This is a genomic window from Labrys neptuniae, assembly GCF_040797145.1.
Lineage (GTDB): Bacteria > Pseudomonadota > Alphaproteobacteria > Rhizobiales > Labraceae > Labrys > Labrys neptuniae.
Map to the genome: position 1 here is coordinate 1278997 of NZ_JBFNQD010000001.1, position 226492 is coordinate 1505488.

A 226492-nucleotide genomic window follows, 5' to 3' on the forward strand; every position below is an offset into this window, starting at 1 on the left:
GGCGGCGGTGGAGAAGGCGATGCGTCCTGCGCCGCAGCAGGAGCAAGGCAAAGGCTCATCAGAACGGACGCGAGCAGCAAAGTGCGTGTCAACGGAATTGCCATCCCTACGGCGCCGCGGGAATTGAGCGCCTGTTCCAGACCAACTTACGGTACAAGACGGCAAAATTGCGCTCGCCCCGGCGCAAAATACCTCTGCGATATAGCCTTTCAGGCAGTCGCCGATCGCAGCGCCGGATAGAGCCCGCGCCAACGGGCCAGGGCCTCGACATAGGCCGGCGCCAGCACGGGGTCGGGCTCGATCGTCTCGACACGGTGCGGCGGGGTGCAGACCGCCAGCGGATCCTCGCCGGAGACGGCCAGACGCGCCAGGCGCGCCGCGCCGAAAGCCCCGCCGGTCTCGCCATCGGCCAGGCGGTAAACCGGAAATCCCAGCACATTGGCGAGGATTTCGAGCCAGAAGCGCGAGCGCGAACCGCCACCGATCACGTCGGCGCCGGCAATGTCGGTTCCCGCTGCCGCCAGGGCATCGCGACAATCGGCGAAGGCGAAGGCAACGCCTTCCAGCACGGCCTGCACCATCGCTTCGCGTCCGTTCTCATGGGCGAGGCCGGTGAAGGCGCCGCGGATGACGGTGTCGTCATGCGGCGTCCGCTCGCCGGAAAGATAGGGCAGGAACTGCACCGGCGACGGCGCCACGGGTTTGTCGCCGAGCGGAGCCAGCAAGGCGCTCTCCTTGGTCTGCAGCACGCCGGCGATCCAGGCGAGACTGGAGGCAGCCGAGAGAATCACGCCCATCTGGTGCCAGGTCTTCGGCACGGCATGGCAGAAGGCGTGCACGGCATGGGCGGGATTGGGCAGGAAGCGATCGGTGGTCGCCCACAGCACGCCCGAAGTGCCGAGCGAAAGAAAGGCCGAGCCCGGCCTGATGGCGCCAAGGCCCACCGCGCCGGCAGCATTGTCTCCGGCACCGCCGGCAAACAAGGGGGCCTTGGCCATGCCCCAACGCGCCACGAGATCGGCCCGAAGGCGACCGGCAGGCTCGGAGCCCTCGACCAGGCGCGGCATGGCCTCGCGCGACAGGCCGGTGGCGGCAAGCGCCGCATCCGACCAGTCCCTCCGGCCGACATCCAGCCAGAGCGAGCCCGCCGCATCCGACATTTCCTCGATCGCCTCGCCGGTCAGGGCCAGGCGCACATAGGCCTTGGGCAACAGCACGAGGCGCGTCGCGGCAAAAATCGCCGGCTCGTGGCGGGCGACCCACAGTAATTTGGGAGCCGTGAAACCCGGCATTGCCTTGTTGCCGGTCACCGCACGCAGATCAGGCCATCTGGCCTCCAGTTCCGCACATTCGGCATGGGATCGGCCGTCATTCCACAAGATCGCAGGCCGGAGCGGCTGATGGTCGGCCCCGAGCAGCACGGCACCATGCATCTGGCCCGACAGGCCGATGCCCTCGACGGCGGCGATCTCCTTGGGGTGGGTCGCCTTCAGGGCATCGACGGCCGATATCACCGCCTCGACCCAGGCCTGTGGCGCCTGTTCGGAAAAACCGGGATGGGGCCGCTGCACCGTGAGCGCGACGTCGTGGCTGGCAACGACGCGCTGTTCGCCATCTGCGAGCAGCGCCTTGACCGAAGACGTGCCGATATCAAGCCCTAGAAACACGCATTCCTCCGAAGAATTATTCGAATCGATCATGCGCCAGGCTGGAAAGCCGGGGCAAGCCCCCTCCTGCGGAAACTGCGCGCGGATACGGGCGCGGGGCGTCGAACCGCGAGTTTCACGGCCGTGTCACTGCGCCTGACCTATGCAAGGGGCTCGTGGACCCCGACTTCCATCAGGGGCTGTAGACGGCGACGCCATTCGCCGTCCTGGCCAGGGCACCTACGCTCTACAGCCCCTGATGCTTTTTTTGTCGTACGGTGGGGTGAACACGATGCCGATATCCTCCTCTGACAACATCGGCGCTTGCCTCTGATTCAATGGCCCGTCCTCGCACTCGACATGGGACTGGCTGAGGCGTGCGGGCTTGGACACAACCTGACGGCCGCGCATCGGCGGGCGGAAAGACGGGTCGCGCATGAACCGTGCACCGAGCCGATGGGAATTGCACCAAGCGCACGGGTCCGCTCCCACAATTCGTACGACAGGGCGAACGACCTTCTGACGAATACAAGCCGGAATAATGATTTTATGAAATATTCGTGAATAATAATTGAATACACCTACAGATCCTAAAATAATTCAAAAGATTTACTAGCGCAATGTGGACGTAATGTTCGCCTGCATGATGGCCCATGTCTTTCAGGTGCTCGAATCGAGACAGGTGAGATGAGGCGAACCGCCATTGGTCGTTTCCTCCTCTGACGCCGAGCGCTGCAACGCCTGGCTGCGGTACGTCCCTGTGATTCTTACCGATGCCGGTGCGTCGCAGGGCGTTGTGATCTCGGCAAACCGTCACCACCGGCGAAAGACAGCCCGAAAGGGGCCGCTCCCTCAGCGGAGACACGGCTCCGGACCTGACAATCCGCGCACCGGCTCGCCGTGGCAATTGCCGCGCAGCAGTCGGCGCGTGCAGTGGAGTAGACACGTGCGTACGCAATTGCTCATCCCCCTCGCAGCAGGCCTGTTGGCCCTCGCCGTGACCGGCTGCGGCCCTGCCTGGGCCGAGGACTATTACGACACTTCCCCCCGCTACGCGCCGCCCCCGTCCTTCAGCGGCTCCTATGTCGGCGTGCATGCCGGCGCAGCGTCGGCCAAATCGGCCAACCCCTTCGCCAAGGGCAACAGCCTCCAAATGGGCCTCCAGACGGGTTACGACATGCGCCTTGGCCCGGCGGTCATCGGCGCCGAAGTCGAGGGGTCCAATCTCGGTGGCGCCGAGCGGCGGGCGCGAGGCGGCAAGATCAGGGAAAAATGGCGGGCCGCGCTGAAGGGCCGGGCCGGCATCGCCCTTGATCGCACCTTGCTCTACGGCACGGCCGGCTTCGCCTTCACCAAATTCGAGGGCACCGGCGGCGCCCGCGTCAGGGACGGCTGGAAGACCGGCTATCTGATGGGCGCCGGCGTCGAACAGGCCTTCTCCGACACGGTCTCCTTCAAGCTCGAATACAATTATGTCCGCACCCCCGGCCTGAAGACGCGTTCGTCCTTCGGCCATGCCAAGGAAGACATCGGCAGCCACGCTTTGAAAGCGGGCCTCAACTACCGATTCTAGAGATCGCTGTTGGGGTCCCCGACCGGATCCGGCACCAGGCCGGATCCGGTCGGCCCCTCGTAATGTCGGCGCAATCTTCAGCTTCTAGAGCCAAATACAGTCTGGAATCATCAATGTCTTTTCATCGCGCTTTCGCAGTCGCGCTCGCCGCAGGCCTTCTCCTATTGGCGGGTTGCGCTTCCGCCGTCATGAAGAACTATGTCGGTGGCCCGGTTGAAACGGTGATGCTGGACTATGGGCCGCCGACCAGCATACTCGATCTCGGCCCTGGCCAGCGCGCCTACCAGTGGCGCAAGGTTTCCACCAATGTGGTGCCCGGCAGCGCCAGGAGCGAAGTCCGCCGGACCCGGCGAGGCACCGACGTCGAAACCACGGAAACGCCCGGCTATGTCGAGCGACAGGAATGCTTCTATACCTTCTACGCCCGCGCCGCAGGCGAGCGCTGGCTCATCACGAATTTCCGCAAGCCAAGCCTGGAATGCGAGTGATCCGGGCTCGTTGTCGAGACCGGCGCGAACTGAAGACGGACGAAGGGTCCCATGCGCATCCTGCTGATCGAGGACGAACCGGAAATGGCGTCCGTGCTCAAGACGGCCCTGGAACGCCAGGACGTCGTGGTCGACCATGCCTCGAACCTGGCCGATGGCGAGGCAATGGCCCGCATCGGGTCCTATGACGCCATCGTGCTCGATCGTCGCCTGCCCGACGGCGAAGGCCTGACCTTGATCCCGCGCCTGCGCGCCCTGCATGTCGAGGCGCCGGTCATCGCCCTCACCGCCATGAGCGGCCTGCAGGACCGGGTCTCCGGGCTCGACGCCGGTGCCGACGATTATATGGGCAAGCCCTTCGCCACCGAGGAACTGGTCGCTCGCCTGCGCGCCCTGCACCGCCGCCCCTATACGTTGCGGGCCGACCAGGCCGTCGTCGGCCGCCTCACCTATGACTTCCGCCATCGTGAGGCGCTGATCGACGACCAGACGCTCGACCTGCCACGGCGTGAGCGCCTCGTCCTGGAAACGCTGATCCGCCGACCGGGACGCACCATCATGCGCAGCGCGCTGGAGGAAGCTGTCTACGCCCTCGACGACGAGATCGGCTCCAACGCGCTCGATGCGCATATTTCCCGCCTGCGCCGCAAGCTGGACGACCTCGCCGCCGGCATCGAGATCCGCGCCATCCGCAATCTCGGCTATCTCCTGCGGGCCGCCTCATGAAGCAGGCGCGAGCGCGCTCCCTGCAATGGATCCTGGTGCGGCGGCTGATCCTGCTGCAGGCGGCGATGCTCGTCTTCTTCATCGTGCTGTTCATCACCGCGCTCTCGGTCGCCAATCCCCAGCTCATGGTCGACAACGAGGCGGCGGTTGCCGCGATCACCAGTGCCATCGACCGCGACAAGGACGGCAAGCTCATCGTCAGCGACACCAAGGAACTGGCCGACTTCCGTACCGAATATCCCTATGTCTGGTACATCATCCGCGACCAGTCGGGACAGAGCCTGCGCATCGGCTCGGTTCCGGCTGACTATGATCGCGATCTCGGCGACCTGCTGCGGGCGGTCGATCACGCCAATATCGGCTTCGCCGGCAAGGAAGAGGGCCGGGAAATGCGCCCGGAAGCCTATGTGCAGAAAGTGGACACCAAGGCCGGCCCGGTCCAGATCGTCACCTCCACCCTGCATTCGCGGGCCGAAGCGGACGGCTTCATCATCAACGTGACCGCCACCGTCGACATGGCCCGCAATCCCGACGGCAGTGCCAATTGGGCCCGGGTCCTCCCGGGCATCGTCGTGGGCCTTGCCATCTTCCTGGTGCCGATCATCGTCGTCATGGGCGTGACCACATTGGTGACGACGCCCGCCGTGGTGCGCCGCTCCCTGGCCGGCCTGGTCGGCACCGCCAACGAGGCCGCGCGCATCGATGTCAGCACGCGCGCCATGCAATTGCCGGTCGAGAACGTGCCCCAGGAGATCGTGCCGCTGGTGCATGCGTTCAACCAGGCATTGGCCCGCCTCGCCCAAGGCTTCGACCGTCACAACCGCTTCCTGACCGATGCCGCCCACGAGCTGCGCACACCGATCGCCATTCTGCGCACGCGGGCGGAATTGTTGAAGGAAGAACCGCAGAGCCTGCGGCTGAGGCAGGATATCGAGCGCCTCTCGCATCTGGCCCAGCAACTGCTCGACCATCAATTGCTCGATCGCCCCGCCAACCACCGGCAGGCGGTCGACCTTGCCGAACTCGCCGGCCGCGTCGCCGCCGACTTTGCGCCGCTCGCGATCGAGGCCGGCTACGACCTGGCCTTCGAACCGCCGCACGGCAAGGTCGAGGTCGAAGCCAATGTGCTGCAGATCGAGCAGGCTCTCGCCAACATCATCCGCAATGCCATCGAGCATGGCGGCGGCCATGGCACCATCACGGTGGCGGTCGACGCAGCCGGCGGCCTGGAGGTGCGCGATGAAGGGCCAGGCATCCCGGCCGAGGAGCATAGGAACGTGTTCGAACCCTTTTATCGCCTGCATCCGCTTTCGCGCGGCGCCGGACTCGGGCTGAATCTCGCCCGCCAGATCGCGCAGCTGCATGGCGGCAGCATCGCGATCGTCAACGGCTCCTGGAAAGGAGCTCACGTGCGGATCGAGCTTCCGCCGCTCCGCGCGGCGGCCTGAGGCAATACCCGCTCGGCATACCGGGGCCTGGCCAATCGCAGAGCGATCAGCGCCCGTCTTCGCTGGCAACGACGCCGAGTACCGGCAGCACCAGGCGCGGTAGCTCATGCGCCACGGTCTTCACGAACATGTTCTCGATCTTCATGGCCTGGATGGGCCTCATCGCTTCCGTGCCATAGATCTTCGCGATCTCGTCGATACTCTGGTAGATCTTGGTACTGGCCGCCTGCACCGTCCTGTCCATGTAGCGCAATTGCCCGATCGGCGTTCGATAGGCATAAAAGGCATGGTAGCTCATCGAGCCGGAGCGTTCGAATTCCACAATGACCATCACCACGCTGCCATCGTGTCCGACCATACGCGCGACGTCCTGCTCCGCCTTGACGACACGAATGGCGCCGCAACGCGCACCGAGCCGAGTCAGCATCCTCTCCATCCCCTGCATGGAAAGGCCGCCGAGCGCACCGATGTCGAGGCCGGCCGCCTTTGCAAGGTCGTCCACGGTGACGAAGAGCTTGCCGTCGACCTTGGCGCCGATCTGCGTGAGGGCCTTGGCCGAAGCAACCCAGGCGCAGATGCCGGCATTCGGATTGATGTCGACGATGAGCTTGGCCATGACCGCGCCCTTGACGGAGCGGACCATCTGGGCCGCCTTGCCTACCGGCAGGATCGCGAGGAGCCGCAGCCCATCCTGCCCGGCGCCGGCCGCCGTGCCCTTGGCGAGCCCATCCCCAAGCCGCAAGACGTCGACGAAACCGGCACCGAACGTCATCAGGGCCTTGGTACCGGCCCCCACGATCATCGCGCCTTGGCTGTAGTTGGAATCCTCGACCCACTTGTCCAGGATCGCTTCGGATTCCTTCTGCTGCTGGCTCCACCAATCCGCGAGCTCAGTGAACTTCCACATGGAACCTCCGTGCACAATCGTTTGCGCGAGAGGCCTTGCTGCCGCGCCGATCCCGCCGAGATATAGGTTCGGGCATACCGGGCCACAGTTCCCTGGAGAACCGCAACCCCAAGCAACGCGCCGAAAAATGAAGAGAGGTTTCGGCCAGAACGATATGACGGCATAAGCCGATGCCGCTGGCCCAATGCCGAAACTGGCGCGACGCGGGAGCGACGCAGCGCTTCACAAAGCGGAAAAACTCGGGAAACACCCCTCCGCTATAGTGCCATCCTTCACACGGGAAGGTGCGGGACCTTGACCATCGCAGCCATGCTCTTCGTCATGCTGGCATTGCTGGGCCTCATCTATGTCACCTTCGACATCTGAGGAGGCCATTAGTCCAGCACGGCCAGACAGCCGACGATCCCCATGAGAATGGCCGCAGACAGCATCAATACGGTCTCGGCCAGGTTGTCCCGGCCGGCGAGACGCTCCAGCCAGACTGGTCCGGCGGCTCCGGCGATGGTCTCGTCGCATGGCAGCAAGCCCGTTTGCCGCGGTGGCTCGCCACAGCCGAGACCGATCAGCAGATCGGCCGCCGTCGTATGGAGATGGGCGGAAAGCCGCGTGGCCATGGCCGGTCGCAGGTCGCGTTGCCCGCGGGCCCAGGCATCGATATCGCCCGCATTCACTCCGGCACGGCGTGCAAGCGAGGCGGCGTCCACCCCGGCTGTCGCCATGGCCGCCGCCAGACCATTGGGGCGAGGCATGCGATCGAAACTCGGCTTGATCGGATCCAACATCGCGCAGCCGCCTCCGATCAGGCGTGACCGGGACGGGTCCTTGCCGGCGAGTTGAGCCGGCAGCCGTCCAGACAATCGTCGTGTGCGAGATATTGAGACGATCTACAAAGGCCGAGCAAAGCTGCATCGGCGATGGGATAGGGACACATGGCCTGTCTTCCACGATGACACCTTCCGGCATAGGGCGCGAATCACCCTGAAACCTTCGATGTTTCCCCTATCGCTCGCCCATATTGCACGGACATTGCGTCCCCTCCGTCCGGCTGCCAACCGGTCGACATGGCTTCCGCCGGTAGGGCATGCCCCCTCATGCCGGACAAACAAAAATCCTCCGACCCATGGAGGCCGGAGGATTTTTGTTGGCCGAACCGGCAGACGGGTTCAGATCAGGCCGTATTGCTTGGCCTTGTTGCGCAGGAAGGGCAGGCCCTCCGCCAGGATCTCCTCGCGGCTGTTGGCGACGGGGCGCCAGACCGACAGGGCGGAAGCGAGCTGCGGCGGCATATGGATGAAACTCTCCATGGCCATGCCACCCTTGAAGCCGATGCCGGCCAGACCCGCGAACACCTCATCCCAGGCGATCGTGCCAGTGCCGGGGACACCGCGGTCGCTCTCGGACAGGTGGATATATTTGAGATGCACTCCGGCCTTGAGGATACCGTTGGCCTGGCCCTTCTCCTCGATGTTCATGTGGTAGGTATCGAGATGGAGGAAGACGTTGGGCGCGCCGATGCGTTCGATGACGCGGACCACCTGCTCGGTGGTGTTCATCATGTGGTTCTCGTAGCGGTTGACCGCCTCCAGCCCGAGTTCCAGGCCGAGCGTACGGGCATGGGCGGCCGCCTTGTCCATCACCTTGACGACCGCGTCATATTCGGCCTCGGTCGGCGGGTTGCCGGTGCGCTCGCCGATCGAACCATAGACGACGCCGGACAGGGCCTTGGCACCGATCTCGGCAGTCTTGTCCAGCGCCAGGGTGAGGAATTCCAGCGCCTTGTCCGGATTGTTGGTGGGGCGGGAGTCGTTGGGCAGGCCGAGCGAGCAGACCGCATCGACGCCGTGCTTTTCCAGGAGAGCCCGGGTGTGGCCGGTATCGGCCTTGGCCGGCTCCAGCAGGGCGATCTCGACGAAGGCCAGCCCGTATTTGGCTGCCTCCGCGATCGACAGCTCCGCCGCCTCGCGGGTCCAGCTATGCGACCACAGGCTGGTGTGAATGCCGAAGCCCTTCATGGCAATATCCTCAATGTGTTGGCTTTTGGGTGAAGAGAGACTGGAGGAACTCGCGGGCCCAGACCCAGCGCAGGATCATGACCGCCAGCAGGAAGGCGCCCCACATCGCCGTGGCCAGATGCTGGTTGGCGCCGAGCAGGTTCAGGCCGGAGGCGATGACCTGCAGGATGATGAGGGCGATCACCACCGGGATCACCCGCCCGAACCCGCCGAAGGGATCGACGCGGCCGAGGAAGCAGGCAAGCACGGTAATCAGGAGATAGGCCTCGCCATGGCCGACACGCACCGAGTTGAAGCGGGCGAGCATCACCACGCCGGCAATGCCGCACATCAAGCCGGACAGCGTGTAGATCAGCGTCACCGACCGGCGGGTATCGATGCCGGAATAGCGCGTCGCCTCGATGTTGGAGCCGATCATGCGGGTGGCGAAACCGAGCCGGGCCCGCGTCATCACCACATGCCAGAGCAGGGCCGCCGCGGCGAGGATCCAGAGCGGCACGGGAATGCCGATCAGCGTGCCGTGGCCGATCTCGCGCACGAAATCGGGAAAGCCCGATATATCGCCGCCATGGGTGAGGAATTCCCCGAGCCCACGCAGGAAGATCATCATCGAGAGCGAGACGAGGATGGGATGGGCGCCGGTATAGGCGATGATGATGCCCATCAGCCAGCCCGCCGCCGCGCCGGTAATCAATGCCGCGGCCACCCCGAGGACGAAGGCGCCGACGCCGGCATCCACCCCGCCATAGGATTGCAGCACCCAGGCCATGGCAAGGCCGGCGATATTGGCCGTGAAGGTCGCCGCCAGATTGAAGCCGCCCGAAATGATCGGCATCAGCATCGCCAGGGTCAGCAGCCCAAGTTCGGGCAGCTGGAAGGCGATGGATGAGAACGTCGTGGCCGTGAAGAAGCGATCGGTGCTGAAACTCAGCGCCGCCACCACCAGGACCAGGAAGCCGATCAGGCCGGCAATGTCACTGCTCAGCAGGTTCGCGAAACCGGACTTGCCGGCCTGATTGGAGGTCGATGTCGGTGTCGTCATGCCGCCCTCCGGGCTGTGGGCGCGCGCCGGGACCCGGCTTTCATGGATCCGATCAGCCGCGCGACACCGTCGCTCGACAAAGTGATGGCGATCAGGATGATGGCGCCGATGATCATCTTGAAGGCATAGGGCGTGATGCCGAGCAGGTTCAGGCCGTTCTCGGTGATGGCGACCAGGAAGATGCCGAGAATGGCTCCGAGCAGCGTGCCCCTGCCCCCGCCGAGGCGGGCGCCGCCGAGTACCACGGCGGCGAGAACGTCGAGCTCGCGGCCATAGAGCGCGTTGGGCACCACTTCCTGCGCGTAATGGGCCTGCATCAGCCCGGCAATACCGGCCATCAGGCCGAGCCAGCCGAAGGCGAGATAATGCATGGCGCCGATATTGATGCCCACCCGCCGCGCCGCCTCGGGATTGTCACCCATGGCGTAGAGCTGGCGGCCCGGCGTGGTCCTGCGCAGCAACAGCCAGGTGGCGAACACGCAGAGCGCCATGACGGCGACGGGCAGCGTCAATTCGGCCGAGCCGTCGCCCGTCGCAACGCTGAACAGCACGATGCGGTCCGTCAGCCAGTCCGGCAGGTCGTAAAGCGAGACGCCGCCGGTGAGGAACATCAGCGTGCCGAAGAAGAGGTTGAAGGTCGCGATCGTCACCACGATCGAGACGATGCGGAAATGATAGATCAGCGCGGCGTTGAAGGCGCCGAGCAGGAAGCCGAAGCCGCCGGCGACCACCAGGCCGACGGCCCAGTTGCCGCCACCCAGATGCATCACCGTCAGCGCTGTGAGGTACTGCACCACCGAGGCACCGACGGCGAAGGAAATATCGATGCCGCCGGCGATCAGAACCACCAGGAGGCCGGCGGCGAAGATCACGTTCACCGCCGAGGTGTTCATCAGGTCGAACAGGTTCGACAGGGTGAAGAAGGTGTCGGTGGTGAGGGCAAGGCCCGCGACGAGGGCCAGGATCACCAGGATGAGCCAGCGCTCGGTGGCGCCGATCGGCCAGTTGCGTTTGTCAGGCATGCACATCCTCCTCGATCTTGTCGATGGACACTTCGCCCGGAATGTATTCGTCGATGATGCGACCATCGCGCATGTGCAGGATGCGATCCGCGTTGAAATAGACTTCGGTGATCTCGTCGGAAATCAGCAGGATGGCCATGCCTTCCTGCGCCAGCCGGTGGATGATGGCGAAAATGCCGGCGCGGGCACCGACATCGACGCCAACCGTGGGCGAATCCAGGATCAGCAGCTTCGGTTTGGTGGCCAGCCATTTCGCCAGCACCACGCGCTGCTGGTTGCCCCCGGACAGGGTCGACACCGCATTGTCGGGATTGGAGACCTTGATGGCGAGGGCCTTGACCCAGTCATCGACCAGCGATTTGCGCCGGGCCGGCGAAATCAGCCGGAAGAGATCGAGCAGCCTGTCCAGCACGGTGACGGCCATGTTGTCGCCGATCGACTGCGGCTGGACCAGGCCAAGCTGCAGGCGATCTTCCGAGACATAGGCGATGCCGGCGTCGATGGCGGCCCGGTTGGAGGCAAGCGACAAGGCCTTGCCCTCGAGACGAATGCTGCCCGAACTCGGCCGGGTCAGGCCGAAGAGCGACAGGGCGAGTTCGGTGCGCCCCGCCCCCAATCGCCCCGTCAGGCCCAGGACCTCCCCGCGCCGGACCGTGAGGCTGATATCCTCATAATCGCCCGGCCGCGTCAGTTTCTCCACCTGCAAGACCACAGGCGAAGCGGAATGATCGCGCGCCTGCACGGCCTGGTCGAAGGTCTTGCCGGTCATCAGCTCGGTCAGGCGGGTCTGCGTCATGCCGGCTGTCGGATAGGTGCCGACATAATGGCCGTCGCGCAGCACGGTGACGCGGGTGCAGACATCGAGCACCTCGGCCAGGCGATGGCTGACGAAGACCACGGCGATACCGTCGGCCGACAGGCGCCGGACGATCACCAGCAGCGCATCGGTTTCCGCCTGGCTGAGTGAGGCGGTGGGCTCATCCATGAAGACCAGCCGGGCGTCGGCCACCAGGGCACGAGCGATCGCCACGATCTGGCGTTGGGCGATCGAAAGCGTGCGCACGGGCGCATCGAGATCGAGTTCGACACCCAGCCGGTCCAGGATGCGCCGCGCTTCCGCCTTCATGGCCGCATAGTTGACCAGGCGCGGGGCGCCGCCGAGATTGCGTTCGAAGGCAATGTTCTCGGCCACCGCCATTTCGGGAAAGAGTGCCAGGTCCTGCCAGATGACCTGGATGCCCAGAGCCCGGGCGCGCGCCGGACTGAGGCCGTCTATGGTGCGCCCATCGAACAGCATCTCGCCGCCCGGTTCGGGGCGATAGACGCCGCTGATCAGCTTGATCAGCGTGCTCTTGCCGCAGCCATTCTCGCCGGCAAGACACAAGACCTCTCCGGGGAGCACCTCGAAGGAGACGTTTTCGAGCGCACGCACGCCCCCGAAGCGCTTGGAGATGTTGCGCAGGAAAAGCAGCGGCGTCGCAGGCGTATCGGTGATTGCGGCTGTGGCGGCCATGACGGTCTCCCGGCCAGGAGGGAAGGATTGAAGCGAAACGCCGGCGCGCCGAGCCGGCACCCCCAAATAATGGAGCGCGCCGGCAACGCCCGGTCCGTTTGCGAGGACAGGAACCTCGTGCGGTTCCCGCCCGCTTCTTGCCGGACCTACAGGCCCATCTTGGCGAGTTCGTCGATGGTATCCTTGTTGAGGGATACGAGCTGGTCGACGATGAGATTGTGCCCGTCGGGATGGACGACGCCCAGCCCTTCGATGGTGGTGCCGTCCTTGATCTCCTGCCCCTTGGCCACCATGGTGCCCAGGGTGACGAAGACCTCGCCGGCCAGCATCGGGTTCCACATGAAGCCGCCGGTCAGCGTGCCGTCCTTGACGAGCTTGCGGCCCTGGCCGGGCGAGAATGGACCGAGTACCTTGATCTGCCCCTTCTTGCCCTTCTCGGCCACGGCACGAGCGGCGCCGATCGGCCCCTGGCTGCCAAAGGCCAGGAAGCCCTTGAGACCGGGATGGGCGCGGATGAGGTCGAGAGCGGTCGAGCGCGAGGCATCGACATCCTCGGCGACGCCATAGCGGTCGCCAACCAGCTTCATCTCCGGTGCGTTCTGCTTGATATAGGCGATGGCTGCATCGGCCCAGGCATTGTGCAGGGGAACGGTGAGCGAGCCGACGAACACGGCATATTCACCCTTGCCGCCCAGCGCCTCGACCAGCTGCTTGCCATAGGCATCGCCGAAGCCCTTCACCGAGGCCAGCTCGAAATCCCAATCGGCCTGCTTCTGCTTGGGCGATTCATGCGTGACCACCTTGATGCCGGCCTTGCGGGCCCGCTCCAGCACCGGCTCGAGCACCTCGGCGTCGTTGGGTACCACGCCGATCACGTCCACGCCCTTGGCGATCAGATCCTCGATGGCGCGCACCTGCAGGGCCGGGTCGGCGCTGGTGGGTCCGACCATGAAAGCCTCGACCCCGAGCTCGGCCGACTTCTTCTTGATCCCGGCTTCCATGGCGTTGAACCAGGGAATGCCACCGATCTTCACCACCACGCCGATGACGGGCTTGTCCTTGGAGGCCCGAGCGGCACCGACCATGCCCGGCAGCACCAGCGAAGCGGCACCCAGCGCCGAGGCGGCAAGAAAACTGCGGCGATCGAGTCTCGCCTTGTGCGTGAAATCAGAATTCGAAGCCATTGAACGGTTCCTCCCTATTTGTTCTGGTTGCCGGCATAGTGGCAGTATCGCCGACGCCCCATGAGCTAAATCCATTCAGCATTTGTTGTCAAGGTAGCTAAAAGGATTTAGCATTGGCTTGATGATCGAGTCTCCAATTCGATCCGCAGGACAAATGAGGGGACGATGGCGCGCTCACCCAGCGGACGCAGGTCCACCATCTACGATATCGCCGCTGCAACCAAGGCCTCTCCTTCAACGGTCAGCCTGGTGCTCAATGGCAGCTGGACGCGCTACCGTATCAAGGAGGACACGGCCAAGCGCGTGCTGAAGGCCGCCCAGGACCTGGGTTATGCCGTCAATATGAAGGCCCGAGGCCTGCGCCTGTCGCGCTCCGGCCTGGCCGGCATGATCATCCCCCATTACCGCAACCGCTTCTTCGCCGGCCTGGCCGAGGCTTTCGAAACGGATACACGCCAGCGCGGTCTCTGCCCGATCGTGGTGAGCACGCAGCGCGACGAAGCGATCGAGGCGAGCGTTACCACCACCCTTCTCTCCCAACAGGTCGAGTTTCTCTTCATCGCCGGCGTGCGCAACACGCAGCCCCTCAATGCGCTCTGCCGCGCCGCCGGCATTCCCTGTGTCAATCTCGACCTGCCCGGCAGTGACGCGCCTTCGGTCGTCACCGACAATTACGGTGGTGCACGCACCCTCACCGAAAAGCTGATCGCCAAGCTGCGCAAACGCCGGACGGCGCCGCGCGACCTGCTGTTTCTTGGCGGCATCGCCGGCGAGCATGCCACCGATCGCCGCATCGAGGGCTTTCGCGACGCCGTGGCGGCCAGTGGTCAGGAGACGACGTCGGAGGTTTCCTGCTGCGGCTACCGCCCCTCATCGGCGCGGGAGGCGCTCGCTGCCCGCTTCCAGGCGCTCGGCCGCATGCCGGACGGTCTGTTCATCAACTCCATCACGGCTTTTGAAGGACTGGTACAGTTTTCCCTGCAGGTGCCGCGCCAGGCGATGCGCGAGGTCAGCACGGTATGTTCCGACTGGGATCCCTTTGCAGCGCATCTGCCGTTCGACGTGACGATGACCCGCCAGAATGTCGAAGCCATCATTGCCGAGGGTTATGCGCTGGTGGACAACTACGTTCCGGGCGAGAATCCGATGGTGGTGGTGCCTCCCGAATTCGCACCGAGTTCGGAACGGGAGAGCAATTGGCGCTGAGGAAAGCGCTGATCGCGCTGCCGGCCTCGCGGCAATCTACCATCTTGAACGGAGCGCTTCCCCGGCCTGAACTGGGGACGCCAGGACGAAGAATGGATATAGACGGGGACGGAACGCCAGGATGAAGAAACTCAAGCTCTCGTCGGCTCAGATGGTCGCGGCCGCTCGCGCACGCATCGAGGAAATCGAGACCAGGGATGCGATCGCCATGGTCGGCAACCCCAATGTGGTCATCGTCGACATCCGCGATCCCCGGGAGAGGCAGCGTTCGGGCTATATTCCCGGCAGCTTCCATGCTCCCCGCGGCATGGTGGAATTCTGGGTCGACCCGGAAAGCCCTTATTTCAAGGACATCTTCGGGGAGGACAGGAAGTTCGTCTTCCATTGTGCCTCCGGGTGGCGTTCGGCCCTGACCGTGGCGACGCTCCAGGACATGGGCTTCGCGGCGGCTCACCTCAAGGACGGTTTTTCGTCCTGGGAGAAGGCGGGCGGGCCCATCGAGTTTCCCGAGCCCGGCGGCAACAAGTGAGGCAGGCCTCGTCCATTCTCCCTTTCCATCGCTGCTCGTTTCAACCCGAACAGGCAGAATTGACCGGGGCCTGACCCCATCAAGACGAGACAGTGAACGGCAAAAAAACGTTTGTCTCCAGCATGATGGAGGGCTTCCCGGAATCGGACGCGCAACCGTTTCCTTATGCAATCCTGATTTGTTGGGGCAGCGCCGACGCCCTACCCTCACGGTCATTGTCGCTATCAATCTGTCTGTCGCACATGACCGTACCCTATCTGCGCGAGGCGAGTTCGGCGGATCTTCCCGCCCTAGTCGATCTCGAAAACGCAGCCTTCGCCGGCGATCGCCTCAGCCGCCGCGATTGGCGCCATCTGCTGACCAGCCCTTCCGCCCTCGTCATCGTCAGCGACGATGACGCCGGCCTCACGGGGTGCAGCGTCGTCCTCACCAATCGCCGCACGGCCGTCGCGCGGCTCTATTCCCTTGCCGTGGCGCCACGTGCCCGTCGGCGGGGCATCGCCCAGGCGCTGCTCCAACAAGCCATGGCCAGCAGCGCCGGGACCGGTGCCCATCTGCTGCGCCTGGAAACACGCAGCGACAACCTCGCTGCCCAGGCCCTGTTCAGCCGCCTCGGCTTTCAGCCCTTCAGGCGTGTGGCGAACTATTACGAGGACGGGACAGAGGCCATTCGCTTCCAGCGTCTGGTCGACCGCGACTGCCTCAGGCAGAGCGCGCTGCAATAGATACGCAAGCACACGTAACCACCTGTTTTAACACATCTTTAGCTCCCTCCAAATCGCCTGCGGAAAGACGCGGTGGGCGATCGTGATGCCGATCGCCTTTCTTCCCTACATGAAAGCAGCCAATGCCCGCTCAACTGATCATCGTCGAAAAATCCAGTGATTTTCGCTGGTCCGTACCCGGTGTCCGGGTGATCACCGCGCAGGACTTCATCGCCGAAGGACCAGGCCTGCTGCAGCGGCCCCGCCGTATCATCAATCTGTGCCGCAGCTATGCTTATCTCAGCATCGGCTACTATGTGTCCCTGCTCGCCGAAGCGCGCGGTGAGCGGGTGACGCCGAGCATGGAGGCAATCACCGACCTGCAGGTCAAGGCAGTGCAGGCCCAGAAGCTCGCCGGCCTGGAGCGCTGCCTCGGCCCGCTCGCCTCCGTACCCAAGGCAGTGGAAGCGATGCGCATCCAGGTGTTTTTCGGCCAGGTCGAGGAGCGCAATGCCGAGGATCGCGGTGTCGAGGATCGGGGGCTGGCGGAGTTTGCGAGCCGCAGCTTCGAACTGTTCCGCTGCCCCCTGCTGGCGATCGACCTCGAACGCCTTGAAGGCGGCGCCGGCTGGAAGATTGCCGCCCTGCATCCGCTCGACCCGCGCGATGTCGACCCGGCCCGCGATAGCCTGTTTCTCGACGGCCTCGCCCGCTTCTGCCGGCGCCCCTGGCGTCATGTCCCTTCGGCCAGCGGCCCGCGCATGGACCTGGCAATCCTGCACGATCCCAAGGATCCCCTGCCGCCCTCCAAGCTGAAGACCCTCCAGGCCATGGTGCGGATCGGCCAGGACATGGATATTGCCGTGGAGCTGATCGAGAAGAAGGACTATCCGCGCCTCACCCAGTTCGACGCCCTGTTCATTCGCGAGACCACGGCAATCGCGCACCATACCTTCCGTTTCGCCCGCAAGGCCGCCAGCGAGGGCATGCCGGTGATCGACGATCCCGGTTCGATCCTGCGCTGCACCAACAAGGCCTTCCTGTCCGAACTGCTCGCCGGCAACGGTATCGCAACACCCCGCACCCTCTTCCTCACCCGGCGCACGCTGTCAGGCTTCGAGACCCAGCTGACCTATCCCGCGGTGCTGAAGGTGCCTGACGGCGCTTTCAGCCTCAGCGTGAAGAAGGCCGAGAATTGGCAGCAGTTTCAGGAGATTGCCGCCATCATGCTCAAGCAGTCCGGCCTCATCCTGGTACAGGATTACGTCTACACGCCCTTCGACTGGCGCATCGGCATCCTCGCAGGCGAGGTAATCTTTGCAGCCAAATATTTCATGTCCTCGGGGCACTGGCAGATCATCCAGCATGGCGAAGCCGGCGCCTATACCGAAGGCCGCACCCAGGCCGTGCCGGTCGAGGAAGTGCCGCGCGAGGTGATCGAACCGGCAGTGCGGGCGGCAGGGCTGATCGGCAACGGCCTCTACGGCGTAGATCTCAAGCAGACCAAGTCCGGTGTGGTGGTCATCGAGATCAACGACAATCCCAATATCGATCTCGGCCTGGAGGATGCCGCTGCCGGCGAAGGCCTCTACCGCAGACTGCTCTCCCACTTCCAAGCCCTGGTCGATGCCCGCCATCGCCCGCCGGCACCGGCGCTCCCCTCCGGGGCCATTCACCGGCCTCGGCTGGTGCATGATCTGCGCGATACCGGCTCCTGAGGCTGCACGCATCGGGCGCGTTTGCGGTTCGCGCGCGCCCGATCGCTACAGGAGATGCGTCACCCCTTCATGAAGGGCGATGATGAGCACGGCAAGCATCGCGCTCACCGCCAAGAGCGCGGCAAGGCTCGTCAATGCTCCCTGCAGAAAGACCGAAACGGCATTGGCTCGAAACGACACGGCAATTCTCCTGATGGAGAATGCAGTATCGGGCCTGGATGCTTCCGCCCTCGGTCTGACATGTAAAGTTTCGTTGCGAGCGCAGGGAACGATGCCACAGCGATACGTCGAGCCCCTTCAGATGTCGTAGCTGACATAATAGAGGCAGCAGGCCGAGGCCAAAGCGAACAGCAACGCGTAGAACATGACACGACCCTTTGTAACGAGGGCTGGATCATGCCCGGCAAACCTTTCCAGGACGTGTCTGATCGATGGCGGGATCGTGTTAAAGTGTTTCCTGATGAGCCGAGTTTCAAAGACCTGCACATCACTTTGAAAATATGGAAAAAAAGAGATTAACAGCATCACGATTTCGCCGCGATGGAGCCTTCCGTTCTCCAGGCTTGGTCTCACGCCCGCACAGGTCGGAGAAGCCCTCGGAAAAACGCCTTCACGGTCTCCGGCCCAATGACCGTGCTCGTCCGAAGAGACCTTCTCAACCGCTGACGATCAGCTCGTTCTGCAGCTTCAGCTGCCCCTTGAACAGCATCACCGTCAGCACATCGTCGAGCCGCTCCTTCAGCACGGAACTGGTCGCCGCAAAGCCGAACAGGCGGGCAGCCGCCACGATCAGTGCATCGCGGGGCGCCCCGTAATTGGCGGCAATCACGGCGAGAAAGGCAGCTTCGACCTCTTCATTGGGCAGCATATCGGGACGTCGCAGGCCGGCGCTTTCCACCATGGAGCGATCGCGCAGAACCACCGGCGCTTCCGGCAGCTTGTAGAAGGGCCCGCCGACGATCCTGCCGGTAACGCGGGCGACGTCGATGCCGTCCTGCACTGCTTCGCGCACCCGGTTGCCGGCTCGCGCCAAACCGAAGGAATCGCGGATGCGCGCTACGATCTCCTGTTCATGCACCGGTCCTTCGACCTCGACCACGCCCACGACGTAGGCCGCCATGCCTGCCGTCGGTACCTCATGCAGTTCCGCCGTGCCCGTGATGCCAAGGCGTGCCTCGACATAGGGACGCGCAGGCGAAGACGGGGCAGGCTCCTCCCCGAGCGTGGCCAGCGGCTCGTCGATCGACAGCAACGGCGATAGAGGTAACGGCTCTTCCTCCTTCGCGCTTTCCAGCTCGGCCGACACGGCCAATTCCTCGTCCCGTTTGCGCCAGGTGGCCTTCGCCCGTTCGATCGCGGCCTCGACCTTGGTGAGTTCCTCGTGGGGGCGCAGATACCAATCGGTCGACCAGATACGGTGGATCAGCCAGCCTTGCCCTTCCAGCACATGCTGGCGCAGCCGGTCGCGGTCGCGGGCCGAGCGCGAGGCATGATACTGGGCACCATCGCATTCGATGCCGAGCAGGAAGCGCTGCGGCCGATCGGGATCCACCACTGCGAGGTCGACGAAGAAGCCGGCACTCCCGATCTGGTGTGTGATCTGGTGCCCGCGCGCCCGCAACTGGCCGGCGACCTGTTCCTCGAACAGGGAATCGGGCGCCCTGCCGGTCTCGACGGGCGTGTCGAGCAGGCCGGTCTCGGCAAAGCCGAGAAACAGCTTCAGTGCCGCGACGCCGCGCGCATTGGCGCGCGTGAGATCGATATCCTCCCCGCGAATGGAGGAGAACACCTCGCAGCGATATTTCGCCCGCGAGATCAGCACGTTGAGCCTTCTTTCGCCGCCATCGAGATTGAGCGGGCCGAAACTCATGGCCAGATAGCCTTCGGCACTGCGGCCATAGCCCACCGAAATGAAGATGACGTCACGCTCGTCGCCTTGGATATTCTCCAGGTTCTTGACGAAAAACGGCTCGTTCCCCTCCCGATTGAAGAAGACCTCGGTGGCGGGACTCTCTCGCCGCAGCAACTCGAGTTCCTTGAGGATGGCCTGACGCTGCGCCACCGAGAAGGTGGCTACCCCGAGCGAGAGGGAGGCGCGATGGCGGGCATGCGCCATGATCGCCTGCGCCACGACCCGGGCTTCCTCGGCATTGGTACGGCTGTTGCCGCGATCATAGACGGCCTTGGGGAGATAGCGGAAGATCAGGCCCATCGCCTCCGCGCCTCCATCGCCACCGTTGGGAGAGCGGCCTCCGGCATGCGGGCTCGGCACCACCATGAGCCGGTTGTCGTAGAATTCTCGGTTCGACACGGTGATCAGCGACTGGTGACGGGAGCGATAGTGCCAGTTGAGCTGGCGGTAGGACATGCCCTTGGCGAGGCAGAGATCGAGCACGCTTTCGGCGTCGCTCGCCTTGAAGGTCTCCTCGTCGTCGTCCTCCTCCGGCACCTCGCCGGTCAGCTTGTCGAAGAAGCGCGTCGGCGGCAGTTGGCGCTCATCGCCCACCACGACGAATTGAGATGCCCGCGCCACCGCGCCGAGGGCGTCGACCGGCTCGACCTGGGAGGCTTCGTCGATGACCAGCAGATCGAAGCTGAGCGCCCCGGGTTTGAGAAACTGGCTGATGGAGAGCGGGCTCATCATCATCACCGGCTTCAATTGCTGGATGGCCGGGCCAGCCCGGTCGAGCAATTGCCGGATCGGCAGATGGTTCCGCTTCTTGGCAAACTCGCCATTGAGCACGCCGAGCGGGCCGATGCCGCCGGCTGAAGCCGGGCGTTCGCGCAAATGCTTGAGGGCCACGCTCTCGCGCGCCAGCGCGATACGGGCCCTGTCGAGCATGCGGAACTGCTCCACCGCGCGATTCTGCAATTCGCCGTCGAAACGCTTGAGATCGGCGTGCCGGGCAAAGAGGTCCTCGCGCAAGGCTTCGTAGTAGGCACGCTCGAAGGTCACTACCAGATGATCGCCGGGGATGCGGCCATCGAGCAGGCCGTCGACGAGGGCACCGAGCCCGGCTTCTCGAGCCACATGGCAGCGATGGGTGAACGCAATCCAGCGGGTGATGCTTTCGAGATTGGCCAGCCAGAGGCGCAGTTGCCGCACGAGAGCCGCGACCTCTAGGTCCACGCAATCGGCAATGCCATGCCCGCCCTCCAGGTCGTAGTCGAGGAACTCGCTGAGCGCCTTCAGATCGTGGAACAAGCGCGGCACGCTTTGCACGATCACCGCGCCCATGGCGCCGAACTCGCGGCCGCCAGGCCGGGCGGCCAGCCGATCCAGGAAATCCGGGGCGAGCGCGGGATGTCGATGATCCCGCCACCAATCGGTGATGGCCTGCAGTCGATCCCAGTCGGATTTATCACCAGCCCAAAGCGTACCGAATGCGCGGGTGCCCATGTCCTTCTGGCCCTCGAAATGGCGGCGAAGCTCCTGTGCCGAGATCATGTCGTCGAGAAGCTGGAGCCGCTTGACGAGATCACCGGGCATCTCGGTGGCGAGCAGGGCCTTGAATTGGGCCTTGGCGCCGCGATAGCGCCCGGAGAAGAAGCGCAGGAAGGAGGCGCCGTGCACGGCGAAGGCTTGACGGACCGGCCGCAGATCCGCCGTCCAGGCTTCCGCCCGATAGAGCTGCACCATTGCCTCGACGACCTTGCGATAGGCCTTGCCGAGAGCGACAAGGTCACCGAGGGCGCCGACGTCCTCACGCCATACCGGCTGGGCGAGAAGGCGCCGGTCGGCCTGGGCGGGCAGCGAGGAGGCCGCACAGGTGGTGCGCCAGACGACATCGAGATCGCGGATCGTGACCACTTGGAGCCCGAAATCCCGGATGATGCCGACTGCCGCCTCTTCCACCGCTTCCAGATCCGCCTCGACGCTGCGCATCAGGCCGGCGAGACGTTCGAGTTCGGCGGGATCGATGGCATCGCGCCGAACGCCGCGCCAGATATTGGCGGCGGGATCACCGACGGTGCCGAGGCGTTCGGCGAGTTCCGCCATCAGCTCCCGATTGGCCCGGGCCTGCTCCTGCGTCCACTGGCTGGCCCGCTCGACCGCGAAGCCGGCGAGCCCGCCCGCATCGCGCAGGGCGACGAGCCGGCCCAGCAGCCGGTAGGGCGTGATGCCGCTCGGCTCCATCGGCTCATGCAGCATCGCCGCATGCCGGTTGAGATCGGCCTGGGTCTCGGCAAGGCGCCCCGTGACGCCGGGATCCTGGACCGGCGTCTTCAGTGCAAGTTCGCGCGTTCGCCGCAGTTCCTCCAGGAGCAGGCGCTTATTGGCCTTGGTCGAGTGCAATTCGAGCGTCATCGGTCCGAGCCCGACCTGGCGCAGGCGCCGATGCACCACGTCGAGCGCCGCCATCTTCTCGGCTGCGAACAGCACCTTGCGGCCCTGCAGGGCCGCCCCGGCAATGATATTGGCGATGGTCTGGCTCTTGCCTGTGCCCGGAGGGCCCTTGATCACCAGATGGCGACCGCGCAGCACCTCCTCGATGGCGACGGCCTGCGATGAATCGGCATCCAGCACATGGTTGAGCGCCGGCGGCGGTATCACGGGATCGATCGGCTGGCCGTCGGGAACGATAGGCTCGAAGGCCTCGAAGCCCTCTCCCAGCAGCGCAGCCACTGGTCCATGTGCATGGATGGCATTGCTTTCAGGCCAATTGTCCGGATCGAGGTCGCGATACATCAGGAATTTAGCGAAGGAGAAGAAGCCGAGCACCATCGCGTCCGGCAAGACCTGCCAACGCGCCTTACCGGAGATGGTCCTGGCGATCTCGGCGACATAGGCGGCAACGTCGACCTCGTCCTCATCCGGGAAATCTTCGATCACCATGCCGAAATCGCCGCGCAACTTGGCCTGAATCGACAGATTGGGCGAAGCCGGCTCGCCCCGCGAACGCAGGCTGAAGCGCTCGGCGGCGCTGGAACGCTCAAGGCGCACCGGCAGGAGCACGAGCGGGGCATGGCGGGCAATGTCGGATTTGTCGTCCTCGTACCAGCGCAGAAGCCCGAAGGCGAGGTAGAGGATGTTCACGCCCTGCTCTTCCTCGATGGTCCGGGCGTCGTACCAGATGTCGAACAGACGCTTCTGCAGGGCTTCGGCAGCCAGACGGGTCTGCAACCGGTGGGGGGCCGGCGCCGCGGCCTCGCCGCTCGGCATGGCGTCCGCCGGTACCACCGGCGCAGCCTGCGTGCCTTCGATCGCGAGCTCGCCCTGCGCGGCCTCGTCCGGCTCGCGTCCGGGCAGGAAGGTCAATGCCCGGCCGGCCGCCAGCAAGTCATAGGTTTCTGGGGCTTTGGCCTCGATGAGCTCGATGGTGCGCACGCCCTTGGTACGCATCGGCAGGTTGATCAGCCGATTGCGCAGGCCAAGATCGAGCAAGGCCTGCCGCTGTTCCAGCAGGCGCCTGCGCACCGGATTGTCGGACATCGATTCGAACCCCTCCATGACAAGTCTATCCTGGTGAGGACCGCGATTTCCAGCGTGACACCGCGGGTTGGCGCGAAAGACTTCACCAAAACGAAAACGGCGCGACACCGGAGTGCCGCGCCGATTTCCAACTCGTCTGCCTGGCAATCAGGACGGAATATTGTCGAGATCGCGATCCTTGGTTTCCGGCACGAACAGCAAGCCGATCACGAAGGTCAGCGCCGCAACCACGATCGGATACCACAGGCCGTAATAGAGATCGCCGCTGGCCGCCACCATCGCGAAGATCACGAAGGGTACCAGGCCGCCGAACCAGCCATTGCCGATATGATAGGGCAAGGACATGCCGGTATAGCGGATGCGGGTGGGATAGAGCTCCACCAGGGCGGCGGCCATCGGGCCATAGACCAGCGTGACGAGGACGATCAGCACGATCAACATCACCACCAGCATGGGCTTGTTGATCGCGGACTGATCGGCCGGCGCCATCGCATAGGTGGTGGCGGTCTTGTCGGTGCCATCCGAATTCTTGACGACGGCACCGCTGGCATCTTTCACCGGCGCCTGCTTTTCCGACACCGGATATTGATGATCCTTCAAGGCCTTGTAGAGGGCCGTCGTGAACTCGGCTTTCTTGGCCTTGGCAGCGGCAGCGTCGAGGCCTGTCGCGACATAGGACGGGATCACGGTTTCGCCGATCTTCACCGAAGCCGGCGTCCCCGGTGCAGCCGCCTCATTGGTGTAGGACACCGAGCTCGAGGCCAGGAAATTCTTGGCCACGTCGCAGGAGGAGGTGAACTTGGCGGTGCCGATCGGGTCGAACTGAACCGAGCAATCGGCCGGGTCGGCGATGACGCTGACGGCCGATTTGGCGAGTGCGGTCTCAAGCGCCGGATTGGCGTAGTGGGTGATGGCCTTGAAGATCGGCTGGTAGAACACCGCCGCCAGCAGGAAGCCGAGCAGCATGATCCATTTGCGGCCGATCTTGTCAGACAGCCAGCCGAAGAACACGTAGAGCGGCAGGCTGATCGCCAAGGCGACGCCCAACAATAGCGAGGCGGTGGTGAGATCCACGCGCAGGGTCTTGGTCAGATAGAGCAAGGCGTAGAACTGCCCCGAATACCAGACGACGGCCTCGCCGGCGACCATGCCGAACAACGCGATCAGGCCGATCTTGAGGTTGGACCACTTCAGGAAGGCCTCGCTCAGCGGCGCCTTGGAGGTTGCCCCCTCCTCCTTCATCTTGACGAAGGACGGGCTTTCGGCGAGCTGCATGCGGATCCAGACCGAGATCAGCAAGAGAATGATCGAGATCCAGAAGGGGATACGCCAACCCCAGTCGCTGAAGGCGGCATCGCTCATATATTGCCGGATCAGCAGGATGATGATCAGCGAGAGCAAGAGACCGCCGGTTGCCGTCGCCTGGATCCAGCCCGTGTAAAGGCCGCGCTTGCCGGCCGGTGCATGCTCGGCGACATAGGTCGCGGCCCCGCCATATTCGCCGCCGAGAGCCAGGCCCTGCACGATGCGCAGCGCGATCAGGATCGTGGGCGCAATGGCGCCGACGCCGAGATTTTGCTGGCACCAGGCATAGCTGGGCAGCAGGCCGACCAGGAAGGTCGAGGCGCCCATCAGCGTGATGGTGACGAGGAAGGTGTATTTGCGTCCGACCAGATCGCCCACGCGACCGAAGACGAGAGCCCCGAAAGGCCGGACGATGAAGCCTGCGGCCCAGGCCAGCAGCGTGGCAAGGAAACTTGCGGTCTCGCTCAGCGAAGAAAAGAAATGGGCGGCGATATAGGTCGCCAATGAACCATAAATGAAGAAATCGTACCATTCGAAAGCCGTGCCCAGAGAAGAGGCGAAGATAACCTTCTTGTCTTCCCTGCTCATCGGCGCCGAAGGGTCTACACTTGCCGTACTGACTGACATCGATGCTCTCCCCCGCCGGCCGGGCACAGCCCAGCGCACCCGTGCCGGATGTCGTGTTTCCTCATCGGCCGTTGACCGGTCCGTTGTCGGCTTTGACGCCGGTGGACGATGCCTGAGGCGAAGAATCCCCCAGACGATCGTCGCGCTGTTCAATCAAGCTTCGGCACGCGCCGGCGACTCTGTCCGGAAAAACCACGGGCCCAAATTCGGACGGTTTCATAGATACTTGGCAGCGTCAAATCGTGATTCGAGTTATACTTAGCGACGTTAAGGCGTTCGCCGGCGCAAACCGGACATCATGCTCCCCGCTTTCCTTGCTGCACCGACCCCGCCAACCGGTTGCTTGTTACCGGCATGACTGTCGCAGCCGGCTGCGATGCCTTATGATCCACCTCAACCTATGGTTGATATTTTTCCGGACATCGAGAGGAACCCGCCATGCGGATGGCCTGGTTGACCTGCCTGCTCCTGGCAATCGGCCTTTCAACCGGAACGCCCGCCGGGGCGCAGATCAAGCTCGGCGTGGCAGGCCCGATGACGGGTCCGAACGCCGTCTTCGGCGAGCAGATGCGAAAAGGTGCCGAGGCGGCTGCGGCAGCCATCAATGCCAAGGGCGGCATCGCCGGCCAGCAGGTGGAGATCGTCGTGGCCGACGACGTTTCCGATCCACGACAGGGCGTGGCGGCTGCCAACAAGCTTGCGGACCAGGGCATCAAGCTGGTGGTGGGGCATTTCAACTCAGGCGTCACCATTCCGGCCTCCGAGATCTATGCCGAGCGCGGCATGATCATGATCTCGCCCTCCGCCACCAATCCGAAGGTAACCGAGCGCGGCCTGTGGAACGTCTTCCGCGTCACTGGCCGCGACGATCGCCAGGGCGGCGTCTGGGCGGACTATGCCGCCAGGAATTTCAAGGGCAAGAGGGTGGCCATCCTGCATGACAAGACCCCCTATGGCCAGGGTCTGGCGGCAAGTGCCCGTGATGCCTTCGCGCAGGCGGGATTCAAGCCGGTGCTGGAGGCTGGTGTCGATGTCGGCGAGAAGGATTATTCCGCCATCGTCGACCGGCTGGGCAAGGCGCGGGCAGACCTTCTACTCTGGGGCGGCCTCTACACCGAGGCGGCCCTCATTCTCAGGCAGTTGCGCCAACGGGGCCTCAAGACCGTGCTGTTTTCCGGCGACGGCCTGATCGGCAGCGACTTTCCTGCCCTTGGCGGCGATGCCGTGATCGGCACGCTGATGACCTTTCCTCCCCCGCATGGCCAGAACCCTGCGGCCGCTGACATCATCCGCGTGGAACCCTCTCTGGCGGAAGGCTATGGCCTCTACGCCTATGCCGCGATCCAGGTTTTCCAGCAGGCCGCTGCACGGGCCCAAACGCTGGATCCAAGACGCCTGGCGGAAGCGATGCATGCCGGCAAGCCGTTCCGCACCGTTCTCGGCGACATCGCCTTCGACGCCAAGGGCGACCGCACCACGCCCGATCTGATCGTCTATCGCTGGCAAAAAGGCGCCGACGGCACCATCACCTATCAGCCGGCCGAACCGCAGGCCTCGATGATGGTGACGGCTGACGCTTCGCCAGACAATGCCGGCGGTACGATCGAAACGGCCCAGGATACGTCGAAGCCGGCTTTCGCCGTCGACACGGCTCCGATTGCCAAGACCGTCCCTGTCACCAAGTCAGCGCCCGTGATCGATACAACCGGCCCGGCGCCTCGCCGCGTCGCCTTGGTCATCGGCAACTCCGCCTATCGTTCGGTATCCCAGTTGCCGAACACGCTGCGCGACGCCGATCTCATCGGGCAGGCGCTGCGCCAAACCGGGGTGGACGACGTCACGATTGCGCACGACCTCGATCGCGCCGGCATGATCGCCGCACTGAAAGCCTTTGCGCGCAAGGCCGACCAATCGGACTGGGCCGTAATCTACTATGCTGGCCACGGCATCGAGGTGGATAACAAGAACTATCTGATCCCGCTGGACGCCGTGCTGGAATCCGACCGCGATGTTCCCGATGAAGCCGTTCCGCTGGAGCGGGTGATGAGCACGCTCGACGGCGCGCGCAAGCTCAAGCTCGTGGTGCTCGACGCCTGCCGCAACAATCCCTTCATCGCGCAGATGAAGCGGAGCGTGGCGAGCCGTTCGATCGATCGCGGCCTATCGCGCGTGGAGCCGGCCGGCGCCACGCTGGTGGTTTATTCCGCCAAAGAGGGCACCACGGCCGCCGATGGCGATCAGGCCAACAGCCCGTTCGCCCTTTCGCTCGCCAGGCGCCTGGTCGAGCCGGGCGTGGAGATCAACAAGATCTTCCGCTTCGTACGCCAGGATGTGCTCGACGTCACCGGCAACCGCCAGGAACCCTATGTCTACGGCTCGCTGCCACCGGCGGATTTCTTCTTCGTCGCACCGCAATAAGGCCTTGGCCGGGGCGGCGAAGCTTATGCGGCCAGCTCGCCATTCCACCGCAGCGGGTCACGGATGCGCCTGTTCCGGCTGGCCAAGGCCTACCTCCTCGAGATAGCGTTGCAGCACTGCCATTTCGGCGGAAGCAAGGATGGTGGCAATATAGCCATCGGGCCGGACGAGCACCCAATCACCCGGACCGAGAACATAGATGTCGCGGACATGGCCAGCATGGTCGATGATGTCGCCCCGTTCGCCGATATGGTGGATATGCAGCCCGCGGCGGGGTGGCAAGCCGGCCCGGTTGGCCTCGTAGGCCAACAGCGTCCAATGCGGGCCCTTGAACAGGTCGAACAGACGCATGGATTGTCCTGCCGCACCCTGGACCGGCGCGTCCGGAGCCCGATCCCCCGCAAGCACGTCACCATCTCGTGCTAGCCGCTCGATCGTCAGCGACGACTTGGGATAGCCGATATCGAGCTGCTGCGTCTCGCGGCCACGCCGTATCTCGCCGCGTTTGAGATCTTCCAGCAGACTTGTGGAAAGGCCAAGCATGGCTGCGGCTATGGGGCGGCGCTCCTCCTCATAGGTGTCGAGCAGTTGGCCTCGGGCACCGGCCAGAACAGCTGCCAGTTTCCAACCGAGATTATAGGCATCCTGCACGCTGGTATTGAGACCCTGTCCCCCGGTCGGCGGATGCGTATGCGCCGCATCTCCGACCAGGAATACGCGACCAACGCGATATCGATCGACAAGCCGGGCATTCATGCCGAAAGCGGAAGCCCAGGAGACGGATGTCACCTGGATGTCGTCCCGGCCGGTGCGTTGCGCCACCATGGCATTCAGCCCCTCGACGGAGAGGTCGACGTCGCCTTCAAGCGGAACCGGCCCCTGTATCTGGAAAAGGTCTGTTCCCGCGAGCGGGCAAAGCGAGATCTGCCGCTGCATGTCCTTGTCCCCAAAACGATGCCAGACATCCCGGTTCAAACCAGTCAGGGAAACGTCGGCGACGATGGCGCGAACGCCGAGCGTCCTGCCCGGGAAGCCGAGGTCGAGCGCCTGGCGCACGAAACTGCGGCCGCCATCGGCACCGACGAGCCAGCGCACGCGAATGTTCTCTTCGCCCGTCCTGCCGATGATCCGTACTGCTACGCCGGTCTCGTTCTGGTCGAAGCCCACCAATTCTGACCCAAACTCAGGGTGATGTCCCAATTCTGCAAGACGTTCGCGCAGGATGGCCTCGGTCAAGAACTGCGGCAGCATCAACGGGGTGCGATACGGTTCGGCTGGTATCGGGGCTTGCTGCTCCATGAGTTCAGAATCGCTGTGACTGCCGTCATCATGATAGTGGCGCTGCCGCGGATAGGGCCCACCGGCCGCCGCCATCCGGTCCAGAACTCCGAGGTCCTCGAAGATCTCCAGCGTTCTCGGCTGAATGCCCTTGCCGCGCGATCCGTGGAACGGCTTGTCCATTTTCTCGATCAGTCGGAAGGACACGCCGCGCCGCGCGAGATCGATCGCCAGCGTCAACCCGGCCGCCCCCGCCCCGCAAATGAGAACGTCAACTGCAAATTGCTCTGTCATGCTCATCTCCATATGTGTAATATGCACATAATAGGAGACTGGACATGCCGTCAATTAATAATGTGCAAAATACACATATTAGCACCTTGCTGCGCGAGCTTCACGGCGCGCTGATCGACATCGTCAGCGTGATGAACCGCCCCCAGCGTGACGAGGCGATGGTGCGGGCAGCCGGCATCTCTCTCGATCGCGCTCTGTTTCCGTTGCTGGTCATGGTGGAGCGGCTCGGCCCCATCGGCGTGGTGGAATTGGCCGACCGCGTGGGGCGGGACTACACGACGGTCAGCCGGCAAGTGGCAAAACTCGAGAGCCTCGGCTTGGTGGATCGTCAGGGCAGCGTTGCCGATAGACGTATTCGCGAGGCGACCATTGCGCCCAAGGGCAAGGCCATGACCGATCTGGTCGACGCTGCCCGCGAGAAGATGGGCCGCGCGATCTTTGCCGGATGGGAGCCGGGCGATGTTCGGGACCTCGTGCGGCTCATGCGCAGATTCGCGGACGACATCAACGCAACTTCCCCTGAATGATCGACGTGGACGGCCGCCGCGCCCCCCGAATTGCCTTGACCATGCATGCCAAGTCCGTGCTGGAATAGCCGATATCCCGCCCATTGCCTCGACGCTGGCTTACAGGCTCGACGTCGCACGTCCCCCGAACAAGGACCCGATCATGCGCTACATCGCCTTGCTGCGTGCCATCAATGTCGGCGGAAGCTCGACGATCAAGATGGCCGAACTGCGCGCCCTCGGAGAAGACCTCGGCTTCTCCGGGGTCACGACCCTGCTCCAGAGCGGCAACCTGACCTTCGAGGCCCGCGAGGCGGCCCTGCCCGATCTTGAGCAGCGCTGGGAACAAGCCGTATTCGAGAAGTTCGGCGTGTCGACCACCTTCGTCATCCGTACCACGCCACAATGGCAGGCCATGATCGATGCCAATCCCTATCCGAGGGAAGCCGCGGACGACCCTGCCCACCTGTTGGCACTCCCCAGCAAGCATGACATCGACCCATCTGCCGTCGCTTCCCTGCGCGTGGCAATCCGGGAACGCGAGAGCGTCGCCGCCGGCGAGCGCTGTCTCTACGCCCATTACCCGGATGGCATCGGCCGTTCCAAGCTCACCACCAAGCTGATCGAGCGCCATCTCGGCACGCTGGTGACCGGCCGCAACTGGAACACGGTCTTGAAATTGGTGGCCTGACGCCACCAAGGGGGACCGCCCAAACCATTTCCACCCGCCCAACCGCCGGCGCGAGCGTCCCAGTCGCCATGACGTCGAGCAACGAGAGGTCCTATCCGGGATTGGCAATGGCGATCGCTGGCTTGCGCCGGGAGACCGACAGCATCGCGAGGGGAGCGAGCAGCCAAAGGCGGAGACAATAGATCCGCATGTCGCAGGCCCAGAGCGCGATACCGTCCTGCCCGCGCTCCGCGGTTTTGCTCGGCTGTTATTACACCAACATTGCCGCCTTCATGCGGATGCGAGGGCGGCCTTCTACCAGCCGAGTTCGCGCAGATAGGCAGCGCGGGCCGCGACCCCCGTATGCGTGAAATCGGTGAAAACGCCATCGATGCCCAGCCGGAAGAACTTCAGATATTCCAGGCTCGGATCGCCATGATAATCGGCAGCCAGGTATTTCTTCTCGTTCCGGAAGGTGAAGACATGCACAAACAGGCCGGCCTTGTGCGCATCGGTGACGAGGCTGGTCGCTTCCTGGGTCGAGGCCTCGGGCGTGGAGCCCTTATAGGGCGTGCCGTCGGCATTGCTGTCCTTCCAGGGCGAGATCTTGAGCGAGACGATCTGGGGCTTCCAGGGCCCGATGCCATCGGCATAGGTCTTGATCTCCGCCAGGCCCTCGGGGCTCAGCATCGCGTCGAACCAGCGCGCATCGCCCGAAACCGTCCAGTCGAAGGGGCGCGAATTGGTGATGTCGTCATAGAGCACCTTGCCGGTCTTCAGGTCGACACCATCCGCATCGATGAGCTGGACCTGCCGTGTCTGCAGACCGTGTTCGCGCATATATTTCAGGCTGCTCGGCTCGAAGCTCTGCACCAGGATAGGAGCCTCCCTGGTGTTGAGGCCATTGTCCTTGATGATCTTGATCAGGGCATCCTCGAGCGGACGGCTGCCCGGCGCACCGCAGCCATTGGCGATGGCCTGGGCATTGTTCCAGGTCGGGTTCTTGGTTTCCGGGTAGACGGCGATCGGGCGGCCGGTCTCCTTGCTCTTGGCCTTGGCGATGTCGATGATCTCCTGGAAGCTGAGCACCGGGAACTTGCCGTTGAACACCTTCGGCCGCTCATTGGCCGCGTCATAGGTGGTGCCGGCGATCCAGTTCTTCAGCTCGGCCATGGTGAAATCGGTGATCGACCAGTCATTGGTATGGTCCTCGCCATCGACGACCAGGGACTTCAGCACCGATTTGGGATTGGCCGGATCGGTCAGGTCGGTGAGATATTCGGCAGGCCCGCTGGTCGGCGTCTGGGCCCATTTCACCTTGACCATGACGCCGGGTACCGTGCGCTTGCGCGCTGCGACGTCGGCATTGGTCTTGGCCACCTCGGCGACGTTGGTGTTGTCGCTCAGCCAGGGATTGTGGCGTGCCACCAGCACGCAATCCTTGGTCAGGTGCAGATCCTCTTCGAGCGCATCCGTTCCGAGGGCGGCGGCGAGATCATACGAAGCCTCCGTCTCCTCAGGCACCAGACCCGGCACGCCACGATGCCCGATCACCAGCGGCGGCTTGCCGTCGAGGGTGTGGAAGGGCCTGGCGCCGGCCGGTGCGGCATCGGATTGGGCAAGAACCGCCGACGGGGCTGCAAGCCCCAGGGCGGCAGCACCAAGCAAAGCCACACCGACGCGTAGATTCCATCGCGCGCAACCATATCTCATGACCGGATCTCCAACCCTTCGCTCGCTTGATCTGTGAATGCCCACCCCCGGTCTTCTTGTCCCAGTTTTCTGACAATGGCATGACCTGGGGACAGATCCTCGCCTCCGGCTACGCTTCCTTCTCGAAGCACGTGTTTTGAGCCAGGCAGAGGAGCCGGCCAGGCGGTCAGCCGACCCCGCGTTCAGGCGATCAAAAAAGTATCACCACACCCCGTGAAACGTGGTGGCACGTAGTTTCCCCAACGGGTTAGCTTCCTGTCACTGGAGAGCCGACGGCTCGAGAGCAAACGGCCAGGCCAAGAACACCACGCAAGGCCGGCCGCGTTTTGGGGGAGACGGTCATGCCCAGGGGTCCGAACGCAGCCCGGCAGAGGCGCTGCGAGCATCATCGCCGATCCATTTCAGTGCGGCCCGAAGCGTTACTTTCCTCCATGGAAAGCGAGCCGGCACGCCACGCCAGCCGGCTTCTTCCCATTGGCAGCGCCCCAGCGACACGAAGTGCCTGACGGGCCGATCAAAAAATAGCAGCGCCTTGGCACCTTGCGGCCAGCCAATGCGTTGTACCGCCAAGCTCCATCCCGGAACGCGGCGGATGCAAGACCGATCCCGGCCGCGCAACGTCACCATCGATCATTCGCACAATCATAATATCCAAGGGAGAAAGCCCGAATGAAACTCACATCCTTGAAGTCCACCGGCGCGGCCGTCCTGGCCTTGTCCCTGCTTGGCAGCGCATCGGCACTGGCCCAGGATGCGGCGGTCAAGGACGCAACCGTGGCGTTCCTCATGCCCGACCAGGGTTCGACCCGCTATGAAGAGCATGATCATCCCGGCTTCGTCGCCCAGATGAAGAAGCTGTGCGAGAGCTGCAAGGTGCTCTACCAGAACGCCGATGCCTCGATCTCCAAGCAGCAGCAGCAATTCAACTCGGTCATCACCCAGGGCGCCAAGGTTATCGTGCTCGATCCGGTCGACTCGGCCGCGGCGGCTTCCATGGTCAAGCAGGCGCAAGGCCAGGGCATCAAGGTCATCGCCTATGACCGTCCCATTCCCGACGCCAAGGCCGATTTCTACGTCTCCTTCGACAACAAGGCGATCGGCAAGGCCATTGCCGAGTCCCTGGTCGAGCATCTGAAGGCGACCAAGGCACCGACCGAGGACACGGGCGTGCTGCAGATCAACGGCTCGCCGACCGACGCGGCCGCCCGGCTGATCCGGGACGGCATCCATGAGGGCCTCAAGGACAGCGGCTACAAGACCCTGGCCGAGTTCGACACGCCCAACTGGCTGCCGTCCAACGCCCAGCAATGGGCCAGCGGCCAGATCTCGCGCTTCAGCAAGAAGATCGTCGGCGTGGTCGCCGCCAATGACGGCACCGGCGGCGGCGCGATCGCGGCCTTCAAGGCCGCCGGCGTCGACCCCGTGCCGCCCGTCACCGGCAATGACGCCACCCTCGCCGCCCTGCAGCTGATCATCGCCGGCGACCAGTACAACACCATCTCCAAGCCGAGCGAGATCGTCGCCGCAGCCGCCGCCGACGTCGCCGTCGAGCTCCTCGCCGGCAAGACGCCCAAGGCCGAAGCCACCCTGTTCGACACCCCCTCCAAGCTGTTCGTGCCGGCCATCGTGACCTCCAAGAACCTGAAGGCGGAGATCATCGACAAGAAGATCGCCACGGCCGACCAGCTCTGCGGCGGCCGCTATGCCGAAGGCTGCAAGAAGCTCGGCATCACCCAGTAAGCCGATGACGGGTCCCCCGGCCGCCTTCGCGCGGCCTGGGGATCACGGCTGCCACGGACTTGTTGTCGACTGTAGACTTCATACGATGCCGCGCGGCACCACACCATGACAGCCGGCCTCGGGCTTGAGGCATTGCCACACCCTTCCTGCAGCCAGGCATTCCCGATCCATCTATGAAAGGACTCCGGTATGACTGACCTTTCTTCCGGTTCCACATCGGCCAATGCGCCCACGGGCGAGCTCATCTTGAGCCTGCGCAACGTCTCCAAGCATTTCGGTGCCGTATCCGCCCTGACCGATATCGAGCTCGACGTGCATGCTGGCGAGGTCGTGGCGCTGGTCGGCGACAACGGTGCCGGCAAGTCGACCCTGGTCAAGGTGCTGGCCGGCGTCCACCAGCCCAGCTCCGGCACCATCACCTTCCACGGCAAGCCGGTAACGCTCGCAACGCCGAGCGACGCCCTCAATCTCGGCATCGCCACCGTGTTCCAGGATCTTGCTCTGTGCGAGAACCTCGACTCGGTCGCCAACATCTTCCTCGGCCGCGAACTCGAGCCCTACCGGCTCGATGAGGTCTCGATGGAGATCAAGGCCTGGAAGCTGCTCAACGAATTGTCGGCCCGCATTCCCAGCGTGCGCGAACCCATCGCCTCCCTGTCGGGCGGCCAGCGCCAGACCGTCGCCATCGCCCGTTCGCTGCTGCTCGACCCCAAGATCATCCTGCTCGACGAGCCGACGGCGGCCCTCGGCGTCGCCCAGACAGCCGAGGTACTCGATCTCATCGAGCGCGTACGCGACCGGGGCCTCGGCGTGGTGATGATCAGCCACAACATGGACGACGTACGTGCCGTGGCCGACCGCATCGTGGTGCTCCGGCTCGGACGCAACAATGGGGTGTTCTACCCCCAAGATTCCCATCAGGACCTCATCAGCGCCATTACCGGAGCCGCCGAAAACTCGGTGTCCCGCCGCGCGACGCGACGCCAGGCACAGGCCGACCAGAGCCAGGAGAGCCAGCCATGACCAGCAATATCGAGCAAGGTCGCTCAGATTCGAGCGCCTCCAAGACGCCGCTCGACCGCGCCGATGTGCGGGTGAAGCATGACGACAGCATCGGCGGCGCCATCAGCGCCTTCCTGGAGCGCATAAGGTCGGGCGATCTCGGCTTCCTGCCGGTGATCGTCGGCCTCATCCTGATCTGCATCGTGTTCCAGAGCCTGAGCCCGGTCTTCCTCTCGGCCAACAATCTGGTCAATCTGCTGTTCGACTGCTCGACGGTCGGCGTGATCGCCCTCGGTATCGTCTGCATCCTGATGCTGGGCGAGATCGACCTCTCCGTCGGCTCGGTGAGCGGCCTGTCCTCGGCCCTGCTCGGCGTGCTCTGGGTCAATCTGAACTGGCCGGTGGTGCTGGCCATTCCCGCCGCGATCCTGGCGGGCATGGCCATCGGCGCCGTCTACGCCTTCCTGTTCAACCGTTTCGGCATGCCGAGCTTCGTCGCCACCCTGGCGGGCCTGCTGGCCGTGCTCGGCCTGCAGCTCTATCTGCTCGGCTCGACCGGCTCCATCAACCTGCCCTACGGCTCGGAGGTGGTGAATTTCGGCCAGACCATGACGATGCCCCACGCGCTCGCCTATGCGCTGGCCGCCATCGCGGGCGTGGTGATCTTCTATGCCGATTTCCGTACCGCATCGCGCCGCCGCGAGGCTGGGCTCTCCGCCCGCCCCCTCGCCTTCATCCTGCTGCGCGCCGCCGCGATCACCATCGCGCTCGAACTGGTGGTGTTCTATCTCAACCAGGACCGCGGCGTGCCGTGGATGTTCACCCTGTTCGTCGTCCTGGTCGTGGTGATGAACTACGCGCTGACCCGCACCAAATGGGGCCGCTCGATGAACGCCGTCGGCGGCAATCGCGAGGCAGCACGGCGCGCCGGCATCAATGTGCGCTTCATCTATGCCTCCGCCTTCGTGACCTGCGCCGGCCTGGCGGCGACCGGCGGCATCCTGGCCGCGGCACGCCTGGCGTCCGCCAGCCAGCAGGCCGGCACCGGCGAGGTGAACCTCAATGCCATCGCCTCGGCGGTCATCGGCGGCACCAGCCTGTTCGGCGGTCGCGGGAGCGCCTATTCGGCCCTGCTCGGCATCATCGTGATCCAGGCGATTTCGAGCGGGCTGACGCTGCTCGATCTGTCCTCGTCGCTGCGCTACATGATCACCGGCGCCGTGCTCGCCATCGCCGTGATCGTCGACTCCCTGGCCCGCAGGTCCCGCGTTTCCCACGGCCGCGCCTGACCTTGTCCCGAGCCGGTAAGTCGTTGTCGATCAAGAGCTTGCCGGCTCGTTTTCCCAAGATACTCAAAATTGTAGCGGGAGGCTTCCGCCCTCGCGGAAACCGATGCAGGAGATGCCAATCATGGAACAGGACCTCAATAGCCAGAACGTTTCGGGCCAGGACTTCACCGGCAAGGTCGCGGCCATCACCGGCGCCGCTTCAGGCATCGGCCTGGAATGCGCCAAGGCCCTGCTGGCGGCCGGCGCCCGCGTCGTCTTCATCGATCGCGCCGAGGATACCCTCAGAACGATCTGCACGGAACTCGGACCGAACGCCATTCCGGTGGTCACCAACCTGCTCGATCCAGCCAGCGTATCGCGCATGATGCCCGAGATTCTCGACAAGGCCGGCCAGCTCGACATCTTCCACGCCAATGCCGGTTCCTATATCGGCGGCGAGGTGGTCGAGGGCGATCCCGACGCCTGGGACCGCATGCTCAATCTCAACATCAACGCCGCCTTCCGCACGGTGCGCGAAGTGCTGCCGCATATGGTTGAGCGCAAGACCGGCGACATCATCGTCACCTCTTCGGTGGCGGGCATGATCCCGGTGGTGTGGGAGCCTGTTTACACCGCTTCCAAGCATGCGGTGCAAGCCTTCGTCCATACGGTCCGGCGCCAGGTTGCCAAGCACGGCATCCGCGTCGGCGCCGTACAGCCCGGCCCCGTGGTCACCGCCCTGATCAGCGACTGGCCCAAGGCCAAGCTCGACGCGGCCTTGGCGGCGGGCGATCTCATGCAGCCGACGGAAGTGGCCGCTGCGGTGATGTTCATGCTCAGCCGCCCCCGCAACGTCACCATCCGCGACCTGGTGATCCTGCCCCAGGCCAACGATCTATGAATGATCGCCGGGAATGGGCGCTGCTTCCTGAACCGTAGCGTAGCCCCTCACCCTTACCCTCTCCCCGTAAGAACGGGGCGAGGGGGCTTCGACGTCGAGTTTCATTCCGAAAGCCTGTTATCTCGCCCGACAGTCGGGCGAGATTAAAACTCCAAAAACTAATCGCAACGCTTGTGCCTCCTCGCCCCGTTCTTACGGGGAGAGGTAAGGTGAGGGGCAGCACCACTCTCGAGCAGAGCATGTGTCTCGCCCAGGCCCGATACTCCCCTGATAACGATCAAGCCTGCCGGCGCACCATATCGAGGAACTTCGACAGGCTGGGGCTCGGCTCGTCCGCGCGGCGCGCGAGGTAGAGCGGCGCCGTCAGCCCCGTCGTGCCGTCGAGGCGTCGATAGACGATGCCGTTCGTCTCCAGCTTCGCCATGGAAGCCGGCACGATCGAAATGCCGAGGCCGGCCGAGACCAGGCTCAGCGTCGAAACCATCCTCGGCGTTTCCTGCCCGACCATCGGGCTGAACCCCGCGGCGCGGCAGGCCGCGATGATGTCGTCATAGAGGCCCGGACCGGAGGGCCGGCGATTGAGAACGAAAGTCTCGTTTGCAAGAGCGCTGAGTGACAGGCGTTGCCGGCGCAAGGAAGCGGCGGCAAGCGGATGATGGTCCGGCAGGGCGACCAGCATCTCCTCGACATGGAGAGGCTCCACGATGAGCCCGTCGGGCCTGGCAGCCGGGGCGCGGACAAAGGCCGCATCCAGGCGATCGGCGCGCAGCAATTCGATGAGATCGCCGGTGCTGCCTTCTTCCAGCGATAGAGCAATGCCGGGTGCGGCCTCGCGTAGCCCGCGCATGACGGCGGAGACCAGCGGATGGAAGGCTGCCGAGGTCGTATAGCCGACCGCAAGCCTGCCCTGTTCACCGCGCGCCGCCCTCTTGGTTGCCTCCAGCGCCGCATCGACATCCTGCAGGACGAGGCGGGCCCGCTCCACCAGCACCCGTCCCGGCTCGGTCAATCGGACACCGCGGGGCAAGCGCTGGAACAGGGGCGCGCCGACGGCGCGCTCCAGCGCGCGGATCTGCTGGCTGAGCGGTGGCTGCTGGATGCCGAGGCGCTCGGCCGCCCGTGTCACATGGCCCTCATCGGCGACGGTGACAGCATAGCGCAGATGACGTAGTTCGATCATGTCATATTCTTTGGATATGGATATTACCTCTATCATATATTGGACATGATGGATCGGGAAGCCTAGCTTTCGCGCAAATTTTCCAGGCAAGGCCCGACATATGGATGCTGCAACCCCATCCCTCCCAGTGGAGAGGAGATCCCCCGACATCGCCGACCTGTTCGGCGGCTTCCTCACTTTGGGCCTGATCGGCTTTGGCGGCGTGCTGCCGCTGGCGCGCCGCATGATCGTGGAAGAGCGCGGCTGGCTGAATGCCCAGGAATTCGCCGATCTCCTCGGCCTGTGCCAGTTCCTGCCGGGCGGCAACATCATCAACATGTCGGTGGCCATCGGCTTGCGCTTCCGCGGCGTGGCCGGTGCCTGCGCGGCCCTTCTCGGCCTGATCGCCGCTCCGACCGCGATCGTCATCGGGCTTGGCGTGCTCTATGACCGCTTCCATGCCGACCCGCATGTCCACCGCCTCTTTGCCGGGCTTTCGGCGGCTGCGGCGGGGCTGCTCATCTCGATGGCAATCAAGGTCGCCCGTCCGCTCCGGCGTGATCTCGCCGGAATCCTGGTCGCGTGCGCTTGCTTCCTGGCGATCGCCGTGCTGCGCCTGCCTTTGCTGGCGACCATGCTGGTCCTGGCACCTCTCGGCATTTTCCTGGCCTGGAGGAAGGCATGATGGCATCCCCCCTGCTGACCCTCGCCTTGATCTTCACCGAGCTTTCTCTGCTCGCCTTCGGCGGCGGCAATACCATCCTGCCCGAAATGCACCGGCAGGTGGTCGATATCCAGCACTGGATGTCGGCGCAGCAATTCAGTGCGATGTTTGCCCTGGCGCAGGCCGCCCCCGGCCCGAACATGATGATCGTGCCGCTCGTCGGCTGGCACGTCGCGGGATTGCCGGGCGTTCTGGTGACCTCGCTCGCCAAGTTCGGCCCCTCCTCCCTGATCACCGGTGTCGCCCTCCGGCTTTGGGACCGCTTCCGCGATCGGCCCTGGCGGCAGAAGGTACAGGCGGGCCTGCTGCCGATGACGGTCGGGCTGGTCACGGCGAGCGCCGCCGTGATCGCCGAAGCCTCCGCCGAAACCTGGCTGCTGGCGGGTATCATCGCCGTCTCGGCCTTTCTCACCGCGACGACCCGCATCCATCCGTTACTGGTGCTGGCGGGTGGCGCCGCGATCGGATTGAGCGGGCTCACCCAGTTCTGAGGCGAGGACCAGGAGGAGGCTTTTGGCCATGACGACATCGGCGTCCGATCCGCTCGACGCCCTGCTGCGCGATCTCCTGGCCTGGCTGTCGTGCGGCGACCGCCCCTATGCCGAGGTCATGGAAGCGTGGCGGACATCATGCCCGCGCCTGCCGGTTTGGGAAGAAGCCAATGAGCGCGGCTTCGTTTCCCGCAACCGGATCGACGGCGAGGCGATGGTGGGCCTGACCGAGACGGGTCGCCGTTTCCTGGCACCGGCAAGCAGCCTCGAAAACCACGGCTGACGAGAGCTATTAGCCCAACGCCACGCCCCTGCCCGCCAGCAAGGCCAATAGCCAGCCCTCGCCCAGAAATACTTCGGCCTGGAAACCGGCCTGCCTTGCGCCTTCGACATTGGCGGGCAGGTCGTCGAAAAAGATGCAGCTGCCAGGATCGATGCCGGCCTTCTCGGCCACCACCTGGAAGGAACGCAGCGAGGGCTTCTCATACCCGATCTCATGGCTGAGATAGGGCTCGAAATCAGCCAGCACGCCGCCCGATGCCTTCCGGACGAAATCCCAATGTTCCTGGTTGGTGTTCGAGAAGATCATCACGCGGTTGCGCCCGGCCAAGCGCTGCAGAACAGCGAGCATCGAGGCATCGACGTCGAGATGGCAGCTCCAATCCTCGATGAACACGTCCCATGATGCGTCATAACCGGCCGTCTCCGCCAGCTGTGCATGAAACAGGCGGATCGGCGTGCCCGTGCCCCAGCGCGATTGCCGGAACAGCGCGGCGACATCCTCGGGCCGCCAATCGGGCCGGCAGCGCGAGGCCAGGCGCGTAAACAACACGGCATTGTCATGGGCGACCACGACGCCGCCGAGATCGAAGACGAGCGCCTGGAACGGTGAAGACGACATGATGCCTCCTGCTTTCGACCCGGATCCGCTGCAAGGGCTAGAAGGGCATTGCGGCGCCGATAGGTTCAACGGCGCCGCCCAATCATCTTCGCTCAAAGTATACAGTCGATTGCTTCATTTCCCTTTCAGGACAACGGCGGGTGAAGACGCGACCTCCCGCTCAGCCTTGCCCACCGACTGTGCCTGTCTCGATCCGAAAATCAGGAAGCTGAGAACGGCTAGCACGATCACGCCGATACCCCCATAGAGCATCACCAGCCCAAAGCCGTCGACCAGCGCGGCGTGAACGAGAGAGCCGGAAGGATCCGCCCCGGCGAGTTTGGGCACGTCCTGGGTCAGGCTAGCGAGATTGCCGGCGGCGACCTTCTCCGCCAGCGTCCGCAATTCCTCGGGTCCCAGCGCCGCCCCAAGGCTCGCCTGCAGCGAGGCCCGGATGCCTTCGACCAGGACGAGACCCATCACCGCAATATTGATGGCCAGGGTGATCAGGCGGGCACTGATATCGATGCCGGAGGCCATGCCGGCCCTGTCCGGTGACACCGAGGCGGTGGTGGTGTTGGTGGTGGGCGTCGAGGTGATGCCGATGCCGAGGCCGGCGATCAGGAGGCCCGGCAGCAGGGTCAGCCAATTGGCGCCCTCGATGCCGGCGCCGATCTTCATGGCGATGAAGCCGAGGCCGATGGTCAACAGGCCGAGCGGAATGGCGATCCGGGCCTGATAACGCCGGCGCAGGGCCTCGCCGAGCGGTGGACCGACCATGAAGGGCAATGTGTAGGCCAGGAGCAGCAGACCGGCCTGGGTGGCGTCATAGCCAAGACCGCTCGAGACATAGATCGGCAGATAGATGATGAAGGGCCAATAGCTGAAATTCATGCCGATGCAGCCCATGATCGCGCCTGAGAACTGGCGGATGCGAAACACCGAGAAGTCGAACATCGGATGCGGGCTGACCTTTTCGGCCGCCAGAAAGGCAACGAAAGCGACGATCGCCACTGCGGCGACGCCCCAGCGCATGGCCGGACCCAGGTCGGCTCCCTGGGTGATCAGATAGGAGAAACCGAATACCGCCAGGGACAGCGTGACGATACCGGCCAGATCGATGCGCTTGGCCTGAGGATCTCGCGATTCCCGGACGCCGACCGCGATGAGGAGCAGAGCCACACCGGCTAGCGGGACATGGATGAGGAACACCCACTGCCAGTTTGAAAGCGAGACGATCAGACCACCGATCAGCGGGCCGAAGCCAAGGCCGACACCCGAGACGATGCCCCAGGCCGTGAAGGCCCGGCCGCGCTCGGCGCCCTCCTGGAACTGGTGCGAGAGCACCGCTACCGTGCACAGCAACATGGCGCCACCGGCCAGGCCCTGCAGGAAGCGAGCGATGATCAGCACCAGCGAATCCTGGGCGAGGCCGCAGATCAGCGAGGCCAAGGCGAAGGCAATGGTGGTGATGATCATCACCCGTTTGCGGCCAAAACGATCGGCCAGGGTGCCGGTCGCCATCAAGACCGTGGTGCATGCAATGGTATAGGCGTTCATGATCCACTGCAGATCCTTGAAATCGGCCTTGAGCGCGGTTTCGAGGGTCGGCAGGATCACCGGCACGCTGGAAATCTCCAGCCCGAACAAGAGAGAAGCGAGACATACGCCCGCCAATGCGACAGCATTGCGCCCTGTCTGAAAAGTCATGATCGAACAACCTGGTCCGGGGCCGGCGGCGATGGCCGCGCACTCCTCCCCGGCTCTTGAAAAAGAAGGTTGTCCTCACATAGAAGAAGGCCGATCATATAAAAAGACGATCATCATCTATTTCAGAAATGACAAAATGGTATTGATGCGATGACGACGCTGGATGTCGATGCGGTCAAGGCCTTCGTGATGGTGGCCGACCTGCAGAGTTTCACCCGGGCCGCCGAGGCCCTGGCCAGCACGCAGGCGACGATCAGCGTCAAGTTGCGGCGGCTGGAAGAAAAGCTCGGTGCGAGGCTGATCGAGCGCACGCCGCGGCGGGTGCGCCTGTCACCGCGCGGCGCTGCCTTCCTGCCCGCCGCACGCGATTTCATCGCCGCCCATGAACGGGCGATCGCCGAGTTCGCTTCGGCGCCCTGCCGGCTCTCGCTCGGCTTCGTCGATCATGTCGCCGGCCCCGAACTGCCTGCCCTGTTGGCGCAGCTCAACGCCCACGATCCGACGCTCACCTTGAAGGTGAAGATCGACACCACCACCATGCTGATGGCCGCGCTCGACGAAGGCGGACTCGACGCCGTCATCGTCCACAATGAGGACGATCGCAGGCCGGGTGCGCCGCTGTCGGCGACCCATTACGGCTGGTACGCTGCCCCGCATTTCGAATGGTGCAGGGAAAAGCCCCTGCCGCTCGCCATGCTGAGCATGTGCGAAACCTGCCCCGATCGCCTGCGCTCCACGGAAGCTCTCGAACGGGCGGGCCTGGCCTGGAGCGAGACCTTCGTCGGCGGCGGTGGCTCGGCCCTCAACCTTGCCGTTTCGGCCGGCGTCGCGGTTGCGGCCCTTGCCCACCGCGTCGCCCCGCCCGGCGTGGTCGAAGTCAGCGCCAAGCTCGGCCTGCCTCCCTTGCCGCCATCGCAAATCATCCTGCATTGCAACACTATGTCGCCGCGGGCGCGGGACGCCCTGCGCATCCTCACCACCGCCTTCCGGGAACACCGGACGACTTGAGGCGCCGAGCGAGCATCATTCTTCCTCGTGCAGGCTGGAAAGCGGCAGCCCCTCGAAGCGCTTCAGCGTGTCCAGGACGATCGAGGTCTTCACGTGCTGCACGGAATCATGCGGCAGCAAGACTTCGTTGACGAAACGCGACAGGCCGGCAAGCCCGCGTGTCGCTACCTTGAGGTGGTAATCCATCTCGCCGGTCAGGGCATAGGCCTCGAGCACTTCGGGCAGGTCGTTGACAAGCTGGGCGAATTTACGGGCATTGTCGCGGTTATGGGTGGCGAGCGTCACGGAGATCACCACCAGGAGGTCGAGCCCGACCTTGTGCGGATCGAGGCTGGCCTGGTAGCCGCAGATCACTCCCATCACCTCCAGGCGGGAACGCCGGCGCGAGCATTGCGAAGCCGATAGCGCAATCTTCTCCGACAGCTCGATATTGGTCAGGCGGCCGTCACGCTGCAGCTCCCGCAGGATTCGGAGATCGTAGGCGTCGAGATCGATCATTGCATCAATCCGGGATTTCATGCACGCTTCGTGCATAGTTTTTGCCGAACACGCGAAAGATGCAAGCACATTGCATGCGCAGGGTGGCACAATTCCTCTCAAAGTGAAGGCGCGTCATCGCCCCTTCGCAACCAGGAGGAAATTATGGGGCCTTTCCCGCATGATGCGCCGCCGGCGGCGATCACTCCCGACAATCCCGCCGGAACGGACGGGTTCGAATTCGTCGAATTCGCCCATCCCGACCCCGCCAAGCTCCAGGCGCTGTTCACCAGCATGGGCTATGTGCCGGTTGCCACCCACAAGACCAAGGACATCACGGTCTGGCGCCAGGGCGACATCAACTACATCGTCAATGCCGAGCCCGGCAGCCACGCCATGCGCTTCGTCGAAACCCATGGCCCCTGCGCCCCTTCCATGGCCTGGCGCGTGGTCGACGCCAAGCATGCCTTTGAGCATGCGGTGGCCCGAGGCGCCACGCCCTATGAAGGCAATGATAAGACGCTGGACGTGCCGGCCATCGTCGGCATAGGCGGTTCCCTGCTCTATTTCATCGACGCCTATGGCGAAAAAGGTTCGGCCTATACCCAGGAATTCGACTGGCTGGGCGAGCCTGATCCAAAGCCGGCCGGTGTCGGCTTCTACTATCTCGACCACCTTACCCACAACGTCTATCGCGGCAACATGGACAAATGGTGGGCCTTCTACCGCGAGCTTTTCGGCTTCAAACAGATCCACTTCTTCAACATCGACGGCCGCATCACCGGCCTCGTCAGCCGCGCCATCACCTCGCCCTGCGGCAAGATCCGCATCCCACTCAACGAGTCCAAGGACGACACCAGCCAAATCGAGGAATTCCTGAAGAAATATCATGGCGAAGGCATCCAGCACATCGCCGTCGGCACCGAGGGGATCTACGACTCGGTCGACAAATTGGCTGCTAATGGCTTGAAATTCATGCCGGGCCCGCCCGACACCTATTACGAGCGCTCCCATGCCAGGGTGAACGGCCATGACGAGCCGATCGGGCGCATGAAAAAGCACGGCATCCTGATCGACGGCGAAGGCGTGCGCGATGGTGGCATGACCAAGATCCTGCTGCAGATCTTCTCCAAGACGGTGATCGGCCCGATCTTCTTCGAATTCATCCAGCGCAAGGGCGACGAGGGATTCGGCGAGGGCAATTTCCGCGCCTTGTTCGAGTCGATCGAAGAGGACCAGATCCGGCGCGGCGCCCTGGCTGCCGAGTAGCCACCTTCAGAAACATGAAGAAGAAGCCGACGCCATCGCGGCGTCGGCATTGTTGTCTACACTGTCAGCCCGCAACGGCGGCGAGGCCTGCCTCGGCCTCGGATTCGAAGCGATCGCCAACCGCAAGGCCGTGCGATTTTGCAAAGCTGGCCGCCGATTGCTTCTGCCCGGCATCGTTGCGGACGGTGGCAATCTCGATCACCCCGCCCTGCACCGCGATTACGACGCCCTGCTCGCCGATGGCAGCGATTTCTCCCGGCTTTCCAGCGACATCGCCGAAGCGACGCACCGGCCGCAGGACGCTGCCGAACAGGCGGACCTTCCTGCCCTGCACCATCGTCCAGGAGCCAGGAGCCGGATCGCAGCCTCGGATCAGATTGTGGATGGCCTCGGCATGCGCATTCCAGTTGATCCTGGCCTCGGCCTCGCGGCACCAGCCTTCATAGGAGGCGAGGTCCTCGTCCTGGACATGCTCGGAGTGATGTCCGGCCACCACCAGATCCGCGGCCTCGAGCATGGCCTCGACGCCGAGCGGGAACAGATGATCGAAATAGATGCTGCCGAGTGTGTCGTTCGGGCCGATCGCGACGGTCTTCTGCAGGATCACCGGCCCCTCGTCGAGACCGTCCGTCGGCCGGAAGATGGTGAGGCCCGTCTGCCTGTCCCCCTTGATGATCGGCCAGTTGATCGAACTCGGGCCGCGATAGAGCGGCAGCAGGGACGGATGGTACTGGATCGTGCCGTGCCTGGGGATGTTGACGAAGGACTGCGGTGCAAATTGCAGCACATAGGCCATGACGGCGAGATCGACATCGAGAGCGCGCAAGGCGCCTTCGGCCGCCGGGCTCTTGAGATTGGGCAGTTGGAACAGCTTGAGTCCCCGTTCCTCGGCCGCGAGGCGGAGAGGATCGGGCCGCGCGCCGGGCTTTTCGGGAGCACAGAAGACGGCCGCCACCTCGTCGCCGCGGGCCAGAAAGGCTTCCAGCACGCTCTTGCCGAACGCTTGCTGGCCAATGATTGCGATACGCATGATTTCTCCATGAATTCAGGCAAAGAAGGTCCATCCCCGCTCGCGCGGGGTTGGAAAACGTTCCATGTCGTTGGGAAGGCCGGCGTCTCGTCAGGCGCCGGTGTTAATCCACACCGCCTTGGGCTCGGTGAAATTGTCGATGGCGGCATCGCCATGCTCGCGGCCGAAGCCTGAATCGCGGGCCCCGCCCCAGGGCAGGCGGATGTCGGTCGGGCCGTAGGTGTTGACCCAGACCGTGCCGGCCTTCAGTCGCCGGGTGAAGCGATGGGCCCGGCCGATATCGCCTGTCCACACACCCGCCGCCAGGCCGTAGACCGTGCCATTGGCCAGGCGGATCGCCTCTTCCTCATCCTTGAAGGGAATCACGGCCGCGACGGGCCCGAAGATCTCTTCCTGGGAGATGCGCATCTCGTGCCGGACGCCGGCAAACACCGTCGGTTCGACGAAATAGCCGGTCTTGCCATGCCTGGTACCGCCGGCGACGACCGAGGCCCCTTCCTTGCGGCCGATGTCGATATAGTTCAACACCCGCTTCATCTGTACCTCGGAGACCAGCGGGCCCATGCCCGTCGAAGCCTCCAAGGGATCGCCGACACGGATCGAGCGGGCGCGGGCCGCCAATCGCTCGACCATCTCATCATAGACGCTCTCATGCACCAGGATGCGCGAGCCGGCCGAGCAGACCTGCCCGGTGTTGAAGAAGATGCCGGCCCCCGCCGCCTTGGCGGCGGCATCGAAATCGGCATCCGGGAAGACGATGTTGGCCGACTTGCCGCCCAGTTCGAGCGTCACGCGCTTGAGATTGCCGATCGCCCCCTGCAGGATCTGGCGCCCGACCACCGGCGAGCCGGTGAAGGTGATCTTGTCGACATCCATGTGGTCGACGAGCGCCTGGCCGGCGATCTTGCCGAAACCCGGCACGACATTGAGCACGCCTGCAGGGAACCCTGCCTCTAGCGCCAGCTCGCCGATCTTCAGGGCGGTGAGCGGCGTCAGTTCGGCCGGCTTGAGTACCACGGTGCAGCCGCAGGCCAAAGCCGGCGCGATCTTCCACATGCCGATCATCAGCGGGAAGTTCCAGGGGATGATGGCACCGACCACGCCCAGCGGTTCGCGCATCGTATAGGTCAAGGCGTCGGTCCGGGCCGGTATGACCTGGCCGTTAATCTTGTCGGCCATGCCGGCATAATAGGTGAGCGTGTCGAGGACGGCGGGCAGATCCTGGCGGCGGATGGCGGAAACCGTCTTGCCGGAATCGAGGCTCTCCAGCCGTACCAGTTCGTCTTCGTCGCGGCGGATGAGATCGGCCAGCTTCAGCAGCAAGGCGCCTCTTTCGCTGGCCTTCATGCGCGACCAGCTGCCTTCGAACGCCGCACGGGCCGAGCGCACGGCGGCGTCGACATCGCCGGCATCCGCCTCCGCCACCCGGGCAACGACCTCACCGGTTGCTGGATTCAAGGTCTCGAAACTGCGACCGGAAGCCGCTGCGATGCGCCGGCCATCGATCAGAAGGTCATGAATGTCGCCATATACCCGTTTAAGCACGTCAGAGCTCCCATATATGTATTATAGTTCATATCTAGCGCTTTAAACGACGACGAGGATCGTCGGGTGCAAGATAGAAATGATGCTAGTTACCCAATAAAATCATGGGAATATGAAATCTTCTGCTTATAAGAGAGAGCGGAGTTATGAACGTATGATCCTATGTTGCAATCAATATAATATGTTTTCTATTTCATATATGAGGACACTAGCCTCGAGACTTGGAGCGGGAGGAGCGGCATGATCCGGATCGAGATCGAGCCTGTTTGGCGTTTTCACAGGCAGGAAGACGCACAATCGCTCCAGATCATGCTCGACTTCCTCGCCGAGATCCGCGCCACCGGAAAGATCACCGCCGCCGCAGACAAGGCGAACGTTTCCTATCGCCATGCCTGGAACCTGATCGAGAAATGGTCGGAGTTCTTCAGCACCCCCATCGTCGTGCGCCGGCAGGGCAGTGGCACCAGCCTCACGCCCTTCGGGGAGAAGCTGGTCTGGGCGGGACAAAGGCTGGAAGCCCGGCTGGGACCGCTGCTGCAGAATCTCTCTCAGGAACTCGAAACCGAGATCAACCAGATGCTGCCGCACGGGCCTTTGGTCCTGCGCATCCACGCCAGCCACGGCTTCGCCGTGCCCAAGCTGCGCAAGCTCCTCAGCCGCGAGCCGGACATCGATATCGATTTTCGTTATGTCAGCAACCAGAGCTCACTGGTTTCGCTGGTCCATGACGGCTGCGACCTTGCCGGCATGCATCTGCCGCAGGGCGAATTGCGCAAGCGCGCCATCGCCGCCAGCAAGGGCTGGCTCAACTCCAATCTGCATCGCGTGATCTCCTTCGTCACGCGCGAAGTCGGCCTGATCGTACAGCGCGGCAATCCGCGTGGCATCGATGGGCTGGAAAGACTGCTCGATCCCGCGATCCGTTTCGTCAACCGGGACCCGGACTCCGGCACGAGGCTCGTCTTCGAACAGCTTCTGGCCCAGCATGGCATCGATGGCAGCCGCATCAATGGCTATGAGCATTCCGAATTCACCCACGCCGCCGTTGCCGCCTATGTCGCCAGCGGCCTCGCCGACGTCGCCTTCGGGGTCGAGGCGGCCGCCCGGCAGTTCGGCCTGGATTTCGTGCGCCTCCTCACCGAAGACTATGTCTTCGTCTGCCACAAGCAGATCCTCGACCTTCCAGCCATGCAGCGCGTACTGGCGGTCATGCGCGGCCAGGAATTCCATACCGCCATCTCGCAATTGCCGGGCTATCGCGTGAAGGAAGCCGGTGCGATCAAGACCATCCGGGAGGTCTTCCGCAAATCGGAATGACGCCCTTTGCCCGAAACGCCTGCGTGTCATCCTGCACAGTGCCTTCGCCGCCATCCCCCTAGAAGGGCAACAGCGAAACCGCAAAGACAGGGGAGCGCCATGACACGCAACGACATCGCCGAGACCATTTTCGCCAGCTTCCTGCTGGGGCTGGCCGTCCTCTTGCTGCTGTCCTCCGGCGTTCTGGCGGCCGAGCCCTTCACCAGCGCCTATACGAGCTTCGATACCGCCAAGTGTCCTCACCAGCCGGGAGGCGACGAGGAGGATTACGGGAGCTGGCGCTGCCCGGGCTATCGTGGCCTCCCCATGCGGCTTTCTGCCGGCGACCAGCGCATGTTTGTCAGCTTCGGCAAGGCCGGCGCCAACGACATTGCCGCCAACGAAACCTTCGCGGCCTTCAACAGCGCCGATCACGGCACGGTGGAATGGCGTCTTGCCGCAGGCCAGCGGCAGCCCTTCGCCACCATCCTGCAATGGCAGGTGATGACGGAAGCAGACCACAAGGCAGAGGCCAAGGGTTCCTCGCCCGCCTCCGGCCGCGTCCTGGTCGTCACCCGGCTGGGCAAGGACGGCACCTGCCATGTCGGCTATGTCGATGCTCGTGCCAATGGCGACGCGAATAGGCTGGCGCGCAAGATCGCCGACGAACAGGCCCGCTCTTTCCGCTGCGGCCAGGACAAGCCGGTCGTGCTCGGAGCCGTCTCTCCTGGCCTGATCCTGCCCGGCAAGGCCCGCTAAAGCGTTTTGTGATTTGAATGAATCACTTCAAGTCACAAAGACGCGTCGAACCAAAGAGTTAGAGCAAATGAGCGTTCACGCCTGAACGCGCTTTGCTCTGACAACTCCTTTGCAGGTTGTCCCAACTATCCTTGGATATCTGCCCGGCTGGTGCTTCACCCTGCCGGCCATCCATGCAAAGCTGCCCCCGTCGATCGAGGCCCACGAAGATCGGGCGCTTAACGGGAACGTCAAGGGGAGACGCTGCGTGGGCTGTTCCGTCCGAGCCGGTGCCGGATTGCCGCAAGAGCGGACGGCATGAGTTACGAATTCGAGTTCGCCGACGTCTTCGCCTATTGGCCGGAGCTTGCGGCCGGCGCCCTGCACACGCTGATACTTTCGGGGCTGGCCATGGCCATCGGCATGGTGGTGGCGATCATTGGGGCACTCGCCAAGACCTCCGGACCACCTCCACTGCGTTATGTCATCGACGCCTACATCGAACTGATCCGCAACACCCCCTTCCTCATCCAGGTCTTCGTGATCTTTTTCGGCCTGCCCTCCCTCGGCCTGCGCCTGTCCTCGAACAGCGCGGCGCTGCTGGCACTGGTGGTCAATGTCGGCGCCTATGGCATCGAGATCATCCGGGCCGGTATCGAGAGCATCTCCAAGGGCCAGATCGAGGCCGGCAAGTCGCTCGGCCTCAAGCCACTGCAGATCTTCCGCCTCGTCATCCTCAAGCCGGCGATCCAGGCGATCTATCCCTCGCTGACCAGCCAGTTCATCCTGCTCATGCTCAATTCCAGCGTCTGCTCGGCCATCGCCGCCAGCGAGCTGACGGCAGCGGCCGGCGACATCCAATCGCGCACCTTCCGCAGCTTCGAAGTCTATTTCGTGGCAACCGCGATCTATCTGGTCCTGTCGATCGTGTTCTGGTGCTTGTTCGCCGGCATCGAGCGCGCCTTCCTGCGCCAGCCGAGCCGGCGATAGGGGGCAGCATGCGTGTATTGAGCGAAGCCGACATCCTCTACATCCTGCTGGCCTTGCGCTGGACACTGCTGCTTTCGGCGGTCGCCTTCATCGGCGGCGGCATAGGCGGCCTCCTGGTTGCGCTGGCGCGCACGGCCGAGATCCGGCCGCTGCGCTGGCTGGCTATGGGCTACATCAAGCTGTTCCAGGGCACGCCGCTGCTGATGCAGCTTTTCCTCGCCTTCTTCGTGCCCGGCATCTTCGGCATCGACGTCAATCCCTGGACGGCGGCGGCGATCGGCCTTTCCCTCAATGCCAGCGCCTTTCTCGGCGAGATCTGGCGCGGCGCCATCGAGGTGGTGCCGCCGGGCCAGAGCGAGGCGGCCCGGGCGCTCGCCCTCGCCTATGTGCCGCGCATGTTCAAGGTGGTCATCCCCCAAGCGGTACGCATCGCCATTCCGCCGACCATCGGCTTCCTGGTGCAGCTCATCAAGGGCACCTCGCTCGCCTCGATCATCGGCTTCGTCGAGATCACCCGCGCGGCCCAGATCATCAACAATGCCGCCTTCAGGCCCTTCACCATCTTCGGCCTGGTGGCGCTCGCCTATTTCCTGGTGTGCTGGCCGCTGTCGCTCTGGAGCCGCGCCATGGAGCGGCGGTTGACGGTGGCAAGGCGCTGAAATTTTCAATCAAGGAGAGGAAACGATCATGGCTTTGACAGATCCGATTTCACGCCGTGGGCTTGGGCTGTGCCTCGCCGCCGGCATAGCCGCCTTGGCGCTGCCCCTCGCTGCCGGACCGGCAGCGGCCGCGACCCCCGATGAAATCAAGGCGCGCGGCAAGCTGATCGTCGGCGTCCTCACCGACTACCCGCCCTTCGGCGGCACCGATGCCGAGCAGAAGCCGGCTGGCTATGATGCCGACGTCGCCGCCCTGATGGCCAAGAAGCTCGGCGTTTCACTCGAGCTGGTGCCGGTGACCGGCCCCAACCGCATCCCTTATCTGCTCACCAACAAGGTCGACCTGCTCATCGCCACTTTCGGCATCACGCCCGAACGCATGAAGCAGGTGCTGTTCTCCAATCCCTACAGCACGCTGACCACCTATATCATGGGTCCTAAGGACCTGAAGGTGACCAAGCCCGAGGATCTCGTCGGTGTGACCGTGGGTGTGGCGCGTGCCTCGACACAGGACATCACCGTCTCGCAGATCGCGCCATCAGGCACCCAGATCATGCGCTTCGACGACGATGCCACCACCACCCAAGCCTTGATCTCGGGCCAGGTCCAGTCGATCGGTGCCTCCAATACGGTGCTCGCCCAGCTCACCAAGGACTATGCCAGCCTCGGCATTGAGGCCAAGTTCAAGATGAAGGAACAGGCCAACGGCATGGCCTTCCGCAAGGCCGATACCGCTTTGCAGGAATGGTGCAACGGCTTCATCGGCGAGATTGTTGCCGACGGGCAGCTCAGCCAGATCAACCAGAAATGGTTCGGCTCTCCCCTGGCCCCCTTGCCGCCCATGCCGAAATTCTGATGACCCCGCTTCACCGGCCGGTGTGGCTGTTCCTCTCCGGCCGGCAATGCACCGGCAAGGACCGCATCACAGTTCTTCAGGCCAGGATCGCCTGGCGGACTGCCTCAAGAAGCCGTTGAGGAAACGGGCAGAGTTGGTATAGGCAACGGAAGTCTCGGCGATCCCTCCTCGATCGCCGCATGAGGAGGCCTGACCCGGCCGAGAGAAGATAGCGAAAAACGAAAGCCAGCCGTGGTAATCTCCTCCAAAGCGACGACCCTGACCTACGCCCCTGACGACATCGTCATTCGTTCCGCCCTGCATCGGCGCTTGCTGCAAATCGGCCTGCCGCGCTTTGCCCTGCGCAAAGCTTCCAAATGGTCGCGCTCCCATTATGGTCCGCGCGACGATTTCATGCGGGCGCTGGTCAAGCAACGCTTCGGTATCCGCGTCGGCAAGTACAGCTACGGATACCGCCCGCTCTGCACCAAGCAATCCAAGATTGGCGAAATCGGTGCTTTTTGCTCGATCGCCACCGAGATCAAGGTCTCCGGCGGCAACCATCCTCTCGATCTCGTCTCGACCAGTCCCGCCACCTATCTCGAAGGCTGGGGGATCGTCGACGAAACGATCGACCGCCATTATCCCAAGAACGACCCGATCGTGATCGGACACGATGTCTGGATCGGTATGGGGGTAACCCTGATGACCGGCATCACCATCGGGCATGGTGCGGTGATCGCCGGCGGCGCTGTTGTCACCAAGGACGTGCCGCCCTACGCCATCATGGGCGGCGTGCCCGCCAAGCTGATCCGCTATCGCTTCGATGACGACACCATCGAAAAATTGCTGGCCAGTGCCTGGTGGACTTGGCCGGACGAGACGATTAGAGCCAGGGCGTCGCTGCTGCGGGATCCGGTCGCGTTCGTGGCGCAGCTTTGAGTATGTCGCTGGACGGCCGGAAGAGGAAATGCCAGCCCCGTGAAACAGTGGTGTGACCTTGTCGCTTGCTAGGCCATTGCATAATCAAGATGTTACCTTAACGTTTTAGCGAAATAGATCACGTAGCTCACAACTCTGAAATCGAGCATGACAACTGTAGTAATCACCCAACCCATGCTGTTCCCCTGGCCCGGCTTTTTCGAGCAACTCGCCTTGGCGGACATTTATGTTTATTTGGATGATGCTCAGTTCTCGAAAGGAAGTTTTACAAACCGCGTGCAGGTGAAGGTCGGCGATCAAACCAAGTGGATGACCATTCCGCTTGCCGGCGGGGGCACCTACAAGCCCATCATGGATCTGGATGCCACGGCCGGGGATTGGCGGGCAACCCACCAATTGCTCCTCAAGCAATCGCTCGCCACCGCCTCCCATGCACAGGACGCGATCGACATTCTCGACAGGGCGTATGAGCAAGACAAGCTGTGCGACACCCTGATCCGAAGCATAGAACTGTCTGCCGACTATATTGGAATTGGGACGTCGCGAAAAATAACCCACAGCAGTGAGCTGAATATAGTCGGTTCTTCGTGGAAGCGCGTGCTGGACATCGTCCTCGGCGTGGGCGGGACGCGATATCTCACCGGACACGGCGCCGCGCGATATATGGACCACGAAGCGTTCGAAGCGAACGGTGTGAGCGTCGAATATATGGACTACAGCCTGACGCCATGGCCGCAAGATGGCGGCGCCTTTACACCCTATGTTTCCATCCTCGATCTGATCGGCCGCACCGGCCGTGATGCCAATCAATTCCTGAAACCCCGAACCGTTCACTGGCGCGAATTTCTGGCAAAGCAAACGCCATGACGCGTTAACCGGCAGACTTCCTCTATCGACTGCTGCCATCAAGCAAACAGGAATGCGATGTTGAAGCGAGTGAGCTTGAGATCTCCGGAGAATAGCGATTTTGATTTTCTCGCTTCGCTTCGGAGGGATTCCGCCCTGCAGGCCCTGCTGCTCAATGTGGTGACATCAACAGATGATGACGCAGTCGCCGGATGGCTGGAGCGCCGGAAGACCGACCCCAATGGCAGTTTCATGGTCATTGCCGATAGCACGACGGATGAACCAATCGGCTTTGCCCAGATCACCAATATTCACCATCGCAATCGGCATGGCTTTATCGGCATCGTTATTGCGCCGAGCGCGCAAGGCAAGGGTTTGGGACGTGTTGCAATGGAGAACCTCGTTGCAACGGCGAAAGAAAAACATCGCCTGGAAAAAATACTCCTGGAAGTCAGAGCGGACAATTTCGCCGCGCTCTCCCTCTATAAGTCCATGAATTTTAGAATTGTTGGGACGATGCTGAACCACTTTCGTACGAACGACGACATTTACGACGTCGTACTGATGGAAAAGAGAATATAAATTTTAGTATAAATAATAATATTTACTTCAGTTTTTGCGCCTAAACAGCGCCAGAACCTGCCTGAAAGCGACGCGGGTGATCTTGCCAATGCGGGCAACCCGTTTACCGACATAGAAAAAAGTAATCCCCTTCAGGGCAAGCTTCTCGACCCCGCTAAACCCGGCTTCATCGATATCGTGGAGGCAGGCTTTCCAATAGGCTCGCCGCAACCGGACAAGATGCATGGCCGGCACGATCCTCATCGAACGGTTGGCTTCTTTCCAGACGATGCGCTGGGAAAACTGAGCCTCAGGTGCCATCGCAACGGCCCTGCGTATGAAAACCGGGTACATCACCAGATGATCGGATCCCCAGGGGTCGGGATAGGCCCGATTGACGTAATCCAGTATTCCACGCAAGGCATCGGTTCGCCACAGGCCGTAGAACCAGCTTGCAGGAGAATTGTAGAGAAGATCCGCAATCTGTCGCAGTTGCGACCCCTGCAGTTCACGGGGCCGCGCAATAGTGACAGGCCTGTCGCTTCGATACGTCATCACGGTAGGAACGGCCAGCAAGGCATTCGGCGTTCGATCAAAAGCGGCGACCAATCGCTCGACATAGTCGGCGGAGGAAAGGTCGTCATGCGCCCGCCACAGGAAGAGCGGTGTCTGCGCCGCATCCACCAGGCCACGGAAGTTCCTGACCGGTCCGACATTCTCGGGCCGCCTCAGATATGTAATCCGATTGTCGACTGCTGCATAGCGCTCGACGATGGCTTGAGTGCCATCCGTTGAAGCATTGTCCGATATGACGATGCGAATATTTCTGTATGTCTGGTTCAGTAAACACTCCAGACATTCCGCGATCATGTCTTCTGCATTATAGATAGGAATCCCTATAGTTACGCAGGGTCCTGACATGCTCACGGGCTCCTATCGGCCATCAACCGGAGCATGTCCTATTCCTTTGCAGCAACAGCCGCAACCGGCAATTCCTGCGCTGCGCCGGCCATTTTGATCGGTCTGGCGCCGCGCAGGTGAGCGCGGTATGTATCGGCTGCCAATCAAGTAGAGCCGAGTCACCGTGATCATTGCCCCCGAACGCATTCCCGTCGCAGGTCCCTCCATCACCGAGAGAGAGGCCGAACTCGCCGCGGAGGCGGCCCGCACGGCGTGGTATGCCAATCACTATGCCTATAATGCCCGCTTCGAGCGGATGATGGCCGATTATGTCGGCGTGAAGCATGCCGTCAGCGTGCCGCATGCCACGGCAGCACTGCATCTCATCCTGGCCGCGCTCGGCATCGGCCCGGGCGACGAGGTGATCGTGCCCGACGTGACCTGGATCGCCTCGGTGGCACCGGTCACCTATGTCGGTGCCGAACCCGTGCTCGTCGACATACTGCCCGACACCTGGTGCATCGATCCGCACGCTGTGGAGGCCGCCATCGGTCCCAAGACCAAGGCGATCCTGGGCGTGGACCTCTATGGTTCGATGTGCGACTGGCAGGCCTTGCAGGACATTGCCGACAGGCACGGCGTCCATCTCATCGAAGATTCGGCCGAGGCCCTCGGCTCTCGCTATCGCGGTCGGCGGGCGGGCAGCTTCGGGCGGGCAGCCGCCTTCAGTTTCCATGGCTCGAAGACCGTCGCCACCGGCGAGGGCGGCATGCTGGTGACCGATGACGACGATCTCCACCAGCGCGTGCTCTGCTTGCGGGATCATGGCCGGGCGCCGGGCGACCATCGCCGGTTCATCAACCAGGAAATCGCCTTCAAATATCGCATGAATGGGGTGACGGCGGCTCTCGGCGTCGCACAGATGGAACGCATCGACACGCTGATCGCCCATAAGCGCGCCATTTTCGATTGGTACCGGCAACGGCTCGGCGGGCTCAACGGCATCACCCTCAATGCCGAACCCGAGGGAAGCGAGAACTCCTTCTGGATGGTGACGGTGGTCCTCGATCCGGCCCTCGGCCTCGACAAGTTCAGCCTGATGGCCGAATTCGACAAGCGCAACATCGATACCCGTCCTTTCTTCTCGCCGCTGTCGAGCATGCAGGCTTTTGCCGATCGTCCGGCAGCCAAGCGCCTGGTCACGCCGCATGACAAGGGACAGGCGATCGCCAGGCACGGCATCAATCTGCCGTCCGGCTACAATATGACCGAAGACAAAGCAGATATCGTCGCAGGTGCCTTGCGGGAGATTCTCGCAGACAAGACCTGATGTTCCGGAGACCGACGGTATCGCTGTCGGGATAGCTGGTTCATGCGGCAAGGTCTCCTCGCCACCACTCTTCCGAATCGCCCTTCCGCAGGGCGAAACGCCAAACAACCTATAGCCGTTGCGGACTACTCAATTCGGTTCTTTTTCTCATCTGAAAAGGTAAATCGATATAAGTTCCGCAACGGACGGATTGATTCAATTTCATACTGGACAGGCCTGAAATTGATTGTAGCATTCCATCTTGTTAACAAAGACGCCATTGAGGTTGTGGGCGCCATTTCTGCCAAGCGTTGCTTCACATAACAACCAAGTGCAGATTTCGCTTGTGAAAGCTTGGCGTTTCGAGAAATCGGTGAACGGGGGAAGAAGCATTGCTTCTTCCCCCGTTTTCGTCGGCGGCCGCCATTGCTGACTTTTCCGGCTCGAGACCTTCCTTACCCAAGTACCACCTTCCTTTCCATCAATGGCCGACAAGCCCAGCGTCACGGCCGGGATGCCTGGCGGGCAGGCAGATCGAGTGCGTATTCCAGGCCCTTGCTTGACGAGTGGGCTCGCGATAACCACGTGCCAGGAAGCAGTTCTCCAGGGCCATGCTGCGCCAGCTGCCATCGGCTGCGGCCGAAAGCCCCTCCAACTCGCCGGTCATCACAGGATTTTCCATGCCGCACAGCTTTGCTCGCAACGCTCTGGTGCTCGGCCTGCTCGCCGCCATCGGGCCCTTTGCCATCGATATGTATATTCCCGCCCTCCCCTCGATGGCGGAGCATCTCCAGACCAGCACCGCCGCCGCCCAGATGACCCTGATGGCCTTCTTCCTGGGGTTTGGCTTGACCCAGATCATCTACGGACCGGTCTCTGACATTGTCGGCCGCAAATTGCCGCTCTATTTCGGTCTGGCGGTGTTCACATTGGCGTCGATCGGCTGCGCGTCGGCCCCAACCATCGATTGGCTGATCGGCCTGCGCCTCATCCAGGGCATCGGAGCGGCGGCTGTGATGGTGATCCCGCGCGCCATCATCCGTGACCTGCATACCGGCGTCGAGGCAACCCGATTGATGTCCCTGGTGATGCTGGTGTTCAGCGTCTCCCCCATCCTCGCCCCTCTCACAGGCAGCGCCCTCATCATTCCCTTCGGATGGCGCGCGGTCTTCGTAGCCGTCACCATCGCCGCCGTGCTGAGCCTGCTGCTGACGGCTTTCGTGCTGCCGGAGACCCGGCCGCCGGCCGAACGCATTGCCGGCGACCTGCCCACCGTCCTGTCGAATTACGGGCTGTTGCTGCGTGACCGCCATTTCCTGGGAGTGACCTTCATCGGCGCGCTGGGCATGTCGAGCTTCTTCACCTTCCTGGCCAGTTCCTCCTTCATCTATGTCGATCATTTCGGCCTGACCCCGATGCTCTACAGCCTGGCCTTTTCCGTGAACGCCATCGGCTTCATCGGCGCCTCCCAGTTCAGCGCCCATCTCGGCCAACGTTTCGGCATGGGCCGGGTGATCCTCGGCGCCGTCTTCGCCTATGCCATCGCGGCCATCGTCCTTTTCGCGCTGGTTGCAAGCGGTGTCGACAGCCTGCCCGTGCTGGTCGCGATGCTCTTCATCACCTTTGCCTTCCTCGGCCTGGTCATCCCGACCAGCATGGTCCTTTCGCTGGAGCATCATGGTCCCATTGCGGGCATGGCCTCGGCTCTTGGTGGCACGCTGCAAATGGTGACGGGTGCCGTCATGATCGTGATCGCCAGCCTCTTCTTCAATGGCACGGCCCTGCCGATGGTCACGATCATCGCCCTCTGCGCCATAGGAGCGCTGATTCTGGCCAAGCTCACTTTGACTGAAAAGGAGATCGCCGCCCCGGCGGAATGAGCCCAACCACAGCGGTCTCGCACCGTTTCCGATCCCGGCCGAATCGGCGCGCATGTCGTTCCAGTCGAACAGCGATTGCTGGGCCCTCTACTAAAGAGGTAGGCGGATCGGCTTCCTGCCGGCCGCCAAACCTGCTAGATCTATTCCAATCTACGCATTTTCATGCGAAAAACCTCGCCTTCGCTCGCAGCGAGGTCTGCGCGTCATTCGCGCCTTTCCCGCCAATCCGTCAAATTCGACACGTCATATTTGACGGAGTGTGCTCCTAGCGCCGCCCGTCTAGATTGATCTTGCGAACGGCGCAGCGATCTCCAAACAGATCCCCTCCATGCTGTGCTGTTCGCACCTTCGCTCGGTTCTCTCGATACCCTCCCAAGCCCGCGCAGCGGGCTTCTTTTTGTGATCGGCAAGACAGACATAAGTTTGGAATTTCGAACGATATCAATTCGATAGGCTCCTTTGGCAGCCCGGCACGGTTTGGAAGATCATTGGCATTTTGAGGCCTGACGATGGCGCTCTCTCCCTCATCGTATCAGCTGAATTACCGGCAAGATCGCGGGCCGGATTGGGACTGTGAAGCCTTGCCGTTCGCCGAGCCGAACCATCCGTCGAAATTCGGTGCCGATGCCTCCCCTTTCCAGGCCCGGGACCCGCCAGACCGGTGCTCCCAGATTGTTCTCCCTGGCTTGATGCCCCGCCGGCCGGCACATTGCTGGCCGGTTTCCTCCTCCGACTAAGAAAGTAGCCTGACGTGGAAGCTCGCCTCGATCCTCTCGCTCTCGACAGAATGTTCCATGCGCTCGCCGATACCAGCCGTCGCACCATGGTCGATCGTCTTGCCCGCGGACCAGCCTCTGTCAGCGAACTCGCACTCCCCCTTTCCATGGGCATGCCCGCGGTGCTCAAGCATCTCGGCGTGCTCGAAGCCGGGGGTATCGTCGTCTCCGAGAAGGCTGGCCGCGTGCGCACCTATCGCATGACGCCGCATGCCCTGGCCCTGGCCGAAAGCTGGGTCGCCGAACGCATGGCCCTGCACGACATTGCCATTGACGATGCGCCGATGCCGGTGAAGCTGCCCGAACGCAGCCCGGTGACGCAGCTTCGCTCGGTCGAAGCCCGATAAGCCCCTCAAATAGGGCGATGGGGACGGGCGCCGTTCAGGTGCCCGCCCTTTTCGGCATGACGGCTGCCACGAATTGCCTGAGTTCGCGGCCGACATGGTCCGCAACCGGACAATTGGGCTCGAAACCCCACCAAACGAGCGAGCCCTGCCATTGCGACGCCATCAATTGGCCAAGCCCTTGGCGCTGGCCTCCCCGCTCCGCCAAACAGGTGTCGAGCACGTCGACGAGGGCATCCCGCCAGCGCGCGCCGCGTGCGCGCAGCAGGGGATCGCGCAGATCCTCCCTCAGGATCAGCAATCCTTCGGCATAGGATTCGATGGCGCCATAGTCGCCGGAGAGAGCCACCAGCAGATCGACTGCCCCCTCGGGCGTGCGCGCAATATCAGCTGCCAGCTGTGACGTTTTTTCGTCCAAGCGGTCCCAGGCATGGAGCAAGGCCGCCTGCTTGAGCTGCGCCTTGCTGCCAAAGCGCTGCACCAAGGTTGCAGCCGCCAGGCCGCTAGCCCGCGCCAATCCCGCAAATGTCAGTGCCTCCGGCCCTCCAGTGTGCAGAAGCTGCAAGGCAACTCCCAGCACGGTCTCGTCGGGCAGGGTCTTATGTCGGGGCATCTTGACATCCATTTATAACCGAACGATCATTTATATATCAATTCTTATGCTCGAAAAGAGCGCTCGGCAATCGAAAACAGGAGCTGTGGTCATGCTCACCGGAAAGGTCGCACTTGTTGCCGGCGGCACGCGAGGGGCGGGCCGAGGTGTTGCAGTCGAGCTGGGAGCAGCAGGCGCAACCGTTTACGTCACCGGGCGCAGCACCCGTGGGCATCGATCGGAGTATGACAGGCCGGAAACCATCGAGGAGACGGCCGAATTGGTCAATGCGGCCGGCGGCCGGGGCATTGCCATCCGCGTCGACCATCTCGTACCCGATGAGGTACGTGGCCTGGTGGAGCGGATACGGAGCGAGCAAGGCCGTCTCGACATCCTGGTCAACGATGTCTGGGGCGGCGAGAAACTGTTCGAGTGGAACAAGGCCGTGTGGGAACACGATCTCGACAAGGGATTGCGCCTGCTGCGCCTGGGGATCGATACCCATCTGATCACCGCGCATCACGCCCTGCCCCTGCTGATCGAGCGCCCCGGCGGTCTTCTCGTGGAGATGACGGACGGAACGGCCGACTACAATGCCGGCCACTACCGCCTCTCGCCCTTCTACGATCTGGTCAAGTCGGCGGTGATCCGTCTCGCCTGGGCGCATGCCAAGGACCTCGCCAAATACGGGGCCACCTCGGTGGCGCTCACCCCGGGCTGGCTGCGCTCGGAAATGATGCTGGAGGCATTCGGTGTCGCAGAGGAGAATTGGCGGGATGCCACGGCAACGGTGCCGCATTTCGTCATTTCGGAAACACCTCGCTTCGTCGGGCGCGCCGTGGCAGCCCTTGCCGCCGATGCCGAAAGGAATCGCTGGAACGGGCAGTCTCTTTCGAGTGGACAGCTGGCGCGAATCTACGGTTTCACCGATCTTGATGGCTCCCAGCCCGACGCTTGGCGCTACATTCCGGAGATCGAAGAAGCCGGAAAGCCGGCCGACGCGACCGGTTATAGATAGGTTCCTTCATGGCCATGCCTGCCTCCGCCGAAACCACAGGATCCGCCCGCGGCATCCTGGCCATGATCATCGCGATGGTGAGCGTGCCGACCGTCGACGGCATTGCCAAATATCTGAGTACGGACTACTCGCCCTTCTTCATCGGTTGGGCGCGCTATGCGGTGGCGGGCCTGGCGGTCCTGCCTCTCTCGGCCCTCCTCCATGGCCGGAGGATGTTCCCGTCGGAGCATCTGGCTTCTCATATCGCGCGCACCGTCTTCCTGGTCGCGGCGATGACCCTGTATTTTTTGGCCATTGCCCGCATCCCGCTGGCGACGGCACTCTGCGCCTATTTCGTCGGCCCCATCCTGGCGGTCGCCCTGTCTATCGTCGTGCTCAAGGAACGCATGACACCGGCCAAGGGCGTCAGCCTCGCCCTGGGTTTTGTGGGCTCGCTCATCATTCTCCAGCCCGGCGGCGGCATCGAACCCGGCATTCTCCTGGCTCTGGCCTCCGGCATCTGCTTTGCCTTCTACCTGATCGCCACCAGGCGTGCGGCCCAGCAGAGTGACCCCGTCAAGACACTGGCTTTCCAGTGTTTCTTTGGGGCAGCCCTCCTCACGCCGCAGGCCGTGCTTTCCTGGTCTGCCCCCGCCACCGATCATTTCCTCCTCTTTGCTGGTCTCGGCCTGATCTCGGCGGTCTGCCACCTGCTCTCCATCATCGCCTTCCGGCTCGCCGATGCCTCGACCCTGGCGCCTCTCGTCTATGCGGAACTCGTTGGTGCCGCCATCGTCGGCTATTTCGCCTTCGGCGACGTACCGGATGCGATAACTCTTCTCGGCGCCGCCTTCATCATCTCGGCGGGGCTCATCCTGCTGCTGCGCCGGACGGCAGCCTGATAGTCCTGCGAGACGATCTCTGCCTGTGAAGACAAGCCCTTTCCCCCAGCAAATGTCCAGGGTTGTCGCGGGCCGGACGAGCCAGTTTACTCGGCCCATCACGAATCTCGGCACCAGCCGGGACGCCCATAAGGGGAAGTCCGCATGAAGCCCGCACTGAGACTATTCGCCCTCGTCCTCCCCCTCGCGGCCAGCCTTTTGGCCGGTGCATCCCGCCCCGCTCTGGCCGAGACCGTCCTGCACAAAGGCAATGGCGCCGAGGCCCAGACCCTCGATCCAACCCACAGCTCGATCATCGCCGAGCAATTCATCCTCAAGGACCTGTTCGAGGGGCTCACCGTTTTCGATGCTGCCGGCAAGCTCACGGCGGGAACGGCCGAAAGCTGGACGATTTCCCCCGACGGTCTCGCCTACACCTTCAAGCTGCGTCCCAATGCCAAGTGGTCCAATGGCGATCCGGTCACGGCCGCTGACTTCGTCTTCAGTTTCCGCCGGCTCGAAGATCCCAAGGAAGCGGCCAGCTTCGCCAATCTGTTCTATCCGATCAAGAATGCCGAAGCGGTGAACAGCGGCAAGGCCGGTGTCGACACGCTCGGCGTCAAGGCCCTCGATGACAGGACGTTGGAGATCACGCTGGAACGGCCGACGCCCTATCTCCTGCAACTCCTCGCCAATCAAGCCGCCCTGCCGGTGCATCAGGCCTCGGTCGAGAAGCTCAAGGCCGATTTCGTCAAGCCTGGCAATTTGATCTCCAACGGCGCCTACACCCTGACCGAGAACCTCGCCAATGATCATGTCACGCTGGTGAAGAACCCGCGTTACTGGGATGCCGCCAATGTCCGCATCGACAAGGTGATCTCCTATCCGATCGATGACCAGGCCGCCGCCCAGCGGCGCTTTCTTGCGGGCGAGCTCGACATGACCTTCGAGTTCGCGGCCGATCAGCTGAAACTTCTCAAGGAGAAGGTGGGCGATCAGGTCCATGTCTCGCCGAATCTGACCAATGAATATTATGCCTTCGATACCCGCACCCCGCCCTTCGACGATGCCAGGGTTCGACGTGCCCTGTCGATGGCGGTCGATCGCGACTTCCTGGCCGAGAAAATCTTCTCGGGCACGCGCGTCGGCAGCTACAGCTTCGTCCCCTCCGGCTTGCCGGGCTATACCCCCGCCAAGCCGGACTTCGCCGACAAGCCTCAGCTCGATCGTGAGGACGCCGCCAAGGACCTGCTCAAGCAGGCCGGCTTCGGCGAGAGTGGCAAGCCGCTGAAGCTCACCATCCGTTTCGGCACCAACGACAATAATCGCCGGATCGCCACCGCTGTGGCGGATATGTGGAAGGCACTCGGCGTCGAGGTCTCCCTGCTCAATTCGGACAGCAAGTCCCACTACGCCTTCCTGCGCGACGGCGGTGCCTTCGAGGTAGCGCGCGCGGCCTGGGTGGCCGACTATGCCGACGCCGAAAACTTCCTCGCGCTACCGACGACGGCCAACAAGGCGTTCAACTATTCCCATTTCGCCAGTCCGGACTATGACGCGCTGGTCGCCAAATCCTATGCCGAAACCGATCCGGCCAAGCGTTTGAAGATTCTGGAGGATGCCGAGGCGCTCCTGGCGCGCGACCAGCCTGTGGCTCCCCTGCTCTCCAATGCCGATCTCTGGCTGGTCTCGAGCAAGGTGAAGGGCTGGCAGGACAACGCTGCCAACGAGCACCTGACGCGGTTTCTCAGCAAGGAGTAACTGGGCAAATTCGCGTCATGCGGCCCTGCCTTTCTGGCGAGCGTCGAAGACGACATTTCTAGGATCGTAAACACGCTCCCCGCGGAGCAGGCCAACTTCGGCTTGCGCTACCTGGATCATGGCGCGCGCACCATCGCCTGGAGCCGTCAACTCTCGGATCCTTCACGTACCACCTGAAAGGAAGCCAGAATGCGCGCGCGTTTGAGGCAGGCGATCGCCCAGACAGCCAACGCGATCATGGCCGTGGCAAAAAGAGACAGCCGCAGGCCGGCCTGCTGGGCCATTCCTCCGATCGCCAGGGTTCCCAATCCGCCGGCCGCCTGCTGCAGCAGGAAGCGCATGCTCATCACCCGTCCCCGCTGCCCGTCGTCGACGCTGATCTGCAGGATCGAGACGGTGGCCGTCCTGGCTGTCTCGCCCGCAAAGCCGAAGGCCAGCATGGCGGCGATCGACCAGAAAAGGGAGAAAGAGACCGCCAGGCCGCAAACAGCCAGCGCGAATACGAGGAAGGCCCAGAATACGCGTAGCGGCGTGGCCGGATGAGCCCCGCCATGGGCCAGCCACAGGGCGGCGAGAGTCGCGCCGAGACCGCCGGTGCCAAACAGGATCGATACACCGCCGACGCCCGCTCCGAGCAGCGCGTCGCTATAAGCCGGCATCAACTGATAGACTGCCGCCAGTAACGCGTCACCGGCCAGCATCATCAAAAGCAAGGCGAGGATGCCCTTGTGCTGTAGGATGTAGCGTGCACCTTCGGGGAGGTCGCCCAGCAAGGAGCGCCTTGGTGATTTCTGCTGCTGATAGCCCTCGGGCGTGCGCAGGAAGCAGACAACCGCGAAGTAGACCAGATAACCGGCAACATTGGTAGCGAAGGCCGCCGCCACACCCCAATGTACCAGAATCCAGCCGGCGATGGCTGGGCCGGCAAAGACCGCGAACTGCGTATAGGAAGAGCTGACGGCAATTGCCGAGGACAGGCACCCGCGGGCAATGAAGCGCGGCATCATGCCGTAGGAGGCCGGTACGCTGAAAGCATGGATGATGCCATGGAGGATGGCGCTTGCGCAGATCACGGGCAGGCTGAGGTGGCCGCTATAGGCAAGGACAGTCAGCGCAACGGCTTTGAGAAAATCGAAGAAATAGGCCGATACCACCATCCTGAAACGGTCGACTCTATCGGCCAGAGCTCCCCCCAGAGGCAATAGCAGGACATTGGAGACAGTGGAGAGGAGGGCAATGATCGCCAGCCAAACGGCCGACTGCGTGATTTCCCAGGCCGCCCAGGAGAACGCGATCTGTTGAACGAAGTAGGTGATCCAGGAAATGATGGATCCCACGGAATAGAGGCGAAAATTGCGATCGGAGAACGCCTCGCCTATCCCACCAAACCATGTTCTCAGCGGCATGTTCTAGCCCTGACCTGCCTAGGGATATGAGGCACGGAAGCTGTCGCGAGACCCACGGGTTCGGGATAACTCTAGCATCTAGCCTACGTCGGGTCGCCCAATTCTGCCATGGTGCCGCAGATATCTATTCAACGATGATTACCTTGCCAGTCATGGCTCCTTCCACGCTTCTTGCATAGGCAAGCCCCACCCGTTTCGATGAAACAGGCTCATGACCGGGGAACCAACGGCCATATCGCGGCACGGATACGTCCAGAAGCCCCGGACTGACGGCATTGAGGCGCAATCCGCGCGGCATTTCGATTGCAGCGCCGAGGACGAAGCCTCCGACAGCGCCGTTGGCTGCGGCGCCCGCCACACCCATCCGTATGGGCTCGCGGTCGAGCACACCACTGGTCAGCGTGAAAGAGCCGCCCTCACTGACGATGGCCAGTCCAGCGAGCACCAGATTGACCTGGCCCATGACCTTGTGCCGCAGGCCGAGCATGAAGGTCTCCTCGGTATACTCACCAAGCCGAGCGAAATGAACGTTCCCCGCCGTCGAGATAACCGCATCCACTGCGCCGCACTTGGCATACATGGCCTCGACCGATGCTCGATCAGCCATGTCGACCCGAACATCGCCGCTGGACCGGCCAGCCCTGATGATCTCGTGGCGAGATCCCAATTCCTTGCAGGCGGCCTTCCCGATATCGCCTTCGGCACCGACAACGATGATCCTCATCCTTTGCCTCCGGCGATCTCATCGTAACGCTTGAGCTTGTAGGCGAGGAGTTCCGCGCAATGGTCCAAAGCCGCTCGCCGTTCCTCCAACTGCATGGCGTGGTCGAGGAGTATTTCCTTGCGTTCCGCGAGTTTTGCATCGCCCTCCCTATAGAGGCGCGCAAAGTTCCGCATCCGCTTCATGGGCATGCCCGTCTCGCGCAGCGATGACAACAGCACGAGCCATTCGACATTCTCCGCCGAGAAATGCCGATTGCCGCCGGGCCCCCGGATGATCCTTGGAAGCAGGTTCTGCTTCTCATAATAGCGGATGGTGTCGATGCTCAGCCCGCTTCTGGACGCCGCTTCCGAGATACGCATGGATTTGCCCACGATCCGACCTTTTGCCGGCAGGCTACCAATCTGGAGCGGCTCCAGGTCAAGCAGGATCTTCGGCGCGCAATCGGGAGCCGGCGGCTCCCGTTACGCCGCCAGGCCGAATTCGGCGGCGCTGTCGCTCAGCCAATGCCAGAAACTGCCGGCCATGCTGCGAAACAGGGCGATTTCGTAGGTCGGCGTTTCGTCGAGCTGCCACAGCGTCACGCCGATATGCGAGCAGGCGGTCACGGCGGCATCGCCCGGTGCGAAGGCGCGCGGATGCAGGTCGATGTCCAGCCCCTTGGCGAACATATCGCGGACATGCGGGCCAGAAACCCGCAGCACGGCATAGCCGGAGGTCTGGTCGGTCACCGACGCGAGCGTGCCGACCGCCTCGATCAGGTCCGAGACGAGCAAATTGGGCCCACCTGCCTCGCGGGTGACCAGCCAGGCCGACGGCCCGGTGCCCAGCGCCGCAAGCGAGCCGGCCACGACCCGCTTGGGCCCGTTTGGCAGCCTGAGGCCATAGGCGGCCTGCATGCGGGCCGCCAGCGCTCCTTCCTGGCCCTTACGGGCGGCCAGGGTGACGATTTCCAGGCCCGAGCGATCCTGCACGGTGACGCCTGCACCCGTTCCCACCGGTTTGAGCAGGCCGGCAAAGGCGCTACGGGACTCCAAACGCCCCGCGCTCATTGCGTCAAACATGGAGACGGCTCCCTTCAGGATCAAAGAAGATGGGCGAGATGACTTCGACCTCGATATCGCCGTTGCGTACCGGATCATAGGCCCGGATCACTTCGCCATGACGAGACGGACCGTTGGCGAGCAGGCCAAGGCCGATCCAGCTTTCGAGCATCGGCGAATAGACCACCGAGGTTGCGAAACCCTCGTCATTGGCCGCGACGGCCGCAGCCCCCTTCTTGAGGAAATGCGAACCGGCCCGCAAGCGATCGGCCGGATTGACCGGCTTGACGCCGACGAGGCCGGGCCTGTCGGCCGCCACCAGCGCAGGACGCTGGGCCAGAACGCGGCCGATATAGTCCTTCTTGGTCGACATCATCTTGCCGAGGCCAAGATCGCGGGCCGTGGTCTGGCCGTTGAGCTCATTGCCGGCGACATGGCCTTTCTCGACGCGCATGACGCCGAGAGCCTCGGTGCCATAGGCGCAGCCGCCCATCTCCTCGGCCAGCGCCATCAGTGCCTTGAGGAGGTCAAGGCCGTAATGGGCGGGTACCGCGATCTCATAGGCAAGCTCGCCCGAGAAGGAGAGGCGGTAGAGCCGCGAGCCGACATTGCCGAGCTGCAGCGTGGCACATCCCATATAGGGGAAGGCTTCGTTCGACAGATCGGCGCTCGAGCCGTAGAGCTTCTGCAGCAATTCGCGCGCCTTCGGCCCGGCCACCGCATATTGCGACCACTGCTCGGTGATCGAAGAGAGCGAGACGTCGAGTTCGGGCCAGAGTGTCTGGCGGCAGAATTCGAGATGCTGCATCACCTTCACGGCATTGGCCGTGGTGGTGGAGATCACATAGTGATCGGGTGCAAAGCGGGCCGCCGTGCCGTCATCCATGACGAAGCCGTCTTCGCGCAGCATCAGGCCATAGCGGCATTTGCCGACGGCGACCGTCGAGAAGGTGTTGACGTAGACGCGGTCCAGGAAGGCACCGGCGTCGGCACCCTTGATATCGATCTTGCCCAGCGTCGAGACATCGCACACGCCGACGATCGAACGGGTGGTCTTGACCTCCCGGCAAACGCTTTCCAGCCAGTCCTTCTCGCCGGGACGCGAGAACCACTGCGGGCGCAGCCACTGGCCGGCCTCCACCATGGTGGCACCGTTGGCCATCGCCCATTCATGGCCGGCGGTGAGGCGCGTCGCCTTGAAATGCTTGTCGCGATGGGGACCGGCCAAGGCGCCGATCGCCACCGGGAAATGCGGCGGCCGCGAAACCGTGGTGCCGACCGCCGTCATCGAACGACCGAGCAGGCCCGCCATCATGGCATGGCCCGGTATGTTCGAGGTCTTGCCCTGGTCTGTGGCCATACCCAGCGTGGTGTAGCGCTTGAGATGCTCGACCGAGCGGAAGCCTTCGCGATGGGCGATCTCGATGTCCTTGGCCGTGACGTCGTTCTGCTGGTCGACGAAGGCCTTGCTCTTCGTCTCGGCGACATGCCAGAGCGGCTTGAGGCCGACAGGCTCGTCGTCGCAGGCGGGGATAGGAGCCTGCCCGGCGGAAAAACCGCAATCGCCGGCTGCGACCCTGCCGGCTTGCGCACCAGCCCGCAGGCAGGCGCCGAGGGAAAAGTCGCCATTGGCGGCGCCGACCACCGTCATGCCCTCGGGCAGATCGCCCGGCACGAAGGCTGCAAGCTCATCCGACCAGCGCGGCCGGGCGCCCTTGTGCGTGGTGAGTGCGACCTGCGGGTTCCAGCCGCCGGAGACAGCCAGGAAATCGGCGGAAATCGTCTCGCGCTTGCGCCCGGCGATCACCTCGACCGACTTGATACCCTGGGCGCCGCCCTTGGCATCGGTCACGCTTGCCCCGAGCAAGGTGCGCGTTCCCGCCTTGCCGGCCCAACCCGACACCGCGGCATCGACCTGCGGGCGCGGATCGACGACGGCGGCCACGGTCACGCCGGCGGCCACGAGATCGGCCGCCGTGCGCCAGCCATCGTCACTGGTGGTGAACACCACGGCCTGGCGGCCTGGCGCCACGCCGTAGCGGTTGAGATAGCTGCGCGCCGCCGAGGCGAGCATCACGCCCGGCCGGTCATTGCCGCCGAAGACGATGGGGCGTTCGATGGCGCCCATGGCGTTGATGCAGCGCTTGGCCATGATGTGCCAGAGGCGCTGGCGCGGCTGGTGGGCAGGCGGTACGGGCAGATGATCCGACACCCGCTCCAAGGCACCGTAGGTACCGGTGTCGTAGACACCGAAGACCTGCGTCCGGCGCATGATGCGCACCTCGGGCATGGCAGCGAGTTCTGCCTCGATATCGGTGGCGAAGGCAGCGGCCGGCTTGCCGCCGACCTCATGCCGCTCGGCCAGCAACCGCCCGCCCAGCCGGAAATCATCGTCGCACAGGATCACGCGGGCACCGGCCCGGCCGGCCTCCAGGGCTGCCATCAGGCCGGCAGGACCCGCGCCGATCACCAGCACGTCGCAAAAGGCGGCGGCCTTCTCGTAATGATCCGGGTCCGGCAATTGGCTGGCGCTGCCGAGGCCCGCCGCGCGGCGGATCATCGGCTCGTAGAGCTTCTCCCACAGGGCAGCCGGCCACATGAAGGTCTTGTAGTAGAAGCCGCCGACGAAGATCGGGCCGGCGAGCTGGTTCACCGACAGCAGGTCGAATTTCAGCGAAGGCCAGCGGTTCTGGCTCGCCGCCTCCAGGCCATCATAGAGCTCGATGGTGGTGGCCTTGGTGTTGGGCTCGCGCCGGGCGCCGCTGCGCAGCTCCACCAGCGCGTTCGGTTCCTCCGGACCAGCCGTGAAGATGCCGCGCGGGCGATGATATTTGAACGAACGTCCGACCAGGCGGACACCGTTGGCAAGCAGGGCAGAAGCCAGCGTGTCGCCGCTCAGCCCCTCATAGCTGTTGCCGTCGAAACGAAACCGCACGGTGCTGTTGCGATCGACCAGGCCAGCGGAAGGCAGACGAAAGGAAACGGCCTCGCTCATGATGCGGCTCCCAAAGCTTGAGGCATCACCAGTTCCGCCTTCTCGATTGCGTGGGTCTTGGTGTTGCGCCGGACCTTGAGCCAGGAACGGCAGCCCGAGCCGTGATACCAGAACTCCTCATGCGCGCCCTCGGGGTTGTCGCGCAAATAGGCATATTCATAGAAGTTCTTGCCGGCGTCGGGCGCCGAGGCATCCGGCCGCGTGAGCCCGGCATCGCCGAGATAGGTGAATTCGTGCACGCCGCGCGCACCGCAATAGGGACAGGCAATCCGCATCGAACCGTGCCTCAGTGAAGATTGGGTTGGGCGCCCTGGCCCTTTTCGTCGATCACCGCTCCGGTCTCGAAGCGGTTGAGCCGATAGGCGGCAGCCACCTCATGCGGCTGATCCTTGGCGATGAGATGGGCAAAGCACCAGCCCGAGGCCGGCGTGGCCTTGAAGCCGCCATAGCACCAGCCGCAATTGAGATAGAGGCCGTCGATGCCGCTCTTGTCGATGATGGGCGAGCCATCCATCGACATGTCCATGATGCCGCCCCAGCTGCGCAGCAACCGCAGGCGGCCGATCATCGGCATCACCGCCATGCCGCCTTCGCAGACATCCTCGACCACCGGCATGTTGCCGCGCTGGGCATAGGAATTATAGCCGTCGATGTCGCCGCCGAAGACCAGGCCGCCCTTGTCGGACTGGCTGACATAGAAATGACCGGCGCCGAAGGTGATCACGCCCGGAATCAACGGCTTGAGCCCCTCTGTGACGAAAGCCTGCAGCACATGGCTCTCGATCGGCAGGCGTAATCCCGCCATGGTGCCGACCTTGGAAGTATTGCCCGCCACCGCCATGCCGATCTTCTTGGCCCTTATGGTGCCGCGGGTGGTCTCGACGCCGACGATGGCCCCGCCTTCGCGGACGAAACCCGTCACCTCGCAATTCTGGACGATGTCGACGCCGCGGTCGCTGGCGGCGCGGGCATAGCCCCAGGCCACCGCGTCATGGCGCGCCGTGCCGCCGCGCCGCTGCAGGAGGCCGCCCTGGATCGGGAAGCGGGCATTGTCGAAATTCAGGAAGGGCGCCATCGCCTTGACGCCGTCGCGATCGAGCAATTCGGCATCGACGCCGTTCAGGCGCATGGCGTTGCCGCGACGGGCGAAGGCATCACGCTGGGCATCGGAATGATAGAGGTTCAGCACGCCGCGCTGGCTCATCATGGCATTGTAGTTGAGGTCCTGCTCCAGGCCCTCCCACAGCTTCATGGCGTGCTCATAGAAGGGAATATTGCCCTGCAGCATGTAGTTCGAGCGCACGATCGTGGTGTTGCGGCCGACATTGCCGCCACCGATCCAGCCCTTCTCGATCACCGCGACATTGGTGATGCCGTGATTCTTGGCGAGATAGTAGGCCGTCGCCAGGCCATGGCCGCCGCCGCCGATGATGATCGCGTCGTAGTTGAGCCGCGGCTCGGCGTCACGCCAGGTCGGCGTCCAGCCACGGTGGCCATTCAGGGCATTCTTGAGAAGGGAGAACAGGGAGTAATGCATCGATCTTCTTGCCGGGGAAGAGTGCGGAAAACTTCGGTCGTCCGGTCGCTTCGTCGCCTAGCGAGAGGTGGATTCGAGAGCATGCTGCTCAGGCGCCCACTTCCAAGACCAGGCCACGCCGGCACGATCAGCGCTTGTCGTCGAGAATCATGGATCCCTCTGCCCTTTGCGAATACGGGCTGTATTGTTATTACGCATAGCAGCCTGTTACCCACAGTGAAAGATTATTCCTGCGCGTGCAAGATTTTTTGCTACTTTAATGCCAGGAAAAAAGTTTCACCACGAATGCCGGTCGCCGACAAGCAACCGGTTCGTCAGGCCGCCGCTGCTGCGGGCATGGGCGTTTCCGCCCCCCTGCCACGGCATGCAGGCTCAAAAGAGGGTGTCCAGCGGCTGCGGGCGGGCAAGAACGAAACCCTGGGCACGATCGACACCGATGGCACGCAACAGGGTCAATGTCTCCTCATCCTCCACCTGCTCGGCCACCGTAATGGTTCCCAACCGGTGGCCGACCATGTTGATCGATTCGACGATGGTGCGGTCGACGTCGCTCCGTGCCATCTGCCGGATGAAGTCGCCATCGATCTTGAGACCATCGACGGAGAACTGCCTGAGATAGGTGAACGAGGACAGCCCCTTGCCGAAATCATCGAGCATCACGCCGCAGCCGGCAGCGCGCGCCTTGGAAAGGAACTGCTGCGCGGCCGTCAGATTGTTGATCACCGCCGTCTCGGCAATCTCGAAATGGATGCGCCGGGGCGACAAGCCCGATTGAGCGAATTCCTCCTGCAGCAGCGGCCAGAGGAAGGGATCGTTCAGTGAATTGGCAGAGAGATTGATGGCGAGGGAGATATCGCCGGCGTCGAGCAAGCGGGGACCATAGCGGCGGAACGTGGCATGAATGACCCAGCGGTCGATACTGCCCATCAGGTCGTAATGTTCGGAGGCCGGGATGAAGGCAGCCGGCTCGACGATGTTGCCGGCATCATCGAGCATGCGCAGCAGGATCTCGAAATGCCGCTGCCTGCCTTCCCGCCCGGAAAGATCGAAGATCTGCTGGACATAGAGGCGGAAGCGGTTGGCTTCGATCGCGTGGCGAATGCCGTCTGCCACCCGCATCTCGCTGTGGTTGCGATGGGTCTTGCTCTCCCCATCGCCATAGACGGCAAGCTGGTTGCGGCCCGAGGTCTTGGCGGTATAGCAGGCTATATCGGCCTGGCTCATCAACTCGTCCTGCCTTGGCGCCTCCGCATCGATCCGGGTCAGCCCCACGCTGGCGCCGATCTGATAGGTCCGGCCATCCCAGGCAAAGCGCAACTGAGCCAAACCGCGCAGAAACCGTTGCGCAATCGCCTCTCCCTCCACGACAGAGCAGTCACGCAGCAGAAGAGCGAACTCGTCACCACCCAGGCGGGCGGGTACGTCTTCCGTCCGGCAGACGCGGCGCATCAGATTGGCGACTTCGCGCAACAGCGCATCGCCGGCGGCATGCCCGGCGCTGTCATTGACGATCTTGAAGCGATCGAGGTCGACGAAGCACAGCACGTGCCGATGCTGGCCCTTGCGCGCCTGCTCGAGCGACAGGCGGATCTCGCGCTCGAAGGCGGAACGGTTGGGAAGTCCGGTCAGGCTGTCGTGATTGGCCGAGTGTTCCAGAGCCTGCTGCAGGATGCGGGCCTTGGTCACGTCCTGGAAGACCAACACGGCGCCGATGATTTCACCCGAGGCCGTGCGCACGGGCGCAGCGGAATCGCGCACGCTGCGCCGCTCGCCGTCCCGCCGCAGCAACACGGCACCGTCACTGAGATAATAGGGGCGCATCCGCGCCAGGCAGGTTTCCACCGGGTCGGCAAGGGGTTCACCGGTGGCTTCATCGACGATGCGAAACACTTCGGACAGGCGCCTGCCAACCGCATCCGGACCGGGCCATCCCGTCATTTCTTCCGCACCGGGATTCATGAACGTGATCCGGGCATGAGCATCGGTCGAGATCACGGCATCGCCGATCGAATGCAGGGTGATGCGCAGCCTCTCCTTTTCCTCGAACAGCGCCTCCACCAGTTCCTTGTGCTCGGTCACATCCCAATCCATGCCGACCGTGCGGATCGGGGTGCCGGCCTCGTCGCGGATCACCCGGGCCAGCGAATGGATGTGGCGGATCTTGCCGGAATGCCGGTCCCGCAGGCGGAACTCCATGTCGAACAGCGTGCCTTCACGCATTGCCCTGTCATATTCGCGCGTGATTGCGGCCACGTCGTCGGGGTGAATGCGATCGAGCCAAGCCTGCCGGCTGCCGTCATAGCTGTCCGACGGCATGTCATAGAGCCGGTGCAGGCGATCGTCCCAATTATAGCGCTGGGAGGCGAAATCATATTCGAAGACACCAACGCCAGCTGCCTCGATCGCCAGTTGCAGCCGCTGGTTGAGGGCCAGGATGGCGCTTTCGGCCTCCTTGCGCGCCGTGATGTCGGTATGGGTTCCGATAATGCGCAAGGCACGCCCATCCGCCGCCCTCTCGATCACCTTGCCGCGATCATAGATCCAGCGCCAATTGCCATCCCTGGCCAGCAGGCGGTTCTCTATGGCGAAATCCGGAGTCTCGCCGCGCAGATGGGCTTCAATGATCGCCCGGCATCGTGGCAGGTCTTCCGGATGTACACGGTCGGACCATTCGCTGGCGCTGGTCCCGATTTCGTCCTGGTCGTAGCCCAGCATCGCTTTCCACTGATGCGAATAGAATACCTCCCCCGTCTCGAGATTCTGATCCCAGACCCCATCGCCCGAGCCGTAAAGTGCGAATTGCCACCGCATTTCGCTATGTCGAAGAGCCTCCTCCGCCGCCTTTGCATCGGTGATATCGCGGGAGATGCCGATCAGCCCAGTGATCTCGCCGCGCTCGTCGCGCCGCGGCGCCTTCGTGGAGGAATAAGTGCGCAACACGCCGCCGAGCATGGCTGTCTCCTCCATGGTGGAGGGTTCCCCGCTCTGCATCACATGACGGTCGTTCTCGATCAGGCGGCGCGCCATCCCGGCCGGAAAGATGTCTGTATCGGAGCGGCCGAGGATCTCGTCGCTCGATCGCCCCATCAGCCTCTCGACCGCGGGATTGACCAGAGCATAGCGGCCGTCACGATCCTTGGCATAGATCAGATCGGGCGTGCCGTTCATCACGGCCTGTAGCAGGACCAGCGTGTCGTGCAGTCTCTGATTGCGCTCCACATCGTCGGTGACATCCCAACAGACACCGGTTCCATGCGTCAGGGCACCATCATCGCCGCGGATCAGCCTGACCGTGGAACGGATATGGCGCAACCGGTTGGTCGTTGGACACCGAACACGATAGTCGAGCTGATAGTGCAAACCCGACTGCAGCGCGCTCTGGCGAATGCGATCGACCCTCGCGGCATCTTCGGGCGAGAGCAGGCCGAAGAACTCTTCCAGCGTGTTGCCGAACGTCTCGGGCGTCACGCCGTGAAGCGCGTAGGTTCGCGCATCCCAATGCCGGAGGCCCGAGGGATAATCGACGTGGAAGATGCCGATTCCGCCGGCTTGAACGGCGACCTCCAACCGCTCCGAAACAGCGGTAAGACGTTCCTCCATTTCCTTTTGGTAGGTGATGTCGGCAATCGTCCCGATCATACGCTTGACCGTGCCATCCGGTGCGTACTCGACCGCCCTTCCGCGGCTGACCACCCAGATCCAGCGACCGTCATTGTGCCTCAATCGATAGGTCGCGTCGAAGTCCCGATTGCCATCGCGCCCGACACGTCCTGCCGCCTCCGCCATGCGGGCACGATCGTCCGGATGCATCTTGCTCAGCCAGTTGCCGATCGAATGCACGCGCTCTTCGTCGGGCAGGTCGAGCATGGTGCGCCAGTGCGACGACACCCACACCATTTCATTGGGCACGTCGAAGTCCCACACGACCTGCCTTGAGCCTTCCAGGGCCTGGCGCCAGCGCCACTCCGCCTCGGCGAGGCCGGCCTCGTCCGGCTTCTGGTCCCTGACGGCCACGATCTGCACAATCGCGGCAAAGGGAGAGGCTTCGTCCAGCGCGCCAAGCCGGGAGAGACTGGTCAAGCCGGTGAAGACTGTGCCGTCATGCCGGCGATAGCGGCGCTCCACGCCGTCCTCGTTCCGGCCATCCCAAGAGAAACCGGTGCGATCGTCCGTATGAGCGAAGTCGGCAAAAGTCATGCCGACATAGCCGGCGGCTTGGTAACCGGTGAGGCGACAAAAGGCAGGATTGGCATAACAAAACCGGCCGTCATGGCCGATCAACGCCATGGCGACGCCGGCTTGCTCGACGACATGGCGAAGCAGTGCCACGTCACCCGGAAGTACGACCGCATCAAGGCGACCGAAGCCAAGCCCGGCGTCTATCTTCATCTGGCGGATCTCACCTGCGCGAGCGAAATCATCAGCATTCAAAGTGTGGGAATGGTACTGAGAAGCGGCGCCATTGCCAAATGGCGCTGCGAGAATTTGTGCCCTTTTTCAGCAGTGTTTTGTGTATGACGCAGCGCGCCCGGCAGAAACATTCGGGAAGCACCGGGCTGCCGGTCATTCTTCTTCCGAGGTCGTCGAGCAGGGGCGAGGCGCCGTTAGGGCAGGCGCTCTCCGCGCGAAGCCACGAGCACCGCATACCACTCCTGTCGGCTCCAGCGCGGCAGATAGGCCTGCGGGATCTCCCGGATGCGGTCGAGGTTCTGGGTACCGACGATCGGAATGGTTCGTGCCGGATGCACCATCAGCCAGCTCAAGGCCACCGCCGTGCGGAATACACCCGCCTGCTCCGCCTTGGCATCGAACAAGCCAACTACCGCCCGCGCCCGTTCATCCTGCGGCAGGGCAAGCCGCCCGCCCGCCAAGGGCGACCAGGCCAGCACCGCCATGTCGTTCATGATCGCCTGGTCCAGAATTCCATCCTGGAGCGGATCGAGCTTGAGGGCCGAGAATTCGGGCTGGTGGCTGACGATGGGCAGGTTGAGGCAAGCCGCCAGGCCCTGCGTCTGGGCAGCCGTATAGTTCGACACGCCGATGGCGGCGATCTTGCCGGCCCGATGCGCCTCCTCGAGGGCCCTGGCGATTTCACCGGGATGGGTGAGGATATCAGGGCGATGGATCTGCCACAGATCGATGCGATCGACCTGCATTCGCTTCAGCGACGCATCGATGGCCGAGGCGAGATAAGCGGCGGAGGAATTATAGGGCGTGCCGAAGACGATACCGCCCTTGGTCGCCAGCACCATGCGCCGGCGCAATCCGGGGCTGGCCTCGAGCACGCGGCCGAGCTGGCTTTCGGCAACGCCGAAGCCGCCGAGGTCGGACGGGCCGTAGATGTCGGCGGTATCGAACAGCGTGACGCCGGCCTCGAGCGCGGTCTCCACCAGCTTCTGGGCCGAAGCAAGGTCCTCACCGCCGAAGCGCCACATGCCCCAGGCGACCGAACTGACCGACATGCCACTGCGGCCGAGGGGACGGATCGGTTCGGGTGCCGGCAGGTCGCTCATCTCAAGATCTCGCAGTGACGACGCGTCACTTCTATCAAGCGGAGGTCGTATTGGACATCCCCTCCTCCCAATAAGGCGGATCGCCGAAACTGCGTTTCAGATGCTCAGCCAGCGTCCGCAGCTTGACGGAAGGCCGCCGTCCTTCGGGATGGGCAAGGAAGATGAATTCCGGCTCGGGCCGGACACCGATGTCGATGACTTTCAGCCTTCCGGCGCGGATCTCGGGTCCGACGATGAAAGTGGGCAGCAGCCCGATGCCGAGGCCGGCAAGCGCAGCGTCACGGATCACATCGCCATTGTTGACACGCAAGGCGACCTTGGCCCGCACGATTTCGACGCCATCAGGCCCGAGGAAACGCCAATCGGCAGCCCCGCGGTTCGAATAGAACAGCCCTTTGTGACGATCGAGCTCGCCGATGGAACGCGGCATCCCCTCGCGATCCAGATATTCCGCCGACGCCACCAGCAGACGCTGGCTCGGCGCGAGACGCCAGACCATCAGCCGCGTATCCGCGATGGTACCGTGCCGGATGACGCCGTCATAAGCACCGGAGGAGACGTCGACGCGGCGATCGTCAAGATCGAGGATGAGCTCGACCTGGGGATGCGCCGCCAGGAACGGAAACAAGGCGGGGCCGAGATGAAGGCGCCCGAAGGTGATCGGCGCACCAATCCGCATCGGGCCGGCCAGGGTGCCCCGCCGCTCGGCCAGATCCGCAGCCGCCTCTTCCACCTCGCGCAGGATCCGCCTGGCGCGTTCCAGAAAAGCGGCTCCATCTTCCGTCACCGACAATCGCCGTGTGGTACGATGAAGCAATATCGTACCGACACTCCGCTCCAGGTCACCCAGCCGCTCGCTCACAACCGATTTCGACAGGCGCAGGCTGCGTGCTGCCTCGCTGATCGATCCGGCCTCGGCGACCGCAACGAAACTTGCGATCCCGTCCAGTTTCATTGTTCGGAAATCCCGGAAGATAGAACCAATATCTGCAGGATACTCCGAACATGACGATTGCGCCATATTCGCCCCATCCAAAGCGTCTCCCATGAACGAGGAACGGCAATCATGAACAGACTTTCGGGCAAGCGTGCACTCATCACCGGCGGCACCACCGGCATAGGCCTGGAAACCGCCCGCCAATTCCTGGCGGAAGGCGCCCGCATCGCGGTGACCGGCACCAATCCCCAAACGCTGCAGGCGGCCCGCAAGGAACTGGGCGAAAATGTCCTGGTCATCCAGTCGGATGCAGCCGACGTCGCCGGCCAGAAAAGGCTCGCCGAGACCATCGCCGAGGCCTTTGGCGGTCTCGACATCCTCTTCGTCAATGCCGGCATCGCCCAGCTCAAGCCGTTGGCGGACTGGAGCGAGGCCGCCTTCGACAAGGTCTTCGACATCAATGTGAAGGGCCCTTATTTCCTGATCCAGGCGCTGCTGCCGATCCTGGCCAATCCGGCTTCGATCGTGCTCAACACCTCGGTCAACGCCCATATCGGCATGCCGAATTCCAGCGTCTACGCCGCGTCGAAAGCTGCGCTGCAGTCGCTGATCCGCACCCTGTCGGGCGAGTTGATCGGGCGCGGCATTCGCCTGAACGCCGTCAGCCCCGGCCCGATCGCCACGCCGCTCTATGGCAAGCTCGGCTTTGCCGAGCAGGATCTGAAGAACGTCGCCGACAGCATCAAGGGCCTGGTTCCCGCCGGTCGCTTCGGCGAGGCCAGCGAAATCGCCAAGGCCGTGGTGTTCCTGGCCTCCGACGAAGCGGCTTATACGGTCGGCAGCGAACTCATGATCGATGGCGGCATGGGTACGCTCTGACCAGCGGCGGCGGCCCTATTCTTCCCGGCCGAGGCTCGCCGCCTCTTCTTCCGACAAGGCTTGGGGCTGGACGCCCTCGCCTTCGATGGGGACCGGCCTTCCGGTGCGCGCCGCTTCGAGGATGCCTTCCATGATCTCGAGCACATGCAGCGCAAGGTCGCCGGAAGCCCGAGGCCGCCGCCCTTCCCTGAGGCTGCGGGCCAGATCAGCCACGCCGATCATCCGGTAGTTCGCGCGATCGGGTGCGGCATAGGGCCAGTTCAGGCTGCCATAGGTCATGCCGGCCGTATCGATGGACTGCCAGGGCTCGCCCCTACGGCTGAGGGCGAGAGAACCGCCGAAGGTATCCGGGTCGGGCAGGCTGAGCGAGCCTTCGCTGCCATGCAGCTCGATCGGCTGGTTGGAATGGCGGAAGACATCCCAACTCATGCCGACATTGACGATGGCGCCGCCGGCGAACTCGACCAGGGCCATCAGGGTGGTGGGCGTGCCGACGGCGAAGCTCGTGCCCTGGTTCGGCCCGGGCGCCGTGATCAGCCGCTCCGCCTGCCCGGTCGTGGCCATCGCCGCAACCTGGCGGGCCGGTCCCAGCAGATTGACCAGCATGGTCAGGTAGTAAGGGCCCATGTCGAGGACCGGGCCACCGCCGGGCTGGTAGTAGAATTGCGGATTGGGGTGCCAATGCTCCATGCCGCGGGTCATCATGAAGGCGGTGCCCGTGGTCGGGTGGCCGATCGCCCCTTCCGCCATCAAACGGCGAGCCGTTCGTCCTGCCGCACCGAGAAAGGTATCGGGGGCGGAACCGATCGCCAGATTGCGCCGGCGAGCCTCTTCGACCAGCCTCCGACCCTCTGCAGCCGTAACGGCAAGCGGCTTTTCGGTGAAGACATGCTTGCCCGCGGCAAGGGCCGCCATCGACACTTCGAAATGGACGGCCGGAATCGTCAGGTTGAGAATGAGGTCGACTTCGTCGTCCACAAGAAGTTCTTCCACGCCGAGAGCTCGAATGCCGTATTCCTCGGCTCTGATCTTAGCGGATTCCGCTGAGATATCGGCACAGGCCTTCAATTCGACGCCTGGGAAAAGCGCGGCGTTGCGCAGATAGGTCATCGAGATATTGCCGCATCCGATCACACCGATGCCGAGTTTACCCATGCGTCTCCTCCGCCATCCATTCCAGCTTGGTTGCTCATTTTTGCATTAATTTAGAAAGTAAACACGAGAAGCTTTGTGTTTGAATGAAATTTTTTGAACGAAAATGACAATTTGTCCTTGACAGTACGCGGGCCCAGGCCAAGCATGCCCTCAAAATCAGGGTGGTCATTCACCTAACAAAGGGAGGACTTGTGATGTCGGACGTTCAGTCACGCTCGACCCCGGCTGCCGGGGCTTCGCAATCCGGATCGGTGGCGCCGAGCCGGCGCACCTTCCTGCAGGGAGCGGGCCTCGCCGCGGGTGCCCTGGCACTCGGCCTGCCCAAGCGGGCCCGTGCCGCCGACCGCACGGAAATCACCTTCGCCAGCGCCAAATTCTTCGGCAAGCAGACCATGGCGCAGGTGGTGGACGCCTATAACCAGTCGCAGGGCAAGATCCACGTCACCTATGTCGAGCTGCCACCGCCCAGTTCCTCCACCGAAGTGCACACGGCGCTGGTGCAGCAGCTCGCGCGCCGCACCGGCACGCCCGACGTCTTTACCCAGGACGTGGTCTGGATCGCCGAATTCGCGGGCGCCGGCTGGGCCTTGCCGCTCGACGAATATTTCAACGCCTCGGTGCAGAGCCAGTTCTTCCCTGGCCTGGTGGCGGCCTGTACCTACAACAACAAGCTCACCGCTTTGCCCTGGTATGTCGATTCAGGCATGCTGTTCTATCGCAAGGATCTCCTGGAAGGGATCGGCGCCAAGCCGCCGGAGACCTGGGACGAACTCGCTGCGGCCGCGCAGGAGATTCAGAAGTCGGGCAAGGCCGATTTCGGCTATCTCTGGCAGGGCAAGCAGGCCGAAGTGCTGGTCTGCGATCTCGTGGAAGCCATTGCCTCCAATGGAGGCTCGATCCTCGCCCCCGACGGCAAGTCGTCGGCACTCAGCGACGACAAGGCGGTGGCAGCCGTACAATTCCTCTACGACACCATCAACAAGACGAAGATCAGCCCCTCCGATGTGCTGAGCTGGGACGAGGAACCCTCGCGCCAGCCCTTCACGGCCGGCCGCGCACCTTTCCTGCGCAACTGGTCCTATGTCTATGCCATCGCGCAGGACAAGGCCGCGTCCTCGGTGGTCGACAAGGTCGGCGTGGTTCCCCTGCCCCATTTCGCAGGCGGCAAGAGCGCCGCCTGCCTCGGCGGCTATCAATATGGCGTCAATGCCAACACCAAGAACCGGGAAGCGGCCATCGAATTCCTGACCTGGATGTCCTCGCCCGCCACCCAGCTCCAGTTCGCCCTGCAGCTCGGCATCGCGCCCACCCGCGCCGAGGTGTTCGAGGATGCCCAGCTCGGCAAGGAACAGCCCTTCATGAAGCAGCTCAAATCGGTGTTCACCGGCGCGACGCCACGCCCGGTCACCCCGAAATATGCGCAGGTCACCCTCGCCATCCAGTCCGGCGTGTCGAAGGCGCTGGTCAGCGGCAATATCAAGGCCGAGTTGGAGGCCGCCAGCACCAAGATCAATTCGATCGTCGCGGGATGACGCAATGAGCGTTGAAGCCTCCGCGGCCAGTCCTCCCCTCGGGGCTGGCCTGCGGTCCCTGGACCTGGCGCCCTGGCTGCTGATCCTGCCGCTGCTGATCTCGCTCGGCTCGGTCTCGGTCTATCCCATCGTCAACGGGGTCTGGCTGTCGCTGACCAATACCTCCCTGGTCACCCAGGAGGACGCCTTCGTCGGCCTGGCCAATTATCGCACGCTGCTGGGCGACGACGCCTTCTGGAACGCCTGGGGACATACGGTGCTGTTCACGGCGGTGTCGACGGCGCTCGAAACCGTGCTCGGCCTCGCCATGGCCCTCCTGCTCTACGAACCCTTCGTCGGCCGCTCGCTGGTGCGTGCCGCCATGCTGGTGCCCTGGGCCATGCCCACCGTGGTCACCTCCAAGATGTTCGGCTGGCTGTTCGATGGGCAGCACGGGCTGATCAACTACCTCCTCAAATCCGTCGGGCTGATCGACGGCAACATCAACTGGTACGGCTCGGTCGACCATGCCCTCGACACCATCATCATCGCCGACGTCTGGAAGACCACGCCTTTCATGGCCTTGCTGCTGCTGGCGGGACTGCAGACGGTGCCGCGCTCGTTGACCGAGGCCGCCAAGATGGACGGCGCCTCGGCCTGGCGTATCTTCTGGCATGTGCGTCTGCCCCTGCTGCTGCCGACCTTGCTGATCGCCGGCATGTTCCGGGCCCTCGATGCCTTCCGCATCTTCGACCTCGTCTATGTCCTCACCGGCGGCGGCCCGGCCGACTCCACCGAGACCCTGTCGACCCTGAGCTACAAGGTGCTCTTCTCCACCCTGCAGTTCGGCTATGGCTCGGCGCTCTCCACTGCGATGTTCATCACCGAGACGCTGATCGCCATCGGCTTCGGCATCTTCATCGTGGCGCAGCTCAGGAGGCAGGGATGACGGCCCGCGAGATCCTGCGCCTCGTCATCGTCTACACCGGCGCAGCCCTGCTTCTCGTCTGGTCGGCTGGCCCGTTCCTGTGGCAGTTCTCCACCTCGCTGCAGCTCGACAAGGCGCTGACCGATCCGGTGCCGAGCTTCTGGCCCTCGCCAGCGACGCTCGAACACTATGCCAATGTCTTCTTCGTCAAGAAATTCCAGCTCTATGTGCTGAATTCGGTGATCGTTGCCGGGCTCACCACCTTGTTCTGCCTGGCCATCGGGGCACTGGCCGCCTTCTCGCTGTCTCGCCTGGAGATCAAGGGGCGCTTCGGCATCCTCGGGGTGGTGCTGTCGGTCTCGATGTTCCCGCAGATCGCCATCGTCGGCCCGCTCTACCTCACCGCCTCCAATTACGGCTTCCTCGACACCTATAGCGGCCTCGTCATCGTTTATCTGGCGCTCGGGCTGCCGCTGGTGACCTGGGTGCTGTTCGGTTATTTCGACACGCTGCCGCGCGAGATCGACGAAGCCGCACGCATGGACGGCGTCGGGGTCATCGGCCTGTTCGTCCGCATCATCCTGCCGATGTCCCTGCCGGGCCTCGTCACCACCGGCCTGCTCGCCTTCATCGCGGCCTGGAACGAATTCATGTTCGCCCTCGCCTTCACCTCGACCATCGAGCACCAGACGATCCCGGTCGGTATCGCGAATTTCACCAACCTCTATTACGTGCCCTGGGGCGACGTGGCCGCCGCCTCGGTGGTGGTGACGGTGCCGCTGATCGCCCTGGTGCTGTTCTTCCAGCGCCACATCATCGAGGGCCTGACTCAAGGCGCCGTCAAGGAATGACATCATGAATGAAACCGCCAAGCTGAGGGCCGGCTGCCAGACCTTCACCTGGGAAATGCTCGGCAAGGCCTGGACCGGTAATGCCGACGACCTGCTCGCCGCCATCGCAGCGGCAGGCTATGCCGGCATCGAGATCACCGACACCATGATCCCGCCCTATGCCGACCGCCCGCAGGACTTTGCCAGGGCATTGGCAGACCATGGCCTGACGCTGGTCGCCTTTGCCTGCGGCAGCAGTTCCGGCTTCACTGAAGCCGGCGCCGTCGAGACCGACCTCGCCATGGTCGACCGCGCCTTGCGCTTCACCGCACATTTCCCGGGCGCCATCCTGTCGCTGGGCAGCGCCACGATCATGAGCCCCGGCCCCCTCGACGACAAATTCGCTGTCGCTGGGCGTTTCTATAATGGTGCCGGCGAACTCGGCCGTATCGTCGGCGTCGATGTCGCCGTGCATCCGAGCTCGCATCACGACACGCTCCTGAGCTCACGGGCCGACTATGACCGCATCATGGCCCTTCTGGACCCGGCCCTGGTCGGCTGGGTGCCCGACACCGGCCATATCCTGCGCGGGGGCCAGGATATCCTCGACACGCTGCGCACCTACCAGGATCGCATCCGCTATCTGCATCTGAAGGATGTCGATGCCGAGGGCCATTGGCGCATGCTGGGACAGGGCGTCTGCGACCTCAGGAGCGTGGTCGACATCGTGGCCGCCGGGCCGAACTTCAACGGTTGGCTGGTGCTCGAGGAAGAATCCGACGTCGCCGCCGCAGACCCCGCCGCCGCCGTCAGGGCCAATCGCGAAACACTGCGCCTCGCCGGCATCTGAACTGCGCACCGGCAGCACGAACCCGTAAAGGAGAACGCCGAGATGGCCACCGTCAATCTCAAGGGATTGCGCAAATCCTATGGCGCCGTCGAGGTCATCAAGGGCGTCGACCTCGAGGTCGAGGACCGCGAATTCGTGGTCTTCGTCGGCCCCTCCGGCTGCGGCAAGTCGACCCTGCTGCGCATGATCGCGGGGCTGGAAAAGATCACCGGCGGCGACCTCCTCATCGACGGGCGGCTTTCCAACGATGTGGCGCCGGCCAAGCGCGGTCTCGCCATGGTGTTCCAGAGCTATGCGCTCTATCCGCACATGACCATTGCCGACAATATGGGCTTTGCGCTGCGCATCGAGGGTGTGCCGAAGGCCGAACGCGCGGCCAAGGTGCAGGCGGCCGCCGAAACCCTCCAACTCGGGCCTCTACTCCAGCGTCGTCCCAAGGAACTTTCCGGCGGCCAGCGCCAGCGTGTCGCCATCGGCCGCGCGATCGTGCGCAATCCCAAGGTCTTCCTGTTCGATGAGCCGCTCTCCAATCTCGACGCCGCCCTGCGCGTGCAGATGCGCATCGAGCTGATGCGCCTGCACGAACAGCTCCAGGCGACGATGATCTACGTCACCCACGACCAGGTCGAGGCCATGACGATGGCGGACAAGATCGTGGTGCTCAATGGCGGCCGGATCGAGCAGATCGGAGCACCGCTCGAGCTCTACAACCATCCTCGCAACCTGTTCGTGGCCGGCTTCATCGGCTCGCCGCGCATGAACACGCTGCCGGCCCGGATCGTCGAAATCGACGCGAGGGGCTTGAGCCTATCCCTGCCGGGAGGCAAACGCGTCACTCTGCCCGTCTCAGCCGGTGGCCTGAAAGTCGGTTCCGATGTCACTTTCGGCATTCGGCCCGAACACATCACGCTCCTGAACGGAGCCGACGACGCAGGCGATGCCATCGCCGGCACGACCAGCATCGTCGAGCATCTGGGCGGGCTGACCGTGTTTCATACGGCCATCGCGGATGGGCAGACATTGGTGGTGCAGACCGACGGCAAGAACCCTGTAAGAGCCCATAGCGAGGTCAATTTGCGGATCGATCGCGACTCAGCCCACGTCTTCGGGCCGGATGGCACGGCCCTGCCGCACCTGGCCGCAAATGCCGCCTGAAAGACCCGGACCGCAAAGGCGCAAAAAGCCACGGCGGACAGTACAAAACGTCCGCTTCCTCTCCCTGCGTCCTGTCCTATCGCTCAGCCATGCAGAGCGTGGCTGCCACGCAATTCGGTAAGCGGCGCCCCTGTCATGGCGGGGCGTGGGTGCTGCACCATATGGAAGGCTATGCGCCCGGCGCCGATCAATTCGTAGTAGCGCAGCATCGCATCCGCCGCCCGAGGCGCATGCCCCTCGAGATTGGCCCGGTGCTGTCCATCCTTGGGCACCACCTTGAAATCACCATTGGCCGCCATCAGCCGGCGGGCACAAAGGCCTTCGATTATCGGACGGGTCTCTTCCGTCCATACATACCAGCCATAGTCATCGGCCTGCGTGCGCAGGAATTCCAGTTCCTCGACCGAGAAGACGGCGGCACGGCTTTCTTTCATGGCTCCACCCTATCGTTTCTGGCCCCGCTCGATTGAACGCGACGAGGCACATATGGTTCCGTCAAGGCAGTGCAAAAACTATAGCGCGCATTCGCGTCATAACCTAGGTATAGAAATCGATTCATCTTTTAAATTTTATTCATTTACCTGGATTTCATCGCGTAAAAATTGAGCAAACAAGTCATAATTCGGGCAGAGTTGCATAAATCCGTCATATGGGCATTTTCCGGGCCGGCAGGCGCGCATGAAATTCTGCCGTCTTGAGTCGTCGCCTTGCAACGGAAAAACCCGTACATCACCGCCGGGTCCGCGCTCAAAAAGGCCAACAATGACCGGACCTTGCCGTTCCCGGACGCCGACCTTGACCGGCATGATCACGAGAGTGCCAACACATCCGGAAAAGCTCTCATGCGCCGCCTTTCAATCGCCTTCGTCACGACCGTCTTGCTCGCCGGTTCGGCCACGGCCGAGACCTTCAAGGACTGGCAGGTAAGCTGCGACGCAAACCACCAGTGCCAGGCCACCGGCCTGGCCGCAGGCGACCCGGATGCGAAAGGCTATGTCAGCATCCGCCGCCACGTCTCGGCACCAATGGAGGTTCGCTTCGCGGTGACCGATCCGACCGGTGCCCTTGCCGGCCGGCCTCATGTCCTTCTGGCGGATGGCAAGCCCGTCGGGGCCCTCGCAGACCCGATCACCTTCTCGGCTCCCGAAGAAGAAGGGGGGCTGGCCGAGGCTACTCTCGTCCTCGATGCAAGGTCATCTCTGCCCCAGACCCTGCGGCAATACCATTCCCTGCAATTGCAGGCAGCGGACGGCAGCCTCGCGGTGAATGTCTCGCTGGCCGGCGCCGTTGCCGCCTGGCTCTACATGGACGATCGGCTGGTGCGGACCTCCCCTCCCGCCAAGCCTGCAATATGAACGGTGGATCGCAGGAGGGGGAGCCTTGCGCCTGCCTCTACGCACGTATACTCCTGCGGCCCCGAAATCATTGCAGGCGCGGGCATGGCCAGGAAGAAAGCACTCCATCCCTCCCAATCGAGCCCCGCGCCCAAGGCCAAGCGCCCACGCAATGCCGCGGCAACGCGCGAGGCCATTCTGCAATCGGCCCTGATCGCCTTTTCGCGCGCGGGTTATGACGGCGTCGGCCTGCGCGAAATCGCGGGAGAAGCCGGCGTCACCGCCATCCTGGTCAATCGCTATTTCGGTTCGAAGGAAGAAATGTTCGCCGAGGCGGCCAAGATCGCCTGCGCCGATGCCAGCTTGTTCGAAGGCGACGCCGCCTCCCTTGCCGACCGGGTGGCGCAGGCGATGGTGGCCAGATCTCCCGGCGAGAGCACCGGCGTCGATCCCTTCCGGCTGATGCTGCACTCGGCCTCCAACCCCAGGGCCGCCGAAATCCTGCGCGAAACCGTCGCGGCGCAACTCGAACGCCCGCTTGCCGCCGGCCTGCCCGGCAAGGACCAGCCGGAACGCGCCGCCCTGTTCCTCGCCCTGATCGCCGGCGTCGCCCTGATGCGCGACGTGATCGCCAATTCCTCCCTCGCCGAGGCCGATCCATCGGCGCTGGCCAAGCGGCTGGCTCAGATGCTCAAGCCCCTGGTCGACGACAAGCCGGGCAAGAAGACCGACAAGCCCCAGCAGCTCAGCCTGGGATTTTGAGGCGAGCTCTAACACGACAGTTGCGTTTGTATTAGGAAGTGCAGGATGTGCGGAGTGTCGGCCTCACAGCTCCATCAAATGATGTAGCTGTGAGGCCGACACTCCAAATTCCTTTCGAATGAAAAACGCAACCATAGTCCTAAGCCGTTGAGGCACCGGACGGAAGCACGACCACGGCTGTCCCGACCGGCACGCGCCGATGAAGGTCGATGATGTCCTGATTGAGCAGGCGCACGCAGCCCGACGACACCATGGTGCCGATCGTCCAGGGCTCGATGGTGCCGTGAAGCCGGTACAGGGTGTCGCGCCCGTCCTTGTACAGATAGAGCGCACGCGGGCCGAGAGGATTGCCGGATCCGCCCGGCAAGCCGGCGGCATATTTGGCATAGCGTTCGGGCTGGCGCCGGATCATGTTGGCCGTCGGCGTCCAACGTGGCCATGTGGCCTTGCGGGCGATGGTTGCACGGCCTTGGAAATTGAATGCCTCCTCCTTGCCGACACCGACGCCGTAGCGCAGGGCTCTACCACCCTCCAGCACGAGATAGGCATGACGCTCGGCCGGATCGACCACGATCGTGCCGGGTTGCTCCTGAGTCGGATAGGCAACCTCCCGGCGCAGATATTGCGGCTTCACGCGTCGCAGATCCACGGCAGGCACGGCAAAGGGTTCGGACTCGATCGCTCCGTAGAGCAGGGCTTGTTCCGGGTCGACCGCCACCTCCGGCATGCTGAGCTCGGGTTTGCGGTCCTGCGCACATCCAGCTGCCAAGAAAGGCAAACCAATCACAAAACTACGCCTGCTTATCATCATCACGCCTTCCGCAACGCCACTGACACGGCACTGAGGCGATTGAGCCCGATGACGACTTCGACGTCCATATGTTATGATGCTATGGCAATCATAACCATGAGGCATGAATGGACATCGCAATCGCCCTGCGCGCTTTCGTCCGTACCGTCGAGCGTGCTTCGGTAACGGCGGCAGCGCGTGATCTTGCCGTCTCCCAGCCCGCCGTCACCAAACATCTGCGCAATCTCGAACGGCATGTCGGCGCCAGGCTGTTGGAACGGTCCTCACGCATCGTACGCCCGACACCACAGGGACAGGCCCTTTATGAAGCGAGCCGAGGCGCTCTCGCCACCATCGACGCGGCTCTGGAAGGCGTCCGGCATGACATGGGGACCATCGAAGGCCCGCTCCGGCTGCATGCGCCCTCCTGCATCGGCGTCAGGCACCTGCATCCAATCGTCATGGCATTCCAGCAACGCCATCCCGCCGTTACGGTCGATCTCATCCTGGAGAACCGTGATATCGACCTTGTCTATGAGAACTTCGACCTGGCGGTGAGGTATGGACGTCCTGCCGGCCAGGAACTCATCATCCGCCGTCTCGGCTTGATCCGGCGTATCCTGGTGGCGGCACCGAACTTCCTCGCCCGGTTCGGGCCGATCGACACGCCAGAGCGACTATCGGAAATCGACATCGTCAGCAGTGCCAGGCTGCTTTCTCCACGCGACACTCTGGCATTGCAGCATCGCAGCGGCGAAACACTCGACCTGCCCGCCCAACCCATCCTCAGAACCAATGACGCCGAAGTCATCAGCGCCACGCTCCTGCAAGGGCACGCGGCGGGGCCGGTCCAGCAATTGCTGGTGAATCGCGAGCTTGCCGAAGGACGCTTGGTCCGAATCCTGCCCGAGTACGTCGTCCGTCCGACGGAAGCCTTCCTGGCCTTCCCCTCGGTTCGCTATATGCGCCCGGTGGTGCGTGCCTTCACCGACTTCACCATTGCAGCGCTGCGCAAGATCGACGGCATCGACTCGACAGAAAACGATGCATTCCGGCTCTCTCCCGATCCCGGCGATACGATCCCGGCTCCCTGCGGCATAGAGACGACAATCTAGATACGACTTGCTAGATACGACTTGCTAGATACGACTTGATTGTCATCGGTGTGTTTGCGCAGCAGCTCTCGGACCGCAGGCGCCAAAAGAACATGAATTGTTCCGCCCCCTCATGTCGGGTACCTCTTGGTTCGTTCGTCCTTGGCTCAAGAGGAAGCAGACAATGCGATACACGATCCTTTGCTACAATTACGAAGACGTCGTCGGTGCCTGGACCAAGGAAGAGGACGACGCCGTGATGGCTCGCCTGCAGAAGGTCCATGAAAAGGTCGCCGCGGCGGGCAAGCTTGGCCCGGTGGTGCGGCTGCTGCCGACCACCGCCGCCACCACCCTGCGCAAGACCGGCAGCGATCCCCTGGTGATCGACGGTCCCTTCGCCGAGACCAAGGAACAATTGCTCGGCTTCTATGTGGTCGACTGCGAAAATCTCGAGGAAGCGCTCGATATCGCCCGCGATCTCGCCAAGGCCAATCCCAGCATCGGCTCCTACGAGATCCGTCCGCTTTCGATCTTCCAGCCCGGGGTGCTCGGACAGAAGGCGCACGCAACATGACGGATGCGGCCTGGATCAACAGCGCGCTCGCCTCCGCCCGCCCGCAGGCCATGGGAGCGCTTCTGCGCTATTTCCGTGACCTCGATACCGCTGAGGAAGCCTATCAGGAAGCCTGCCTGCGCGCGCTGAAGAGCTGGCCGAAAAACGGTCCGCCGCGCGATCCCACCGCCTGGCTGATCTTTGCCGGCCGCAATTCCGGCATCGACGCCAAACGCCGCGAGAAGAAGCAGGAAGCCCTGCCGGACGAGGACCAGATTTCCGATCTCGGCGATGCGGAAACCGAGCTCGCCGAACGCCTAGACGGCCAGCACTATCGCGACGACATCCTGCGCCTGCTCTTCATCTGCTGCCATCCGGATCTTCCCGGCACCCAGCAGATCGCCCTTGCCCTGCGCATCGTTTGCGGGCTCAGCGTCAGGCAGATCGCCCGCGCCTTCCTGGTCGGGGAAGCGGCGATGGAACAGCGCATCACCCGGGCCAAGGCGCGTATCGCCAGCGCCGACGTGCCCTTCGAGGCACCGGGCGCGGTGGAGCGTTCGGAACGGCTCGGTGCCGTGGCCGCCATGATCTATCTGATCTTCAACGAAGGCTATTCGGCGGGCGCCGAGGACGACGGCAGCCGAGCCCAGCTCTGCGACGAGGCCATTCGCCTCGCCCGCCTGCTGCTGCGCCTGTTCCAGACCGAACCCGAGATCATGGGGCTGGCCGCTCTGATGCTGCTCCAGCATGCCCGTTCGCCGGCCCGTTTCGACGCGGAGCGCCAGATCGTGCTCCTGGAGGACCAGGACCGGCGCTTGTGGAACAGCCAGATGATAGCCGAAGGCCTCGCCCTGATCGACAAGGCCACCCGCCATGGCAGCCCCGGCAGCTATCAGCTCCAGGCCGCCCTCGCCGCGGTGCACGCCAGGGCAGCGACGCCCGAGGATACCAATTGGCGCCAGATCGATTTCCTCTATGCGCTGCTGGAAGAGATCCAGCCCTCGCCCGTGGTCACGCTCAATCGGGCCGTGGCCGTTTCGAAGACGCAGGGCCCCGAAGCCGCGCTCGCCATGATCGAGCCCCTGGAAGCCCGTCTGTCCGGCTATTTCTATTTCCACGGCCTCAAGGGCGGCCTGCTGCTGAAACTTGGCCGGAGCAAGGAGGCGCATCAAGCCTTCGACCAGGCCATTGCTCTCGCTTCCACGGCGGCCGAGGCCAACCATATCCGCCAGCATCTGGACAGGCTGATGAAGGACAATGCTGTGCGGGGGTGACGCCATAGGAGCGACTGGAACGCGAAAACAGTCGCCCTCAAAGGCGCCTCGCCTCCACAGTTGCCGCCTCAGATCAGTCCGCCATTGGCCCTCAGGGTCTGCCCGTTGATCCAGCCGCCGTCCGGGCTGGCCAGGAAGGCGACCGCAGCGGCGATGTCCTCCCGCGTGCCGAGCCGCTCGAGTGGCGCCATGCGGGTATAATGCTCGATCAATTCGGCCGATTTGCCGGTGAGGAAGAGATCGGTTGCCGTCGGGCCCGGTGCGATGGCGTTGACCGTGATCGCGCGACCACGCAGTTCCTTGGCCAGCACGCTGGTCAAGGCCTCGATGCCGGCCTTGGTCGCGGCATAGATGCCGTAGCTCGGCTGGCGCAGGCCAACGACGCTCGACGAGAAGTTGATGACGCGCCCGCCCGCGCGCAACCGCCGCGCCGCCTCGCGCATGGTGTTGAAGCTGCCCTTGAGATTGACGGCCACCAGCCGATCGAAACCGTCATCGTCCGTCTCGGCGAGCGGGGACAGGGCGATGATGCCGGCATTGTTGACCAGGACGTCCACGCCGCCAAATTCCGCCTGCACCGCCTCGAACATCGCGGCCACGGCCGCGGGATCGCTCACGTCGGCCTGCAAGGCCAGCGCGCGCCCTCCTGCACTCTCGATCTCCCGCACCAGGGCCTCGGCGCGCTCGGTATTGCCGGCATAGTTGACGACGACCGAGAAGCCGTCATGCGCCAGGCGCCGGGCGATGGCGGCGCCGATGCCGCGCGAGGCGCCGGTGACGAGGGCGACTTTGCTGCCATTCACGGTCATTTTTCTCTCCTTGAGGTGAGGTTGATCACTGGAGAGCACTATCCTCCTTCTGTCACTTCGGATAATCATGCAAGAATTGACATGACTATTCGGGCGTTACGAACAATGGACCGTTTCGACGCCATCCGGCTCTTCACCCGCATCGTCGAGCGCCGCAGCTTCACCCAGGCGGCACAAGATCTGGGTCTGCCCCGCTCCACCGTGACCGAAGCAATCCGCCACTTGGAGGCGCGCCTTGGCGTCCGCCTGCTCCAGCGTACCACCCGCGTCGTCAGCCCGACGCTGGACGGCGAGGCCTACTATCATCGCTGCCTTGCCATCCTGGCCGACATCGAGGACGCCGAAGCGGCCTTTGGTGACACCAAGCCCCGCGGATTGCTGCGCATCGACGTGCATGGCACGCTCGCCCGGCATTTCCTGCTGCCGGGCCTCACCGATTTCCTGGAACGCTATCCGGGCCTGCAGCTTCATATCGGCGAGGGGGACCGCCTGGTCGATCTCGTGCGCGAAGGCATCGATTGCGTGATCCGGGCCGGCGATCTCCAGGACAGTTCGATGGTAGCCCGCCGGGTCGCCTTGCTCGCCGAGGCGACCTGCGCAAGCCCGGCCTATCTCGCGCGCCATGGCATGCCGACAACACCGGGCGACCTCGAAGGCCACCGCATGGTCGGCTTCGTTTCTTCGGCGACGGGCAGCGTCATGCCGCTCGAATTTCAGGTGGACGGCGCCCTGCGCCATGTCAGCCTGCCCACCGCGCTGACGGTCACGGGATCGGAGGCCCTGTTCGGAGGCGCATTGGCCGGGCTGGGGCTCATTCAGGTGCCGCGCTACCATCTCCTGCCCTATTTCGCCGACGGCCGACTGATCGAAATATTGCCGGCGCATCCGCCGACGCCAACGCCCGTCTCCCTGCTCTATCCGCAGAGCCGCCAGCTCTCGCCGCGGGTTCGCGTCTTCATCGACTGGGTGGCCAAGAGCTTCGCCGACTGGGCCGATGACGGAGTGATTTCCCGATCACCGGGCCCGGCGTGACACGGACAAGCCAATCGTCGTCCGTCAGGTCTTGCGGAAGGTCAGATTGATACGATTGCGACCGAGGCGAGGATGCTGCCCCTCCTTCAACGGCAAGATGCCGTGATAGGCCAGGCGCGAAGGGCCACCCCATACCATCACGTCGCCATGCTGGAGCGGCACCTTGCTCGGTCTGTCGCTGCGCGACAGACCGCCGAACTGAAAAATGGCGGGCAGGCCGAGCGAGACCGAGACGATGGGCTTGCTGAAATCACGCTCGTCCTTGTCCTGATGCAACGACATCTTGGCGCCGGGCTCATAGCGGTTGATCAGGCAGGCATCCGGCTCGAAGCCGGGAAATCCCGCCTCGGTCGCCGCTTCGCGCGCGAGGGCTGCAAAGGCTCCTGGCATCTCCGGCCAGGGCTGGCCCGTCTCGGGGTCTTCCGCCGTGTAGCGATAGCCACGCCTGTCGGTTACCCAGCCGGCCCGACCGCAATTGGTCATGGCCACCGACATGGTGAAACCGCCAGGCGTAACCATATGGCGGAAAGGAGCGCCGGCCACCACGGTATCGAGAGCGGCAAGCAGGGCTTCCTCGCCGACGAGGGCACGACCGACGAGCAGCACGGCGCCCTCGGCAATGTCGAGGCGACTGGGCTGGTCGAAGCTGAACAGATCCATCATCTGCCTGTTCTGGCCCATAATCTGGGCGCCTGTGTGACCCAACGGCAGCGCTGTCGATCCCTGCCCCGTTCTGCGATGACGGCGCTTACAAGCGCTCGATCAGCGCCCTCGCCGCGGTGGGTGCCTTGGGCTTGAAGCCGTTGATCATGAAGACGAAGACGTCCCGACTGGCCGCCTGGGAGGGTTTCTTGTCCGATGTCTTGTCGAGGTCGGCAGGCTCGCCACCTTTGGCCCAGGCCTTGGAGCGCTCCGCCCATTTGTCCAGCGCAGCAGCGGAATAACCGAGATCCTCCTCCTCCTTCGCCGCTTGTAGGCGCGCGTAGACAAAGGGAGCCGTGACGTCGTGGATATGCGGGAAATCCGCCTTGTCGGTCAGGACGATGCCGACATCGTAGGCACGCACCAGCTCGATGAACTCAGGCACCTTGAAGCTGTCGTGGCGGACCTCGACGACATGGCGCAACGCATGACCTTCATGGCTCTTGGGCAGGAGCTTGAGGAAGCCTTCGAAATCGGCCGGATCGAACTTCTTGGTGGGCATGAACTGCCAGTTGATCGGCCCGAGCTTCTTCTTCAATTCGACGATGCCGCTGCCGATGAACATGTCGATCGACTTTCCGGCGTCGGACAGCACTTTCTTGTTGGTGGCAAAACGGTTCGCCTTCATCGCGAAGATGAAGTCATCCGGCGTCTCCGCATGCCATTTGGCGAAACTCTCTGGCTTCTGGGAGCCGTAATAGGTGCCATTGATCTCGATCGCCGTCACCTGGCGGCTGGCATATTCGAGTTCCCGCTTCTGGGCCAGGCTGGCGGGATAGAAGCTGCCGCGCCACGGTTCGAAGGTCCAACCACCGATGCCGACGCGGATTTGGCCAGTCATGCGAATTCTCCCGTTTTGTTCTCGGTCGCCAACCGACCATAGTACGCCGAGTCCGGCAACCCGAAACCTCTGGCCCGGGAGCGCTTCTTATCCTGACTGTCCCTGGTTGCTCTGCCAGCCCGAAATCCACAATTCGCGCAAGCGGTCGCCCTCATGGCGGAAGTATTGCCCCGTCGGCATGCAGGACAAAGCGCGGTCGGCGCGGAAGTTACGGATCGCCTGCCGCAGCTCGCACCAGGCCACCAGCACGAAAGCCTGCGAATAATAGATGAGGGCGAGCGGGCGCACCGTCCGCCGCGTCTGCTGCCCCTGTTCGTCGCGATAATCGAGCGCGAGCTTTTCCTCGTCGCGAATGGCCCGGCGCACCAGGCCGAGATCGATGCGCTCGGGCGTCGGTGCGATCTCGCCCCAGGCATGCAGCGTGCGCGAGGAGAACAGCTGGCGCAGAGGCTCGGGCACCGCGCCCGCCAGTTTCGCGCCGGCCCGCCGCGAGGCCTGTGTCAGTTCGGGATCGCCGGCACGTTCGATCAGGGCCAGCCCGAGCATCACCGCCTCCGTCTCCTCGATCGAGAACATCAGGGGCGGCAGGTCGAAGCCCGAGCGCAGGACATAGCCGATGCCGCGCTCTCCCTCGATCGGCACCCGCATGGCCTGCAGCGCGGCGATGTCGCGATAGATCGAACGTATCGTGACCTCCAGGGCCTCGGCGATGGCGGCAGCCGTGACCGGCTTCCGCGCTAGCCTGAGAATCTGAATGATCTCGAACAACCGTGCCGCCTTGCGCATGAGCCCCCTTCACAACTGACACATCCCTGTCAGTTGCCTCTCTCTATAGAGGCAGCCAACCCTTTGAAAAAGCGGCGAGGACGTCACCGAACGGGCCTCGCCCCTGGCTGGCAACTGACATGACCTATACCGACAATCTCTGGCTCTTTCTCATCCTGCTCGCCGGCATCATCATCGTGCCAGGCATGGATATGCTCTTCGTGCTCGCCAATGCCTTGACGGGCGGCCGGCGCGCGGGCCTTGCCGCGACCTCGGGCATCATGGCGGGCGGGATCTGCCATACCTTGTTCGGCACGGTCGCCGTCGCCGCCCTCAGCCGGCTGGTCCCCGCCCTCGCCACCACCATGATCCTGGTCGGCTCGGCCTACATGATCTGGATCGGCATCCGGCTGCTGCGCAGCTCGATAACCGTCGGCGAGGTCGAAACCGGCCGCGCTGTGGCGCCGGCGCGCATCTTCAGCCAGGGACTGATGACATGCCTGCTCAATCCGAAGGCCTGGCTATTCGTACTGGCGGCCTACCCGCAATTCCTCAACCCGAGCTTCGGGCCGCTCTGGCCCCAGGCTTTGGTGATGGGCCTGATGACGGTGCTGGTACAGTTTGCCGTCTACGGCGGACTGGCCCTGATGGCTGCGCGCGGCCGCGACGCCCTGACCTCGAGCCCTGCCCTCAGCATCTGGGCCGGGCGTAGCGCAGGCCTCCTGCTGGTCGGGGTTGCCGCCTTCGGCCTCGTCCATCGGCTCGCCGGCTTGTGAACGCCGCCTCAGCCTCGGCGCGCGTCCTTGGTCAGCGCCGCAAGAGCGAACTCCACGCTCTGGCGCAGGCTCTGCGTATCGGCACCGGCCTTGCCGCTGACCTTGAGGCCGCGCAATGTCGCCTGGATGAAACGTGCAGCGCCCTTGATGTCCGTGCCCGCGCCGATCTCGCCTGCCGCCCTGGCCTTGCGCAGGCTGCCCTCCAGCGCCGCATCGAGCGCGGCCTCGTTCTCGGCGAGCATGCCGGCAATTTCTTCGTCGTTCCGGCCGAACTCGACGATCGCGCCGACATTCATGCAGCCGAGAGCTCGGAAGGAGGGATCGGCTTCCGCCACCGCCAGCAGCATCCGGCGGATCCCGGCGAGGGGCGATGCTTCCGCGTCGAGTTGCGCAAGCTGATTGGCAAGATTGACCGCCTGATAGCGCCCCAAAGCCTCCAGATAGAGGCGGCGCTTGTCGCCGAACGTGTCGTAGAGGCTCTGGCGACCAATCTTCATCGCCGCAAGCAGATTGTCGGTGGATGCCGCCTCGAAGCCCTTGGCCCAGAACACGGCGGTGGCGCGCTTGAGCGCCTCGTCACGATCGAATTCTCTCGGTCTTGCCATGGCATCAGAAACACTATTTCGGACAGATTTGTCAATAATATTGTTGCGATGCACAAGAATGGGAGTCGTTGCAACAGGATCGGCCCGGCCAAGACCGGCTGCCACCAGGTATCACGCAACCTCCCCAACGGCTTTCGATCGCAGCAGATGTTGGGAAGAGCGCCAGGCAGTTGAAGGCGGTATGTTTGTGATGTCGGCATGCCGCGCCGGTACCGTGAACAGGTGCCGCCTTTGTTTATCTCCAATCACCGGCCGATGGCTGAGGCCTCCCAGGATCTGAAGGGTTTCGACGGTCGGCACGGCCGGTTTTCCGGTCTTGCCGACGGCGAAGACCTGCTCAGCGATGAAAACCGCCAGCAGCAGGGCCATCAGCACCCAGACGAAGATTAACCTTCCCAACTTGACAGCCCGTTCCGGCCTGGACAATTCAGCGGCCGACAACCGCGGCGCGCGAAGCAGCTTCTCCATCTGCCCGGCCGGACTGAACCTACGCCCGAACAAAGGCAAGGGCCAGGCGCGGCGCTTCGAAACGTCGACGGCGATCGCCTTGGTGGCATACTTCCTGCCACGGCTCCCATGCCCCGACAGACGGAACTTGTCGGCTCGTCCGATGGCGCGGGAGCCGATCTCGTAGATCGTGATTGCGAATTTTTCGGCTGCCGGCAGCGAACCAGCGACCTGCTGCGCGAGCCCTGCGAGACCTTGCGCCGGCATGGTGAAGGTCTTGCCTTCGGTACTGTCGCAATTGACGATGCCGACAATCGAGATGCGTTTGCCGGCCGATCTGGTCAGCACATAGTCGCAGTGCTGCAACAACGCCTCCGATTGTGGCAGGGCTCCCAGCCTGTAGCCGTGTTTGGCGACCAGATAGCGAGCGTAATAGCGGGAAAAATGTTCACGCTCCGTCGCAGACCCATCCATCGGCTCGCCTTGCCTTTCCCGCCACCCCTCCCCGATGTTTGCATGAGGGCTTGTCCGCTTGGCAACGTGGATTTGAGCGCCAAAGAGCGGTCGAGCCGGATTGTTGTGGGCGACGATCCAATCCCGACGGCGCTGCCGCCATGTTGCAAACGCGCAGCAGCATCGCGTGATCGGCCTCGCAATTGACCGCGCTTTCCTGTATGGGCTGCTGCATCAGTGAAATCCTGCAGAAGTGGACGCTGGCGCGCGGACTTGTCTTTTGGGCGCGCCGCCCCCGGACCCGGCATTTCACATGACCGGTTTTCTCATCTGACAGGTTCATTCCGTGACACTTCCTTCCCTGAACCCGGCGCTGCGCCAGGCTCTGACCGATCGCAATTTCGAAGAACTCACCCCGGTTCAGTCCGCCGTGCTGGCCGATGATGCCGCCGACCGCGACCTGCTGGTTTCAGCCCAGACCGGCTCGGGCAAGACGGTGGCCTATGGCCTTGCTATCGCCCGCGACCTGCTCGGCGACGACGAGCGCTTCGAACAGGCCGATGCCCCCCTGGCCCTGATCATCGCGCCGACCCGCGAGCTCGCCATACAGGTCGAGCGTGAATTGCTCTGGCTCTACCAGAAGGCTGGTGGGCGTGTGGTTTCCTGCGTTGGCGGCATGGACCCGCGCCGCGAGCGCCGCCTGCTCGCCGACGGTGCCCATATCGTGGTCGGCACGCCCGGCCGCCTGCGCGACCACATCGAACGCAAGGGCATCGATCTCTCAGCCCTGCGTGCCGTAGTGCTCGACGAGGCCGACGAGATGCTCGACCTGGGCTTCCGCGAGGATCTCGAGTTCATCCTCAAAGCCACCCCGGACGACCGTCGTACCCTCCTCTTCTCGGCAACCATGCCCAAGGGCATCGTCGCCATCGCGCGCACCTATCAGAAGGATGCGTTGCGCATCGAGGTGAAGACCGCCGAGCGCGGCCATGCCGACATCGAATACCGCGCCATCCGCGTTTCTCCCAAGGAAACCGAGCATGCTGTCGTCAACCTGCTCCGCCTCGTCGCCTCCCCCACCACGATCGTGTTCTGCAATACGCGCGAATCCGTGCGCCATCTACATGCCACCCTGCGCGAACGCGGCTTTTCGGCCGTGCTGCTCTCGGGTGAGCTCGGCCAGCATGAGCGCAACCAGGCGCTGCAGGCCCTGCGCGACGGCCACGCCCAGATCTGCGTCGCCACAGACGTGGCGGCGCGTGGCATAGACCTGCCCAATCTCGGCCTGGTCATCCATGCCGACCTGCCCACCGACGCCGAGAAGCTGCAGCACCGCTCTGGCCGCACCGGCCGCGCCGGCCGCAAGGGCATCAGCGCCCTGCTGGTGCCGATGTCGCGCCGCCGCAAGGCGGAGATCCTGCTCAGTCAGGCAGGCGTGAAAGCTCAGTGGATGGGGCCGCCGACCGCCGATGAAATCCGCGTGCTCGACCAGCAGCGCATGCTGGAAGATCCGCTGCTGACGGAAGCCCCCGGCGAGGAAGACCTGGCCATCGCCAAGCTGCTGCTCGAAAACCGCAGTGCCGAGGACATTGCCGCGGCGCTCGCCCGCGTCTATCGCGCTCGCCTGCCCGAGCCCGAGGAGATCAGCGACCCGGGCGAGCGCTTCGAGCGGCGCGACCGCAAGCCCTCGCGCTTCGAGCGCGACGACCGCTATGGCCGCGACGAGCGCCCCTCCCGCTTCGAGCGCGACGACCGTCCCGAGCGCTCCGAGCGTCCGCGCCGCTTCGAGCGCGAGGAGGTGCCGGCCGATCCCGATGCCGTGCTGTTCCGCCTCTCGATCGGACGCCGCAACAATGCCGATCCCAAATGGCTGCTGCCGATGCTCTGCCGCCGCGGCGGCGTTAAGCGCCGCGACATCGGCAACATCAAGATCCTCGACAATGAGACCGTGGTGGAGATCGCCAAGGAAGCCGCCGAGCACTTTGCCGCCAATGCCCGCCGGCCCGACGAGGAAAACATCCGCATCCAGCCCTATCGCGACCGCGGTGGCGAGGATGCGCCGCGCGAGCCCAAGCCGCACCGCAAGGGTCCGAAGAAGCCGTGGTCCGATGAAAAGAAGCCTTGGTCGGATGAAAAGCCCGGGAAAAGGCGCGGTCGTGGAGCCTAGAGCAAAGTGCGATTTCGTTGAATCGCACTTTCTCTCTAACTCTTTGTTTTAATGCGTTTTCTTAATCGAAAAGTCTATCAACTTTTCTGGAAAACGCTCTAAGGCGAAACAGATAGAGCGCGACCGCTCAAAACTCCCATGGTGATATCAGATCGAGGCCGGTCGTTTCGAAATCGGCCCGATTTCGAGTGGCCAGTCGCCCGCCATTGACGGCGAAATCGCGGCAATCATGCCGTCCGGGGCGGACATCGGCCGCCCCCGGCGCAAGGCCTCGGCCATGATGTCGCCATAGGTGAGCACCGCCTCCTCCGTCAGGCCGAAAATCCGGTCGGCAAAGCAAGGTCGCTGTCGAAGCGGACGAGCCGCGCCATTACGGCCTCGTACGGCGCTTTGCGAAGGCTTTCTGAGACGACATTGGTGTCGAGAAAAATCAAAGATCGATGCCCGAATGTGGCCGCCGGGACCCTTTGATTACGGCTTCCAAATCAATCTCGCTTCCCGCTTGAGAAGTAAGACGCGCATAGAAGGCGGCGGCCGGCTCCCTTCCCGCTTCCCGAATTTCATAGGCCTCGAGGGCCCGTTCGACGATGTCGGCAATGGAACGCCTCTCGCGCCGGGCGAGGCGATGAGCAAGGTCTCGTGCCTTGGCGCTTCTAACTGAAAGTTGAGGTTCGGCCACATCACTGCTCCTCGTCCTCGACACAAGATAGGAAAAGAAGCATTTGCTATCGAGATGGCTATTGCCGGCAAGTCAGCACGTCAATCGAGTTCTTCTTAAAGTCCCCCTTGCTTTTCCTTCCGCAAACCCCTATTTGCGCCATCCCAATTCGTTACCCGCCACAAGGCACCGGACCCATGCGGAAATCATCGTCGATATCGCTGATGATCCCGAGGAACATCGATTCCTCGGCCGCACGCGCTTTGCCCTAGGCCGGACCGAAATCACCTGAGATCGAGCCAGCCCGGACGCAAAAGCGGTTCCGGGCACTTTTTTGGCTCTCGTGGTGCCCTGAGCCGTGCAACCTCCCAAGCGAGGGCCGGCAAGCACCACAGGTGTAGCATGACCAAGGAAAAGTTCACCCGGTTGAAGCCCCATTGCAATGTGGGCACCATCGGCCACGTCGACCATGGCAAGACGACGCTGACCGCGGCGCTCACCAAGGTCTCGGCAGACCGAGGCTGGGGAGCTTTCGTCTCGTATCAGGACGTGGCCCGCGCCTCTGCCGCCCAGGGCACGCGCGATGCCTCGAAGATTCTCACCATCGCTTCGGGCCATGTCGAGTTCTCGACTGAGAACCGCCATTATGCCCATGTCGACTGCCCCGGCCATGCCGACTATGTGAAGAACATGATCACCGGCGCGGCACAGATGGACGGCGCCATCCTCGTGGTGTCGGCTCTGGATGGTCCCATGCCGCAGACGCGCGAACATATCCTGCTGGCGCGGCAGATTGGGGTGCCCCGCATCGTGGTCTTCCTCAACAAGTGCGATGCGGTGGAGGATCCGGAACTGATCGACCTTGTCGAGCTCGAGATCCGCGAGCTCCTGACGCGGCAGAACTACGAGGGCGACAAGGTGCCCTTCATCCGCGGTTCCGCCCTGCTGGCCCTGAACGGGGTCAAGGGCGAACTGGCGGATGAGGCGATCCTCCGGCTCTTCGAGGCGCTGGACAGCACGATCGAGCTGCCCGAGCGCGCCGAGGACCGGCCCTTCCTGATGCCGATCGAGAGCGTGCGCACCATCTCTGGCCGGGGCACAGTGATCACCGGCCTGATCGCGCGCGGTGCGGTCAGGCTCGGCGACGAGGTCGAGCTCATCGGCTTCGGTGCCCGTCGCAAGACGGTGGTCACCTCCATCGAGACCTTCCAGAAGATTCTGGACAAGGGTCTTGCCGGAGAGAATGTCGGCTGCCTGCTGCGCGGCGTCGAGCTGAAGGAAGTCCGGCGGGGCCAGGTCCTGGCCAAGCCCGGTACGGCGGAGCCGCATGCCCGCTTCGAGGCAGAGGTCCATGTGCTCTCCAAGGAAGAAGGCGGGCGCCATACGCCCTTCTTCGGCCATTACCGGCCGCAGTTCTTCTTCCGTACGGCCAATGTCACCGGCGGCATCGAACTGCCGCCGGACGTCGAGATGGTGATGCCCGGCGATACCGTCGTGCTCACCATCGCCCTCAACGAAGCCATCGCGCTCGAAGCCAATACGCGCTTCGCCATCCGCGAGGGCAACCGCACGGTGGGGGCCGGCGTGATCAACCGGCTGCTCGACTGAGGGCAGCACGGCGGAGGGCGGGCAACTGCCCTCCGCATTCAACGTGGACTTGGACTTTCAGGACAGAGCGCGACCAGCCTTCTCCCCTTGCGGGACCTGGCACTTCCTTTTGAAGTGCCTCGGGTGGCCGAGTGCAACGAGGTCGGATGAGGGGTGTTGGCAAAAAGCCCGCAAGGCAGTGTTTCTCCCCTCATCCGGTGCTTCGCACCACCTTCTCCCGCAAGGGGAGAAGGCTGGTCGCGCCTCATCCGGCCCGCTCCTGGCCCGCTCCGATCGCCGACTCCAGCAGGGTGCGCACCGAGGTTTGCAGATGCTCTTCGAGCCGCATCTGCGCGTCTTCGATGATCCCGGCTTTCAGGGCCCGCAGAATGCCCAGATGCTCCGCCAGCGCCGTGCGATACCGCTCGATCTCGTCATCCTTGCGCCATTGATAGTGGTAGTGAAAGACGAAGGAGACGACATCGTAGAAGCTTGTCACGAAGCGATTGTTGAGCTGGTCTACCAGGAAGCGGTGAAAGCGACGGTCGAGTTGCGGAAACTGGCGGATGACCTCGTCCCCTCCCCGGCTCATGGCCTCATGCGTCTCGATCAGCCGGCCAATCTCCCGCCATACCGGATCATCACTGCTCCGCTGCGTGAAGAGGCGGATCGCCTCGATCTCGAAAGTGCGCCGCGTTGCCGCAAGCTCGCGGGCGAAGGGCGCATCGAAGGCGCAGAGCCGCCAGCCCCCACGCGGCGCCTTCTCGACCAGGCCGTAACGCGAAAAACCGATCAGGAATTCGCGCACGCTCACCGTGCTCGCCCCGAAAGTCCGCGCGAGCTCGGCCTCCGAGAAATTACGGCCGGGCATCAGATCGCCGGCGACTGCCATTTCGAGGAAGCGCCGTTCCACCAGATCCGAGCGGCTTTCGGTTTCGGCCACGCCGAAATAATCCGAGGCCGCCGGCAGCCGGTGCAGCAGGGCGTGCCGGCCGTCGCGTCGGATCAGTCCCGCCTGTTCCAGGCCTTCGAGGGCGGAGCGCATTGCCGTGCGGCTTACGCCGATTTCGCGCGCCAGCACCGCCTCTGGCGGCAGTTGCGCGCCGGGCTTCAGCTTCGCCATGATGTCGAGGGCCAGATTGGTGGCCTTCATCGAGACATTGCGCGGGCGCGGCATCGCCGTTCCTCAGGATTGCAGTCGCATTTCGTTTTCGCTCGACGTTTGGTCGTCTCTGCGTGGCCCGCTTAGACGCGATTCATCGCTGCACAATCAAGCGGTGCTGAAGTGACCGGGCCAATATGAACGCGACGCTTTGTGCCCTTGCCGCCCCCAGCAGCACATGTTAGTGTTCTCTATAAATAAAAGACACTTCGGTCACAAGAGTGTCGAGGAAACGCACAATGCTCGCCACCCGGCTCGAACCGAGTGATGCCGCACTGGAAGCGCGCGGCATCTCCAAACGGTTCGCAGGCGTCCCCGTCCTGCACGACGTCGACTTCTCGATCGCGGCCGGAGAGGTGCACGCGCTCGTCGGCGAGAACGGTGCCGGCAAGTCCACCTTGATGAAGATCGTCAGCGGCATCTTGACCGAGTTCGACGGCAACCTTTTCAGCCGTGGCCGCGGCCTGCGTTTCGCCTCGGTACGGGATGCCCAGGCTGCCGGCGTCGCCATCATCCACCAGGAGCTCAACCTCATTCCCGAGATGAGCGTGGCCGAGAACATCTTCCTCGGCCGCGAACCCCGTATCGCCGGGCTGTTCGTCGATCGCCGTGCCCTTGCCCGCGCCGCCGCCAACCTGCTTACCGGCTTCGGCGTCGCCCTCGATCCCGAAGCACGCGTGGGATCGCTGCGGGTCGGCGAGCAGCAACTGGTCGAAATCGCCAAGGCGCTTTCGCTGGAAGCGCGAGTCCTGATCATGGATGAGCCGACCTCTGCCCTGTCGCCGAGCGAATGCGAGCGCCTGTTCGGCATCATCCGCAAGCTCGCCGCCTCGGGCGTGGCCATCGTCTATATCAGCCACCGCATGGATGAAGTTTCCCTGCTCGCCGATCGCGTCACGGTAATGCGTGACGGGCGGCGCGTGCTGACGGCTGCCATGGCGGAGCTGACGCCCGAGCGCATCATCGCCAGCATGGTCGGCCGCGATCTCAGTCTCGCCACGCCGCCCCACACGCCTGACCGCTCTGCCGAAGCCCTTACCGTGCAAGGTCTCGGCCTCAGCCTTCCCCAGACGCGCGGCGGTTGGAAACGCGTGCTGCGCGACGTGTCCTTCAACCTGCATCGCGGAGAAATCCTCGGCATTGCCGGCCTGCTCGGCTCCGGCCGCACCGAGATTCTGGAAACGATTTTCGGGGCCACCATGGGACGCCGTGAGGGCCGGATCGTCGTCGACGGCGTCGAAGCCCGGATCGACAGCCCGCGCCAGGCCATCCGGCACGGCCTCGCTTTGGTGACGGAAGACCGCAAGGCGACCGGGCTCCTCCTGCAATCGGCCATCCGTGACAATGTCTCCCTGCCTTCCCAGCCCTTGCAGCGGCGCTTCGGCCTGCGCGACGACGGCCTGGAAACCCGGCTTGCCCGCGAGGCGATCGCCAGCCTCTCCGTGCGCTGCCGCTCGGACGAACAGGTCGTAGCCGAACTCTCCGGCGGCAATCAGCAGAAGGTGGTGATCGGCAAATGGCTCGCCATCGGCCCGCGCATCCTGCTGCTCGACGAGCCGACGCGCGGCATCGACATCGGCGCGAAGAAGGAGATCTACGATCTGATCTTCCGCCTCGCCGGACAGGGCATGGCCATCCTCGTCGTCAGCTCCGAACTGCCCGAATTGCTGCTGCTCTCCGATCGCGTGCTGGTCATGCAGGAAGGGCGCCAGGCCGGCATTCTCGAACGCGGGGGGGCCAGCGAGGAAGCGATCATGACCCTTGCTTCGCCGCGGCGGTCTGGAAGCTCCCGTTCGCAATCTCCGGCCGGCGACTTGCTTGCAGGCGGGTCCGAAGACCCGTCCCCCGATATTCCGCGCCCCTCGCCTTCCTCCATGAGCCGTCAATGACCTTTCTGAGACTTCTGTCGCGGACCAAGCTGTATTGGGGCCTCGCCGCCCTCTTTGCGATCGGTGTCGCCTTTTCGCCGGTCACCTCCAAGGGGCGGAACATCTTCCTGACCTCCGGCAATCTCTCCGACGTACTGCGCCAGGTCTCGATCACCGGCCTGGTCGCCGTCGGCATGACCATGGTGATCCTGATCGGCGGCATCGACCTGTCCGTCGGCTCGATCCTGGCCCTGGGCACCGTGCTGGCGGCGCTGCTGCTCACCCAGCCGGGTCTCACCGTGGCAGCGGGCATCGCCCTGCCTGTCACCTTCCTGGTCGCAATGGTCGGCGTCGCCCTGATCGTTTCCTTCGTCTCCGGCCAGCTCGGCATGGGCAGATCCGTGGCAACGGCGACATCGATCCGTCACGACCGGCGGCGATCGGCGCTTTCGGCCATCTGGCTGCCTCTCGTCGCGGGCATCGTCGTCGCGGGACTCTTGACGCTCTGGCTCGCCTCCCAGGCCGGCAGCCAGTTCGGCATGCCCGGCGTGCTGATTGCGGTGTCCTGCGTCGGACTCGCAGTCGGCGCGCTCAATGGGGCGATCATCGTCAGCGGCCGCCTGCAGCCCTTCATCGTCACCTTGGCGATGATGGTCACCATGCTCGGCCTCGCCCGCCTGGTCGCCGGCCAGGACAGTGCCGTGGTCGCCGTCTATTCCGGCACCAACGCCACCACCGACATCGATCTCCTGCGCGCCGTGCTCTGGGGCGTGCTGCCCGTGCCCGGCCTGTTCTTCCTGGCCGCCCTCGCCCTCTTCATGGTGGTGCTGAAGTTCACCGCCTTCGGCCGCTATGTCTATGCCATCGGCGGCAATGAGGAGGCGACACGCCTGTCCGGCATCGCCGTCACCCCGGTGAAGATCGCGACCTATGCCTTCTCGGGCATGCTCGCCTGCATCGCCGGCGTGCTCTATGTGGCGCAATACCGCCAGGGCAAGCCCGACGCCGGCGTCGGCCTCGAGCTCGACGCCATCGCCGCCGTGGTGATCGGCGGCACCAGCCTGATGGGCGGGCGCGGCAGCCTCGCCGGCACGCTGGTCGGCGTGCTCATCTTCGGCCTGCTCACCAACATCCTGCAGCTTCACAACATCTCCACCAACGTCCAGTTGGTGATGAAGGGGCTGATCATCATCCTCACCGTGCTGCTGCAGGAACGCAATCTTGGCCAGATCTTCGCGTCGCTCAAGACGAGCCCGCAAGCCGAGGCACAGGATGAGAAGACCTATAACAAGCTGGAGGAAACCCCATGATCAATCGCCGGAACTTCATCCATGCCGCGCTCGCCGGCGGCGGCGCCATGCTGATCCCGTTGGGCTGGACGCCGCGCGCCCTTGCCGACGACAAGAAATATACGATCGGCTTTTCGCAAGCGACGACGCTCGAGCCCTGGCGCGTCCAGTTCAACAAGGACCTGAAGGCGGAGGCCGAGAAGCATCCCAACGTCAACCTGCTGATGGCCGATGCCGAGGACAAGACCGAAAAGCAGGTGTCGGACACCGAGAGCTTCATCACCCAGGAAGTCGACGCCATCCTGATCAGCCCGAAGGAATCGGCCGGCCTGACTGCGGTCGTCGAAAAGGCGATGGACGCCAAGATCCCGGTCTTCGTGCTCGACCGCAACGTCAATTCCGAGAAATACACCCAGTGGATCGGCGGCGACAATGTGGTGATCGGCCGGGCCGTCGGCGACTTCGTGGTCAAGACCCTGGGCGGGGCCGGCAAGGCCAAAGGCAATGTCGTCGAGATCTGGGGCGGCCTCGGCACCCAGGCGAGCCACGACCGCTCCAATGGCTATCACGAGAAGGCGGACAAGGAGAGTGGCATCAAGCATCTCCTCAACCAGCAATCGGCCGACTGGAAACAGGCCAAGGCCTATGAGGTTATGTCGACGGCCCTGCGCAATTTCGAGGACATCAACCTGGTCTATGGCCACAACGACCCCATGGCCTATGGCGCCTATCTTGCTGCCAAGGATGCCGGCCGGGAAAAGAACATCCTGTTCGTCGGTGTCGACGCCTTGCCCAATGAAGGTGTCAAATACGTCCATGACGGCGTGCTTGCGGCGACCTTCGTCTATCCCACGCCCGGCGCCGAGGGCCTGCGCCAGGCTCTGAAGGTGCTAGGCGGCGGGACGGTCGAGAAAAAGCTGGTGCTGGATACCCAGACCATCACCAAGGACAATGCCGACGCCATTTTGAAGGCGAACGGATTGCTGTGATTTTTAAAGGAGACGGCCGGCAGGCTCCCTCCTCCGACGCTCTGAGAAACAGCTCTCTTGACGAAAGGTAAGGGCGAGATTTTACTCAATCTCGCCCTACCTCATGTCCCACACCCAGAGAGTTCGCATGCTGCGCCTCCGTACGGCCTGTCTCGGCCTCGCATTCGCCTTTATCGGCGTGAACAGCCTTCACGCCGACGACGCCGGGCGGCTGGCTCAAGCCAAGGAGATCATCGTTCTGGCGCGTACGACCGACAACATGCGCAAGCTCTTCCCGACTTTTCTGTCACAGATGAAGCCCATGCTCATGCGGCAAGGTGCCGATGAGAAGACTGCGGTCGAATTTTCCAAGCGCTTCGCGGAGCGGCTGGACAAGGATCTCGACAAGTTCGTCGACCTGGCAGCGCAAGTCTATGCGCGCGAATTCAGCGAGGAAGACCTCGCCAATCTCATCGCCTTTTATAAATCGCCGACCGGACAGAAGATGGTCGAGAAACAGCCGGTCATCGCTCAATTCATGGCGACCGTCGGGATGCGGTGGGGGCAGCAGGTCGGCAGCGAGGTGATGGGCGAATATCTGAAGGAAAGAGCCGGCAACAAGTCGGCGACGCCGTAAAGGCAGCAGCAGGATCATCCCAGCCGCATCAGCACCAGTCCGCCCAGGATGAGCAAGGCCGAGAGGCCGCGCACCGGCGTGAGGGGTTCCTTCAGGAAGACCATGGCGATCAGGCCTCCGAACAACACGCTGGTCTCGCGCGTGGCGGCAACCAGGGCGATGGGCGCCACCGTCATCGCCCAGATCACGATCCAGTAGGCGGCGAGCGACATCGCCCCGCCGGCAAAGCCCGGCACCAGGAATTTCAAGGCTGGTCGCACGCCGGCCCAGCCCTTGCGCCACAGGCAGATCACCAGCATCGGGTAGGCGTCGAGCGCGAACAGGGCAGCGGCATAGGAATTCGGGCTTCCCGCGGCGCGAGCACCGATACCGTCCACGATGGTGTAGAGCGAGATGGTGACGGCGGTGAGCAGGGCGTAGATCACGGCTGTTCGGCTCGGGACCAGCGAACCGCGCTGCCCCTTCAGCGAGATCAGCAGGACCCCGAGCCCCAGTACGGCAATGCCTGCGACATTGCCCCAGGTCATGGGATCATGGATGAAAGCCAAGGAAATCGCGGTGGTGGCCAGCGGTGCCGCCCCCCGTGCGATCGGATAGACCTGGCTCATGTCAGCCCGCCGATAGGCCTCAGCCAGGAACAGGTAATAAGCCAGATGCAGGGCGGTCGATAGTGCCACCCACACCCAGGCTTCCTTGTTGGGCAGCCCCGTGATCGCCAGGGCCGGCAGGGCAATGATGCCGCAGGACACCGCAATCAGCGTCATCGCCAGGAAGGGATCGAGCTTGATCTTGACCAGCGCATTCCACCCGGCATGCAGGGCCGCCGCAGTGAGCACGGCCAGGAAGACGGGGAGTTGCAATTCCATGGGGGGCGGACTTCGAAACGACGGACACCCACCGGCGGCGGCAGTGCCGCTGGCGGGTGGCGCACGATAGAGGGACAGACAAAAACGCGGGACGAATTTCACCAGCGCTTTCAGTGCCCTCCTTCTCATTATGACAGTTCGATGTCAAAGTCGCTTCGCAGGGTGCGACGTTTCGCGTGCGCCTTTCAGGCCGCCACCCAGACCAGATTGTCGTTGGAGAGAATGGATTCGCCAGACCAGCGATAGGCGGTCAGCACACCGCCCTTGGCGACGCTGAAATCAAGACAGGATGCGGTAGGCGACAACAATTGCGGCCTGCCCGACAGCCAGTAATGGCCGAACATCACGGGCACGGCCTCTTGATAGTGATAGTCGTGGGGAACGGGATCATCCAGCAATTCGCTCCTCCGACCGTCCAGCCCCAGGGCCGCGAGCCGGAAAGTCTTGGCCTCCCGATCCCACCAGCGCAGGCGAGCCTCGTGCCTGGTGTGACCGTCCTTGTCGCGGAAAGAGTGCCCGACGGGCAGTCGCACTTCCGGTCCCTTGAGCAGGACATCGGCCGCGAGATGTTCCGGCGTGCCGCCAAGATAGGCCTTGCGCAGGCCCTTCTCGTGAAAGCACCCGGCTGCGTCGAGGCAGGTCGCTACGAGGCAGGCTTGCGAGGCGGCATGCCAGCACGCATGCACCATCCGCAATCCGCCGAGATCAAGCCACACCGGCAGGGAGGCAAACCAGGCAAGCGCCTCGCAGTGGGCCGGCGATCTCTCCCCGATCTGCGCCAGAAAGGCGGCATGCTGCTTTTCGTTCTTTTCGGTGTGGGGCCGCAGGAAGCCGCCGGTGCCGTTCGGCGTTGCCCAGCCAAGTGCATTGAACTCGTGGTTGCCCATGATCGCCCGGGCCGTGCCCGCTCTCGCCATGGCACGGACGACGCTGAGAACCTCGACCTGTTCCGGCCCGCGATCGATGAAATCCCCCAGGAAGATCACCTTGCGCGAAGCATGCCGATAGGCGCCGTCCCGTTCGCGATAATCGAGCCTCGCCAGCAGCCTGTGCAGCGCATCGGCATGGCCATGAATGTCACCGATCACATCATAATTCATCGTCAAACGATTGATTTTCCTTGTTCATGTCGAGATAGAGGCGATTGCCCATCCGATCCCGTCTCGTTGCTGGAGCGCGCACCGCCCATTCTCTCCGAAGTGTGCCATGACGGCGGCTTGACAGGGAAGGGTTGCCCACGGCAGGATGAACCATGGCCACTTTGCGCATCATCTTCGCCGTTTCCAAACAGCACCTCCTCATCGGGGGCAGGTGATCGTCGCGCGCGCCATAAGCAGCGAACCAAGATCGAAAATGTACCCCGCCGGTTCGACGGGGTTCTTTTTTGCTGCCGTCTCCGGCACATCGGAGATGATCCATGGAAATCCCCTCTTCTGCCAACCGTTCGCAGGTTTCCCCGCAGGGCCTGTGGCTGCCCCTGATCACGCCCTTCCGCGACGGCGCGCTCGACGAGACCTCGCTGCGGCGTCTCATTCGCCATTACGGCACGCTCGGGCTGGATGGCCTCGTTCTCGCCGGGACGACAGGCGAGAGCCTGACCCTGGACGAGGATGAAACCCAGCGGCTGGTCGAGGTCAGCGCCGACGAGCTTGCCCGGCAAGGCTACCGACTGCCGCTCTATCTCGGCCTTTCCGGCAGCAATACGCGCAAGCTCGCCAAGCGGCTTCACAGCCTGGCGGACTGGCCGATCGCAGGCCATCTGATTGCCTGCCCCTATTACAGCAGACCCTCCCAGGCCGGGCTGATCGCCCATTTTCGCGTGCTGGCGGACAGTAGCCGGCACCCCATCCTGATCTACAACATTCCCTATCGCACCGGCGTAAACATCGGCAACGAAGCAATGCTGCAGCTCGCCGAACGGGCCAATATCGTTGGGGCGAAGGACTGCTGTGGCGATCCGGCTCAATCGGCCGAATTGATCCGGCGTCGGCCTCCAGGCTTTTCCGTGCTGACCGGCGAGGATGCCTTCTACCACGCCGCCCTGACGGCTGGCGCTGACGGTGCAATCCTCGCCTCCGCCCATGTCGAGACCGCGAGCTTCATCGCCATCCGCGACGCCTTTGCCCGGGGCGACGAGCCAGCCGCCGGCGCCGCTTGGCGCTCCCTTACCGATCTCGTGCCGCTGCTCTTTGCCGAACCCAATCCGGCTGCGATCAAGTATTGGCTCTGGCGCACCGGTCTGATCGACAGCGGCGAATTGCGGCTGCCGATGACGCCGGTGAGCGCCGCGCTCGCCGTCCGCCTCGACGGCGCGATCGACCGGATGAAGTCGGCGGCTTAGCCCTCGACGCAATCCCCCTTGAAGGGAAGACACCCCGATCTGCCATAGCCGGGCTTGACCCGGCTATCCTGAAGCCGCGCGAAGGGACTGGATTGCCGGGTCAAGCCCGGCAACGACAGGGTCCTGCGAAATCGAAAACTCTCAAATGACATGCATTGCACTGAGCCCACTCCACAGCCAGGAGGCTGAGCGCGGGATTGACGGGTCGCGGCGCGGGTGTAGGTTTCATTGCGGACGATGGAGGGGGACAGGATGATGAAACTGGCATCGTGCATCGTACTGGCAGCCGCCCTGATGTCCATCATCCCGGCCTTCGCCCAGGCTCCCAAGAGCACGGCTGCATCCGCCGCCGTGCAGAAGGAATTCAGCAGCTTCATCACCAGGTTTCGGGCTGCGCTGAAGGCCAATGACGCAGCGGCCGTCGCCGGCCTGGCGAAACTGCCATTTCAGAATGACAGCGCCATCGCCGATGCCGCGCAGTTCCGCGCCAAGATCTACCGGCCCGATTTCACCGCAAAGACCCGGGCCTGCCTGCAACGCGAAAAGCCCGTTTATGATCGCGATGGCGACGGCAACGACTCCTATTCCGTTGGTTGCGGCGAGCAGATCTTTGTCTTCACCAGGACGCCAGCGGGCTTCCTCCTGAGTGACATCGCCGTGAACGATTGACGGGCCCGGCGGGATCAGGCCGCAAGCCGACCTTCAGCTCACCAGTGCCGCCCTGCTGCGCTGGCGCCATTTCGGCCAGATCAGCAACCAGCCAACCAGGACGAGATTGACCACATTCCACAGGAAACCGTGCAGGAAGGCGAGCCGGTAGGACTGGGTGGCGTCATAGATGAAGCCCGAGGCGAGCCCACCGCACGCCATGCCGAGCACGGTCGCCATCAGTACCAGGCTGATGCGGGCCCCCGCCTCGCGCGGCGGCAGGAACTGGCGGATGATCACGGCATACATCGGCACGATGCCACCCTGGAACAGACCGAACAGGCCCGAAATGACCCAGAGCGAGGAAAGGCTGTTGAAGAAAAGATAGAGCAGTAGCGCCGCCCCCTGCATGGCGGAGCCGATCAGCAGCATCGGCCCGGCGCCGATGCGATCGGCGACCACGCCGGAAGCAAGGCGGCTGACCACGCCCAGCCCCAGCATCAGGGCGATGATCTGGGTACCGATGGCCACGCCGTAACCGAGATCCCCGCAATAGGCGACGATGTGGACCTGCGGCATCGACATCGCCATGCAGCAGGCAAAGCCAGCCACCACCAGGATCGCCTGCAGGGCATTCGCCGAAAGACCGAGTTCTCCGCGCGCGGCCTCCGTCGCGGCCTCAGCGGCCGCATAGGTGGTGGTTGCGGGCCGTCGGGTCAGCGCCAAAGCGAGCGGCACCATTGCAACCGGTGCGAACAGGCCGATGCCGATATGGGTGGCACGCCAGCCATAATCGGACTGGAAGTGCTCGATAACCAGCGGCCAGACGGCGCCGGCAAGATAGCTGCCCGACGCGGCAAAGGTCACCGCCAGCGCCCGGTGCTTGCGGAACCAGTGCGAAAGATCCGAGATCAGCGGCGCGAAACCGGCAGCCGAACCGAGGCCGATCACGATCGAGAGGGCAGCGAACTGCCAGATATTGGAAGTGAAGGCTGCCAGCACATAGCCGGCGCAGAGCAGCACAGCCCCGATCAGGATCGGCACGACGATGCCGGCCCGATCAGCCAGGCGGCCCATCACCACCCCGCCGACCGCAAAGCCCAGCATGGTGCAGGTATAGGGCAGGGAGGCCCCGCCCCGCAGCGTATCGAACTCCACCTGCAAGGTCGGCAATACGACCACGACCGACCAGTTGCCGACACACGCCACCGTACCAAGGATGAGAGTGAGAACCAGACGCAACCAGGAATAGGCGGAATCGACGTCGCCAGGCCGATCGGCCTCACGGGGCAAAGCTGACACGGGGAGTTTCCTCGTTCCGGAATATTGTCCTGAATATGCTTGTTTCGCCGACCGGACGGCGTGCAATGGTCAGGCTATAGCAGCTTCCGTCCCGGCTTTGCCAGATCGATCCGAGCATGGCTGACCTTCTGAACGGGCGTCTCATGTGCCCTGCTCCAGGACGCGCAATACGAAGGCTGCCCGTTCGGCGACAGGCAGGAGCGGCAGTGGAACCAGTTCGTAGTCGAGGCGGGTATAGACATCGACCATAGCGGCATGGGTCGCCTCTGCTTCCTCGAGGCTCTGCTTGCGCTCGGCATCGCCGGCATAGATCGCCGGCCAGGGCGGGGCGATGAAGACTTGCCGCCGGTAGCGACAAAGCGCAGCTGCCCTGCGAGCCGGCTCAGGCACCGGCAAACCGCAGAGGTGAAGGTAACCGATCACATCGGGGATGCCGCGATCGAAAACCACCAGCCCTTCGAATGCCTGCGCCTCGCGATAGGAACGCATGTCGGCGGCGAGCATCAGATTCGCAAAGACAGCGCGGTCGGCCCATGGCAGGGCATTGCCGCCGATGATGATCTGGTCCTGGATGATACCCCGGCCGGCCTCCGGCATGGTACGCCCCCCCTCGGCAGCCAGGGCCGATATCAAGGTGGTCTTGCCGGATCCGGGACCACCGGTGACGACGACGAAACGATCGATCTGAGACAAGGCTCGATCTCCTCCTGTTTGAAATGACAGTGCTTTGGGAAAGACAGCGGGCGTGCGGAGTGCATCCGCGCGAACGGGCCGGATCACGCCGACGATGGAAGGATTGAAGGCAGCTGGTTTGAAGCCGGCCGCATCGACCGGGCACTTGCCCGGGAGGCCGATTTGGGGCCGCAGCTTCCGGAAAGCTGGCCTGCCTCGCGACTCGCCGGGCAAGTCTACCCTGACAAGGCTCCAATCAAAACCCCTCGCCGCCGAGCCAGCTTCTCGCCCGTCAAAGGGCGCACGAAATCACACAAACCGTCGCCTCTCCTGCAGAGAGCGTCGGTTGCAGGTCATTTGCTCCGCGTCCGAGGCAACACCATGGCGATCGAGAGGGGGTATGGCCGCGCGTGGCCGCTCCTTCCGCAACATCACGGGGGACAGTCAGGCATGACAGACAGGATCGGCAAGTCGGGAGCACAGGGCTTGATCGTGGATCGCCGCGAGCTGATGAAGGGAGCCGCCGCGCTCGGCCTCGGCTATGGCCTGACCGGCGTTCTCGGAGGGCCAGCCCTGGCCGCGGAGACACCCAAGAAGGGTGGCACGCTGCGCATCGGCATGGAGGGTGGCTCGGCCTCAGACACCCTCGATCCACGCTCCTTCGCCGATTCCATCCCGCTCAACTACGGCTATCAGATCTGGAACGGCCTGGTCGAGATCGACAATAACGGCAATGCCGTCGGTGAGCTCCTGGAGAGCTGGGAAGCCAAGCCCGGCGCCAAGGAATGGATCTTCAACATCCGCAAGGGCGTCACCTTCCACTCCGGCAAGACGCTCGATGCCGACGACATCATCTATTCGATCAACCTGCATCGCGGCGACACCAAATCGGCGGCCAAGGACCTGTTGTCAGGTATCACCGAGATCAAGAAACTCTCGCCGACCCAGATTCAGATCAGCCTGAGCGGCGGCAACCTGAACCTGCCCTACAACCTGACCGACTATCACATCCTCGGCGTGCCCAACGGCTTCACCGATTTTTCCAAGCCGGACGGCACCGGCGCCTACAAGCTGGAGACCTTCGAGCCGGGCGTGCGTGTGGTGACCAAGAACACCGGCAATTACTGGAAACCGGGCTGCGGCAATTTCGACTCGGTCGAGCTGCAATATATCGGCGATTCCTCCTCGCGCCTGCAAGCGCTGATCGCCGGCCAGGTCGACGCCATCAACCGTCTCGACCCCAAGACCATGGATCTGGTGACATCCTCGCCCGATGTAAGCGTGGTGCAGACCAAGGGCACCGGCAACCGCTATGCCTTCGTGGCGCTGTGCGACGCCGATCCCTATTCGAATGTCGATCTGCGCTGGGCGCTCAAATATGGCATCGACCGCAAGAAGATCGTCGACACCGTCTATCAGGGCTATGCCACCGTCGGCAACGACACCACCATCAGCCCGATGAACAAGTATTTTGCCAAGGACCTGGCACAGACGCTCTACGACCCGGAGAAGGCGGCCTTCCATTACAAGAAGGCGGGCAGCCCCAAGCTGGAGGTCAAGGTCTCCGAGGGCGCCTATAGCGGCGCCACCGACGCGGCCCTGCTCTACCAGGAATCGATGAAACAGGCCGGTATCGAGCTCACCGTCACCCGCGTCTCCGCCGACGGCTACTGGTCGAACATCTGGCTCAAGGATCCCTTCTGCGCGGTCTATTGGGGCGACCGTCCCGCCATCGACCTGCAGCTCTCGCAGACCTATCTCTCGGATGCGGCCTGGAACGACACCCATTGGAAGCGGCCTGATTTCGACAAGCTTGTCCTCGCCGCACGGGTGGAGGAAGACGAGGCCAAGCGCAAGGAGATGTATTTCGAGGCGCAGAAGATGATCCACGACGATGGCGGCATGATCTGCTTTGCCGTCAGCGATTATCTCGACGGCTATGCCAAGAAGGTGATGGGGACGGCGCCCCATCCGCGCTACGACATGTGCGACCAGCGCATCGCCGAAAAGGCCTGGTTCGCCTGAGTTCGAACGCCCCAGCTAGGGCGCCGGTCAGGGCCCTAGAGTGTTTTTCAGAAAAGTTGATAGACTTTTCGATTAATAAAACGCGTTAAAACAAAGAGTTAGAGAGAAAGTGCGGTTCAGAGAAATCGCACTTTACTCTAGCCCCACCAGAAAATGGCGGCGATGATGACGTAGAGGCCGACAAGCGCGGCGCCATCCGCCATGTCGGCCCGGCCATCCGCCGTGACGACCACGCCGATGATGGCCGACAGCATCAGGGCCACCGCCAGCATCGGCGGGATCACCAGGGTGAAGGGCGTCCCACCCATGGCATAGCTGACGAAGACCAGCACCGGGATAAGGGCGAGCGCAACCTGCAGCGACGAGTTCAGGATCACGCTGATGGCGAGTTCGGCCTGGTTGCGCAGGGCGAACTGGATGCCCACGACATTCTCCACTGCGTTGCCGACGATGGCCACGATGACGAGGCCGGCGAAGGCCTGGGAAATGCCGAGCGTCTCGATCGCCGGGTTCAGTGCCTCGACGAACCAGTCCGACACGAACAGGGCGGCGACGCCGGCGAGCGCCAGGATCGTCAAGGCCAGCCAGAGGGGCCAGCCCCCCTCCTGCTGGCCATGCGCCTCGGCCGGCACGGTGCGTTCGCTGCCGCCGAGCATGACCCTTACGGAAACCAGGAAGACGAGAAGCAGGACGCCGGCGCAGACCAGGGCCAGCTTGTCCTCATGGGCGCCCGCCGGCAGGTGCATCACCGAAGCGAGCGTCGGCAGCATCAGCGCGGAAACCGCCAGAAGCAGAAGGGCCGCGATCATGCGCGGTCCTGCCGCATCGAACACCAGCACCTTGTGGCGGACACTGCCCGCGATGAAGGCAATGCCGAGCACCAAGAGGCTGTTGCCGAGAATCGAGCCGATCAGCGAAGCCTGCACCACCTCGATCAACCCGGCGCGCAGCGCGAAGATACACACGCACAGTTCAGGCAGGTTACCGACCGCCGATTGCACGATGCCGGTGGCGGCCGGGCTGAGATAGCGCCCGAGATGGTCGGTGGCCTCGCCGATCAGCGAGGCCAGCCCGGCAAGAGCAACGGCACCGATGACGAAGACGAGGATGTGAGAGGCGCCGGTGTAGTTCGCGATACCTGTGGCGGCCGATGCCCCTCCCGCGATGGCGAGCGTCACGAAATCGCGTTTCGACAGCATGGAACCTCCTGCGAAGCCGTATAGGTTTCATAGCCCGGCGCGGAGACGCAAGGGAAGGTCAATCTTGTCCCGAAGAACAGGCTCCCCAGATTGAAGAGCCGTCGCCATTCGCCTGGAAGCAGTGGAGCCGTGCACGGATTTTCCACGCCATGCGGGCTCGACAGGCAACATTCCCGCGCCCTACCTTCCATACCACAATGCCGGAGGGTCCATGCGCGCAACAGTCCTTTTCCCAATCGTGCTTGCGCTGACGGCCGTCCCGGCCCAGGCGGAGAACCTGCCTCCCCTGCGCCAGGGCGACCTCGTCTTCCAGCAGTCGAAGAGCCCGCAAAGCGAGGCGATCCGCCTGGCCTCGGGCAGCGCCTACACGCATATGGGCATCGTCGCCCTCACGCCCTCCGGGCCAATGGTGATCGAGGCAGCCGATATCGTCCGGCAAACGCCGCTCGAGGCCTTCCTTGCCCGCGGCATGAAAGGCCGCTTCGCCGTCTATCGGCTACGCGGGCTCGATCAAGCCAAGGCAAATGCCGCCATCACGGCGGCACGGACCTATCTCGGCCGACCTTACGATCTCTATTTCCGCCTCGATCCGAGCGCCATCTACTGCAGCGAGCTGCCCTATGAGGCTTTCAGGAGCGTTGGGATCTCCCTCGGACGAATCGACCGTTTCGGTGACCTGTCGGTGCGAAACCCCACCGTGAAGGCGCTGTTCGCTCAGCGCTGGGCCAGCCATCCCGATTGCAAGGGCACGGCGGGTGATGCCGCAGCCTGCTGGACCCGCATCCAGAACCAGGGGATCGTCACACCTGTCAACATCGCCCATGACAACCGGGTCGAACGTGTCGGCGGTGATCTCTAGAGCCCCCCAAGGCTGGAAATCACCGCATTTCCGGCTTGCCCGACGGCTGCGCTGCAATAGGATGTCATAAAAGCCGTCGTCACCATCGGGAGAAAGCGCTGCCATGGCCCTCTTCGCCGATCGTTTCAAAGGCCGTAGCGCCGTCATCACCGGCGGGGCTTCCGGCATCGGCCTCGCCAGCGCCCGGCGCATCGCCGCCGAAGGTGGCCGGATCATGATCTGGGACGTCGACGCCACGCGCATCGATGCCGCGAAGGCGCAGATCGGCCCCGGCACCTTCGGCCTGGTGGTCGACGTCACCAATCCGGAGGCTGTCGAGACCGCCGCCAAGACCTCCGAACGCCATCTCGGCCAGATCGACGCCCTGATCTGCTCGGCCGGCGTCGCCGGACGCAATGCGCCGGTGATCGACTATCCGATCGAGGAATGGAAGCGCATCTTCGAGATCAATGTGAACGGGTTGTTCTATGCCAACCGCTTCATCGCGGCGATGATGAAGAAGCGCGGCTATGGCCGCATCGTCAACCTAGCCTCGATCGCCGGCAAGGAAGGCAACCCCACTGCTTCGGCCTATTCGGCCTCGAAGGCCGCCGTGATCGGCTTCACCAAGGCCCTCGGCAAGGAACTCGCCAAAAGCGGCGTCACTGCCAACGTCATCGCGCCGGCCACGATCGACACGCCCATCCTCAAGCAGGTGGCGCAGGCCCATATCGACTACATGCTGTCCAAGATCCCAATGGGCCGCTTCGGCAAGGTTGACGAAGTCACCGCCATGATCGCCTGGCTCGCCAGCGAGGAATGCTCCTTCGCCACCGGCGCGGTCTTCGATGCTTCGGGTGGCCGTGCCACCTATTGAGCGACTGTTGCTTCAGCGCCAGCGATAGTTGAAGCTGACGCTGATTCGCTCTTCGTCCGCCTGGTTGATCGGCACCTCGTGGCGCAGCCAGCTCTCCCACAGAAGCACCGTGCCGGCCTGAGGCGCCTCATAGACGAAGGACCGCTGCTCCTGGGCCGCCTTGGCCTTGCGCGGGGGCGCCGCCATCATCAGGCCGAGCCGCGGATCCTCGAGCTTGAGCGCGCTGGAGCCCTTGGGCGTGGCGACATAATAGGTGCCTGAGATCACCGAGCGCGGATGGATGTGCGAGGTATGTACCCCGCCTTCCGGCAGCACATTGACCCAGATGTCGTCGAGCTTGAGCTTGTCGCGGCCAAGATCGAGCTCGAGCTCCTTGGCAAAGGCGGCAACATGGCCATCCAGCACCTTCACCAGTTTCTTGATTGCCGGAAAACGCCAGGGCAGGTCATTCAGCGATGCGTAGGACGTATAGCCGGGATAGCCATGCTTGTAGCACCAGGCCTGCCCGGCCTCGTCATCCTCGGCGAGGGAACGGCAGGTCGCGTCGATCTCGGCGAGCGGCGCTTGCGCCTCGTCGAGTTCGGCACGATAGAGCTTGGTGACGAAAAGGGTCTTGATCTCGGCCATGGCCAGGGAGTTGCCGGGCAAGCGCGCGCCTGTCAAGCCACTTGTCGCTTCGTTTTGCGTTCGGCAGCGAAAGCTCGCAAGCCCAACGCCCTGCCGCAATGCCGAAGCCCTCCCCTATTTCTGCCAGAAGGGCTTGGCGATCTCCTCCTCGACCTGCCACTTCTTCATGCCGATATCTTCGATCAAATGGGGATTGGCTTTAGCCATTTCCTCAAGGTCCCTGCGAAAATAGACCCGCTGACGCCAGATCGTGATCATCCCTGGCAGGATCGCCAGACTGCAGAGCCGGCGCAATGTTTTGCTCTCTCCAGGCCATTCCTGATGGTGGCAGGCCGACCCAAGGGCGGGAAAATCGTTCATGGCAACCTCCATAAAGTTCGAGGTCCAAGAGGGTCCCCGATCTGATTGAGGCTGGATTGTGCAAGACACGAACGGCGCCGTACTTAAGCTCTCCCAAATAGTTCTCAAAACTTCCAAATGGGCTATAGATTGCGCCCCATGCAGGGATCGCGCTTTACCTTTGGCCCGTTCGTGCTCGATTCAGGCGCGGGAACGCTTCTTCGGGGCGACGCTCCCGTTGCCGTCGGCTATCGGGGGTTGAAGCTGCTTGCGGCGCTGGTCGAAAAGCCGGGCGAGATCCTGGGCAAGGCCGCGCTGATGGATGCAGCCTGGCCCGGCACGGCGGTCGAGGAAGGCAACCTCACCGTCCAGATCGCACAATTGCGCAAGCTCCTCGGCCCGGCCACCGATGGCGGCGAATGGATCGTCACGGTTCCACGCATCGGCTATCGCTTCACCGGTGCCGTCGAAGAACTCGGCCGCGACCAGCCAAAGCCGTTGCCGCTGCCCGGCAAGCCGTCGATAGCCGTGCTGCCCTTCGTGAATGTCAGCAACGATCCCGAGCAGGAATCCTTCGCCGATGGGCTGACCGAAGACCTCATCACCGATCTGTCGGGGATCTCGGGCTTGTTCGTCATCGCCCGCAACTCGGCCTTTGCCTATAAGGGCAAGGCGATGAATGTGCGCGGCATCGCTCAGGATCTTGGCGTACGCTATCTGCTGGAGGGCAGCGCCAGGCGCGCTGCCGGGCGCGTCCGCATCAATGCGCAACTGGTCGACGCGGTGAGCGGGGACCATCTGTGGGCGGAGCGCTTCGACCGCAGCCTGGACGACATCTTTGCCGTCCAGGACGAGGTCACCGGCAAGATCATGGAAGCGCTGCTCCGCCGGCTCCGTACCCCTCCGCCCCGCAATCCGCCCCGGAACCTCGAGGCCTACGACCTGTGCCTGCGCGCCCGCAGGCTGATGGACGATTCACCACAGACCGCGCAGGAAGCCCATCTCATGCTGACGCGCGCGACTTTGCTCGATCCCGATTATGCCGAGCCCTATCGCTGGCTTGCCATGAATCACTGGATGGGATGGGTGCATTCAGGTGGTCCGACCGAGGCCTCCCGCAGCGTCGCGCTGGAACTGGCGCGCAAGGCGGTGGCGCTCGATCCAAACGATGCCGGCTGCCGCTGGGTCCTGGCCTATCTGCTGGCCTATGACCGCAGCTTCGCCGAATCGGACACGCAATTCGCCAAGGCGATCGAACTCGATCCGAACGAGGCCGACATCTGGGCGGTCCTATCCGACATCTCGGTCCTGGCCGGCCGGGTCGAGGAAGGTCTCGAGCAGATCCGCAAGGCGTTCCGGCTGAACCCGTTTCCGGCAAGCTGGTACTATCTGACGCTGGGGCAGGCGCAATATGCGGCCGGCGACTATGAAGCTGCCGTCGAGACGCTGCGCAGGGACGAGACCTACCGCACCAGCTCACGCCGCTTCCTGGCGGCAAGCCTGGCCCAATTAGGCCGGCTCGACGAGGCGCGCGCAGAGGTCGAACTGTTCCTCGTCGGCAACCCGCATTTCACGATTCGCCACTGGGCCAGGACGGAACCCTTCCGCGATGCCGCCACGCTCGAGCATTTCGTCGATGGCTGCCGCAAGGCCGGCCTGCCAGAGTGAGAAACACAATTCGAGAAAATCGCCTCTTCTCTAATCTTCGGACCGGTCCGAAGCTTCACGATCGCGTTCGTAGTGGCTCTTGAGCGGAAACGGCGGTAACCACGATTCGCGGCGGACGGTCCAGCTTTCATAGGTGGGCATCAACTGATCGGGGGCATCGAGGGTGCCCAGATGCACTTCGATTTCGTCAGCGCTGCGTGCGAAAACAGACGAGCCGCAACGGGGACAGAAAAACCGGCCGGCATAGTCGCGTGTCTGGCCCTCGATCGTCACCGCCTCCTGGGGGAACACTGCGGAGGCATAGAAGAGCGCCCCATGATGCTTGCGGCAATCGAGACAGTGACACAGGCCGACCCGGTATGGGCGCCCCGATGCCACGAGCCGGACATCACCACACAAACAGCCGCCAGTGAATCGGTCCATGCTGCGTATCCCCTGCGATCAAACGATCAGATGGTTACAACGAACCGGCCCGTCATTGCCACGATCCCTCAGGGCGATCCTAAGACCGATTCGCGCTTTTTGCCGATCGCCCTGTCTCGTTGCATTTTCATACGTCGAAAAGTCAGCTGGTTCATACGTCGAAAAGTCAGCTGGCCTTTCGAAGGGCGCCTCGGACCGCTCAAGCCCATGCTGCCTAAAACCTGATCCTGCTGCCGCCGCATTGGCCAGGTCATCGTCTTGCCGAGACCGTCCGGCGGTATATGGATGCCGTCCCGTTCCCAGGCGGCGGTATTCTCTCCTCGACATGAAGAGCCCGAGCCCACCTGGATCGGCGATCGCGGCGTCCGTAATCGAGACTTAACCCGGCAACGCTGGAAGGAAAAACTTTCCCTTTCAGCGTTGTTACAAAGTTGTCATGTAGCATTGTGCCGATGAAGCAGGCTGTAGAAAACTACCGCCTTGCACTCTGGACAAAAAAAGACGGCCGGGACGAACCCGGCCGTAGCTTGGACAAAGTCCAAAAGTCACCATCCAGAGGGGAACGTCAGATGCTCCAGGTCGCCACCGGGAGGATGATGGCCCGAACGTCTGACAAGGCTGAGAGTATATTTGCCGGCCCCCTCCTGCAACGCTTTCTTTCACATGCCGGCCCTGCGTGCTGCGCATAGATGCAATTGCCGCCGAAATGGCCACCCTTTTTGCCCAATCCTTGGTCAAGACGGCGCGCAGCACACCTTTGCTGTAAAAATAGGCAAGCGGCCCGCAGAACCCAGTCGGAAAGCACCGCAGTTCACGGAAAGGAATGCCCCGGTTCCGATCCGGTTGGCTGGAAGCTGCGCCTGCCGTCGGATAGACGCTGGGTGTCCAGGCCATGCCTGGTCAGGTCATGCAAGCTTGCGGGTGCCTGGATGAATCGCGCGGGATCTGCGGCACCCGACCCGATTTCGGAATCCGGCCCGGTGCCCACAGTCATTGTTGCCGCAGCGTTTTGCCGAAAACCGGCATCGTCTTCTTGGCACGAGGTTTTAGAAGGCCCAGCGCTGGGCCTTGCTGACCAGGAAATCCCTGAGAACCTGGATACGGGCCAGATTCTTCATCTCCTCGGGATAAACGAAATAGGTCTCGAGCTGCGGCATTTCCGCATCGGGCAGCACCTGGACCAGGGTCGACTCACGGCCGACGAGATAATCGGGCAGCACGGCGAGGCCCACGCCCCTCTCCACCGCCGTCTTGACGCCGCCGAGATTGTTGACCTCGAACACCGGCTCACGCGGGTCCTTGGGATCGCGCCCGACCGTATTCAGCCAGTTGATCGCCTGAAGGAAGCTGCCGGCCGTGCCACCGAAGCTGATGATGCGATGGCGGTCGATCTCCTCGATGCTGCGCGGCTGGCCGAAACGCTTGATATATTCAGGCGCGGCATAGGCATGAAAATGCACCGTGAACAGCCGGCGCTGGATGAGGTCTCCCTGCTCGGGCTGGCGCATGCGCAGCGCGACATCGGCTTCACGCATACCCAGGTCGAGCTCCTGCTCGGTCAGCAGGAGCTTGAGTCGCATATCGGGATAAAGATCGAGAAACTCACCGATGCGCGGCGTCAGCCAATAGGTGCCGAGCCCCACCGTGGTGGTCAGGCGCAATTCCCCGTTCGGCTTTTCCCGGCTGTCGCTGAGGGCGCCCATCGCCGCTTCCAGCTTGAGCATGACATCCTGGGTGGTGCGGAACAGCATTTCGCCCTGTTCGGTCAGGATCAGCCCGCGCGCATGACGATGGAACAGCGGCGTGCGCAGATCCCCTTCCAAAGCGGAGACCTGCCGGCTGACGGCCGACTGCGACAATCCGAGCACGTCGCCCGCATGCGTGAAGCTGCCGGCCTCCGCAGCCGCGTGAAAGACCTTGAGCTTATCCCAATCCATGAAGCACCCAGTTCAGCCCCGCTCCAGATTCTGCGCTTCGACCCTTGCTTTGCTTCGGTTCAACGTCGGCCAAGTTCAACGCGTATTCGGCGACGCGCGAAGATCTGATTTGCGCAGAGTATATGATGATTGCCTAAAAGTTTGAAACGGGTGGCAAATTTAGGGCGGAAATCGATTTATTCCGCAGCTTCCCTGTGGACTTCCTCAGCCGCCAGCCATTTCTCCGCCTCAAGCGCTGCCATGCAGCCCATGCCGGCCGCGGTGACGGCCTGGCGATAGACGTCGTCGGCGACGTCGCCGGCAGCATAGACGCCCGGAACGCTGGTCGCCGTCGTGCCCGCGACGGTCTGAATATAACCACCATTCTTGAAGGTGAGTTGTCCGGCAAAGAGTTCGGAGGCAGGCTTGTGCCCGATGGCAATGAAGACGCCATCGGTATCATGCTTGGTCACGACGCCGGTTTCGACATTGCGCAGATTGACGTGGGTGACACCCAGCGGGATCTCGTTGCCGCCGATCTCGTCGAGCACGCTGTTCCAGACCACCTCGATATTGGGATGCTTGAACAGGCGATCCTGCAGGATCTTTTCGGCACGGAAATGGTCGCGCCGGTGCACGACCGTCACCTTGGCGGCGATATTGGCCAGATAGAGCGCCTCTTCCACCGCCGTGTTGCCGCCGCCGACCACGGTGACGTTGCGGTTGCGGAAGAAGAAGCCGTCGCAGGTGGCGCAAGCCGAGACGCCGAAGCCGCGGAACTTCTCCTCCGACGGCATGTCCAGCCATTTGGCCTGGGCACCGGTGGCAATGATCAGGGCATCGGCGAAATAGACGTCCCCGGTATCCCCTTCCAGGCGGAAGGGACGCTGCGACAGGTCGACTTTGGCGATATGGTCGGACACCATGCCCGTGCCCATATGCTCGGCCTGCTTGCGCATTTCCTCCATCAGCCAGGGCCCCTGGATCACCGAGGAGAAGCCGGGATAGTTCTCGACATCGGTGGTGATGGTGAGCTGGCCGCCGGGCTGGATGCCGGAGATCAGCAGGGGCGACAAATTGGCGCGCGCTGCATAGATTGCCGCGGTATAGCCCGCCGGGCCCGAGCCGAGGATGATGAGCTTGGAGTGACGGGTAGCCATGCCGAGGTTCCAATCAGGATGCCGCCCGAAGGCGCGCGAGGATTTCTTGAGCAATCAAAGGGGTTGAATCTAGGGGTTCATAGGGGTGGTTTTCAAGATGCCCGTCGAACTTCACCACAGCCCCGTGCGCAATCAGGGCGTCGACGAGGCGCATGATCTTGGCTGGCACGCCCTTGGGCAGGTAGACATGGACAGTCTTGCCGGTCGCCGCCGCCTCGCTGACCATGTTGGCTGAATCGGCGGTCACCACGAAAGCATCCGCCAGCCCCAGCATCTGCGCATAGGGGTTGGCCCCCTGCCCATCCCAGATCCATGCCGGCCTGCCCTCAAGGGCCCGCGCGATCGCCTGCGCCATCGCGGGCGGCGTGCGGCGCGACGGGGTGACCATCAGCCCTGCGCCGCTATCGGCTAGCCGCGACAATGCCGATACGAAGCCCTCGACATCATCGGGGGTGAAGGCGACGTCCTTGGAGGGACCGCCCGCCAACACGGCGACACGCGGCTGCGGCAAAGCGGTGAGTTCGGCGCGGGCGTCCACGCGCGCCGCCGCCAGCACGGCCGGCGTCTGCCGGTGCGGCGAGGTCAGTGTGGCCAGCACATTGGCCCCGCGCAGACGGTCATGCGCCGGCACCCAGATGAAATCCGCCGCCTTGGTTCCGGTGCGAGGATCCTTGAGAAATACGGTCAGCGTGGCGGGCGAGCGCCGCTTCAGCCAGGACAGGTAGCTCACGGCGCGACGGCCCGAGGCGATCGCCAGGTCGGGCCAGGGTGGCGCCAGCTTGCACAGGTCGGCCGGGTCGGGCGGCCCCCAGGGCATGGCAAGGGCATAGAGGCGCCGCGGCGACACCTTGTGTTCCACGATGTTGCCGCCGGTCTGCTCCAGCACCGCCTCGGCAACGCCGAGGCACTGCAGAGCGTCGCCCGCCTTGCCGTCCGTGAGGGTCCAAATCAGAGCCATGACGGCGGTCTTAACACGTCCTTTCGCCAGCACGCCACCGGGGTTCAAATCAGATGCGTTTTTTGTTTGAAAATCCAGTCCAGATTAGCTCCTCAGAGCGCTGACAAAAGGCCTAAGTCCTTGAGTTCATCGGGGCTTTTTTGTCAATCATATTGAGAACACAATTCACCTTATAACCCGGCGCATCCCCAACTATTGAGAGCTTGACTGAATGACGTCTAAAACGACGAACGCTACATTTTTTGCCGCAGCAATTACTCTACTAACGATGACGGGAACTAGCTATGCTGACTCCGTCGGTGTGGCCTCCTACTACGGCAAGGAATTTAGCGGTCGCCGCACTGCCAATGGCGAACGTTTCAACCCGGGTGGTCTGACTGCCGCGCATCGCTCGCTGCCCTTCGGAACCAAGCTGCAGGTGACGAACCTGCGCAATGGCAAGAAGGTTGTGGTGCGCATCACCGACCGGGGCCCCTTCGCCAAAGGCCGTGTCCTCGATCTCTCCTATGGCGCCGCCCGCGCCGTCGGCATGGTGTCTTCGGGCACCGCCAAGGTGAAGATGGAGCGGCTCGCAGCCCGCTGAGCGAGACAATAAAGAGAAGACGAGCGAATAGGGGCGGCCTCCGGGCTGCCCTTTTTCTTTGCGCCCGCCAGCCTTTGGAGCCGGTGGCGACGCCCTTTCATTCCACGCCTTGGTTCAATTTGGAGAAGATGCGGACCAGTTCCGCCAGATCGACCGGAGCAAGGGCCGCGACTTCGCGCGGCGTGCGATAATATTCTTCCATCAACTCCTTGCGGGTGGCCTCCCCCTTTTCGGTGAGCCGCACCAGCTTCACCCGGCGGTCACCAGGCGCAGGGGAGCGCTCGGCGAGGCCCGCCCGCTCCAGCCGGTCGACCAGCCAGGTGGCCGTCGAGGGATCGGCGCCCCATTGCCGCGCCAGCGTACCAATCGGACGCGCCTCTTCCCGATCCAGCGTGAACAGGACCCTGGAGTCATTGGGCGTGAGGCCGCGGCTTTGCAGGCTCTCCAGACGCTGCGGCGAGGAGCGCATCAGATAATCGAACATCAGCCGCCAGGCCGCAGAAGCGGGGTCGGGGCTGCGATCCGGCGGCGTCATCAGGGCATCCTCGGCAGACACGAAAATTTGCTCGCTAAAAATATTTGACTATTAAAATATTTTAGTCAATCAAAATAATAGCGAACGGAGGCGATAGCCATGGAAACGATCTCGCGAACCAGAACCTCGGTGCTTATCGTCGGGGGCGGTCTCACCGGCCTGACGGCGGCCGCGCTGCTCGCCCATCGGGGCATAGGCTGCCTCGTGGTGGAGCGGCACGCCGGCACCTCGATCCAATACAAATTCACCGGCATCTCGCCACGCAGCATGGAGATCTTCCGCAGCATCGGGCTGGAGGACGAAATCCGCGCCGAGCGGACCGGCGATCAGCAGGGCGGCGGCATTGCACGGGCGAAGAACCTCGCCGATCCCGACATTCAGTGGAGCGATCTCGGCTGGCCGGACGCCTCCCCGTTCAGCCCCACCCAGCCTGCCACCTGCGACCAGCACGTGCTGGAGCCAATCCTGCGCCGCCATGCTGAACGTCATGGCGCCGAGATCCGCTTCGGCCGCCAGCTCGAGGGCATCGAGGAAGACACTACCGGAGCCCGCGCCCGCATCCGCAACCTCGCCAACGGAGAAGAGGAGGTCGTGCTCGCCGACTATGTGATCGCTGCCGACGGTGCCAATGGCGGCATGCGCGAACGGCTCGGCATCGGTCGCAGCGGCCCCGGCTCCCTGCAGCACTGGATCAGCATCATCTTCGACACCAACCTGCCGCCAATCCTGCAGGGCAGACGCTTCACCTCCTGCTTCATCACCGATCTCAACGGCACCGTCACGCCGCGCGCCGGCGGTCGCTGGCTGCTGGCGCTGCAATATTTTCCGCAGAAAGGCGAACGCCCGGCGGACTTCGACGCAGTCCGCTGCCGCGAACTGGCGATCTGTGCGGCAGGCCGCCCCGGCATCAAGGCGGAACCGGTCGACATCAGGGCATGGGAGGTCGCCGCCGCCATCGCCGACCGCTTTCGCGAGGGCCGGGCCTTCCTCATCGGCGACGCCGCCCATCTGATGCCGCCGACCGGCGCCTTCGGTGGCAATACCGGCATTCACGACGCCCACAACCTCGCCTGGAAGCTGGCCATGGTGCTGAAGGGTGAGGCCGATCCGCGTCTGCTCGACAGCTATGACGCCGAGCGCCGCCCCATCGTGCAGGCGACATTGGCCCAGGCCCTCGCCCGGCTGCAAAGCTGGTTCAAGGACCCCACCAAGCGCCTGCCGCCGGCAGTTCCTGTCGTGCCGGATTACGACGTCGTGCTCGGCCAGCGCCTCGAAGCCGGCGCCTTCCCGCCGGCCGGCCTCATGTCGAGCACGCCCTTCGAGTCTCATGCCACGCTGGCGGCGAAGCCCGGCACCCGCGCCCCGCATCTTTGGCTCGAACGCGATGGCCAGCGCCTGTCCAGTCTCGATCTCTTCGGCAAAGGTCTCGTGCTGCTGGCAAGCAAGACCGACTGGCGCCAGGCAGCCGAGGAGGCTCGTCGGCGGCTCGACCTGCCGCTCGCCTGCGAGATCATCGGCGCCGAGGGCGATATCGTCGACGTCGACGACCGCTGGCCGGCTGCCTATCGCCTCGATCCGGATGGAGCCGTGCTGGTACGGCCGGACGGCTTCGTCGCCTGGCGTTCTTCCCCGGATGAAAGCAAACCAGACACCCTGTATGCCGCCCTGCGTCGCCTTGGCATGGGCATGACCGGAAACGCGAACCAAGTATCATGACCGCTCCGATCGCACGCCTGCTCGCCCCCGAAATTACGCTTTTTGCCTGTGCCTCCCTGGTGCATGCGGGACTGCTGCCTTTTGGAGAGCCCCATTCGAGAGCTGCCACTGCGGAAGCGATCATCGCCGTCATCCTGGCGCTGGGCTTCGCCACCGGCCTTGTCCGTCCGTCCCTGGCGCGACATGCCGCCCTTGTCGCACAAGGCCTTGCCCTTCTCGGAACGCTGGTCGGCGCCTTCACGATCGCCATCGGCATCGGACCACAGACAGGTGGCGACACGATATTCCATGTCGTCCTGGTGGCCGTGCTGGTGTTCGGCCTGTGGCTCGCCGCCCGAAGCTGGCAACGCTGAAGGGGCTTTTGCCGTTGGGCAGGATCTTCGGCTTTCGTACGGCGATTGCCCCGAGCGACTAGCACCCGGACAAAGTCGCAACAGGCACGCTTTGCGTCGCTTCCCGCCCCCTGCTCGAGGCGTCGACAAGCGTAGCCTCCTCAAACTATGGCGGGCGAACCAGGGGGCATCACCATGGACAAGCGCGTTCTGATCACGGCGGGAGGCAGCGGCATCGGCCGGGCCATGGCCGAGGCGTTTCACAAGGCGGGTGCGCGTGTGTGGGTCGCAGACGTTGATGCAGGCGCCCTGGCCTCCTGTCCGCCGACCTGGGAGCGTACGCCGCTCGATGTCTGCGACGAAGCCGCAGTCGAAGCCTTGTTCGCCCGGATCTGCGCTTCCTGGGGCGGGCTGGACACCCTGTGTGCCAATGCCGGCATCGCCGGTCCCACGGCTCCGATCGAGACTATCGAGGTCGCGGCTTGGCGGCACTGCCTGGCGGTCAATCTCGAGGGCGCCTTCCTGTTCGCCAAGCATGCAACACCTCACATGAAGACACAGCGCTCGGGCGCCATCATCCTGACTTCGTCGACGGCGGGCATTTACGGCTATCCGAACCGGGCTCCCTACAGCGCCTCGAAATGGGCCATCAATGGCCTGATGAAAACGCTGGCGATGGAACTCGGCCCCTATGGCATCCGGGGGAATTCGATCTGCCCAGGCGCCGTCGAAGGTCCCCGCATGGAAGCCGTCATGGCCAGGGAAGCTGCGGCCAAGGGCACGACGCGCGATGCGATCTATGCCGGCTATGCCGGCGGAACCTCGATGCGTTCCTTCGTCAGCGCCGAGGACATCGCGGCCATGGCCGTGTTCCTGGCATCCGATGCGGCCAGACTCGTATCGGGCCAGATCATCGCGGTCGACGGGCATACGGAAAATCCGGATCCGAAAGCGTAACCGCGCAAGGCCTGAAAATGCCGGTCACACCTCAATAAAAAGCCCGCCCCATCTGGGGCGGGCCGGATGAGATCCCGATCCTATACGATCAGACCAGTGTGTTGCAGAAGCGCTGGATACGGCGGCCGGCCTCTTCCAGGGCCTCGGTGGAGGTCGCATAGGAGATGCGGAAATTCGGGCCGAGACCGAAGGCCGAACCATGCACCACCGCCACGCCCTCGGCCTGCAGCAGTTCCGACACGAAATCCTCGTCCGTCTCGATCACCTTGCCGCTGGGCGCCGTCTTGCCGATCGTGCCGGCGCAGGAGGGATAGACGTAGAAGGCCCCTTCCGGCGTCGGGCATTGGATGCCCTTGGCCTGGTTGAGCATGCCGACGATCAGGTCGCGGCGGCCCTCGAAGATCTTGCGGCGCTCGGGGATGAAGTCCTGCGTGCCATTGAGCGCTTCGACCGCCGCCCATTGCGCGATTGTGCAGGCGCCCGAAGTCTGCTGGCCCTGGATCATGTCCATCGCCTTGATCAGCTTCTCGGGGCCGGCAGCATAGCCGATACGCCAGCCGGTCATCGAATAGGCCTTGGAGACACCGTTGATGGTGAGGGTGCGGTCATAGAGCTTGGGCTCGACCTGGGCAGGCGAGTAATAGACGAAATCGCCATAGACGAGATGCTCATACATGTCGTCGGTCATCACCCAGACATGGGGATGGCGCAGCAGCACGTCGGTGAGTGCCTTCAGCTCGTCACGGCTATAGGCGGCGCCGGACGGGTTGGACGGCGAATTGAAGATGAACCACTTGGTCTTGGGCGTGATCGCCTTCTCCAGCGCCTCGGGCGACAGCTTGAAATTGGTGGCCAGCGTGGTTTCGGCGAAGACCGGCGTGCCGCCGCACAGGGCCACCATCTCCGGATAGGACACCCAGTAGGGCGTGGGGATGACGACCTCGTCGCCGGTGTTGAGCGTCGCCATCAGGCCGTTGAACAGGATCTGCTTGCCGCCAGTGCCGACGATGGTCTGCGAAGGCTTGTAGTCGAGCCCGTTCTCCCGCTTGAACTTGGCGGCAATGGCTTCGCGCAGTTGGGGGATGCCGGAGACCGGCGGATATTTCGTCTCCCCGCGCATGATGGCGTCGACTGCGGCCTTCTTGATGTTGTCGGGCGTGTCCATGTCGGGCTCGCCCGCACCCAGGCCGATGATGTCGCGTCCCGCCGCTTTGAGTTCGCGCGCTTTCTGGCTCACCGCGATGGTCGCGGAAGGCTTGATGCGCGAGAGGGCGTCGGCGAGAAAAGCCATGGCTGGGAACTCCTGTAAGCCGTGGGAAATGCGGGTTGAAGCGGAAGCTAGCGGCGGCCGCGCGGGCGGCCCCCTGCCCGCCCCGCAGGGCGCGCCTCTGCTTAGGCGCCGCCCGGCCTGCATTCAAGCGCAAAGATTACGTCCAATGCACAACTTGCCGGAGAGGTCGCGCGAGTTCATTGCTTGGTGACATCGACACAACAATGCCGCGAAACTTCCTCACCGCCGCCCGAGAACGTGCAAAAGCCCGCCGTGATCGGCAGCGATGCTTTGATCGTAGCCGATGCGCTTCATGGCCCCGCGAGTTCCGGTGGTGTGAGGCGGAGTACCGAGTAACCGAGTTGAGTGCCGCGTGCGTTTTCGCACTTCGTCCCGCCGGGCGAAGGTCTAGACGGAAGGACGTTAGAGGTTTTCCAGTCGAGTGTTTCGAGGAGATCATGATGGCCGTCAATCAAGCAACCGCACGCATGTTCAAGGCCGACACCCGCGCCATGCGCGTTTCGGCGGCCGAGGCGGAACGTCAGCTGACCTTGGCGCTCTGGCTCGTCGGACTTCTCGCGACCGCAACAGTAGTAACAGCGACCATTGGGTTCTTCGCCTAGTCCCCCCGCAAGCGAATTGAACGGGTCGCTTAACGCGCCGGATGGTCCCCCCGCCATCCGGCGCATTTTTTTGGTACAGTCCTTCATACAATTCTTGGCACTTTTCGCTGACCTCATGGCGAGGCTATTTCAGAACCGATCATTCTGAGACGAGGCCAGCCATGTCCCAAACCACTTCACCTCGAACCATCTTTCTGGCCGGTGCGACCGGTGCCATCGGCGCGCCGCTCACGCGCCTGCTTCGTCGGGCCGGCCACCGCGTCGTCGGCACCACGCGTACGCCCGCCAAAGCCGACGCCTTGCGAGAACTGGGGGCCGAGCCGGTCGTGGTCGACGTCTTCGACAGTGACGCGCTGGTCGCCGCGGTAGCGGCCGCCAGGCCTGAAATCGTCATCCATCAGCTCACCGATCTGCCCCCAGCCCTCGACCCGGCCCGCATGGCCGATTTCGTGCCGCGCAATGCCCGCATTCGCCGGGAAGGCACCGCCAATCTGGTGGCGGCCGCTCTCGCGGCCGGAGCCCGGCGGATCATCGCCCAGAGCATTGCCTGGGTCTACGCGCCCGGGCCGCTCCCGCACACCGAGACGGCTCCCCTCAACCACGGCGCCGAGGGCCCCGGCGCCGTCAGCGTGCAGGGGGTGATCGCCCTGGAGGACGCCGTGCTCCAGGCGCCGGCCGAAGGCGTGGTCCTGCGCTACGGCTATCTCTACGGTCCCGGCACTGGCAGCGACAGTCCGCGACGGCCAATGTCGGTGCATGTCGATGCCGCGGCATTGGCGGCGCTGCTCGCAATCGATCGCGGCCGGCCCGGTGCCTACAATGTCGCTGAGGCAAGCGCCGAACTCTCGACCGCCAGGGCTTTGGACGAGCTCGGCTGGCGGGCCGATTTCCGCCTTGCGGCCTGAGCGGAGCATGGTTTGCCGGGCGGCATAGGCTTTGCCGCCCTTGCCAGCGCTTGTCACTTTTCCCTTGCCACGGCCTCCAATCGGCGCGACGGTTCCAATCAGCCGCCCAAAAGAGCGGCGGCCAGAACAGGAGGGACGCGACAATGACGCAGAACACTCCAAACGGCAGACGATCCAGCGGGCCGCGCTGCATCGCCCTGGTCGGCCCGTTCCAAAGCGGCAAGACGACCCTTCTTGAAGCCATCCTCGCACGCATGGGCGCCCTGCAGCGCCAGGGCACCGTGGCGGCCGGCTCCACCATCGGCGATGCCAGCGCCGAGGCGCGTGCCCACACCATGAGCGTGGAGGCCAATATCGCCTCCGTGGATTTCATGGGCGAGACCTATACCTTCATCGACTGTCCCGGCTCGATCGAGTTCCTGGCCGAGATGCGGCCGGTGCTGCCGGCCATCGATGCCGCCGTGGTGGTCTGCGAGGCCGATGAGAAGAAGGTTCCGGCCCTGCAGTTGATCCTGCGAGAACTCGAAGACCAGAAAATTCCGCGCTTCCTCTTCCTCAACAAGATCGACAATTCGCACCAGAGCGTGCGCGAGGCCCTGCCGCTGCTGCAGCCAGCCTCCCGGCTGCCGCTGCTGCTGCGCCAGATCCCGCTCTGGAAGAACGGCGTTGCCGTCGGCTATGTCGACCTCGCGCTCGAACGTGCCTTCATCTACCAGGAACATGCGGCCTCGCAGGTGGTGGAGATCCCGCCGGACGAGCGCGACGAAAGCAAGGATGCCCGCTATTCCATGCTGGAGCGGCTGTCGGACCATGACGATGCCCTGATGGAGCAGCTTCTCGAAGAGGTCGAGCCCCCCCGCGACAGGGTCTTCGACGACCTTGCCCACGAGTTGCGCGATGGCCTGGCCGTGCCGGTTCTGATGGGTTCGGCGGCCAACGGCAACGGCATGCTGCGGCTGATGAAGGCGCTGCGCCATGAGGCGCCCTGCATCCATGAGACCGCCGCACGGCTCGGCATCACGCCGGGATCGGAGCCCTTGGGCTATGTGATGAAGACCTTCCATACCGCCCATGCCGGCAAGCTCTCGTTGACGCGCGTGCTCAGCGGCGCCTTCCAGGAAGGCATGACGGTAACGACCTCTTCCGGCGAGACCGGCCGCATCGCCGGCTGTGCCCGGCTGCTGGGCCAGACCACCCAGAAGACGACGCAGGCGCAGGCCGGCGATACCGTCGCGCTCGGCAAGGTCGATGCCGCCCATACCGGCGACATGCTGGCTGTCGGCAAGGCCGTGCCCCGGCCGGCCGAGATCGAGGCGCCCCAGCCGGTGATGTCGCTCGCCGTCCGGGCCCGCGACCGCAAGGACGACGTCAAGCTCTCGGCCGCCCTGCAGCGCCTCACCGACGAGGACCAGGCGCTTGCCATGGAGCAGAATGCCGAGCTCGGCGACACCGTCCTGCGTGGCCAGGGTGAGATGCATCTGCGCGTGGCCGTGGAGAAGCTCGCCTCGAAATTCGGCGTCGCCGTCGACTCCAGCCAGCCGCAGATCGGCTATCGCGAGACCATCCGCAAGCCGGTGACGGGCGTGCGCGGTCGCCACAAGAAGCAATCGGGCGGCCATGGCCAGTTCGGCGACGTGGTGATCGACGTCATGCCCCTGCCCCGCGGCGAGGGCTTCGCCTTCATCGACAAGATCACCGGCGGCGTGGTGCCGCGCAACTACATTCCCTCCGTCGAGGAGGGCGTGAAGCACTATCTCAAGCGCGGCCCGCTCGGCTTCCCGGTGGTGGATGTCGGCGTATCGCTGACGGACGGCTCCTATCACACGGTGGATTCCTCCGACATGGCTTTCCAGACGGCGGCGCGCATCGGCATGAGCGAGGCGATGCCGCAATGCAATCCCGTGCTGCTGGAGCCGGTGCTGGCGGTGGAGATCTCGGTGCCCTCGGATGCCACGGCGAAGGCCAACGCCATCGTCTCCTCCCGGCGCGGCCAGATCCTCGGCTTCGATGCCCGCGACGGCTGGGAAGGCTGGGACGTGGTGCAGGCGCTGATCCCGGAAGCCGAGATCACCGACCTGATCATCGAGCTGCGTTCGGCGACGGCAGGCGTCGGCACGTTCCGGTCCAAATTCGACCATCTGGCCGAACTCTCGGGGCGGCAGGCCGACACCATCGTGGCGTCCCGGCAGGCGGCGCAATAGACCTCCGGCACCGCCGGCGCCCAGCCGGCGGTGCCGGGAAGGTTTACCCCCGCCTCCATTGGCGCTAAAGAGCGGCGATGCCGACCATCGAAATCGCCGCCTTCTATCATTTCGCCCGCCTGCCGGGGTTCGCCGAGCTGCGCGAGCCGCTGGCCAAGCTTACCTGCTCGCTCGGCATCAAGGGCATCATCCTGCTGGCGCATGAAGGCATCAACGGCACGGTGGCCGGTACGCCCGAGGCGATGGCGATCTTCCATCCGCGCCTGCGCGCGATCACCGGCCTCGATCGCATCGAGCACAAGACCTCCTTCGCCGAGGAGATGCCCTTCCTGCGCATGAAGGTGCGGCTGAAGGAAGAAATCGTCACCATCGGCGACAAGAGCATCGACCCGCTGGAGCGCGTCGGCACCCATGTCGAGCCCAAGGACTGGAACGCCCTGATTTCCGATCCGGATGTGCTGGTCATCGACACGCGCAACGATTTCGAGGTGCGCATCGGCAGCTTCAAGGGTGCACTCGATCCGAAGACCGAGAGCTTCGGCGACTTCCCTGCTTATGTCAGGGACAATCTCGATCCTGCCAGGCACAAGAAGGTGGCGATGTTCTGCACCGGCGGCATACGCTGCGAGAAGGCGACCAGCCTGATGCTGCGCGAGGGCTTCGAGGAGGTCTATCACCTCAAGGGCGGCGTGCTGCGCTATCTGGAAGAGATTCCGCCCACTGAGAGCCTGTGGGAGGGCGCCTGCTTCGTCTTCGACAAGCGCGTTGCGGTCGGCCACGGCCTGAGGCCAGAGGATTTCAGCCTCTGCCATGGCTGCCTGTCGCCTCTCTCGGCAACGGACCGGCAATCGCCCGACTACGAGGAAGGGGTGAGCTGCCCCTATTGCGCCGCAACGCTCACCGAGACACAGAAAGCCTCCTCGCGCGAACGCCATCGCCAGGAGACGCTCGCGCGCCGGCGCGGCCACGCCCATCTCGGCCCGCGCCTCGCCACGGCGGTTGAGGAAGGCTGAATAGCTCCGCCATTCCGCGGGCCTATGCCAACCAGTCTTGCGACCAACGCATTAGCGAAAGATAGACCGTGTCATCCCCGGCGCCACCGCAGTAGCGGGGATGACAATTCAAAGTTCAGGATGGAGAGAACCATGTCTAACAAAGCCCTGGTCCTGTTCTCGGCCGGCCAGGATTCCACCACCTGCCTCGCCTGGGCGCTCGAGCGCTTCGACAGCGTGGAGACTGTCGGCTTCGATTACGGCCAGCGCCACGGCATCGAGCTGGCGATGCGCCCCGTGGTTCTCGCCGCCTTTCGCGAAGCCTTCCCCGCCTGGGCCGCGCGCCTGGGCGAGGACCACCTGGTCGACCTCGGCATACTCGGCCGCATCAGCGAAACTTCCCTGACGCGCGACGTCGAGATCGCCATGCAGGAGAACGGCCTGCCCAACAGCTTCGTGCCCGGGCGCAATCTGCTCTTCCTGACCTTCGCCGCCACCCTCGCCTATCGGCGCGGCGCTCGCCATCTCGTCACCGGTGTGTGCGAGACCGATTTCTCCGGCTATCCGGATTGCCGCGACGACACCATGAAGGCGATGCAGCTGGCGCTCAATCTCGGCATGGAAAGCCGTTTCGTCATCCACACGCCCCTGATGTGGATCGACAAGGCGCAGACCTGGGCGCTGGCTCGGGAACTCGGCGGCGACCGGCTGGTGGACCTCGTCCGCGAACAGACCCACACCTGCTACAATGGCGATCGCAGCCATCGGCACGATTGGGGCTATGGCTGCGGCACCTGCCCGGCCTGCGAACTGCGCTCCAGCGGCTACCGGCGCTTCATGGCCGAGAGCGCTTCCTGACGTGAATGCCCATCCTTATTTGCTGCCTGATGGTACCTGGAAATAGCTGCCGTCCATCGAGCCGTTCTGGCCGCAATATTCGACCCGGTGCTCGCTCGCATCATCAGGAAACACGGTCTCGACCTTGAGGCTGGCGCCCTCGCGGGTGAGCTTGAGGAAGGAGGCGTCGCCTTCCTGCCTGGCCTCGAAGACGCCGCCGGCCTCCCTGCCGCTGGCATTGATCTCGCAGACCCAGCGCCCCATCACCGGTTCGACGGTATCGCCGGAGACGATCAGGCTGCCATCCGGCCTGGCCTCGATGTCGAACCCACCCGTATTGTTGTGCCAACTGCCCACGAAGCCGTCCTCCGGCTTCGTCCTGATCCCCTTCAGGAAACGCGCCCGCTCCATAAGACGCTCCTTCAGCGTGCGAAAGGCACCAACCCCTTCCTTGCTGGCGCCCGCATCGTCGCGGGCGCCCACGAACCAGCGCTGGTCGGCGGCAAGCGCGGCCGCGGCCCGGGGATCCAGGGCCTTGCGCAAGCGGTCATAGGCGATTGCGATCTCGGCATCGGCCTTCGACAGCGTCGCATCGGCGCAGATCGCTTTCTCCACCTCGGTCGAGGCCTTGCGGCAATCGAAGGAGGGCTTGCCGGCGGCCTGGGCGATCATGGGCGCGAAGACGGCTGGCAGGAGGCAGGCGACGGCCAGACCACGCCCGATCATGGCTTTGCCCCGATCTCGATGGTGGAGAACAGGTCCGTCTCGATATCGCCCTTCTCGCCGTGCGGCTTCACACCGGCGGCCGGACGATAATGGCCGTTGTCGTAGATCAGCTCGAATTTCGCCGGCTTGCCGGGCCGCTTGTCGAAGCGGCACTCGCCGCCGACCTTCTTCGAGGTTCCGTGCGTGATGGCCTGCTCGACTGTGAGGTCGCGATAGCCCAGCTCGACCTTGGGGCCGAGCTTGACGGTCCGCGTCACCGAGGTCGACTCGCCCTCGCAATCGCCATTGTTCTCGCCATTGCTGCGCTCGACGATCAGCCCGTCCAGCACGCGCTCGATGCGTCCCTTGTCGAAGGTGTACATCCAGAGCGCTTGTTCGTCATAGGGATTGACGCGCGAACTGCCGGATTGCGAGGTGCGCAGGCCGAAGGCGCGCAGCCCGTCGCCGACGTCGTAACGGGCGGTATCGAGGCTCATCGAGCCGAACTGGATGGCGTCCGAGAACGCCATGCCCTTCTCGAGGCGTCGCGCGACGGGATTGCCGGTGGCGACATCGGCGATGATGATCTCGACATCGCCCTTGTTCTCGCCCTCGACCGGCGGCTTGGCCTCGATCAGCGGCACGGCCGCCAGCATCAGCTCGGGGCGGTAGGGCCAGGCCTTGCAGACCACGTCGTCCGGGTTGATCGCACGATCATAGCCGCCGCCCTTGACCAGCAAGCCGTTGTCGCCTTGCTGCGCGCCGGGATAGGCCTGCTTGAGCAGGGCGTCGGTGATGTCGCAATCGGCCAGGGCCTGGCCGGGCAGCATCAGGGCCAGGGCAGCGGCACCGAGGGCAAGCTGAAGCTTCATGTCGCGGTGATTCCATTCCGGAGGGACGATCCGAGATCTAGCATGAGCCGGAGCCAGGACAATCTAGGGCTGTGGCGATCTCTTGCATCGTTTGCCCGGGGCCTCAGTTTCGGCGGATACAGGACGCTCGCCCCCGCGATTGCCTGTGCGGCGCGGCATCGATAGGCTCGGGCCATGCCTCTCGACACAGATTCTCAGCAGGCCTTGCTGAGCCGCCGTCTCGACACGCTCTATGCCACCGACGCCCGCGGGCGCCTGCTGCACAGCAATGAGTGGGATTCCCGCCCGGCACCCCGCTTCCATCTGATGCGCACGCCGGCCGGGCCATTGTTTCGCTGCCGCGCCGACATGCCGGATACCCTGGTCGCCCGCCTCGGCGAGCTCTGCCGCGACGAGGCGCTGGGCGAGGTGCCGAGGGAGCGCCCGGCCCGGGAGGAAGCCTATCTCGATTTGCTCGGCCACCAGGCGCCGGTGACGCAGATCTGGGCCGGGCCGGTCTACCGGGCGGATGCCGTCCCGCCACCGCCACGGCCGCCCATCGCCATCCATGAGGGCAATGCCGACCTGCTGCAGCCGCTCTTTCCCGACTGGCTGCCGGACGTGCCGCACAGGCGGCCCTTCCTGGCCGTGGTCGAGGACGATCGCGCCGTGGCGATCTGCGCCAGCGTGCGCATTTCCGACGCGGTGCATTGCGCCGGCGTCGAAACCCATGCCGATTACCGCCGCCGGGACCATGCCGCCGCGGTCGTCGCTGGCTGGGCACAGGCCGTGCGAGCACTCAAGGCCGTGCCCTTCTACAGCACGTCCTGGGACAACCTGGCCTCCCGCGCCGTCGCCGCCCGCCTCGGCCTGCCTTTGGTCGCTACGGACTTCCACGTCCGTTGAGGCGGGGAGAAATCCGGCCACAAATGGCGACAGGTGATCCGGACTAGATGCTCTGTCATCCCCGGCCGAGCGCCTCGCGAGCGTAGCGAGAGAGGCCGAGGGTATCGCCGGGGACGACAGCGTTTTTCTTACTGCCCCTCGCCCAGGGCCGAGGCCCAGTCCTTCTTGACCTGGGCGATGCGCGCCACATAGGCGCGCTCGATGCAGGGGGCGTCGGTGCAGATATCGCGCACCGTCTCGCGCCAGCGGGTCTGATCCTTGCCGAAGGGATCGCTGACCGCGCCGGTCTCGCCGTCGACCCCGCGCGTCTCGCCCTCGATGGCCTGGTAGAGCCGGTTCATCTCGTCATCGAGATGGGACAGTTTTGGATGGGCGCAGATCAGCTTCTCGACGGCCGTATGCGCCTTGCGGCAGTCGAAGCCGGCGGCCTGGGCCGGGCCTTGCAAAGCAAGGGTTGCGACCGCCAAGGCCGCTGCCATGATAAAACTTGCAGGACGGATCATCCGAAACTCCGAAGGCAATGATCCCCCGTCGCTAGCACAGGGACACCGGCCTTGTCGTGCCGCGGGGAACTTCGCCACCCTGCTGACAGGACGTTGTCAGCAAGTTTCCGACGACAGCCCTTCCCCCCGCGCGTGACTCACCCCATTATCAGGGCATGTCCGATACACCCAAAGCCCCCTCCTCGAGCAAGACCCCTGCTCCGAAGAAACTCCGCACGCCGAAATCCAAGGCATCGCGGCCGGCCCTGCCCTCGCTCGACGAGCATCTGAAGGCCCTGCTCAATCCCGGCCTGCTCAAGGAAGCCAAAAGCAGCCTGCGCGACGACGAGAAGCCAGGCTTCGGCGAGGGGCCGCAGAGCGGCTTCGACACCGGCGCCGTCACCGGCCTCGATCCGGAGCTGGCCGCCAAATTGGGCGTGCCCTCGGCCGGCGGGGGCGCCGAGATGGAAGGCCGGGCGGTCAAGCGCAAGGCGCCCGACAAGAAGGCACGCGCCAAGGATGGCGGCGAGGCCGATCCTGACGGGCTCGACAAGCTCGGCGGTTCGGCCGGCACCATCAAGGCCCTCTCGGAGCTGCTGGAGAGCGGCGACCCGCGCATGGTCGGCAAGCCGGTGTGGACGCCGCACCGCCCCTCGCGCCCCGACAAGAGCGAGGGCGGCATCCGCCTGGAACTGGTCTCGGAATATCAGCCGGCCGGCGACCAGCCCACCGCCATCGCCGACCTGGTCGAGGGCCTGCAGAGCCATGAGCGCGACCAGGTGCTGCTCGGGGTCACCGGCTCGGGCAAGACCTTCACCATGGCGCAGGTGATCTCCCGCACCCAGCGCCCCGCTTTGATCCTGGCACCCAACAAGACGCTGGCGGCCCAGCTCTATGGCGAGTTCAAGTCGTTCTTCCCCAACAATGCGGTGGAATACTTCGTCTCCTATTACGACTACTACCAGCCCGAGGCCTATGTGCCGCGCACGGACACCTATATCGAGAAGGAGTCCTCGATCAACGAGCAGATCGACCGCATGCGCCACTCGGCCACGCGCGCGCTGCTGGAGCGCGACGACGTCATCATCGTCGCCTCGGTCTCCTGCATCTACGGCATCGGCTCGGTGGAAACCTACACCGCCATGACCTTCGGCATGAGCGTGGGCGAGCGCGTCGAGCAGAAGCAGCTGATCGCCGACCTCGTCGCCCTGCAATACAAGCGCATCAATGCCGATTTCGCACGCGGCACCTTCCGGGTGCGCGGTGACACCATCGAGCTGTTCCCTGCCCACTATGAGGACCGCGCCTGGCGCATCAACCTGTTCGGCGACGAGATCGAGAGCATCGCCGAGTTCGATCCGCTCACCGGCCAGAAGATCCAGGACCTGCAATTCGTCAAGGTCTACGCCAATTCGCATTACGTGACGCCGCGCCCCACGCTGAACCAGGCGATCAAGGGCATCAAGGACGAGCTGAAGGTCCGGCTGCAGCAGCTCTATACCGGCGGCCGCCTGCTGGAGGCCCAACGCCTCGATCAGCGCACCACCTTCGACCTGGAGATGATGGAGGCCACCGGCTCCTGCGCCGGCATCGAGAACTATTCGCGCTGGCTCACCGGCCGCCTGCCCGGCGAGCCGCCGCCGACCTTGTTCGAATATCTGCCCGACAACGCCCTCGTCTTCACCGATGAGAGCCACGTCACCGTGCCGCAGATCGGCGCCATGTACAAAGGCGACTTCCGGCGCAAGGCGACTTTGGCCGAATATGGCTTCCGCCTGCCCTCCTGCCTCGACAACCGTCCGCTGCGCTTCGAGGAATGGGACGCCATGCGCCCACAGACTGTGCATGTCTCGGCCACCCCCGGCAAATGGGAGCTGGAGCACACCGGCGGCGTCTTCGCCGAGCAGGTGATCCGCCCAACCGGACTGATCGATCCAGTATGCGAGATCCGTCCCGCCCGCACCCAGGTCGACGATCTCCTCGGCGAGGTGCAGGAGGTCGCGCGAAAAGGCTATCGCAGCCTCGTCACCGTGCTGACCAAGCGCATGGCCGAGGACCTCACCGAATATATGCACGACCACGGCGTGCGCGTGCGCTACATGCATTCGGACATCGACACCATCGAGCGCATCGAGATCATCCGCGACCTGCGCCTCGGCGCCTTCGACGTGCTTGTTGGTATCAACCTGCTGCGCGAGGGCCTCGATATTCCCGAATGCGCCCTGGTCGCCATCCTGGACGCCGACAAGGAGGGCTTCCTGCGCTCCGAGACCTCGCTGGTGCAGACCATCGGCCGCGCCGCCCGCAATGTCGACGGCCGCGTCCTGCTCTATGCCGACAACATGACCGGCTCGCTGGAGCGCGCCATCGCCGAGACCAACCGCCGGCGCGAGAAGCAGATGGCCTGGAATCAGGCCAACGGCATCACGCCGGAGAGCGTCAAGCGCTCGATCGCCGACATCACCAATTCGGTCTATGAGCGCGACCGCGTCACCGTCGACAAGGGCCTGGCCGACAATGTCGCCACCGTCGGCCACAATTTCGAGGCCGTCACCGCCGACCTCGAAAAGCGCATGCGCGACGCCGCCGCCGACCTGCGCTTCGAGGAAGCCGCGCGGCTGCGCGACGAACTCAAGCGCCTGCGCGAGACGGAAATGGCCGTGGCCGACGACGGCTCGGCCCGGCAAATCAACGTGCGCCAGAAGGCCGGCGCCTACAAAGGCCCGAAGGCCTATGGCGATGCGGCGAACCTGCCGAAGACGCGCGCGGCCAAGCCGGGACTGGACAGCATGGGGCCAGGCACGGACCGCGAGGTGCCGCTCGGGGCAGAGGCGCGGAAGAAAGGTGGCGGCAAGCCTGGGCGGGGGTGGAAGCGGTAGCACACACGATACGTGTCAAGCCAATTGATTATGCTTCGACAATTCCCTGCGGGTCACCCCTCCTTCTAATTTTTATCCTTTAGGCTGCCCCTTTTTCTGTCGACGACCTTACTCCGGTAGTTGGCAAAATATTTTGTTGTGCTAAGTATCTGCTACCCCTTAGTTGGGTGTGCGATCTATATGCGCACTCTATGCCGGGTGTTTAGCCAGGCTGAACTATATTGTGTAACATTGTGCGCCGACTTCGGGCTTCCGAGTCGGCACCGGCCTTCGACTCGGCACCAACTCGGAAACCCGAAGTCGGCCGCTTAATGTAAGGGGTTTCGCGCCTTGGATCACCCGTTGTTGAGTGAAGCTCAAAAGAGCCTCCGGCGACGGGTGATCCAGTTTTTTCACGACGCTTATAAAGTTCACCGCGATAGCAACATAGTCTTTGTATGTGGTGGAAATTCAGCGACAGACATGCGTGTCCGGTTTCGGGCTTATGCCGAGATAGCCATTCCAGAATACGATATTTTTCAGCCTGAGTTTGCAATGGAGAATTTGTTTTCGAATAATTTTCCTGAGCCTTTCGATATTGCAGATTTTGAGTCTTTAGTAGGAAGCCTAAGTCGGGGAATAGTTATATTTCCTGAGGCAGCAGGATCATATGCGGAAACAGGATATTTCTCGGCAAAGGAGGAACTTTGCAAAAAAATACTTTTAGTCCTAGATTCAAGCAGACAAAAAGACGACAGCTTTATCTCGCTCGGACCAGCAAAGAAGATTGGACAACACTCTATATTCCACCCTGTAATTCAGATTGATTATAAAACTCCGAATTTTGAAGTAATAACGGAACGCTTAAAACGAATAAAATTAAAAAATACACTAAAAATGCTTAAATGGAACGAGTTATCTGATTTAAGCGACTTCGAGTGGCTTTGCCTGACGCATGAAATTGTGAATTTTCTTACAATAGCCACTATTGATGACATTAAATTTATATTTAACGCGATGTCTGGCGCGCACTTGTCTCTAAGTAAACTCCATCAGGTGGCATCAATATTAGTCGGATCGAAACATTTGCTTGAATATGGAGATTTTGGACACCTCAGAGTTAATCCAAGCAAACAGCCCCTACTGGAGTTGTCTGATGGGAAAGTTTCGGAGCGTCACGAGCTACGCCTTGAGTTAGCAAATCTTTATCAGGATGAAGGCTGGGAATTTAAGGCGCTCGTGGACGGTTTACCATGTTGATTGAAGCGCTACATCGACAATCTGGCATGCCCGTAGAGAACCTGCGTTGGCTATCGCTTACGGCGTCATATCGCTACAAGTCCTATGAAATCCCCAAGGCTAACGGCGGACTTAGAACTATTCATCATCCGAGCCGCGCGCTAAAAGGGATACAGCGCTGGATTAGCAGATTCCTCTTCCGGCGCCTCCCCGTACATTCGGCAGCGGCAGCCTATGTTCGAGGCGTTGGAATACGTGAGAATGCCGCGGCCCACGCAGGGAGCAATTTTACACTCCGCTTGGATTTCAAAGATTTTTTTCCATCCTTTTCTCGGGAAAATATCGAGCTATTTCTAAAAATCAGATCAGATGAATTTGATCTAGGTTTAAGTTTGGATGATATCCTATTTACGTCCCATATAGTTAGCCGATATGACAAGCTTACCATCGGAGCACCGTCCTCGCCTCCGCTCACCAATGTAATGATGTTTGATTTTGACGAACAGATGGCCGAATTAGCGCGCACCAAAGGATTAATATACACGAGGTATGCAGATGACCTTTTCCTGTCATCTAATCGATCGAACAATCTAAACGACCTTCCGCTACTGGTATCCGAGATATCGAATGCCTATCCTTATGCAAAATTGAAATTAAACAACGAAAAGACCGCCTTTCTCTCGAAGAAATACAAGCGCTCGGTCACTGGGTTAATTCTAACAACAGATGGCAAAATCTCAATAGGAAGAAGCAAGAAACGGGAGATAAAGTCTCTTGTTTTTGATTACACCAAGAGAGAAATAAATGATATAGAACTGGAAAGACTAAGAGGATACGTATCTTACATTAAGGATGTTGATCCAGACTTTTTCTTCGCATTGACGAAGAAGTACGGGAGTAGCGTTATACGGGATTTGACTCATAAGCAGCCGTAATTTAATGCTGCATATTCTGATAAAGACGAAATTGTAGATCTGCCTTGCTAAACTGCTGTCTTCTTATACTTTCTTTAAATGGCAGAGTCGAGAAAGGGCGCAGTAGCTTGGGCCTGTTGGCAACGCACGGATTTCCCGCATCCGGCTTTCCAAGTGGCTTCATTGCCAGGCCCACGACGTGGCGCAGGGTGCACGCGTTGCAGTTGCCGCACACCGAGTTCCGCGAAGATGGTATTCCGCGAGAACACCAGCGTACCGCTGTTTTGCACCTTGTGCCGCTTGGCGAGGAAGTGCCTGACGCGGTCGACGACGTGATGATCGACTTCCTGATAGGCCGACGACAGCGAGCCATAGCCGAAGTAGGCGGACCAGCCGGCCAATAGGCCGTTCAGCCGATCGCGCACCACGGGCTGCACAATCAGGCCCGTCCAGTCACCTTCTCGATATGCCGACGGGTTTCGCTCGCCTCGTGGCGCAGCCACACCACGAACCTCTGCAACTGCATTACGGCTAGGCATTACGGGGACAGTTTACTAATTTCGTCATCTCATCGGTACACACAATTTGATCAACGTCGGTAGCGCTCCGTGATTCTACCGGTGAGGGCGATGTTATGACTACGGTTTCCTGTTTAGTATTATTGCAGCATTCGTTAGCGATCTGATGGGTGTAATTTCCTGTCTTGAGTATCGATCCGCGCTGCCGTCACCCCAATGGAGTTCTTTCGCCACTTTCTCGCTAGCCATTTTTACTAGCGCCTCTTCCTTGGCACAAAATGCATCAAAATAACGATTCAATGTGTCTGCATCGGCGCGACTCTCTCGATATTTCTTTTCATAAGCAACGCTGCATTTTACAAGTGCCTGCCTCGGCTCCGTCATATAGGTCACAATGGTGTGCCTACCACCTCGCTGGGCAGCGCAGCTAACGAGCAGCAACGCTATGAAAACGGAAATGACTGCTCTCACGGCATGAGTCTCTCTTCTAGAATTACGAACTGCAATGGAGCGCAGTTCATCAGGGGAACCATCGCAGCAATTTGCCGTTCCTCGTGTTTCTCCAGCACAAGCGCTTGTCTCAAAGAAGCACTTAAATTCCGGCCGCGATAGACCCTTCATGGCGACATTAGATGCACCGTTTGCGCAGTTAGATCACGATGGCAGTGCACTCAACTGCCATCACGGAATCTGGCCCTTATGGCCCATAAGCCAACGATGGCCCTCCGGCTCCTTGGCGATGGCGCATAAAACAGCTCTGTTGCCGCCAGCAACGCCGCCGCATTGACGCCAGGCCTCGGTGTACTTGGCGATCTGAGTAGCGCATCTGTCCACTTGGTCGGGCGCAGCGTTCTTGAGGCAATCATCCCTGGAATCGATGGCATCCCGCTGCATGTTCATGCAGCGTCTTTGTGCCGGCGTGAACGGTACCCATGGCGTTGCGCCACACGCCTGAAAGGCATGTTTCGCTTGTGCCTCCGTCACCTGGTTCGGACCTTGCCCAGCGCAGCCCGCCAGCCCCAACACTCCGAAAATCACTGGAATCATCAGACGCATTCTGTTCCCCCTCTATCGCTCCCCATTCAGGAGCGCCGTCCGTACCATTACTCCACTGCACTCGTCATTCACCCATCACGGCATCTCCAGAGGATGCATGTGCTCGAGCCGCAGCCCGGCCAGATCCGAGGCCTGGGAGAATTCGTCGAGGTCGATGCTGAGCGTCCCCGGCTGCCTGAGGCGATAGAGACCGAGCTTGGCATATTGCGTCCCGGGATCGGCCTGGGGATCGATGGGCGGCCGGGTGCCGAAATCGCCGCTGACACGCACGATCTTCCGGCCGTCGGCCCAGACTTCGAGCAGGGCGCCGACAGGCCTGCCGGACGGGTCATAATGCGAACCCCTGATATGATAGGCCATGTCGACCCAGGCATCCCTCGGCGTCGGCAGCGGCCGGTTCGACACCGGCTCGATACGGACCAGGCGACAGCCGAGATAATTCGCCGGGGCGGACAGGAAGGCGAGTCCCTGCAGGTAATCGGCGGCACGGTTCTCCCCGCTGCGCCGGTCTTCCAGCTCCCTGCCCGGCAACGGCGCCGGCAAGGCGGCGTTGGCCGGCAACACGCCGGTCAGAACCTCCGCCTGCCGCTGCTGCCCGATTTTGCCCCGCATCAGTGCGACCGCCTGCTCGCGCACCCGATCGTCGGACGCGTCCAAGGAAGCGAGAAGTCCCTGGGCCTGGAGCACCTCGGCCACATTGTTGCGATCCGTCGCGACCAGGCAGCGCCCGTTGGCCGTCTCCACGGTAATATGAAAAATGCCGTCATCGTAGCGCTGCGCCACGAACGGGCTGTCGTTACCCGGCCCGTTCCATTGGCCGATGACCGTGCGGTGGCTGCCGGTGTCGGCGACCTGCCCCCGGATGCGGAAGCTGAAGGCATACCAGCTGTGGGCGCCGTAAGGCAGCGCTGCGCTCTTGGCGACCTGCAATTCGGCGCGCTGGCAGCCGCCCGCCGGCATTTCCTCCAGCGGGCAATCATTGCCGCCATCGGCGTCCGTCGTGACGATCGAGATGGCGCCTGCGGTTCCGCCACTGCCGGGGAAGAGCGGTTGCACCTGCCTGGACGGATAGCCGCCGACGAACTTGCCGAAGCTCCACGACGCCCGGTCGGCGCTGCCGCTGTCGAAACCGTCATGGAGATCGCGGGCCCGGCAGCCTCCGGCCAGACTCGACGAGATCAGCAAGCCGGCAACCAACCACCGCATGCGGTGCCTCCCAATTCCGCGAACATCAGGCAAAGCCAAGGCGGTGTCAAAACAAGGGGCCGGAATTACGATGGCGGTTTACTGATTTTGTTGCCTCCTACACTCTATCGTTCTTGCTGGTCATGGTGAAATTGGGCGTTACGACGACAGTGCGCTCAACTCCGGCCCTGTCGGCGTGGACTGCCTCGCACGGCATATTGCCGGGCCCATGATACCCGTGCCATGTTACCCCGGCCGCGACAGACACCAGCCCGGGATCGGGCCAGGAGATCGGAATGCCCACGCAAACAACCTATGCATTCGTCGCCGCGGCGATGGTGCTTGCCGGAGCAACGCAGGCTGCAAAAGCGGCGGAGGCCGTGCCGGCCGCACTGCAGCCGCCCGCCGGCTACACGCTCGCCTTCACCGCCAAGGCCAGGGGCCTGCAGGTCTACACCAGCACGGCGGAAGCCGGCGCGGCGCCCAAATGGGTGCTCGAGGCCCCCGTGGCCGAGCTGGCGGCGAAACCAGGCGCCGTCCATCATTATGCTGGCCCCTCCTGGGAGGCCGCCGATGGCAGCAAGATCGTCCGCGACAAAGATACGGCCGTGGTGACGGTACCGGCAAAAAAAGCCAGCGCCGACATCCCCTGGCTGCTCGTCAAGGTCACCGCCGATCCGGCCGCCGGCGTGCTGGACAAAATCGGCTATGTGCAGCGCATCGCCACCCATGGCGGCGTCGCCCCGGCCACGCCGCCCGTGCGAACCGGGACGAAAGTCGGTGTGCCCTACACCGCGACCTATGCGTTCTTCGCCAAGGCCAACTGACAGCGGACGTATAAGGATCGCTCCTCCCCGGGATCGCAGGCGTCCTCGCCTGCTCTTGGAAACGCCTCGGCAGGCGGTCGGAAAGAGCAGGCGAGGACGCCTGCGATCCCAGGAAACGCCCGCCGCCCAAGCTGGCTCCTTGCTGTCCGGGATGCCCTTTACCTCGACCCGCCGTCGCTCCGGCTCAGCTCTTGCATTGGCGGTCCTGCGCCGCGACGCTCTGCCTGTACTGGGTGATCAGGCGATGGAACACCTTCGGAGGATCCTCGTCCAAGGCCCATAGGGTAGGATCCGGCTGCGCCAGCACGGCGGTGTGAAGGGCCGCATCCCGCTGGTAATCCAGCAGAAATTCCAGCTTGTCGCTTACCCGCATCGCATTGGGTCCGAAACCGCAACTCTCATAGAGGCTGTTTGCTGCCAGTATGGCGGTCGTATCGAGCAGATCCGTTCGCTGCATCAAGGGAACAGCGCGCCCGCCGCGCATGAACAAGGCGTCCAGATACATGAAAGCCTCCGGGGAAAGCGAAGGTTTCGTCTTCAAGGCGTACAGATACAAAGCCGCCAGATCGGTGCGCCGCAGCGGCAGGTCCCACTTGTCCCTCCCCTGCACCTCCTGAACGTCACAGAGGACGCCGTCTCCCCATGTCCGGCAATCCGTTCCGGCCGTGTAACCCTTTGATTGCAGCCATCCCAGAATCTGGGGATGCACGACGTTCAGATCGGAAATACTCAGAGCGATCGTTCTTCGGTCGACTTCCGTGTCGAACAGCTGCTTTGCCTGCTTCTCCCGATCATCCGTCCAGATCTTGTATCCGGAGACACCTGACGACGCGAGAATGATGAAGATGAGGCCGTATTTGACCCAGCGAGGCGGCTTGTCCCAGATCGCTCCGGCGAGGCCACTGGCAAGGGTGAGCAGCAACAGGGCATATTCCATTCCCACCTCCATGTCTTCATTGCCTGGAATTCCACTCGATGGGGCAGTTGAAACGACGGTGACGGCTTGCCTGAATTCTCGGCTTCACGGGATGGAGTGCGGCTTACCTCGCCTCTCCATCTACTTCGGAATGATCAGCGCTCGCATGACCGTCTCGAAATCAGGGCGGGTCTGGTCGAACCGCGCTACCGACGTATAGCAGCGAAGGGTGGCTCGTCCCCTGGCGGTTTCGAACAGCGCCCACATGAAACGCGGATCATCGGGAGCGGAGCGATGTATCCAGCCAAAGGTAAAGGTGATACCGGCCGCGTCCCCCTGCTGAATGTCGCGCACCTCGCCCATACGGTAGCCGGACTGAAGAGCTGTATGCGCCGCCTCGATTAGACTGGCATGGATCGGCCGGCCGCCCCCGGCAGCACCCGATTGAGCAGGCGGCCGGCGTATGAACGTCGCCAGGCAGCCGCCGAACCCTTCTGTCCTGCCCGTGATCGAGAAGCCGGCACCATCGGGCTGCGGATAGGGTTTGACCCTGAACGCTTCAGGCAGCGGGGCAAGGCCGAAGCCAGTGCTCTTGTCCTTACGGGCGCCGGCGGCGGCTGATGACGCCAGGAGCACGGACATCGCCAAGGCCAATAGCCATCGCATGGGCAGCGCCTCTGTAAGAGAAGGAAATGGCGGCGGATGAACTGCCGCCTCGATTTCAGCCAGACGTGACGAAGCGTCAGGAACGCCGCTTCAGCAGTTCCGCGAAGGTCGTGCGCTGGCGTGGCAGCACGAAGGGCACGGCCCCCCGCTTGCCCAGGCCGAAAGGATCACCCGCCACGCGCTCGACGACATGGCCCTGATAGAGGGCGATCCCCTCGCATTCCCAGTTGCCGCCATAGTTGAGCGTCAGCGGATTATAGGTGTTGGCGCCGTATTGGAAGCAGATGTTGTCCTGGAAACCGGTGGTCGGATCGGCACCGACGAGGCGCCAGCGACCCTGCAGCACGATACCGTTGCCGGGATACCAGAGGGCGGTCCGGCCGTCCTTGCTGAGGAACTCGACCTGCGTGCCATGGGCGCTGAATGTCATGTTGGTCGTGCCGCCCTGGAATGTCTTCCTGGTTTCCGCACTCGGCGGCTTCGTGCTGTTGGCATTGACACCGACCAGGGGAGCGCAGCCGGCCAGCAAGACCGACATCCCCAATGCCACCATGAAGTTCCGCAACATCGTTACCTCTGCTGTCCAAAATTACTTAATTCTTGTGGTGCTCTGTTTTGACCGGCCAGCGGTTCCATTCCGTATAACAGTAAAATGCGCTCGCAATGACAGCTGGCCGTCTTGCTGAAATCCAAGCCAAGCAACCATGAAGGCCGCAACCGTGACAGCCCCGTGAAACCCGGCTCGGGAGCACCAAAACAGTCGTTGAAAACATCGCCCGGCGGTGCGTTACTTATCGGCGAACTATCCATGCCTGAAATACCCGACTTCGTAGCAGAAAGCCTCGCTCTGCACCGCATCCCCGCGCTTCTATTGTGACTATCGATTTCGGCCAGCAGCCCTTTTCCCGTCGTGCATTCCTGAATCCTTTTCACGCCGCGACGCCGTGCGAGGTCACGGAAGTAAAAACCGCGCGACCATACCTATCCGCCTGAGATCTGCTGTCCAAATGGAGGGGCTGCCATGGCTGATTGCATCGTGATTTCGCAGGCATCGCTTTTTCCGGATCCCGACGATACGTCCGCGGCACTCGTCAGCCTGGCGGCGGGCGACCGGGTTTCGCAGCTGCGGGCGCTGTCGAACTGGGCCAAGGTCTCGTTCACCGACAAGGCCATCCAGACCTATCTCGGCTGGCTCCACGCCGACATGCTGAAGATCGCGCAGGCGACCGCTTTCAAGCTCTATGACGAGCCGCTGGGTACGCCGCGGCCCGTAACCGGCAGTATCATCGAGGAACGCGCCCAGCTGCCGCCCTGGAAGAAGGTGCGGATCCGGCTGGAGGATGGCAGCGCCGCCGAAGGCTGGATCGACACCGGCGACCTGCCGGCCGGCGGCGGCGACTCCGACGAACAGGAAGTCGAGGGGCCGGGTTCCGATAGCGGCGACGAGCTCAGCCTGGGGCCGAACGAGGTCTATCGCGCGCCCCTCCTGAAGGCCCACGGCATCACCGACATCGATGCCGCCGCCATCGCCGCCCTCATCGATGCCGAGGCGGCCAAATTGCCGAGCGGCCAGTGGAACGCCAACTCCAAGGCCGGCACCAGCAGCGCAGCCGGGCTCACGCAGTTCCTCGACAGCACCTGGACCTCGCACGCCACCAACAAGAAGACGCTGCTGAACCAGGTCTGCAAGGCCAAGGGATTCATCGACGCCGGCAACGACATCATGGCCGCGCGCAGGCAGGCCGTGCTCGACCTGCGTTTCGATCCCGAGCTCGCGATCGTCTCGGCGGCCGAATACGGCCTGTTCAACCTGAGCGCCCTGATCGCCGAGGGGCTGGTCGACGACCAGATCGGCGACGACGAGAAGGCCCGCTTCATTTATATCGCCCACCATGAAGGGCTCGGCGGCGCGCAGGCCTTCCTGAAGCAGACGCGGTCCTACACCTTCAGCGACCTGGTGACCCAGATCGGGCGCAGCAAGGCGCAGACCTATGTCGACGCCGCCGGCGGCGACACCACGCGGGCCTATCGGGCCTGGCTGAACGACTATGTCGACAGCCATATCGTGCCCGCCAAGTTCCGCAGGAACGGCAGCGCCGCCGCAGCGGCGGGCGGCGGCACGACCGCCCTGTCGCAATTCGACGGCGCCGCCATCCCGGTGGCCGAGCTCGGCGGCAAGACCGGCCTGGTCAAGGCGATCCAGTGGCGGCTGTCGGAGCTGGGCTTCCTCGATCCGCCCGCCGACGGCAAGTTCGGCCCGGTCTCGCTCTGGGCGCTCAGCGAATTCTGCGACCTCAACGGCATCTCGCTCGGCGGCGGCTTCACCGGCGCCATCGCCCGGCGGCTGCTCGAACCGACGGCGCTCCTGCCCGAGATCACCGCGACCGGAACCTGGTTCGACAAGGTCATCGCCTATATGAAGGCGCAGAAATACTTCATCTGCCGCCATCCCGACTGCAAGAACATCGCCTATCTCGAAGGGGTGAACCCGGACGGCACGCTCAACGACGACAGGCACAATGTCTTCAACGACCTGAGGATCGTCTTCGCCATCGACCGGAGCGGCCGCCCGAATTTCGGGGACTCGCTCTGGGAAGGCACCACCGAGCCGGGCGATTTCTGGACCATCCATCCGATGAACCCCAAGGGGGCGGCCAGGATCGCCTTCAACCAGTACAAGGCCTGGGTGGTCGGTACCCACCATGCCGGCTCGCCGTCGGCCCATGAGGCCCTCGTCCAGGCCGAGCCCCTCAGCGTCTTCCGGGACCTCAACAAGGACTTCCAGCGCACCGGCGACCGGCTCGATACCGGCCTGTTCGCCATCAACCAGCATTGGGGCTATGACGCGCCGCAGGACGATCTCGGCCGCACCAGCGCCGGCTGCCTCGTCGGCCGCACCAAGAACGGCCACCGCCAGTTCATGACGCTGATCAAGGCCGATCCGCGCTATGGCGTGAACCGCGGCTACAAATTCCTGTCCGCCATCATGCCGGGCGACAAGGTGCTGGGCTGAAGGGGCGGAGCGCCGGCGAGGTTCGGCTCATGCGTTCTTGCAAGCGCCGCCCCTCACCACGGCTTCCACCAGGACTTCTTCGCTGTGCGAGGCTTGATGATGCCCTCGACCTTGGCGATGCGTCGCTGCGTATCGAAGGCAAGCCTGATCTCCGCGCCATCCGTGTCCCGGTTCGCCGAGAGCAGCGCGGGCTCCGCCTTCACCACGAAGCCCTGCTGGTGCAGGAAACTCTCGGCCATGCTGCGGTGATCGACCTCGAAATTGCTGACCACCTGCATCAGCACCGTGTTCACCCGCTCGGGCGCCACCGGCGCTCGGATCGCGGCGGGAAGCTTGTCGAGCAGGAGGAAGACGGCGCCGCCCTGATAGGGTGCGCGGTAGTAGCAGCCCCTGTCCAGAAGAGCGCCGCAGAGCATGGCGAGCATGTGGTCGGTGATGCGGTCGAGCGTGAATTTCGGCTCGACGAATTCCCCGATGCCGCGCTGGCTGCCGATGTCCTTGATGCGCAAGCTCGCCGCGAGGACGGCGGCCGGCAGGCCGCTCTGATGGTTGGCCCAAGCCCACAGCCAGCTGCTTTCCTGTTCCGAGCAGGTGCCGAGGACCTGGATCGGGAAGGCAAGATCGCTGCCGAAGGTGATCTCGCCGCGCCCGATGTCGACGTTCCAGGGGCGGTCGCCGATCAGATCGCCGAGCGCCAATTGCCGGGCGAAGGCCGAGCCGGCCTCCGCGAAGAACAGGTCGTTCAAGCTGGGGGCCATGGCTGCCTTCCCCGATTGCTGCGTGGATGCCCGACGGCCGAGCGGCATGATCGCGCCGCCGCATTTGTGCACCCGGGACACGACGGCACAATGTCCAAGGGAACTTGGGCCAAGGGAACTTGGGCCAAGGGAACTTGGGCCAAGGGAACTTGGCGCCCATCAGCGCGCGTCTGACATTCGCTGCATCGGGCCGCCGGCGTTGAATCGCCGCCCGCTTTTCAGCTACCGTGGCCCGGTCAATGCGGAGACTGCCATGCGCTCGCTGTTCCACCTTGCCTATCACGTCACCAATCTCGACCAGGCCCGCCGCTTCTATGGCGAGGTGCTGGGGTGCGAGGAGGGGCGCAGCACGCAGAGCTGGGTCGATTTCGACTTCTTCGGCCACCAGATCTCGCTGCATCTGGGCACGCCCTTCGCCACCAGCCGCACCGGCAAGGTCGGCGATCACATGGTGCCGATGCCGCATCTCGGCGTGATCCTGCCGCTCGACGCCTGGCTGGCGCTGGCTGCCCGGCTGGAAAAGGCCGGCATCGCCTTCGAGATCCCGCCGGTGATCCGCTTCGAGGGCGAGCCCGGCGAGCAACGCACCATGTTCTTCCGCGACCCGAGCGGCAATCCGATCGAAATCAAGGGCTTCAAGGATTTCGACGGCGTGTTCGCGCGCTAAAGCGTTTTGCGATTTGAATGAATCACTTCAAATCGCAAAGACGCGTCGAACCAAAGAGTTAGAGCAAAGCGCGCTCGCGCCTGGACGCGCTTTGCTCCAAAGCGTTTTCCATAGCTGGCACCGTTCACAAACAACAGGCACCCTCTCGGGCGCCCGTCGTCACGCAGCCGGTGCCGAACGATCCTACCAGACGGCCTGCACCTCCGGCGCCTTGCGCTTGAGATGCACCTGTTCGTCGACATGGTCGACCCAGTCCAGCGGCACGAAATGATGCACGCCATCGGGCGAGGTATTCTTGGCGAGCCGGATCTGGTCGTCGCCGAGATCGTCGACCGTGCCGATATTGACGCCATCGGAGGTGATGACCTCCATGTTCTCGCGGATGTCGCCCCCGGCGGCATGTTCGGGAGCAAGCAGCGCGCCGTCCGGGGCCACGGCGGCGTAGCCCGGCCAGCCGCTCTTGCGCCAGCTCTCGGCCCGCGCCGGCAGGTCGATCGAGCCATATTCCTCCATGATCATCCGGGCGGTTTCGATCTGGTGGCTTTCGGCCTCGACGGTGAGCAGCGTGCCGCCGCGGCTCAGGCCCTCGCTGTAGAGGTAACGCCGCTCATCGGGAAAGAAGAAGTGCTTGAGCATCGCCCAGAAGCCGCCCTCGTCGCGCTGGTGATCATAGGAGGCGGTGTCTTCGCCGCGCACATAGTCGGAATTCTCGTCCTTCGCATTGAGCGTGATCTGGTCGCGGGCAAACCCGGCTGACAGCAATTGCTCGAGGGCGGCTTGGGCATCGGATCGATTGTCGTAGAAGCCGGTGATGATCTCGGTCATGGCAGTCTTCCTTTGCATCCGACCGTGGAGGCCACGGGTCTTGGGTGAGAGGACATTCCACCATGACAATCCCCGAACGGCCTCTGCGTTCCATCGAAAACGCAAATCGATGCCAGAAAAGACCGGGCGAACAGCCTGAACCCCCGCTCCAAATGGCTGATTTGGCGCGCAGGAGCGCGTTCTGGGCGTGCCGGTCCGCCGCCCGATTTTCGGTTCCGGCGAGAGCCCGCCAGCCCCTATTCCCGCACCGCCTCCACCACGCTGACGGCGGACTCGGTCGGCACCACCTGCGTCAGGCGGAAACCGGCCTTGGCGAGAAGCTGGCGGTATTCCTCTTCCGTGCGCTCCTGGCCGCCGGGCAGCGTCAGCATCACCATGTCGAGCAGCTTGCCGGGATGGGGCGCATCGCCGGCCGGCAGCACCATCTCGACCAGCAGGAGCCGCCCATCGGGCTGCATCGCCTTGCGGACATGGGCGAGGATGGCCAGGCACTGCGCCTCGCTCCAGTCATGGATGACATGGGACAGCACATAGGCATCGCCCCCGGCCGGAACCGTCTGGAAGAAATCGCCGGGCTCGATCGTCACCCGCTCCCGCACGCCGCGCGCCTCGAGCAGGTCCGGCGCCTCGGCCACCACATAGGGCCGGTCGAACAGGACACCGCGTGGTTCCGGATGCCGGGCCAGGATCGCGGCGAGCAGATTGCCGGTGGCTCCGCCTACATCAACAATGCTGCGGAAAGGCGAGAAGTCATAGGCCGCAGCGACGGCCTCCGGCTCCTGGCCATGCACGCCGACCATGGTCTCGCTGAACAGGGAAGCTTCCTCGGGGTGCTGGCCGAGATAGTCGAAGACCGGCATGCCGTGCACCTTCTCGAAGGCGGTCTTGCCGGTCTGCAGCGAATAAATGATCTCGTCGAGGGGGCCGCAGAACCAGGAACTGCCGAAGGTCAGCACTGTGGCCCGCGCCGCGCCCGGCGCGCCGGTCCTGAGCGCCTCGCCCATCTCCGTCAGGGCGAAGCGTCGGCCGGGGCGCTCGCCGAGGATACCCAGGCTCGCCAGGCAGCGCATGAAACGGTGCAGCGAGGGCGCATGCAGGCCGAGCGGGCCGGCCAGTTCCTCGGCGCCGCGCGGACCGGCGGTGAGCTGATCAGCCAGGCCCAGCTTGGCCGCCGCCCAGACCATGCGCGCGACCCAGCTGCCGGTTGCGATCTGGATCAGCTTGACATGCGGGGGAGGTTCCTGGATTGCCGAAGGCATGGGCTGGGCTGAGGCCGCGCGAGTCTTGTCGTCCATGGCACCTCTCCCGGGTGGCTTGTGATGGACCATATCTGCAACCTAAAATAGCATGACCGCTGATGCCTCGCACGCAATTACAGGGTTGAATCCTACCGCTCCGAAGCAAACCCCTTCCCCCGGTTCATGGGCGGGCAAGCGCCGCGAGCCGCGTTTCGACCTAGCCAAAGCCTTGCATTATCTCGGGATTCTCTACGGCAATCGCGGCGAAAAGCCTTGCCTATCCGCGAGACCATCCTGCTTCAAAGTGAGCTCGAAGCTCTGGCGACGAATAGGCCAGGACTGATCCTGCCTCCAGCCAAAAAATGCTCCCGAGCAAACGTTAGCATACGAACAAACATTATTGAGACGTCCTTATGAAATGTTATTTCCTGCAATACTACTTGGATGTACTCCCTTGACCCAGTTGACATTGCAAAAAGTGGGTATAATCTTCCCCACCAACAGCCCTATTACAGGGAAGAATGGAAGTTGGGGATGTCAATCGTCAGCGTCATTGCCGCCCCAGGCAGAGACCAGCGCGACTTTCGACCTTGATGACCGGATAAAACTGAAATCTGAGGGAGGTTTTCGGACCTCCCTTTTTTATTGCCGTAGCGTTATCGCAGAGCATCGCGCAAAAAGTGGCTGGTTCCTGCCAGGAAGAATACGGCAATAGTAACCGGCAACACTGACCTTTCCTCAACCTGCGAAGAGCCTCGCCTTGCTTTCGGCGGCAGCGTTGACGCGGCCGACGTCACCAGGTCAGCCCGTGACGCGTCCCCTCCCCGCCATCAGCGTTACGCAGACTGCCGTCAGGGCGACCATGGCGACATAGCCGATGGCGAGCGGGATCACGGTACCGTTGAACACCTGGCCGATCAGGATGCCGATGGCCGCGCCCGGCACCATCTGCAGGAAACCCTGGGTCGAGGCCGCAGTGCCGGCCACCTCGCCGAGAGGCTCCATAGCCAGGGCGCCGTAATTCGACAGGATCATGCTGAACACCAGGAACTGCGCCGCGCTGAGCCCGAAAAACAGCCAGAGCGGCAGCGCCTGCAGCAAGGCAGCGACCAGGATGGCCAAGGCTGCCGCGCCGAACACACCGAGCGCCAGCCAGGACAGGAGCCGCATGCCATAGCGGTTGACCAGCTGCGCATTGACCATGCCACCCAGCGCCGAGCAGGCGGCGCCGCCGGCGAAGAACAGCGGAAACATCGTCTCGACGCCGAAGACGTCGCGATAGATCTGCTGGGAGGAATTGAGGAAGCCCATCAGCGCCCCGAACAGCGCCGCCATGCCGATGATATAGGCGAGCGAGACCCGGTTGGCGAAGACGATGCCGAAGCCCTCGATCACGGCCTTGAGGCTGAGAGGACGCTTGTGCTCGGGCTGCAGCGTCTCGGGCAGGCGCCACCAGACCCAGCCGATCACGATCGCCCCCCAGCCCGCCATGAAGCCGAACAGGCCGCGCCAGTCCATCACCGTCATCAGGCCCTGGCCGAGCGAGGGCGCAAGGATGGGCGAGAGCATCAGCACGGTGAACACCAGCGACATGATCCTGGCCATCTGGTTGCCGGCGAAGACATCGCGCACCAGGGCAGTGGCGATCACGGCGGAAGCGGCTGCGCCACCGCCCTGGACCAGACGCAGGGCCACCAGGGCATTGAAGTCCGTGGTAAAGAAGGCGCACAAGGCCGCCAGGCAATAGATGCCGAGCCCGACCAGCAGCGGTCCGCGCCGGCCGAAGCGATCGGACAGCGGCCCGAACACCAACTGCAGCAGGCCGAAACCGAGCAGATAGGCCGGGATCACCAATTGCCGCCGGTTGGGATCGGGCTCGCCGAGACTGGCGCCGATCTGCTGCAGGCCCGGCAGCATGATGTCGATCGCGAAGGCATTGACGGCAACGAGGCTGGCCACCAGCACGATGAATTCCGTGCGCCCGAGCTTGCCCACCACGGGCGAGTGGCTTGTCGTATCGGTCATGATGGGATTCCTATGAGGCGCTTTCATAGGATGATTCCAGGGGGTGCCGATAGGGTTTGGCCGCGATTCGCCGGTGTCCCTACAGGCCGGCCAGCCGTGTCCTGCCTGCCTCGCTGATCGCCACCTTGGTGCGCTGCGTGCGCGCCTGGCGTTCGACCACGTCGAGCCAGCGCCCCTCCTCGGTGAGCTCATGGGCAGCGCGGATCACCAGGGCATGCTCCACCTCGAACAGCCTGGCGAAGCTGCGGGTATCATCGGCGATATCCAGGGTCACGGCGGCGAGGATGACGCCGTCGAGCGGCGAAAGGCGCGGGTCGAGCCGCCGGATCGCCTCGATCGTCGCCAGCAGATCTTCTTCTTCCTCGCTCATGCGGCCACCGCCACCCGGCGCCGGAGAGAAACCAGCACCGATTTGGAGGTCGGCGTGTCGCTTTCCTCGCCGGCGCTCGACAACGGCACCAGCACATTCGCCTCGGGGTAATAGCCCGCAATGCAGCCGCGCGGGATGTCGTAGGAAACCAGCCGGAAATTCTCGGCGATGCGGGTGATGCCGTCGTCATGCTCGCCGACGAGATCGATATGCTCGCCGGGCATGGCGCCGATGGCGGCGATGTCGTCGGAATGGATGAAGATCACCCGGCGCTCACCCTTGATACCGCGATAGCGGTCGTCATGGCCGTAGATCGTGGTGTTGTACTGGTCGTGCGAGCGGAAAGTCTGCAGCACGAAGACGTCCTTGCGTCCGCGGGCCTGCTGGAAGGCGGTCGCCTCCGGCAGCGGCACGGCCGCGAAATTGGCACGGCCGGTCGGCGTGTTCCATTCGCGCTCAGCAGCGGCGTTACGCAGATGGAAGCCGCGCGGCTTGCGCACCCGCACATTATAGTCCTCGAAGCCTGGAATGGTGCGGGCGATGCTGTCGCGGATCAAATCGTGATTGTCGGCAAGCGCCGCCCAGTCGACCTTGTCCGAGCCGACGGTCGCGGCGGCGATGCCGGCAATGATCGCGACTTCCGAGCGCAGCTCCTTGGAAGCCGGCGGATTGATGCCGCCCGAGCCATGCACCATGCTCATCGAATCCTCGACCGTGACGATCTGGATCTTGCCGGCGCTGTTGCGGTCAACCTCGGTACGGCCGAGGCAAGGCAGCAGATAGGCAGCACGCCCGGGCATCAGATGCGAATGGTTGAGCTTGGTGGCGATGTGGACGGTGAGGTCGCAGGCCCGGAGCGCCTTTTCCACCAGGGGTGAGTCCGGCGTGGCGCGGGCGAAATTGCCGCCGAGCCCGATGAAGGCCTTGGCGCTGCCGTCGAGCATGGCGCCGATGGCAGCGAGCACGTTGTGGCCGTCGGCACGCGGCGGCTCGAAGTCGAACTCGCGGGCCAGCGCGTCGAGAAAGGCCGCCGGCGGCTTTTCGTTGATGCCGACGGTGCGGTCCCCCTGCACGTTGGAGTGCCCGCGCACCGGGCACAGCCCGGCGCCGGGACGACCGACATGGCCGCGCAGCAGTAGGAGATTGGCGATCTCGCGGATGGTGGCCACCGAATGGAGATGCTGCGTCACGCCCATAGCCCAGGTGCAGATCACCTTCTCGGCCGACAGATAGATGTCGGCGGCCGTCTCGATCTCCACCTGTGTCAGGCCCGACTGGTCCTCGATCGCCTCCCAGCTCGTGGCCTCGACGGCAGCGCGGTAGGCGGCGAGGCCGTGGGTGTGCTCGGCCAGGAAGGTTTCGTCCAGCAGGGTCGGCCGGCCGGCGGCGCGCTCGGCGTCGTCGCGGGCGAAGACCGTCTTGGCCATGCCGCGGAAGGCAGCCATGTCGCCGCCCAGGCGTGGCTGAAAATAGTCGCTGGCGACGGGCTTGGAGCCGCCGCGCAGCATTTCGAGCTTGTCCTGCGGATCGGCAAAACGTTCGAGACCGCGCTCGCGCACCGGGTTGAACACGACCACGCGGGCACCGCGCATCGCTGCACGCCTGAGGTCGCCGAGCATGCGGGGATGGTTGGTGCCGGGGTTCTGGCCGACGACGAAGATGGCGTCCGCCTCCTCGAAATCCTCGAGCAGCACCGTACCCTTGCCGACGCCGATGGCCTGGCGCAGGGCAACGCCGCTGGCCTCGTGGCACATGTTCGAGCAATCCGGGAAATTGTTGGTGCCGTAGAGCCGCACGAAGAGCTGGTAGAGGAAGGCCGCCTCGTTGCTGGCTCGGCCCGACGTATAGAACTCGGCCTGGTTGGGATCGGCCAACGCGTTGAGATGGGCGCCGATCTCGCGGAAGGCCTCGTCCCAGCCGATCGCCTCGTAGCGGTCGCTGGCTCGGTCATAGCGCATCGGATGTGTCAGCCGGCCCTGGGCTTCCAGTTCGTAGTCGCTCCAGCCCCCCAGTTTGGCGAGCGTGTGCTCGCGAAAGAACACCGGCGTGGTGCGCTTGTCGGTCGCCTCCCAGGCCACGGCCTTGACACCGTTCTCGCAGAATTCGAAGGAGGAGCCATGCTCCGGGTCGCCCCAGGCGCAGCCCGGGCAGTCGAAGCCATCAGGCTGGTTCGCCTTCAGCATGGTGCGCACACCCGTCAAAGGCGAACCGCTCGCCAGCAGATGCCGGCCACAGCTCTTGAGCGCTCCCCAGCCACCGGCGGCCGCCTTGCGAAGCCCGGTCTTGCTGGCTTCGGTCTTCGTGGTCTCGGTCATGGAGGGCTCGCGACGATCTGAAAACTGCCCCTGCGACATATGGACGACAGCCAGCTTTATCAAATCGAAATATTCTATCACGCGATAGGATATTGCCTTCATTCAGTATTTATATGCATCCATGTTCATATTTATATGAATTACAAACTGGGTACGCGGTCCATTTCTAGTCATACTGCGCAATAACATGTCGCTATAGGCGCATCAGCGACACGAAAGCGAGCTCCATGCCTATTTCAAAGGCATCAACTCTCACTCCAAAAGCAGATCTGCATGTATTGCATGGCGCATCAGCGCCGGGGTCATATCGAGCTACAACGCGGATTATTTCTGGGAGTGAGGTCAAACCGTTTGCCCGAAAACCTGCAAGGGGATGCGCTACTTGGAGCGCGCCCCCCTTTCGGAGCCTTCGCAAGGTGCTTGAAAGTGAATGAATTTGTAGGCGGTGGTGCTGCCCCTCACCTTACCTCTCCCCGTAAGAACGGGGCGAGGAGGCGCAACGTTGCGATTGATCCTCGAAACTTTCATCTCGCCCGACCGTTGGGCGAGATGAAGGGTTTTCGACATAAAACTCGACATGAAAGTCCCCTCGCCCCGTTCTTACGGGGAGAGGTAAGGTGAGGGGCTCCGCGACCTCAACAACGAGGGAGTGCAATTCCGGTTCGATGGCCTGCCAAGACCTTGAAAGGGATACGCTTAAGGCGTAGCCGCCACCGGTGCCGTCGGCATCGGAGCGAGCTTGCGCAGCTCTTCCGTCATGCCGGGCGAGAGTTCGCCATCGGCCTTGCCCTGCACGAGATTGCGCTTGAGCAGTTCCTGCTGCAGCACGACCCGGTATTCCCTGGGCCATTTGCCGAAATTGGCCAGGATGTCGTCGACGCTGCGCGGATCGCCGCCGACGGCCGCATCGCCCATCATGCGGGCGGCTGCGGCATAGTTCTGCGGCACGCCGAGACCGTCGAGATACATCAGGGCGAGCTGATAGGTGGCGTAGCTGTTGTCAGCCTTCTGCGCCTTGCCGAACTCCTCCAAGGCATCCTTGACGTCCTGCCGGACGCCGTAGCCGGTCTTCAGCATCAAGGCAAGATGGATGCCGGTGTCTTCCGGGCGCGGCAGGCGAGCCTTGTCGAGCGCCGCCATGCCCTTGGCATAGTCCTTCGGCACGTTGAAGCCGAAGAGATACATGTAGCCGATCCAGACATTGGCCGCCTGGTCGCCGGCCGCGGCCGCCTTGCTCAGTTCGCGCGTGACGCCGGCCTTGCCGCGCAGGCGCTCGAAGGGCTCGACGAAGCCGCGCTTGAAGAAGAAGGAGCCGAGCGGCTGCTGCCAGGCCATGGTGAGGGAGATGGAGCTGTTGCCATCCGGATTGCTGGCTCCTCCGGCTCTCGCCTTGAACAGGCGGCCGGAGCTGATCCAACCGCCCTGGCTGCCGGCGATGCCGGCGCGCAGGTTCATGCCCAGGGCCTTGTCGTTCTGGCCCGCATCGGCGAGCGCGTCGCCGAGCTGATGCATGAAGCGCCGCTCGCGCGGATATTGCTTGAGCGCCGCCTCGCAGGCCGCAACGATCTCCTTGGGCGAGGCCGCACGGGTACGGCGCATCACGGTGTCGGGATCGAGCGGTGCCGCTCCGATCCGATCGCATTCGGTTTCGGGCGCCGGGATGCGCTCGCCGGCCGGCGGCGGCAGCGGATCGAGTTCACTGACACCCAGGAGTTGCTTGAGCCGTTCTTCCGCCGCGCCGGCATCCCGGGAATCGCGATAGCGGTCGCGGAATTCCTCGATCACATCCGGCATGTCGACATCCTTGACCACCTGCCAAACACGCGGATCGGTCATGCGCAACATCGCACCACTGCCGGCCCCGCCATTCTGGAACAGCGAGGGTGGCACCGCCAGCGGCGTGAACTTGGTCTGCTTGCGCGGCGGCGGCTCGACGGGCGGCGGCGGTTCGGCCGGCGGCACCATGGTCACCTGCCCGCCGCCTGCCGGTGCCAGGGTAATGACGTCGCCGCCCAGCGATCCGTTGAAGAAGGGTGTCTGCTGACGATCGGTAGCACTGAGCACGTCGTCGCGCACTTTGCCGAGGGCGAGGCGGATGTCGAGGCCGGGCTGGGTGAGATAGCGGGCCAGAGCCTGTGCATAGGGGCTGTTGATGCCGTTGCCATCCAGCGCCACGCTGCCCTCGCGGGCGGCATAGGCGACGAGCACATTGTCCCCCTCCGGCTCCACCCGTGCCAGGCCCTTGCCGACGGAGCGCGTGCCGCGCGTGCGCGCCATCCTGGCGAGGAAGGGATTGTTGCGGCAGGCATCGAGGATCACCAGCTTGAGCTGGCCGGCGCCGTCGGTCGACTCGACCACGCGCGACAGAGCCAGGGTCTCGTCCTGAACGTCACGATCGCTGGACAGATGCGCATCGGTCGGCACCAGATAGTTTTCGCCGCCGATCTCGATGCCGTGCCCCGAAAAATAGATCACGGCGATGTCGGCGCCCGAGGCGCTCGCCTGGAAGCGGCGCAGCGCCGCGATCATGCCGGCCCGGTCGGCGTCGACGACGGTGTCGACCGCATCGAAGCCGGCCTTCTGCAGGGTCTCCTTCAGCAACCCGACGTCGCGCCCGGGATTGGCGAGGCGCGGCACCTTGGCATAGTCGCTATTGCCGATCAGCAACGCCACGCGCCGGCCGGCAAGGGCGACCTCCGGCACGAAGGCAATTGCAAGGAAGAGCAACAGGGCAAGGCAGCGTTTCATCGGGCGATTGGACCGTTCTGGAGACTCCATGGCCGCCAAAGAACGGCGCGCCTATCTCCGATGGAACAATCAGCCGCGAATGTCCATGGGCTGTGAATGACCAAGGCTCGCCTGAACCTGTCGAAAACGCCTGAAACGGAAGTTGCCAGCCAGCATGGCTACCCGTGTAGACTTCGTCCATATTGAGTATGCGGAAGTGGTTCGGGAATTTAAAGACATGGCTATTCGCGCCGTATCGATCGCACTCTCAACCGAGGACATTCAACGATCGGTGAAATTTTATGTGGAACAGCTTGGCTTTACCTGCACATTGCAATTGGAAAGCTTTGCTCGCGTTCGACTTGGTGCGGCAGACATCCTGCTCGCGCACCCCAATACCCATCTGCCGTGGCAAGGCCCGAAATTTACCGGCTCGATCTATCTGGACGTCGATAATGTCGACGAATTATGGGAGAGCCTCAAGACGCGGGCGCCCATAGCCTATCCGATCGAGACGATGGAGTATGGCGTGCGTGAGTTCGGCCTGCTTGACGACAACGGCTATCAATTGTCCTTCGCACAGCATGTTGCAGCGGGCTGAGCTTACTCGCAGCGATCCCGGAATGGGCCTCCGACAATGCCCTCGCCCTTCATTCCCCCGTCATACCCCGGCCCTATCCACGCCGGCAGTTCGACATGCAACATTCGGGGGCTACCATGATCCAGCGTCGCAATTTCCTGATCAGCGGGCTGCTGACCACCGTGATGGCGGCGGCGACGCGGCCGGCCCAGGCGGCCGAAAGCGTTGCCCTGCCGGCGCCGGACCCGAGCAAGCTCGCCACCGATGCCGGCTTCTGGTCCGGTGTCCGCGACCTCTATGACGTCGACCGGTCCACCGCCAATCTCGAAAACGGCTATTGGGGCATCATGGCCCGGCCCGTGCTGGAGACCTATGTCGAGAACATCCAGCGCGTGAATCGGCAAAATACGGTCTATGCCCGCAAATCCTTCGATGCCGATTTCGCCGCCGTGCGCGACCGCGTCGCCGGCGCTCTCGGCGTCTCGCCCGAGGAGATCGCCCTCACCCGCGGTGCCACCGAGGCATTGCAGACGCTGATCGCCGGCTACAACAAGCTCCAACCTGGCGACACCGTGCTCTATGCCGATCTCGACTATGATTCCATGCAATATGCCATGGGCATGCTCGAGAGCCGACGCGGCGTCACGATCAAGACCTTCGCCATCCCTGAGCCGGCCACGCGCGAGGCCGTGCTGGAAACCTATCGCAAGGTGCTGGCGGAGACGCCCAGGGCGAAATTGCTGCTGCTCACCCATTTGTCGCACCGCACCGGACTGGTGATGCCGGTGCGCGAGATCACGGCGATGGCGCGCGCCAGGGGCGTCGACGTCATCCTCGATGCCGCCCATAGCTGGGGCCAGTTGCCGCTCGACATGACCGATCTCGGCGTCGACTTCGCCGGCTTCAACCTGCACAAATGGATCGGCGCGCCTGTCGGCCTCGGCTTTCTCTATATCCGCAAGGGCCGCCTCGCCGACATCGACACCCATATGGGCGACAAGGACTGGCCGGCCGACGACGTCCGCTCGCGCATCCACACCGGCACGCTCAATTTTGCCGCCGCACTCACCATTCCGGCAGCCCTCGATTTGCACCAGGCGATCGGCGTTACCGCCAAGCATGCGCGGGTCAGCCATCTGCGCAATTACTGGGTGGAGCGCGTCGCCGGCATCGATGCCATCGAGATCCTGACGCCGAACGATCCGGCCCTGCATGCCGGCATCACCTCGTTCCGGATCAAGGGCAAGGTGAGCAAGGACGACAACACGGCGACGGTCAACCGGCTGCGGGACGAGTTCAAGGTGCTCACCGTGCGCCGCGCCGGCGTCGCGGCCGGCCAGTGCATCCGCGTTTCCCCGGCCGTCTACACCACCGAAGCCGAACTCGACCGCCTCGTCACCGCCCTGACGGCCGTCACGGCAGCCTGAAGCAAAAAGCGCTCGCCCCGGCTCTCACCAGCGCATGCTGCGGTCGACGCGGATGTCATCCTGCACCGGCGAGACCGCCGCCCGGACGGCGGCACGTTCCTCGTCGGTAAGATCGAGCATTTCGAGCCCGGCATCGAGCAGGATCGGCGTCGAGGTTGTCTGGGGCACGACCGCGAGCACCTGGCGCTCCTCGGTATCGAGGAAGAACGGCATCTCGTTCTTCTTCAAGATGCTGGTCGCCTTGCGGGTCTTGCCGTCGAGCGAGTATTCATACTTGATCGTCTGGTTCAGCCAGGTCCGGGCCTGCGTCAGGACCTTGGCGACGACAGGCCTCATGACAACCGGTTCGGCCACCGCCCGCCTGAGCCTCGATGCCTTGAGCAGCATGGCAAGGCCCGCAATGCCAAGGACGGCAAACCCGCCGACAAAGGCAAGAAAGGTGAGGATGCGATCGCTGATCTTCTCGACACCCAGTTCCAGCGTCAGCAGCCGGGGCTCCTCGCGCGAACGCACGACCCCGGTTTCATAGTCTCCGGCATGCATGTCCACGAACATCATCTCGACCCTGCTCCTGGCACCGTCGGGGGCGATGATGGTGGCCGAGCAATCGGTGAAGACGAGCTTGCGGGTCTTGCACTCGCCATTTGAAATCCGCGCATCGTCGGCGATCTCGTAACTGCGGCTGATCTTGTAATCGCGCCATAGATCCTCGGCCTGCCACCAGGCCATGCCGCCGGCGAAGGCGAAGCCGACCAGGACGACGAAACACCCCGTGAGGCGGCTGATGCCGATACGGTTCGCCCGCAGGGGGCGGGTAGGAAATGCGTCGAGCACACTCATGGGGCCGCTTGATCCGGATTGACGATAGGCTCGTCTTATCGCCGGGCAGCGAGCGTGTCATCAGATCAAGCCGGCTTTCTTCTTGAGAAATTACAGTCGAGTTTCGCTGGTTACACCGACATGACTTCGGCAAGCCGCGATCATCACCGCGCGCGGTTCAGAAACGCTTTCGTTACCGCGTTATCGCCGCTGCACACCCTTCATCCGCAATTTGCGATCCGGCCGCAGTGTGATGCGCAGCTTCGGCTTGGGTTCGGACATATCGACGGAACGCAGCGAGAAGCCCTTCAGCAATACGGCGAGAATGGCTACCGCCTCCAGCATGGCGAAGGCGCTGCCGATGCAGGTGCGCGGTCCGGCGCCGAACGGCATATAGGCATAGCGATGGCGCCCTTTCGCCTGCTCCGGCGCGAAGCGATCGGGATCGAAGCGCTCCGGCTCCTCCCACAGGCTGGCATGACGGTGCACGGCATAGATCGGCACATAGATCGCAGCGCCGGCTGGAATGACATGCTGGCCGAGCTTGAAGTCGACCAACGCCACGCGCGGAATGATCGCCGCCGGCGGGTAGAGCCGCATCGCCTCCTGGAACACCTGGCGCGTATAGGCCAGGCTGGCGACATGTTCCGGCAGGACAGCGCCGGCCTCCCCGGTGACGGCCTCGATTTCCGCCAGGACGCGCGCCTCAACGTCGGGATGGGCAGCAAGGAGATGGAAGGTCCAGGCGAGGCCGAGCGCCGTGGTTTCATGGCCCGCCATCACGAAGGTCAGGAGGTTGTCGACCACCTGCTCATCGCTCATGCGGCGCCCGCTTTCAGGGTCGACGGCCGACAGCAGCAGGCCGAGCAAATCCTGGCGTTGCTCGGACGACTTGCGGCGGTCGGCCACGACGCGCGACAGCGTGGTGCGCAGATAGCCGGCCGATCGCGTGATGCCGCTGCGCCCGGGATAAGGCAGCCATTCCGGCGCCTTGAGCATGCCCATGGCGAAGGTCCAGCCCGACCCTTCAAGGTAGCGCGTGACGCTGCGCTCCACCGCCTCGGCATCGATGGCCCCCTGCCCGGACATCATGGTCTCGACGATGATGTCGAAGGTGGTGTGCATCATCTCGTGGCCGATATCGAGTTCAGCACCGGGAGGCGTTTCGAGCCAACGAGCGCAGGTGCGCTCTGCGGCAGCGATCATGGTGGGCAGGAAGGCGAGCAGTTTCTCGTGGCGAAAGCCCTGCGCCACCGACTGGCGCTGCCATTTCCAGTGCTCGCCATCGGCCGTGAGCAGCCCCTCCCCGAGCGCCGGGCCAAGACCGCGCCTTGTGTCCTCGCCCTTGCCGAGAGCAGCGCTGTTGGTGGTCAGCGCCTCGTGGATCAGCACGGGATCGGTGAGGAAGATCCTCAGCTTGCCGCCGCTGCGCGTGACCACCAGCGGCTCCCTGAAGGCCTCAGGCGGAATGACCTTGAGCGGATTGGTGATCATGGCCGAGAACACCGCCAGCAGGGAACTGCGACTGACGGCGACGCCTTCGCTCGCTTCGGAAATCACGGGATCGACTGCAATGTTCACGCCGGCCTCCATCGCTTGGATTGTACCCACACCAGCAATCGACTTAAGGTAATGACCTTAGAGTTGGGCAGCATTAAGGTGAACACCTTAAATCTGGACGGAGACGCATGGCGACCGGGACGAAGCGAAGTACGGCAGCAACCAGCAAGGGCGGCGAAACGCGCGGGCGCATCGTCACGCTCGCGCTCGGCCTGTTCAACGAGAACGGGCCCGATCGCGTCACCACGGCGCAGATCGCCGCCGCCGCCGGCATCAACGAAGGCAATCTCTATTACCATTTCCGCACCAAGGAAGCGCTGGTCGCGGCCGTGCTCGACCGTTTCGAGGCCGATGCCATGGCGTTGCTGGCGGAAGGAACCGCGGACGTGGCCGATCCGGCGGCGTCCTTCGGGTTGCTGGAGCGCTGGTTTGCCCTGATCTGGGACTATCGCTTCCTGCTGCGCGACATGATCGGCCTGCTGGCGCTCTCCCCGGAGCTGCGTCTGCGCGTGCGGGGTCTGAGCGCGCATCTGCGCGAGGCGGTCGAGGCGCTGGCCCAGCGCTTGCGCGAGCGGGACCTGCTGATCGTGCCCGACGAGCAGTTCCAGCCATTGCTCGCCAATCTATGGATCGTGGCGACGTACTGGGCTCTTTATCTCGACCTTCACGAGGGTATCGACGCCCTCACACCGGACCATCTGGCCTGGGGCCTCGGCCAGGTCCGCAGCCTGCTGCGCCCCTATCTCGCTGCCTCCCTCCAGGCCCTGATCTAGGCCGAATCGAGCCGAACTTCCCGCAGCGGATCGCCACCATCGATAAAAAGCCGGCCCTGTGGCGTCAGTGCAGCCGCGAGGCGCAACCGCACCTTCTCGCCGGCCGCCGGATGCCGCCCGTCGAGCGCACCGACGCGAATGGCCACGGCCAGGTCATAGGGAATCTCGCCCCGTTCCAGCACGAAGGCCTCGGCGGCGGCCTGCCGGAAGCTCAGCCATCCCGCTGCGATCTCGGCCTTGGAGCCCGCGACCGCCTGGGCGATCGCACGGGCCGAACGGTCGATTGCCAGGACATGGCCCCCGCCGATACGCGCCGCCATCGCCCGCGCCAACGCGCCCGGGCCACACCCGATCTCCAGCACCCGCAGGCCCGGGCGCAGCGGCAGGGCCTCGAGGATAGCGCGCAGCCGATCGGACAACTCGCCTGTCATTGCCGAGCTAGGGCATCGTCTTGGCGAAATCGCTCCAGGCACAGAAGCCATCCTTGTCGGCGGGACAGCCCTTGAGCTTCAGCGTCACCCGGCGCGGCGGGTTCTTCGGCGTGAGCTTGGTGCCTTGGCGCAATTGCTCCTTGGTCTGATAGACATAGTCGAGCCGGAACAGGTCGCGATTGCCCTTGGTGTCGCGCCAACGCTGGAACTGGATGACGCCGCCGATAGGCGTCTTCTCGTCCTGCCCCGACAGCGCATAGGGCTCGGCCTCGAGCGCAGCGAGGACGGAAGCGACATTGGAATCATGGCCGAACAGCATCGTCACCGGCACAGCCTTGCCGGCCTCCGGCTTCACCAGGGCACCGGCGATATAGGCCAGCATCGGCCCGGCAACGTCACGGGCCACGGCGGGCGAGGTGAACAGGGCTTCCTGGTAGCCGTTCTTGATGGCGGCGAGCGAACGCCACTGCCCTTCGTTGCGGATCTTGCCCCAGGCGACGTCACCGGGTGGAAAGCCCTCGTAATATTGCAGGGTGAAGGCGTCGACCACGGCATTGCCGAGCTTGAGCGGCCCCTTGGTGCCCGGCTCCTCGCCAGCCTTGGCGGTGAAGCTGTCCTCGCCCTTGGTCAGATCACACAGCTTGTCCTGCGTGCAGCTTTGCGAGGCCTTGAAACCGAGAATGCCGTCGAGCAGCCGATAGCCCGATGCCAGCGGCGTGGCTTTGGCCTTCTCGGCCATCGCCGCGACTGCCTGATCCCTGAAGCCATCCTGGTTGTCGCGGATAGCGGGATTAAAGGTGGGATCCATCGAGCCCATCTTGTCCTGGTGGTGCACGGCAACATCGCAGCCGGCAAAGGCGCCGGCGACGAAGAACTGCGCCGTCGCCACCGTGCGCTGCAGGCTGTTGGCATAGATGTGCACGCTGCCGGATGCCGGGCAGGCATCCTTGGGGACCAGGCCGTTCTCCGCCAGCCAGCCGCCGATCGAGCGGCCCATATAGGTTTCGAGAATGCCGCCCTTGACCGTGAGATTGCCGCCCGGCACCTCCCATTCCGGCCATTTCTTCTCGGTGACCTTGGCGAGCGCACTGCCGCTATTGGCCAGCGGGGCGCGCAGATTGTGCCTGCTGAGCATCAGCACCTGCTCGAGCTTGTAGCCTTCTGGCACAGATCCAGCCGACGCCTGCGTCGCCGGAAAGGCGCAGGCTGCCGCGGCCAGCAATACGGCATATCGTGCGATCATAGCGATTCCTCCCCCTTGCCTGCCCCAATCAGTGGCACAGGCGGAGGATGTTGTCGCCCCCGGTTGTGCGCTGATCACACATCGCTGCGATGCTGGCGGAACGACACGCCGTACGAAACCCTGTAACAACGGGGATAGGGATTGCCTGCACGCACGATAGGATGGCGTGACGACATCAGTCCTCGGAATGTTTGGACCATGATCACCACCCGCAGAACCGCAATGGCCCTGCTGCTGACGGGAGCGATGGCCGCAGTCAACCTCCCGGCGCTCGCCGCGATCCCCGACATGTCCCCGGCCACCCTCACCGCCGAGGCGGATCTCATTCTCACCGGCCGCCTGGTGGCCGTCACGACCACCAGGAAGGTGCCGGAATGGGTGAAGAGGCGCGATGACATTTCCTTCTTCGAACGAGGCGCGTTCGTCGACGAGGTCTTCACCCTGGCGATCGAGGTCGGCACGGTCGAGAAGGGGTCGCGCGGGCTTGCCGGCAAGAACATCGCGACGCATGGCTGGCGCGCCCATGGGCGCCCACCGGGCTGGGCCGGCCCGGGCGGCACCATCCGCGACCTGCCGGCCGAGGGCACACGGATCAAGGTCTGGCTGCGTCGCGAGCAGGATGGCTGGGATTTGATATCGCCTTCCGGCCTGGTACCCGCGCCATGATCGGATGGGCAGGCGGCACCACCTGCCGGTTCGCCGTCAGGTGGTGCCGTTCAGCGCAGGATCACTCCGCGTGCCTTCGCCCAACGCTTCAGCATCGCCTCCTCCTCCGGCCTGGCGAGCCGGTTGGCAAGGCCTCGGATCTGGACGGCGACATGCTGACGGTCGAGTTCGATCGTCAGCAGGCGCTCCACCGCTCCGGCTGCCCGGCGGCGCAGCGACCAGATCGAGGCTTTGCCGGTGAGGCACTTATAGGCATAGCCCGAGACGCAATGATGCATGGCGCGGCTCTCGGCGATGAGATCGGCACCGGTCTTGAGCTGCACCACCAGGATTTCCTCGCGGCGATGCCGCGCCTCCTTGGCCGAAGGCTGCCATGACCAATCGGCCAGGGCCGCGCCCGGCCAGCGCCCGCCATCCGAGGGCTTGCCACCGGTGGCCGGTCGCCTTGCCTGCGCGCCGGCATGGCGCTGTGCCATTCGCCGGATCTGGTCCAGCTGGGCCAGCTCGCGGTGCCAATCCCGCATCTGCCGCTGCAGTGAAGCCGGCGTGCGCCCCTTCAGGCTGTAGCGACGATCCGCCCGGAAGCGGGCCGAGAGGAAATCGCAGAGATCGTCGATCGCCTCCAGCGGCAGCGGATGCAGGCAGAAGAAACGCGCCGCCTCGCGCCAGAAGGCATGCGCCTTCGGCGTGCGCGGGGTTGCCGCGATCTTCGAACGGGCGATGCGCAGCGCCACACCGAGATCGTCGGTGTAGGAACGGGCGATCGCCTGCCAGAGCGCCGCCTCGAAGGAGAGCGCCACAGGCGGATTGAGAAAGGCATGCACCTCCTTGCGGGAGAGCAAGTCCCTCGCGCACTCCTTGTAGAGTGAGCCGCCCTGGGCGGCCACGAGATACCAGCGCTTGCGCTCCCTCGCCTCAGACGCCTCCAGGCCTGCGGGACCGGACCAGATCTCCTCGAGCGGAGCGGGCACCGGATAGCGGGCGAAGAGATAGCGCGCCGCCGCGACCTTCAGGCGGGCGGGATCGCGCGTCTTCAGCTGCGGACGCCATTCACCGGGATCACGCAGCACGAAGCTGGACAAGCCGACCCGTACCGCCGCGATGGCATCACTCAGGGGAGAAGGAGACTGCGCCCGCCGCGCGCAGGCGCGCAGCGTGGCCTCATAGGCCTCGATACGTTCGCGCTCGGCGTCCTGCCGGCGCTGAATCATGGAACGTGCCATGGTCGTTCAACCTGATGGAACTATGGACAGCCGGACGCAATGCAGGCGCCGGCACGAAACATGACGTTCCCTGTTGCGATCTCATGGCTGTTCTCCCTCGGGTCGAACGGTTGCGGGGCGCGCTCTCTAATCCCGACATGCTTCCGGCGCAAGAGTCGGCGTCGAAAGCGCGACACTTCCGGTCGCTCTGTGGCATTTCTGCATCAAAGGCCATCGTCGATTGTTCCGGCTCGCTTCCCAAACCAGACGCTGGCGCCTATACACGGCGGGCCCAAGGCCCAGGCAAGGAGCCCCCGATGACCCCTTCCCGTTTCGAGCCTCGCGCGCGGCGCGGTGCCGCCATGTTCGCAGCAAGCCTGGTGCTGGGCTTTACAGCAGGTCCGTCCGCCTTGCCGCCGGCCAGGGCCGGCGACGTCACCGACAAGGCCGTGATGCTGTTTCGCGACGCCTGCCTTGCTACCGCACCCGCCTTCGACAAGGCGATGGCAGCGGCAAAGAAGCACGGCATCAAGCCGCAGATGGATCTCGGAGCCAGTCTGGTCGGCATGGCGCCGGACGGCAGCTACTCCCTGCAGGTGCGCGGCAAGAAGGAATGCGCCGTCACGGCCGAGAAAAGTGCCGGCCCGGCCGTGGCCGAACAATTCCGCAGCGTGGTCGGTGCAGCCGCGGGCGTGCCGGCCGCCAGCCTGGAGAGCGAAGGCCCGATCCAGATCACGATGCGGGGCCAGGCCTATGTGGTCCGCCACGATCGCAAGGGCGGCGAGGCCTATGTCATCATGAGCACGGCGGGTCTGTAGGGAGACCGAGGCACCCTTGGCTCGAAGGCACTGCGCGAACAATCCTGACGGTTTTACGGTCGATCGACCACGTACTGTCGGCAAACTTCGCAGCCGAGGTCCCGGTACAATCGACGGCATGGATAACCTAACGTCACCATGCTATCGAAAGGATCCTTGCCGGAATTGTCTCACCATGCAGCGGGATCCCATGATCAAATACGGTATCGCGGCCTTGCTTGTGTTCGGCGCAACCGTCGCCAACGCCCAGACCTGTTCCTCCAACTTCACCATTTCGGGAGGGCTGGCCCCGGCGATTTCGACATGGGATGTCTTTCCTGGCTTGAGCCCTGCCAAGGCGATCGACAATCTGACGCGAACCGCCCATCTCAACAGCTACTGGGTCGGTATCAAGGTGAACCGCCGTCTCGGCCTTCTGACGGCTCTCAACGACGGAGCGCGGAACGGGCGCGTCCAGGAAGTCAAGATGGTCGCCCGCAAGCACGGCAACGCCACGCGCGTCGACTACACCATGATCCTGAACCCGGGCCAGATACCGGGCCCTGATTTCCGCTCCGATGTCTGCCGGATCATCCGCTCCGCGGCCGGAGGCTGAACGCCGGGCCCTTCGCCAACCGCAAAGGTCTCTTCGACATCAAGGCGTCTGCGCCTCGTAGACGAACAGGGTCGACTTGTCGTCATCGGGCATGAAATAGGCCCGCAACCCGCCGGCCCTGGCTTCGATGAACGCCGGATTCTGGGTCATCGGCAGGCCGGAGGGTGCCCACAGTTCGACGGGGACCTGCCAGACCGGCCTGTTGTCCTTGAGATCGACCAGTTCGAGGCCGCCCAGGCGGAAAGGCGCGGCGTCCGGCGTCACCTTGTAGGCATTCAGGCCGGAACAGAGCATGCGCGAACCGCCGGCATAGTGGCAGTCCTGATAGTCGATATACTGCGCCGGGTTCATCACACGCAGCGCCTCCGGCGCTGCATCGGCATTGCTGATCTTGCCGTCCGCCCCGAGTGGCCAAGCATAGAAGCGGCGCGATCCCCAGCTCACACCATGCAGCGAATTACGCTCGGTGTCGTGAACGATGCCGCCGACATGGTCCTTGAAGCGGAACACCTCCACCGCCTTCATGGTGGCCGGGTCGACCTTGTAGATGATCGACTGGCTGTTCGGCCGATATTCGGCCACCGGCACCCAGATGAACGTGCCGTCGAAGTCGATGCCGCCGGGGTGGTAGATGCTGCCCTCACCCAGCTTGAGGTCAGCCAGCAGCTTGCCGTCCTTGGAAATGCGGAAGAGATGGCCTTCGCCCTCGCCGGTATTGCGATCGTAGCCCTCGCGCGGCGCCGGATATTTAGTGGTCGGCTTGAGGATGTTCACCGAGGACACGAAGAAATCCTCGCCGATCTTGACCATGCCCTGCGGATGGAAGGTCGGGAAGGCGATGGGAATGGCCGCAACCTGCTTCCAGGCGGTCCCGCGCGTGAGCGTGGTCACGCGGTCGGCGACCGAGGCTTCCTCGGCCCTCGCCGTGCCGACCGTACCCGGCAGCATCGCGAGAGCGGCAAGCAGAACGGCAATCCTGATTCTGACCATCACATCATCCTCCACGGGCGGTGCCTTACGACATGCTTCTAACGGCGATATGACCGTTCAGACAGGCCGATGGTTTCAATAGATCGTCTGGCGCAGGCGTTCCGGATAGGCCTTGTCATAGGCTTCGCCATCGAAATCGCCCTTGGTAATCGTGCTCAGGATCTGGCCCATGGTGGGCAATTCCGTCCGCGAAATCTGGGTCGAGGGATCCCAGAGCTTGGAGCGCACCAGCGCCTTCTGGCACTGAGTGTAGACCTCTTCCACCGTGACGATGATAACGGTGCGGGGCGCCTTACCCTGCATGGTGAAGCTCGCGCACAGTTCCGCATCGGTCGAGATCACGGCACGGCCGACTACGCGCAGCGTCTCGCCGATGCCGGGAATCATAAAGAGAAGATGGACGCGCGGGTCCTCGACGATGTTTCGCAGCGAATCCAGCCGGTTGTTGCCGCGCCTGTCGGGAATGATCAGGGTCTTGCGATCGGCGACACGCACGAAGCCGGCCGGGTCGCCACGCGGCGAACAATCGACGCCAGATCGCCCCACCGAGGCAAGTATCATGAAAGGCGAGGCCTGGATGAAGCCGTGATACTGATCGGACACGTGGTCGAGCACCTTGATGCGGGCGGCAGGCTGCACCGGCTCACTATAGAGTGTCTCGAGTTCGGCGATGGTGGTGATCAACGACATCGGAAACTTCCGTCCTTTCGGGCCCGGCACACGCCACGGCCCTCTGCATCAATAGGTCCGCCACAGGCCTGGCGTGGCAAGTTCCAGCATATGGCCGTCGGGATCGCGGAAATAGATGCTGTCTCCGCCCGCCGGCCAATGGGTACGCCCTTCCACCACGACCTCATGCGCCACCAGCCGCGCCTCCCACTCCGCCAGCTCAGCGGCACCAATGGCAAAGGCGACATGGATGCGCCCCGCCGCGTCATGGCCCGGAATGGTGCCGACCGGCGATGTCATGTCATGATCGGAGGCGCCCTTCTTGAAGACGAGCAGGACGCTGGCACCGCCCACATCATAGGCGTAGAGCCGCTCCATCTTCAGCAAGGAAGGAAGTTGCAGCACCGTCTCGTAGAAATGCGCAGCGCGATCGAGATCGTCGACATAGATGGCGGTTTCGAGAATGCGGTCGAGCTTGGGCATGCGACTCTCCTGCGTCAGCCGAGGAGGGTCAGCGCCTCCATTCCTCATTCGCATCGTCGGCTCGACGGTCAGACAACCAAGAGGGCCCATGATCTGTCAACCTCATGGTCGTGTCGGATCAGGGCATCATCATTTGACCGTGATCTCGATCTCCATTTCGTTGGGTACAAATCGCACATTGTCAGTATGTGAGGGGGCCATCCAGGTCACAGTGATATGGTCGACGCCAGTATAGTTGGCCGCGGATCTGTAGACGATGACCGGTGCCTTCGTGGCGGTGCCCGCACACACGCCTGTGTTCTGGCCTAGCTTGGTCGCCACGGTTATGAGTTGCGCGGCACCATGAGCCGGCCCCGATGCGATACGGATATCTCTGACGGGATAAACTTCGCATGTACCAGCACCGTATATGCCAATGGCCAATACGGGATAGGGCTTGCCTCGAGGCACGGTTACTTGCTTAGGTCCTGCATAGGCGAAAGAAGGTGCTATAGCGACGCCTGCAGCGATCGCCAATATCAGCTTATTTACTTTCTTCATCTGAAAAACTTTATGATCGAAAGATTACACGACAATCGATGCCAACACTGCATCGACTACCTTTCAATCAATACGCGATTCAATCCGAGATTCTCAATCGAGTTTCATTATCAAAAAGATGAATCATGTTCGTGTCGACAGCAAACTGCATGTCGTCGGCGACGGCATGTTCCATGCCGAGCGCCACGACGATTGGCTGCCCGTCGATATCGCCATGGACAAGGCGATGCGCGCCGAGCTCCTCGACATAGCGTAGCTTCACGGCCAGGCTGCCCGGCGTCGGGGCTGAGACCGGCTGCAGATCCTCGGCGCGCAGGCCGACCAGGACCTCGCCCGGAACTTTTCCCGGCAGGGTCAGGCGCGTCTGCCCGAGAATGAGCGTATTGCCCTCCCCCCGCGCTTTCAGGATGTTCATGGCGGGCGAGCCGATGAACGCCGCCACGAAGGTGGAGGCGGGCTTGCGGTAGATCTCGAGTGGAGCACCGATCTGCTCGATTTCACCGCCATTCAGCACCACCAGCACGTCGGCCAGGGTCATCGCCTCGAGCTGGTCGTGGGTGACATAGATCGAAGTGGTGCCCAGGCGCTGCTGCAATTGCTTGATCTCGCCGCGCATCTGCACGCGCAGCTTGGCGTCGAGATTGGAGAGCGGCTCGTCGAACAGGAAGGCGGCCGGCTGACGCACGATGGCCCGGCCCATCGCCACGCGCTGGCGCTGGCCGCCGGAGAGCTGGCGTGGCTTGCGCTTGAGCATGTCGTCGCTGAGCTCGAGGATGCGGGCCGCTTCCTTCACCCGCTGGCCGATCTCGCCCTCGGCGGTTTTGCGGTTGCGCAGGCCATAGGCCATGTTGTCGTAAACCGACATATGCGGATAGAGCGCGTAATTCTGGAACACCATGGCGATATCCCGGTCCATCGGCTCGATCTCGTTGACGCGGCGCTCGCCGATGTGGACATCGCCCGAGGAGATGCGCTCCAGCCCGGCCACCATGCGCAGCAAGGTCGACTTGCCGCAGCCGGAGGGCCCGACCAGCACGCAAAAGCCGCCATCCGGCACGGTGAAGCTCACGCCCTTCACCGCCTCGTAGCCGTTGTCGTAGATCTTCTTGACGTTGTTCAGAACGACTTGAGCCATCGGTTACTCACTTCTCGGTCTCGACCAGGCCCTTGACGAAGAGCTTCTGCATGACGACGACCACCACCACCGGCGGCAGCATGGCCAGGATCGCGGTCGCCATGGCGATCTGCCATTCGGTCAGGGCGTCCTGGGTGGTGATCATCTTGCGGATGCCGATGACGATGGTCTGCATCGAATCCTGGGTGGTGATCAGCAAGGGCCACAAATACTGGTTCCAGCCATAGATGAACTGGATCACGAACATCGCCGCGATCGAGGTGATGGAGAGCGGCAGCACGGTATCCTTGAAGAATTTCAGCGGGCCGGCGCCGTCGATCTTGGAAGCTTCCAGCAATTCGTCCGGAATGGTCATGAAGAACTGGCGGAACAGCAAGGTCGCCGTCGCCGAAGCGATCAAGGGCAGGGTCAGGCCGGCATAGGTATCGAGCAGATGCAGGTCGGAAACGATCTTGTAGGTGGGATAGATGCGCACTTCCACCGGCAGCATCAGGGTGATGAAGATCAGCCAGAAGGCGAACATGCGGAAGCGGAAACGGAAATAGACGATGGCGAAGGCCGAGATCAGCGAGATCACGATCTTACCCACCGCGATCGCCACCGCCATGATCAGGCTGGTGGTCAGCATGGTGAGCACCGGTTCGCGCGTAGCCCCCTCCGTGCCGTGAAACAGGGTCTGGGTGTAGTTCTTGATCAGGTCGGGGCCCGGCAGCACGCCGATCTGACCGTTGATGATGGTGGTGGCATCATGGGTAGAGGCCACGAAGGCCAGCCACACCGGGAAGGCCAGGACCAGTACGCCCAGGATCAGAATGGCGTGGGGCAGAAGGTTACCGAAACGGCGGTTCTCAACCATGAGCCGTTCCTCTCGATAGCAACGAGAAACAGATCATCAATAAGTCACTTTCTTCTCGATGAAACGGAACTGCAGGGTGGTCATGGCGATCACCATGATCAGCAGGATCACCGACTGCGCCGCCGAGCCGCCAAGATCGCCGCCGCTCTGGCCGTCATTATAGACCTTGAACACCATGGTGATGGTCTCCCCGGCCGGACCGCCATGCGTCACCGCATCGATGATGCCGAACGTGTCGAAGAAGACGTAGACGATGTTGATGACGAGTAGGAAGAAGGTCGTGGGCGACAGCATCGGCAGGATGATGGTCCAGAAGCGCCGCGCCGGCCGGGCGCCGTCGATGGCCGCCGCCTCGATCAGCGATTTGGGAATCGATTGCAGCCCCGCCAGGAAGAACAGGAAGTTGTAGGAGATCTGCTTCCAGGTTGCCGCCAGCACCACCAGGATCATGGCGTGATTGCCGTTGAGCAGGGGATCCCAGGGCAGGCCGAGCTGCTTGAGGCCACGCGCCACCAGGCCGAGCGAGGGCTGGAACATGAAGAGCCAGAGCACGCCAGCCACCGCCGGCGCCACCGCATAGGGCCATACCAGCATGGTGCGATAGAAGGAGGCGCCCTTGATCTTCTTGTCCGCCTGCACGGCCAGGATCAAGGCCAGCCCGAGCGACAGCACCGAGACCAGGCCGGCGAATACCAGGGTGACGCCGACGGCCTTGTAATATTCCGGTTGCTGGAACAGGAGCTGGTAATTCTCGAACCCGACGAATTCGGAGGTGGTGCCGAAACTATCCTCGATGAAGAAGGATTGCCGGATCGCCTGCAGCACCGGCCAATAGAAGAAGATCAGCGTGATCGCCAATTGCGGCGCCAGCAGCAGCCAAGGCAGGGTCTTGCCGGAGAAGACGGAGCGTTTTTCCATGGTCGATCCTAATGGCCGCATCGCTATTGCCGAAAACCGGCAACCCCTTTCGGCGCGATGCTTTAACGCTCTCGACCTTTGTCATTCCGGGCTTGACCCGGCAATCCAGCACCCAGCCCAGACAGTGACGGTGCCGGACAGGGTGCCCGGGCCAAGCCCGGGCATGACGAAGGTCAGCGTCTTTTCGCTAAGGCTTACGGGCCTGTTATCGCCCCGCGGTGCGGGCGAAGGTCTTCAGGATCGCATCGCCCCGGCGGACGGCATCGTCCATCGCGGCCTGCGCGGTTTTCTTGCCGGCCAGGGCCTGCTCGATCTCCTCGGCCCAGACATCGCGGATCTGGGCGAGGTTGCCCAGACGCAGCCCGCGGGAATTTTCCGTCGGTGCCTTGTTGGTCAGCTCCAGCACGGCGACTTCGCTGTTGGGATCCTTGGCATAGAAGCCCTGTTTCTTGGAGAGCTCGTAGGCAGCCGGGGTGATCGGCAGATAGCCGGTCTCCTGGGCCCACCAGGCCTGCACGTCGGGCTTCGACAGATAGGTCAGGAACTTGGCGATGCCCTTATAGGATTCGTCCGACTTGCCGCCCATCACCCACAGCGAAGCGCCGCCGATGATCGAGTTCTGCGGCGCGCCCTGCACATCGGGATAATAGGGCATCGGCGCCACCGAATATTTGAACTTGGCGTTGGCCTTGACGTTGCCCAGGAAGGCCGAGGAGGTCAGGAACAGCGGGCATTCGCCCGAGGTGAAGCGCCCCTCGCCCTGATTGGTGCGGCCGGAATAGTCGAAGGTCTTGTCCTTCTGGGCCTCGACCAGGTTTTCCAGATGCTTCACCACCACCGGATTGTTGAACTTCAATTCGGTATCGAAGCCATCCAAGCCGTTGGCCTTGGTCGACAGCGGCACGTTGTGCCAGGCCGACAGCTCCTCGATATTGGCCCAGGTGGTCCAGGCCGTGGAAATGCCGCAGGTGGCGTAACCGGCTGCCTTCAGCTTCTTGGCCGCCTCGAAAGCCTCCGGCCAGGTCTTGGGTGCCGCCGTCAGATTGGCCTTCTTCAGCGCATCCTCGTTGACCCACATCACCATGGTCGAGGAGTTGAAGGGAAAGGACAGCATCTCGCCCTTGGCATTGGAATAATAACCGGTGACGGCAGGCAGGTAGGACTTTTGGTCGAAGGGCTCGCCCGCATCCTTCATCAGCTGGTAGACGGGCTTGATCGCGCCCTTGGCCGCCATCATGGTGGCGGTACCGACTTCGAAGACCTGCAGGATATCGGGCGCATTGCCGGCCCGGAACGCGGCAATGCCGGCATTCATCGTATCGGGATAGGAACCCTTGTAGGCGGGAACGATCCGATAGTCGCTCTGGCTGGCATTGAAATCATTGGCCAGCTTGACGATGCGGTCGTTGTTGGCCCCCGTCATCGCATGCCACCACTGGATGTCGGTGGCCGCGACGGCCCCGGTGGATACACTGGCCAGAAGAACCACGGCCGAAGCCAGAACGCTCAACTTCATCACATACTCCCTCAGGATGCGCCGCTTCTTAAAAGGACGGCGTCGTTTAAGACTTCACTGGTTGCGCCTCAATGACGAAGAAATGAAGCAAATATGACAGGTAATATGGTTGCAGGGTTTACCCTCGGCTTCTCCCTGCGTTCGCTTCGGTGCATTGCCCCAATTCCGACGTAGCGAAACCACCATTGATTTCTTTCAATCCCGAGGGCGAGATTAATAGATCATTTTTTTTATTTATAGAAAATTCATTCCATTGCGGGGCTGTATTGTCAAGGCCTGAATCCCATCGAACTGACAGCGGATGGAGCGCTTCCCACCGCAAAATCCATTCGCGGTTTCGATGCCGTGCGCAACGCCGCCAACCCATTGGCATATCGGCGACATCAAGGCATCTGCGCGGCCGGTCGGAGCGCCCCATGGCAAGCCGAAAGAGAGTCGAAACACGAAAGCCGGCATGCCGCCGCCATCGCGTAAGGCATGTCGGCATGCCGATGGGAAGGCCGACGTCCTGATCGCCTTGCCCCCGAATGAAGCATCGCCGCCTTCGTTTGCAATGGCGGCTGTACTTCACGCTCCTTCACCCAAGTCGCTCGTTGCCGACCGGCGCTTTCGAGGCTAAGCAACTGGAAACCAGATTGCCAGGGAGGCTCCATGTCGTCGATTGTCATCGCTCAAGGAGGCGGCCCGACCGCCGTGATCAATCAGACACTCTGCGGCGCCATCGTTGCCGCCCGCCGGCACGACCCGTCACTGCGCATCCTCGGCGCCCGCCACGGCGTCCGGGGGCTGACGCGCGGCGATCTCGTCGACCTCACCGCGCTTTCGGAAAGCGATCTTGAGCGCCTGGCCCGCACCCCGAATTCGGGCCTCGGCTCGACGCGGGACAAGCCCGATCCAGCCTATTGCCAGACCATCCTGCAGGCGCTGGAAAAGCTCGATGCCCGCGGCTTCATCTACATCGGTGGCAATGACACGGCCGGCACGCTCGATCTCCTGCGCCAGCAGTCGACCGGTTCCTGCAGCTTCGTGCACGCCCCCAAGACGATCGACAACGACCTGATGGAGAACGACCATGTGCCGGGCTTCATCTCGGCGGCCGCTTTCGTCGCCAATGCCTTCGTCAGCATGGATCTCGATTTCCGGGCGATGCCGGGCATTTATGTCGCCATCGTCATGGGCCGGCATGCGGGCTTCCTCAGCGCCGCGGCTGCCGGCTGGCAGCAGGCGCCGGAGGACGCGCCCCATCTGATCTACACGCCCGAAAAGCCCTTCTCGGTCGAGCAGTTCCTCGATGACGTCGACATGGTCTACACCCGTATCGGCCGCTGCATCGTCTCGATGTCGGAAGGCGTCCAGGACGAGGCTGGCCGTCCCCTCGCCGAGGCACTCGCCGCTGGCACGGTCGAGCGTGACGCCCATGGCAATGTGCAGCTCACCGGCGGCGATCTCGGCATCGAGATCCAGAAGGCCTTGAAGCAGCGCTTCCCCAAGGCGCGCGCCCGTGTCGACACGCTGGGCTATCTGCCGCGGGGCTATATCGGCATCATCGACGAGACCGATGCCAAGGAAGCCTTCGAGGCCGGTGCCTTCGCGGCCCAGAGCGCCTTTACCGGCTCGGGCTCGGTGGTGCTGCACCATGACGGCAAGCATACCTCGCCGCGCATTGTCGCCCTCGACCAGGTCGCCGGGCGCACCCGTCACATGCCCGACAGCTTCTTCACAGGCGCCAACGCCGTCTCGGAAGAAGGCCGGGCCTATTTCCGCCGCCTGCTGCCGCCACGCCCCGACATTTTCACGCCCTTCGTGTAAGGGGCCCGCCCCTCATTTCGTCATGGGCAAGTCTGCGGCCAACGCTCCAGGGCTTCACGGCCTGCGGATGTCAGGCCGTAGATGCCTTTCTCGACCCGCTCGAACCAGCCATAGACATTGCCCTGCAGGATCTTCGGGGCGTCGGGCACGGTCTTGGCGAGGTCCCGCCGGCGCTGCGGCGCCAACACCAGTGCGGCGGCACAGGCCAGCGCCTGCTGGCGATAGGCCGTCATCTGCGGCGCACGGGTCGAGCCGCCGACGACAGGATCGCCCTGGCGCTTGCGGTGCTCTCTCAACAGGCGGGAACGGCGCTTGGGATCACGGCGCGGGAACGGCGCCTCAGGCGTGATGATGATCTGCACCTCCCCGCTATCGGACACGCCCAGCAATCCAAAGCCGAGACGGCGGCAGAGATTGCGGAAACGCGCATCGCTCTCGCGCCCCTTGCCGCGTAGGGAGAGACGGGCCGCAAGCCAGATCTCGTCGCAGGCTCCGGCCCTGTCGACGCCTTGCAGCACCAGTTCCAGGTTGAAGCTCTGCTTGAGCTCGCAGATCACCGCCACCGGCGGCTCGCCTTCGCGCAGGGCCAGGACATCACAGCCGCCGATCTCGCCTTTCACCGCAAAATCAAGCGACTCCAGGAAGGCCTTGACCGGTAGATAGAGTTCCGTCTCCAAGGCCGGCCCTCACTGCAGTCCGACCGGATCGACGATACCGGCCTTGCAGCCCTGATCCGTCGGCGAGGCGCCGGCGATCAGGTCGGCCAGCTTGGCACCGTCCTTGACCTCGCCGCGCAAGCCGATTGTCATTTCCACGATGATGCTGCGGCTGCCGTCACGCTTGCAGGCAAAGCGCACCCGCTCGCCGGCCCCCGCACCGAAACCCTGGTCGAAGGCGCTGCGAATCTGGCTGGTGTCGATTTCCTTGCCGACATTGTCGGCGAACAACTTCTGGACGGGCGAGGCGTTGATCTCGCCGATCAGAGCCACCGAGCGGCGGAAATAGGCATCGGCCGATTTCTCGAAGAAGCAGGTGCCATGCTCGATCCATTCGTGTCGATCGAGGAAGGAGGCGGTGCCGGGCATGGCCTTCTCCAGGGCCGTACGCGTCGCCGGCTCGAGCTGGGGCTCGGGCAGGTCCTCCCAGCGATGGGCCTTGTCAGCCTCGATATCGCGCCGCGCCACGCCGCAATAGGCATTGCCGCGCGGCTGCGGCCAGAGCCCATGCAGCGTGAAATGGCTGGCGTCATAGCGATCGGCGGTTTGCGTACGGCACTCTGTCTTGTCGGGCAGCCCCTCGCAAAAGGCGGCCTGCCAGCTGATGGCGAAGACATAGGAAGCCCCACCCGTCGAAATTGCCGCATCAGATCTGGCCGGGCCAGGCTTGCCCGCACCCGGCGTGGCGGGTGTGCCATTATCGCCCGCCTTGACCTCACCGCAGGAGACGGGCACCCAGCGCTGCGCCGGCTGGGCATCTTCGACCTGGACGCGATAGAAGGTCGGATCGGGCTTGTTGCCGGCAAGCAGCCGATAATCCTGCCCGGGCGTCAATTTGACATCGCCGGGATTGGTCTGCTTGCGGATCGACTGGAGAGCCGGGCAGGCCTCCCGCGCCGTGAAGACTCCCTTCATCGACTCTTCGGCCCTGGCCGACATGAAAGGAACCAAAGTCGAAACGGCCAAGGCCGCCAGCCAGCTCTTGCGCATGCAATTCTCCCGGTCCACCTGAGCAAGGCACGTTTTGGCGAAAACGCGGCCTTGCCCGAACTCGTTGGTTCGACGCGTGTTTGCGGTTCGAGGCGTTTCATTCAACCCACAAACGCTTTTGCGTCGGGCCATGTCGATCCCGATCCTTCTCATCGAGGAAGGAATAAAGCACAGGGCTGAACAGAAACCTACCTGGCCATGTTGCATTGCAGCATAAGCTGGCCGACCTCCGTACCGGCAAGCCATCCGAGCTTTGGGCATCCCGCCCCGGGCACATCCGCCGGTAACTTCCTCTAAACCATGCAAAAATAGCATGCCGGGCATACGACTTTGCGCGTGCGATTCTGCACAAATTTTGCCGCGATTTGCCTATATATGCAGCGCAGTAAACGTAGCGCTTTTTCTGGAACCACTCCCGTGACGACCGTCGCTCTCATCAACGCCCTCTCCGCCCGCCTCGTAGCCTATCGCAACCGCCGTCGCCTCGCGACCGTGCGCCGCGAACTGAGCTATCGCGACATGCTGGATCTGGGCATGTATCGCGGCCATATCGACCGCGTCGCCAGCGCCGAGAACGAGCCGATCTGAGCTCCTCTCCAGCTTCGGGCCTGCCATGCCCGCCCGATAGTCCGATCGCGATCCTGGCCAGCCCGGATCGCGATTTTGTTTTCCGACCCTTGCCGTCCCGACCTGCTTTTCATCGCGTCAGCGTGATGAATATCATCACGAAGATTTATTGATGACGACGCGTCTCGATATTCCCCGATTGGCGACATTCGGCTAAAACGGTTTAGCGGGCGGCTCCCGCATCTCTTCCCATCACCCGCATAGCCCAGCGGAACCAGGCCCGATCGGCCTTGGCGTGCGCCAAGATGCCGATTTTTCGTGCCGCAACAAAGGGATAGTCCGCGTTCGCACCCCGCGTGCCGCCGCGGGTCTAGCAGTGACGTATGGACGCCAAAGCAGCCACCCTGCCCTCCTCAGGTGCATTCAGCCCCGAGCGCACGGCCTATTCGATCCTGATGGCGATCAGCGTCTCGCATTGCCTCAACGACACCATCCAGTCGTTGATCCCCTCGATCTATCCGATGCTGCGTGACAATTACGCCCTCAGCTACACCCAGATCGGCCTGATCACGCTGGCCTTCCAGCTGACGGCATCGCTGCTGCAGCCTTTCGTCGGCCTCTATACCGACCGCCGCCCCCTGCCCTATTCGCTCACCGTCGGCATGGGCCTCAGCCTTATCGGCCTGGTGCTGCTCGCCTATGCCCAAAATTACGCCACAGTTCTGATCGCCGCCATGCTGGTCGGCACCGGCTCCTCGGTCTTCCATCCCGAATCGTCACGCGTCGCGCGCATGGCTTCCGGCGGCAAGACCGGCTTGGCCCAATCAGTCTTCCAGGTCGGCGGCAATCTCGGCACCTCGATCGGGCCGTTGCTCGCCGCCTTCATCGTCCTGCCCTATGGCCAGCATTCGATCGCCATCTTCTCGGTGATCGCCTTGCTCGCCATGTTCATCCTGTGGAACGTTGGCAACTGGTATGCCGCCTATCGCCGTCATACGGCCGGCATCAAGACCAGGACCGTGTGTGCGGTGGCCTCGTTGTCGCGCGGCCGCGTCATCGCCTCGCTGGCGGTGCTGCTGGCGTTGGTCTTCTCCAAATTCTTCTACATGGCCTCGTTGTCGAGCTACTACACCCTCTATCTCGAGGACCGTTTCGGCCTGTCGCCCGAAGCCGTGCAGATGCAGCTCTTCATCTTCCTGTTCGCCGCGGCCGCCGGTACGCTGCTCGGTGGACCGATCGGCGACCGCATCGGGCGCAAATATGTGATCTGGGTCTCGATCCTGGGCGTGCTGCCCTTCAGCCTGGCCCTGCCCTATGCCAATCTGACCTGGACCCCGGTCCTGGCGGTGATCATCGGCTTCATTCTGTCCTCCGCCTTCTCCGCCATCGTGGTGTTCGCGCAGGAGCTGGTGCCGGGCAAGACCGGCATGATCGCAGGGCTCTTCTTCGGCCTCGCCTTCGGTATGGGCGGGGTGGGTGCGGCCGCCCTCGGCGTTCTCGCCGACAAGACCAGCATCGAGTTCGTCTACAAGGTTTGCTCCTTCCTGCCGATGATCGGGCTGCTGACGATCTTCCTGCCCAATATCGAACGCCCAAAGCCGCAGCCCGTCGAAGCGGTGAAGGAAGTGTTCAAGTAGAAAGGCGGCAGCCCGCCTTTCCATCCCAACGTTTCTGAGGCCGAACGGGGGCTGCACACCAATGAGGGCGCGGCCCCCGCTCCAATTTCAAATAACCAATGGAAACGACCAAATGGCTACGGTATTTCCGCCGGCAGGCTCGCAAAAGAGCCTCGGTGGTCACCAGAGCTGGAGCCGGGAAGCACTCGAAACCCTAATCCTGGCCTGGCCCCTCATTCTGACCAATCTGGTCGAGCTGGCGCTGACCACCACCAATCTCATCCTCGTCGGTGAATTGGGGTCGCAGGCGATCGCCGCCGTGACTCTGGCCAACAACCTGTTCTTTTTCTTTGCTATCATCGGATTGGGCGTGGTGACGGCGGTGGCACCGATGGTGGCCAGCGCCTTGGGTGCCGGTGACGGCAGCGGCCGCGATATCCGCCGGACCGTGCAGCAGGGATTGTGGACATCGCTGATCGTCTCGATCCCGGGCCTCGCCTGCCTGATGAACGGCGAATGGATCATGCTGCAACTCGGGCAGAATCCCGAGATCGCCAGGCATGCCTCGCAATATCTCGGCGGTCTTGCCTGGTCGCTGCCGGCCTTTGTCGGCTACATCGCCCTGCGTTCGGCAGCGGCCGCTATGGGACAGCCCCGCGCGGCCATGTGGAGCGCGCTTGCCGGCATTATCATCAACGCCGTGCTGGCCTGGGGCCTCACCTTCGGCCATCTCGGCCTGCCCGCCCTCGGCGTGTCGGGCCCGGGCATCGCGACCACGATCGCGACCTGGATCTTCTTCCTGCTGCTTGCCGCTTTCCTGGCCTTCAGCCGGCCGTTCCGACACTATCAACTGTTCCAGAACCTGTGGCGCCCCGATTGGGAACGGCTCTGGCAGATCTTCCGGCTGGGTGTGCCCATCGCCGTGACGCTCGCCTTCGAGGTCACCGTCTTCAACGCCGCAGCCTTCCTGATGGGACGCATCGGCGAGACGGACCTCGCAGCACATGGCATCGCCATCCAGATCGCCTCGATCAGCTTCATGGTGCCGCTCGGCCTCGGTCAGGCGGCGACCGTGAGGGTCGGCCTCGCCTATGGCGCCGGCGACCGGCATGCCATCAGCCGCTCCGGCTGGACGGCCTATGCCCTCGGTGTCGGCTTCATGTGCGCGGCAGCGGCCTTCATGCTGATCGCACCGCATCTGCTGATCGGCCGGTTCATCGATCTTGCGGATCCGGTCAACGCCGATGTGGTGGCCAGAGCCAGCCTGTTCCTGATCTTCGCCGGCCTGTTCCAGATCACCGACGGGGCCCAGGTCGTGGCTGCCGGCATGCTGCGCGGCCTGCACGACACGGTGATCCCGATGCTGTTCGCCGCCATCGGCTACTGGGTGGCGGGGCTGCCGCTCGGCATCCTGCTCGGCTTCCATTTCGGCTGGGGCGGTGCCGGTATCTGGGCCGGCCTGGTGAGCGGGCTGACGGCAGTCGCCGTGCTGATGACGCTGCGCTGGCTGCGGCGGGATCGCCTCAAGCCGGCGATGTGATCCGCCGCCATTCCGGTGTGGCCAAAGCGGCCTATTGCAGGGACTGGAAGTAGCTCAGTCTCTGCCGATAGGCGGCTTCGATGCAGCTGGCGGTTGCCCCACAGCGGTCGCGATTGGTGCGCCAGGCCGTCTGGCTGGCCGACAGGGCGACCTGGTCGGCTTTCGCCAGATTCCTGAACCGGGCCTTGAACACGCTGTCGAGAGCAAGGTCGAGCCGCGCCAGCGTATCGCTCTGGCAGATGGCGCGCTCGCTCGGATTGAGGCGTCCGCCGCAGGGGAAGCTGGGCGACGTGGAGGGCGTGCCGGCCGCCTTGTCGACCAGGCTCTTCAGGAAGGCGAGACGCTGCCGATAGCTCACACCGATGCAGGCGGCATCCGCGCCGCACTCGTCGCGTTGGGCACGCCAGGCCGTCTGGTTCGCCTTCAGCTTGGCCTGCAAGTCCTTCGGCAGGGCGGCGTTGATCACGCCATAGGCGGATGACAGCGTCTGATCGAGGGTGGCGAGGTCGCCATCCTGGCAGATGGCGTTTTCGGTGGGGTTCAGGCGGCCATTGCAGGGAAAGCTCGGCGACACGGACGCGGGCACGGTCCTGTCTGGCGCTGCAAAGTCGAGGGCTGCGCTCTGCTGCGGCGGGGAGCTTGCCTGGTTGTCGCCCTCCGTCGTCACGGCGGGTGCGAGATCGGCCCCGGTCTGTGCCGGCTGATTGACCGGCGTCGTGCTGGTGGCGCCGACTCCTTTGACCGGCTGCACATTCTCCGCCTTTCCGGCCATGGCGAAAGAACCGATGATGGCCTCGTTCACCCAGGGGGTCTGGCCACCCTGGGTCGACTGGTCGACATCGGCCCTGACCTGGCCGAACATCTGGCGGATGTCGAGGCCGGGCGTCTCCATATGGGCGAGCAGCGCCGTGGTGAAGGGCGAGTTGCGCCCGCTGCCATCCTGCGCCACCGAACCCGGCGCCGTGGAGAAGGCGATCAGCGTGCCCTTGGCCGAGGAGGCGTCCAGATCGATGCGGGCCAGCCCGCGCGTCCCCGCCCCCCGCGTCAGCTGGCGCGTCAGGGGATTGTCCCGGCACGAATCCAGGATCACGATCTTCACCTTCGGCGCCGCGCTGTCGACCAGTTCCAGCAGCTTGTCCAACGACAGGGTCTGGGTGTCCAGATCGAGCTCGTCCGAGATCTTGGCCGAGACAGGCACCAGGTAGTTGCGCCCCTTCACCTGCACGCCATGGCCCGAATAGAACACCACCACGCTGTCGGCATGGTCGGCATCGCGCAGGAACGCCCTCAGCCCGTCATTCATCGCCGCCAGGTCGCCGTCCTTGACCAGGGTCACCGCATAGCCGATCCGCCCCAGCGCCGCCGCCATGTCGTTGGCGTCATTGGCCGGGTTCACCAAAGGCGTCACCGAGCGATAGGCGCTGTTGCCGATCACCAGCGCTGCCTTCTGGGCTGCGCCGGCCGGCAACGCGCCTGCCAGAACGACAGCGGCAAGGAAGAACAGACGGATCAGGCAGGCCATGATGAGGTCTCTGGAAGGCAAGGGCGCGACATTATCTCCGCCAGCGCGCGCAAATCAAACGTGACAGCGCCATGCGAACGCCTCAAAGATGGAAGCCGACAGGCTTTTCTACATGGGAGCGCTCAACAGCTCCCCTTTTCGACAGTCAGGTGCGTTGTGATCGAATATGTCCGCCGAATCCTCGATGCCCGTGTCTATGACGTGGCCCAGAGAACGCCCCTGGACCCGATGGTGCGGCTCAGCCAGCGCCTGAATGCGGAAGTCCTGCTCAAGCGCGAGGATCTCCAGCCGATCTTCTCCTTCAAGATCCGTGGCGCCTATAACCGCATCGCCCGCCTGTCGCAGGAGGCCAAGGCCGCCGGCGTGATCTGCGCTTCGGCCGGCAACCACGCCCAGGGCGTCGCCCTTTCGGCAACGAAACTCGGCATCGCCGCCACCATCGTCATGCCGATCACCACCCCGCGCATCAAGGTCGACGCCGTGCGCTATTGGGGCGGCAAGGTCGTGCTCAAGGGCGACGTCTTCGACGAAGCCTACGCCCATGCCAGGGAACTCGAACGCGAGCACGGCCTCACCTTCGTGCACCCCTATGACGATGGTGACGTCATCGCCGGCCAGGGCACCGTGGGCGTCGAGATCCTGCACCAGCATCCCGACCCGATCGAGGCGGTTTTCGTGCCGATCGGCGGCGGCGGCCTGGCCGCCGGCATCGCCTCCTACGTCAAGTTCCTGCGTCCGGAGACGAAGGTGATCGGTGTCGAGCCCGTCGACGCCGCCTCGATGAAGGCGGCCATCGAGGCCGGCGAGCGGGTGGTGCTTGATCGTGTCGGCCTGTTCGCCGACGGTGTCGCGGTACGCCAGGCAGGTGAAGAGACCTTCCGGATCTGCCGGGAACTGCTGGACGACGTCCTGGTCGCCGACACCGACGCCATGTGCGCCGCAATCAAGGACATTTTCGAGGACATGCGGGTGCTGTCCGAACCGGCCGGCGCCCTGTCGTTGGCAGGCCTGAAGGCCTATGCCCAGGCAAATCCTGAGAGAAGCGGCGCGCTGATCGCCGTCAACAGCGGCGCCAACCTCAATTTCGACCGCCTGCGACATGTCGCCGAACGCGCCGAGGTGGGCGAGGCTCGCGAGATCCTACTCGCCGTCACCATCCCAGAGGAGACGGGCAGCTATCGCCGCTTCATCGACGTGCTGGGCAACCGCATCGTCACCGAGTTCAACTATCGCTATGCCGGCGGCAGCCAGGCCCATGTCTTCGTCGGCCTGAAGCTGGCCGATGCCAAGCGCCAGAAGAGCGAGATCGTCGGTCAGCTCGAGCGGCTCGGCTATGGCGTCGTCGACATCAGCGCCGACGAGACCGCCAAGCTGCATGTGCGCTACATGGTGGGAGGACGGGCGCCCGGTCTGACGGACGAATTGGTGCTGCGCTTCGAGTTTCCCGAACGTCCCGGCGCCCTGCTCCGCTTTCTCGACGGTGTCGGCTTCGACTGGAACATCACCCTGTTCCACTACCGCAATCACGGCGCCGATTATGGCCGCGTGCTGGTTGGAATCCAGGTTCCCGAGGCTGATCGGCCGCGCCTTTTCGAACGTTTGGGAGAGCTCGGCTACCCCTATGAGGACGAGAGCGCCAACGACGCCTATCGCCTCTTCCTGCGCGGCTGAACGGCCTGCTGCCAGGCACGCACCACCCTTCACGAAAAATTAAGCAATAACAAATGGTTAAGGCTCCTGGCGGAGCCTGCCACCGCTATGCTCCACACCCATAGCAGCAATGCCGAATAACATGCCCACGGCGTGCTTTTCGACACTACATAAACACCGAAAAGTCGCAATAAGTCTTACAAGTAGAGACGAGGCGTTAACTGCGCCGCGTTACAATGAAAGGTGAGTTGGAGTCAGTACGATGCGTTTGGCGGGATTGTTTGCAGCGAAGGACGGATTTGAAGAAGGCGACATAGCTGGAGTGACGATCGATGTCGTCACCGGCCTGCTTGCCGGTCTCGCCCTGATCATCGGTGTCTGGCTGCTCGGCAGCGCACTGAACGCGGATGCCAGCCATATCGCCTCGGCGCTGGCCCGCTGAGAACGCATCGATCATCACGGATGACGTGAAGCAGTCCGGTCCCCCGCCGTGGGAAACCAGACCGCTTCATCATGCTCACGATGACGCAGCTGTCGTACCACCCGGTCGCAGCGACTATTTGCTCATCGAATTCTTGATCATGCCGACGATGACCTGAAGGATCGCGCCACCGGCACCGCCACCGATGACGTTGGTGACGATCGAGCCGATGTCGAAATTCCCCGACTGCATGGAGGCCGCCACGGACGGCCAAACGGCGGTGATGATCTGGCCGAGCACGCCGCCGCCGACCAGACCGGCGATGATGTTGCCGATATTGCCCATGTCGAATTGCGGCAGAGCCTTGCCGGAGCCGGCGCCGCCGAGCGCGCCCGCTACCAGGTTGATAAGAATCTGTTCCATTGTCGACTTCCACTTTCAGTGGCGGCTGGTTGCTGGAAAGATGACCGCCTGCGACAATTTGTACAGATTCTGGTTTCGTTTCAATTAATCCGCGAATCGAGCAACGCTTCAGGAGGCCTTACACAAAGTAAAATCTGTGTATTTCGCTTCTGCAGCGCTTCGCCGTCTCGGTGGAGAGCTCGCTGCATTGTTTCCTGCGAGTCTATCCGCCCTGAAGTGCCTTGAAATCACGCTGCCAGATCGCGCCGGTGATATAGCGTAGAATGGAATTGCCGCGTTCGGCATCGGGCGCTCCCATCAGCGAGAGCAAGGCCACACAGGCCTCCTTTCCCTGATGCACCGTCACCGCGGGTTCCCGGCCGGTCCGCTGGGCGCCGGTCTGGCCATCCCGGCCGGCGGCATTCTTCCACTTGTCGGCAAAGATCCTCGCCCCCTCCCTGGCGGTGTCGCAATCGCCATAGGGCAGCGCGATCACCACGCCACTGCCTGCCGGCTCCTTCGTCTCGACATCGGCGATCACCACACCGAGGGACACGGGCGTGGGCGGCCTCTTCGCCCGCTCAGCCATCTTGTCCGCCAGCGCTTTCTTGTCGACCGTGGGTGAGGTCGCCATCATGTCCAGCACATCGTCCCCCTGCATCCAGATCGCCGGGGTGAGCACGATCGCCTGCAGAATCGAGCCCTGGACGGCCACCTTCTCGATGGCATCGATGGCCGCTTCGACGGGTGCCAGGCCGGCGAGGCTGGTCTTGGCCGAAACGCCTCCCGCCTCGGCAGCAGCCGCTGGATCGGGGGACTGCGCCACTCCATCGGCGAAAGGTGCCAGCATGGAGGCCCTGCCCAACGGACCGAGGAAGGGATTTGTGATGCTGCGTTTGGCGAAATCGAGCTTCATCGGCTCGCCATTGCGCCATACGCCGTTGGCATGGCTGAAGCCGCGCTTGCCAAGCCCTTCTACGAAAGATGCGGATATGGCGGGCTCCGTGAAGCGCCAGAGGACGACAGCCCGCGGCGGCGTGCCATAGTCGGTGAGGCTGGCAATCTCGCTGCGTTTCAGGCCGGTGTCATCGCGCCAGGACTCGTCCGTGCTGATGAATAGAGCTTTCAGCGTATCGCTGTCGCCTAAGCCCACCCGCCGCCTCATCGCGGAGACATCCCCGGCATAGAGCCGGCGCAATTCCGACAGGCCGACAAAGCTGGCGGCAATGCCGTTGCGATCCATTGCGACCTTGGCGGGAACGTGCGACAGCGCGCGCCGCAGTTCCGAATCGGCCGAGGCCTCTCCCGCGACGCCGCATAGCAAGGTCGCCACCGCTGCGGCACCTGCGAGCCTTCTCAATCCGTCCGGCATGAAAATCCCTCCTGTCCATCGCAACGGCGGCAATGGCACGCCGGCGGGGCCAAGTCTGTCGCCGTGGGAACGCGTCAGGGGAACTGCATCAGGATTTCTTCGTCGTCCAACGCGCCGCGGCGGCATCGTCCTCGTCCCTGGCGGCGACCCAGCCCGTGCCGGAGGCGCGTTCCTCCTTCTTCCAGAAGGGGGCACGGGTCTTGAGATAATCCATCAGGAAGGACGCGGCCTCGAAGGCGGCCTGGCGATGCATCGAGGCCGTCACTACCAAGACGATATTGTCGCCCGGGACGAGACGGCCATGGCGATGGATGATGGAGACCCCTTGCAAAGGCCAGCGCCCGCGTGCTTCCGCCTCGATGCGCTCGAGCTCGGCCTGGGCCATTTCGGGATAATGATCGAGCGTCATTGCGCTGATGCGGTCGTCGTCGGGCCCGGCCCGGCAGATGCCGATGAAATTGACCACGGCACCGATATCGGTCCGCCCGCCAGTCAAGGCGGCAATCTCGGCCGAAACGTCGAAATCCTCACGTTGCAGGCGAACGCTCACCGTATCCGCTCCCGCCGCCTCAGCCGCCCGTCATGGGCGGGAAGAAGGCGACCTCACCCGCACCGGCAATCGGAGCGGCCGGCTTGACATGGCGCCGATCGATCGCCGCCCGCACGATCTTGCGGTTCTCGAAGGCATGGGCATGGGCCTCGCTGCGCTCGGACAGAAACTGCATCAGATCCTCGACCGTCCTGACCTCGGCCGGCAGATCGACTTCCTCTTCCGGCACGCCGATGCGCTCGCGCAGCCAGGCGAAATAGATCAGCTTCATCGCGCGTCCTCCAGCCTTATTACGCATCCTCGAGGAGATGCTGCACGCCGCTGCGGAAGTAATCATACCCGGTATAGAGCGTCACCACAGCCGAAACCCACAACAGCACCAGGCCGATGATGGTACAGCCGGGCAGGACCGCATCGCCGGCCGGCCCCGCCAGCAGGAAACCGATCGCCAGGAGCTGGACGGTGGTCTTCCATTTGGCAAGCCGCGTTACCGGCACGGAAACACGCAATTCGGCCAGGAACTCCCTGAGACCTGAAACCAGGATCTCGCGGCACAGAATGACGATCGCCGCCCATACGGACAGGTTGCCGATGGTGATGGTTCCCGTCGCCGTCAGCATGAGCAGGCAGGACGATACCAAGAGCTTGTCGGCGATCGGATCGAGCATGCGCCCGAGCGAGGATTGCTGCCCCCAGGCCCTGGCGAGATAGCCATCGAAATAGTCCGTCACCGCCGCCAGCGCGAACGCCCCGAAGGCGACCCAGCGCACCCAGATCACCTCCGGCCAGAACAGGCAGGCCACGACCACCGGCACCGCCGCGATCCGGCCATAGGTGAGGATGTTCGGCAGGGAGAGCGGCGAGGTCCGCTTGGTGGGCGCAGGTGATGTCATGGCTTGAAGGAACATGGCGCGGGCCGCGCCGTCAACCGGGTTTAAGGAGCCTTGTCGTGGAAGAAGTCGTAGACCTTGCGGGCGGTCGCCTGATCGATGCCCGGACAGCCTTCGAGATCGGCCATCGAGGCGCGTTCGATCGCCTTGAGAGTGCCGAAATGCCGCAGCAGCGCACGTTTGCGCTGCGGGCCGATGCCGCCGATTTCCTGGAGCCCTCCCTCCTTCAGGGATTTGGAGCGTTTCTGGCGATGGGCGCCGATGGCGAAGCGGTGGGCTTCGTCCCGCAGGCGCTGCACGAAATAAAGCACGGGATCGCGCGGGGCGAGCTTGAAGGGGGACTTGCCCTCGACGATGAAGGTCTCGCGGCCGGCATCGCGATCGACACCCTTGGCGACGCCGACCAGCGCGACATCCTCGACGCCAAGGTCGGCGAAAACCTCGCGAGCCACCTGCAACTGGCCGGCACCGCCGTCGATGAGCACGAGGTCGGGCCAGGTCGGCATCACGACATCGTCCGGCTCCGCCGCCTCGCCCGGCTCGTCCTTGGGTGTCTCCTTGATCAGGCGGGAAAAGCGTCGCTCCAGCACTTCGCGCATCATGCCGTAGTCGTCGCCCGGCGTGATCTCCGTCGATTTGATGTTGAACTTGCGATAATGCGTCTTGGCGAAGCCTTCGCGTCCGGCCACGATCATGCCGCCAACGGCGTTGGTGCCCATGATGTGGGAGTTGTCATAGACCTCGATGCGGCGCGGTGGCTCTTCGAGGCTGAAAGCCTCGGCGACGCCCTCCAGCAGCTTGAGCTGCGAGGAGGATTCGGCCAGGCGGCGCCCAAGGGCCTCGCGGGCATTGGTGAGGGCATGTTCGACGAGGTCGCGCTTCTCTCCCCGCTTCGGCGTCGCGATCTCGATACGATGGCCGGCACGCAGCGACAGCGCCTCACGCAGGATCTCCCCGCCCTCGACCTCATGCGAAAGCAGCACGAGCTTGGGCGCCGGCTTGTCGTCGTAGAACTGGCCGAGAAAGGCATCGAGCACTTCGACCTCGCTGAGCGTACGGTCGGCCTTGGGAAAATAGGCCCGGTTGCCCCAGTTCTGGCCGGTGCGGAAGAAGAAGACCTCGATGCAGAACTGGCCGGCCTGCTCGTGCACGGCAAAGACGTCCGCTTCCTCGATCGAACGCGGATTGATGCCCTGCGTCGACTGGATGGCCGAAAGTGCCGCGAGCCTGTCGCGATAACGGGCGGCGCGCTCGAATTCCAGGGTCTCGGCGGCCTGCTCCATTTCATGCGCCATCGCTTCCTTGATGGCCTTGGACTTGCCGGTCAGGAAGGCGCGCGCCTCGCTGACCAGGCCGGCATAATCCTCGATGGAGATCTCGCCGGTACAGGGAGCCGAGCAGCGCTTGATCTGGTGCAGCAAACAGGGGCGCGTGCGGGTGGAGAACACCGAATCCGTACAGGATCGGATGAGAAAGGCACGCTCCAGGGCATTCATCGTGCGGTTGACGGCCAGGACGCTGGCGAAGGGGCCGAAATAATCACCCTTGCGCGTGCGCGCGCCGCGATGCTTGGTCAGTTGGGGTGCAGGATGGTCACCCGTCAGCAGGATATAGGGAAAGGACTTGTCGTCGCGCAGCAGCACGTTGAAACGCGGCTTCAGGCTCTTGATTAGGTTGATCTCAAGCAGCAGGGCTTCGGTTTCCGTCTGGGTGGTGACGAACTCCATCGCCGCCGTCTCGGCGATCATGCGGGCGATACGCGCCGTCGGCGCAATGCCACGGGCATAGCTCGCCACCCGCTTCTTGAGCGAATGCGCCTTGCCGACATAGAGCACCGTGCCTTCCGCATCGATCATGCGATAGACCCCCGGCGCATTGGGCAACGTCTTCCAGAAGGCATGGATGACCGCGGTTCCCGCCCGCAGCGAAGACGGCACGGCTTTCTCGTCGAAGGCAAGGTCGACGGAGGAGGAGGCTTCCTCGGTTTCGGCGGGAGCAGGCGAGTCGATCATGGCTGATAAATAGGACGCGGGAAGCGCGCTGGCGAGAGGGCACGCAAAACACCGGTGAAATTGCTACCATCCTCGGCCTGCCGCGGGCTGTTCCGCCCGGATTTACTCAGTCCAGGCCAGATGCTGGCCGCCATCGACGGCGATCATCTGGCCGCTGACGCTACGCGCACGGGCCAGATAGAGCACGGCCTCCACGATATCCTCCACGGCACTGCCATGGCCGAGCGGCGTGCCGGCCGCCTCGGCCGCGAATTCCTCGGGTGTCTGCGAGGCGGCCTGCAGGGTTGGGCCGGGTCCGATGCCGTTGACTCGGATATGCGGCGCCAGGGCCTGGGCCAGGGTCTGCGTGGCGACATGCAGCACGGATTTGCTGAGATAATAGGACACATAGTCCGGCCGGGGATGCAGCACGCGCTGGTCGATCAGATTGACGATGGAGGGGTCGTAGGCAAGCGGGTCGACCTGGGCCGCAAAGGCCTGGGCGAGAAAGATCGGGGCCTGGGCGTTGACGGCGAATTGCCGGTTCCAGATCTGCGCCTGGAGACTGCCGATGCCGTCGGGCTCGAACATCGAGGCCGAATTCACCAGCAGATCGAGGACGCCGATGCCGGCGCGCGCCTCCTCGACGATTGCACTTACCTTGTCACCCGCGGCCAGATCACCCACGACGATACAGGTCCTGCGTCCCATGGCCGCAATTTGCGCCGCCGCATCCTCCGCTTCCGCGCGCGAACGATTGCAATGGAGCGCGACATCATATCCGGCCTGGGCCAGCCCAAGCGCGATGCTCCGACCGATACGCTTGGCGGCGCCGGTCACCAAAGCGCGTTGCGCACGAGCCTTTTCCACCATTTTCTCCATTCCTTCCGCAGGCTTGTCTTCATACTGCGTTTACGATGCAGGCAGATTGCTGCCCAGCGTTAACGTCGATCAACCACTGGACAGTGTTCAAGTGACGGACTGGCCCATGCCAGCACTGGAGCAAGGCACGCCCATGGCTGAACGTTTTTTGCTCCAGCTCTTTGGTTCGACGCGTCTTTGTGATTCGTGGTAGCTCCCTTCAATCGCAAGACGCTTTGGCACTGGAACAGGCAACACTGGGACACGATGCTGAAGGTCACTTTCCTCACTTGCGCGATCCTGGCCTGGCAGCCCCTCATTGGAGCAGCGCAGGCCGGCGAGGCTGTGCCTGGGGCGCCCTCCGCCCTGTCGCTGGTGTGGACCGGTCGCTTCATTGCCGTAACCAAGGCGCCGGTGCTGGCGGGCGTCGCTCCGCAGGCCGCTGCCAAGCCGGCCCGCCCGACGGCTGGCTATGACGATGTCGACATTGTCGGCTCCATCCCGGCCAATCCCTCGGGAGAGAGTGGCAAGAATCGCTCGCCCATGCGCACTGCACGCCCGGCAGGCCTCTGTCTTCTGCCCGGCCTCACCTCCGGCCGGGGTGATGATCTGGCCTGCGGCGGCGCCCAGAATAATCGCTGGTCGGCCCGCGCGACGGCGTTCAACTATGATTTGGGCACGGTTCATTCCGATTTTGCCAATGCGCCCGCGCCCTATGCCGCCGGATGGGAATGAAGAACCATTCCGACAACACCAGAATTCATGAAATTAAATTCTCATTAACCATAATAAATTTTGAATTACCCTAAGGAAATCTTTAGAACATACATTATAGTTAACAAATCATTTCAAATATAATTTAAGTTATTGCCATAATGTCGCCTTGTTAAATCTACTTAATAAACCCATCAGGCAACTTTCTCTTAATAGTCTTCACGTAACACGGTCGCATGATTGTTCGATGGGTTGGGGATACCGGCGTCATCGCGTGTATGAGTTCCAGGAGTTCACGATGAAAAAGCTTCTTCTCGCCACAGCATTGACGCTGATCACCGGATCCGCCTTCGCGGCCGACATTCCGCCCTATCAGGAGCCCGCTCCGGCCTATCAGGCACCGGCCTCCAATGTGACCTGGACGGGCTTCTATGCCGGTATCAATCTCGGCTACGGCTTTTCCGGTGACTTCGATGCCGATCGCGGCGTCCGCTTGAACGAGGCCAGCGGCTTCACCGGCGGTGTCCAGGCCGGCTACAACATGCAGTACGATCCGATCGTGATCGGCCTCGAAGGCTCGCTGAACTACGCCGACATCACCGACAAATATGACGGCCACAAGGGTACCTACGGCTTCAACGGCTCGATCACGCCCCGCATCGGCTACGCCATGGGTGACTTCCTGCCCTATATCAAGGCGGGCCTTGCCTTCGGCGATGTCGAGATCAACCGCTTCGGCGCCAAGGATTCGCAGTGGCAGGTCGGTTGGACCGCCGGCTTCGGTGCCGAATATCGCGTGACCCCGGAAGTGTCGGTCCGGGCTGAATACAACTATACCAGCTACGGCAAGGATGACTTCGACATCCGCAGCGGTATCGTCAAGGCCGGCTATAGCGGCAGCGACATCAAGCTGGGCGTCAACTATCATTTCTGATCCGTTCAGAAGACAGCGCTCCGAAAAGGCCCGGCACAACGCCGGGCCTTTTTCGTTCGATGATCGTCAGCCGGCCTTGATAGTCGATATCCGGCCTTCCCAGATCATGCTGCCCACCACGGCCAGGAGAACCACAGCGCCGCCGGCCAGGGCCGCCGTTCCCGGCGCTTCTCCGAAAGCAAGCCAGACCCACAGGGGCGCAAGGGGCGTCTCCAAGGCGCCGATCAGCGCCGTCTGGGCTGCCGGAATGAACTTCGCGCCGATGGTAAAGCAGACCAGAGCCAGGCCCATATTGCTCACGCCGAATGCCACCAGCAAGACAACTTCATCAGCATTCGCCGGCCAGCTCGACATCAGAGGCGCGCTGATGAGGGCCGGCACCAGCGCCGACAGGCAGGCAGCCGGCACCAGTGGCACATCGGGAAAGCGCCGCCGCATCACCACGAAGGCGGCCACCAGCACCGTCATTGCCAGTGCGAGGGCATCGCCGATCAGGCTCCCCTGCCCGCCGCCGCCGGCCACGGTCAGCGCCACACCTACGACCGCGAACAGGCTGGCGACCAGCACCGCCGCTGAAGCCCGTTCGCGCATCACCAGCCAGGCCAGGCCCGCCGCCACGAAGGGCACCGTCGCATAGATGATCGAGACATGGGCCACGCTGGTGAGTCGCAGCGATGCCACGAAACAGGCCATGCCCAGGCTGGACAGCAGGCAGAAGCCCAGGCCGACCCATCCCATCGCCCTGAAGCTGCGCCAGGTGTTGCGGCCTTCCAACGCCAGGATGAAGGCGAGGCTGGTGGCTGCACCGAACAGGCCACGCCAGAACAGCAGGGCGGCAATGTCGAGGGGTACCGCTCGGGTGAAATAGCCGGCCGAACTCCACAGGATGGCGGAGGCCGTCACCAGCGCCACACCGAGATGGCGCGGGGTGAATGCGGCCGGCATGCTCCCTTCGATGGACATGGCAATCTCCGATACGGCTGATGCCGATTGACAGATGCCGATTGAAGCAGAACCCTGCTGCCAAGAATCTGTCAGCAGTCTCTGCACAGACCGCAATCAATGGCTTGTTGCCCATGCGCCGCACCACACGCCTGTTCGAGATCATCCAGTTGCTGCGCGTCGCCAAGAAGCCGGTAACCGCCGAGGCGATCGCGGCGCAGCTCGAAGTCGCCAAACGCACCATCTATCGCGACATCGCCTCGCTCCAGGCCCTGTCGGTGCCCATCTATGGCGAAGCCGGCATCGGCTATGTCATGCGCTCCGGCTACGACCTGCCGCCGCTGATGCTGTCGATCGAGGAAGTCGAGGCCCTCGTGGTCGCGCTCGGACTGCTGGAGCGCACCGACGACCGTGCGCTCAAGGCGGCAGCAGGCTCGATCCGCGCCAAGATCGCCACCGTCCTGCCGGTTGCCAACCGCGAGCCGATCGACAAGACCAGCCTCTTCGTGCCGCAATGGATCCATCCCGAGCCGATCAGCATCGACCTTGCCGCCATTCGCCTGGCCATTCGCGACGAACGCAAATTGCTGCTGCACTATGCCGACGTCGAGGGACGGGAAAGCCGGCGGATCGTCCGCCCGATCGCCATGATCTACTATGTCGAGGTGATGCATGTCGTAGCCTGGTGCGAGCTGCGCCGGGATTTCCGTAGCTTCAGGGCCGACCGCATCCGCCATTGCGAGGTCATGGAGGAGCGTTTCGAGGGCGAAAGCGCGGTTTTGCGCACTGCCTGGGAAGCACGCCAGCGTGAAGAGGCGCCACAGCGCTAGAGCAAGGCGCGTTCGAGCGTGAACGCTTATTTGCTCTAACTCCTTGTTCCCAAGCCAATCCTGAGGATTGGCCAGAGCTTCCTTGCGATTCTTGGTGATTCCACCAAATCGCAAAACGCTTTGGCGTCCGATCAGGCCTTCAGACTAACACCATCAACCTGGCCGGGCCATCCTCGGTTGCCACCAGGTCTCGCGCCTGAAAGCCCGCTTTGGCATAGGCCGCCTGTGCTCGCCGATTGGCAGGGTCGGGATCAACCACGACCATCGGCGCCCCCTCTGCCTGCAAATGCTGTGCCAACAGGCGCAGATAGGCCGGGCCGTGGCCACGACCGAGCATGGCGGGATCCCCGATGAACGTATCGATGCCGCGTGTGCCGACCGGAAAAGCGGCCAGATGCGGCTGTTCCCAAGCGTGGACTTCATAGTCCTGGACATAGGCAAAGGGTCGCGCTTCGAAGCTGACGATCCGCATTACCATGCGCGGATCGGCGAGGTCCTCCCTGAGCAATTCCAGCTGCTTGTCCGCATCCTGCCACCAGCAGGCCACTTCGGGCTCGCGCAGCCAGGCCGCCAGCAAGGGCAGGTCGCCCACGGCTGCCGGGCGGAAGCGATAGGGGCCACCATTCAGGCCCATCGCCTCACTGCGGACGCGTCAGGCCGAAAGCCGGGATTTCCGCCTCGAAGGCGGCCAACCAGGCTTGCAGCTTGGGATGATGCTGCCGCCAGGTTCCGGCAAAGCGCAAATCGAGATAGCCGAGCGCGCAGGCCAGTGCGATGCTTCCCGCGTCCAGTGCCGGGTCGAAGGCCCCTGCCCGTGCCTCGAATTGAGCCAGGCCGCGCGCGACCTTGCCGGCCTGGATATCGAGCCATTTGGCACTGCGCTGGTCCTCGGGACGTATCCTCGCTTCATAGACCTGGAGCAGGGAGGCATCCATGATGCCGTCCGCCAGGGCCTGACGGGTCAGCACCTCATAGCGTTCCGGGCCCTGCGGCATGATCCGCCCGCCTCCTGCGAGGTGGTCGAGATAGTCGAGAATGACCCGGCTGTCGTAGAGGATGGTCCCGTCATCCAGGATCAACACCGGGATCTTGCCGAGCGGGTTCTGCTCGCGCAGGCTATCCTGCGGATCATTGGTATCCGCCGGGACCACGGTGATGCGATCGAACAGGCCGAGATAGTGGGCGGCGATCTTGACCTTCCGACCGAAGGGCGAAGGAGGCGAGGAGCGCAATTGCATGATGAAGCCGAAATCCAGCTGCTGGAATCATGAGCGCCTGCAAGCGCTCATCCATCCATTACCGCATTTCAGCCGCAAGCGCGGAAATACCGATCAGGCTTTCACCAGATTGACGGCCTTCGGTCCCTTGCCCTTCTTGTCGGGCTCGACATCGAAGGAGATCTTCTGGCCTTCAGACAATGTACCCAGACCGGAACTTTCGACTGCGGTGATGTGAACAAAGATGTCGCGTCCACCATCGTCAGGCGTTATGAAGCCATAGCCTTTTTGGGTGTTGAAGAACTTGACGGTGCCGCTCTGCGCCATCTTACGCTCCCAGTCCCGATCTGGCCGGATGACCAGATCCATTCCACACCAGTACGCAATGAGTTTCATCCAAAGGACGTTTGTACGCAAGAGGCGATATCGGCGGCCGGACCGATAGGCCCTTGCCGCACCGGACAAATTTTACCGATACTGGAAATTCCTATGGGCGAAGACATACCTTACAACCGTGAGGCGCCGCCGCCGGGCATCCTCGAGGAATTGTCGCCGGGTGTCCGCCGCATCCTGGCTCCCAATGGCGGTGCCTTCACCTTTACCGGTACCTGTTCCTATATCGTCGGACGCGGCAAGGTCGCGATCATCGACCCCGGACCGGACGATCCTGATCACGCCGCTGCCCTGCTGGCAGCCGTGCACGACGAGGAAGTGGTGGCGATTGCCGTCACTCACACCCACCGCGACCACTCGCCGGGCGTGTCGGCGCTGGTATCGGCCACCGGCGCGCCCACCTACGGCGCCGGCCCGCATCGCAGCGCCCGCCCCCTGCATGACGGCGAGATCAATCTGCTCGATGCCGCCGGCGACCTCGCCTTCCAGCCCGACATTGTCCTGACCGAAGGCGATCGCTTCGGTCCGCCGGACTGGCCGTTGACGGCACTGGCGACGCCCGGCCACTGCGCCAACCATCTCGCCTTTTCGCTGGAAGCGGACAAGGTGCTGTTGTCGGGCGACCATGTCATGGCCTGGTCCACCAGCATCGTCGCCCCACCCGACGGCTCGATGGGAGACTACATGGCCTCGCTGGAGAAACTTCTCGGCAGGCCGGAGGCACGCTATTTCCCTGGCCATGGCGGCCCGGTCGAACAGCCCCAGCGCTTCGTGCGCGCGATGATCCAGCATCGCCGCATGCGCGAGGCTTCGATCCTGCAGGCCCTCGGCGAAGGCCCTGCGCCGATCACGCCCTTGACCGCCAGGGTCTATGCGGGGCTGCCGGCCGGGTTGCAGGGAGCGGCGGCCCTCAACCTCTTCGCCCATCTCGAAGACCTGGTCCAGCGCGGCAAGGTCGCCACCGAGGGGGCCCCTTCCATGGCGGGCCGCTACTGGCTCGCCTGATCCGGCGTCAGCGCCCGATCGCGCAACTCGGCCATGAAACTCTGCACATGCTTGGCGTTGGCTCCGAAATCATAGGAGCCGTAGCGAGCAGCCGAACGCATGTCGATGCGCGTCTTGCCGCCCTCGCTCCGGATGCGCAGCGCAATGTCGTCGACAGTACCCAGAATGGTGGATGAGGCGACCGCCTCGATACGATCGCCAAAGTGCCTCTGCGTGGAGGCCGAACCCGCGGTCGGGCCTCCCATCGCGTCGGCGTCCACGCGATCGCCATCCTCGCGGATGCTGTCAGGCAGGCGGATACGCGCGGCCATCTCGCCGAAGCGCAGATCACCCACGACCTGCCAGCGCCTCTCCCGCATCAGGCGAAGCGCGATCTTGCGGATATCGTCCGGCGGCACGTCGAGGAGAATCGACTGGACCTGCGGCAAGGCCTCGCGCTGATACGCCGCCAGCCCCGCCGCATAGGCGGTGGAATTGGCGTCCGCCGTGCGTGTGCGGGTAGCATGGGCCAGGGGCGGAGGATCCTCGGGATCGGTGCTGACATCGACGATTCCGGGCACGCTGAGGGCAAGGCTGGTGGCGATCGCTGCGGGCCCGAGCACCAGGATGGCAAGCAGGAAGGCACTGAAGGCTCTGCCGAAACCTCGCTCGCCCTTGCGCCAGATCACCTGGAAGGCGACCACGGCGCAGAGCAAGGCGGCGCAGGCTGCCAGCAGTCCCGCGCACAGGGCGGCAAAACCGGCCTTGAGCGGGGCGAGATGGAAGCGCAGCAGCACCAGGGAGATCAGCACCACCTCGAAGGCGAAGACCGCCAAGCTCTGCGCGGTACGGGCCCAGCCGGTCGGCGGAGGCGCCGGGCGTCGCAGCATCAGGGCGCGCCCGCCAGCGACTGCAGGAGATCGGGCAGGTCCATCACGCTGTCGATGACGTGATCGGCATGCGGCGCGAGTTCTTCCCGCTTGGCAAAACCGCTGAGCACGGCGATAGCCGTGCCGCCGGCCGCCTTGACGGCATGAAGGTCATGGGTGGAGTCGCCGACCAGGGCGATTTCCTGAGGCTTCACCCCGAACGCCTGGGCAAAGCCGAGTACCGGACCCGGCTCCGGCTTGCGGCCATGGCCCGAATCATAGCCGAGCACGGCGTCGAGCCAGGGCATCAGGCCGAGCTTCTCGCAGTGCGCACGGGCACCCGCCTCGGAATCATTGGTGCAGATGCCCAGCAGATAGCCTCGGCTCTTCAGGGTGGACAGAAGCCAGGGCGGATCACCGATGGGCGTGACATGTTTCAGGCCCTCCTCGATGAAGATGCGGTCCATCTGTTCGAAGAAGGCGGTATCGGCGACCTCCCCGAGCACTTCAGCCCAGGCGACCCCATAATCGGCCGAAGATTCGGCCACCAGCACCGAATGCGGCAGGATGCGGTGGCTCTCCAAATCGTAATCGTTGATCTCGACCAGCCGTGCCATCTTCTCGGGGTCGCCACCGCTCAGGCGCTGCATGGCGGCATAGGCCGCAGCGCTCCAGGTGAGATGGAAGTCGACCAGGGTTCCGTCCTTGTCGAAGAGTATGGCGCGTATCGGCATGGCGAATCCCAGTCTACAGCCCTTTCCCGCCCTCCATAAGGAATTTGGCAAGCGCGGCATACCGAATTCGCGCGAAAACAGGAGGCTGGAACAAGAGATCGTCCATCAAGCGTCAAAACGACCCCTGAGCCGTCATTGCTGGAACTCACCGCCTTTCGGAGATTTCGCAGTGCAAGCATATTGCGGAATCCCGTATTAAATCCCATGTCTTGGGCGCACGTGGGCCTTGTGCCACGGTGGCGGGCTGCCCATCAGGGGGCCGGCGGGAGAGATTTTGAAACATGCGTGACCCCTATAGCGTCCTTGGCGTTTCCAAGACGGCAAGCTTGGCTGAGATCAAGAAGGCCTTCCGGAAACTCGCCAAGCAGTACCACCCCGATCAGAACAAGGATGCCAAGGCCGCGGCGAAGTTCGCCGAGGTCAACAGCGCCTATGAAATCGTCGGTGACGAAAAGAAGCGGGCCCAGTTCGATCGTGGCGAGATCGACGCCGAGGGCAAGCCCCGCTTCCAGGGCTTCGAGGCTGCGGGTGGTCCCGGCGGCTTCGGGCGCGACACCGGTGGCTTCGAGTTCAATTTCGGCGGTGGTCGGGGCGGCAGTGCTGGCGGCGGTTTTGCGGGCGGCTTCGACGACATCCTCAGCGAGATGTTCGGCGGACGCGCCCAGCGCGGCGGCGGTTCGCGCGGCTCGGCGCCCCGCGGCGAGGATATCCAGGTCACCGGCCAGATTCCCTTCACGGTCTGGGCGCTGGGCGGCAAGACACGGGTCGAGCTCGGGCCGGGCCGCATGGTGGATGCCTCCATTCCGGCAGGCATCGCTCCAGGCAAGACCATTCGCCTGAGGGGCCAGGGCGAGCCCAGCCCGTTCGGCGGCGAGCCAGGCGATGCGCTGATTACGGTGGCCGTGGCACCGCACGAGACGTTTCGTGCCGAAGGCAGGAATGTTCGCGTCGATGTCAACGTGACCCTCTACGAGGCCGCTCTCGGCGCCAAGGTACGCGTGCCGACGCTGGACGGCTCGGTCGATCTCACTTTGCCTGCCGGCACCACGGGGCTGCGCTCCTTCCGCCTCAAGGGCAAGGGCGTGCAGGCCAAGGACGGTCCGGGCGATCTCATCGTCCAGCCCAGGATCATCATGCCCGGCACGATCGATCCCGAACTCGAGGCCGCCCTCGTGAAGCTGCGCGACAAGGGCTACGATATCGGGCGCTGAATTGGGGAGCGGGTCTTCAAACCCGCCCGCCGTTATTTCTCGAAGGGCCAGGCAACCGGCGCGCCGACCTGGCCGCGATGGCGCAGAAGATGGTCCGCAAGCACGCAGGCCATCATCGCCTCGCCCACCGGCACCGCCCGGATGCCGACACAGGGGTCATGGCGCCCCTTGGTAACGATATCGGTGTCGTGGCCATAACGATCCACCGTGCGTCGCTCCTGCAGGATGGAAGAGGTCGGCTTCACGGCGAAGCGCACCACCACGGGCTGGCCGGTGGAGATGCCGCCGAGAATGCCGCCGGCATGGTTGGAGAGGAACAGCGGCCTGCCGTCATTGCCCATGCGCATCTCGTCGGCGTTCGCCTCGCCCCCGAGTTCGGCAGCGGCAAAGCCATCCCCGATCTCCACACCCTTGACCGCATTGATGCTCATCATCGCCGCCGCCAGATCCGAATCGAGCTTGCCGTAGATCGGAGCGCCGAGGCCGGGCTGCACCCCTTCGGCCACCACCTCAATCACCGCGCCGATCGACGAACCCGCCTTTCGTATGCCGTCGAGATACTCCTCGAAGAAGACAGCCGCGACCGGATCCGGACAGAAGAAGGGATTGGCGTCCACCGCCTCCCAATCCCAGCGGCTGCGGTCGATCTTGTGCGGCCCCATCTGCACGAGCGCTCCGCGAACGGTCACGCCGGGCAGGACCTGCCGGGCCACCGCTCCGGCCGCCACGCGGGCTGCGGTCTCGCGTGCCGAGGATCGCCCGCCGCCGCGATAGTCGCGAATGCCGTATTTGACGTCATAGGCATAGTCGGCGTGGCCGGGGCGATACTTGTCCTTGATCTCCCCGTAATCCTTCGAACGCTGATCGACATTCTCGATCATCAAATGGATCGGCGTCCCCGTGGTCAGCAATTGCCCACCCGCTTCGTCCGCCATCACGCCGGAAAGGATGCGTACGGCATCGGGTTCGCGACGCTGGGTTGTGAAGCGGCTCTGGCCCGGCTTGCGGCGGTCGAGGAAGCCCTGGATCATCGCCTCGCTGATCGGCAGGCGCGGCGGACAGCCATCGATCACGCAGCCCAGCGCCACGCCGTGACTCTCGCCATAGGTGGTAACGCGGAAGAGATGGCCGAAGCTGTTGAAGGACATGGGAACTCGCAGGGAACGGATGATGGCCGCCTTCTACAGCATTCGCGCCAAAACTCAATTTCGACCGTGTTCCTGTAGGGTTGAAGGTGTCCGACAAACTCCTTCATTGCCAGGGCAGCTGATCAGAATAAGCAAGGCATAATCTAGGATCGAAATAGGATTCGATCAGATGCCGCCGCTGAATTCTCAAACGAAGGTCAAAATTCGGCCATGTCATGGTTCCATGCCTGAGTCGGGCTGGATATCGAAATCGCTACCCGAAATCGAATATACTGGAGGAAATACCATGAACGTCCGCCATCTTGGCCTGCTTCCGGCAATTGCACTGGCGCTTTCCTTGGGTGTCGGCGCAGCATCCGCACAGACCACGCCTGAAGCCACGCCACCGGCGACGGCTGCACCGACCGAACAGATGGCGCCGAGTGCCACGCCGACGACCCCGATGGCCAAGAAGCCGACGGTCGATGCCAGCAAAAAGGCGGCCATTTCCAAGGCCTGCTCCGATGCCGCCGACAAGCAGGGACTGAAGGGCGCGCCCCGTAAAAAGTTCCGCGCAAGCTGCAAGCGCAAGGGTGGCCCAGTTACCTGAGCCGATCCACTGCCGCTGCAAGCGACCCTGCTCGACGAGGCCGGCAGGCCTCGCCGGGCCTGATGCCCAGAACCGCCGAAACGCTTATCTGCTTCGGCGGTTCTGGTCAGCCGCGAAAATGCCTTAAGCCCATTCGGCCGATTTGTTGCGGAAGACCAGCAGCTTGCCCTGCCAGATCGGTTCTTCGGCCGCCTGAGCGCTGGCTTTACCGGCCAGCAGCACCATCAGCACGCGGGCAACGCCACCATGGCTGACAACCACCTGATCCTGCGTCACCGTCTTGAGCCAGAGCGCGATGCGGTCGTGCAGCATGGCGTAGCTTTCGCCGCGCGGCGGGACATAGGCCCATTTGTCGGCCGTACGCGCCTTCACCATGTTGCGGTCCACCGACCGCAATTCGGCCCAGGTTCGGCCTTCCCAATCGCCGAAGGTCAACTCCTTGAGGCGATCATCGGTCGTGTAGCGCTGCGGTGGCAGGCCGATCGCCTTGCGCGCCAGTTCCGCCGTCTCGCGCGTGCGTCCCAGCGGGCTGACCAGCCAGGGCAAGCCGTCCGGCTCAGGCAGAATCTCGGCAAGCCTGTGGCCAGCCTCGGCAGCCTGCTTGCGTCCGGCTTCGTTGAGGGGAATGTCCTGCTGGCCTTGCAGGCGCGCTTCAGCGTTCCAGTCGGTCTCGCCGTGGCGCATGAAGTAAAGTGTTGGCGCCACGGGCTTACTCCTGCTTTGGACGCATGAACCTGACGGGAGGCCGTCCTGCCTCCCTAAACGGGCATGACGCCAGCCGGCGAACGCCCGTTTCGTTTTCGTGCTGCCGGCCCCTCATGAGCTGCTGAACCGGTGCTCCAAAGCCTGCGCTTGCCGCTCAGTCCTTGCCGGCGAGCGTGATGTCGGGCGAGGTCGGGTTCTTCATGCCGACCACATGGTAGCCGGCATCGACATGGTGCACTTCGCCGGTAACGCCGCGCGACATGTCGGAGAGCAGATAGGCCCCCGCTTCGCCCACCTCCTCGATGGTGACTGTGCGGCGCAGCGGCGCGTTATATTCGTTCCACTTCAGGATGTAGCGGAAATCGCCGATGCCGGAAGCGGCCAGGGTCTTGATCGGACCAGCGGAGATGGCGTTCACCCGAATCGCCTTCTCGCCGAGATCGGCGGCCAGATAGCGCACGCTCGCCTCGAGCGCGGCCTTGGCCACGCCCATGACGTTGTAGTGCGGCATCCACTTCTCGGCGCCGTAATAGGTCAGCGTCAGGATCGAGCCGCCATCCGTCATCAGCTTCTCGGCGCGCTGGGCGACCGAGGTCAGCGAATAGCAGGAGATCAGCATCGTCTTGGTGAAGTTCTCTTCGGTCGTCTCGAGATAACGGCCGTCCAGCTGATCCTTGTCCGAAAAGGCGATCGCGTGGACGATGAAGTCGAGCTTGCCCCACTTGGCGGCAACTTCGGCGAACACCGCATCGATGCTAGCGCCGTCGGTGACGTCGCAATGGCCGACGACAAGGGCATCGAGTTCGGCAGCCAGGGGCTCGACGCGCTTCTTGAGGGCGTCCCCCTGATAGGTGAAGGCGAGCTCGGCGCCATGCTGCCTGCACGCCTTGGCGATACCCCAGGCGATCGATCGATTATTCGCCACACCCATGATGAGGCCGCGCTTGCCGGCCATCAATCCACTTGCTGTCATTCCGCAACTGCCTATTCGAAAGGAACGGCATGAATAACGGAAGGCTGCGCAGGGGGGAAGGGGCGATAGACCTATTTGTTGAGGAATAGACCATCCCTGTCATGCCGGGAGCATTGTCGGCAACCTTGTCGCCCCCGGAATACCGCCGTCAGACGTGCTGGCCGCCATTGATGGCGATCTCTGCCCCGTTCACATAGGAACTCTGATCCGTGCACAGAAAGTAGATGGTCTTGGCCACTTCGTCGGGTGTGCCGAGGCGGCGCATCGGGATTTGCGCGACGATCTTCTCGGTGCCGGGCGACAGGATCGAGGTATCGATCTCACCGGGCGCGATCGCATTGACCCGGATGCCGCGCGGTGCGAAGTCCGAGGCCATTTCGCGGGTCAGCGCCGCCAGGGCGGCCTTCGAGGTCGCGTAGGCGGCCCCGGCGAAGGGATGGACACGTGCCCCGGCGATCGAGGTGACGTTCACCACCGAGCCCTTGACCTGCTCCAGTTCCTGGATCAGCCCGCGCGCCAGCATGATCGGCGCGAAGAAATTGACCTGGAACACCCATTGCCAATCCGAAAGCCCGGTCTCGATGCTGCTCAGCCGCGTGCCGCTCTTGCCCTTGGGCGAAATCGCCGCATTGTTGACCAGTGCATGCAGGCCGCTGCCGTCGAGACGGCGCTTGATCTCCTGGATCGCTTCCTCGGTATTGGCCGGATCGGCCAGATCGACCTGGATGTGATCCTCGGGGCCCGCCTCCCACGGGCATTCCTCCGGAAAAGCATGGCGGGAGCAGGTGATGACCCGCCAGCCTGCCGCTGAAAAGCGCTTGACGGTGGCATGCCCGATCCCCCGGGAGGCGCCCGTGAGGATCATCGCGCGCTGCGGATGCTGGGAGGAACTGCTTGTCATTGATGTAACCGATCGAAAAAGGGGGCGGCTCCCAAGAGCCATACCAGAAGACATAGATATCACGACGCCCAAATGAAATAGGGCGGCGGATCGCCGCGAATGGCATCCCGAATTGCAGCGCCGCTGTCCTCAGGGATAAAGCTGTTCGCGGTTCCAGCCGCCCTGGCTTTCGGCACGCCGGAAAACCAGGCGGTCATGCAGCCGGAACGGCCTGTCGTGCCAGAACTCGATCTGCACCGGCAGGATGCGAAAACCGGTCCAGTGCGGAGGACGTGGGATCTCGCCGATGGCGAATTTGGCCGTGTAGGTCGCCACCGCCTTTTCAAGGGCGAAACGCCCCTCGAGCGGCCGCGACTGCTGCGAGGCCCAGGCGCCGATTCGGCTCCCGCGCGGGCGCGTGGCAAAATAGGCGTCGGCCTCCGCATCCGTGACACGCTCCACCGGCCCGCGCACCCTCACCTGCCGGCGCAGGCTCTTCCAGTGAAACAGCAGGGCGGCCTTGGGCGTGCCGGCCAGTTCCTGGCCCTTGGTGCTCTGGGTGTTGGTGTAGAATACGAATCCCTTGTCATCGAGGCCCTTGAGCAACACCATGCGAACGTCCGGCAAGCCATCGGGATCTACCGTGGCGAGCGCCATGGCGTTGGGGTCGTTGGGCTCGGATTTCTCCGCCTCCGCGAGCCATTGCGCAAACAGCAAAAACGGTTCGGACGCGCCGAGGAAGCCAGCCGAGTCACCCGGCGTTAACTCGCCCGTGCCAAGATTACCTAACGTCATGGTCATTGGGGTGGCTCCACTGTGTTCAGCCTGTTCGTCTTCAAGGGCGCTTATAACGCGTACCGCGTCCGCGGCCCACTGTCAGCGCTGATCGCCAGTGTCATTTTGACAGGCTGCGCCATTTCGACGCCTCTCGGCCCGATCTTCGGTTCGGCTGAAGATCAGACCACGACCGGCTCGATTCCCGCCCAGGACATCCGCCTCAATGCCAGCATGACCGATGCCGACTGGCAGCAAGCCAAAGCTGCGCTGCAGGCTGCCATGGACCCCCAGAATCCGGGCGCGTCGATCCAATGGTCGAATATGACGACCGGCGCCCATGGTTCGGTGACCCCGGTGGCCGAGACCTATGTCGAGAACAAGCTCACCTGCCGCAGCTTTGTGGCGGCGCAGTCGGACCAGACCGGGGGTTTGGTCCGGGGATCGAACCCGGCGCAATGGTACCAGGGCAAGGGCTGCCGCAAGAGCGGTACGGCCTGGTCGATCGTCAGCGTCCAGCCCTGGGCCCTGCCGAGGGCATGAATTTGCCGGTGCCGGAGGCCCGGTTAATCGAACATTCAGGTGGCGGGGTCTATACTGCCCACCATGCCGTGCGAAGTATCACGGAGCCTTCACGTTAACCATGATAGCTTCGCCGCCAAATATTCACAGTCCGGCCCTCACCTCGCTTCAAAGCACCTCCAGGGTGAATGCAAGTAGAGCGTGTCGTTGCGTATGGAGTTAATTATGACGACCTCCCCTCTTTCCGCCGCCCGACCGGGCGAAGGGCTCGCGCCCCAGCAAGGGTCCCCGCGCGAGCAGTTGCAGCATCTCTATCGCGCCATCGGTATTTCGGCCGTCGCCGCTGCCGCGGCGCAGGTGGCCCGGGTCGTGGCCAAACCCGAAAAGCCCAAGCATGAAATGCCGGCCTGCCTGCGCGACGAAGACGACGATCTCGCCGCCTGAGCGGAAGCATCCTGCATTTATCGATATGCGCGCGGCATATCGGTAACATTGAACTTATGAATGCATCGCAGCCGCGCCGCAAAGCGCGGCTTTCTTTATGGCCATGCGGCTCATTTACTTGTGACGTTCTTGCAACATGCTGCAGCAAAATAACGTCAATGTCGCAATTGGGCTAATCATGTCGCCGTTCCGTCATAATTCCCACGCCTTCGCTGTCAATTATGGGATAAGTTGTTGTCGTAACTGCGTAAATCCGTGCACGTACTTGTCGTGTATCTTGGTTGAGGACCAGATTATGGACATCGAGGGATCGCGTCTCCAGCAGCCCGCGCAAGAGAAGCGGGAAAAGCTCGAGGATCGTTATGGCAAGATCGCCATCCCGGCTCTGGCCGCCGCCGTGGGCGCGGCGCGCAAGGAAAAGGACCAGCGCCAGATGAGCGCGGAGGCGGCCTATACTCGCCTTCAGCAGATGGCCCAGTCGTAAGACTTGGCAATATTGCAGGTCGGTATATCCGGCGACGGTTCGCGCGTCCTGGGGCAAGCCTCGGTGACGTCCGGTAAGACATGCGGAAGCAAAGCGCGTTTTCCGAAACGACTCGCTTAGTCCTCGATTTCGCCTTGTCGAATCGCCGTTCGGACCGCCTGCGCAGTCGTCGCGGCTCCCAGGCGCAGGCGTGCCCGGCGCAGATGATTTTCAACCGTCCGCTCCGACAAGCCGAGTGTCGCAGCAATGTCCGCCTGTCGCCGGCCCGCTGCCGTCCAGCGCAGGACTTCGCGCTCCCGCGGCGTAAGGTTGGCGGCCGTGTCGTCGCCACCACCTTCGATGAGGCGCCGCGCCGAGCGGAAAGCCGTGACGCCGATGATCGTCAGGGCGATGCGAGCCCGCGCAGAACTGTCGATCCGCTCACCGCCATAGGTCACGGCGCCCTCGAGACCGGCGGGGCCGAAGACGGGAATCTGCAGCCCATGCACGCCTGCCCCCCTGGGCGTGCGGACCACGCGATATTTCTCGCCGCGGCTCGAAACCGTCTTGGTCCAGAAAAAGGCTTCGTCCGTGGACAGGATATGGCGCGTCACCGGGCAGCGGCGGACATAGGTCTTCGCATCCACGACAGTCCCGTCGCCAAACCAATTCCCCTCCGCCCAATAGATCTTCTCGACCAGGTCGTCGCGCACCGGGGCTGCAGAAAACAGCACGAAACGATCAAATCCGAACGGCAAAGCGGCAGCACGGACGCGTTGCTGGATCGATGCAAGGTCGTCGCTTCTCTCGATGGCGAAGACCGTGCCGTAGAGCTGATCCATGTCTTGATCCGTATCTTCATGCGCCGTCATCCGGGCGACTATAGCGCGGCTGCCTCCGTGATCAGAGCGCGGGCTGCTGCCTTGCCAAGATTGTTCGATGCGAAAGGACTGTCGCCGGTAATGAGCTTGCGATCCTGGTACGTTCGGCCGGTGATGTCGTCATTGAGGATTTCCACACCGGCTTCCCGCAGCTTCTCGCCGATGAACCAAGGCATGGGTCCGGGCATGTAGCCGATATCGGGCGTCTTCGCGTCGATCGAATCGGGGAACACGCAAATCTTGTAGCCCTTGAAGGGAGAGTCTGCCTTGGCATCGCCGATCGAGGCGGCCAGCAAGGCCGCAGGGCCATGACAGAGCGAGATGATGTGCTTGTCCTTGCGCAGGGCCCATTCGAGCACCGCCTTGACGTCGCGGCTTTGCGGCAGGCCGATCAAGGCGCCATGTCCCCCGGGGATGAAGACGCCGATATAATCCGAGGCATTGCCGAGCCGGCCCTCGATGACGTCGGACAGCTTCAGTGGCTGCTTCAGCCTGTCGAGATATTTGCGATAGATGCCCTGGACTGCATCGTCCTCCTTCGGAAAGGCCCAGAGCTCCAGCTTGACCGGGTTTCCCGACAGGGTGGCGATCTCGATTTCGAAACCGGCCTGGTCCATGTGGTACATCGGCAGCAGCATCTCGACGGGGTGGTTGCCGGTCGAGAACATCGTGCCGTTGCGCATGAGGAGATAGCGCTCGTCCGCCGCGATCATCAGGATTTTCCAGCGCCCTCCGCGATAGGCGTCGGGATAGTGTGCATCCCCCAGGTCGGATTTGGCGGACGTGAACTGGCTCAGTGAATAGGGCGAAGGAAAGAAGGCATTCTCCTCGGCACGATCGGGGGTAGGATGTCTGTCTTCCGAGCGGTCGGTCATGATGGTCTCTCCGAGCTGATATGAACCGTCCACCGAGGATAGGCTCCATGCCACGCGCCTCGGATGAGGGATTTCCCTCAACCCGGCCAGAAAGACCGCCCCTCATTCGGCAACCATGCAGCGCCGGCCGGGCAAACAAAAAGCCCCGGAAAGATCCGGGGCTTCATGTCGAACGAATGCCGGGCAGGCCAGCCCGGACGCGCCGGGATGCCCGAAACCGCAAATCTCAGCGCACGATCACCTTCGTGCCGGCGGGAACGCGGTTATAAAGATCGATCACATCGATGTTGCGCATGCGGATGCAGCCGGACGATACGCTGCGGCCGATCTTCTCGGGTTCGTTGGTGCCGTGGATGCGATAGAGCGTATCCTTGCCGCCCTGGAAGAGGTAGAGCGCGCGTGCGCCGAGAGGATTGGTCCAGCCTCCCTCGGTGCGCTTGACATGCGGCCAGCGCGCAATCATCTCGGCCGGCGGATTCCAGGTCGGCCATTCCGCCTTGTGGTCGATGACGGCCTCGCCCGTCCAGCCGAAAGCCTCGCTGCCGAGGGCCACGCCATAGCGCATCGCCTTGCCGTCGGGCAGCGTATAATAGAGCAGATGCTGCTTGGTCTCGACCACGACCACGCCCGGCGGCTCGCCGGTGGGATTGTCGACCATGTAGCGGGCAAACATCTTGTCCACATCGCCGGTGGGAATCATCGCCATGAACTGCGCGTCCCGCTCCGAGAGCACGGGATCGGCCGTCTTGGTATATTGGCAGGCGCCCAGACTCAGCGACATGGCCGCGAGCACGGCAAAATGGACCAGTTTCATAGTACCCCCGAATACGTCAGCGCGTAGCTAGTACCGACATCATTATGGTTACTGTTCGGTTAAGTCCGGCGGTACTAGGCAGACGAGAGCCGGAAACATCAACACATCAGCAGTACAAAAATGAAACAGCCAGTGGGTGTCAATGCGGTTTGATTAAAAAACAAGAAGTGTTGCCGATATCATACGCCGCCCCCGTGACCCACTCGGAAACCCGCCCCTGGAGCGTTTTGCAACCTAGCGGAACCCCAGGAAATGACAAAGATACGCAGAAACAAACAGTTTGGGCAGGAGAGAGATCGAAAAAGAACGTGCTCTACCCCGACGAAGCCGCCCCTGCCTTACTGTAACGCAGGCGAGGTGAGGACACGCATCGTGCCTCTTTCTTGGAAGAGCTGCGCCGGCTTCCTGAAGCAACCAAGCGTAAGGTTCGCTCTCTACGGGAAATCCAAGCTGAAAGGAGCGGACAAACCTCCTGCAAGGCCTGCCCGCTCAAGGTACTGCTATGGAGAGTAGAGTTACGTCCACGGCAACCCGGTTTCCCGGCCGCTGCACCCCTGTGCCTTTCGGCACAGCCGGCTGCCGCTGCAGCGACTATTCGTCAATGAGCGGTCGACGGACGCGTCGGCGCCGAGAAGCTCAATGCGCTGTCGATTCCAGCGATGATCCCGCGGGCCAGGTCGACATGACGGCCGACACCGGCGGAAAGGGCATCTCGCATCTGCGAGTCGAGAGGAGAATTGTCGATGGCGACACCGAGACTGGACAGCGTCGCGCAAAGCTCGCCCAGTAGACGCTGGTGCTGCCGGATCGACAGCATATAAGCGCGATGCAGCTCGGTGATGTCTGGCGCCGACATGTCGATGTCGTCGTTCCAGTCCAGGCGTGCGTTTGAGGTCAACATCGATAGTCCCCGACGATTTTGCGTGGGCTCGTGCTGATTTCCGGCCCAGCTGATACAGCAATGGTTAATTGGAAACGGCCCCTTCGCGCTGTGCGTTTTCGCACATCGCTGTGGGGCGGTATCAGCATGCCGCCTGTCCAAAAAGCGGGAGAAGGGCATTCAAGCGGTGCGCGGGAGGTGGCGCCGTCAATGCCGAATGAACACCATCACCCCGCGTCCCCCTATGCGAAAGCGCACAGAGGTAACGGACGACGGCGACACATTCTGCGCCCTGCCAGGGCACGCAACCTTCGCTTGTGTTCGAACCGGCAACCGGCGAGCATGGCCGGACGGGCTTCCGATCGGCAGATCCATTGGAGTTTCCCATGCAGAAAGGCTTTTGCTTCCTCCTTCTGGGCTTCCTCGGCCTGGCGGGCGCCCTGTCGCCGATGGCGGCGAGCGCGAGGGCAGAAGAAGGAGCTCGCGTCATGCTGGTGCTCGATGCCTCGGGTTCGATGTGGGGCAAGGTAGGCGCCATCACCAAGATCGAAGCGGCCCGCCAAACCGTCGGCACCATCCTGAAAGGCTGGCCTTCGGAGGATCAGCTCGGCCTGATCGTCTATGGCCACCGCCGCAAGGGCGACTGCAAGGACATCGAGACGCTCAAACCGGTCGGCCCCGTCGACGAGCAGGCCTTCATGGCCATGGTCGGCGGCCTGTCGCCCAAGGGGCGGACGCCGATGACCGATGCCGTGCGAGCCGCCGCCGAAGCGATGAAGGGACAGGAGGGCCGGTCGACCATCATCCTGGTCTCCGATGGCGTCGAGACCTGCAATGCCGACCCCTGCGAGGTCGCCGCTGCCTTGAAGAAGGCCGATATCGACCTCGTCGTCGACACTGTCGGCTTCGACATCAAGGATCCCGAAGCCAACCGGGAACTGCGCTGCATGGCGGAGGCGACCGGCGGCATCGCCCTGCAGGCAGAGGATGCCGGCGAACTCACCAAGGCCATCCAACAGGCCGTTCACACGGCGCAAGGCAATCCGCCGCCGCCTGCGCCGGCTCCGCAACCCAAGGCCGAGCCGAAGGCGGAACCCAAGCCTGACTGGAACCTGACCGGCTATGCGAGACTGGCGGCCGGCGACGACCCGCTCACCGACAATGTGCAGTGGGAACTCGCCCGCCCGGCGCCGGAAGGCGTGGCGCCTGAAACGGTGATGACGAGCTACAACGCCAACATCCACGAGCAGGTCGCCCCAGGTGACTACATTCTGACGCTCACGGTGGGACAGGCCAGCGTGAAGGCTCCCATCACCATCAAGGCCGGCGAGATGAACCGCGTCGACATGGCGTTGAATGCCGGCCGCCTTGGGCTGCGCGCCAAACGGACCGCGACTGAAACGGCCCTGGAAAACGCGACCTGGACCGTCAAGGCCAAGGGCAGCACCGACGACCTGTTCACCGCCTATGATGCCGAGACGTCCGTCATCCTGCCGGCGGGCGAATACAGCGTCACCCTCAAGCTCGGCACGTCCATTCAATCCCGTGACGTCGAGGTCGCACCGGCCGAAACGGTCCCCGTCGAGGTCATCGCCGGCGTGGGCAAGCTCAAGGGCAAGATTGTCTTCGTTTCCGGAGGCCCCGTCGCGAAAGATCCCCATGTGGAGATCCTCGCCGGCGCCACGCCGGTCGATGGTGAGTCGTTCCTGGCCGATGCCTATGACGGCGAACCCGTTTTCGACATTGCTGCCGGTACCTATCGCGTTCATGTCCAGATCGACGGGGTGGATCGCGTCTTCCCCCTGGAGATCAAGGCGGGCGAGACGGTCACGGCTTCCTTCCCCCTCGATGCAGGCCTTGCCGCCCTCGACGCGCCGGGTGCGGACTCGGTGCGCATTACCAGTCCCGAAACCGATATCTATGGCGAGGCGAAAGAAATTACCCGGCTCTACACCCTGCCGGCGAACTACGTCCTGCCTGCCGGCAAATACAAGATCAGCGCCTGGAAGGGCGATGTCAGCGTCGTCCAGGACGTCGACATCAAGGCCGGCATACGCAATGAGGTGAAGCTGGCCCTGCCGCAATGATCCCGATTTCGGTGCCCGTCCTCGCCCCTTTACGGGACGAGGTGCGGCCATCGACAGCGACTTGCGAATGAATTCGACAGCAGATGCAAGGGTGCCTCAACAGGCATCGGCACTGTTGGAGCCTGCAAGCGCCCTGCCCCGAACGCGACGCATGTCAGGGAAACACCAGATATCGTCTCTTGATGCCGCTGCGGGTATCGGCCATCAGGAGATCGATGCTATCGACTTCGCCTTCGTGCCGAAGGCCGGCCACCACCGCGGTGACGGTCAAGTCCGGCCAGGCTCGCCGGACCGCCTGTCGAATCGCCTGCTCTACATCCAGTTCCATGCGTGTCGGATCGGGCATGCTCCAATCCTCGAAGACGAGGCCGAGCGTTCGCGCAAGCGTGATGCGAAGCTGATCGTCGCTTGGAAGATCGGACATGCGAAAGGCCCCCGGTAATCGCGATCTGCATCATGCGCTGTTCCGGCGTCAAATGAGAAGCGCCACGTCGTTCATGACCATTACAAGAATGGGTTGGGTGCCCGACCGGATCCGGACCGACTGCCTTCAGCATCGCCAAGCGCTCGAGCACGGCGTACCGACGAAGACGCCTCCATCACCGGACAATGACGACATCAGATCGGCTTTGCCGTCAGCACCGCGATCCAGTGATCGAGCCGTTCCTTCAGGGCCCGCTCGCGTATGAAGGCGACCTCTTCATCCTCGAGTTCTTCGACGATCTCGAGGGTGAAGGCCTGTTCTCCGTGTCGGTTCCAGGCGGCCTGCAAGGCTGGATTCAGGCTGACACCCTGGCCCAGGGTGAACCAGAGCCGGTTGCGGATCTTGGAGAGGTCCGGCGCCCGGCCAACCCAGCATTCCCCCGTCTCCGCACAGCGAACGGCATAGATGCCGCCCGCGACCTTACGCTTCCTATAGGCGTCGACGGCCGCCTTGCGATCTTCGCGTTTCATGGGCGGCCTCCTTCGGCCGAACCGGGTTGGCGTTGCACGTTGGAAGGCAGCCATAAACCAGATCGGCAAGTGAGGCAATATTACCCGGGTATATTGACTGCATAATTTTACCCGGGTATAAGGGCCGCCATTCACAGTCCACCCGTTCGGCGGCAGACAAGTGCCTGCCCAGGCTGGACTCCGCAGAATGCCGAGGAAAAATCATGCCGCCTTTTCTCTCTCCTACGCAGGAGGCCGGACGAGCCTTCGTGACGCGGGGCCTTGCCGGCCCCATCACCATGCTCAATCTCCTGCGTTTTCGTGAGGTTGCCGACTATTCCGCGTCGCCGGATCTCGCCCCCGCCGCGCCGATCACCGGCGAGGAAGCCTTCCGGCGATATATCGTCCACACCCTGCCCTTCGTGTCCCGAAGTGGCGGCGAAGTTCAGTTTCTCGGGAACGGTGGTGCGTTCCTGATCGGCCCCGAAACCGAACGCTGGGACCTGGTCATGCTGATCCGGCAGGCCTCGGTGCAGAGCTTCCTCGCCTTTGCCGAAGACCGGGACTATCTCGCCGGGCTCGGGCACCGCACCGCCGCACTGGTCGATTCACGCCTGTTACCGCTGACGGAACTACCGATTCCTGCCTGATTTTCACCCGTCGATTTCCCGCATGCACCTAGCGGTCCGCCGCCCGGATTGCATGCGCTTGCCCGGTATCCGCCATGTCATCGTCTCCCGCCTCCCGCCCCCTATGGCGCCTCTATCTCGGCATCCTCCTGCCCATGATGCTGACCAATGTCCTCCAGGCCGCCTCCGGCACGCTCGACGGCATCTGGATCGGCCAGTTGCTCGGCCTGCCGGCCATTGCCGCGGTATCGGCCTTTTTTCCGATCCTGTTCCTGGCGCTCTCGCTGGTGATCGGCCTGAGCAGCGGCGCCGCCGTGCTGATCGGCCAAGCCTGGGGGGCAGGCGATCGCCCGCGCGTTCGCCGTATCGCCGCCACCGCCATCGTGATGATGCTCGCCCTCAGCCTGCCGATCGCCCTGTTCGGCCACTTCGCCGTTCCCGGCCTGCTGCAGGCCCTCGGCACGCCCATGACGATCCTGCCGGCGGCCATCGACTATGCGCGCCTGATCACAGTGGGTTGCCCCGTGATCTTCCTGCTCTGGCTCGTCACCTCGATGAGCAGAGGCGTCGGCGATACCGTCTCGCCGCTCTTCGTGCTCCTCCTCGCAACCGCACTGTCTCTTGTCGCCACGCCAGCCTTGATCGAGGGCTGGGCGGGACTGCCTCGTCTCGGCATCGCGAGCGCCGCCGTCTCCACCATCGGCGCCTATGCGTTGTCGCTGCTCTGGCTTGCCTGGCACTGGCGCCGCCGCCGACATCCACTGGCGCCATCGCTGTCACCTGCCTTCGATGTTTCGTTCGTTCCGGCTATCCTGCGCATCGGCTTGCCGACCGCCGGCCAGATGATGAGCCTGGCAGTGGCGGAACTGGTGCTGCTTGGCCTGGTGAATCGGCACGGCATCGGCGCAACCGCCAGCTACGGCGCGATCAATCAGATCATGAGCTGGGTGCAGTTTCCGGTGATGTCGCTGGGCATCACGGCGACGGTCCTGGCTTCCCACAGCATCGGCGCGGGCAAGCCAGGCGCCATCGGGCCTATCCTGGCAACGGGGCTGCGTCTGAACCTGGTTACCACGGGCGCCTTCGTGGTGGCCGCCTATCTGCTTGCCCCGGTGGCCATCGGCCTGTTCATCACCGATTCCGCCACGGCTCTTGCCGCCGCAGGTCTGCTGCGCATCGTGCTGTGGAGCGTGGTGCTCGCCGGCTGGTCGGCGGTGCTGAGCGGGGTCATGCGGGCAGATGGTACGGTCCTGGTGCCGATGGTGCTGTTCATGGCCGCCATCGCCCTGGTCGAGGTACCGCTGGCCTGCCTGCTCGATGCAAAGCTCGGCCTGTCCGGTATCTGGATCGGCTATGCGGCCGGGTTCGCCGCGAATCTGCTGTTTCAGGCCTGTTACTACCGCCTCGTCTGGTCGAAGAGACCGGCGCGGCTCTTGACCTGAGCGGCCGGAAATCAGGCCGGATGGGTCACCTTGCCCTCCGGCCGGAAGCGCGCATTGAGCAGATCGCCGATCTGCCCCCGCGCGCGTACGGCCTCCGGCAGCGGCAGCAGCATCCAGGCATGCACCATGCCAGCCTGCTCGAGGAGGTCAATGGGCTGTCCCGCCGCCTCCAGACGCTGCACCAGCCTGTGGGCCTCGGGATTGAGGAGATCGGCCGTGCCGGTCATGACGGCGACCGGAGCCAGCCCCCGCATCTCGCCATAAAGCGGACTGATACCGGGATCGTCCAGCGGCAGGTCACCGGCATAAAGGCGCGCCGCCACACGTGCTGCCTCGGGCGTGATCACCGGGTCATGTGGCCTATGAGCCAGCGTCGCGGGATCCTCCATGGTGAGGTCGAGCCAGGGCGAGAGCAGGACGATCTGGCCCGGCTGGGGCCGACCGGCCGAGACCAGGGCCTGGGCCAGCGCGAGTGCCAACCCGCCTCCAGCCGAATCGCCCATCACCGCCATGCGCTCCGGGGCGATGCGGGCACACAGATCCGTGTAATGCGCCAGCACGCTCGCCAGCACGTCGCGAGGATCGTTTTCCGGAGCCAGAGGATAGAAGGGCACCGTGACACTGCAGCCGGTACGGCGGATCAGATCTTCGAGAAAACGCCAATGCAGGAAGCTGATCGCAAACGAATAGGCGCCGCCATGCAAGTAGAGCAGATGGAAGGGCGTCTGCCCGCCATCCCGTGGACCGAGGTGGAATACGCGGTCACCATGCGCCATGTCCTGCCGGATCTCGCAGAGATTGCGCAAACGGGCGGGAGGCAGTGCAGGACCGGTATGGCGGCTCAGGCGGATCAAGGCCTTCAGAACCGGCGGCCTCGCCCAATCCTTCACCCTCAGCAGGCGAAACAGGCCATGCAGCGAGCGCGCGGCGAGGCTGCCTTCGACGGCTTTCGCCATCCCGCCGCCGGATGGCGGTTCAGGGCCTTGCGCCTTAGGAGCTGGCGCCTTCACGCTTGAAAATCGGCTCGACCCGGCTGGCCTGCCTCAGGAAGACGAAAATGGCATAGAGGGCTATCAGGCCGAACACGCCTTGCAGGATGACCTCGACCGTGGGGCCGAGCTGGAAAAATCCCGCCAGCGCCCAGCCGGAAGCCCAGGCCGCACCGAGCAACTCGGTGCCGATCAGAACGGCAACCGAGCAAATGGTGATCAGGCTGGTCCAATTGATGGATTTGTCAGAGCTGGGCAAAGGCGGCTCCCTGGCGGCTTCCGTGAATGTCGTCCCATGCCTCTATACCATCGCGCCGCGCTTTGCTACGCCCCTTCTGGAACGAAGCACGCTGGAGCGAATTGGCACTCCTGCGCTAACGCCTTGTTTTCAGGCGCCTTTGGATTCCCGATGGATCTCGGGGTGCATGAGATGACAAATCGTCCATGTAAGCCTTCGCTTGGAAAGTCCCCTGCCCATGGAACCCCCCGTTTTCGGTCACGCTGCCGTCGCCACGCCCCATCATCCGGCCAGCGAAACCGGCCAGCGCATCCTGATCCAGGGCGGCAATGCCATCGAGGCGATGATCGCCATGGCGGCCACCATCGCCGTCACCTATCCGCATATGAACGGCATGGGTGGTGACGGTTTCTGGCTGGTGGCCGACAAAAGCCGCCGCGTCCGGGCGATCCAGGCCTGCGGCCCCGCCGGCAGCCGGGCCACCATCTCGGCCCTGCGCGATCTCGGCTATGACGAAGTGCCGTCTCGCGGCGTCCTCTCCAGCCTCACGGTTCCCGGCGCAATCGCCGGCTGGCAGATCGCCGCCGAGATGGCCAGGGCTTTCGGGGGACGGCTACCTGTGGCCCTATTGCTGGAAGACGCCATCCGCCATGCCCGCGACGGCATTACCGTCTCGGCCTCGCAGGCCCGCGTCGAAGCGGCAGAGATCGATGAACTCAAGGCCGTTTCGGGCTTCGCAGCCCATTTCATGCCATCAGGCGAAGCCCCCAAGGCCGGCGACCGCCTCCTGCAGCCGGCTCTCGCGGGTCTGCTGGAGCAACTCGCCCATGCCGGGCTCGACGATTTCTATCGTGGCGACGCGGCCCGCGAGATCGCCGCCGATCTCGACCGCGCCGGTGCCCTCGTCACGCGGGAGGATTTCCGACGCTATGAAGCACGGCTGCGCGAGCCGCTGAGCCTCGCCCTGCCGGGGGTCACGCTCTCTAGTTTGCCGCCGCCGACGCAGGGCCTGTCCACCCTGATCATCCTCGGCCTCGCCGAACGCCTCGGCCTCAAGCGAGCAGGCGGCTTCGAACACCTCCATGGCCTGATCGAGGCGGCCAAACGGGCCTCGGCCATCGCCGATCGCGAGATTGCCGATCCTGCCTCGATGAGCGCAGATCCGGGCGCCTTCCTCACCCCGGCCTTCCTGGAGCGCGAAGCCGCGGCGATCTCCATGGCGCGCGCTGCCCCCTCCTCCCCGCAGGGTGCCAAGGGCGACACCGTCTGGATGGGCGCGATCGACAAGGAAGGCCTTGCCGTCAGCTACATCCAATCGATCTATTGGGACTACGGTTCGGGCCTGGTCCTACCGAAGACCGGCCTGCTGATGCAGAATCGTGGCCTTGCCTTTTCGCTAGACGCCCGCTCGCCGCGCGCTTTGGCGCCCGGGCGCCTGCCCTTCCATACGCTTGCCCCGGCCATGGCCCTGTTTGCCGACGGACGGGTGATGCCTTTCGGAACCATGGGCGGCGATGCCCAGCCGCAGATCCTGGCGCAATTGTTCTCACGCTATCGCCTTGGCGAGGACCTTGCGACTGCCGTCGATGCCCCGCGTTTCGTCCTCGCTCGCGACGGGAAGACCAGGAAATCCGTGCTCCAGCTGGAAGACAGATTCGACGAAAGCCTCCTCAACGCGCTCGACCGCGCTGGTCATCCCATCGACATCGGCCAGCCCTATGCAGACAGCTTCGGCCATGCTGGCGCGCTCGTCCGTCACATCAGGGACGGACGCATCGAGGCGGTGCACGACCCGCGCGCCGATGGCGGGGCCCTCGGGCTCTAGCCCATCGAGCCGAGGGGGGATATCGGCCTTTTAATAAAAGGGCTTTCGAAACAACAAATTATGGCATCGATCTTACCTCCAGGATCAAGTTCGATGCTGCAGAGCAGGTTTATGGATGTTCGAGAATGACGACACGCTACGCGATCTATTATGTGCCCGCTGCAGATTCGGCGCTCTGGCGCTTCGGCAGCGAAGTCCTGGGCTACGATGCCTTTACCGGCCGGGACGTGCCGCAATGGCACCCTGCCCTCGCCTCGGCGTCCGCCTGGCATGAGATGACCGCCGATCCTCGGCTCTATGGCTTCCATGCCACCTTGAAGGCTCCCTTCTGTACGGCCGAGGGCGTGGACGAAGCGGCTCTTGCATCGGACTTCGTTGCCTTCGCCAAGACCCATCGGCCGGTCGATCTCGGCGCCTGGGTCATCCGCCCGATCCCCTCCTCGCGTGACGGCCGCGCCTTTCTCGCCATGGTGCCGGCAGAACCGCCGGCCGAGCTGGCCGTCCTCGAAGGCAGCATCGTCAGGCATTTCGACAGGCTGCGTGCGCCGCTCACGCCCTCCGAAATCGCGCGCCGCAACCCGGACCGCCTGAGCGAGCGCCAGCGTGGCTATCTCCATGCCCATGGCTACCCCCATGTGCTCGAAGAATTCCGCTTTCACATGACGCTGTCGGGCGCCATCGAGAATGCCTCGGCCATCGGCGAACGCCTGGACGCCCGAGCCCAGGAGCTCGAGGTCGCCCCGCATTTGCGCATCGACCGCCTCGGCCTGTTTCGCCAAGAGGATGGCGGGCGTTTCCAGGTGATCGACGTCGCCACGCTCCAGGGCTGACGGCGGCGGCTTTCCTGGGATGGATCAGGCCGCGTCTGCCTTTTCGGCGGCATGCGGCTTGCCGTACAAGCCGATATGGGCATCCCCCCAGGCCTTCAGCGCCAGCAGGACCGGCTCCATGCTGCGGCCGAGGGGGGAGAGGCTGTATTCCACTTTGGGCGGTACCTGCGCATAGACCTTGCGCTCGATCAGCGCGTCCTCCTCCAGTTCACGCAACTGGTTGGTCAGCATGCGCGGCGTGACATTGGCGATGTGGCGGCGGATCTCGCTGAAGCGCAGCGTGCCGGCGAGCAGATGGAACAGGATGATCGACTTCCACTTGCCGTCGATCAGGCCGATGGCCGCCTCGACCGAACAGCCCGGCGTGCAATCGAACCGCGAATGGCGCGCTTTGGCCATGACAGTATCCTTTTTGATACTATAGGCGTTTTTTGTGCATATTGACGATAACCAATCATAGGGACAAGTTCCGCCCATAGCAATCAGCGACGAGGAACGAGCCATGAAAGCAATCGGATACAGGACGGCGGGTGCCATCGACAGCACGACGGCGCTCGAGGACGTCGAGCTGCCCCGGCCCAAGGCAACCGGCCGCGACATCCTGGTCGAGGTCGCGGCTATCTCCGTCAACCCGGTTGATACCAAGGTGCGCCGCAGGGCTTCGCCCGAAGCAGGTGAGTGGAAGGTGCTGGGTTGGGACGCGGTCGGCAGGGTGGCCGAAATCGGCGAGGCGGTAACCGCCTTCAAGCCCGGCGACGAAGTGTTCTATGCCGGCTCGATCACCCGGCCCGGCGCCAACAGCCAATTCCATCTGGTCGACGAGCGCATCGTGGGCCACAAACCCCAAAGCCTCTCTAATGCCGAGGCTGCGGCCCTGCCGCTGACGGCCATCACGGCCTGGGAGATGCTGTTCGACCGGCTCGACATTCGCCGCCCCGTGCCCGGAGCAGCCAATGCCATCGTGATCGTCGGCGGCGCCGGCGGGGTCGGGTCGATTGCCATCCAGCTCGTCCGCGCGCTGACCGATGTGACGGTCATCGCCACTGCCTCGCGCCCGGAAACGCAGGACTGGGTACGCGAGTTGGGCGCCCATCACGTCATCGACCATAGCAAGCCGATCGCCGAACAGATTGCAGCGCTCGGAATCGGAGCACCCGCCTTCGTCTTTTCCACCACCGAGACCCACCGCCACCTCGACGAGATCGTCGAACTGATCGCCCCGCAGGGCCGGTTCGGGCTCATCGACG

Annotated in this window: 220 protein-coding genes and 4 pseudogenes (2 of these 224 running past the window's edge); 104 read left to right on the plus strand and 120 right to left on the minus strand. The window is 63.5% G+C overall.

Translation table 11 applies throughout. The features are described 5' to 3' along the window. Both ABXS05_RS06110 and xylB read right to left on the minus strand, forming a co-directional pair. Positions 1-92 carry the beginning of a hypothetical protein gene (locus tag ABXS05_RS06110; RefSeq protein ID WP_367623261.1) on the minus strand. 1123 nt of this gene lie to the left of the window's left edge, so the window shows 92 of its 1215 coding nt (coding positions 1-92); it begins with the start codon at positions 90-92; the stop codon falls past the left edge of the window. Positions 93-209: 117 nt separating this feature from the next. Then, a complete protein-coding gene (xylB, locus tag ABXS05_RS06115; protein ID WP_367623262.1) occupies positions 210-1667 on the minus strand; it encodes a xylulokinase in 1458 nt (485 codons plus the stop codon). A gap of 925 nt (positions 1668-2592) precedes the next feature. On the opposite strand from xylB, the gene ABXS05_RS06120 reads away from it, so the two are divergent. The 4 genes from ABXS05_RS06120 to ABXS05_RS06135 all read left to right on the plus strand — a co-directional run bounded on the left by ABXS05_RS06120 (position 2593) and on the right by ABXS05_RS06135 (position 5881). Beyond that, complete coding sequence (locus ABXS05_RS06120) at positions 2593-3219, plus strand: outer membrane protein (protein ID WP_367623263.1); 627 nt, start codon at positions 2593-2595, stop codon at positions 3217-3219. 113 nt (positions 3220-3332) lie between these two features. Then, positions 3333-3707, plus strand: coding sequence for a hypothetical protein (locus ABXS05_RS06125; RefSeq protein WP_311941830.1), 375 nt, complete (start codon positions 3333-3335; stop codon positions 3705-3707). A 51-nt stretch (positions 3708-3758) separates the two neighbouring features. Next, complete coding sequence (locus ABXS05_RS06130) at positions 3759-4433, plus strand: response regulator transcription factor (protein ID WP_311941833.1); 675 nt, start codon at positions 3759-3761, stop codon at positions 4431-4433. Continuing rightward, positions 4430-5881 carry a sensor histidine kinase gene (locus ABXS05_RS06135; RefSeq protein ID WP_367623264.1) on the plus strand — a complete coding sequence of 484 codons (1452 nt, stop codon included), beginning with the start codon at positions 4430-4432 and terminating at the stop codon, positions 5879-5881. Before ABXS05_RS06130 ends, ABXS05_RS06135 begins: the two co-directional genes overlap by 4 nt. A gap of 46 nt (positions 5882-5927) precedes the next feature. Here ABXS05_RS06135 and ABXS05_RS06140 read toward each other — a convergent pair whose 3' ends face one another. From ABXS05_RS06140 to ABXS05_RS06170, 7 genes are all read right to left on the minus strand, one after another. Beyond that, positions 5928-6788 (minus strand): hypothetical protein, encoded by an 861-nt coding sequence (locus ABXS05_RS06140; protein WP_367623265.1) that lies wholly within the window; start codon positions 6786-6788, stop codon positions 5928-5930. 374 nt (positions 6789-7162) lie between these two features. After that, entirely contained in the window at positions 7163-7570 is a 408-nt protein-coding gene (locus ABXS05_RS06145) for a hypothetical protein (RefSeq protein ID WP_367623266.1), read from the minus strand. Positions 7571-7951: 381 nt separating this feature from the next. Beyond that, entirely contained in the window at positions 7952-8800 is an 849-nt protein-coding gene (locus ABXS05_RS06150) for a sugar phosphate isomerase/epimerase family protein (protein WP_367623267.1), read from the minus strand. Between the two features lie 10 nt (positions 8801-8810). Continuing rightward, complete coding sequence (locus tag ABXS05_RS06155; RefSeq protein ID WP_311941845.1) at positions 8811-9842, minus strand: ABC transporter permease; 1032 nt, start codon at positions 9840-9842, stop codon at positions 8811-8813. Next, positions 9839-10864 carry an ABC transporter permease gene (locus ABXS05_RS06160; protein WP_367623268.1) on the minus strand — a complete coding sequence of 342 codons (1026 nt, stop codon included), beginning with the start codon at positions 10862-10864 and terminating at the stop codon, positions 9839-9841. Before ABXS05_RS06160 ends, ABXS05_RS06155 begins: the two co-directional genes overlap by 4 nt. Beyond that, on the minus strand, positions 10857-12377 hold the full coding sequence (locus ABXS05_RS06165; protein WP_367623269.1) for a sugar ABC transporter ATP-binding protein: 1521 nt from the start codon (positions 12375-12377) through the stop codon (positions 10857-10859). The genes ABXS05_RS06160 and ABXS05_RS06165 overlap by 8 nt, the downstream gene beginning before the upstream one ends. A 146-nt stretch (positions 12378-12523) precedes the next feature. Then, a complete protein-coding gene (locus tag ABXS05_RS06170) occupies positions 12524-13462 on the minus strand; it encodes a substrate-binding domain-containing protein (RefSeq protein WP_394309421.1) in 939 nt (312 codons plus the stop codon). A gap of 264 nt (positions 13463-13726) precedes the next feature. Between ABXS05_RS06170 and ABXS05_RS06175 the strand changes: the two genes are divergently transcribed. The 4 genes from ABXS05_RS06175 to ABXS05_RS06190 all read left to right on the plus strand — a co-directional run bounded on the left by ABXS05_RS06175 (position 13727) and on the right by ABXS05_RS06190 (position 17718). Further along, on the plus strand, positions 13727-14767 hold the full coding sequence (locus tag ABXS05_RS06175; protein WP_311941857.1) for a LacI family DNA-binding transcriptional regulator: 1041 nt from the start codon (positions 13727-13729) through the stop codon (positions 14765-14767). A gap of 121 nt (positions 14768-14888) precedes the next feature. Beyond that, the gene (locus ABXS05_RS06180) at positions 14889-15296 is read left to right on the plus strand and encodes a rhodanese-like domain-containing protein (protein WP_367623271.1); all 408 of its coding nucleotides are present in this window, start codon (positions 14889-14891) and stop codon (positions 15294-15296) included. Positions 15297-15538: 242 nt separating this feature from the next. Next, positions 15539-16021 (plus strand): GNAT family N-acetyltransferase, encoded by a 483-nt coding sequence (locus ABXS05_RS06185; protein ID WP_311941862.1) that lies wholly within the window; start codon positions 15539-15541, stop codon positions 16019-16021. A 122-nt stretch (positions 16022-16143) separates the two neighbouring features. After that, a complete protein-coding gene (locus ABXS05_RS06190; protein WP_367623272.1) occupies positions 16144-17718 on the plus strand; it encodes a RimK family ATP-grasp domain-containing protein in 1575 nt (524 codons plus the stop codon). A 45-nt stretch (positions 17719-17763) separates the two neighbouring features. On the opposite strand, the gene ABXS05_RS06195 is transcribed toward ABXS05_RS06190, so the two are convergent. The 3 genes from ABXS05_RS06195 to ABXS05_RS06205 all read right to left on the minus strand — a co-directional run bounded on the left by ABXS05_RS06195 (position 17764) and on the right by ABXS05_RS06205 (position 25084). After that, positions 17764-17898, minus strand: a complete 135-nt coding sequence (locus ABXS05_RS06195; RefSeq protein ID WP_311941867.1) for a hypothetical protein — start codon at positions 17896-17898, stop codon at positions 17764-17766. Positions 17899-18373: 475 nt separating this feature from the next. Then, positions 18374-23170: a DUF3320 domain-containing protein gene (locus ABXS05_RS06200; protein ID WP_367623273.1), complete on the minus strand. Its 4797-nt coding sequence runs from the start codon at positions 23168-23170 to the stop codon at positions 18374-18376. 129 nt (positions 23171-23299) lie between these two features. Next, complete coding sequence (locus tag ABXS05_RS06205; RefSeq protein ID WP_367623274.1) at positions 23300-25084, minus strand: MFS transporter; 1785 nt, start codon at positions 25082-25084, stop codon at positions 23300-23302. Between the two features lie 438 nt (positions 25085-25522). On the opposite strand from ABXS05_RS06205, the gene ABXS05_RS06210 reads away from it, so the two are divergent. After that, complete coding sequence (locus ABXS05_RS06210) at positions 25523-27502, plus strand: ABC transporter substrate-binding protein (protein ID WP_367623275.1); 1980 nt, start codon at positions 25523-25525, stop codon at positions 27500-27502. A gap of 57 nt (positions 27503-27559) precedes the next feature. Here the strand turns inward: ABXS05_RS06210 and ABXS05_RS06215 are convergent, their stop codons facing one another. After that, on the minus strand, positions 27560-29074 hold the full coding sequence (locus ABXS05_RS06215) for an FAD-dependent oxidoreductase (protein ID WP_367623433.1): 1515 nt from the start codon (positions 29072-29074) through the stop codon (positions 27560-27562). 44 nt (positions 29075-29118) lie between these two features. On the opposite strand from ABXS05_RS06215, the gene ABXS05_RS06220 reads away from it, so the two are divergent. Beyond that, positions 29119-29601, plus strand: coding sequence for a MarR family winged helix-turn-helix transcriptional regulator (locus ABXS05_RS06220; protein WP_367623276.1), 483 nt, complete (start codon positions 29119-29121; stop codon positions 29599-29601). 142 nt (positions 29602-29743) lie between these two features. Further along, complete coding sequence (locus ABXS05_RS06225; protein ID WP_367623277.1) at positions 29744-30271, plus strand: DUF1697 domain-containing protein; 528 nt, start codon at positions 29744-29746, stop codon at positions 30269-30271. Between the two features lie 294 nt (positions 30272-30565). Here the strand turns inward: ABXS05_RS06225 and ABXS05_RS06230 are convergent, their stop codons facing one another. After that, on the minus strand, positions 30566-31963 hold the full coding sequence (locus ABXS05_RS06230) for a glycerophosphodiester phosphodiesterase family protein (RefSeq protein ID WP_367623278.1): 1398 nt from the start codon (positions 31961-31963) through the stop codon (positions 30566-30568). A gap of 669 nt (positions 31964-32632) precedes the next feature. Here ABXS05_RS06230 and ABXS05_RS06235 point away from each other — a divergent pair. From ABXS05_RS06235 to ABXS05_RS06250, 4 genes are all read left to right on the plus strand, one after another. After that, complete coding sequence (locus ABXS05_RS06235) at positions 32633-33703, plus strand: ABC transporter substrate-binding protein (RefSeq protein WP_311941888.1); 1071 nt, start codon at positions 32633-32635, stop codon at positions 33701-33703. Between the two features lie 189 nt (positions 33704-33892). Then, a complete protein-coding gene (locus ABXS05_RS06240) occupies positions 33893-34726 on the plus strand; it encodes an ATP-binding cassette domain-containing protein (protein ID WP_367623279.1) in 834 nt (277 codons plus the stop codon). Next, positions 34723-35994 carry a sugar ABC transporter permease gene (locus ABXS05_RS06245; protein ID WP_367623280.1) on the plus strand — a complete coding sequence of 424 codons (1272 nt, stop codon included), beginning with the start codon at positions 34723-34725 and terminating at the stop codon, positions 35992-35994. Before ABXS05_RS06240 ends, ABXS05_RS06245 begins: the two co-directional genes overlap by 4 nt. A gap of 121 nt (positions 35995-36115) precedes the next feature. Then, positions 36116-36874, plus strand: coding sequence for an SDR family oxidoreductase (locus ABXS05_RS06250; RefSeq protein ID WP_367623281.1), 759 nt, complete (start codon positions 36116-36118; stop codon positions 36872-36874). Positions 36875-37151: 277 nt separating this feature from the next. On the opposite strand, the gene ABXS05_RS06255 is transcribed toward ABXS05_RS06250, so the two are convergent. After that, on the minus strand, positions 37152-38054 hold the full coding sequence (locus ABXS05_RS06255; RefSeq protein WP_367623282.1) for a LysR family transcriptional regulator: 903 nt from the start codon (positions 38052-38054) through the stop codon (positions 37152-37154). 100 nt (positions 38055-38154) lie between these two features. Between ABXS05_RS06255 and ABXS05_RS06260 the strand changes: the two genes are divergently transcribed. The 3 genes from ABXS05_RS06260 to ABXS05_RS06270 are packed head-to-tail and all read left to right on the plus strand — an operon-like array spanning position 38155 to position 39531. Beyond that, positions 38155-38718, plus strand: a complete 564-nt coding sequence (locus ABXS05_RS06260) for a chromate transporter (protein WP_367623283.1) — start codon at positions 38155-38157, stop codon at positions 38716-38718. Beyond that, entirely contained in the window at positions 38715-39248 is a 534-nt protein-coding gene (locus tag ABXS05_RS06265; RefSeq protein ID WP_311941904.1) for a chromate transporter, read from the plus strand. The genes ABXS05_RS06260 and ABXS05_RS06265 overlap by 4 nt, the downstream gene beginning before the upstream one ends. Positions 39249-39276: 28 nt before the next feature. Beyond that, on the plus strand, positions 39277-39531 hold the full coding sequence (locus ABXS05_RS06270) for a hypothetical protein (RefSeq protein ID WP_367623284.1): 255 nt from the start codon (positions 39277-39279) through the stop codon (positions 39529-39531). A gap of 9 nt (positions 39532-39540) precedes the next feature. Here the strand turns inward: ABXS05_RS06270 and ABXS05_RS06275 are convergent, their stop codons facing one another. Together ABXS05_RS06275 and ABXS05_RS06280 are read right to left on the minus strand one after the other, a co-directional pair. Beyond that, positions 39541-40149, minus strand: coding sequence for an HAD family hydrolase (locus tag ABXS05_RS06275; RefSeq protein ID WP_367623285.1), 609 nt, complete (start codon positions 40147-40149; stop codon positions 39541-39543). Between the two features lie 114 nt (positions 40150-40263). Continuing rightward, on the minus strand, positions 40264-41838 hold the full coding sequence (locus tag ABXS05_RS06280; protein ID WP_367623286.1) for an MFS transporter: 1575 nt from the start codon (positions 41836-41838) through the stop codon (positions 40264-40266). Here ABXS05_RS06280 and ABXS05_RS06285 point away from each other — a divergent pair. Continuing rightward, complete coding sequence (locus tag ABXS05_RS06285) at positions 41837-41992, plus strand: hypothetical protein (protein WP_367623287.1); 156 nt, start codon at positions 41837-41839, stop codon at positions 41990-41992. The two genes, ABXS05_RS06280 and ABXS05_RS06285, sit on opposite strands and share 2 nt — an antisense overlap. Beyond that, positions 41989-42846 (plus strand): LysR family transcriptional regulator, encoded by an 858-nt coding sequence (locus ABXS05_RS06290; protein ID WP_367623288.1) that lies wholly within the window; start codon positions 41989-41991, stop codon positions 42844-42846. The genes ABXS05_RS06285 and ABXS05_RS06290 overlap by 4 nt, the downstream gene beginning before the upstream one ends. A gap of 15 nt (positions 42847-42861) precedes the next feature. On the opposite strand, the gene ABXS05_RS06295 is transcribed toward ABXS05_RS06290, so the two are convergent. Continuing rightward, on the minus strand, positions 42862-43344 hold the full coding sequence (locus ABXS05_RS06295) for an Lrp/AsnC family transcriptional regulator (protein ID WP_367623434.1): 483 nt from the start codon (positions 43342-43344) through the stop codon (positions 42862-42864). A 144-nt stretch (positions 43345-43488) separates the two neighbouring features. On the opposite strand from ABXS05_RS06295, the gene hppD reads away from it, so the two are divergent. Beyond that, on the plus strand, positions 43489-44592 hold the full coding sequence (gene hppD / locus ABXS05_RS06300; RefSeq protein ID WP_311941927.1) for a 4-hydroxyphenylpyruvate dioxygenase: 1104 nt from the start codon (positions 43489-43491) through the stop codon (positions 44590-44592). 64 nt (positions 44593-44656) lie between these two features. On the opposite strand, the gene ABXS05_RS06305 is transcribed toward hppD, so the two are convergent. Continuing rightward, positions 44657-45622, minus strand: a complete 966-nt coding sequence (locus ABXS05_RS06305; RefSeq protein ID WP_367623289.1) for a methionyl-tRNA formyltransferase — start codon at positions 45620-45622, stop codon at positions 44657-44659. A gap of 90 nt (positions 45623-45712) precedes the next feature. After that, a complete protein-coding gene (locus ABXS05_RS06310) occupies positions 45713-47167 on the minus strand; it encodes an aldehyde dehydrogenase family protein (RefSeq protein WP_367623290.1) in 1455 nt (484 codons plus the stop codon). Positions 47168-47407: 240 nt separating this feature from the next. Here ABXS05_RS06310 and ABXS05_RS06315 point away from each other — a divergent pair, with 240 nt between their 5' ends. The 8 genes and pseudogenes from ABXS05_RS06315 (at position 47408) to ABXS05_RS06350 (ending at position 54055) form a co-directional block, all read left to right on the plus strand. After that, complete coding sequence (locus tag ABXS05_RS06315) at positions 47408-48484, plus strand: substrate-binding domain-containing protein (protein ID WP_311941933.1); 1077 nt, start codon at positions 47408-47410, stop codon at positions 48482-48484. Positions 48485-48583: 99 nt separating this feature from the next. Beyond that, positions 48584-49222 (plus strand): hypothetical protein, encoded by a 639-nt coding sequence (locus ABXS05_RS06320; protein ID WP_311941935.1) that lies wholly within the window; start codon positions 48584-48586, stop codon positions 49220-49222. Between the two features lie 297 nt (positions 49223-49519). Further along, the gene (locus tag ABXS05_RS06325; RefSeq protein ID WP_367623291.1) at positions 49520-50191 is read left to right on the plus strand and encodes an amino acid ABC transporter permease; all 672 of its coding nucleotides are present in this window, start codon (positions 49520-49522) and stop codon (positions 50189-50191) included. An 8-nt stretch (positions 50192-50199) separates the two neighbouring features. Continuing rightward, positions 50200-50850, plus strand: coding sequence for an amino acid ABC transporter permease (locus tag ABXS05_RS06330; RefSeq protein WP_367623292.1), 651 nt, complete (start codon positions 50200-50202; stop codon positions 50848-50850). Between the two features lie 28 nt (positions 50851-50878). After that, entirely contained in the window at positions 50879-51706 is an 828-nt protein-coding gene (locus ABXS05_RS06335) for a transporter substrate-binding domain-containing protein (RefSeq protein WP_311941942.1), read from the plus strand. Positions 51707-52345: 639 nt separating this feature from the next. Continuing rightward, positions 52346-52552: pseudogene (locus ABXS05_RS34850) on the plus strand (CatB-related O-acetyltransferase); the annotation flags it as partial. A gap of 222 nt (positions 52553-52774) precedes the next feature. Continuing rightward, positions 52775-53494 (plus strand): WbqC family protein, encoded by a 720-nt coding sequence (locus ABXS05_RS06345; protein ID WP_367623294.1) that lies wholly within the window; start codon positions 52775-52777, stop codon positions 53492-53494. Between the two features lie 57 nt (positions 53495-53551). Further along, positions 53552-54055 (plus strand): GNAT family N-acetyltransferase, encoded by a 504-nt coding sequence (locus ABXS05_RS06350; RefSeq protein WP_311941949.1) that lies wholly within the window; start codon positions 53552-53554, stop codon positions 54053-54055. Positions 54056-54082: 27 nt separating this feature from the next. Here the strand turns inward: ABXS05_RS06350 and ABXS05_RS06355 are convergent, their stop codons facing one another. Further along, positions 54083-54955 carry a glycosyltransferase family 2 protein gene (locus tag ABXS05_RS06355; protein WP_311941951.1) on the minus strand — a complete coding sequence of 291 codons (873 nt, stop codon included), beginning with the start codon at positions 54953-54955 and terminating at the stop codon, positions 54083-54085. A gap of 163 nt (positions 54956-55118) precedes the next feature. Here ABXS05_RS06355 and ABXS05_RS06360 point away from each other — a divergent pair, with 163 nt between their 5' ends. Next, complete coding sequence (locus tag ABXS05_RS06360) at positions 55119-56264, plus strand: DegT/DnrJ/EryC1/StrS family aminotransferase (protein WP_367623295.1); 1146 nt, start codon at positions 55119-55121, stop codon at positions 56262-56264. Between the two features lie 460 nt (positions 56265-56724). Here the strand turns inward: ABXS05_RS06360 and ABXS05_RS06365 are convergent, their stop codons facing one another. Next, a complete protein-coding gene (locus ABXS05_RS06365; protein WP_367623296.1) occupies positions 56725-56910 on the minus strand; it encodes a hypothetical protein in 186 nt (61 codons plus the stop codon). Positions 56911-56923: 13 nt separating this feature from the next. Between ABXS05_RS06365 and ABXS05_RS06370 the strand changes: the two genes are divergently transcribed. Together ABXS05_RS06370 and ABXS05_RS06375 are read left to right on the plus strand one after the other, a co-directional pair. Then, positions 56924-58123: a multidrug effflux MFS transporter gene (locus ABXS05_RS06370; protein ID WP_311941958.1), complete on the plus strand. Its 1200-nt coding sequence runs from the start codon at positions 56924-56926 to the stop codon at positions 58121-58123. A 787-nt stretch (positions 58124-58910) separates the two neighbouring features. Then, entirely contained in the window at positions 58911-59246 is a 336-nt protein-coding gene (locus ABXS05_RS06375; protein ID WP_311942030.1) for an ArsR/SmtB family transcription factor, read from the plus strand. A gap of 34 nt (positions 59247-59280) precedes the next feature. Here the strand turns inward: ABXS05_RS06375 and ABXS05_RS06380 are convergent, their stop codons facing one another. Continuing rightward, a complete protein-coding gene (locus ABXS05_RS06380; protein ID WP_367623297.1) occupies positions 59281-59856 on the minus strand; it encodes a TetR/AcrR family transcriptional regulator in 576 nt (191 codons plus the stop codon). 91 nt (positions 59857-59947) lie between these two features. Between ABXS05_RS06380 and ABXS05_RS06385 the strand changes: the two genes are divergently transcribed. The 3 genes from ABXS05_RS06385 (at position 59948) to ABXS05_RS06395 (ending at position 63474) form a co-directional block, all read left to right on the plus strand. Further along, positions 59948-60853, plus strand: a complete 906-nt coding sequence (locus ABXS05_RS06385) for an SDR family oxidoreductase (protein ID WP_311941964.1) — start codon at positions 59948-59950, stop codon at positions 60851-60853. A gap of 8 nt (positions 60854-60861) precedes the next feature. Further along, complete coding sequence (locus tag ABXS05_RS06390) at positions 60862-61734, plus strand: DMT family transporter (protein WP_311941966.1); 873 nt, start codon at positions 60862-60864, stop codon at positions 61732-61734. Positions 61735-61878: 144 nt separating this feature from the next. After that, positions 61879-63474 (plus strand): peptide ABC transporter substrate-binding protein, encoded by a 1596-nt coding sequence (locus ABXS05_RS06395; protein ID WP_311941968.1) that lies wholly within the window; start codon positions 61879-61881, stop codon positions 63472-63474. Between the two features lie 146 nt (positions 63475-63620). Here ABXS05_RS06395 and ABXS05_RS06400 read toward each other — a convergent pair whose 3' ends face one another. The 8 genes from ABXS05_RS06400 to ABXS05_RS06435 form a co-directional block, all read right to left on the minus strand. Further along, the gene (locus tag ABXS05_RS06400; RefSeq protein ID WP_367623298.1) at positions 63621-64880 is read right to left on the minus strand and encodes an MFS transporter; all 1260 of its coding nucleotides are present in this window, start codon (positions 64878-64880) and stop codon (positions 63621-63623) included. A gap of 124 nt (positions 64881-65004) precedes the next feature. Further along, the gene (locus tag ABXS05_RS06405) at positions 65005-65604 is read right to left on the minus strand and encodes a short chain dehydrogenase (protein ID WP_311941973.1); all 600 of its coding nucleotides are present in this window, start codon (positions 65602-65604) and stop codon (positions 65005-65007) included. Further along, positions 65601-65963 carry a MerR family transcriptional regulator gene (locus ABXS05_RS06410; protein WP_311941976.1) on the minus strand — a complete coding sequence of 121 codons (363 nt, stop codon included), beginning with the start codon at positions 65961-65963 and terminating at the stop codon, positions 65601-65603. The genes ABXS05_RS06405 and ABXS05_RS06410 overlap by 4 nt, the downstream gene beginning before the upstream one ends. Positions 65964-66065: 102 nt before the next feature. Then, the gene (locus tag ABXS05_RS06415) at positions 66066-66665 is read right to left on the minus strand and encodes a sarcosine oxidase subunit gamma (RefSeq protein WP_311941979.1); all 600 of its coding nucleotides are present in this window, start codon (positions 66663-66665) and stop codon (positions 66066-66068) included. Continuing rightward, complete coding sequence (locus ABXS05_RS06420) at positions 66658-69639, minus strand: sarcosine oxidase subunit alpha family protein (protein ID WP_367623299.1); 2982 nt, start codon at positions 69637-69639, stop codon at positions 66658-66660. The genes ABXS05_RS06415 and ABXS05_RS06420 overlap by 8 nt, the downstream gene beginning before the upstream one ends. Beyond that, a complete protein-coding gene (locus tag ABXS05_RS06425) occupies positions 69636-69914 on the minus strand; it encodes a sarcosine oxidase subunit delta (RefSeq protein ID WP_367623300.1) in 279 nt (92 codons plus the stop codon). The genes ABXS05_RS06420 and ABXS05_RS06425 overlap by 4 nt, the downstream gene beginning before the upstream one ends. Before the next feature lie 11 nt (positions 69915-69925). Next, on the minus strand, positions 69926-71176 hold the full coding sequence (locus tag ABXS05_RS06430) for a sarcosine oxidase subunit beta family protein (protein WP_367623301.1): 1251 nt from the start codon (positions 71174-71176) through the stop codon (positions 69926-69928). Positions 71177-71548: 372 nt separating this feature from the next. Continuing rightward, on the minus strand, positions 71549-75463 hold the full coding sequence (locus ABXS05_RS06435; RefSeq protein WP_367623302.1) for a PAS domain-containing protein: 3915 nt from the start codon (positions 75461-75463) through the stop codon (positions 71549-71551). Here ABXS05_RS06435 and ABXS05_RS06440 point away from each other — a divergent pair. Continuing rightward, positions 75350-75694, plus strand: coding sequence for a hypothetical protein (locus ABXS05_RS06440; protein ID WP_311942033.1), 345 nt, complete (start codon positions 75350-75352; stop codon positions 75692-75694). The two genes, ABXS05_RS06435 and ABXS05_RS06440, sit on opposite strands and share 114 nt — an antisense overlap. Before the next feature lie 86 nt (positions 75695-75780). Here the strand turns inward: ABXS05_RS06440 and ABXS05_RS06445 are convergent, their stop codons facing one another. Beyond that, positions 75781-76689, minus strand: coding sequence for an aldo/keto reductase (locus tag ABXS05_RS06445; RefSeq protein ID WP_367623303.1), 909 nt, complete (start codon positions 76687-76689; stop codon positions 75781-75783). Between the two features lie 34 nt (positions 76690-76723). Continuing rightward, positions 76724-77644: a LysR family transcriptional regulator gene (locus ABXS05_RS06450; RefSeq protein WP_367623304.1), complete on the minus strand. Its 921-nt coding sequence runs from the start codon at positions 77642-77644 to the stop codon at positions 76724-76726. Positions 77645-77755: 111 nt separating this feature from the next. On the opposite strand from ABXS05_RS06450, the gene ABXS05_RS06455 reads away from it, so the two are divergent. After that, on the plus strand, positions 77756-78505 hold the full coding sequence (locus ABXS05_RS06455; RefSeq protein ID WP_367623305.1) for an SDR family oxidoreductase: 750 nt from the start codon (positions 77756-77758) through the stop codon (positions 78503-78505). 15 nt (positions 78506-78520) lie between these two features. On the opposite strand, the gene ABXS05_RS06460 is transcribed toward ABXS05_RS06455, so the two are convergent. Continuing rightward, a complete protein-coding gene (locus tag ABXS05_RS06460; RefSeq protein WP_367623306.1) occupies positions 78521-79660 on the minus strand; it encodes a Gfo/Idh/MocA family protein in 1140 nt (379 codons plus the stop codon). A gap of 194 nt (positions 79661-79854) precedes the next feature. Here ABXS05_RS06460 and ABXS05_RS06465 point away from each other — a divergent pair, with 194 nt between their 5' ends. The 5 genes from ABXS05_RS06465 to ABXS05_RS06485 are packed head-to-tail and all read left to right on the plus strand — an operon-like array spanning position 79855 to position 84934. Beyond that, positions 79855-81192, plus strand: coding sequence for an ABC transporter substrate-binding protein (locus ABXS05_RS06465; RefSeq protein WP_367623307.1), 1338 nt, complete (start codon positions 79855-79857; stop codon positions 81190-81192). Between the two features lie 4 nt (positions 81193-81196). Beyond that, entirely contained in the window at positions 81197-82120 is a 924-nt protein-coding gene (locus tag ABXS05_RS06470; protein ID WP_311942001.1) for a carbohydrate ABC transporter permease, read from the plus strand. After that, complete coding sequence (locus ABXS05_RS06475) at positions 82117-82950, plus strand: carbohydrate ABC transporter permease (RefSeq protein WP_311942003.1); 834 nt, start codon at positions 82117-82119, stop codon at positions 82948-82950. Before ABXS05_RS06470 ends, ABXS05_RS06475 begins: the two co-directional genes overlap by 4 nt. A 4-nt stretch (positions 82951-82954) precedes the next feature. Next, positions 82955-83779: a sugar phosphate isomerase/epimerase family protein gene (locus tag ABXS05_RS06480; RefSeq protein WP_367623308.1), complete on the plus strand. Its 825-nt coding sequence runs from the start codon at positions 82955-82957 to the stop codon at positions 83777-83779. A 42-nt stretch (positions 83780-83821) separates the two neighbouring features. Then, positions 83822-84934, plus strand: a complete 1113-nt coding sequence (locus tag ABXS05_RS06485; protein ID WP_367623309.1) for an ABC transporter ATP-binding protein — start codon at positions 83822-83824, stop codon at positions 84932-84934. Between the two features lie 83 nt (positions 84935-85017). On the opposite strand, the gene ABXS05_RS06490 is transcribed toward ABXS05_RS06485, so the two are convergent. Continuing rightward, entirely contained in the window at positions 85018-85368 is a 351-nt protein-coding gene (locus ABXS05_RS06490; protein ID WP_367623310.1) for a hypothetical protein, read from the minus strand. Between the two features lie 135 nt (positions 85369-85503). Further along, positions 85504-85746, minus strand: a complete 243-nt coding sequence (locus tag ABXS05_RS06495; RefSeq protein ID WP_367623311.1) for a hypothetical protein — start codon at positions 85744-85746, stop codon at positions 85504-85506. 30 nt (positions 85747-85776) lie between these two features. Here ABXS05_RS06495 and ABXS05_RS06500 point away from each other — a divergent pair, with 30 nt between their 5' ends. Both ABXS05_RS06500 and ABXS05_RS06505 read left to right on the plus strand, forming a co-directional pair. Beyond that, positions 85777-86289, plus strand: coding sequence for a DUF1176 domain-containing protein (locus tag ABXS05_RS06500; RefSeq protein WP_367623312.1), 513 nt, complete (start codon positions 85777-85779; stop codon positions 86287-86289). An 84-nt stretch (positions 86290-86373) separates the two neighbouring features. Beyond that, positions 86374-87030, plus strand: coding sequence for a TetR/AcrR family transcriptional regulator (locus ABXS05_RS06505; RefSeq protein WP_367623313.1), 657 nt, complete (start codon positions 86374-86376; stop codon positions 87028-87030). A 139-nt stretch (positions 87031-87169) separates the two neighbouring features. On the opposite strand, the gene ABXS05_RS06510 is transcribed toward ABXS05_RS06505, so the two are convergent. Continuing rightward, complete coding sequence (locus ABXS05_RS06510; RefSeq protein ID WP_367623314.1) at positions 87170-87757, minus strand: L,D-transpeptidase; 588 nt, start codon at positions 87755-87757, stop codon at positions 87170-87172. Positions 87758-87948: 191 nt separating this feature from the next. Here ABXS05_RS06510 and ABXS05_RS06515 point away from each other — a divergent pair, with 191 nt between their 5' ends. The 3 genes from ABXS05_RS06515 (at position 87949) to ABXS05_RS06525 (ending at position 90741) form a co-directional block, all read left to right on the plus strand. After that, on the plus strand, positions 87949-88935 hold the full coding sequence (locus ABXS05_RS06515; protein ID WP_367623315.1) for a LysR family transcriptional regulator: 987 nt from the start codon (positions 87949-87951) through the stop codon (positions 88933-88935). Between the two features lie 163 nt (positions 88936-89098). Beyond that, a complete protein-coding gene (locus ABXS05_RS06520) occupies positions 89099-89488 on the plus strand; it encodes a YciI family protein (RefSeq protein ID WP_367623316.1) in 390 nt (129 codons plus the stop codon). Further along, positions 89485-90741 carry an RNA polymerase sigma factor gene (locus ABXS05_RS06525; RefSeq protein ID WP_311944348.1) on the plus strand — a complete coding sequence of 419 codons (1257 nt, stop codon included), beginning with the start codon at positions 89485-89487 and terminating at the stop codon, positions 90739-90741. Before ABXS05_RS06520 ends, ABXS05_RS06525 begins: the two co-directional genes overlap by 4 nt. Positions 90742-90809: 68 nt before the next feature. Here ABXS05_RS06525 and ABXS05_RS06530 read toward each other — a convergent pair whose 3' ends face one another. Continuing rightward, entirely contained in the window at positions 90810-91550 is a 741-nt protein-coding gene (locus ABXS05_RS06530) for an SDR family oxidoreductase (RefSeq protein WP_367623317.1), read from the minus strand. A gap of 105 nt (positions 91551-91655) precedes the next feature. Between ABXS05_RS06530 and ABXS05_RS06535 the strand changes: the two genes are divergently transcribed. Then, positions 91656-92582 carry a LysR family transcriptional regulator gene (locus ABXS05_RS06535; protein ID WP_367623318.1) on the plus strand — a complete coding sequence of 309 codons (927 nt, stop codon included), beginning with the start codon at positions 91656-91658 and terminating at the stop codon, positions 92580-92582. Between the two features lie 24 nt (positions 92583-92606). Here ABXS05_RS06535 and alkB read toward each other — a convergent pair whose 3' ends face one another. From alkB to ABXS05_RS06550, 3 genes are all read right to left on the minus strand, one after another. Next, positions 92607-93245, minus strand: a complete 639-nt coding sequence (gene alkB / locus ABXS05_RS06540) for a DNA oxidative demethylase AlkB (RefSeq protein WP_311944353.1) — start codon at positions 93243-93245, stop codon at positions 92607-92609. Positions 93246-93330: 85 nt separating this feature from the next. Beyond that, positions 93331-94125 (minus strand): DUF72 domain-containing protein, encoded by a 795-nt coding sequence (locus ABXS05_RS06545; protein WP_311944355.1) that lies wholly within the window; start codon positions 94123-94125, stop codon positions 93331-93333. An 87-nt stretch (positions 94126-94212) separates the two neighbouring features. Then, positions 94213-94911, minus strand: a complete 699-nt coding sequence (locus ABXS05_RS06550; protein ID WP_367623319.1) for a helix-turn-helix transcriptional regulator — start codon at positions 94909-94911, stop codon at positions 94213-94215. Between the two features lie 119 nt (positions 94912-95030). Between ABXS05_RS06550 and ABXS05_RS06555 the strand changes: the two genes are divergently transcribed. Then, the gene (locus ABXS05_RS06555) at positions 95031-95666 is read left to right on the plus strand and encodes a LysE family translocator (protein ID WP_367623320.1); all 636 of its coding nucleotides are present in this window, start codon (positions 95031-95033) and stop codon (positions 95664-95666) included. Between the two features lie 8 nt (positions 95667-95674). On the opposite strand, the gene ABXS05_RS06560 is transcribed toward ABXS05_RS06555, so the two are convergent. Beyond that, a complete protein-coding gene (locus ABXS05_RS06560) occupies positions 95675-96271 on the minus strand; it encodes a TetR/AcrR family transcriptional regulator (protein WP_367623321.1) in 597 nt (198 codons plus the stop codon). 111 nt (positions 96272-96382) lie between these two features. Next, positions 96383-97192 carry a hypothetical protein gene (locus ABXS05_RS06565; RefSeq protein WP_367623322.1) on the minus strand — a complete coding sequence of 270 codons (810 nt, stop codon included), beginning with the start codon at positions 97190-97192 and terminating at the stop codon, positions 96383-96385. A 325-nt stretch (positions 97193-97517) separates the two neighbouring features. Between ABXS05_RS06565 and ABXS05_RS06570 the strand changes: the two genes are divergently transcribed. Next, positions 97518-99338, plus strand: coding sequence for a DEAD/DEAH box helicase (locus ABXS05_RS06570; RefSeq protein ID WP_367623323.1), 1821 nt, complete (start codon positions 97518-97520; stop codon positions 99336-99338). A 127-nt stretch (positions 99339-99465) separates the two neighbouring features. Here the strand turns inward: ABXS05_RS06570 and ABXS05_RS06575 are convergent. After that, positions 99466-99772, minus strand: a pseudogene (locus ABXS05_RS06575) (PIN domain-containing protein). After that, on the minus strand, positions 99769-100017 hold the full coding sequence (locus ABXS05_RS06580) for a type II toxin-antitoxin system VapB family antitoxin (RefSeq protein WP_367623324.1): 249 nt from the start codon (positions 100015-100017) through the stop codon (positions 99769-99771). Before ABXS05_RS06580 ends, ABXS05_RS06575 begins: the two are co-directional and overlap by 4 nt. A gap of 381 nt (positions 100018-100398) precedes the next feature. Between ABXS05_RS06580 and tuf the strand changes: the two genes are divergently transcribed. Continuing rightward, a complete protein-coding gene (tuf, locus tag ABXS05_RS06585) occupies positions 100399-101604 on the plus strand; it encodes an elongation factor Tu (RefSeq protein WP_367623325.1) in 1206 nt (401 codons plus the stop codon). 244 nt (positions 101605-101848) lie between these two features. On the opposite strand, the gene ABXS05_RS06590 is transcribed toward tuf, so the two are convergent. Next, the gene (locus ABXS05_RS06590; RefSeq protein ID WP_367623326.1) at positions 101849-102760 is read right to left on the minus strand and encodes a GntR family transcriptional regulator; all 912 of its coding nucleotides are present in this window, start codon (positions 102758-102760) and stop codon (positions 101849-101851) included. 224 nt (positions 102761-102984) lie between these two features. On the opposite strand from ABXS05_RS06590, the gene ABXS05_RS06595 reads away from it, so the two are divergent. The 4 genes from ABXS05_RS06595 to ABXS05_RS06610 all read left to right on the plus strand — a co-directional run bounded on the left by ABXS05_RS06595 (position 102985) and on the right by ABXS05_RS06610 (position 107507). Beyond that, on the plus strand, positions 102985-104634 hold the full coding sequence (locus ABXS05_RS06595) for a sugar ABC transporter ATP-binding protein (RefSeq protein WP_367623327.1): 1650 nt from the start codon (positions 102985-102987) through the stop codon (positions 104632-104634). Next, complete coding sequence (locus ABXS05_RS06600; RefSeq protein ID WP_311944371.1) at positions 104631-105923, plus strand: ABC transporter permease; 1293 nt, start codon at positions 104631-104633, stop codon at positions 105921-105923. The genes ABXS05_RS06595 and ABXS05_RS06600 overlap by 4 nt, the downstream gene beginning before the upstream one ends. A 47-nt stretch (positions 105924-105970) precedes the next feature. Continuing rightward, a complete protein-coding gene (locus tag ABXS05_RS06605) occupies positions 105971-106891 on the plus strand; it encodes a substrate-binding domain-containing protein (RefSeq protein ID WP_311944405.1) in 921 nt (306 codons plus the stop codon). A gap of 127 nt (positions 106892-107018) precedes the next feature. Beyond that, the gene (locus ABXS05_RS06610) at positions 107019-107507 is read left to right on the plus strand and encodes a DUF2059 domain-containing protein (RefSeq protein ID WP_311944372.1); all 489 of its coding nucleotides are present in this window, start codon (positions 107019-107021) and stop codon (positions 107505-107507) included. 14 nt (positions 107508-107521) lie between these two features. Here the strand turns inward: ABXS05_RS06610 and ABXS05_RS06615 are convergent, their stop codons facing one another. The 3 genes from ABXS05_RS06615 to ABXS05_RS06625 form a co-directional block, all read right to left on the minus strand. After that, on the minus strand, positions 107522-108373 hold the full coding sequence (locus ABXS05_RS06615; RefSeq protein ID WP_367623328.1) for an EamA family transporter: 852 nt from the start codon (positions 108371-108373) through the stop codon (positions 107522-107524). 185 nt (positions 108374-108558) lie between these two features. Further along, complete coding sequence (locus tag ABXS05_RS06620) at positions 108559-109473, minus strand: metallophosphoesterase (protein ID WP_367623435.1); 915 nt, start codon at positions 109471-109473, stop codon at positions 108559-108561. Further along, positions 109463-109660 carry a hypothetical protein gene (locus ABXS05_RS06625; RefSeq protein WP_367623329.1) on the minus strand — a complete coding sequence of 66 codons (198 nt, stop codon included), beginning with the start codon at positions 109658-109660 and terminating at the stop codon, positions 109463-109465. Before ABXS05_RS06625 ends, ABXS05_RS06620 begins: the two co-directional genes overlap by 11 nt. Positions 109661-109790: 130 nt before the next feature. On the opposite strand from ABXS05_RS06625, the gene dapA reads away from it, so the two are divergent. Further along, the gene (gene dapA, locus ABXS05_RS06630; protein WP_367623330.1) at positions 109791-110714 is read left to right on the plus strand and encodes a 4-hydroxy-tetrahydrodipicolinate synthase; all 924 of its coding nucleotides are present in this window, start codon (positions 109791-109793) and stop codon (positions 110712-110714) included. A gap of 255 nt (positions 110715-110969) precedes the next feature. After that, entirely contained in the window at positions 110970-111383 is a 414-nt protein-coding gene (locus tag ABXS05_RS06635) for a hypothetical protein (protein WP_367623331.1), read from the plus strand. A gap of 33 nt (positions 111384-111416) precedes the next feature. On the opposite strand, the gene ABXS05_RS06640 is transcribed toward ABXS05_RS06635, so the two are convergent. Both ABXS05_RS06640 and ABXS05_RS06645 read right to left on the minus strand, forming a co-directional pair. Next, on the minus strand, positions 111417-112664 hold the full coding sequence (locus ABXS05_RS06640; RefSeq protein WP_311944377.1) for an MFS transporter: 1248 nt from the start codon (positions 112662-112664) through the stop codon (positions 111417-111419). 141 nt (positions 112665-112805) lie between these two features. Next, positions 112806-113357: an AAA family ATPase gene (locus tag ABXS05_RS06645; RefSeq protein WP_367623332.1), complete on the minus strand. Its 552-nt coding sequence runs from the start codon at positions 113355-113357 to the stop codon at positions 112806-112808. A gap of 429 nt (positions 113358-113786) precedes the next feature. Here ABXS05_RS06645 and ABXS05_RS06650 point away from each other — a divergent pair, with 429 nt between their 5' ends. Then, a complete protein-coding gene (locus ABXS05_RS06650) occupies positions 113787-115361 on the plus strand; it encodes an ABC transporter substrate-binding protein (RefSeq protein WP_367623333.1) in 1575 nt (524 codons plus the stop codon). Positions 115362-115498: 137 nt separating this feature from the next. Here the strand turns inward: ABXS05_RS06650 and ABXS05_RS06655 are convergent, their stop codons facing one another. Further along, on the minus strand, positions 115499-116560 hold the full coding sequence (locus ABXS05_RS06655) for a calcium:cation antiporter (RefSeq protein WP_068291418.1): 1062 nt from the start codon (positions 116558-116560) through the stop codon (positions 115499-115501). Positions 116561-116771: 211 nt separating this feature from the next. Here ABXS05_RS06655 and ABXS05_RS06660 point away from each other — a divergent pair, with 211 nt between their 5' ends. Next, the gene (locus tag ABXS05_RS06660; protein ID WP_367623334.1) at positions 116772-117419 is read left to right on the plus strand and encodes a YiiX/YebB-like N1pC/P60 family cysteine hydrolase; all 648 of its coding nucleotides are present in this window, start codon (positions 116772-116774) and stop codon (positions 117417-117419) included. Between the two features lie 103 nt (positions 117420-117522). Further along, entirely contained in the window at positions 117523-118275 is a 753-nt protein-coding gene (locus tag ABXS05_RS06665) for an SDR family NAD(P)-dependent oxidoreductase (protein ID WP_311944382.1), read from the plus strand. Between the two features lie 12 nt (positions 118276-118287). On the opposite strand, the gene ABXS05_RS06670 is transcribed toward ABXS05_RS06665, so the two are convergent. Continuing rightward, positions 118288-118923: a TIGR02466 family protein gene (locus ABXS05_RS06670; RefSeq protein ID WP_367623335.1), complete on the minus strand. Its 636-nt coding sequence runs from the start codon at positions 118921-118923 to the stop codon at positions 118288-118290. Positions 118924-119016: 93 nt separating this feature from the next. Beyond that, positions 119017-119262 carry a DUF1127 domain-containing protein gene (locus ABXS05_RS06675; RefSeq protein ID WP_367623336.1) on the minus strand — a complete coding sequence of 82 codons (246 nt, stop codon included), beginning with the start codon at positions 119260-119262 and terminating at the stop codon, positions 119017-119019. Positions 119263-119400: 138 nt separating this feature from the next. Between ABXS05_RS06675 and ABXS05_RS06680 the strand changes: the two genes are divergently transcribed. Then, complete coding sequence (locus ABXS05_RS06680; protein ID WP_367623337.1) at positions 119401-120909, plus strand: winged helix-turn-helix domain-containing tetratricopeptide repeat protein; 1509 nt, start codon at positions 119401-119403, stop codon at positions 120907-120909. 30 nt (positions 120910-120939) lie between these two features. Here the strand turns inward: ABXS05_RS06680 and ABXS05_RS06685 are convergent, their stop codons facing one another. From ABXS05_RS06685 to ABXS05_RS06700, 4 genes are all read right to left on the minus strand, one after another. Then, the gene (locus ABXS05_RS06685; RefSeq protein WP_367623338.1) at positions 120940-121332 is read right to left on the minus strand and encodes a GFA family protein; all 393 of its coding nucleotides are present in this window, start codon (positions 121330-121332) and stop codon (positions 120940-120942) included. 1046 nt (positions 121333-122378) lie between these two features. Continuing rightward, positions 122379-123269 carry a LysR family transcriptional regulator gene (locus ABXS05_RS06690; RefSeq protein ID WP_068291406.1) on the minus strand — a complete coding sequence of 297 codons (891 nt, stop codon included), beginning with the start codon at positions 123267-123269 and terminating at the stop codon, positions 122379-122381. Positions 123270-123445: 176 nt separating this feature from the next. After that, the gene (gene trxB, locus ABXS05_RS06695) at positions 123446-124408 is read right to left on the minus strand and encodes a thioredoxin-disulfide reductase (RefSeq protein ID WP_311944387.1); all 963 of its coding nucleotides are present in this window, start codon (positions 124406-124408) and stop codon (positions 123446-123448) included. 13 nt (positions 124409-124421) lie between these two features. Then, positions 124422-125366: a mitochondrial fission ELM1 family protein gene (locus tag ABXS05_RS06700; protein WP_311944388.1), complete on the minus strand. Its 945-nt coding sequence runs from the start codon at positions 125364-125366 to the stop codon at positions 124422-124424. A gap of 211 nt (positions 125367-125577) precedes the next feature. On the opposite strand from ABXS05_RS06700, the gene ABXS05_RS06705 reads away from it, so the two are divergent. Continuing rightward, a complete protein-coding gene (locus ABXS05_RS06705; protein WP_082979910.1) occupies positions 125578-125949 on the plus strand; it encodes a septal ring lytic transglycosylase RlpA family protein in 372 nt (123 codons plus the stop codon). Between the two features lie 97 nt (positions 125950-126046). Here the strand turns inward: ABXS05_RS06705 and ABXS05_RS06710 are convergent, their stop codons facing one another. After that, on the minus strand, positions 126047-126505 hold the full coding sequence (locus tag ABXS05_RS06710; RefSeq protein WP_367623339.1) for a MarR family winged helix-turn-helix transcriptional regulator: 459 nt from the start codon (positions 126503-126505) through the stop codon (positions 126047-126049). A gap of 78 nt (positions 126506-126583) precedes the next feature. Between ABXS05_RS06710 and ABXS05_RS06715 the strand changes: the two are divergent. The 3 genes and pseudogenes from ABXS05_RS06715 to ABXS05_RS06725 form a co-directional block, all read left to right on the plus strand. Then, positions 126584-128146, plus strand: a pseudogene (locus tag ABXS05_RS06715) (FAD-dependent monooxygenase); the annotation flags it as partial. Positions 128147-128196: 50 nt separating this feature from the next. Next, the gene (locus ABXS05_RS06720; protein ID WP_311944391.1) at positions 128197-128553 is read left to right on the plus strand and encodes a hypothetical protein; all 357 of its coding nucleotides are present in this window, start codon (positions 128197-128199) and stop codon (positions 128551-128553) included. Positions 128554-128727: 174 nt separating this feature from the next. Further along, the gene (locus tag ABXS05_RS06725; protein WP_367623340.1) at positions 128728-129489 is read left to right on the plus strand and encodes an SDR family oxidoreductase; all 762 of its coding nucleotides are present in this window, start codon (positions 128728-128730) and stop codon (positions 129487-129489) included. A gap of 88 nt (positions 129490-129577) precedes the next feature. Here the strand turns inward: ABXS05_RS06725 and ABXS05_RS06730 are convergent, their stop codons facing one another. After that, on the minus strand, positions 129578-130780 hold the full coding sequence (locus ABXS05_RS06730; RefSeq protein WP_311944393.1) for a pyridoxal phosphate-dependent aminotransferase: 1203 nt from the start codon (positions 130778-130780) through the stop codon (positions 129578-129580). A 440-nt stretch (positions 130781-131220) separates the two neighbouring features. Here ABXS05_RS06730 and ABXS05_RS06735 point away from each other — a divergent pair, with 440 nt between their 5' ends. The 5 genes from ABXS05_RS06735 to queC all read left to right on the plus strand — a co-directional run bounded on the left by ABXS05_RS06735 (position 131221) and on the right by queC (position 136338). Continuing rightward, positions 131221-131382: a hypothetical protein gene (locus ABXS05_RS06735; protein ID WP_181161133.1), complete on the plus strand. Its 162-nt coding sequence runs from the start codon at positions 131221-131223 to the stop codon at positions 131380-131382. Positions 131383-131543: 161 nt separating this feature from the next. After that, positions 131544-132287, plus strand: a complete 744-nt coding sequence (locus tag ABXS05_RS06740; RefSeq protein WP_367623341.1) for an NAD-dependent epimerase/dehydratase family protein — start codon at positions 131544-131546, stop codon at positions 132285-132287. 143 nt (positions 132288-132430) lie between these two features. Further along, on the plus strand, positions 132431-134488 hold the full coding sequence (locus tag ABXS05_RS06745; RefSeq protein ID WP_367623342.1) for an elongation factor G: 2058 nt from the start codon (positions 132431-132433) through the stop codon (positions 134486-134488). 77 nt (positions 134489-134565) lie between these two features. Beyond that, positions 134566-135501, plus strand: coding sequence for an oxygen-dependent tRNA uridine(34) hydroxylase TrhO (gene trhO, locus ABXS05_RS06750; protein ID WP_367623343.1), 936 nt, complete (start codon positions 134566-134568; stop codon positions 135499-135501). Positions 135502-135633: 132 nt separating this feature from the next. Next, on the plus strand, positions 135634-136338 hold the full coding sequence (queC, locus tag ABXS05_RS06755; RefSeq protein ID WP_367623344.1) for a 7-cyano-7-deazaguanine synthase QueC: 705 nt from the start codon (positions 135634-135636) through the stop codon (positions 136336-136338). 15 nt (positions 136339-136353) lie between these two features. On the opposite strand, the gene ABXS05_RS06760 is transcribed toward queC, so the two are convergent. Both ABXS05_RS06760 and ABXS05_RS06765 read right to left on the minus strand, forming a co-directional pair. Beyond that, positions 136354-137043, minus strand: coding sequence for a lysozyme inhibitor LprI family protein (locus ABXS05_RS06760; RefSeq protein ID WP_367623345.1), 690 nt, complete (start codon positions 137041-137043; stop codon positions 136354-136356). Further along, positions 137040-137894, minus strand: coding sequence for a PA3715 family protein (locus ABXS05_RS06765; protein ID WP_367623346.1), 855 nt, complete (start codon positions 137892-137894; stop codon positions 137040-137042). Before ABXS05_RS06765 ends, ABXS05_RS06760 begins: the two co-directional genes overlap by 4 nt. Positions 137895-138068: 174 nt before the next feature. Here ABXS05_RS06765 and ABXS05_RS06770 point away from each other — a divergent pair, with 174 nt between their 5' ends. Then, positions 138069-138779, plus strand: coding sequence for a GNAT family N-acetyltransferase (locus tag ABXS05_RS06770; protein ID WP_367623347.1), 711 nt, complete (start codon positions 138069-138071; stop codon positions 138777-138779). A gap of 128 nt (positions 138780-138907) precedes the next feature. Here the strand turns inward: ABXS05_RS06770 and ABXS05_RS06775 are convergent, their stop codons facing one another. Beyond that, positions 138908-139282, minus strand: coding sequence for a lysozyme inhibitor LprI family protein (locus tag ABXS05_RS06775; RefSeq protein ID WP_311944403.1), 375 nt, complete (start codon positions 139280-139282; stop codon positions 138908-138910). A gap of 155 nt (positions 139283-139437) precedes the next feature. On the opposite strand from ABXS05_RS06775, the gene uvrB reads away from it, so the two are divergent. From uvrB to ABXS05_RS06790, 3 genes are all read left to right on the plus strand, one after another. Beyond that, entirely contained in the window at positions 139438-142140 is a 2703-nt protein-coding gene (gene uvrB, locus ABXS05_RS06780) for an excinuclease ABC subunit UvrB (protein ID WP_367623348.1), read from the plus strand. 345 nt (positions 142141-142485) lie between these two features. After that, positions 142486-143379, plus strand: a complete 894-nt coding sequence (locus tag ABXS05_RS06785) for a retron St85 family effector protein (RefSeq protein ID WP_367623349.1) — start codon at positions 142486-142488, stop codon at positions 143377-143379. Continuing rightward, on the plus strand, positions 143373-144293 hold the full coding sequence (locus tag ABXS05_RS06790) for a retron St85 family RNA-directed DNA polymerase (RefSeq protein WP_367623350.1): 921 nt from the start codon (positions 143373-143375) through the stop codon (positions 144291-144293). The genes ABXS05_RS06785 and ABXS05_RS06790 overlap by 7 nt, the downstream gene beginning before the upstream one ends. Positions 144294-144367: 74 nt before the next feature. Here ABXS05_RS06790 and ABXS05_RS06795 read toward each other — a convergent pair whose 3' ends face one another. From ABXS05_RS06795 to ABXS05_RS06805, 3 genes are all read right to left on the minus strand, one after another. Further along, the gene (locus ABXS05_RS06795) at positions 144368-144697 is read right to left on the minus strand and encodes a group II intron maturase-specific domain-containing protein (RefSeq protein ID WP_367623351.1); all 330 of its coding nucleotides are present in this window, start codon (positions 144695-144697) and stop codon (positions 144368-144370) included. Between the two features lie 774 nt (positions 144698-145471). Then, complete coding sequence (locus ABXS05_RS06800) at positions 145472-145846, minus strand: hypothetical protein (RefSeq protein WP_367623352.1); 375 nt, start codon at positions 145844-145846, stop codon at positions 145472-145474. Between the two features lie 75 nt (positions 145847-145921). After that, positions 145922-147052: a polysaccharide lyase family protein gene (locus ABXS05_RS06805; RefSeq protein WP_367623353.1), complete on the minus strand. Its 1131-nt coding sequence runs from the start codon at positions 147050-147052 to the stop codon at positions 145922-145924. A 275-nt stretch (positions 147053-147327) separates the two neighbouring features. On the opposite strand from ABXS05_RS06805, the gene ABXS05_RS06810 reads away from it, so the two are divergent. Continuing rightward, entirely contained in the window at positions 147328-147858 is a 531-nt protein-coding gene (locus ABXS05_RS06810; RefSeq protein WP_367623354.1) for a DUF3455 domain-containing protein, read from the plus strand. A 184-nt stretch (positions 147859-148042) separates the two neighbouring features. Here the strand turns inward: ABXS05_RS06810 and ABXS05_RS06815 are convergent, their stop codons facing one another. The 3 genes from ABXS05_RS06815 to ABXS05_RS06825 all read right to left on the minus strand — a co-directional run bounded on the left by ABXS05_RS06815 (position 148043) and on the right by ABXS05_RS06825 (position 150008). Beyond that, positions 148043-148795, minus strand: a complete 753-nt coding sequence (locus ABXS05_RS06815) for a hypothetical protein (RefSeq protein ID WP_367623355.1) — start codon at positions 148793-148795, stop codon at positions 148043-148045. Positions 148796-148915: 120 nt separating this feature from the next. After that, complete coding sequence (locus ABXS05_RS06820; protein WP_367623356.1) at positions 148916-149440, minus strand: hypothetical protein; 525 nt, start codon at positions 149438-149440, stop codon at positions 148916-148918. A 76-nt stretch (positions 149441-149516) separates the two neighbouring features. Continuing rightward, a complete protein-coding gene (locus tag ABXS05_RS06825; protein ID WP_367623357.1) occupies positions 149517-150008 on the minus strand; it encodes a hypothetical protein in 492 nt (163 codons plus the stop codon). A 453-nt stretch (positions 150009-150461) separates the two neighbouring features. Here ABXS05_RS06825 and ABXS05_RS06830 point away from each other — a divergent pair, with 453 nt between their 5' ends. Continuing rightward, positions 150462-152453: a peptidoglycan-binding domain-containing protein gene (locus tag ABXS05_RS06830; protein WP_367623358.1), complete on the plus strand. Its 1992-nt coding sequence runs from the start codon at positions 150462-150464 to the stop codon at positions 152451-152453. 53 nt (positions 152454-152506) lie between these two features. Here ABXS05_RS06830 and ABXS05_RS06835 read toward each other — a convergent pair whose 3' ends face one another. Beyond that, positions 152507-153211 (minus strand): DUF6882 domain-containing protein, encoded by a 705-nt coding sequence (locus ABXS05_RS06835; protein ID WP_367623359.1) that lies wholly within the window; start codon positions 153209-153211, stop codon positions 152507-152509. A 253-nt stretch (positions 153212-153464) separates the two neighbouring features. On the opposite strand from ABXS05_RS06835, the gene ABXS05_RS06840 reads away from it, so the two are divergent. Then, positions 153465-153878, plus strand: coding sequence for a VOC family protein (locus tag ABXS05_RS06840; protein WP_367623360.1), 414 nt, complete (start codon positions 153465-153467; stop codon positions 153876-153878). Between the two features lie 183 nt (positions 153879-154061). Here ABXS05_RS06840 and ABXS05_RS06845 read toward each other — a convergent pair whose 3' ends face one another. From ABXS05_RS06845 to ABXS05_RS06875, 7 genes and pseudogenes are all read right to left on the minus strand, one after another. Then, the gene (locus ABXS05_RS06845; protein ID WP_068291536.1) at positions 154062-154250 is read right to left on the minus strand and encodes a DUF2171 domain-containing protein; all 189 of its coding nucleotides are present in this window, start codon (positions 154248-154250) and stop codon (positions 154062-154064) included. A gap of 207 nt (positions 154251-154457) precedes the next feature. After that, positions 154458-154721 (minus strand): annotated as a pseudogene (locus ABXS05_RS06850) (general stress protein); the annotation flags it as partial. 218 nt (positions 154722-154939) lie between these two features. Beyond that, positions 154940-155998 (minus strand): methyltransferase, encoded by a 1059-nt coding sequence (locus ABXS05_RS06855; RefSeq protein ID WP_311945243.1) that lies wholly within the window; start codon positions 155996-155998, stop codon positions 154940-154942. Positions 155999-156742: 744 nt separating this feature from the next. After that, on the minus strand, positions 156743-157966 hold the full coding sequence (locus tag ABXS05_RS06860) for a multidrug effflux MFS transporter (protein WP_311945244.1): 1224 nt from the start codon (positions 157964-157966) through the stop codon (positions 156743-156745). 79 nt (positions 157967-158045) lie between these two features. Then, complete coding sequence (locus ABXS05_RS06865; protein WP_311945245.1) at positions 158046-158336, minus strand: hypothetical protein; 291 nt, start codon at positions 158334-158336, stop codon at positions 158046-158048. Continuing rightward, positions 158333-160651 (minus strand): FdhF/YdeP family oxidoreductase, encoded by a 2319-nt coding sequence (locus ABXS05_RS06870; protein WP_367623361.1) that lies wholly within the window; start codon positions 160649-160651, stop codon positions 158333-158335. The genes ABXS05_RS06865 and ABXS05_RS06870 overlap by 4 nt, the downstream gene beginning before the upstream one ends. Positions 160652-161347: 696 nt before the next feature. Continuing rightward, positions 161348-163399, minus strand: a complete 2052-nt coding sequence (locus ABXS05_RS06875; protein WP_367623362.1) for a caspase family protein — start codon at positions 163397-163399, stop codon at positions 161348-161350. A gap of 154 nt (positions 163400-163553) precedes the next feature. Between ABXS05_RS06875 and ABXS05_RS06880 the strand changes: the two genes are divergently transcribed. After that, complete coding sequence (locus ABXS05_RS06880) at positions 163554-163979, plus strand: VOC family protein (RefSeq protein WP_311941523.1); 426 nt, start codon at positions 163554-163556, stop codon at positions 163977-163979. 116 nt (positions 163980-164095) lie between these two features. Then, on the plus strand, positions 164096-165385 hold the full coding sequence (locus ABXS05_RS06885) for an aminotransferase class V-fold PLP-dependent enzyme (RefSeq protein ID WP_311941519.1): 1290 nt from the start codon (positions 164096-164098) through the stop codon (positions 165383-165385). Positions 165386-165409: 24 nt separating this feature from the next. Here ABXS05_RS06885 and ABXS05_RS06890 read toward each other — a convergent pair whose 3' ends face one another. Both ABXS05_RS06890 and ABXS05_RS06895 read right to left on the minus strand, forming a co-directional pair. Next, entirely contained in the window at positions 165410-166225 is an 816-nt protein-coding gene (locus ABXS05_RS06890; protein ID WP_068291351.1) for a hypothetical protein, read from the minus strand. A 180-nt stretch (positions 166226-166405) separates the two neighbouring features. Beyond that, positions 166406-167797, minus strand: a complete 1392-nt coding sequence (locus ABXS05_RS06895; RefSeq protein ID WP_376717744.1) for a cytochrome P450 — start codon at positions 167795-167797, stop codon at positions 166406-166408. Positions 167798-167892: 95 nt separating this feature from the next. On the opposite strand from ABXS05_RS06895, the gene ABXS05_RS06900 reads away from it, so the two are divergent. Beyond that, positions 167893-168537 (plus strand): TetR/AcrR family transcriptional regulator, encoded by a 645-nt coding sequence (locus tag ABXS05_RS06900; RefSeq protein WP_311941513.1) that lies wholly within the window; start codon positions 167893-167895, stop codon positions 168535-168537. Here the strand turns inward: ABXS05_RS06900 and ABXS05_RS06905 are convergent. Both ABXS05_RS06905 and agp read right to left on the minus strand, forming a co-directional pair. Next, entirely contained in the window at positions 168534-168968 is a 435-nt protein-coding gene (locus ABXS05_RS06905) for an SAM-dependent methyltransferase (RefSeq protein WP_311941510.1), read from the minus strand. The genes ABXS05_RS06900 and ABXS05_RS06905 overlap by 4 nt on opposite strands. Positions 168969-168975: 7 nt before the next feature. Then, positions 168976-170211 carry a bifunctional glucose-1-phosphatase/inositol phosphatase gene (gene agp, locus ABXS05_RS06910; protein ID WP_311941507.1) on the minus strand — a complete coding sequence of 412 codons (1236 nt, stop codon included), beginning with the start codon at positions 170209-170211 and terminating at the stop codon, positions 168976-168978. 198 nt (positions 170212-170409) lie between these two features. Here agp and ABXS05_RS06915 point away from each other — a divergent pair, with 198 nt between their 5' ends. Further along, on the plus strand, positions 170410-170877 hold the full coding sequence (locus tag ABXS05_RS06915; protein WP_367623363.1) for a hypothetical protein: 468 nt from the start codon (positions 170410-170412) through the stop codon (positions 170875-170877). A gap of 50 nt (positions 170878-170927) precedes the next feature. Here the strand turns inward: ABXS05_RS06915 and ABXS05_RS06920 are convergent, their stop codons facing one another. Continuing rightward, the gene (locus ABXS05_RS06920) at positions 170928-172100 is read right to left on the minus strand and encodes a PcfJ domain-containing protein (protein WP_367623364.1); all 1173 of its coding nucleotides are present in this window, start codon (positions 172098-172100) and stop codon (positions 170928-170930) included. A 296-nt stretch (positions 172101-172396) separates the two neighbouring features. Between ABXS05_RS06920 and ABXS05_RS06925 the strand changes: the two genes are divergently transcribed. Then, the gene (locus ABXS05_RS06925) at positions 172397-172897 is read left to right on the plus strand and encodes a hypothetical protein (protein ID WP_311941498.1); all 501 of its coding nucleotides are present in this window, start codon (positions 172397-172399) and stop codon (positions 172895-172897) included. 175 nt (positions 172898-173072) lie between these two features. Beyond that, positions 173073-173492, plus strand: a complete 420-nt coding sequence (locus tag ABXS05_RS06930; RefSeq protein WP_311941495.1) for a hypothetical protein — start codon at positions 173073-173075, stop codon at positions 173490-173492. A 39-nt stretch (positions 173493-173531) separates the two neighbouring features. On the opposite strand, the gene ABXS05_RS06935 is transcribed toward ABXS05_RS06930, so the two are convergent. The 8 genes from ABXS05_RS06935 to ugpB all read right to left on the minus strand — a co-directional run bounded on the left by ABXS05_RS06935 (position 173532) and on the right by ugpB (position 180599). After that, positions 173532-174482 carry a DUF6454 family protein gene (locus ABXS05_RS06935; protein WP_367623365.1) on the minus strand — a complete coding sequence of 317 codons (951 nt, stop codon included), beginning with the start codon at positions 174480-174482 and terminating at the stop codon, positions 173532-173534. Positions 174483-174557: 75 nt separating this feature from the next. Beyond that, a complete protein-coding gene (locus tag ABXS05_RS06940; protein ID WP_311941489.1) occupies positions 174558-175172 on the minus strand; it encodes a pyridoxamine 5'-phosphate oxidase family protein in 615 nt (204 codons plus the stop codon). Between the two features lie 48 nt (positions 175173-175220). After that, positions 175221-175634 carry a VOC family protein gene (locus tag ABXS05_RS06945; protein ID WP_311941486.1) on the minus strand — a complete coding sequence of 138 codons (414 nt, stop codon included), beginning with the start codon at positions 175632-175634 and terminating at the stop codon, positions 175221-175223. A gap of 129 nt (positions 175635-175763) precedes the next feature. Beyond that, positions 175764-176174, minus strand: a complete 411-nt coding sequence (locus ABXS05_RS06950; protein WP_311941483.1) for a hypothetical protein — start codon at positions 176172-176174, stop codon at positions 175764-175766. A gap of 79 nt (positions 176175-176253) precedes the next feature. Then, complete coding sequence (gene ugpC, locus ABXS05_RS06955; RefSeq protein ID WP_367623366.1) at positions 176254-177309, minus strand: sn-glycerol-3-phosphate ABC transporter ATP-binding protein UgpC; 1056 nt, start codon at positions 177307-177309, stop codon at positions 176254-176256. Positions 177310-177316: 7 nt separating this feature from the next. Then, positions 177317-178165, minus strand: coding sequence for a sn-glycerol-3-phosphate ABC transporter permease UgpE (ugpE, locus tag ABXS05_RS06960; RefSeq protein WP_311941476.1), 849 nt, complete (start codon positions 178163-178165; stop codon positions 177317-177319). A 36-nt stretch (positions 178166-178201) separates the two neighbouring features. Next, positions 178202-179083 carry a sn-glycerol-3-phosphate ABC transporter permease UgpA gene (ugpA, locus tag ABXS05_RS06965; protein ID WP_068291323.1) on the minus strand — a complete coding sequence of 294 codons (882 nt, stop codon included), beginning with the start codon at positions 179081-179083 and terminating at the stop codon, positions 178202-178204. Positions 179084-179288: 205 nt separating this feature from the next. Beyond that, a complete protein-coding gene (gene ugpB / locus ABXS05_RS06970; RefSeq protein ID WP_311941468.1) occupies positions 179289-180599 on the minus strand; it encodes a sn-glycerol-3-phosphate ABC transporter substrate-binding protein UgpB in 1311 nt (436 codons plus the stop codon). 651 nt (positions 180600-181250) lie between these two features. Here ugpB and ABXS05_RS06975 point away from each other — a divergent pair. Further along, positions 181251-182408 (plus strand): diphosphate--fructose-6-phosphate 1-phosphotransferase, encoded by a 1158-nt coding sequence (locus tag ABXS05_RS06975; RefSeq protein WP_311941466.1) that lies wholly within the window; start codon positions 181251-181253, stop codon positions 182406-182408. 20 nt (positions 182409-182428) lie between these two features. On the opposite strand, the gene ABXS05_RS06980 is transcribed toward ABXS05_RS06975, so the two are convergent. Together ABXS05_RS06980 and ABXS05_RS06985 are read right to left on the minus strand one after the other, a co-directional pair. Continuing rightward, positions 182429-183085 carry a DUF2161 domain-containing phosphodiesterase gene (locus ABXS05_RS06980; RefSeq protein ID WP_367623367.1) on the minus strand — a complete coding sequence of 219 codons (657 nt, stop codon included), beginning with the start codon at positions 183083-183085 and terminating at the stop codon, positions 182429-182431. Positions 183086-183094: 9 nt separating this feature from the next. Continuing rightward, the gene (locus tag ABXS05_RS06985; RefSeq protein ID WP_367623368.1) at positions 183095-184114 is read right to left on the minus strand and encodes a ribonuclease T2 family protein; all 1020 of its coding nucleotides are present in this window, start codon (positions 184112-184114) and stop codon (positions 183095-183097) included. Positions 184115-184531: 417 nt separating this feature from the next. Here ABXS05_RS06985 and ABXS05_RS06990 point away from each other — a divergent pair, with 417 nt between their 5' ends. From ABXS05_RS06990 to ABXS05_RS07000, 3 genes are all read left to right on the plus strand, one after another. Further along, positions 184532-184702 carry a hypothetical protein gene (locus ABXS05_RS06990; RefSeq protein ID WP_311941455.1) on the plus strand — a complete coding sequence of 57 codons (171 nt, stop codon included), beginning with the start codon at positions 184532-184534 and terminating at the stop codon, positions 184700-184702. Between the two features lie 362 nt (positions 184703-185064). Beyond that, a complete protein-coding gene (locus ABXS05_RS06995; RefSeq protein ID WP_367623369.1) occupies positions 185065-186318 on the plus strand; it encodes an MFS transporter in 1254 nt (417 codons plus the stop codon). 112 nt (positions 186319-186430) lie between these two features. Beyond that, positions 186431-187837 carry an MATE family efflux transporter gene (locus ABXS05_RS07000; RefSeq protein ID WP_367623370.1) on the plus strand — a complete coding sequence of 469 codons (1407 nt, stop codon included), beginning with the start codon at positions 186431-186433 and terminating at the stop codon, positions 187835-187837. A gap of 31 nt (positions 187838-187868) precedes the next feature. On the opposite strand, the gene ABXS05_RS07005 is transcribed toward ABXS05_RS07000, so the two are convergent. Then, positions 187869-189380 (minus strand): caspase family protein, encoded by a 1512-nt coding sequence (locus tag ABXS05_RS07005; RefSeq protein ID WP_367623371.1) that lies wholly within the window; start codon positions 189378-189380, stop codon positions 187869-187871. A gap of 135 nt (positions 189381-189515) precedes the next feature. Here ABXS05_RS07005 and ilvA point away from each other — a divergent pair, with 135 nt between their 5' ends. Continuing rightward, positions 189516-191030, plus strand: a complete 1515-nt coding sequence (gene ilvA / locus ABXS05_RS07010) for a threonine ammonia-lyase, biosynthetic (protein WP_367623372.1) — start codon at positions 189516-189518, stop codon at positions 191028-191030. Between the two features lie 241 nt (positions 191031-191271). Continuing rightward, a complete protein-coding gene (locus ABXS05_RS07015) occupies positions 191272-191451 on the plus strand; it encodes a hypothetical protein (protein WP_068284541.1) in 180 nt (59 codons plus the stop codon). Between the two features lie 114 nt (positions 191452-191565). Here the strand turns inward: ABXS05_RS07015 and ABXS05_RS07020 are convergent, their stop codons facing one another. From ABXS05_RS07020 to ABXS05_RS07050, 7 genes are all read right to left on the minus strand, one after another. Further along, positions 191566-191853, minus strand: a complete 288-nt coding sequence (locus tag ABXS05_RS07020; protein WP_068284544.1) for a hypothetical protein — start codon at positions 191851-191853, stop codon at positions 191566-191568. 202 nt (positions 191854-192055) lie between these two features. Further along, the gene (locus tag ABXS05_RS07025) at positions 192056-193204 is read right to left on the minus strand and encodes a hypothetical protein (RefSeq protein WP_367623373.1); all 1149 of its coding nucleotides are present in this window, start codon (positions 193202-193204) and stop codon (positions 192056-192058) included. A gap of 88 nt (positions 193205-193292) precedes the next feature. Continuing rightward, a complete protein-coding gene (locus ABXS05_RS07030) occupies positions 193293-193754 on the minus strand; it encodes a molybdenum cofactor biosynthesis protein MoaE (RefSeq protein ID WP_367623374.1) in 462 nt (153 codons plus the stop codon). A 19-nt stretch (positions 193755-193773) separates the two neighbouring features. Further along, entirely contained in the window at positions 193774-194025 is a 252-nt protein-coding gene (gene moaD, locus ABXS05_RS07035; protein ID WP_311942409.1) for a molybdopterin converting factor subunit 1, read from the minus strand. A gap of 19 nt (positions 194026-194044) precedes the next feature. Next, entirely contained in the window at positions 194045-194647 is a 603-nt protein-coding gene (pgsA, locus tag ABXS05_RS07040; protein ID WP_105862584.1) for a CDP-diacylglycerol--glycerol-3-phosphate 3-phosphatidyltransferase, read from the minus strand. Between the two features lie 41 nt (positions 194648-194688). After that, positions 194689-196656, minus strand: a complete 1968-nt coding sequence (gene uvrC / locus ABXS05_RS07045) for an excinuclease ABC subunit UvrC (RefSeq protein WP_367623375.1) — start codon at positions 196654-196656, stop codon at positions 194689-194691. A 102-nt stretch (positions 196657-196758) separates the two neighbouring features. Continuing rightward, positions 196759-197505: an SDR family oxidoreductase gene (locus tag ABXS05_RS07050; RefSeq protein WP_437178631.1), complete on the minus strand. Its 747-nt coding sequence runs from the start codon at positions 197503-197505 to the stop codon at positions 196759-196761. A gap of 258 nt (positions 197506-197763) precedes the next feature. On the opposite strand from ABXS05_RS07050, the gene ABXS05_RS07055 reads away from it, so the two are divergent. Next, a complete protein-coding gene (locus ABXS05_RS07055; RefSeq protein ID WP_311942401.1) occupies positions 197764-198231 on the plus strand; it encodes a hypothetical protein in 468 nt (155 codons plus the stop codon). Positions 198232-198508: 277 nt separating this feature from the next. Further along, positions 198509-199144, plus strand: a complete 636-nt coding sequence (locus ABXS05_RS07060; RefSeq protein ID WP_367623376.1) for an outer membrane protein — start codon at positions 198509-198511, stop codon at positions 199142-199144. A 66-nt stretch (positions 199145-199210) separates the two neighbouring features. On the opposite strand, the gene ABXS05_RS07065 is transcribed toward ABXS05_RS07060, so the two are convergent. Then, positions 199211-200107 carry a DMT family transporter gene (locus ABXS05_RS07065; RefSeq protein ID WP_367623377.1) on the minus strand — a complete coding sequence of 299 codons (897 nt, stop codon included), beginning with the start codon at positions 200105-200107 and terminating at the stop codon, positions 199211-199213. A 113-nt stretch (positions 200108-200220) separates the two neighbouring features. Here ABXS05_RS07065 and ABXS05_RS07070 point away from each other — a divergent pair, with 113 nt between their 5' ends. Next, positions 200221-200916, plus strand: a complete 696-nt coding sequence (locus tag ABXS05_RS07070; protein WP_367623378.1) for a helix-turn-helix transcriptional regulator — start codon at positions 200221-200223, stop codon at positions 200914-200916. 139 nt (positions 200917-201055) lie between these two features. Here the strand turns inward: ABXS05_RS07070 and ABXS05_RS07075 are convergent, their stop codons facing one another. The 3 genes from ABXS05_RS07075 to ABXS05_RS07085 form a co-directional block, all read right to left on the minus strand. Further along, positions 201056-201550, minus strand: a complete 495-nt coding sequence (locus ABXS05_RS07075) for a GNAT family N-acetyltransferase (protein ID WP_367623379.1) — start codon at positions 201548-201550, stop codon at positions 201056-201058. 4 nt (positions 201551-201554) lie between these two features. Then, a complete protein-coding gene (locus ABXS05_RS07080; RefSeq protein ID WP_311942446.1) occupies positions 201555-202157 on the minus strand; it encodes a glutathione S-transferase family protein in 603 nt (200 codons plus the stop codon). 90 nt (positions 202158-202247) lie between these two features. Beyond that, complete coding sequence (locus tag ABXS05_RS07085; RefSeq protein WP_068284736.1) at positions 202248-202460, minus strand: cold-shock protein; 213 nt, start codon at positions 202458-202460, stop codon at positions 202248-202250. Between the two features lie 162 nt (positions 202461-202622). Here ABXS05_RS07085 and ABXS05_RS07090 point away from each other — a divergent pair, with 162 nt between their 5' ends. Further along, positions 202623-203531, plus strand: a complete 909-nt coding sequence (locus ABXS05_RS07090; protein WP_367623380.1) for an MBL fold metallo-hydrolase — start codon at positions 202623-202625, stop codon at positions 203529-203531. Here ABXS05_RS07090 and ABXS05_RS07095 read toward each other — a convergent pair. Together ABXS05_RS07095 and ABXS05_RS07100 are read right to left on the minus strand one after the other, a co-directional pair. Continuing rightward, entirely contained in the window at positions 203516-204400 is an 885-nt protein-coding gene (locus tag ABXS05_RS07095; protein WP_367623381.1) for a DUF1499 domain-containing protein, read from the minus strand. The two genes, ABXS05_RS07090 and ABXS05_RS07095, sit on opposite strands and share 16 nt — an antisense overlap. Next, positions 204400-205113: an HAD family hydrolase gene (locus ABXS05_RS07100; RefSeq protein WP_367623382.1), complete on the minus strand. Its 714-nt coding sequence runs from the start codon at positions 205111-205113 to the stop codon at positions 204400-204402. The genes ABXS05_RS07095 and ABXS05_RS07100 overlap by 1 nt, the downstream gene beginning before the upstream one ends. A 281-nt stretch (positions 205114-205394) precedes the next feature. Here ABXS05_RS07100 and ABXS05_RS07105 point away from each other — a divergent pair, with 281 nt between their 5' ends. Beyond that, positions 205395-206324 carry a DnaJ C-terminal domain-containing protein gene (locus tag ABXS05_RS07105; protein WP_367623383.1) on the plus strand — a complete coding sequence of 310 codons (930 nt, stop codon included), beginning with the start codon at positions 205395-205397 and terminating at the stop codon, positions 206322-206324. Positions 206325-206356: 32 nt separating this feature from the next. On the opposite strand, the gene aroC is transcribed toward ABXS05_RS07105, so the two are convergent. After that, on the minus strand, positions 206357-207472 hold the full coding sequence (aroC, locus tag ABXS05_RS07110; RefSeq protein ID WP_311942372.1) for a chorismate synthase: 1116 nt from the start codon (positions 207470-207472) through the stop codon (positions 206357-206359). A 169-nt stretch (positions 207473-207641) separates the two neighbouring features. Between aroC and ABXS05_RS07115 the strand changes: the two genes are divergently transcribed. Further along, positions 207642-208061, plus strand: a complete 420-nt coding sequence (locus ABXS05_RS07115; RefSeq protein ID WP_311942369.1) for a hypothetical protein — start codon at positions 207642-207644, stop codon at positions 208059-208061. Positions 208062-208184: 123 nt separating this feature from the next. Here ABXS05_RS07115 and ABXS05_RS07120 read toward each other — a convergent pair whose 3' ends face one another. The 4 genes from ABXS05_RS07120 to pdxH form a co-directional block, all read right to left on the minus strand. Continuing rightward, on the minus strand, positions 208185-208766 hold the full coding sequence (locus tag ABXS05_RS07120; protein ID WP_311942366.1) for a histidine phosphatase family protein: 582 nt from the start codon (positions 208764-208766) through the stop codon (positions 208185-208187). Between the two features lie 154 nt (positions 208767-208920). Continuing rightward, positions 208921-209739, minus strand: a complete 819-nt coding sequence (fabI, locus tag ABXS05_RS07125) for an enoyl-ACP reductase FabI (protein WP_068284574.1) — start codon at positions 209737-209739, stop codon at positions 208921-208923. A gap of 148 nt (positions 209740-209887) precedes the next feature. Next, entirely contained in the window at positions 209888-210640 is a 753-nt protein-coding gene (locus ABXS05_RS07130) for an SDR family NAD(P)-dependent oxidoreductase (protein WP_367623384.1), read from the minus strand. A gap of 129 nt (positions 210641-210769) precedes the next feature. Further along, on the minus strand, positions 210770-211420 hold the full coding sequence (gene pdxH, locus ABXS05_RS07135; protein WP_376717748.1) for a pyridoxamine 5'-phosphate oxidase: 651 nt from the start codon (positions 211418-211420) through the stop codon (positions 210770-210772). A 15-nt stretch (positions 211421-211435) separates the two neighbouring features. Between pdxH and ABXS05_RS07140 the strand changes: the two genes are divergently transcribed. The 3 genes from ABXS05_RS07140 to ABXS05_RS07150 all read left to right on the plus strand — a co-directional run bounded on the left by ABXS05_RS07140 (position 211436) and on the right by ABXS05_RS07150 (position 212843). Then, positions 211436-211936 carry an RT0821/Lpp0805 family surface protein gene (locus tag ABXS05_RS07140; protein WP_311942356.1) on the plus strand — a complete coding sequence of 167 codons (501 nt, stop codon included), beginning with the start codon at positions 211436-211438 and terminating at the stop codon, positions 211934-211936. 204 nt (positions 211937-212140) lie between these two features. Then, complete coding sequence (locus ABXS05_RS07145; RefSeq protein WP_068284582.1) at positions 212141-212359, plus strand: hypothetical protein; 219 nt, start codon at positions 212141-212143, stop codon at positions 212357-212359. A 295-nt stretch (positions 212360-212654) separates the two neighbouring features. Beyond that, positions 212655-212843: a hypothetical protein gene (locus tag ABXS05_RS07150; RefSeq protein ID WP_149251642.1), complete on the plus strand. Its 189-nt coding sequence runs from the start codon at positions 212655-212657 to the stop codon at positions 212841-212843. Between the two features lie 116 nt (positions 212844-212959). On the opposite strand, the gene ABXS05_RS07155 is transcribed toward ABXS05_RS07150, so the two are convergent. The 4 genes from ABXS05_RS07155 to ABXS05_RS07170 form a co-directional block, all read right to left on the minus strand. Beyond that, positions 212960-213664: a PA1136 family autoinducer-binding transcriptional regulator gene (locus ABXS05_RS07155; RefSeq protein ID WP_367623385.1), complete on the minus strand. Its 705-nt coding sequence runs from the start codon at positions 213662-213664 to the stop codon at positions 212960-212962. Positions 213665-213702: 38 nt separating this feature from the next. Continuing rightward, positions 213703-214578 (minus strand): glyoxalase III HchA, encoded by an 876-nt coding sequence (hchA, locus tag ABXS05_RS07160; protein WP_367623386.1) that lies wholly within the window; start codon positions 214576-214578, stop codon positions 213703-213705. 226 nt (positions 214579-214804) lie between these two features. After that, complete coding sequence (locus ABXS05_RS07165) at positions 214805-215392, minus strand: L,D-transpeptidase (protein ID WP_311942341.1); 588 nt, start codon at positions 215390-215392, stop codon at positions 214805-214807. Positions 215393-215990: 598 nt separating this feature from the next. After that, positions 215991-216293, minus strand: a complete 303-nt coding sequence (locus ABXS05_RS07170; protein ID WP_311942338.1) for a hypothetical protein — start codon at positions 216291-216293, stop codon at positions 215991-215993. Between the two features lie 365 nt (positions 216294-216658). On the opposite strand from ABXS05_RS07170, the gene ABXS05_RS07175 reads away from it, so the two are divergent. Further along, a complete protein-coding gene (locus ABXS05_RS07175; RefSeq protein WP_367623387.1) occupies positions 216659-218359 on the plus strand; it encodes a vWA domain-containing protein in 1701 nt (566 codons plus the stop codon). A gap of 154 nt (positions 218360-218513) precedes the next feature. Here the strand turns inward: ABXS05_RS07175 and ABXS05_RS07180 are convergent, their stop codons facing one another. Then, the gene (locus tag ABXS05_RS07180; RefSeq protein WP_311942332.1) at positions 218514-218783 is read right to left on the minus strand and encodes a hypothetical protein; all 270 of its coding nucleotides are present in this window, start codon (positions 218781-218783) and stop codon (positions 218514-218516) included. A 194-nt stretch (positions 218784-218977) separates the two neighbouring features. Continuing rightward, positions 218978-219313, minus strand: a complete 336-nt coding sequence (locus tag ABXS05_RS07185) for a GIY-YIG nuclease family protein (RefSeq protein WP_367623388.1) — start codon at positions 219311-219313, stop codon at positions 218978-218980. A 203-nt stretch (positions 219314-219516) separates the two neighbouring features. Here ABXS05_RS07185 and ABXS05_RS07190 point away from each other — a divergent pair, with 203 nt between their 5' ends. Together ABXS05_RS07190 and ABXS05_RS07195 are read left to right on the plus strand one after the other, a co-directional pair. Then, positions 219517-219942, plus strand: coding sequence for a DUF1330 domain-containing protein (locus ABXS05_RS07190; RefSeq protein WP_367623389.1), 426 nt, complete (start codon positions 219517-219519; stop codon positions 219940-219942). Between the two features lie 74 nt (positions 219943-220016). Next, on the plus strand, positions 220017-221363 hold the full coding sequence (locus tag ABXS05_RS07195) for an MATE family efflux transporter (RefSeq protein ID WP_367623390.1): 1347 nt from the start codon (positions 220017-220019) through the stop codon (positions 221361-221363). A gap of 11 nt (positions 221364-221374) precedes the next feature. On the opposite strand, the gene ABXS05_RS07200 is transcribed toward ABXS05_RS07195, so the two are convergent. Both ABXS05_RS07200 and ABXS05_RS07205 read right to left on the minus strand, forming a co-directional pair. Next, positions 221375-222319: an alpha/beta hydrolase fold domain-containing protein gene (locus tag ABXS05_RS07200; protein WP_367623391.1), complete on the minus strand. Its 945-nt coding sequence runs from the start codon at positions 222317-222319 to the stop codon at positions 221375-221377. A 34-nt stretch (positions 222320-222353) separates the two neighbouring features. Next, entirely contained in the window at positions 222354-222611 is a 258-nt protein-coding gene (locus tag ABXS05_RS07205) for a hypothetical protein (RefSeq protein ID WP_367623392.1), read from the minus strand. Between the two features lie 217 nt (positions 222612-222828). On the opposite strand from ABXS05_RS07205, the gene ABXS05_RS07210 reads away from it, so the two are divergent. Both ABXS05_RS07210 and ABXS05_RS07215 read left to right on the plus strand, forming a co-directional pair. Continuing rightward, positions 222829-224415 (plus strand): gamma-glutamyltransferase family protein, encoded by a 1587-nt coding sequence (locus ABXS05_RS07210; RefSeq protein WP_437178632.1) that lies wholly within the window; start codon positions 222829-222831, stop codon positions 224413-224415. Positions 224416-224540: 125 nt separating this feature from the next. Then, positions 224541-225245 carry a DUF1045 domain-containing protein gene (locus tag ABXS05_RS07215; RefSeq protein WP_367623393.1) on the plus strand — a complete coding sequence of 235 codons (705 nt, stop codon included), beginning with the start codon at positions 224541-224543 and terminating at the stop codon, positions 225243-225245. A gap of 24 nt (positions 225246-225269) precedes the next feature. Here the strand turns inward: ABXS05_RS07215 and ABXS05_RS07220 are convergent, their stop codons facing one another. Beyond that, entirely contained in the window at positions 225270-225644 is a 375-nt protein-coding gene (locus tag ABXS05_RS07220) for a winged helix-turn-helix transcriptional regulator (protein WP_311942313.1), read from the minus strand. Positions 225645-225747: 103 nt separating this feature from the next. Here ABXS05_RS07220 and ABXS05_RS07225 point away from each other — a divergent pair, with 103 nt between their 5' ends. Continuing rightward, positions 225748-226492, plus strand: partial view of a zinc-binding alcohol dehydrogenase family protein gene (locus ABXS05_RS07225; protein WP_311942311.1) — the 5' portion only. The gene runs 269 nt beyond the window's last position; 745 of the gene's 1014 nt are visible here — the first part of the coding sequence; it begins with the start codon at positions 225748-225750; the stop codon falls past the right edge of the window.

Coding starts and splice junctions, on each gene's coding strand:
- ABXS05_RS06125 (WP_311941830.1), top strand. CDS start 3,333: ATGTCTTTTCATCGCGCTTTCGCAGTCGCGCTCGCCGCAGGCCTTCTC.
- ABXS05_RS06130 (WP_311941833.1), top strand. CDS start 3,759: ATGCGCATCCTGCTGATCGAGGACGAACCGGAAATGGCGTCCGTGCTC.
- ABXS05_RS06135 (WP_367623264.1), top strand. CDS start 4,430: ATGAAGCAGGCGCGAGCGCGCTCCCTGCAATGGATCCTGGTGCGGCGG.
- ABXS05_RS06140 (WP_367623265.1), bottom strand. CDS start 6,788: ATGTGGAAGTTCACTGAGCTCGCGGATTGGTGGAGCCAGCAGCAGAAG.
- ABXS05_RS06145 (WP_367623266.1), bottom strand. CDS start 7,570: ATGTTGGATCCGATCAAGCCGAGTTTCGATCGCATGCCTCGCCCCAAT.
- ABXS05_RS06150 (WP_367623267.1), bottom strand. CDS start 8,800: ATGAAGGGCTTCGGCATTCACACCAGCCTGTGGTCGCATAGCTGGACC.
- ABXS05_RS06155 (WP_311941845.1), bottom strand. CDS start 9,842: ATGACGACACCGACATCGACCTCCAATCAGGCCGGCAAGTCCGGTTTC.
- ABXS05_RS06160 (WP_367623268.1), bottom strand. CDS start 10,864: ATGCCTGACAAACGCAACTGGCCGATCGGCGCCACCGAGCGCTGGCTC.
- ABXS05_RS06165 (WP_367623269.1), bottom strand. CDS start 12,377: ATGGCCGCCACAGCCGCAATCACCGATACGCCTGCGACGCCGCTGCTT.
- ABXS05_RS06170 (WP_394309421.1), bottom strand. CDS start 13,462: ATGGTCGGTGCCGCTCGGGCCTCCAAGGACAAGCCCGTCATCGGCGTG.
- ABXS05_RS06175 (WP_311941857.1), top strand. CDS start 13,727: ATGGCGCGCTCACCCAGCGGACGCAGGTCCACCATCTACGATATCGCC.
- ABXS05_RS06180 (WP_367623271.1), top strand. CDS start 14,889: ATGAAGAAACTCAAGCTCTCGTCGGCTCAGATGGTCGCGGCCGCTCGC.
- ABXS05_RS06185 (WP_311941862.1), top strand. CDS start 15,539: ATGACCGTACCCTATCTGCGCGAGGCGAGTTCGGCGGATCTTCCCGCC.
- ABXS05_RS06190 (WP_367623272.1), top strand. CDS start 16,144: ATGCCCGCTCAACTGATCATCGTCGAAAAATCCAGTGATTTTCGCTGG.
- ABXS05_RS06200 (WP_367623273.1), bottom strand. CDS start 23,170: ATGGAGGGGTTCGAATCGATGTCCGACAATCCGGTGCGCAGGCGCCTG.
- ABXS05_RS06205 (WP_367623274.1), bottom strand. CDS start 25,084: ATGTCAGTCAGTACGGCAAGTGTAGACCCTTCGGCGCCGATGAGCAGG.
- ABXS05_RS06210 (WP_367623275.1), top strand. CDS start 25,523: ATGCGGATGGCCTGGTTGACCTGCCTGCTCCTGGCAATCGGCCTTTCA.
- ABXS05_RS06215 (WP_367623433.1), bottom strand. CDS start 29,074: ATGACAGAGCAATTTGCAGTTGACGTTCTCATTTGCGGGGCGGGGGCG.
- ABXS05_RS06220 (WP_367623276.1), top strand. CDS start 29,119: ATGCCGTCAATTAATAATGTGCAAAATACACATATTAGCACCTTGCTG.
- ABXS05_RS06225 (WP_367623277.1), top strand. CDS start 29,744: ATGCGCTACATCGCCTTGCTGCGTGCCATCAATGTCGGCGGAAGCTCG.
- ABXS05_RS06230 (WP_367623278.1), bottom strand. CDS start 31,963: ATGAGATATGGTTGCGCGCGATGGAATCTACGCGTCGGTGTGGCTTTG.
- ABXS05_RS06235 (WP_311941888.1), top strand. CDS start 32,633: ATGAAACTCACATCCTTGAAGTCCACCGGCGCGGCCGTCCTGGCCTTG.
- ABXS05_RS06240 (WP_367623279.1), top strand. CDS start 33,893: ATGACTGACCTTTCTTCCGGTTCCACATCGGCCAATGCGCCCACGGGC.
- ABXS05_RS06245 (WP_367623280.1), top strand. CDS start 34,723: ATGACCAGCAATATCGAGCAAGGTCGCTCAGATTCGAGCGCCTCCAAG.
- ABXS05_RS06250 (WP_367623281.1), top strand. CDS start 36,116: ATGGAACAGGACCTCAATAGCCAGAACGTTTCGGGCCAGGACTTCACC.
- ABXS05_RS06255 (WP_367623282.1), bottom strand. CDS start 38,054: ATGATCGAACTACGTCATCTGCGCTATGCTGTCACCGTCGCCGATGAG.
- ABXS05_RS06260 (WP_367623283.1), top strand. CDS start 38,155: ATGGATGCTGCAACCCCATCCCTCCCAGTGGAGAGGAGATCCCCCGAC.
- ABXS05_RS06265 (WP_311941904.1), top strand. CDS start 38,715: ATGATGGCATCCCCCCTGCTGACCCTCGCCTTGATCTTCACCGAGCTT.
- ABXS05_RS06270 (WP_367623284.1), top strand. CDS start 39,277: ATGACGACATCGGCGTCCGATCCGCTCGACGCCCTGCTGCGCGATCTC.
- ABXS05_RS06275 (WP_367623285.1), bottom strand. CDS start 40,149: ATGTCGTCTTCACCGTTCCAGGCGCTCGTCTTCGATCTCGGCGGCGTC.
- ABXS05_RS06285 (WP_367623287.1), top strand. CDS start 41,837: ATGATCGAACAACCTGGTCCGGGGCCGGCGGCGATGGCCGCGCACTCC.
- ABXS05_RS06280 (WP_367623286.1), bottom strand. CDS start 41,838: ATGACTTTTCAGACAGGGCGCAATGCTGTCGCATTGGCGGGCGTATGT.
- ABXS05_RS06290 (WP_367623288.1), top strand. CDS start 41,989: ATGACGACGCTGGATGTCGATGCGGTCAAGGCCTTCGTGATGGTGGCC.
- ABXS05_RS06295 (WP_367623434.1), bottom strand. CDS start 43,344: ATGATCGATCTCGACGCCTACGATCTCCGAATCCTGCGGGAGCTGCAG.
- hppD (WP_311941927.1), top strand. CDS start 43,489: ATGGGGCCTTTCCCGCATGATGCGCCGCCGGCGGCGATCACTCCCGAC.
- ABXS05_RS06305 (WP_367623289.1), bottom strand. CDS start 45,622: ATGCGTATCGCAATCATTGGCCAGCAAGCGTTCGGCAAGAGCGTGCTG.
- ABXS05_RS06315 (WP_311941933.1), top strand. CDS start 47,408: ATGATCCGGATCGAGATCGAGCCTGTTTGGCGTTTTCACAGGCAGGAA.
- ABXS05_RS06320 (WP_311941935.1), top strand. CDS start 48,584: ATGACACGCAACGACATCGCCGAGACCATTTTCGCCAGCTTCCTGCTG.
- ABXS05_RS06325 (WP_367623291.1), top strand. CDS start 49,520: ATGAGTTACGAATTCGAGTTCGCCGACGTCTTCGCCTATTGGCCGGAG.
- ABXS05_RS06330 (WP_367623292.1), top strand. CDS start 50,200: ATGCGTGTATTGAGCGAAGCCGACATCCTCTACATCCTGCTGGCCTTG.
- ABXS05_RS06335 (WP_311941942.1), top strand. CDS start 50,879: ATGGCTTTGACAGATCCGATTTCACGCCGTGGGCTTGGGCTGTGCCTC.
- ABXS05_RS06345 (WP_367623294.1), top strand. CDS start 52,775: ATGACAACTGTAGTAATCACCCAACCCATGCTGTTCCCCTGGCCCGGC.
- ABXS05_RS06350 (WP_311941949.1), top strand. CDS start 53,552: ATGTTGAAGCGAGTGAGCTTGAGATCTCCGGAGAATAGCGATTTTGAT.
- ABXS05_RS06355 (WP_311941951.1), bottom strand. CDS start 54,955: ATGTCAGGACCCTGCGTAACTATAGGGATTCCTATCTATAATGCAGAA.
- ABXS05_RS06365 (WP_367623296.1), bottom strand. CDS start 56,910: ATGACCGGCGAGTTGGAGGGGCTTTCGGCCGCAGCCGATGGCAGCTGG.
- ABXS05_RS06370 (WP_311941958.1), top strand. CDS start 56,924: ATGCCGCACAGCTTTGCTCGCAACGCTCTGGTGCTCGGCCTGCTCGCC.
- ABXS05_RS06375 (WP_311942030.1), top strand. CDS start 58,911: ATGTTCCATGCGCTCGCCGATACCAGCCGTCGCACCATGGTCGATCGT.
- ABXS05_RS06380 (WP_367623297.1), bottom strand. CDS start 59,856: ATGCCCCGACATAAGACCCTGCCCGACGAGACCGTGCTGGGAGTTGCC.
- ABXS05_RS06385 (WP_311941964.1), top strand. CDS start 59,948: ATGCTCACCGGAAAGGTCGCACTTGTTGCCGGCGGCACGCGAGGGGCG.
- ABXS05_RS06390 (WP_311941966.1), top strand. CDS start 60,862: ATGGCCATGCCTGCCTCCGCCGAAACCACAGGATCCGCCCGCGGCATC.
- ABXS05_RS06395 (WP_311941968.1), top strand. CDS start 61,879: ATGAAGCCCGCACTGAGACTATTCGCCCTCGTCCTCCCCCTCGCGGCC.
- ABXS05_RS06400 (WP_367623298.1), bottom strand. CDS start 64,880: ATGCCGCTGAGAACATGGTTTGGTGGGATAGGCGAGGCGTTCTCCGAT.
- ABXS05_RS06405 (WP_311941973.1), bottom strand. CDS start 65,604: ATGAGGATCATCGTTGTCGGTGCCGAAGGCGATATCGGGAAGGCCGCC.
- ABXS05_RS06410 (WP_311941976.1), bottom strand. CDS start 65,963: ATGCGTATCTCGGAAGCGGCGTCCAGAAGCGGGCTGAGCATCGACACC.
- ABXS05_RS06415 (WP_311941979.1), bottom strand. CDS start 66,665: ATGTTTGACGCAATGAGCGCGGGGCGTTTGGAGTCCCGTAGCGCCTTT.
- ABXS05_RS06420 (WP_367623299.1), bottom strand. CDS start 69,639: ATGAGCGAGGCCGTTTCCTTTCGTCTGCCTTCCGCTGGCCTGGTCGAT.
- ABXS05_RS06425 (WP_367623300.1), bottom strand. CDS start 69,914: ATGCGGATTGCCTGTCCCTATTGCGGTGCGCGCGGCGTGCACGAATTC.
- ABXS05_RS06430 (WP_367623301.1), bottom strand. CDS start 71,176: ATGCATTACTCCCTGTTCTCCCTTCTCAAGAATGCCCTGAATGGCCAC.
- ABXS05_RS06440 (WP_311942033.1), top strand. CDS start 75,350: ATGAGCGAAGTCGGCAAAAGTCATGCCGACATAGCCGGCGGCTTGGTA.
- ABXS05_RS06435 (WP_367623302.1), bottom strand. CDS start 75,463: ATGGCGTTGATCGGCCATGACGGCCGGTTTTGTTATGCCAATCCTGCC.
- ABXS05_RS06445 (WP_367623303.1), bottom strand. CDS start 76,689: ATGAGCGACCTGCCGGCACCCGAACCGATCCGTCCCCTCGGCCGCAGT.
- ABXS05_RS06450 (WP_367623304.1), bottom strand. CDS start 77,644: ATGAAACTGGACGGGATCGCAAGTTTCGTTGCGGTCGCCGAGGCCGGA.
- ABXS05_RS06455 (WP_367623305.1), top strand. CDS start 77,756: ATGAACAGACTTTCGGGCAAGCGTGCACTCATCACCGGCGGCACCACC.
- ABXS05_RS06460 (WP_367623306.1), bottom strand. CDS start 79,660: ATGGGTAAACTCGGCATCGGTGTGATCGGATGCGGCAATATCTCGATG.
- ABXS05_RS06465 (WP_367623307.1), top strand. CDS start 79,855: ATGTCGGACGTTCAGTCACGCTCGACCCCGGCTGCCGGGGCTTCGCAA.
- ABXS05_RS06470 (WP_311942001.1), top strand. CDS start 81,197: ATGAGCGTTGAAGCCTCCGCGGCCAGTCCTCCCCTCGGGGCTGGCCTG.
- ABXS05_RS06475 (WP_311942003.1), top strand. CDS start 82,117: ATGACGGCCCGCGAGATCCTGCGCCTCGTCATCGTCTACACCGGCGCA.
- ABXS05_RS06480 (WP_367623308.1), top strand. CDS start 82,955: ATGAATGAAACCGCCAAGCTGAGGGCCGGCTGCCAGACCTTCACCTGG.
- ABXS05_RS06485 (WP_367623309.1), top strand. CDS start 83,822: ATGGCCACCGTCAATCTCAAGGGATTGCGCAAATCCTATGGCGCCGTC.
- ABXS05_RS06490 (WP_367623310.1), bottom strand. CDS start 85,368: ATGAAAGAAAGCCGTGCCGCCGTCTTCTCGGTCGAGGAACTGGAATTC.
- ABXS05_RS06500 (WP_367623312.1), top strand. CDS start 85,777: ATGCGCCGCCTTTCAATCGCCTTCGTCACGACCGTCTTGCTCGCCGGT.
- ABXS05_RS06505 (WP_367623313.1), top strand. CDS start 86,374: ATGGCCAGGAAGAAAGCACTCCATCCCTCCCAATCGAGCCCCGCGCCC.
- ABXS05_RS06510 (WP_367623314.1), bottom strand. CDS start 87,757: ATGCCGGAGGTGGCGGTCGACCCGGAACAAGCCCTGCTCTACGGAGCG.
- ABXS05_RS06515 (WP_367623315.1), top strand. CDS start 87,949: ATGGACATCGCAATCGCCCTGCGCGCTTTCGTCCGTACCGTCGAGCGT.
- ABXS05_RS06520 (WP_367623316.1), top strand. CDS start 89,099: ATGCGATACACGATCCTTTGCTACAATTACGAAGACGTCGTCGGTGCC.
- ABXS05_RS06525 (WP_311944348.1), top strand. CDS start 89,485: ATGACGGATGCGGCCTGGATCAACAGCGCGCTCGCCTCCGCCCGCCCG.
- ABXS05_RS06530 (WP_367623317.1), bottom strand. CDS start 91,550: ATGACCGTGAATGGCAGCAAAGTCGCCCTCGTCACCGGCGCCTCGCGC.
- ABXS05_RS06535 (WP_367623318.1), top strand. CDS start 91,656: ATGGACCGTTTCGACGCCATCCGGCTCTTCACCCGCATCGTCGAGCGC.
- alkB (WP_311944353.1), bottom strand. CDS start 93,245: ATGATGGATCTGTTCAGCTTCGACCAGCCCAGTCGCCTCGACATTGCC.
- ABXS05_RS06545 (WP_311944355.1), bottom strand. CDS start 94,125: ATGACTGGCCAAATCCGCGTCGGCATCGGTGGTTGGACCTTCGAACCG.
- ABXS05_RS06550 (WP_367623319.1), bottom strand. CDS start 94,911: ATGCGCAAGGCGGCACGGTTGTTCGAGATCATTCAGATTCTCAGGCTA.
- ABXS05_RS06555 (WP_367623320.1), top strand. CDS start 95,031: ATGACCTATACCGACAATCTCTGGCTCTTTCTCATCCTGCTCGCCGGC.
- ABXS05_RS06560 (WP_367623321.1), bottom strand. CDS start 96,271: ATGGCAAGACCGAGAGAATTCGATCGTGACGAGGCGCTCAAGCGCGCC.
- ABXS05_RS06565 (WP_367623322.1), bottom strand. CDS start 97,192: ATGGATGGGTCTGCGACGGAGCGTGAACATTTTTCCCGCTATTACGCT.
- tuf (WP_367623325.1), top strand. CDS start 100,399: ATGACCAAGGAAAAGTTCACCCGGTTGAAGCCCCATTGCAATGTGGGC.
- ABXS05_RS06590 (WP_367623326.1), bottom strand. CDS start 102,760: ATGCCGCGCCCGCGCAATGTCTCGATGAAGGCCACCAATCTGGCCCTC.
- ABXS05_RS06595 (WP_367623327.1), top strand. CDS start 102,985: ATGCTCGCCACCCGGCTCGAACCGAGTGATGCCGCACTGGAAGCGCGC.
- ABXS05_RS06600 (WP_311944371.1), top strand. CDS start 104,631: ATGACCTTTCTGAGACTTCTGTCGCGGACCAAGCTGTATTGGGGCCTC.
- ABXS05_RS06605 (WP_311944405.1), top strand. CDS start 105,971: ATGCTGATCCCGTTGGGCTGGACGCCGCGCGCCCTTGCCGACGACAAG.
- ABXS05_RS06610 (WP_311944372.1), top strand. CDS start 107,019: ATGCTGCGCCTCCGTACGGCCTGTCTCGGCCTCGCATTCGCCTTTATC.
- ABXS05_RS06615 (WP_367623328.1), bottom strand. CDS start 108,373: ATGGAATTGCAACTCCCCGTCTTCCTGGCCGTGCTCACTGCGGCGGCC.
- ABXS05_RS06620 (WP_367623435.1), bottom strand. CDS start 109,473: ATGAATTATGATGTGATCGGTGACATTCATGGCCATGCCGATGCGCTG.
- dapA (WP_367623330.1), top strand. CDS start 109,791: ATGGAAATCCCCTCTTCTGCCAACCGTTCGCAGGTTTCCCCGCAGGGC.
- ABXS05_RS06635 (WP_367623331.1), top strand. CDS start 110,970: ATGAAACTGGCATCGTGCATCGTACTGGCAGCCGCCCTGATGTCCATC.
- ABXS05_RS06650 (WP_367623333.1), top strand. CDS start 113,787: ATGACAGACAGGATCGGCAAGTCGGGAGCACAGGGCTTGATCGTGGAT.
- ABXS05_RS06655 (WP_068291418.1), bottom strand. CDS start 116,560: ATGCTGTCGAAACGCGATTTCGTGACGCTCGCCATCGCGGGAGGGGCA.
- ABXS05_RS06660 (WP_367623334.1), top strand. CDS start 116,772: ATGCGCGCAACAGTCCTTTTCCCAATCGTGCTTGCGCTGACGGCCGTC.
- ABXS05_RS06665 (WP_311944382.1), top strand. CDS start 117,523: ATGGCCCTCTTCGCCGATCGTTTCAAAGGCCGTAGCGCCGTCATCACC.
- ABXS05_RS06675 (WP_367623336.1), bottom strand. CDS start 119,262: ATGAACGATTTTCCCGCCCTTGGGTCGGCCTGCCACCATCAGGAATGG.
- ABXS05_RS06680 (WP_367623337.1), top strand. CDS start 119,401: ATGCAGGGATCGCGCTTTACCTTTGGCCCGTTCGTGCTCGATTCAGGC.
- ABXS05_RS06685 (WP_367623338.1), bottom strand. CDS start 121,332: ATGGACCGATTCACTGGCGGCTGTTTGTGTGGTGATGTCCGGCTCGTG.
- ABXS05_RS06690 (WP_068291406.1), bottom strand. CDS start 123,269: ATGGATTGGGATAAGCTCAAGGTCTTTCACGCGGCTGCGGAGGCCGGC.
- trxB (WP_311944387.1), bottom strand. CDS start 124,408: ATGGCTACCCGTCACTCCAAGCTCATCATCCTCGGCTCGGGCCCGGCG.
- ABXS05_RS06700 (WP_311944388.1), bottom strand. CDS start 125,366: ATGGCTCTGATTTGGACCCTCACGGACGGCAAGGCGGGCGACGCTCTG.
- ABXS05_RS06705 (WP_082979910.1), top strand. CDS start 125,578: ATGACGTCTAAAACGACGAACGCTACATTTTTTGCCGCAGCAATTACT.
- ABXS05_RS06720 (WP_311944391.1), top strand. CDS start 128,197: ATGACCGCTCCGATCGCACGCCTGCTCGCCCCCGAAATTACGCTTTTT.
- ABXS05_RS06725 (WP_367623340.1), top strand. CDS start 128,728: ATGGACAAGCGCGTTCTGATCACGGCGGGAGGCAGCGGCATCGGCCGG.
- ABXS05_RS06730 (WP_311944393.1), bottom strand. CDS start 130,780: ATGGCTTTTCTCGCCGACGCCCTCTCGCGCATCAAGCCTTCCGCGACC.
- ABXS05_RS06735 (WP_181161133.1), top strand. CDS start 131,221: ATGGCCGTCAATCAAGCAACCGCACGCATGTTCAAGGCCGACACCCGC.
- ABXS05_RS06740 (WP_367623341.1), top strand. CDS start 131,544: ATGTCCCAAACCACTTCACCTCGAACCATCTTTCTGGCCGGTGCGACC.
- ABXS05_RS06745 (WP_367623342.1), top strand. CDS start 132,431: ATGACGCAGAACACTCCAAACGGCAGACGATCCAGCGGGCCGCGCTGC.
- trhO (WP_367623343.1), top strand. CDS start 134,566: ATGCCGACCATCGAAATCGCCGCCTTCTATCATTTCGCCCGCCTGCCG.
- queC (WP_367623344.1), top strand. CDS start 135,634: ATGTCTAACAAAGCCCTGGTCCTGTTCTCGGCCGGCCAGGATTCCACC.
- ABXS05_RS06760 (WP_367623345.1), bottom strand. CDS start 137,043: ATGATCGGGCGTGGTCTGGCCGTCGCCTGCCTCCTGCCAGCCGTCTTC.
- ABXS05_RS06765 (WP_367623346.1), bottom strand. CDS start 137,894: ATGAAGCTTCAGCTTGCCCTCGGTGCCGCTGCCCTGGCCCTGATGCTG.
- ABXS05_RS06770 (WP_367623347.1), top strand. CDS start 138,069: ATGCCTCTCGACACAGATTCTCAGCAGGCCTTGCTGAGCCGCCGTCTC.
- ABXS05_RS06775 (WP_311944403.1), bottom strand. CDS start 139,282: ATGATCCGTCCTGCAAGTTTTATCATGGCAGCGGCCTTGGCGGTCGCA.
- uvrB (WP_367623348.1), top strand. CDS start 139,438: ATGTCCGATACACCCAAAGCCCCCTCCTCGAGCAAGACCCCTGCTCCG.
- ABXS05_RS06790 (WP_367623350.1), top strand. CDS start 143,373: ATGTTGATTGAAGCGCTACATCGACAATCTGGCATGCCCGTAGAGAAC.
- ABXS05_RS06800 (WP_367623352.1), bottom strand. CDS start 145,846: ATGCGTCTGATGATTCCAGTGATTTTCGGAGTGTTGGGGCTGGCGGGC.
- ABXS05_RS06805 (WP_367623353.1), bottom strand. CDS start 147,052: ATGCGGTGGTTGGTTGCCGGCTTGCTGATCTCGTCGAGTCTGGCCGGA.
- ABXS05_RS06810 (WP_367623354.1), top strand. CDS start 147,328: ATGCCCACGCAAACAACCTATGCATTCGTCGCCGCGGCGATGGTGCTT.
- ABXS05_RS06815 (WP_367623355.1), bottom strand. CDS start 148,795: ATGGAATATGCCCTGTTGCTGCTCACCCTTGCCAGTGGCCTCGCCGGA.
- ABXS05_RS06820 (WP_367623356.1), bottom strand. CDS start 149,440: ATGCGATGGCTATTGGCCTTGGCGATGTCCGTGCTCCTGGCGTCATCA.
- ABXS05_RS06825 (WP_367623357.1), bottom strand. CDS start 150,008: ATGTTGCGGAACTTCATGGTGGCATTGGGGATGTCGGTCTTGCTGGCC.
- ABXS05_RS06830 (WP_367623358.1), top strand. CDS start 150,462: ATGGCTGATTGCATCGTGATTTCGCAGGCATCGCTTTTTCCGGATCCC.
- ABXS05_RS06835 (WP_367623359.1), bottom strand. CDS start 153,211: ATGGCCCCCAGCTTGAACGACCTGTTCTTCGCGGAGGCCGGCTCGGCC.
- ABXS05_RS06840 (WP_367623360.1), top strand. CDS start 153,465: ATGCGCTCGCTGTTCCACCTTGCCTATCACGTCACCAATCTCGACCAG.
- ABXS05_RS06845 (WP_068291536.1), bottom strand. CDS start 154,250: ATGGAGGTCATCACCTCCGATGGCGTCAATATCGGCACGGTCGACGAT.
- ABXS05_RS06855 (WP_311945243.1), bottom strand. CDS start 155,998: ATGGACGACAAGACTCGCGCGGCCTCAGCCCAGCCCATGCCTTCGGCA.
- ABXS05_RS06860 (WP_311945244.1), bottom strand. CDS start 157,966: ATGACCGATACGACAAGCCACTCGCCCGTGGTGGGCAAGCTCGGGCGC.
- ABXS05_RS06865 (WP_311945245.1), bottom strand. CDS start 158,336: ATGAGCGAGGAAGAAGAAGATCTGCTGGCGACGATCGAGGCGATCCGG.
- ABXS05_RS06870 (WP_367623361.1), bottom strand. CDS start 160,651: ATGACCGAGACCACGAAGACCGAAGCCAGCAAGACCGGGCTTCGCAAG.
- ABXS05_RS06875 (WP_367623362.1), bottom strand. CDS start 163,399: ATGAAACGCTGCCTTGCCCTGTTGCTCTTCCTTGCAATTGCCTTCGTG.
- ABXS05_RS06880 (WP_311941523.1), top strand. CDS start 163,554: ATGGCTACCCGTGTAGACTTCGTCCATATTGAGTATGCGGAAGTGGTT.
- ABXS05_RS06885 (WP_311941519.1), top strand. CDS start 164,096: ATGATCCAGCGTCGCAATTTCCTGATCAGCGGGCTGCTGACCACCGTG.
- ABXS05_RS06890 (WP_068291351.1), bottom strand. CDS start 166,225: ATGAGTGTGCTCGACGCATTTCCTACCCGCCCCCTGCGGGCGAACCGT.
- ABXS05_RS06895 (WP_376717744.1), bottom strand. CDS start 167,797: ATGGAGGCCGGCGTGAACATTGCAGTCGATCCCGTGATTTCCGAAGCG.
- ABXS05_RS06900 (WP_311941513.1), top strand. CDS start 167,893: ATGGCGACCGGGACGAAGCGAAGTACGGCAGCAACCAGCAAGGGCGGC.
- ABXS05_RS06905 (WP_311941510.1), bottom strand. CDS start 168,968: ATGACAGGCGAGTTGTCCGATCGGCTGCGCGCTATCCTCGAGGCCCTG.
- agp (WP_311941507.1), bottom strand. CDS start 170,211: ATGATCGCACGATATGCCGTATTGCTGGCCGCGGCAGCCTGCGCCTTT.
- ABXS05_RS06915 (WP_367623363.1), top strand. CDS start 170,410: ATGATCACCACCCGCAGAACCGCAATGGCCCTGCTGCTGACGGGAGCG.
- ABXS05_RS06920 (WP_367623364.1), bottom strand. CDS start 172,100: ATGGCACGTTCCATGATTCAGCGCCGGCAGGACGCCGAGCGCGAACGT.
- ABXS05_RS06925 (WP_311941498.1), top strand. CDS start 172,397: ATGACCCCTTCCCGTTTCGAGCCTCGCGCGCGGCGCGGTGCCGCCATG.
- ABXS05_RS06930 (WP_311941495.1), top strand. CDS start 173,073: ATGCAGCGGGATCCCATGATCAAATACGGTATCGCGGCCTTGCTTGTG.
- ABXS05_RS06935 (WP_367623365.1), bottom strand. CDS start 174,482: ATGGTCAGAATCAGGATTGCCGTTCTGCTTGCCGCTCTCGCGATGCTG.
- ABXS05_RS06940 (WP_311941489.1), bottom strand. CDS start 175,172: ATGTCGTTGATCACCACCATCGCCGAACTCGAGACACTCTATAGTGAG.
- ABXS05_RS06945 (WP_311941486.1), bottom strand. CDS start 175,634: ATGCCCAAGCTCGACCGCATTCTCGAAACCGCCATCTATGTCGACGAT.
- ABXS05_RS06950 (WP_311941483.1), bottom strand. CDS start 176,174: ATGAAGAAAGTAAATAAGCTGATATTGGCGATCGCTGCAGGCGTCGCT.
- ugpC (WP_367623366.1), bottom strand. CDS start 177,309: ATGGCTCAAGTCGTTCTGAACAACGTCAAGAAGATCTACGACAACGGC.
- ugpE (WP_311941476.1), bottom strand. CDS start 178,165: ATGGTTGAGAACCGCCGTTTCGGTAACCTTCTGCCCCACGCCATTCTG.
- ugpA (WP_068291323.1), bottom strand. CDS start 179,083: ATGGAAAAACGCTCCGTCTTCTCCGGCAAGACCCTGCCTTGGCTGCTG.
- ugpB (WP_311941468.1), bottom strand. CDS start 180,599: ATGAAGTTGAGCGTTCTGGCTTCGGCCGTGGTTCTTCTGGCCAGTGTA.
- ABXS05_RS06975 (WP_311941466.1), top strand. CDS start 181,251: ATGTCGTCGATTGTCATCGCTCAAGGAGGCGGCCCGACCGCCGTGATC.
- ABXS05_RS06985 (WP_367623368.1), bottom strand. CDS start 184,114: ATGCGCAAGAGCTGGCTGGCGGCCTTGGCCGTTTCGACTTTGGTTCCT.
- ABXS05_RS06995 (WP_367623369.1), top strand. CDS start 185,065: ATGGACGCCAAAGCAGCCACCCTGCCCTCCTCAGGTGCATTCAGCCCC.
- ABXS05_RS07000 (WP_367623370.1), top strand. CDS start 186,431: ATGGCTACGGTATTTCCGCCGGCAGGCTCGCAAAAGAGCCTCGGTGGT.
- ABXS05_RS07015 (WP_068284541.1), top strand. CDS start 191,272: ATGCGTTTGGCGGGATTGTTTGCAGCGAAGGACGGATTTGAAGAAGGC.
- ABXS05_RS07020 (WP_068284544.1), bottom strand. CDS start 191,853: ATGGAACAGATTCTTATCAACCTGGTAGCGGGCGCGCTCGGCGGCGCC.
- ABXS05_RS07025 (WP_367623373.1), bottom strand. CDS start 193,204: ATGCCGGACGGATTGAGAAGGCTCGCAGGTGCCGCAGCGGTGGCGACC.
- moaD (WP_311942409.1), bottom strand. CDS start 194,025: ATGAAGCTGATCTATTTCGCCTGGCTGCGCGAGCGCATCGGCGTGCCG.
- pgsA (WP_105862584.1), bottom strand. CDS start 194,647: ATGACATCACCTGCGCCCACCAAGCGGACCTCGCCGCTCTCCCTGCCG.
- uvrC (WP_367623375.1), bottom strand. CDS start 196,656: ATGATCGACTCGCCTGCTCCCGCCGAAACCGAGGAAGCCTCCTCCTCC.
- ABXS05_RS07055 (WP_311942401.1), top strand. CDS start 197,764: ATGCTGAAGGTCACTTTCCTCACTTGCGCGATCCTGGCCTGGCAGCCC.
- ABXS05_RS07060 (WP_367623376.1), top strand. CDS start 198,509: ATGAAAAAGCTTCTTCTCGCCACAGCATTGACGCTGATCACCGGATCC.
- ABXS05_RS07065 (WP_367623377.1), bottom strand. CDS start 200,107: ATGTCCATCGAAGGGAGCATGCCGGCCGCATTCACCCCGCGCCATCTC.
- ABXS05_RS07070 (WP_367623378.1), top strand. CDS start 200,221: ATGCGCCGCACCACACGCCTGTTCGAGATCATCCAGTTGCTGCGCGTC.
- ABXS05_RS07075 (WP_367623379.1), bottom strand. CDS start 201,550: ATGGGCCTGAATGGTGGCCCCTATCGCTTCCGCCCGGCAGCCGTGGGC.
- ABXS05_RS07085 (WP_068284736.1), bottom strand. CDS start 202,460: ATGGCGCAGAGCGGCACCGTCAAGTTCTTCAACACCCAAAAAGGCTAT.
- ABXS05_RS07090 (WP_367623380.1), top strand. CDS start 202,623: ATGGGCGAAGACATACCTTACAACCGTGAGGCGCCGCCGCCGGGCATC.
- ABXS05_RS07095 (WP_367623381.1), bottom strand. CDS start 204,400: ATGCTGCGACGCCCGGCGCCTCCGCCGACCGGCTGGGCCCGTACCGCG.
- ABXS05_RS07100 (WP_367623382.1), bottom strand. CDS start 205,113: ATGCCGATACGCGCCATACTCTTCGACAAGGACGGAACCCTGGTCGAC.
- ABXS05_RS07105 (WP_367623383.1), top strand. CDS start 205,395: ATGCGTGACCCCTATAGCGTCCTTGGCGTTTCCAAGACGGCAAGCTTG.
- aroC (WP_311942372.1), bottom strand. CDS start 207,472: ATGTCCTTCAACAGCTTCGGCCATCTCTTCCGCGTTACCACCTATGGC.
- ABXS05_RS07115 (WP_311942369.1), top strand. CDS start 207,642: ATGCCGCCGCTGAATTCTCAAACGAAGGTCAAAATTCGGCCATGTCAT.
- fabI (WP_068284574.1), bottom strand. CDS start 209,739: ATGACAGCAAGTGGATTGATGGCCGGCAAGCGCGGCCTCATCATGGGT.
- ABXS05_RS07130 (WP_367623384.1), bottom strand. CDS start 210,640: ATGACAAGCAGTTCCTCCCAGCATCCGCAGCGCGCGATGATCCTCACG.
- pdxH (WP_376717748.1), bottom strand. CDS start 211,420: ATGACCATGACGTTAGGTAATCTTGGCACGGGCGAGTTAACGCCGGGT.
- ABXS05_RS07145 (WP_068284582.1), top strand. CDS start 212,141: ATGACGACCTCCCCTCTTTCCGCCGCCCGACCGGGCGAAGGGCTCGCG.
- ABXS05_RS07150 (WP_149251642.1), top strand. CDS start 212,655: ATGGACATCGAGGGATCGCGTCTCCAGCAGCCCGCGCAAGAGAAGCGG.
- ABXS05_RS07155 (WP_367623385.1), bottom strand. CDS start 213,664: ATGGATCAGCTCTACGGCACGGTCTTCGCCATCGAGAGAAGCGACGAC.
- hchA (WP_367623386.1), bottom strand. CDS start 214,578: ATGACCGACCGCTCGGAAGACAGACATCCTACCCCCGATCGTGCCGAG.
- ABXS05_RS07165 (WP_311942341.1), bottom strand. CDS start 215,392: ATGAAACTGGTCCATTTTGCCGTGCTCGCGGCCATGTCGCTGAGTCTG.
- ABXS05_RS07170 (WP_311942338.1), bottom strand. CDS start 216,293: ATGTTGACCTCAAACGCACGCCTGGACTGGAACGACGACATCGACATG.
- ABXS05_RS07175 (WP_367623387.1), top strand. CDS start 216,659: ATGCAGAAAGGCTTTTGCTTCCTCCTTCTGGGCTTCCTCGGCCTGGCG.
- ABXS05_RS07180 (WP_311942332.1), bottom strand. CDS start 218,783: ATGTCCGATCTTCCAAGCGACGATCAGCTTCGCATCACGCTTGCGCGA.
- ABXS05_RS07185 (WP_367623388.1), bottom strand. CDS start 219,313: ATGAAACGCGAAGATCGCAAGGCGGCCGTCGACGCCTATAGGAAGCGT.
- ABXS05_RS07190 (WP_367623389.1), top strand. CDS start 219,517: ATGCCGCCTTTTCTCTCTCCTACGCAGGAGGCCGGACGAGCCTTCGTG.
- ABXS05_RS07195 (WP_367623390.1), top strand. CDS start 220,017: ATGTCATCGTCTCCCGCCTCCCGCCCCCTATGGCGCCTCTATCTCGGC.
- ABXS05_RS07200 (WP_367623391.1), bottom strand. CDS start 222,319: ATGGCGAAAGCCGTCGAAGGCAGCCTCGCCGCGCGCTCGCTGCATGGC.
- ABXS05_RS07210 (WP_437178632.1), top strand. CDS start 222,829: ATGGAACCCCCCGTTTTCGGTCACGCTGCCGTCGCCACGCCCCATCAT.
- ABXS05_RS07215 (WP_367623393.1), top strand. CDS start 224,541: ATGACGACACGCTACGCGATCTATTATGTGCCCGCTGCAGATTCGGCG.
- ABXS05_RS07220 (WP_311942313.1), bottom strand. CDS start 225,644: ATGGCCAAAGCGCGCCATTCGCGGTTCGATTGCACGCCGGGCTGTTCG.